Annotated in this window: 191 protein-coding genes, 10 tRNA genes, 3 rRNA genes and 5 pseudogenes (2 of these 209 only partly in view); 151 read left to right on the top strand and 58 right to left on the bottom strand. The window is 37.6% G+C overall.

The annotated features are described in order from the left end of the window. The 5 genes in view from WH390_RS11635 to WH390_RS11615 are tightly spaced (at most 26 nt apart) and all read right to left on the bottom strand, a layout consistent with a single transcriptional unit that may run on beyond the window. Nucleotides 1-168 carry the start of an NAD/NADP-dependent octopine/nopaline dehydrogenase family protein gene (locus WH390_RS11635; protein WP_032116108.1) on the bottom strand. Its footprint begins 1,002 nt before the window's first position, so the window shows 168 of its 1,170 coding nt (coding positions 1-168); its start codon is at nucleotides 166-168; its stop codon lies beyond the left edge, outside the window. After that, the gene (locus WH390_RS11630; protein WP_032116109.1) at nucleotides 165-1,181 is read right to left on the bottom strand and encodes a PLP-dependent cysteine synthase family protein; all 1,017 of its coding nucleotides are present in this window, start codon (nucleotides 1,179-1,181) and stop codon (nucleotides 165-167) included. Before WH390_RS11630 ends, WH390_RS11635 begins: the two co-directional genes overlap by 4 nt. Before the next feature lie 11 nt (nucleotides 1,182-1,192). Beyond that, nucleotides 1,193-2,596, bottom strand: a complete 1,404-nt coding sequence (locus WH390_RS11625; RefSeq protein WP_032116110.1) for a Y4yA family PLP-dependent enzyme — start codon at nucleotides 2,594-2,596, stop codon at nucleotides 1,193-1,195. A gap of 10 nt (nucleotides 2,597-2,606) precedes the next feature. After that, nucleotides 2,607-4,733 carry a TonB-dependent siderophore receptor gene (locus WH390_RS11620; RefSeq protein ID WP_081932911.1) on the bottom strand — a complete coding sequence of 709 codons (2,127 nt, stop codon included), beginning with the start codon at nucleotides 4,731-4,733 and terminating at the stop codon, nucleotides 2,607-2,609. Between the two features lie 26 nt (nucleotides 4,734-4,759). Continuing rightward, nucleotides 4,760-6,613 (bottom strand): IucA/IucC family protein, encoded by a 1,854-nt coding sequence (locus tag WH390_RS11615; RefSeq protein WP_406850585.1) that lies wholly within the window; start codon nucleotides 6,611-6,613, stop codon nucleotides 4,760-4,762. Nucleotides 6,614-6,836: 223 nt separating this feature from the next. Here WH390_RS11615 and WH390_RS11610 point away from each other — a divergent pair, with 223 nt between their 5' ends. The 16 genes from WH390_RS11610 to WH390_RS11535 all read left to right on the top strand — a co-directional run bounded on the left by WH390_RS11610 (nucleotide 6,837) and on the right by WH390_RS11535 (nucleotide 25,286). Further along, complete coding sequence (locus WH390_RS11610; protein WP_032116111.1) at nucleotides 6,837-7,676, top strand: CoA ester lyase; 840 nt, start codon at nucleotides 6,837-6,839, stop codon at nucleotides 7,674-7,676. Between the two features lie 215 nt (nucleotides 7,677-7,891). Continuing rightward, nucleotides 7,892-8,239 (top strand): TonB-dependent receptor domain-containing protein, encoded by a 348-nt coding sequence (locus WH390_RS11605; protein WP_032116112.1) that lies wholly within the window; start codon nucleotides 7,892-7,894, stop codon nucleotides 8,237-8,239. Nucleotides 8,240-8,488: 249 nt separating this feature from the next. Beyond that, nucleotides 8,489-9,532 (top strand): iron-siderophore ABC transporter substrate-binding protein, encoded by a 1,044-nt coding sequence (locus WH390_RS11600; RefSeq protein WP_032116113.1) that lies wholly within the window; start codon nucleotides 8,489-8,491, stop codon nucleotides 9,530-9,532. Beyond that, a complete protein-coding gene (locus WH390_RS11595) occupies nucleotides 9,519-10,529 on the top strand; it encodes an iron ABC transporter permease (RefSeq protein ID WP_032116114.1) in 1,011 nt (336 codons plus the stop codon). Before WH390_RS11600 ends, WH390_RS11595 begins: the two co-directional genes overlap by 14 nt. A gap of 3 nt (nucleotides 10,530-10,532) precedes the next feature. Further along, a complete protein-coding gene (locus tag WH390_RS11590) occupies nucleotides 10,533-11,579 on the top strand; it encodes an iron chelate uptake ABC transporter family permease subunit (RefSeq protein WP_032116115.1) in 1,047 nt (348 codons plus the stop codon). Next, nucleotides 11,579-12,394: an ABC transporter ATP-binding protein gene (locus tag WH390_RS11585; protein ID WP_032116116.1), complete on the top strand. Its 816-nt coding sequence runs from the start codon at nucleotides 11,579-11,581 to the stop codon at nucleotides 12,392-12,394. The genes WH390_RS11590 and WH390_RS11585 overlap by 1 nt, the downstream gene beginning before the upstream one ends. A gap of 211 nt (nucleotides 12,395-12,605) precedes the next feature. Then, nucleotides 12,606-14,471, top strand: a complete 1,866-nt coding sequence (locus WH390_RS11580; RefSeq protein ID WP_032116117.1) for a glycoside hydrolase family 3 protein — start codon at nucleotides 12,606-12,608, stop codon at nucleotides 14,469-14,471. A gap of 872 nt (nucleotides 14,472-15,343) precedes the next feature. Next, nucleotides 15,344-16,654, top strand: coding sequence for a nucleotide sugar dehydrogenase (locus WH390_RS11575; protein ID WP_032116118.1), 1,311 nt, complete (start codon nucleotides 15,344-15,346; stop codon nucleotides 16,652-16,654). Nucleotides 16,655-16,692: 38 nt separating this feature from the next. Next, entirely contained in the window at nucleotides 16,693-17,643 is a 951-nt protein-coding gene (locus WH390_RS11570) for a Gfo/Idh/MocA family protein (RefSeq protein ID WP_032116119.1), read from the top strand. 17 nt (nucleotides 17,644-17,660) lie between these two features. After that, on the top strand, nucleotides 17,661-18,242 hold the full coding sequence (locus tag WH390_RS11565) for an acyltransferase (RefSeq protein ID WP_032116120.1): 582 nt from the start codon (nucleotides 17,661-17,663) through the stop codon (nucleotides 18,240-18,242). 35 nt (nucleotides 18,243-18,277) lie between these two features. Then, a complete protein-coding gene (locus tag WH390_RS11560; RefSeq protein WP_032116121.1) occupies nucleotides 18,278-19,369 on the top strand; it encodes a DegT/DnrJ/EryC1/StrS aminotransferase family protein in 1,092 nt (363 codons plus the stop codon). Between the two features lie 11 nt (nucleotides 19,370-19,380). After that, on the top strand, nucleotides 19,381-20,634 hold the full coding sequence (locus WH390_RS11555; RefSeq protein ID WP_148305590.1) for a lipopolysaccharide biosynthesis protein: 1,254 nt from the start codon (nucleotides 19,381-19,383) through the stop codon (nucleotides 20,632-20,634). 28 nt (nucleotides 20,635-20,662) lie between these two features. Continuing rightward, nucleotides 20,663-21,829, top strand: coding sequence for an ATP-grasp domain-containing protein (locus tag WH390_RS11550; protein WP_052044934.1), 1,167 nt, complete (start codon nucleotides 20,663-20,665; stop codon nucleotides 21,827-21,829). Continuing rightward, nucleotides 21,822-22,529: a PHP domain-containing protein gene (locus WH390_RS11545; RefSeq protein ID WP_032116123.1), complete on the top strand. Its 708-nt coding sequence runs from the start codon at nucleotides 21,822-21,824 to the stop codon at nucleotides 22,527-22,529. Before WH390_RS11550 ends, WH390_RS11545 begins: the two co-directional genes overlap by 8 nt. Nucleotides 22,530-22,591: 62 nt before the next feature. Then, entirely contained in the window at nucleotides 22,592-23,947 is a 1,356-nt protein-coding gene (locus WH390_RS11540) for a polysaccharide deacetylase family protein (protein WP_032116124.1), read from the top strand. A gap of 58 nt (nucleotides 23,948-24,005) precedes the next feature. Next, on the top strand, nucleotides 24,006-25,286 hold the full coding sequence (locus tag WH390_RS11535; RefSeq protein WP_032116125.1) for a hypothetical protein: 1,281 nt from the start codon (nucleotides 24,006-24,008) through the stop codon (nucleotides 25,284-25,286). A 189-nt stretch (nucleotides 25,287-25,475) separates the two neighbouring features. Here WH390_RS11535 and WH390_RS11530 read toward each other — a convergent pair. Continuing rightward, a pseudogene (locus tag WH390_RS11530) lies at nucleotides 25,476-26,511 on the bottom strand (IS5 family transposase). A 106-nt stretch (nucleotides 26,512-26,617) separates the two neighbouring features. Here WH390_RS11530 and WH390_RS11525 point away from each other — a divergent pair. The 9 genes from WH390_RS11525 to WH390_RS11485 all read left to right on the top strand — a co-directional run bounded on the left by WH390_RS11525 (nucleotide 26,618) and on the right by WH390_RS11485 (nucleotide 36,173). Further along, the gene (locus WH390_RS11525; RefSeq protein WP_032116126.1) at nucleotides 26,618-27,478 is read left to right on the top strand and encodes an AAC(3) family N-acetyltransferase; all 861 of its coding nucleotides are present in this window, start codon (nucleotides 26,618-26,620) and stop codon (nucleotides 27,476-27,478) included. 56 nt (nucleotides 27,479-27,534) lie between these two features. Then, nucleotides 27,535-28,887 (top strand): polysaccharide deacetylase family protein, encoded by a 1,353-nt coding sequence (locus tag WH390_RS11520; RefSeq protein WP_032116127.1) that lies wholly within the window; start codon nucleotides 27,535-27,537, stop codon nucleotides 28,885-28,887. Between the two features lie 148 nt (nucleotides 28,888-29,035). Continuing rightward, the gene (locus tag WH390_RS11515) at nucleotides 29,036-30,157 is read left to right on the top strand and encodes a glycosyltransferase family 4 protein (protein WP_032116197.1); all 1,122 of its coding nucleotides are present in this window, start codon (nucleotides 29,036-29,038) and stop codon (nucleotides 30,155-30,157) included. 14 nt (nucleotides 30,158-30,171) lie between these two features. Next, on the top strand, nucleotides 30,172-30,363 hold the full coding sequence (locus tag WH390_RS11510) for a hypothetical protein (protein WP_202962595.1): 192 nt from the start codon (nucleotides 30,172-30,174) through the stop codon (nucleotides 30,361-30,363). Between the two features lie 2 nt (nucleotides 30,364-30,365). After that, on the top strand, nucleotides 30,366-30,821 hold the full coding sequence (locus WH390_RS11505) for a hypothetical protein (protein ID WP_202962596.1): 456 nt from the start codon (nucleotides 30,366-30,368) through the stop codon (nucleotides 30,819-30,821). Between the two features lie 478 nt (nucleotides 30,822-31,299). After that, nucleotides 31,300-32,538 carry a glycosyltransferase family 4 protein gene (locus tag WH390_RS11500; RefSeq protein ID WP_032116128.1) on the top strand — a complete coding sequence of 413 codons (1,239 nt, stop codon included), beginning with the start codon at nucleotides 31,300-31,302 and terminating at the stop codon, nucleotides 32,536-32,538. Next, nucleotides 32,531-33,685 (top strand): DegT/DnrJ/EryC1/StrS aminotransferase family protein, encoded by a 1,155-nt coding sequence (locus tag WH390_RS11495; protein WP_032116129.1) that lies wholly within the window; start codon nucleotides 32,531-32,533, stop codon nucleotides 33,683-33,685. The genes WH390_RS11500 and WH390_RS11495 overlap by 8 nt, the downstream gene beginning before the upstream one ends. Next, complete coding sequence (locus WH390_RS11490) at nucleotides 33,686-34,303, top strand: sugar transferase (RefSeq protein WP_032116130.1); 618 nt, start codon at nucleotides 33,686-33,688, stop codon at nucleotides 34,301-34,303. A gap of 4 nt (nucleotides 34,304-34,307) precedes the next feature. Further along, nucleotides 34,308-36,173, top strand: coding sequence for a nucleoside-diphosphate sugar epimerase/dehydratase (locus WH390_RS11485; protein WP_032116131.1), 1,866 nt, complete (start codon nucleotides 34,308-34,310; stop codon nucleotides 36,171-36,173). Between the two features lie 964 nt (nucleotides 36,174-37,137). Here the strand turns inward: WH390_RS11485 and WH390_RS11480 are convergent. From WH390_RS11480 to aspA, 5 genes are all read right to left on the bottom strand, one after another. Continuing rightward, nucleotides 37,138-37,213 (bottom strand) — tRNA-Phe (locus WH390_RS11480). A 128-nt stretch (nucleotides 37,214-37,341) separates the two neighbouring features. Next, nucleotides 37,342-37,914: a transcriptional regulator gene (locus WH390_RS11475; RefSeq protein WP_032116132.1), complete on the bottom strand. Its 573-nt coding sequence runs from the start codon at nucleotides 37,912-37,914 to the stop codon at nucleotides 37,342-37,344. Between the two features lie 2 nt (nucleotides 37,915-37,916). After that, on the bottom strand, nucleotides 37,917-39,677 hold the full coding sequence (locus WH390_RS11470; RefSeq protein ID WP_032116133.1) for a protein-disulfide reductase DsbD: 1,761 nt from the start codon (nucleotides 39,675-39,677) through the stop codon (nucleotides 37,917-37,919). Nucleotides 39,678-39,841: 164 nt separating this feature from the next. After that, nucleotides 39,842-41,158 carry an anaerobic C4-dicarboxylate transporter gene (locus WH390_RS11465; RefSeq protein ID WP_032116134.1) on the bottom strand — a complete coding sequence of 439 codons (1,317 nt, stop codon included), beginning with the start codon at nucleotides 41,156-41,158 and terminating at the stop codon, nucleotides 39,842-39,844. Nucleotides 41,159-41,292: 134 nt separating this feature from the next. After that, a complete protein-coding gene (gene aspA / locus WH390_RS11460; RefSeq protein ID WP_032116135.1) occupies nucleotides 41,293-42,717 on the bottom strand; it encodes an aspartate ammonia-lyase in 1,425 nt (474 codons plus the stop codon). A gap of 383 nt (nucleotides 42,718-43,100) precedes the next feature. On the opposite strand from aspA, the gene WH390_RS11455 reads away from it, so the two are divergent. The 4 genes from WH390_RS11455 to WH390_RS11440 all read left to right on the top strand — a co-directional run bounded on the left by WH390_RS11455 (nucleotide 43,101) and on the right by WH390_RS11440 (nucleotide 46,475). Beyond that, nucleotides 43,101-43,604 carry an FxsA family protein gene (locus WH390_RS11455; RefSeq protein ID WP_032116136.1) on the top strand — a complete coding sequence of 168 codons (504 nt, stop codon included), beginning with the start codon at nucleotides 43,101-43,103 and terminating at the stop codon, nucleotides 43,602-43,604. Nucleotides 43,605-43,774: 170 nt separating this feature from the next. Then, nucleotides 43,775-44,068 (top strand): co-chaperone GroES, encoded by a 294-nt coding sequence (locus tag WH390_RS11450; RefSeq protein ID WP_032116137.1) that lies wholly within the window; start codon nucleotides 43,775-43,777, stop codon nucleotides 44,066-44,068. A gap of 47 nt (nucleotides 44,069-44,115) precedes the next feature. Further along, nucleotides 44,116-45,762 (top strand): chaperonin GroEL, encoded by a 1,647-nt coding sequence (gene groL / locus WH390_RS11445; protein ID WP_032116138.1) that lies wholly within the window; start codon nucleotides 44,116-44,118, stop codon nucleotides 45,760-45,762. A gap of 371 nt (nucleotides 45,763-46,133) precedes the next feature. Next, entirely contained in the window at nucleotides 46,134-46,475 is a 342-nt protein-coding gene (locus tag WH390_RS11440) for a DUF4156 domain-containing protein (protein WP_081932913.1), read from the top strand. A gap of 61 nt (nucleotides 46,476-46,536) precedes the next feature. On the opposite strand, the gene epmB is transcribed toward WH390_RS11440, so the two are convergent. Continuing rightward, nucleotides 46,537-47,565, bottom strand: a complete 1,029-nt coding sequence (gene epmB, locus WH390_RS11435) for an EF-P beta-lysylation protein EpmB (protein ID WP_032116140.1) — start codon at nucleotides 47,563-47,565, stop codon at nucleotides 46,537-46,539. Nucleotides 47,566-47,609: 44 nt separating this feature from the next. Between epmB and efp the strand changes: the two genes are divergently transcribed. Then, nucleotides 47,610-48,176, top strand: coding sequence for an elongation factor P (gene efp, locus WH390_RS11430; RefSeq protein ID WP_032116141.1), 567 nt, complete (start codon nucleotides 47,610-47,612; stop codon nucleotides 48,174-48,176). Nucleotides 48,177-48,360: 184 nt separating this feature from the next. Here efp and cstA read toward each other — a convergent pair. After that, nucleotides 48,361-50,471 (bottom strand): annotated as a pseudogene (gene cstA / locus WH390_RS11425) (pyruvate/proton symporter CstA). Nucleotides 50,472-50,861: 390 nt separating this feature from the next. Here cstA and WH390_RS11420 point away from each other — a divergent pair. From WH390_RS11420 to WH390_RS11395, 6 genes are all read left to right on the top strand, one after another. Beyond that, nucleotides 50,862-51,257 carry a CesT family type III secretion system chaperone gene (locus tag WH390_RS11420; protein ID WP_032116142.1) on the top strand — a complete coding sequence of 132 codons (396 nt, stop codon included), beginning with the start codon at nucleotides 50,862-50,864 and terminating at the stop codon, nucleotides 51,255-51,257. A gap of 30 nt (nucleotides 51,258-51,287) precedes the next feature. Continuing rightward, nucleotides 51,288-53,444, top strand: coding sequence for a protein-tyrosine phosphatase family protein (locus WH390_RS11415; protein WP_052044935.1), 2,157 nt, complete (start codon nucleotides 51,288-51,290; stop codon nucleotides 53,442-53,444). Between the two features lie 737 nt (nucleotides 53,445-54,181). Continuing rightward, a complete protein-coding gene (gene sugE / locus WH390_RS11410; RefSeq protein WP_032116143.1) occupies nucleotides 54,182-54,496 on the top strand; it encodes a quaternary ammonium compound efflux SMR transporter SugE in 315 nt (104 codons plus the stop codon). A gap of 619 nt (nucleotides 54,497-55,115) precedes the next feature. Next, the gene (locus WH390_RS11405; RefSeq protein ID WP_032116144.1) at nucleotides 55,116-56,249 is read left to right on the top strand and encodes a hypothetical protein; all 1,134 of its coding nucleotides are present in this window, start codon (nucleotides 55,116-55,118) and stop codon (nucleotides 56,247-56,249) included. Between the two features lie 170 nt (nucleotides 56,250-56,419). Beyond that, complete coding sequence (locus WH390_RS11400; RefSeq protein ID WP_069187513.1) at nucleotides 56,420-56,932, top strand: Hsp20 family protein; 513 nt, start codon at nucleotides 56,420-56,422, stop codon at nucleotides 56,930-56,932. A 233-nt stretch (nucleotides 56,933-57,165) separates the two neighbouring features. Next, nucleotides 57,166-57,765: an FMN-dependent NADH-azoreductase gene (locus tag WH390_RS11395; RefSeq protein WP_032116145.1), complete on the top strand. Its 600-nt coding sequence runs from the start codon at nucleotides 57,166-57,168 to the stop codon at nucleotides 57,763-57,765. A gap of 51 nt (nucleotides 57,766-57,816) precedes the next feature. Here WH390_RS11395 and WH390_RS11390 read toward each other — a convergent pair whose 3' ends face one another. Continuing rightward, complete coding sequence (locus WH390_RS11390) at nucleotides 57,817-58,737, bottom strand: LysR family transcriptional regulator (RefSeq protein ID WP_032116146.1); 921 nt, start codon at nucleotides 58,735-58,737, stop codon at nucleotides 57,817-57,819. A gap of 329 nt (nucleotides 58,738-59,066) precedes the next feature. Here WH390_RS11390 and WH390_RS11385 point away from each other — a divergent pair, with 329 nt between their 5' ends. From WH390_RS11385 to WH390_RS11375, 3 genes are read left to right on the top strand one after another with little or no spacing between them, the layout of a single operon-like run. Then, the gene (locus WH390_RS11385; RefSeq protein WP_256379525.1) at nucleotides 59,067-59,495 is read left to right on the top strand and encodes a YeeE/YedE thiosulfate transporter family protein; all 429 of its coding nucleotides are present in this window, start codon (nucleotides 59,067-59,069) and stop codon (nucleotides 59,493-59,495) included. Next, complete coding sequence (locus tag WH390_RS11380; protein ID WP_406850584.1) at nucleotides 59,389-60,111, top strand: YeeE/YedE thiosulfate transporter family protein; 723 nt, start codon at nucleotides 59,389-59,391, stop codon at nucleotides 60,109-60,111. The genes WH390_RS11385 and WH390_RS11380 overlap by 107 nt, the downstream gene beginning before the upstream one ends. A 12-nt stretch (nucleotides 60,112-60,123) precedes the next feature. Further along, nucleotides 60,124-60,351: a sulfurtransferase TusA family protein gene (locus WH390_RS11375; RefSeq protein WP_032116147.1), complete on the top strand. Its 228-nt coding sequence runs from the start codon at nucleotides 60,124-60,126 to the stop codon at nucleotides 60,349-60,351. Nucleotides 60,352-60,499: 148 nt separating this feature from the next. On the opposite strand, the gene WH390_RS11370 is transcribed toward WH390_RS11375, so the two are convergent. The 3 genes from WH390_RS11370 to WH390_RS11360 form a co-directional block, all read right to left on the bottom strand. Beyond that, complete coding sequence (locus WH390_RS11370; protein ID WP_032116148.1) at nucleotides 60,500-60,781, bottom strand: hypothetical protein; 282 nt, start codon at nucleotides 60,779-60,781, stop codon at nucleotides 60,500-60,502. A gap of 943 nt (nucleotides 60,782-61,724) precedes the next feature. Then, nucleotides 61,725-62,582, bottom strand: a complete 858-nt coding sequence (locus WH390_RS11365; protein WP_406850583.1) for a hypothetical protein — start codon at nucleotides 62,580-62,582, stop codon at nucleotides 61,725-61,727. A 286-nt stretch (nucleotides 62,583-62,868) separates the two neighbouring features. Continuing rightward, the gene (locus WH390_RS11360; RefSeq protein WP_032116150.1) at nucleotides 62,869-63,105 is read right to left on the bottom strand and encodes a DUF333 domain-containing protein; all 237 of its coding nucleotides are present in this window, start codon (nucleotides 63,103-63,105) and stop codon (nucleotides 62,869-62,871) included. Nucleotides 63,106-63,588: 483 nt separating this feature from the next. Here WH390_RS11360 and WH390_RS11355 point away from each other — a divergent pair. Then, a pseudogene (locus WH390_RS11355) lies at nucleotides 63,589-63,729 on the top strand (beta/gamma crystallin domain-containing protein); the annotation flags it as partial. Beyond that, complete coding sequence (locus WH390_RS11350; RefSeq protein WP_406850727.1) at nucleotides 63,709-64,086, top strand: hypothetical protein; 378 nt, start codon at nucleotides 63,709-63,711, stop codon at nucleotides 64,084-64,086. The pseudogene WH390_RS11355 and the gene WH390_RS11350, both read left to right, overlap by 21 nt. Nucleotides 64,087-64,237: 151 nt before the next feature. On the opposite strand, the gene WH390_RS11345 is transcribed toward WH390_RS11350, so the two are convergent. The 3 genes from WH390_RS11345 to WH390_RS11335 all read right to left on the bottom strand — a co-directional run bounded on the left by WH390_RS11345 (nucleotide 64,238) and on the right by WH390_RS11335 (nucleotide 66,577). After that, nucleotides 64,238-64,936, bottom strand: a complete 699-nt coding sequence (locus WH390_RS11345; protein ID WP_032116151.1) for a PipA/GogA/GtgA family type III secretion system effector — start codon at nucleotides 64,934-64,936, stop codon at nucleotides 64,238-64,240. A gap of 239 nt (nucleotides 64,937-65,175) precedes the next feature. Beyond that, entirely contained in the window at nucleotides 65,176-66,012 is an 837-nt protein-coding gene (locus WH390_RS11340) for a hypothetical protein (protein WP_032116152.1), read from the bottom strand. A 328-nt stretch (nucleotides 66,013-66,340) separates the two neighbouring features. Then, a complete protein-coding gene (locus WH390_RS11335; RefSeq protein ID WP_148305592.1) occupies nucleotides 66,341-66,577 on the bottom strand; it encodes a hypothetical protein in 237 nt (78 codons plus the stop codon). A 765-nt stretch (nucleotides 66,578-67,342) separates the two neighbouring features. On the opposite strand from WH390_RS11335, the gene WH390_RS11330 reads away from it, so the two are divergent. Next, nucleotides 67,343-68,461, top strand: a complete 1,119-nt coding sequence (locus WH390_RS11330) for an LLM class flavin-dependent oxidoreductase (protein ID WP_032116154.1) — start codon at nucleotides 67,343-67,345, stop codon at nucleotides 68,459-68,461. A 174-nt stretch (nucleotides 68,462-68,635) separates the two neighbouring features. Here WH390_RS11330 and WH390_RS11325 read toward each other — a convergent pair whose 3' ends face one another. Next, nucleotides 68,636-68,884 (bottom strand): hypothetical protein, encoded by a 249-nt coding sequence (locus tag WH390_RS11325; RefSeq protein ID WP_032116155.1) that lies wholly within the window; start codon nucleotides 68,882-68,884, stop codon nucleotides 68,636-68,638. A gap of 2,200 nt (nucleotides 68,885-71,084) precedes the next feature. On the opposite strand from WH390_RS11325, the gene dusA reads away from it, so the two are divergent. After that, a complete protein-coding gene (gene dusA, locus WH390_RS11320) occupies nucleotides 71,085-72,119 on the top strand; it encodes a tRNA dihydrouridine(20/20a) synthase DusA (protein ID WP_032116156.1) in 1,035 nt (344 codons plus the stop codon). Nucleotides 72,120-72,168: 49 nt separating this feature from the next. Here dusA and WH390_RS11315 read toward each other — a convergent pair whose 3' ends face one another. Beyond that, a complete protein-coding gene (locus tag WH390_RS11315; RefSeq protein WP_032116157.1) occupies nucleotides 72,169-72,489 on the bottom strand; it encodes a hypothetical protein in 321 nt (106 codons plus the stop codon). A 346-nt stretch (nucleotides 72,490-72,835) separates the two neighbouring features. On the opposite strand from WH390_RS11315, the gene dnaB reads away from it, so the two are divergent. From dnaB to WH390_RS11290, 5 genes are all read left to right on the top strand, one after another. Further along, nucleotides 72,836-74,245, top strand: a complete 1,410-nt coding sequence (dnaB, locus tag WH390_RS11310; RefSeq protein WP_032116200.1) for a replicative DNA helicase — start codon at nucleotides 72,836-72,838, stop codon at nucleotides 74,243-74,245. Nucleotides 74,246-74,285: 40 nt separating this feature from the next. Beyond that, on the top strand, nucleotides 74,286-75,371 hold the full coding sequence (gene alr / locus WH390_RS11305) for an alanine racemase (RefSeq protein WP_032116158.1): 1,086 nt from the start codon (nucleotides 74,286-74,288) through the stop codon (nucleotides 75,369-75,371). Nucleotides 75,372-75,429: 58 nt separating this feature from the next. Beyond that, on the top strand, nucleotides 75,430-76,626 hold the full coding sequence (locus WH390_RS11300; protein WP_032116159.1) for an amino acid aminotransferase: 1,197 nt from the start codon (nucleotides 75,430-75,432) through the stop codon (nucleotides 76,624-76,626). 288 nt (nucleotides 76,627-76,914) lie between these two features. Next, complete coding sequence (locus WH390_RS11295) at nucleotides 76,915-77,979, top strand: filamentous hemagglutinin N-terminal domain-containing protein (RefSeq protein WP_032116160.1); 1,065 nt, start codon at nucleotides 76,915-76,917, stop codon at nucleotides 77,977-77,979. Between the two features lie 122 nt (nucleotides 77,980-78,101). Continuing rightward, nucleotides 78,102-78,335, top strand: a complete 234-nt coding sequence (locus WH390_RS11290) for a hypothetical protein (protein WP_032116161.1) — start codon at nucleotides 78,102-78,104, stop codon at nucleotides 78,333-78,335. 904 nt (nucleotides 78,336-79,239) lie between these two features. Here the strand turns inward: WH390_RS11290 and WH390_RS11285 are convergent. The 5 genes from WH390_RS11285 to uvrA all read right to left on the bottom strand — a co-directional run bounded on the left by WH390_RS11285 (nucleotide 79,240) and on the right by uvrA (nucleotide 85,412). Continuing rightward, nucleotides 79,240-80,043 (bottom strand): hypothetical protein, encoded by an 804-nt coding sequence (locus WH390_RS11285; RefSeq protein ID WP_032116162.1) that lies wholly within the window; start codon nucleotides 80,041-80,043, stop codon nucleotides 79,240-79,242. Between the two features lie 219 nt (nucleotides 80,044-80,262). Further along, entirely contained in the window at nucleotides 80,263-80,541 is a 279-nt protein-coding gene (locus WH390_RS11280; RefSeq protein ID WP_406850582.1) for a hypothetical protein, read from the bottom strand. Between the two features lie 174 nt (nucleotides 80,542-80,715). Beyond that, on the bottom strand, nucleotides 80,716-81,009 hold the full coding sequence (locus WH390_RS11275; RefSeq protein ID WP_032116164.1) for a hypothetical protein: 294 nt from the start codon (nucleotides 81,007-81,009) through the stop codon (nucleotides 80,716-80,718). A 597-nt stretch (nucleotides 81,010-81,606) separates the two neighbouring features. After that, nucleotides 81,607-82,092 (bottom strand): phenolic acid decarboxylase, encoded by a 486-nt coding sequence (locus tag WH390_RS11270; protein ID WP_032116165.1) that lies wholly within the window; start codon nucleotides 82,090-82,092, stop codon nucleotides 81,607-81,609. Between the two features lie 485 nt (nucleotides 82,093-82,577). Beyond that, nucleotides 82,578-85,412: an excinuclease ABC subunit UvrA gene (gene uvrA / locus WH390_RS11265; RefSeq protein ID WP_032116166.1), complete on the bottom strand. Its 2,835-nt coding sequence runs from the start codon at nucleotides 85,410-85,412 to the stop codon at nucleotides 82,578-82,580. 265 nt (nucleotides 85,413-85,677) lie between these two features. Here uvrA and WH390_RS11260 point away from each other — a divergent pair, with 265 nt between their 5' ends. Together WH390_RS11260 and ansB are read left to right on the top strand one after the other, a co-directional pair. Further along, the gene (locus WH390_RS11260) at nucleotides 85,678-86,217 is read left to right on the top strand and encodes a single-stranded DNA-binding protein (protein WP_032116167.1); all 540 of its coding nucleotides are present in this window, start codon (nucleotides 85,678-85,680) and stop codon (nucleotides 86,215-86,217) included. A 451-nt stretch (nucleotides 86,218-86,668) separates the two neighbouring features. Beyond that, nucleotides 86,669-87,721: an L-asparaginase 2 gene (gene ansB / locus WH390_RS11255; protein WP_032116168.1), complete on the top strand. Its 1,053-nt coding sequence runs from the start codon at nucleotides 86,669-86,671 to the stop codon at nucleotides 87,719-87,721. 367 nt (nucleotides 87,722-88,088) lie between these two features. On the opposite strand, the gene WH390_RS11250 is transcribed toward ansB, so the two are convergent. Further along, nucleotides 88,089-88,685 (bottom strand): TetR/AcrR family transcriptional regulator, encoded by a 597-nt coding sequence (locus tag WH390_RS11250; RefSeq protein WP_032116169.1) that lies wholly within the window; start codon nucleotides 88,683-88,685, stop codon nucleotides 88,089-88,091. 155 nt (nucleotides 88,686-88,840) lie between these two features. Between WH390_RS11250 and WH390_RS11245 the strand changes: the two genes are divergently transcribed. Beyond that, entirely contained in the window at nucleotides 88,841-89,842 is a 1,002-nt protein-coding gene (locus WH390_RS11245) for an agmatine/peptidylarginine deiminase (protein ID WP_032116170.1), read from the top strand. A gap of 38 nt (nucleotides 89,843-89,880) precedes the next feature. Here the strand turns inward: WH390_RS11245 and WH390_RS11240 are convergent, their stop codons facing one another. From WH390_RS11240 to WH390_RS11230, 3 genes and pseudogenes are all read right to left on the bottom strand, one after another. Next, nucleotides 89,881-91,500, bottom strand: a complete 1,620-nt coding sequence (locus WH390_RS11240) for an ArnT family glycosyltransferase (protein WP_406850581.1) — start codon at nucleotides 91,498-91,500, stop codon at nucleotides 89,881-89,883. A 228-nt stretch (nucleotides 91,501-91,728) separates the two neighbouring features. Next, a pseudogene (locus WH390_RS11235) lies at nucleotides 91,729-92,765 on the bottom strand (IS5 family transposase). A gap of 419 nt (nucleotides 92,766-93,184) precedes the next feature. Then, nucleotides 93,185-94,114, bottom strand: a complete 930-nt coding sequence (locus WH390_RS11230; RefSeq protein WP_032116172.1) for a hypothetical protein — start codon at nucleotides 94,112-94,114, stop codon at nucleotides 93,185-93,187. Nucleotides 94,115-94,836: 722 nt separating this feature from the next. On the opposite strand from WH390_RS11230, the gene WH390_RS11225 reads away from it, so the two are divergent. From WH390_RS11225 to WH390_RS11215, 3 genes are all read left to right on the top strand, one after another. Next, the gene (locus WH390_RS11225; RefSeq protein ID WP_032116173.1) at nucleotides 94,837-96,183 is read left to right on the top strand and encodes an NCS2 family permease; all 1,347 of its coding nucleotides are present in this window, start codon (nucleotides 94,837-94,839) and stop codon (nucleotides 96,181-96,183) included. Between the two features lie 241 nt (nucleotides 96,184-96,424). After that, nucleotides 96,425-98,074, top strand: a complete 1,650-nt coding sequence (locus WH390_RS11220) for a Na+/H+ antiporter (protein ID WP_406850580.1) — start codon at nucleotides 96,425-96,427, stop codon at nucleotides 98,072-98,074. Between the two features lie 18 nt (nucleotides 98,075-98,092). Beyond that, complete coding sequence (locus WH390_RS11215; RefSeq protein ID WP_032116174.1) at nucleotides 98,093-98,962, top strand: carboxylate/amino acid/amine transporter; 870 nt, start codon at nucleotides 98,093-98,095, stop codon at nucleotides 98,960-98,962. An 87-nt stretch (nucleotides 98,963-99,049) separates the two neighbouring features. Here the strand turns inward: WH390_RS11215 and WH390_RS11210 are convergent, their stop codons facing one another. Beyond that, nucleotides 99,050-99,442 carry a YidB family protein gene (locus tag WH390_RS11210; protein WP_032116175.1) on the bottom strand — a complete coding sequence of 131 codons (393 nt, stop codon included), beginning with the start codon at nucleotides 99,440-99,442 and terminating at the stop codon, nucleotides 99,050-99,052. A 352-nt stretch (nucleotides 99,443-99,794) separates the two neighbouring features. On the opposite strand from WH390_RS11210, the gene udp reads away from it, so the two are divergent. The 9 genes from udp to tatC all read left to right on the top strand — a co-directional run bounded on the left by udp (nucleotide 99,795) and on the right by tatC (nucleotide 107,765). Next, the gene (udp, locus tag WH390_RS11205; RefSeq protein ID WP_032116176.1) at nucleotides 99,795-100,553 is read left to right on the top strand and encodes a uridine phosphorylase; all 759 of its coding nucleotides are present in this window, start codon (nucleotides 99,795-99,797) and stop codon (nucleotides 100,551-100,553) included. A 377-nt stretch (nucleotides 100,554-100,930) separates the two neighbouring features. Next, nucleotides 100,931-101,461 (top strand): DedA family protein, encoded by a 531-nt coding sequence (locus tag WH390_RS11200; protein WP_032116177.1) that lies wholly within the window; start codon nucleotides 100,931-100,933, stop codon nucleotides 101,459-101,461. A 124-nt stretch (nucleotides 101,462-101,585) separates the two neighbouring features. Then, nucleotides 101,586-102,923 (top strand): DNA recombination protein RmuC, encoded by a 1,338-nt coding sequence (gene rmuC, locus WH390_RS11195; protein WP_072012873.1) that lies wholly within the window; start codon nucleotides 101,586-101,588, stop codon nucleotides 102,921-102,923. 88 nt (nucleotides 102,924-103,011) lie between these two features. Continuing rightward, the gene (gene ubiE, locus WH390_RS11190; protein ID WP_032116178.1) at nucleotides 103,012-103,767 is read left to right on the top strand and encodes a bifunctional demethylmenaquinone methyltransferase/2-methoxy-6-polyprenyl-1,4-benzoquinol methylase UbiE; all 756 of its coding nucleotides are present in this window, start codon (nucleotides 103,012-103,014) and stop codon (nucleotides 103,765-103,767) included. Nucleotide 103,768: 1 nt separating this feature from the next. After that, nucleotides 103,769-104,428, top strand: coding sequence for an SCP2 domain-containing protein (locus WH390_RS11185; RefSeq protein ID WP_032116179.1), 660 nt, complete (start codon nucleotides 103,769-103,771; stop codon nucleotides 104,426-104,428). Further along, on the top strand, nucleotides 104,409-106,046 hold the full coding sequence (ubiB, locus tag WH390_RS11180) for a ubiquinone biosynthesis regulatory protein kinase UbiB (RefSeq protein ID WP_032116180.1): 1,638 nt from the start codon (nucleotides 104,409-104,411) through the stop codon (nucleotides 106,044-106,046). Before WH390_RS11185 ends, ubiB begins: the two co-directional genes overlap by 20 nt. 111 nt (nucleotides 106,047-106,157) lie before the next feature. Then, nucleotides 106,158-106,451 carry a twin-arginine translocase TatA/TatE family subunit gene (tatA, locus tag WH390_RS11175; RefSeq protein ID WP_052044936.1) on the top strand — a complete coding sequence of 98 codons (294 nt, stop codon included), beginning with the start codon at nucleotides 106,158-106,160 and terminating at the stop codon, nucleotides 106,449-106,451. Between the two features lie 9 nt (nucleotides 106,452-106,460). Next, nucleotides 106,461-106,997 carry a Sec-independent protein translocase protein TatB gene (gene tatB, locus WH390_RS11170; protein ID WP_032116181.1) on the top strand — a complete coding sequence of 179 codons (537 nt, stop codon included), beginning with the start codon at nucleotides 106,461-106,463 and terminating at the stop codon, nucleotides 106,995-106,997. Between the two features lie 3 nt (nucleotides 106,998-107,000). Continuing rightward, a complete protein-coding gene (gene tatC, locus WH390_RS11165; protein WP_032116182.1) occupies nucleotides 107,001-107,765 on the top strand; it encodes a Sec-independent protein translocase subunit TatC in 765 nt (254 codons plus the stop codon). Nucleotides 107,766-107,788: 23 nt separating this feature from the next. On the opposite strand, the gene rfaH is transcribed toward tatC, so the two are convergent. Further along, nucleotides 107,789-108,280, bottom strand: a complete 492-nt coding sequence (rfaH, locus tag WH390_RS11160) for a transcription/translation regulatory transformer protein RfaH (RefSeq protein ID WP_032116183.1) — start codon at nucleotides 108,278-108,280, stop codon at nucleotides 107,789-107,791. Nucleotides 108,281-108,423: 143 nt separating this feature from the next. Between rfaH and pepE the strand changes: the two genes are divergently transcribed. The 3 genes from pepE (at nucleotide 108,424) to fre (ending at nucleotide 111,451) form a co-directional block, all read left to right on the top strand. After that, nucleotides 108,424-109,149 carry a dipeptidase PepE gene (gene pepE / locus WH390_RS11155; RefSeq protein ID WP_032116184.1) on the top strand — a complete coding sequence of 242 codons (726 nt, stop codon included), beginning with the start codon at nucleotides 108,424-108,426 and terminating at the stop codon, nucleotides 109,147-109,149. A gap of 117 nt (nucleotides 109,150-109,266) precedes the next feature. Beyond that, the gene (gene ubiD / locus WH390_RS11150) at nucleotides 109,267-110,739 is read left to right on the top strand and encodes a 4-hydroxy-3-polyprenylbenzoate decarboxylase (RefSeq protein WP_032116185.1); all 1,473 of its coding nucleotides are present in this window, start codon (nucleotides 109,267-109,269) and stop codon (nucleotides 110,737-110,739) included. 10 nt (nucleotides 110,740-110,749) lie between these two features. Next, complete coding sequence (gene fre / locus WH390_RS11145; protein ID WP_032116186.1) at nucleotides 110,750-111,451, top strand: NAD(P)H-flavin reductase; 702 nt, start codon at nucleotides 110,750-110,752, stop codon at nucleotides 111,449-111,451. Nucleotides 111,452-111,526: 75 nt separating this feature from the next. Here fre and fadA read toward each other — a convergent pair whose 3' ends face one another. Both fadA and fadB read right to left on the bottom strand, forming a co-directional pair. After that, complete coding sequence (gene fadA, locus WH390_RS11140) at nucleotides 111,527-112,699, bottom strand: acetyl-CoA C-acyltransferase FadA (protein WP_032116187.1); 1,173 nt, start codon at nucleotides 112,697-112,699, stop codon at nucleotides 111,527-111,529. 19 nt (nucleotides 112,700-112,718) lie between these two features. Next, nucleotides 112,719-114,892: pseudogene (gene fadB, locus WH390_RS11135) on the bottom strand (fatty acid oxidation complex subunit alpha FadB). 269 nt (nucleotides 114,893-115,161) lie between these two features. On the opposite strand from fadB, the gene pepQ reads away from it, so the two are divergent. From pepQ to WH390_RS11080, 11 genes are all read left to right on the top strand, one after another. Then, the gene (gene pepQ / locus WH390_RS11130) at nucleotides 115,162-116,496 is read left to right on the top strand and encodes a Xaa-Pro dipeptidase (RefSeq protein WP_032116188.1); all 1,335 of its coding nucleotides are present in this window, start codon (nucleotides 115,162-115,164) and stop codon (nucleotides 116,494-116,496) included. Further along, a complete protein-coding gene (locus tag WH390_RS11125) occupies nucleotides 116,496-117,107 on the top strand; it encodes an IMPACT family protein (RefSeq protein ID WP_032116189.1) in 612 nt (203 codons plus the stop codon). The genes pepQ and WH390_RS11125 overlap by 1 nt, the downstream gene beginning before the upstream one ends. 30 nt (nucleotides 117,108-117,137) lie before the next feature. After that, a complete protein-coding gene (trkH, locus tag WH390_RS11120) occupies nucleotides 117,138-118,589 on the top strand; it encodes a Trk system potassium transporter TrkH (protein ID WP_032116190.1) in 1,452 nt (483 codons plus the stop codon). 27 nt (nucleotides 118,590-118,616) lie between these two features. Then, a complete protein-coding gene (hemG, locus tag WH390_RS11115) occupies nucleotides 118,617-119,144 on the top strand; it encodes a menaquinone-dependent protoporphyrinogen IX dehydrogenase (RefSeq protein WP_032116191.1) in 528 nt (175 codons plus the stop codon). Nucleotides 119,145-119,612: 468 nt separating this feature from the next. Then, nucleotides 119,613-121,153 (top strand): 16S ribosomal RNA (locus WH390_RS11110). 66 nt (nucleotides 121,154-121,219) lie between these two features. Beyond that, nucleotides 121,220-121,296: transfer RNA gene (locus WH390_RS11105), tRNA-Ile, on the top strand. 67 nt (nucleotides 121,297-121,363) lie between these two features. Then, nucleotides 121,364-121,439, top strand: a tRNA-Ala gene (locus WH390_RS11100). 338 nt (nucleotides 121,440-121,777) lie between these two features. Further along, nucleotides 121,778-124,679 (top strand): 23S ribosomal RNA (locus WH390_RS11095). A 154-nt stretch (nucleotides 124,680-124,833) separates the two neighbouring features. Beyond that, nucleotides 124,834-124,949, top strand: a 5S ribosomal RNA gene (gene rrf / locus WH390_RS11090). Together the 16S, 23S and 5S rRNA genes with 4 tRNA genes alongside form the textbook arrangement of a ribosomal RNA operon. Nucleotides 124,950-124,996: 47 nt before the next feature. Continuing rightward, nucleotides 124,997-125,073, top strand: a tRNA-Asp gene (locus tag WH390_RS11085). Nucleotides 125,074-125,079: 6 nt separating this feature from the next. After that, nucleotides 125,080-125,155, top strand: a tRNA-Trp gene (locus tag WH390_RS11080). Nucleotides 125,156-125,405: 250 nt separating this feature from the next. On the opposite strand, the gene hdfR is transcribed toward WH390_RS11080, so the two are convergent. Beyond that, nucleotides 125,406-126,224, bottom strand: a complete 819-nt coding sequence (hdfR, locus tag WH390_RS11075; RefSeq protein WP_032114310.1) for an HTH-type transcriptional regulator HdfR — start codon at nucleotides 126,222-126,224, stop codon at nucleotides 125,406-125,408. A 118-nt stretch (nucleotides 126,225-126,342) separates the two neighbouring features. On the opposite strand from hdfR, the gene WH390_RS11070 reads away from it, so the two are divergent. Next, on the top strand, nucleotides 126,343-126,681 hold the full coding sequence (locus WH390_RS11070; protein ID WP_032114311.1) for a DUF413 domain-containing protein: 339 nt from the start codon (nucleotides 126,343-126,345) through the stop codon (nucleotides 126,679-126,681). A 42-nt stretch (nucleotides 126,682-126,723) separates the two neighbouring features. On the opposite strand, the gene WH390_RS11065 is transcribed toward WH390_RS11070, so the two are convergent. Then, complete coding sequence (locus WH390_RS11065; RefSeq protein WP_032114312.1) at nucleotides 126,724-128,250, bottom strand: YifB family Mg chelatase-like AAA ATPase; 1,527 nt, start codon at nucleotides 128,248-128,250, stop codon at nucleotides 126,724-126,726. A 450-nt stretch (nucleotides 128,251-128,700) separates the two neighbouring features. Here WH390_RS11065 and WH390_RS11060 point away from each other — a divergent pair, with 450 nt between their 5' ends. The 6 genes from WH390_RS11060 to ilvA all read left to right on the top strand — a co-directional run bounded on the left by WH390_RS11060 (nucleotide 128,701) and on the right by ilvA (nucleotide 135,286). After that, a complete protein-coding gene (locus WH390_RS11060; protein WP_129109149.1) occupies nucleotides 128,701-128,802 on the top strand; it encodes an IlvGEDA operon leader peptide in 102 nt (33 codons plus the stop codon). Between the two features lie 121 nt (nucleotides 128,803-128,923). Then, nucleotides 128,924-130,567 carry an acetolactate synthase 2 catalytic subunit gene (gene ilvG, locus WH390_RS11055; RefSeq protein WP_032114313.1) on the top strand — a complete coding sequence of 548 codons (1,644 nt, stop codon included), beginning with the start codon at nucleotides 128,924-128,926 and terminating at the stop codon, nucleotides 130,565-130,567. Further along, nucleotides 130,567-130,827 carry an acetolactate synthase 2 small subunit gene (gene ilvM, locus WH390_RS11050; protein WP_032114314.1) on the top strand — a complete coding sequence of 87 codons (261 nt, stop codon included), beginning with the start codon at nucleotides 130,567-130,569 and terminating at the stop codon, nucleotides 130,825-130,827. Before ilvG ends, ilvM begins: the two co-directional genes overlap by 1 nt. 9 nt (nucleotides 130,828-130,836) lie before the next feature. Continuing rightward, nucleotides 130,837-131,763, top strand: coding sequence for a branched-chain amino acid transaminase (locus WH390_RS11045; RefSeq protein WP_032114315.1), 927 nt, complete (start codon nucleotides 130,837-130,839; stop codon nucleotides 131,761-131,763). A gap of 63 nt (nucleotides 131,764-131,826) precedes the next feature. Beyond that, nucleotides 131,827-133,677, top strand: a complete 1,851-nt coding sequence (gene ilvD, locus WH390_RS11040) for a dihydroxy-acid dehydratase (protein ID WP_032114316.1) — start codon at nucleotides 131,827-131,829, stop codon at nucleotides 133,675-133,677. Nucleotide 133,678: 1 nt separating this feature from the next. After that, nucleotides 133,679-135,286 carry a threonine ammonia-lyase, biosynthetic gene (gene ilvA / locus WH390_RS11035; RefSeq protein ID WP_052044767.1) on the top strand — a complete coding sequence of 536 codons (1,608 nt, stop codon included), beginning with the start codon at nucleotides 133,679-133,681 and terminating at the stop codon, nucleotides 135,284-135,286. Here the strand turns inward: ilvA and ilvY are convergent. Then, nucleotides 135,233-136,138 carry an HTH-type transcriptional activator IlvY gene (gene ilvY / locus WH390_RS11030; RefSeq protein WP_032114317.1) on the bottom strand — a complete coding sequence of 302 codons (906 nt, stop codon included), beginning with the start codon at nucleotides 136,136-136,138 and terminating at the stop codon, nucleotides 135,233-135,235. The two genes, ilvA and ilvY, sit on opposite strands and share 54 nt — an antisense overlap. Before the next feature lie 191 nt (nucleotides 136,139-136,329). On the opposite strand from ilvY, the gene ilvC reads away from it, so the two are divergent. Further along, entirely contained in the window at nucleotides 136,330-137,805 is a 1,476-nt protein-coding gene (gene ilvC, locus WH390_RS11025) for a ketol-acid reductoisomerase (protein ID WP_032114318.1), read from the top strand. Nucleotides 137,806-138,227: 422 nt separating this feature from the next. Here ilvC and WH390_RS11020 read toward each other — a convergent pair whose 3' ends face one another. Continuing rightward, complete coding sequence (locus WH390_RS11020) at nucleotides 138,228-138,815, bottom strand: M10 family metallopeptidase C-terminal domain-containing protein (protein ID WP_052044768.1); 588 nt, start codon at nucleotides 138,813-138,815, stop codon at nucleotides 138,228-138,230. Nucleotides 138,816-139,289: 474 nt separating this feature from the next. On the opposite strand from WH390_RS11020, the gene rep reads away from it, so the two are divergent. Then, a complete protein-coding gene (gene rep / locus WH390_RS11015) occupies nucleotides 139,290-141,308 on the top strand; it encodes a DNA helicase Rep (protein WP_032114319.1) in 2,019 nt (672 codons plus the stop codon). Between the two features lie 26 nt (nucleotides 141,309-141,334). On the opposite strand, the gene gppA is transcribed toward rep, so the two are convergent. Together gppA and rhlB are read right to left on the bottom strand one after the other, a co-directional pair. Then, nucleotides 141,335-142,840 carry a guanosine-5'-triphosphate,3'-diphosphate diphosphatase gene (gene gppA / locus WH390_RS11010; RefSeq protein WP_032114320.1) on the bottom strand — a complete coding sequence of 502 codons (1,506 nt, stop codon included), beginning with the start codon at nucleotides 142,838-142,840 and terminating at the stop codon, nucleotides 141,335-141,337. A gap of 8 nt (nucleotides 142,841-142,848) precedes the next feature. Further along, entirely contained in the window at nucleotides 142,849-144,135 is a 1,287-nt protein-coding gene (rhlB, locus tag WH390_RS11005; RefSeq protein WP_032114321.1) for an ATP-dependent RNA helicase RhlB, read from the bottom strand. 121 nt (nucleotides 144,136-144,256) lie between these two features. Here rhlB and trxA point away from each other — a divergent pair, with 121 nt between their 5' ends. The 19 genes from trxA (at nucleotide 144,257) to WH390_RS10910 (ending at nucleotide 161,823) form a co-directional block, all read left to right on the top strand. After that, nucleotides 144,257-144,583: a thioredoxin TrxA gene (gene trxA, locus WH390_RS11000; RefSeq protein WP_032114322.1), complete on the top strand. Its 327-nt coding sequence runs from the start codon at nucleotides 144,257-144,259 to the stop codon at nucleotides 144,581-144,583. A gap of 579 nt (nucleotides 144,584-145,162) precedes the next feature. Beyond that, a complete protein-coding gene (gene rho / locus WH390_RS10995; protein WP_026822640.1) occupies nucleotides 145,163-146,422 on the top strand; it encodes a transcription termination factor Rho in 1,260 nt (419 codons plus the stop codon). A 241-nt stretch (nucleotides 146,423-146,663) separates the two neighbouring features. Continuing rightward, complete coding sequence (gene wecA, locus WH390_RS10990) at nucleotides 146,664-147,746, top strand: UDP-N-acetylglucosamine--undecaprenyl-phosphate N-acetylglucosaminephosphotransferase (RefSeq protein ID WP_032114323.1); 1,083 nt, start codon at nucleotides 146,664-146,666, stop codon at nucleotides 147,744-147,746. A 31-nt stretch (nucleotides 147,747-147,777) separates the two neighbouring features. Then, on the top strand, nucleotides 147,778-148,836 hold the full coding sequence (gene wzzE / locus WH390_RS10985; protein WP_032114324.1) for an ECA polysaccharide chain length modulation protein: 1,059 nt from the start codon (nucleotides 147,778-147,780) through the stop codon (nucleotides 148,834-148,836). A 119-nt stretch (nucleotides 148,837-148,955) separates the two neighbouring features. Then, nucleotides 148,956-150,086, top strand: coding sequence for a non-hydrolyzing UDP-N-acetylglucosamine 2-epimerase (gene wecB / locus WH390_RS10980; protein WP_032114325.1), 1,131 nt, complete (start codon nucleotides 148,956-148,958; stop codon nucleotides 150,084-150,086). Continuing rightward, nucleotides 150,083-151,345, top strand: a complete 1,263-nt coding sequence (wecC, locus tag WH390_RS10975; protein ID WP_032114326.1) for a UDP-N-acetyl-D-mannosamine dehydrogenase — start codon at nucleotides 150,083-150,085, stop codon at nucleotides 151,343-151,345. The genes wecB and wecC overlap by 4 nt, the downstream gene beginning before the upstream one ends. Further along, on the top strand, nucleotides 151,342-152,412 hold the full coding sequence (gene rffG / locus WH390_RS10970) for a dTDP-glucose 4,6-dehydratase (RefSeq protein ID WP_032114327.1): 1,071 nt from the start codon (nucleotides 151,342-151,344) through the stop codon (nucleotides 152,410-152,412). The genes wecC and rffG overlap by 4 nt, the downstream gene beginning before the upstream one ends. Before the next feature lie 16 nt (nucleotides 152,413-152,428). Further along, nucleotides 152,429-153,310, top strand: coding sequence for a glucose-1-phosphate thymidylyltransferase RfbA (gene rfbA / locus WH390_RS10965; RefSeq protein ID WP_032114328.1), 882 nt, complete (start codon nucleotides 152,429-152,431; stop codon nucleotides 153,308-153,310). Beyond that, entirely contained in the window at nucleotides 153,288-154,010 is a 723-nt protein-coding gene (rffC, locus tag WH390_RS10960; protein ID WP_032114329.1) for a dTDP-4-amino-4,6-dideoxy-D-galactose acyltransferase, read from the top strand. Before rfbA ends, rffC begins: the two co-directional genes overlap by 23 nt. Next, complete coding sequence (gene rffA, locus WH390_RS10955; RefSeq protein WP_032114330.1) at nucleotides 153,997-155,127, top strand: dTDP-4-amino-4,6-dideoxygalactose transaminase; 1,131 nt, start codon at nucleotides 153,997-153,999, stop codon at nucleotides 155,125-155,127. Before rffC ends, rffA begins: the two co-directional genes overlap by 14 nt. A gap of 1 nt (nucleotide 155,128) precedes the next feature. Beyond that, nucleotides 155,129-156,379, top strand: a complete 1,251-nt coding sequence (gene wzxE / locus WH390_RS10950) for a lipid III flippase WzxE (protein WP_032114331.1) — start codon at nucleotides 155,129-155,131, stop codon at nucleotides 156,377-156,379. After that, the gene (locus tag WH390_RS10945; protein ID WP_032114332.1) at nucleotides 156,376-157,458 is read left to right on the top strand and encodes a TDP-N-acetylfucosamine:lipid II N-acetylfucosaminyltransferase; all 1,083 of its coding nucleotides are present in this window, start codon (nucleotides 156,376-156,378) and stop codon (nucleotides 157,456-157,458) included. Before wzxE ends, WH390_RS10945 begins: the two co-directional genes overlap by 4 nt. Continuing rightward, nucleotides 157,458-158,795, top strand: coding sequence for an ECA oligosaccharide polymerase (gene wzyE, locus WH390_RS10940; protein WP_032114333.1), 1,338 nt, complete (start codon nucleotides 157,458-157,460; stop codon nucleotides 158,793-158,795). The genes WH390_RS10945 and wzyE overlap by 1 nt, the downstream gene beginning before the upstream one ends. Before the next feature lie 28 nt (nucleotides 158,796-158,823). Continuing rightward, on the top strand, nucleotides 158,824-159,561 hold the full coding sequence (gene wecG, locus WH390_RS10935; RefSeq protein ID WP_032114334.1) for a lipopolysaccharide N-acetylmannosaminouronosyltransferase: 738 nt from the start codon (nucleotides 158,824-158,826) through the stop codon (nucleotides 159,559-159,561). Nucleotides 159,562-159,827: 266 nt separating this feature from the next. Further along, a complete protein-coding gene (locus WH390_RS10930; RefSeq protein WP_032114335.1) occupies nucleotides 159,828-161,204 on the top strand; it encodes an amino acid permease in 1,377 nt (458 codons plus the stop codon). Nucleotides 161,205-161,357: 153 nt separating this feature from the next. After that, nucleotides 161,358-161,434: transfer RNA gene (locus WH390_RS10925), tRNA-Arg, on the top strand. A gap of 73 nt (nucleotides 161,435-161,507) precedes the next feature. Continuing rightward, nucleotides 161,508-161,583, top strand: a tRNA-His gene (locus tag WH390_RS10920). Nucleotides 161,584-161,602: 19 nt separating this feature from the next. Continuing rightward, nucleotides 161,603-161,689, top strand: a tRNA-Leu gene (locus WH390_RS10915). Nucleotides 161,690-161,746: 57 nt separating this feature from the next. Then, nucleotides 161,747-161,823: transfer RNA gene (locus WH390_RS10910), tRNA-Pro, on the top strand. Between the two features lie 1,186 nt (nucleotides 161,824-163,009). Here WH390_RS10910 and hemY read toward each other — a convergent pair. From hemY to hemC, 4 genes are read right to left on the bottom strand one after another with little or no spacing between them, the layout of a single operon-like run. Continuing rightward, nucleotides 163,010-164,203: a protoheme IX biogenesis protein HemY gene (gene hemY, locus WH390_RS10905; RefSeq protein WP_032114336.1), complete on the bottom strand. Its 1,194-nt coding sequence runs from the start codon at nucleotides 164,201-164,203 to the stop codon at nucleotides 163,010-163,012. Next, nucleotides 164,200-165,444, bottom strand: a complete 1,245-nt coding sequence (hemX, locus tag WH390_RS10900) for a uroporphyrinogen-III C-methyltransferase (protein WP_406850579.1) — start codon at nucleotides 165,442-165,444, stop codon at nucleotides 164,200-164,202. The genes hemY and hemX overlap by 4 nt, the downstream gene beginning before the upstream one ends. Nucleotides 165,445-165,465: 21 nt before the next feature. Continuing rightward, nucleotides 165,466-166,203, bottom strand: a complete 738-nt coding sequence (gene hemD / locus WH390_RS10895) for a uroporphyrinogen-III synthase (RefSeq protein WP_032114337.1) — start codon at nucleotides 166,201-166,203, stop codon at nucleotides 165,466-165,468. Continuing rightward, nucleotides 166,200-167,141 carry a hydroxymethylbilane synthase gene (hemC, locus tag WH390_RS10890; RefSeq protein ID WP_032114338.1) on the bottom strand — a complete coding sequence of 314 codons (942 nt, stop codon included), beginning with the start codon at nucleotides 167,139-167,141 and terminating at the stop codon, nucleotides 166,200-166,202. The genes hemD and hemC overlap by 4 nt, the downstream gene beginning before the upstream one ends. Before the next feature lie 555 nt (nucleotides 167,142-167,696). Here hemC and WH390_RS10885 point away from each other — a divergent pair. Beyond that, nucleotides 167,697-170,264: a class I adenylate cyclase gene (locus WH390_RS10885; RefSeq protein ID WP_052044771.1), complete on the top strand. Its 2,568-nt coding sequence runs from the start codon at nucleotides 167,697-167,699 to the stop codon at nucleotides 170,262-170,264. Between the two features lie 30 nt (nucleotides 170,265-170,294). Here the strand turns inward: WH390_RS10885 and cyaY are convergent, their stop codons facing one another. Beyond that, nucleotides 170,295-170,618, bottom strand: a complete 324-nt coding sequence (cyaY, locus tag WH390_RS10880; protein WP_032114339.1) for an iron donor protein CyaY — start codon at nucleotides 170,616-170,618, stop codon at nucleotides 170,295-170,297. Between the two features lie 85 nt (nucleotides 170,619-170,703). On the opposite strand from cyaY, the gene WH390_RS10875 reads away from it, so the two are divergent. The 7 genes from WH390_RS10875 to corA all read left to right on the top strand — a co-directional run bounded on the left by WH390_RS10875 (nucleotide 170,704) and on the right by corA (nucleotide 177,372). Beyond that, the gene (locus tag WH390_RS10875; protein ID WP_032114340.1) at nucleotides 170,704-170,907 is read left to right on the top strand and encodes a lipoprotein; all 204 of its coding nucleotides are present in this window, start codon (nucleotides 170,704-170,706) and stop codon (nucleotides 170,905-170,907) included. 17 nt (nucleotides 170,908-170,924) lie between these two features. Next, a complete protein-coding gene (gene dapF, locus WH390_RS10870) occupies nucleotides 170,925-171,749 on the top strand; it encodes a diaminopimelate epimerase (RefSeq protein ID WP_032114341.1) in 825 nt (274 codons plus the stop codon). A gap of 28 nt (nucleotides 171,750-171,777) precedes the next feature. Further along, a complete protein-coding gene (locus tag WH390_RS10865; RefSeq protein ID WP_032114342.1) occupies nucleotides 171,778-172,482 on the top strand; it encodes a DUF484 domain-containing protein in 705 nt (234 codons plus the stop codon). After that, on the top strand, nucleotides 172,479-173,393 hold the full coding sequence (xerC, locus tag WH390_RS10860; protein ID WP_032114343.1) for a tyrosine recombinase XerC: 915 nt from the start codon (nucleotides 172,479-172,481) through the stop codon (nucleotides 173,391-173,393). The genes WH390_RS10865 and xerC overlap by 4 nt, the downstream gene beginning before the upstream one ends. Continuing rightward, nucleotides 173,394-174,110, top strand: coding sequence for a 5-amino-6-(5-phospho-D-ribitylamino)uracil phosphatase YigB (gene yigB, locus WH390_RS10855; RefSeq protein WP_032114344.1), 717 nt, complete (start codon nucleotides 173,394-173,396; stop codon nucleotides 174,108-174,110). A 55-nt stretch (nucleotides 174,111-174,165) separates the two neighbouring features. Beyond that, the gene (gene uvrD / locus WH390_RS10850) at nucleotides 174,166-176,337 is read left to right on the top strand and encodes a DNA helicase II (RefSeq protein ID WP_032114345.1); all 2,172 of its coding nucleotides are present in this window, start codon (nucleotides 174,166-174,168) and stop codon (nucleotides 176,335-176,337) included. An 84-nt stretch (nucleotides 176,338-176,421) separates the two neighbouring features. Next, nucleotides 176,422-177,372 (top strand): magnesium/cobalt transporter CorA, encoded by a 951-nt coding sequence (corA, locus tag WH390_RS10845; RefSeq protein ID WP_032114346.1) that lies wholly within the window; start codon nucleotides 176,422-176,424, stop codon nucleotides 177,370-177,372. 120 nt (nucleotides 177,373-177,492) lie between these two features. Here corA and WH390_RS10840 read toward each other — a convergent pair whose 3' ends face one another. Continuing rightward, complete coding sequence (locus tag WH390_RS10840) at nucleotides 177,493-177,960, bottom strand: thioesterase family protein (protein WP_032114347.1); 468 nt, start codon at nucleotides 177,958-177,960, stop codon at nucleotides 177,493-177,495. Between the two features lie 262 nt (nucleotides 177,961-178,222). Between WH390_RS10840 and recQ the strand changes: the two genes are divergently transcribed. The 4 genes from recQ to WH390_RS10820 all read left to right on the top strand — a co-directional run bounded on the left by recQ (nucleotide 178,223) and on the right by WH390_RS10820 (nucleotide 182,950). Next, nucleotides 178,223-180,049 (top strand): ATP-dependent DNA helicase RecQ, encoded by a 1,827-nt coding sequence (recQ, locus tag WH390_RS10835; protein ID WP_032114348.1) that lies wholly within the window; start codon nucleotides 178,223-178,225, stop codon nucleotides 180,047-180,049. Nucleotides 180,050-180,063: 14 nt separating this feature from the next. Next, complete coding sequence (pldB, locus tag WH390_RS10830; RefSeq protein WP_032114349.1) at nucleotides 180,064-181,059, top strand: lysophospholipase L2; 996 nt, start codon at nucleotides 180,064-180,066, stop codon at nucleotides 181,057-181,059. Nucleotides 181,060-181,076: 17 nt separating this feature from the next. Further along, complete coding sequence (gene yigL, locus WH390_RS10825) at nucleotides 181,077-181,883, top strand: sugar/pyridoxal phosphate phosphatase YigL (RefSeq protein WP_032114350.1); 807 nt, start codon at nucleotides 181,077-181,079, stop codon at nucleotides 181,881-181,883. Nucleotides 181,884-182,167: 284 nt separating this feature from the next. After that, nucleotides 182,168-182,950 (top strand): tetratricopeptide repeat protein, encoded by a 783-nt coding sequence (locus tag WH390_RS10820; protein ID WP_032114351.1) that lies wholly within the window; start codon nucleotides 182,168-182,170, stop codon nucleotides 182,948-182,950. Between the two features lie 140 nt (nucleotides 182,951-183,090). Here WH390_RS10820 and mscM read toward each other — a convergent pair whose 3' ends face one another. The 3 genes from mscM to rsgA form a co-directional block, all read right to left on the bottom strand. Continuing rightward, on the bottom strand, nucleotides 183,091-186,435 hold the full coding sequence (mscM, locus tag WH390_RS10815; protein ID WP_032114352.1) for a miniconductance mechanosensitive channel MscM: 3,345 nt from the start codon (nucleotides 186,433-186,435) through the stop codon (nucleotides 183,091-183,093). Between the two features lie 22 nt (nucleotides 186,436-186,457). Beyond that, nucleotides 186,458-187,375 (bottom strand): archaetidylserine decarboxylase, encoded by a 918-nt coding sequence (gene asd / locus WH390_RS10810; RefSeq protein WP_052044772.1) that lies wholly within the window; start codon nucleotides 187,373-187,375, stop codon nucleotides 186,458-186,460. 98 nt (nucleotides 187,376-187,473) lie between these two features. Further along, complete coding sequence (rsgA, locus tag WH390_RS10805; protein WP_032114353.1) at nucleotides 187,474-188,523, bottom strand: small ribosomal subunit biogenesis GTPase RsgA; 1,050 nt, start codon at nucleotides 188,521-188,523, stop codon at nucleotides 187,474-187,476. 130 nt (nucleotides 188,524-188,653) lie between these two features. Between rsgA and orn the strand changes: the two genes are divergently transcribed. The 20 genes from orn (at nucleotide 188,654) to cysQ (ending at nucleotide 208,410) form a co-directional block, all read left to right on the top strand. Then, nucleotides 188,654-189,199 carry an oligoribonuclease gene (gene orn, locus WH390_RS10800; protein ID WP_032114354.1) on the top strand — a complete coding sequence of 182 codons (546 nt, stop codon included), beginning with the start codon at nucleotides 188,654-188,656 and terminating at the stop codon, nucleotides 189,197-189,199. A gap of 156 nt (nucleotides 189,200-189,355) precedes the next feature. Beyond that, a tRNA-Gly gene (locus tag WH390_RS10795) sits at nucleotides 189,356-189,431 on the top strand. Nucleotides 189,432-190,737: 1,306 nt separating this feature from the next. After that, nucleotides 190,738-191,196 (top strand): tRNA (adenosine(37)-N6)-threonylcarbamoyltransferase complex ATPase subunit type 1 TsaE, encoded by a 459-nt coding sequence (tsaE, locus tag WH390_RS10790; RefSeq protein ID WP_032114355.1) that lies wholly within the window; start codon nucleotides 190,738-190,740, stop codon nucleotides 191,194-191,196. A gap of 14 nt (nucleotides 191,197-191,210) precedes the next feature. Next, nucleotides 191,211-192,500 carry an N-acetylmuramoyl-L-alanine amidase AmiB gene (amiB, locus tag WH390_RS10785; RefSeq protein WP_032114356.1) on the top strand — a complete coding sequence of 430 codons (1,290 nt, stop codon included), beginning with the start codon at nucleotides 191,211-191,213 and terminating at the stop codon, nucleotides 192,498-192,500. 6 nt (nucleotides 192,501-192,506) lie between these two features. Beyond that, complete coding sequence (gene mutL / locus WH390_RS10780; protein WP_238565657.1) at nucleotides 192,507-194,462, top strand: DNA mismatch repair endonuclease MutL; 1,956 nt, start codon at nucleotides 192,507-192,509, stop codon at nucleotides 194,460-194,462. Continuing rightward, on the top strand, nucleotides 194,455-195,396 hold the full coding sequence (miaA, locus tag WH390_RS10775) for a tRNA (adenosine(37)-N6)-dimethylallyltransferase MiaA (protein ID WP_032114357.1): 942 nt from the start codon (nucleotides 194,455-194,457) through the stop codon (nucleotides 195,394-195,396). The genes mutL and miaA overlap by 8 nt, the downstream gene beginning before the upstream one ends. A gap of 110 nt (nucleotides 195,397-195,506) precedes the next feature. Further along, nucleotides 195,507-195,803, top strand: a complete 297-nt coding sequence (gene hfq / locus WH390_RS10770) for an RNA chaperone Hfq (protein WP_032114358.1) — start codon at nucleotides 195,507-195,509, stop codon at nucleotides 195,801-195,803. A 94-nt stretch (nucleotides 195,804-195,897) separates the two neighbouring features. Beyond that, nucleotides 195,898-197,190, top strand: coding sequence for a ribosome rescue GTPase HflX (gene hflX, locus WH390_RS10765; RefSeq protein ID WP_032114359.1), 1,293 nt, complete (start codon nucleotides 195,898-195,900; stop codon nucleotides 197,188-197,190). Between the two features lie 85 nt (nucleotides 197,191-197,275). Further along, the gene (gene hflK, locus WH390_RS10760) at nucleotides 197,276-198,493 is read left to right on the top strand and encodes an FtsH protease activity modulator HflK (RefSeq protein WP_032114360.1); all 1,218 of its coding nucleotides are present in this window, start codon (nucleotides 197,276-197,278) and stop codon (nucleotides 198,491-198,493) included. A 2-nt stretch (nucleotides 198,494-198,495) separates the two neighbouring features. Beyond that, entirely contained in the window at nucleotides 198,496-199,503 is a 1,008-nt protein-coding gene (gene hflC, locus WH390_RS10755) for a protease modulator HflC (protein WP_032114361.1), read from the top strand. Between the two features lie 171 nt (nucleotides 199,504-199,674). Further along, the gene (locus WH390_RS10750; protein WP_032114570.1) at nucleotides 199,675-200,973 is read left to right on the top strand and encodes an adenylosuccinate synthase; all 1,299 of its coding nucleotides are present in this window, start codon (nucleotides 199,675-199,677) and stop codon (nucleotides 200,971-200,973) included. Nucleotides 200,974-201,167: 194 nt separating this feature from the next. Next, nucleotides 201,168-201,590, top strand: a complete 423-nt coding sequence (nsrR, locus tag WH390_RS10745; RefSeq protein WP_032114362.1) for a nitric oxide-sensing transcriptional repressor NsrR — start codon at nucleotides 201,168-201,170, stop codon at nucleotides 201,588-201,590. Nucleotides 201,591-201,648: 58 nt separating this feature from the next. Next, entirely contained in the window at nucleotides 201,649-204,093 is a 2,445-nt protein-coding gene (gene rnr, locus WH390_RS10740) for a ribonuclease R (protein ID WP_032114363.1), read from the top strand. 77 nt (nucleotides 204,094-204,170) lie between these two features. Next, nucleotides 204,171-204,908, top strand: a complete 738-nt coding sequence (gene rlmB / locus WH390_RS10735) for a 23S rRNA (guanosine(2251)-2'-O)-methyltransferase RlmB (RefSeq protein ID WP_032114364.1) — start codon at nucleotides 204,171-204,173, stop codon at nucleotides 204,906-204,908. 210 nt (nucleotides 204,909-205,118) lie between these two features. Then, nucleotides 205,119-205,511: a 30S ribosomal protein S6 gene (gene rpsF / locus WH390_RS10730; RefSeq protein WP_032114365.1), complete on the top strand. Its 393-nt coding sequence runs from the start codon at nucleotides 205,119-205,121 to the stop codon at nucleotides 205,509-205,511. A gap of 8 nt (nucleotides 205,512-205,519) precedes the next feature. After that, on the top strand, nucleotides 205,520-205,837 hold the full coding sequence (priB, locus tag WH390_RS10725; protein ID WP_032114571.1) for a primosomal replication protein N: 318 nt from the start codon (nucleotides 205,520-205,522) through the stop codon (nucleotides 205,835-205,837). A 4-nt stretch (nucleotides 205,838-205,841) separates the two neighbouring features. Beyond that, on the top strand, nucleotides 205,842-206,069 hold the full coding sequence (gene rpsR / locus WH390_RS10720; protein ID WP_000135199.1) for a 30S ribosomal protein S18: 228 nt from the start codon (nucleotides 205,842-205,844) through the stop codon (nucleotides 206,067-206,069). A 38-nt stretch (nucleotides 206,070-206,107) separates the two neighbouring features. Next, nucleotides 206,108-206,557 carry a 50S ribosomal protein L9 gene (gene rplI, locus WH390_RS10715; protein ID WP_032114366.1) on the top strand — a complete coding sequence of 150 codons (450 nt, stop codon included), beginning with the start codon at nucleotides 206,108-206,110 and terminating at the stop codon, nucleotides 206,555-206,557. A 408-nt stretch (nucleotides 206,558-206,965) separates the two neighbouring features. After that, a complete protein-coding gene (locus WH390_RS10710; RefSeq protein ID WP_032114367.1) occupies nucleotides 206,966-207,586 on the top strand; it encodes an FKBP-type peptidyl-prolyl cis-trans isomerase in 621 nt (206 codons plus the stop codon). A gap of 83 nt (nucleotides 207,587-207,669) precedes the next feature. Continuing rightward, nucleotides 207,670-208,410, top strand: coding sequence for a 3'(2'),5'-bisphosphate nucleotidase CysQ (gene cysQ / locus WH390_RS10705; RefSeq protein WP_032114368.1), 741 nt, complete (start codon nucleotides 207,670-207,672; stop codon nucleotides 208,408-208,410). A 12-nt stretch (nucleotides 208,411-208,422) separates the two neighbouring features. Here the strand turns inward: cysQ and WH390_RS10700 are convergent, their stop codons facing one another. Beyond that, on the bottom strand, nucleotides 208,423-208,983 hold the full coding sequence (locus WH390_RS10700) for a YtfJ family protein (protein WP_032114369.1): 561 nt from the start codon (nucleotides 208,981-208,983) through the stop codon (nucleotides 208,423-208,425). Between the two features lie 313 nt (nucleotides 208,984-209,296). Between WH390_RS10700 and WH390_RS10695 the strand changes: the two genes are divergently transcribed. The 7 genes from WH390_RS10695 to WH390_RS10665 all read left to right on the top strand — a co-directional run bounded on the left by WH390_RS10695 (nucleotide 209,297) and on the right by WH390_RS10665 (nucleotide 219,374). Then, on the top strand, nucleotides 209,297-209,503 hold the full coding sequence (locus tag WH390_RS10695; RefSeq protein ID WP_026821849.1) for a DUF1107 domain-containing protein: 207 nt from the start codon (nucleotides 209,297-209,299) through the stop codon (nucleotides 209,501-209,503). A gap of 376 nt (nucleotides 209,504-209,879) precedes the next feature. After that, entirely contained in the window at nucleotides 209,880-211,919 is a 2,040-nt protein-coding gene (locus tag WH390_RS10690) for a M13 family metallopeptidase (protein ID WP_032114370.1), read from the top strand. A gap of 132 nt (nucleotides 211,920-212,051) precedes the next feature. After that, nucleotides 212,052-212,231 (top strand): nitrilase-related carbon-nitrogen hydrolase, encoded by a 180-nt coding sequence (locus tag WH390_RS10685; RefSeq protein ID WP_256379481.1) that lies wholly within the window; start codon nucleotides 212,052-212,054, stop codon nucleotides 212,229-212,231. After that, complete coding sequence (locus WH390_RS10680; protein WP_406850578.1) at nucleotides 212,210-213,061, top strand: carbon-nitrogen hydrolase family protein; 852 nt, start codon at nucleotides 212,210-212,212, stop codon at nucleotides 213,059-213,061. The genes WH390_RS10685 and WH390_RS10680 overlap by 22 nt, the downstream gene beginning before the upstream one ends. Nucleotides 213,062-213,508: 447 nt before the next feature. Then, nucleotides 213,509-215,251, top strand: a complete 1,743-nt coding sequence (locus WH390_RS10675) for an autotransporter assembly complex family protein (RefSeq protein ID WP_032114371.1) — start codon at nucleotides 213,509-213,511, stop codon at nucleotides 215,249-215,251. Then, nucleotides 215,248-219,021: a translocation/assembly module TamB domain-containing protein gene (locus WH390_RS10670; RefSeq protein ID WP_032114372.1), complete on the top strand. Its 3,774-nt coding sequence runs from the start codon at nucleotides 215,248-215,250 to the stop codon at nucleotides 219,019-219,021. The genes WH390_RS10675 and WH390_RS10670 overlap by 4 nt, the downstream gene beginning before the upstream one ends. A gap of 2 nt (nucleotides 219,022-219,023) precedes the next feature. Then, nucleotides 219,024-219,374 carry a gamma-glutamylcyclotransferase gene (locus tag WH390_RS10665; RefSeq protein WP_032114373.1) on the top strand — a complete coding sequence of 117 codons (351 nt, stop codon included), beginning with the start codon at nucleotides 219,024-219,026 and terminating at the stop codon, nucleotides 219,372-219,374. Nucleotides 219,375-219,436: 62 nt separating this feature from the next. Here the strand turns inward: WH390_RS10665 and ppa are convergent, their stop codons facing one another. The 3 genes from ppa to argR all read right to left on the bottom strand — a co-directional run bounded on the left by ppa (nucleotide 219,437) and on the right by argR (nucleotide 221,753). Further along, nucleotides 219,437-219,967 carry an inorganic diphosphatase gene (gene ppa / locus WH390_RS10660; RefSeq protein WP_334471631.1) on the bottom strand — a complete coding sequence of 177 codons (531 nt, stop codon included), beginning with the start codon at nucleotides 219,965-219,967 and terminating at the stop codon, nucleotides 219,437-219,439. 139 nt (nucleotides 219,968-220,106) lie between these two features. Further along, a complete protein-coding gene (gene fbp / locus WH390_RS10655; protein WP_032114375.1) occupies nucleotides 220,107-221,114 on the bottom strand; it encodes a class 1 fructose-bisphosphatase in 1,008 nt (335 codons plus the stop codon). 168 nt (nucleotides 221,115-221,282) lie between these two features. After that, on the bottom strand, nucleotides 221,283-221,753 hold the full coding sequence (gene argR / locus WH390_RS10650; RefSeq protein ID WP_032114376.1) for a transcriptional regulator ArgR: 471 nt from the start codon (nucleotides 221,751-221,753) through the stop codon (nucleotides 221,283-221,285). 420 nt (nucleotides 221,754-222,173) lie between these two features. Here argR and mdh point away from each other — a divergent pair, with 420 nt between their 5' ends. After that, complete coding sequence (mdh, locus tag WH390_RS10645) at nucleotides 222,174-223,112, top strand: malate dehydrogenase (protein ID WP_032114377.1); 939 nt, start codon at nucleotides 222,174-222,176, stop codon at nucleotides 223,110-223,112. A gap of 58 nt (nucleotides 223,113-223,170) precedes the next feature. Here mdh and WH390_RS10640 read toward each other — a convergent pair whose 3' ends face one another. Beyond that, entirely contained in the window at nucleotides 223,171-223,446 is a 276-nt protein-coding gene (locus tag WH390_RS10640; RefSeq protein ID WP_032114572.1) for a helix-turn-helix transcriptional regulator, read from the bottom strand. A gap of 569 nt (nucleotides 223,447-224,015) precedes the next feature. Between WH390_RS10640 and WH390_RS10635 the strand changes: the two genes are divergently transcribed. Further along, nucleotides 224,016-224,408: a DNA-binding protein gene (locus WH390_RS10635; protein WP_032114378.1), complete on the top strand. Its 393-nt coding sequence runs from the start codon at nucleotides 224,016-224,018 to the stop codon at nucleotides 224,406-224,408. Between the two features lie 21 nt (nucleotides 224,409-224,429). Here WH390_RS10635 and ispB read toward each other — a convergent pair whose 3' ends face one another. Then, nucleotides 224,430-225,401, bottom strand: a complete 972-nt coding sequence (gene ispB, locus WH390_RS10630) for an octaprenyl diphosphate synthase (protein ID WP_032114379.1) — start codon at nucleotides 225,399-225,401, stop codon at nucleotides 224,430-224,432. Nucleotides 225,402-225,677: 276 nt separating this feature from the next. On the opposite strand from ispB, the gene rplU reads away from it, so the two are divergent. The 3 genes from rplU (at nucleotide 225,678) to cgtA (ending at nucleotide 227,560) form a co-directional block, all read left to right on the top strand. Then, on the top strand, nucleotides 225,678-225,986 hold the full coding sequence (gene rplU, locus WH390_RS10625; RefSeq protein ID WP_026821838.1) for a 50S ribosomal protein L21: 309 nt from the start codon (nucleotides 225,678-225,680) through the stop codon (nucleotides 225,984-225,986). Between the two features lie 19 nt (nucleotides 225,987-226,005). Further along, nucleotides 226,006-226,263, top strand: a complete 258-nt coding sequence (rpmA, locus tag WH390_RS10620) for a 50S ribosomal protein L27 (protein ID WP_032114380.1) — start codon at nucleotides 226,006-226,008, stop codon at nucleotides 226,261-226,263. A gap of 133 nt (nucleotides 226,264-226,396) precedes the next feature. After that, complete coding sequence (gene cgtA, locus WH390_RS10615) at nucleotides 226,397-227,560, top strand: Obg family GTPase CgtA (protein WP_032114381.1); 1,164 nt, start codon at nucleotides 226,397-226,399, stop codon at nucleotides 227,558-227,560. Nucleotides 227,561-227,610: 50 nt separating this feature from the next. Here the strand turns inward: cgtA and dacB are convergent, their stop codons facing one another. After that, entirely contained in the window at nucleotides 227,611-229,059 is a 1,449-nt protein-coding gene (gene dacB / locus WH390_RS10610) for a serine-type D-Ala-D-Ala carboxypeptidase (protein ID WP_406850577.1), read from the bottom strand. 264 nt (nucleotides 229,060-229,323) lie between these two features. Here dacB and greA point away from each other — a divergent pair, with 264 nt between their 5' ends. Next, nucleotides 229,324-229,800 (top strand): transcription elongation factor GreA, encoded by a 477-nt coding sequence (gene greA / locus WH390_RS10605; protein ID WP_032114383.1) that lies wholly within the window; start codon nucleotides 229,324-229,326, stop codon nucleotides 229,798-229,800. Nucleotides 229,801-229,913: 113 nt separating this feature from the next. On the opposite strand, the gene yhbY is transcribed toward greA, so the two are convergent. Continuing rightward, on the bottom strand, nucleotides 229,914-230,207 hold the full coding sequence (yhbY, locus tag WH390_RS10600) for a ribosome assembly RNA-binding protein YhbY (RefSeq protein ID WP_032114384.1): 294 nt from the start codon (nucleotides 230,205-230,207) through the stop codon (nucleotides 229,914-229,916). Between the two features lie 134 nt (nucleotides 230,208-230,341). Between yhbY and rlmE the strand changes: the two genes are divergently transcribed. Then, on the top strand, nucleotides 230,342-230,686 hold the 5' portion of the coding sequence (gene rlmE / locus WH390_RS10595) for a 23S rRNA (uridine(2552)-2'-O)-methyltransferase RlmE (protein WP_032114385.1). The gene runs 285 nt beyond the window's last position; only the first 345 of its 630 coding nucleotides appear in the window; the start codon lies at nucleotides 230,342-230,344; its stop codon lies off the right edge, out of view.

The following is a 230,686-nucleotide window of genomic DNA, read 5'->3' as shown; positions in this document are numbered from 1 at the left end:
TAACGCATGAATTTGCCTACCATTTTTTCTATAGGTGGCAGGAAATTCGGGTTGGCTGCTGAAAAGCGTAACGTCGACTTTAGGATTTTGACTGAATAAAACCGCTGCAAGGTGACCGGTATTACCAGCACCACAGATAGTTACTTTCAGTTTATACTCAGCGATCATGATTTACACTCCAGAATTGCGGAAGAAGCAAACCAGTTATCAAGTTGATCCCAGATTTCTGGAGCAGTCAAATCTCGTTCTTTAAGCCATTCTTCATTGAAAATAGTGTGCAGATATTTTTCACCTCCATCAGCGATGACCAGCGCCACATTGCCCTTGATTATCCCTTTACCGATTAGTTCTAGCGCCTTATAAATTGCTCCCCCAGTAGAACCGCCAACCAATAAACCAAAACGTCGAGCAAGATAACGGGCTGTTTCAAAAGCGCAAGCATCAGAAACCTGTTCGCCGTAATCAATGCAGCTATAATCTAGCACTAGACCAACCGTATCCCCTTTTGGTGTTCCTGTCCCTGACTGGTAATATGGCTTGCCTGGTTTGCCAAATACGATGGAACCTTCCGGTTCAACAGCGATAGTGACAGTATCAGGATTATGAATCTTGAGCCCGTGTGCAATACCCGTTATCGAACCACCAGTGCCGACGCAGCCTACCCATGCGTCAACCCGACCAATTTGGTGGACAATTTCACGAACCAGATCAGCATACCCACCTGCGTTGGCGGCATTATCAGATTGATTCATAAAGACCGCACCTGATATTTCACTGGCAATCTCGGCGGCCATACGTTGGCGTTCAATAACAGCGACTTCATTTTCACCATAGTCACCTTTAACATAGCGGATCTCAGCCCCCAACGCTTGCATAATGGATATTTTGTCCTGAGCAGCATGGTGATCGACAACGGCGATAAATTTAAGACCAAATTCAATAGAGGCTAACGCTAATCCAATACCGGTGTTTCCAGAAGATGACTCAACAATCGTTCCACCCGGTTGGATGCGCCCAGATTTAAGTGCCGCAACAATCATATTTCTGGCCATACGGTCTTTCATACTACCACCAGGGTTATTTTTCTCGACTTTGATGTATAACCGGGAGTCTGCTTGTGTCAATGGCAACTGTATGACAGGAGTATTGCCAATTAAATCAGTTACTTTGCTGAAAATCATTTAAAAATTCCTTAATTGTCAACGGTGAACATCAATTTCTTACTGGGATTCATCAATGCGGTAAGTCTTGTTGGAAGTGGATGACGATGGAATTGATTTTCCAGTAAATCCATCTGATAACCGGCAGTGTTAACAAAGACCAAAAGATCCCCAGGTTGAGGTAAGTGAAGAAACGAAATCAGTCGATTAGTAATGACATCTTCATCCAGGCAACTATGCCCAGCAATCCATGCTTTCCCTGGTGAGTGATTTTGAGCGTGATTACTGGATCGAAGATGGATTGGGTCGATCAGAAATTCAGAATTAAACCAGGTCTCGCAAGCACTGAAACTACTACCTTCAACAAATATAACAGAACTGTCATCGGTGTGAGGGCGGACTCGACATACTCGAAATACGCTTATGGCGCTCTGATTTACCAGGCTTCTACCTGGCTCAATACAAAGTGTTAAACCTTCCTTACACAAAATATCAGATATACGATCACCTACAGCGTTTTGACTCTCTAGAAATACTGTTAACCATTGTTCAGCATTGAGTTCACCACCATATGGGTAAAAGCATGCAGGAATCTTACCCGTACGATAATCTGCAAATTTTTGTGAGGATAACCAAGTTTTGTAACACTGACTTTCTACATACTGTACTGGTAACCCTCCTCCGATATCGATAATTCGAGGATCTAATCCAAGGTTACGGGCGTATGTAATTAATGGTAAGGTGTCAAGCAAAGCACTAACCCTTGTTTCAGGAGCATAACCGCTGAGATGAAAATGAAAACCAGCAAGTTCTAGGTGCTTATTGTCTGCCAGAGAATGAAGAGCGATGATAATTTCATCACTTAACATACCAAAACGGCTGGAGCAATTTGCATCTGGACGCAGTCGTAGCAATAGACTAATTTTTTCGAAATTTCCTCTCCAGATCTGAGCAAGTTCAATAATATCCCGTAGTTCCTGATAAGAATCTACCGCAATCCGTGCCCCCTTAAGAATTAGTTCCTGCAAAAAATCACGCGTTTTGGCCGGCCCAGTTGCGCACAGATCAACTCCATGGCATCCAGCACGTATGGCATCATGTAATTCCTGGAGGCTGGAAACATCTGCACCAGCTCCAGCAGATACTGCAGCTTGTAGTAGTGCCTGTGATTTGTTAACTTTTACCCCATAATAAAATTTACTTTTAATACCGAAACTCGCTGTAACCGCAGCCATAGCTTTAAGATTATTAGCCACAGTATGCGGCCAGACGATATTGAGTGGCGAGCTATACATATCCGTTAAGCAGGTAAGAATTTCTGGTGACTGTAGTAACCAGTCAGTAATTACTGGATCGAGGTAGGGAGGTAAATCTCTGGCAAAGTTTACCTGCCAGGAAGTTTTTTGGGGATTAGCAATGTTGAGTAGTGAAGACATTTTTATTACCTCAAAAATCAACGGTTACTGAAGCAAGAAAAGTGCGTGGAGCGCCTTGTGCAATCGTGCTGTAGGAAGCAACGCCTGCCCAGTAATGACGGTCAAACACATTCTGCACATCAAAACGCAAGGTGGCCGGAATACTATAAACTTGAGTTTTATAGGCAACCCCCATATCTACAGTTATCCATGAACCAATAGACTGAGTGTTTGCCTGATTGACATACTGTTTTCCGCTGTAATTAATTTGACTGTTCAGCGAAAGTCCATTTAATACTGGTAAGGCATATTTCACGCCTAGGTTTGCTTGTACTGGAGATACGCCAACAGGTTTATTACCTCGAACACCAGAGGTTGGTGATTTAGTCAGTTCAGCATCAATCAGTGAGAGACTTCCTGTCATGCGTAGACCCTCCGATGGTTCCCCTGAAAGATTCAGTTCGATCCCTCGGTTGCGTTGTTCATTGTTAGTGCTGAAGGTATTATTACTATCAATTGCTCCACTTGGTTTTGTTATTTGGAAGAGTGCAAGGTTAATCAGAAGTTCACCTAGATTATATTTGACCCCAACTTCGTACTGGTTTGAGCGATAAGGTCGCATAACCTGGCCTGCATTCTTAGCAGTTCCAGGAGCTATATCGCCTTTACTAAGTCCTTCAATATAGTTTGCGTATAGTGACAAAGATTGCCATGGTCGATAGACCAGTCCAAGCATTGTGGTAAAGGCCGATTCGTCATACGTCGATGAGCGTTCTCCGTTAGCGGAAAAATTATCGGAACGAACTCTTTGGAAACGAATACCAGGGATAATATCAACACTGCCATCGAGAAGTGTAAGCGTATCGGCTAATGCCAGACCACTCAGTTGGTTTGAAGATATTTTGGGTACATGAGTTGGGGTAGGTGGCATAGTGACATCTTCTGCTGTTGGAGAGTAAATATTGGAATTAACCTTTTGTCCCCATGTACTAGCAACAGCTAGGCGATCATGATAGTAACTGGCCTGAAACGTCATCTCATGTTCTACTGGTCCGGTTGTAAAATAGCTCTTAGCACCGGTTTCTAAAGTGTAACGATTTACATTAAACCGAAAATTAGTAATAGTTGATACGACATCTCCTCGTTCATTGATAATGTTTGGTGTTTGTTCCGATATGCGTGAGACAAAAGAACGACCACCTCCTGCGTTAGCAAAAAAGGTTACATTATCATTAATGTCGTACTCAGTGTGGAGTAATACACCTTGGTCACGGATCTTCCACCACATTCCCTTTTGAGCAATGTTTGTCTTTCCATCTGGAGCTGCTGGGACATCAATATTGGGGGAAACGGTAAAAGGTCGGTTAGGTGATTTTGCGTGCTGATATTGATCCAGTAAGTCAAGAGATACCCGGAATCCACCTTTTGCATAATCAAGTGCAAGTGCGCCAAGAGCTGTATTTTTACTGGCATTATTTAGTGATAAATTACCACTATTACCTCCACCATTAAAACGAATTCCCCACATTTCACCATCTGGATTTGACCATAATCGGCCAACATCGATGTAGGTACCAAATTGGCTATCTGATTCCCAAGTTGTTGTAATCTCAGTAACATCCCTATTGGTTGCACGTTTAGTTACTGCATTGATTACACCGCCAACACCGCCATTAGGTGACATACCGTACAGCCCAGCACCTGGTCCCTTAAGCACCTCAATGCATTCAAGATATTGGGTTAAGAGTTGATAGTTAGGAGCAACACCATAAACACCATTCAGTGCGACTTCACCAATGTTACCTTCACCAAGAGGAAATCCCCTTATCATAAAGGAATCCAGAATACCGCCAGAAAGAGCGGTAACACGGACTGACGAATCGTGTTGAATAACATCTCCAAGCGTTTTGGCTTGACGATCATTAATATATTTAGAAGTGTAACCTTTGATACTGAACGGGGTATTTTGTACGTTTTTACTTCCTAACAGGCCAATATTGGCTCGTTGTATAATATCGCCATCGTCAGTTGCATTTGATGTTTTTCCGATAACAACAATTGGTTCCTCCTCGCTGGCAGCGCTCAGCGTAATGTGGCTAGTAAAAACAAAAGTAGTTAGATGGCATAGCAAAATAGTTTTATTACGATTTACTGTCATCGCTTTATTCTCAGAAATCACTCTTATCAGGCGAGCAGAGGGTTATTAAGACCATGTTGTATACGGTAATCGGTATATTGTTGTAAATGCATTTTCATTAATGAACGCGTGAACCATGGGTGATGCATGAAATGCTGTCGTTCCTGATCCCAGAATTGTTCATCAAGACGTGGTCGTAGTTCGTTGAAAACACGTTCTAGTTCTTCACCGAGAATGTTCCACATCCGATTATCTGTAATGTGATAAAGATCGGTCAAAAACCAAGCAAGTTCGTGTAAGTGACTAACAAAGCAAGCATCCACGACGAATGTTCTCACGGGCTCAATGTCGTCTTCAAATACAGTGGATAAAATACCTGGCCATGAATAAGGTTTAAGTTCATAACCTTGTTTACGAAGAGCAGGAGCCCAAGTGCGGCCATCACCAAAGTCACGAATAAGCATTGCCTGCGCCATACCCTTTTCATCAAACAAAATCTGAGTATTTTGTTGATGAGCCTCGAGAGCTACTCCATAAATCAGATACATTGCCAGGACAGGTTTAAGCACAATGTACGCATAATTACGGAACCAGTTACTCGGATCCTGACCCGATAATTCAATAAATTCACTGACTACTGGTAGTGGTCGGTGAGGTAATTCGGTAAATAACGCCGCGACCGTTACTGCCAGCGTATTAGACTCTATTTGCCAAGGTGATGTGTTGCGGAATACGACTGAAAGGAATTCACCTTCCGCATCATTTTTCCGTTCCGGATGAAGGAAATGCCATGCAGCCTCTTCACGGAAGCAATCAAGCATACCATCAAAGCCATTTTCTGCTTTTAAGATCGCATCAATGATTGTACTGATGCGTGGACCCATATGAATCGATTTAGCTTGCAAACTGCGCATTTCACTTGTCATCCAGATTGCGACTGGTAATTTGATAAAAGGCAATTTAGATGAGGTTGGTAGCATAGTCCTGAATGACATGGAAGGAGCTGTTTCAAGCATAGGGCCATCGGTCAGGAGTATTCCATCTTTAATTTCTTTCGCAAAATTTTTATGGATCCAGTGTTTGAGATGCCATGGATGGAGAGGAAGGGGAAGCCACATGCCAGGTTCGAGTCCTTCATTTTTCAACCACTCACACCATATCGGCCAAGTATCAGGAAAAACCTCTGAAAGCCATTGATGAATATCTTTAACATGAGGCATTTTTTCGCAATATATCATGTCTGCTCGTAAAGCCCCTATACGAAGGGTAACTCGAGCACCAAATTCGGCAGATAAATCTTCAATATCCTGCTCATTCAATCCTGGACGAGATTTCCAGGTTGGATAGTAGGGATGTCCTTCCAGTGCTCCCCATTGATCGAGGAGAGTCGCTCCATCACGTATATCATGGTGTGCCATTACCCATTTGGTAAAAAATCTTTCATCATCCTTTGCCATTTTTTTGGCAATAGTTGCCCGCCAATTCTTCCTGTGTTTTCTAGCCATTCTGTCATTGTGGATGCTATTTGCGACATCATCATTGAATTGGTTTATTCCTTCCATGGTTGGCCTGAAATCAAGATCATTTAGAATAATATCAATCAAATGTTCATGTGTTTGAATCTGTACTTTATGGCCATTGGAACTTTCAAGGAATATATCCCCTCTATTAATAATTGTATTGGCTGGATAAATTGTTGTTTTTTCAAAATGAAGTTTGCTAATGCCATCAGAAAGAGGGTATGAAATCTGATTATTAGAAATAATAACTTGTGTCACATCCAATAACTTTTCTGCAAAAAGGCATCGGACTATTCTGGTCAGTGCGTTGCGCATTGAATAATCAAATAAATTGGTATGATTATTCTTATTCGTGCTTAATTTCCCTGGCTGTTCCATCATTTTCTCTTTCTAGGTTAGAGTGTTGAAACTATAAAAATCATACTTTTTGAAAAAATAATACTAATCACGTTACGAGTCTTGAAAAATTCAAGTCACTAAGTTAGCATCAAAATTAATTCATGTAAATGATAATAAATATCATTATCATTCGTATTGTCTATTATCGTGACCAGTTTGCAAAATGGATAAAATTAATTTATTATCAACAGATTAGGTGGTTTTTATGAAGGAAGATGTCACATATCTTTTTGTCCCTGCAAATAAAAAGGAGTTATTTTCTAAAGCTCTTGAATGCGGTGCCGACGCAATAATTATTGACCTAGAAGACTCTGTTCACCCTGCAGAAAAAACTCATGGGCGTGAGAATATTGTGAGTTGGTTTGCTACTGTGAATGGGGATTCGATTACAACGAAAATTTATATCAGGATTAACCATCCAGAATGTGTTGACTTTATTCACGATGTAAAAATGCTAAATTCATTAGTGGGGGCTTCGATAACAGGTATTATGGTGCCCAAAATGGAATCTGGCGATACGATAGATAGAATAAAAAATCATTTAACAGATAAACTGACAGAACTCCCATTTATTGGCATCATCGAAACAGCCCGAGGAGTACACTGCTCTTACGCTATTGCTACAAGTGGTATTACAAGAATAGCATTTGGCTCTCTGGATTATTCTCTGGATATAAACTGTCAGCAAACGTCGGATGCATTTCTTTACGCACGGAGCCAAATTGTTGTAGCCTCACGTGTTGCTAACCTTTCAGCTCCAATTGATTGTGTAACCCCTGATTTTTTTTCATCCGATACTTTGTCTGTTGATGCACAACACGCTCAATCATTAGGTTTTGGTGCGAAATTATGTATTCATCCAAAACAAGTTTCTATTGTAGCTAAAGTGTTCTCGCCAAGTGAGGAGCAAAAACAATGGGCCAATAAGGTTATTGAGCAATCGAAAGATAATTACGCTTTTCAGGTAGAAGGAGTTATGGTCGATTTACCATTGATAAAGCAGGCTTCACGTCTACTGGGAAAAAGTGACAGAAAATTTAAATAAAAATAATTACTGAAAAGATAGAATAAACAAGGATCACTCACATATAGTTAATATTGTACGTCAAGTATGCGAGCGGTTTGACATTATTGTTTTTTACTAAGCCATCAATAAATAGCACGGCGTAACAATGCGCTAACTTTAGATTCCAGTCTGACTGTTTCAACCATTAACCAGTCAGTGGGTAAAATTTTGAGCTAGGAATTAAGGGTATTGCGATGGATAATGGTGTCGATTATTCATTAGCACTATTTGAGATCCGGCAGAATAACTTTATCCAATTAGATAACAATGCTCCGCGACGTCCGGATGGCGCTAGGGTTTATTATGCTATTGATGGTATTAAAACCCGAGGTTTTGAAGTTGAAGTCAGCGGTCAGATCACCGATGATTGGAAAATTTATGCCGGTTATACCCAGTTCCGAGGTGTAGATTCAGATGGTAAACGTATCAATAGAGAAACGCCAAATAGATTATTTAAACTGTTTTCAACTTACACTTTGCCAGAAGTGATGAATAACCTAACGATTGGTGGTGGCGTTAACTGGCAAGATCAGACTTGGTAGCTGCTCGATGGGCTGCGTAAGAAACCGGTTAAAGCTGAACAGGCAAGCTTTGCTGTTGTTAACTTGAAGGGGCGTTATCAATTTAACACCAGCGCTTTCGCTAACCGTTAATTTGAATAATCTGTTTGATAAAACTTATTACACGCAATTGGGTGATTATAAATAATATTACTATGGCGCCCCTCGTAATATTGAAGCAACACTCAATTATCAGTTTTAATTAAATAATAGATTTAAAGGTTATTAATAATGGTACTGCTGCGACAACGGTTAATATTTTATAAAATGGGGTTCACAGTACCATTGGTATTAATGATAATTTTATTAACAGCTTGTGATAGACCGCCAGTAGTAAGCAATTTAGCGTCAGAGACTATCGGTTATCCTAAAACTATCATTACCGCACTTGGCAAAGCGGAAATTGACCAATCACCGCGACGGATTGTAGCATTGGGAAACGGTAGTGAGGATATCTTATTAGCCCTTGGGATCGTGCCTATTGCGATTGAGTCACATTATTGGGGTGGCGATAGACAAGGATATTTACCCTGGTTTAAGGAAGAAATTGAACGGCGTGGCGCCAGGTTACCGGTTATCATTGAAATGTATCCAGAATTGGATATAGAAAAAATTATTAAATTAAAACCTGATTTAATTCTGGCAACCCAATCAGGTATCACCCAAGCGGATTTTAATGCGTTATCTTATTTTGCTCCGGTGGTGGCATATCCAGATAAACCCTGGCAGACAACACCGCAACAGCAAATTAAATTAATTGCTAATGCATTAGATAAACAACCGCAGGGAAAAAAATTGAGCGCTGAACTTGATGCGATGTTAGTCGCAGCCGGTCATCGCATCCCTAATATACAAAACTATCAATTTGCTTATATTAAGGCTGGGACGACTGCGAATAGTTTATCCATTTATGTAAAAAATGATCCACGGGTAGATACATTGGTTCATATTGGTTTGTCATTATTGCCATTGGCAAAAACCGTCACGGCTCCTTTTGGTAGTTTTGCTGTCAACATTGGTTTGGAAAATGCTGATTTACTGAATGATGCTGATATTTTGTTGACCTGGTATAACAGCGAAAAAGAGCGACAACAAACCGAATCTCAGCCGCTATTTCAATCGATATGGGCAGTTCGTCAGGGCGTTTATATTCCATTAACGGATCAAGCGCTAGTCATGTCTATGTCGTATGGCTCGCCACTCAGTTTAAGTTGGGGATTACCAAAATTTATGTCATTACTGCAGCAGGAGTTAGCCAAGCATGATAAATCCTAAGCGGCGTATTTCCCGGGTATTGGGATTAATATTAATGTTGCTATTGACCTGCCTTTGTATTCTGGCCAGTTTAAGTTTTGGTTCAAAACCCGTACCGTTATCAGCAGTTTGGCAACATTATTGGTTTAATAGTCAAGTTAATTATTATGATTTAATCATTGAGGCACGAGAGTCCCGTACCTTTATTGGATTAATGGCGGGGGCAGCGTTAGCGTTAGCAGGCGCAGTGACGCAAGGATTGCTGCGTAATCCGCTTGGCGATCCTGGTTTATTAGGCATCAATGCCGGTGCAGCAGCGGCGGTGGTTTTTTGCTCTTTAGTGCCAGTATTAACTAATGTCTCTCATTTTTGGGCAGCTTTTGTTGGCGCTAGTTTATCCACTTTACTGTTTTATTTTATGAGTGGTAGTCGCCTTAATACTAACCCGGTAAGGCTAATTTTAACCGGCGTCGCTATCAATGCTTGTTTATTGGCGGTAGTGCAAGGCATTGTTCTAATCAACCCACAAGCGATGGATAGTTATCGTTTTTGGATCATGGGCGCTTTAAATGCAGTATCGTTAACAGAGGCTGGTTGGTTAATCCCTTATTTATTAGTGGCTATTATCTTAACATTTTCACTGAGTGCAGCATTAAATATTATGGTCTTTGGTGACGGCATTGTGCATTCTCTGGGGGGTAATGTCGCGCGTACCCGTCTATTGTCGCTATTAAGTGTTAGCATGCTGGCGGCTGTTGCAACCGCAATGGCTGGGCCGATTGCTTTTATAGGTTTAGTGGCGCCACATTTAATGCGAGCCTGGATAGGTAGTGATTTTCGTTGGTTATTGCCTTATAGCATGTTAGCCGGCTCATGTTTGTTATTAATATCTGATGTGATAGCACGACTAGTCATTGCGCCAGAAGAAGTAATGGTTGGTACTATTACCGCGGTAGTTGGTGCGCCTTTGCTTTATTGGGTAGCCAAAAAACCAACTGATAGCAGGATGGCAGAATAAAGTATGATGCAGATCGAATTGTCAGCTAATCAAACGGGCACTAAAACATTTGGCATAGGAAATATACGATTTATTGCTCCTTCATGGCAGACGTCCAGTAGAATATTATTCTTATTTCTTTTGTTAGTTTTATTTTTATATCTGATTTTAGCGTTTGGACGGGAAGGGATAGATAACCCTTGGTTAGAGATGAACACCCGCTATCAGCAATTTATTCTATTACAGATCCGTTTACCTAGAGCATTAGTTGCTATCGGTGCGGGTATGACGCTGGCGCTTTCAGGCGCACTTTTTCAGATCACTACGCGTAATGCATTAGGCAGTCCAGATATTATTGGTATTAATGCCGGAGCAGCGGTTGGCATTATGGTGGCGTTACTATTCTGGCCTGGTGTTTTACCTATTCCTGTTGGAGCGTTAATAGGGGCTGTTGTTGCGGTATTATTGGTTTATGTTGCTAATGGCGCCGTAAATGGCGAAATACAGACGGCTAAAATTGTGCTCTCAGGTATTGCTGTAGCTGCTTTATGTATGGCGTTAGTTGATTTTGCTATTTCGAATACGCGTATTGAGCAGGCGCAACAAATTCGGTCACTGTTAAGTGGCAGTTTGGCTAATCGGGGTTGGCAGGATGTTATGCTGATCAGTAGTATGTTGGTTTTTATGCCAATTCTGTTTTGGTTGGGTAAGCAATTGAACTATATCAGTTTAGGTAATGATATCGCTATTACACTTGGTGTTCCTGTTCGGTTGGTGCAAATTATCAGCATATTATTAGCGATTATTTTTGCCACCTTATCAGTATTGGTTGTTGGGCCGGTTGCTTTTGTTGCGCTAGCGGCACCGCAAATTGCCCGGCGACTCATTTTGCATAAAGGTGTAGCACTATTTTGTTCTATGCTAGTTGGCGCTTTATTAATGTTGAGTGCTGATTTTATTACTCTAATATTGCCCACGCCTGGGCGTTTAACGGTAGGTTTAGTCACGGCAGTCATTGGTGGGATTTATTTAATGTACTTATTGTATATGGAATTTAGGAGAATAGGCTAATGGTATCATCTACTCATTCTCCCTTTGTTGCTTCACGGCTGACAGCCCATGATGTCTCTGTTGGATATGGCAAAAAAAGCATTATCAAAGATGTAAATATAGCTATTTATGATAACGAATTTAGTGTCATTATTGGACCTAACGGCTGTGGTAAATCAACCTTATTAAAAACCTTTAGTCGTATTATGCAGCCGCAGTCTGGTGAAATTTGTTTAGATGGTAATGATGTTCTCCATGCTAAACCTAAATGGGTTGCTCGGCAGCTCTCATTATTAGCACAAGGCGCTGTTATCACTGAACCATTGACTATCTACGAACTTGTTTCACGCGGACGTTATCCTTATCAATCTTTTTTATTACAGTGGTCAGCAGAAGATGAACGGGCGGTACATGATGCACTAAAGGCGGTAGATCTTTGGCCTATGGCGCAAAAATTAGTCAGTGAATTATCAGGCGGTCAGCGTCAGCGAGTCTGGTTTGCGATGACACTCGCTCAACAAACGCCCATCATTTTATTAGATGAACCAACAACCTATTTAGATATAGCCCATCAAATTGAAATGCTTGATCTTTGTCAACGTTTGCATCAGCAAGGGAAAACGTTAGTGTTGGTGCTGCATGACATTAACCTGGCTTTACGTTATGCCTCGCGTCTAATTATGATGAAAGAGGGGCAAATCTATGCTGAAGGAAAACCTGAAAAAATTATTACTGAACAGAATATTAAAAATGTATTTGGTTTGCCATGCCGTATTATTTCAGATCCTGAATCGGGTAAACCATTAATTATTCCAAAATATAAAATAAATAAATAATCGACAGAATATTTTTTATATTTTAGGATTGAAAATAAAAAAATCAGAGAATATGGCATGAAAAATAACAAACCTTACTTAGTATTAAAGTGAGGTTTTTTTGTTAAAATATATGTTGCTTAGAGAAGCGTGTTAGCATCAGCATATTTTACCCCAAATATTTAACATTGGGTGACTAACGGTTTATTGGTGGATCAATGTAGGAATAAAAATGAATAAAATGGCTTTATCATTGTGTATGTTAAGTTTTTTTTGTTCTGCGAAAGTGATTACCCATCAACAATTGGCTGATCTATGGCAATCACCAAAGGAAGAAGCTAAACAACTAGTTAGTCACATGAGTTTTGAAGAAAAACTGGGGCAAATGTTAATGTTGGGGTTTCGTCATTGGGGGATTGACGCAAAAAAAAATGCTATGGCGATGACCAAACTCAATCCAGCAATCGCCAATATTATTCACCATTATCATTTAGGTTCGGTGATCTTATTTAGAGATAATTTAATCGATTCGCCACAAACCGTAAACCTGATTAATGCGCTGCAACAGGCTCGCAGCAACTTACCATTATTTATTAGCGTTGACCAGGAAGGTGGCTATGTCACGCGATTACGAGATGGTACTGAGATGCCAGGTAATATGGCATTAGGTGCAACGCGTTCTAAACAGCTGAGTGAATTGGTTGGCATGATCCATGGTTATGAACTTACCCATTTAGGCTTTAATTTTAATTTTGCGCCAGTGGTTGATATCAATAATAACCAAGCTAATCCTATCATTGGTGTACGTTCTTATTCAGACAGGCCACAGCTGGTGGCTGAAATGGCCAACAGTTATATTCAAGGAATTCATCGATATAGTGTTTTAACAGCAATTAAACATTTTCCCGGTCATGGAAACGTGACTGCTGATAGCCATTTATCCTTGCCAACAATTAATATTAATCAGCAACAATGGCGCAAATTTGAGTTACTCCCATTCATGCATACCATGCGAAATGCAGATGCAATCATCACAGCCCATATCGTGATGCCTGCATTAGATAATCATAAACTGACTACCATAGATAATCGACTAACCGGTGTGCCAGCAACGCTTTCTAAGCCAATCTTGACTGGGTTATTACGTAATAACCTTAATTTTCGCGGTTTAGTGATCACCGATGCGATGGATATGGGGGCTATTGCCAATAACTTTGATAGTCGGTGGGCAGTTAAACAGGCAATATTGGCCGGTAATGACATTATTTTAATGCCATTAAAAATTCGCGATATTGAGGATATTACTAAACTAGAACAGCTCTATCACTATCTAAAAACTGAAGCGGAAAACGATGCTGAATTAAAACGTCGGATTGACGAATCAGCTTATCGGGTCGTACTTAGCAAGTTGAAAAATAGAATTTCAGCAGAAGATAAGTCTGCCCAGCAAGCGCAACAAATTGTCGCAGCAAAAATAGATAAAGATATTGAGAATATGGTGGCTGACAATGCGATCACACTAATAAAAAACAGTAACCTACTGCCGTTTCAATTAAAAAATGATAATAAAATTGTTATTTTTTCAGATGAAAAAGCCCGTAATCAATTAATTAAAAAGCATTTACAGATGATAGCGAATGAGTTAAACATTGCTATTACTACCCAAGATGATGTAGTTACAATGATGGCGGATGATAGATCGGAAAATCAATTAACTGCAGAAATTCAACATACAGATCTTATTATTCTAGCCACCTATAATCTAAAAAAAGCGCCCATTAATGCCCAGCGGATACTCAATGTTGCCAATCGTAATGCTATCCCAGTGGTAGTCATATCGACCAGCAATCCTTATGATATTGCTTATTTGCAAGGCGTGAAAGCCAATATTGCCATTTATGGTATTACCGGTTTTGATGCGACTGATAATAATAGAAATAATTTAGAAGCTAACATAGGTAGTGGACTAAGAACCCTATTTCTCACCCCCGATAAGCGCTTAATGAATTCACCGACCGGTAAATTGCCGGTTGATATCAAAACACCCGATTTCGACCGCATCCTCTATCCTTATGGATATGGTTTGGGTTATAAATGAAATTATTAGTTAAGATATTTTATAGAATTGTTTAATATTAAGTCAACTTATTGTTTTTTATATTTTTTATAAAATCTGACTATTATCTCAAAAATAAAAATTTTTTGAGTAAAGTTTATCTGTATAATAGTTAAGTATTTTTTTATTTTTATCAAAATTATATATTTTTTTGTAACAACATTTATCGTACAAATATTGTTGTTTGAATGTAAAAGATTTATAATCCGCGCAAATTTTATCATTCTTAGTTAGTGTAGAGGTAGCTATTAAGCCTGGGGCGGTAGCGTGTCTTTTTTATACCGCTATTAATACTCTATTTTAATAATTACGTTAGTTGTATTTTTTTTGTATGTATAATGTTATTTATTTTAGATGACTTTTCATAAATAATTATTTGTATTATTTATGAAAAGTAAATTTTTTAATAAGTAATTATTTTTATACAGAATCTTAGTAATCTTGAATTATTATTTATTCGATAAGAGTTTGCTGATTATAGTTCAGTTATTGACTATTTTTGAAGTGCCAATAAAAAATGATAAACGACATGAAAGCCAACTATGTTATTCAATAAAAAATACTTAATTACTAATTATGCAAAATAATTTTCTATTGAATGAGTGTAAATGTGTTTGCGATCTTGTGGCTATGGATATTGCAATTTTGCTAATGGGCATATTTATTGATGCTTAGTGATATTCAATTGGAATCATCTGCTGATGTTTAAGCTTATTAGTATGATTAATTACATTGATGTATCGTTGCTAAAAAACATTTATTAAATAACTGTTAAAACTATGAACAAATGTTTGTAGTTTATATATAAATATTATTTAAGATTTTACTTACAAATAAAAGTTTTAGGATTAGACATGTCAACAGTTAGTAATTTAGAAAAAAAAATTGATAATTTATCCGCCATTATTGCCATTGTAGGCCTTGGCTATGTTGGTTTACCTTTAATGCTTAGATACAATGAAATTGGTTATAAAGTAATCGGGTTCGATATTGATAATACTAAAGTAACTCAACTAAATAACGGTGAAAGTTATATCGAACATATTTCTTCAGAAAGAATCCATTCTGCTTTACAACATAACTTTAAAGCTACAACGGATTTTTCTTATATTACTGAATGTGACGTTATTATTCTTTGTGTCCCTACCCCATTAAATAAATATCGAGAACCTGACATTAGCTTTATTGTTAATACAATGGAGAAAATTCAACCTTTCTTACGTAAAGGACAGTTATTATCTTTGGAAAGTACAACTTATCCAGGTACAACTGAAGAAGAATTATTACCAAGAATTGAAGAAAAAGGTTTTAAAGTTGGAAAAGATATATTTCTTGTCTATTCTCCTGAACGTGAAGATCCGGGTAATCCTAATTTTGAAACCAGAACCATCCCTAAAGTAATTGGTGGATGTACTGAAGCATGTCTGAAAATTGGTCAATCAATTTACGGTCAAGCAATAGATAAGGTAGTACCAGTGAGCTCAATGAAAGCTGCTGAGATGACTAAGTTATTGGAAAATATTCATCGTGCCGTTAATATTGGTTTGGTTAATGAAATGAAAATCGTGGCAGATAAAATGGATATTGATATTTTTGAAGTTATCCAAGCCGCAGCAACAAAACCATTTGGATTTACACCCTATTATCCAGGGCCTGGATTAGGTGGACATTGTATTCCTATCGATCCATTCTATTTAACCTGGAAAGCACGAGAATATGGTGTTAATACTCGATTCATAGAATTATCAGGTGAAATTAACCGAGCTATGCCTGAATATGTTTTGAATAAATTGATTGATGGCCTAAATAAACAAGGTAAGGCATTAAAAGATAGTAGAATCTTATTATTAGGTATTGCTTATAAGAAAAATGTTGATGACATGAGAGAGTCCCCAGCAGTGGAATTAATGGAGATTATTCAACAAAAAGGTGCTATCGTTTCTTATAGCGATCCTCATGTACCAAAATTTCCTCATATGCGCGAGCATCATTTCGATTTAACCAGTGAAGACCTTACAGCAGAAAGTATCGATTCATTTGATGCCCTTGTCTTAACAACTGATCATGATAAATTTGACTATCCACTTATTAAAATTCATGCAAAGTTACTCATTGATACTCGTGGGATTTATCGAGAACCCGCAAAAAATATAGTTAAAGCGTAATATCACTATATTAATTTTAAGTTAATGGATTAAATATTATGAAAAAATTTGTTTTAATTGGCGCAGCAGGCTATATCGCGCCTCGTCATATGAAAGCAATTACAGAAACTAATAATGAATTAACTGTTGCTTATGACATCAATGACTCGGTTGGGATTATTGATAGTATATCTCCACAAAGCGAGTTTTTTACTGAATTTGAGCGTTTTTATGATTATGCCCATCGTTTACAGCGTAACTCAGCTACAAAATTAGACTATGTAGCGATATGTTCGCCAAACTATTTACACCTTTCCCATATAACAGCCGGTTTACGTCTTGGTTGTGATGTTGTTTGTGAAAAACCCTTAGTTCCAACACTTGAGCAGTTGGATGAACTGGCTTTAGTTGAAAAAGAGACGGGTAAAAAAGTTTATAATATTCTGCAATTGCGACATCATCAGGCAATTTTAGCACTAAAAGAAAAAGTGGCTCACAATAACAGAGCCGATAAATATGATGTTGTTCTAACTTATATTACTTCCCGCGGCAAATGGTATATGGAAAGTTGGAAAGGTGATCCCCGCAAATCATTTGGGGTTGCAACCAATATTGGAGTACATTTCTTTGATATGCTCCATTTTATATTTGGTAAGTTAGAAAAAAATAAATTGCATTACACCGATGAGCAAAAAGCAGCGGGTTATCTCGAATATGAAAAAGCGCGAGTTCGTTGGTTCTTATCTATAGATGCTAAAGATTTACCTGAAGCAGTTAAAGGCAAACAAACAACTTATCGCTCAATTACGATTGATGATGAGGAAATTGAGTTTTCTAAAGGGTTTACTGATTTGCATACCATTAGTTATCAAGAGATATTAGCAGGACGTGGCTATGGTTTGAATGATGCGCGCCACTGTATTGAAACAGTAAATACGATAAGATCTACATCACCTACTGTGGCTAAAGCGAAAGAGGGTCATCCTTTTCTGCCTATATTAATTAAATAATCATTATGGTAAATATCATGAGCTATTATCAGCATCCCAGCGCTATTATTGACGAAGGAGCGCAAATCGGCAATGGAACTCGAGTATGGCATTTTGTGCATGTCTGTGGTGGCGCGGTTATCGGAGAAAATGTTTCATTAGGGCAAAATGTTTTTGTTGGTAATAGAGTTATCATTGGAGATTATTGTAAAATTCAAAATAATGTATCTGTTTATGATAATGTCATCCTTGAAGAAGGCGTATTTTGTGGGCCTAGCATGGTGTTTACCAATGTTTATAATCCTCGCTCGCTGATTGAGCGTAAAGATCAATATCAGAATACACTCATTAAAAAAGGCGCTACCTTAGGGGCTAATTGCACTATTATTTGTGGGATAACCATTGGAAAATTTGCATTTATTGGTGCAGGAGCAGTAGTGAATAAAGATGTGTCTGACTATGCGTTAATGGTTGGTGTACCAGCTAAGCAGATTGGTTGGATGAGTGAATTTGGCGAGCAATTGGAACTGCCATTGAATGGAGATGCGGAAACAATTTGTCCCCATACTGGCAATAAATATCGCTTAAGAGACAATAAAGTTGAGCGTGTGAAAGCATAAACCAGATAGTAAAAATTAAAAGCGATAATAGAAAAATGATGCAATTTATTGACTTGAACACCCAACAAGCGCGTATTAAAAATAAAATCAATCTGGCTATTCAACGTGTATTATCTCATGGTAAATATATTCTTGGACCAGAAGTTATCGAATTAGAAGAAAAACTTGCAGACTATGTTGGCTCCAAATATTGCATCAGTGTGGCCAATGGTACTGATGCGTTACAGATTGCTCAAATGGCTTTTGGTATTGGCCCTGGTGATGAAGTAATTACTCCAGGATTTACTTATATAGCAACCGCTGAAACAGTGGCACTGTTAGGCGCTAGACCAGTATATGTTGATGTATGTCCTAAAACTTATAATTTAGATCCGCAAAAACTTGAAGCTGCTATCACGGCAAGAACAAAAGCGATTATTCCGGTATCACTTTATGGTCAATGTGCAGATTTTGATGCGATTAACACGATTGCCAGCAAATATAATATTCCTATTATCGAAGATGCCGCACAAAGTTTTGGCGCGACCTATAAAGGCAACTATTCCTGTAATTTAACGACAATTGCTTGTACCAGCTTTTTTCCAAGTAAACCGCTTGGTTGCTATGGTGATGGTGGCGCAATTTTTACTAATGATGAACAATTAGCATTAGTAATAAGACAGATTGCGCGACATGGTCAGGATCGCCGTTATCATCATATCCGGGTTGGTGTTAATAGTCGTTTGGATACTTTGCAAGCGGCGATATTATTAGCAAAGTTAGAAATTTTTGCCGAAGAAATACAACTGCGCCAGCAAGTCGCTAAACGCTATGATTTTATGTTAAATCAAGCAGGAATAACAACAACTCCGTATATTGAAACATATAATACCAGTGCTTATGCACAATATACTATTCAAGTGGAAAACCGCGAGTTAATACAAACTCAATTAAAAACAGCAGGCATACCTACAGCAGTTCATTATCCCATCCCTTTAAATAAACAACCTGCTGTTGCAGATAATTCAGTAGAATTATCTGTTGGTGATGCGATAGCAGAAAAAGTAATCAGCTTACCGATGCATCCATATTTGACAGAAAGTACACAGGATAAAATAATTCAGGTGTTAAAAGGGCTCTTTTTGTGATCAGAAAAATAGTGCCACAAACTGAATTTGCCCGCAATGTAGTAACTTTAATGACAGGTACAACTATTGCACAGGCAATACCAATAGCAATAAGCCCTTTGCTAACAAGAATTTATACCCCAAAAGACTTTGGTGTATTGGCACTTTTTATTTCAATAATAGCTATTTTAGGGAGTATTGCTAATGCCAGATATGAACTGGCAATCATGTTACCTGAAAAAGATGAAGATGCGATAAATATATTTGCCTTAGGTTTTATTATCAACTGTATACTATCGTTATTTTTTATGTTGCTGGCAATTGGGTTCAATGATTATTTCACTGAATTGCTAGATAATGAAGAGATAGGTTTCTGGTTATATTTTGTGCCGTTATCTGTATTTTTCATAGGACTATTTAATTTATTAAATTATTTTAATAATCGAAGAAAAAACTATAAAGACTTAAAAAATGCGGTTATTATCAAATCTATATTCTTAGCTGTAATACAATTGAGTATTGGATTAGTAAAAACAGGCGCTAGTGGATTAATTTCGGGTCAAATAATTTCAAATTTTTTTGCCAATACTAAGTTATTGGTAAATATTTTGAAGGATAAAAAGCTAGTAGCAAAAATATCAAAAAATAAAATGATTTTTTTGGCCAAGCGTTATATAACATTTCCAAAATATTCAGTTTTAGCGATTCTATTTAATAACTTATCTCAGCATTTAATTAGTATTTTAATTTCGTCTTTATTTAATATAATTACTTTAGGTTTTTATTCTCTTGTGCAACGTGTACTTGGAATGCCTTCAACATTAATTGGTAGTTCGATAGGGCAGGTTTTTTTTCAACAAGCGAGTCAAGAAAAACAAGAAACAGGTTTAGCTATAAAATCATTTAATAGTGCAGTTAAGAAATTGCTAATTATAGGAATGCCACTATTTGTTTTTATTTATCTGACAGTAGAGCCATTATTTATTTTTGTATTTGGTGAAGAATGGAGAGTGGCTGGCTATTATGCAAAATTGATTTGTCCTTTATTTTTTATAAGATTTGTTGTATCGACGGTGAGTCCAATTGATACTGTAATGGAAAAACAGAATATATATTTGTTATTTAATATTGTATTGTTAATAACAAGTTTGGCTATTATTTATATTTCCCACAATGAGTTATTTGAAGTATTTTTAGTAAGATATTCTATGATTATAAGTATTATTTACATTTTATATGGTTTTTTACTGAGATATATGGCTAAGGGAAAATTGAAAGTTTTATGAAATATTATTTTAAAATTTGAGTCTACACATGGATAAATATAAAGAATTAAGAATAGCAGTAACTAATTCTCAATATAAACATTCATTGGGTATTATTCGGGCTTTAGGAAAACTTGGTATTCAACCTTATGTTATTAGTGATAAAAAATGGTCATTATGTGGTTTATCTAGATATTGTAGACAGGAAATTATTGTAGATAAAAATTATACCCAGAAAGAAATTATATCGAAACTTAATGAATTTAATATTGAATTACTAATTTTAGTTGGCACAGATTCATTTAAAAAAATAGTACCTTGGAAACGTGAATTAAAAAAAAATAATATTGAAATTGTCACAGTTGATAGTGCAACTTTAAACTTAGCGTTCAGTAAAGTGGCAACTTATGCTTTAGCGAGTCATGTCGGAGTGCCAATTCCTAAAACTGTTTATCCAAAAAATTTTGATCAGTTAGATTCTTTAAAAAAAGAGATTAGTTATCCTTGTGTAATAAAAGGATTATACGAAGTTGGCGGTAATATCGTTGATTATGTATTTAATGAAGAACAATTAAATATAAAGTATAAATATTTATGTAAAAAAAATAATATTTCTGAAGCTGATGGATTGCCGATGCTTCAGGAATATATAGCGGGATCTGGTTGTGCTTTTTTTGCTGTATACAATAGAGGTAAATGTTGTTTGACTTTTCAGCATAAAAGAATTAGAGAATATCCTGTAAGTGGTGGTGCAAGTGTCTGTGCTGAAAGTTACAAAAATGATCTTGTAGAAAAATATGGTAAGTTATTATTAGATACATTAAAATGGCATGGTGTAGCAATGGTAGAGTTTAAACTAAATGCTGCAAATATTCCTATTTTAATGGAAATAAATCCTAAATTTTGGGGATCAACAGATTTATCTCTAGAGGCGAATGTAAATTTTCCTAAAGCCCTCATCGATATTTATTTAGGAAATGAAATAGAATATAGTAATAATTATAAATATCCATTTAGATATCACTGGCCGTTAAATGGTGATTTTTTACATGCCATTGATAATACTAAAGCTATTCCTGCAATATTAAAAGATACATTAAATTTAAAAGTGAGAAGTAATATTTGGTTTACAGATATTCTTCCTTCATTGGATTTAGTTTTTAGTTTTATAAAGCAAGTTATGAAAAAAAAATTAATGAGGAGAAAAAATGTATAGAGGACTAATACACTTTCATTCTTATTATTCATATGACTCTATTTTGTCAATGAAACAAATTATAAATTTTGCTTTAAAAAATGACTTGAATTTTTTAGTATTAACAGATCATGATACAATAAATGGTTCTTTAGAACTTAAAGAGTATGTAAAAAAAAATAAAATAGAATTAGAAATTATTATTGCAGCAGAGTATAAAACAGAATACGGCGATGTTATTGCGCTTGATATTGATTTTGAAATTACAGATATGAATTTTGATAATTTTGTTTCAGAGGTAAAAAAACAGAATGGATTGATACTTTTCCCACACCCTTATGTCGGTCATATAAACATTGACAAAATTGCAAAATATTCTGATTTAATAGAGATTTTTAATTCAAGAATAGATGATATTAAGAATCATAAAGCAGCTGAGCTAGCAAAAAAATATAATAAATTTGTATATTTTGCTTCAGATGCTCATACTGAAATGAGTTTAAAAAATTCTATTATTGAATTTGAAAAATGCGCTAGTTTTAAAGAATCCCTTCTTAAATCAAAAGTTAATCAAATAACTAACTATAAAACTTACAATTTTGAAATAATTTACTCCCAACTTATTAAATCAGTAAAACATAGAAATTTTAGACTTTTTTATAGTGTAATGAAGAGAATTATTAAACAACTTATTACAGTTAGATTATTTAAAGTGATTTGATTATTTTTAATATGAATAATTACATATTATATGGGTAGTTAAATTTTGGAAAATAAAATATTATGATGTGTTTTACTTCAAGAGCACTCGATTGGCTTTGTCTTATTTTACAGGAGCGGTTTGGGCATAAATTTATATTGTCTTATCAAAATAAAGCGTTAAAACTCAGTTTAGCAGGACAAACACAGAATTATATTTTATTCCCGAGATTAATAGCATCTTTCTTTCAATCCCGTTCTGATATTCCTTGTTGTTTATGGGATGCTAAGAGAGAAGGCTGGCATAATGTACTAGGCCTGCCGATTCCCGCACCTGGTGTCAGTGGTTTACAGAATCCATTAATTAGAGATCATTCAGGTAATATTGAAATCTATTATGATATCCTAGGGTTAGTTTACTGGATGCTTAATCGTGTTGAGGAAATTGGTCGAACAGATTTAGATAGTCATGGCCGCTTCCCAGCAATAAACTGTCATGCTTACAAAAATAATTATCTTGAAAGACCTATTATTGATGAATGGCTATATATTTTAAGTCAGGTAATTAAACGAATCTGGCCACAATTAGAACTAAAAAAACAACAATTTAGTATTAAAGTTTCTCATGATGTTGATCGTCCTAGCCGTTATGGTTTTGCTAGTTTAAAAAAACTTCCACGATTGATTGCTGGCGATATGATAAAAAGAAACGATTTTATGAGTATAATAAAATCGCCAATTATTTATTTAAGTGGTAAAAATAAACTCCATCCGATGGATATTTTTAATACTTTTGATTGGATAATGGATGTTTCAGAAAAGCACAATTTAAAAAGTGCTTTCTACTTTATTTGTGGTCATACTGATCCAGTATATGATGCGGACTATAAACCTGAAGACACAGCTATCCGAAAACTTCTACGGCAAATACATGCAAGAGGCCATGAAATTGGATTACATCCTAGTTATAATACATACCTCCAGCCACAACTGATTGCCCAAGAGTTTAATCGACTTAGGAATTTATGTGATGAAGAAGGCATTCAGCAAGCAGAATGGGGTGGGCGAATGCATTATTTGCGTTGGCAGCAGCCTATAACCTTACAAGCCTGGAATGATGCCAAATTAAGCTATGATTCAACTTTAGGTTATGCTGATAGGGCAGGTTTCCGTTGTGGTACATGTTATGAATATCCGGCATTTAATCCAATAACAAAACGTATTTTAGATATTCGAATAAGACCGTTGATAGTTATGGAATGCAGTGTTATTTCGATAGCAAATATGGGATTGAAAATTGGCACGGAGTCAACCGATAAGATATTACAGCTCAAGGAAAATTGTAGATCCGTAGGGGGTTGCTTCACTTTACTTTGGCATAATTCAGAGTTTGAATCTGTGTCTAAAAAAGCCATGTATCAAACAATCCTAAAAGATTAATTGGAATAGTGTTAATTTTATTTAAAAAGACATTCAAATTTCCTCGGTATTAAATAATATGCATTTAAAAATTAGTAAAAAAAGTATACCATTAATTTTTGGTTTATTTATCTTTAAAATTAGCTTAGATATAAGTTATATTTTATTTGTTAGTCGTTATTTTGAATATCGTGGTTTTGATTTAAATATATCAATCTTAAAATATTTACTGTCATGGATGTTATTACTAATAGTATTACCTTTTACTCCTTATTATTCAAATAAATCGAGTAATTATTTTCTTATAACAATTGTTTTATCATTGATAATACCTCTAACAAGTATCTATGGTTTATCAAGTAGAAATATTGAACCTTTACTAATAACAATTTTTTGCTTTTTTATTATATATTTTATTTTGAAAATTAAATTAGTGAATAGAATAAAAGCCTATTATATTAAGAATGGTAATAAAATTGCTGTCATAATTTCATTGTTTTTTATTCTATTAGTCACTTGGTGGTATTTTTTTTCTGGTGCTTATAAATATTTTAACTTGGACTTTACTAAAGTTTACCAATTTCGAGAATTAAGTAATAAATTAGCAAGCGTTGGTATTATGGCCTATATAAATGGCTGGGTTTATAAAGTATTTATTGTATATTTAATGGCTTATGCATTGCTAAAAAAGAATTTTGCTTTTTTTATAATTTTGTTTTTTATAGAAATTTTTTTCTATAGTATATCTGGACAAAAAAGTGTTTTTTTTACACCAATATTAATTTTTTCAATATGGTTTTATTTTAAGAATTTTAAAACATTATTAATTTTACCTATTGGATTTACTATAGTTGTTATTATATCTTATTTTTCTTTTCTTCTTTTTGATGACATGTTAACGCCCTCTATGTTTATCAGAAGGATATTTTTTGTTCCTGCGAAACTTAGCTATGATTATTTTGATTTTTTTGCAGAGAATCATTTTATATATTGGAGCAACTCTTTTTTATCACATTTTATCGAATATCCATATAGCCTGCCACTAGCAGAGCTTATAGGGAATTATGAAGGAACTGGTTCTCATGCAAATAATGGGTTTATTGCTAGTGGATATGCGCATTTGGGATTAATTGGTGTTATGATTTATGCTGTTATTTTAGGATTTATTTTAAAAATATTAGATTATATTGCTACCAGAGGGGTTCCAGTTTGGTTTGTACTATGTGTTGTCGTTGTTCCGCTTAGAGATGCTTTAATTTCATCCGATTTGTTGACAACATTACTAACTCATGGATTAATTATTGCGTTAATCCTACTTTTTCTATCAATTGATAATAATAAAATTTATTATAAAAAATAACGTTAGTCGCATACTTCTATATAATTACATGAATACATTTAGTTATATTAAAATAAGGGCACCTCGAAAAACTCGAAATCTTCAATGGCTCTCCGGCTTGTCTCTAAATAATTAGATGTTTTTTGATCCCCCCGCTACTAATCCTACCGTCCATTGCCATGGACAGTGTCATTTTGTCCATTCTGGGCGTTAAAAAGCTAAGATGCCGGTACGCTGGAAGTACGCCAACCGCTTTAGGTTGTAACATGCTGCCATCATCGTCATGGCAAAATTAGCGCGCACTTGCCCAATGGTACGGATCAGTTTTCTACCCATTTGTTCCATCGCCGCGAATGCATGTTCAACCCGTGCCCTAATCTTTGCAATCCGGTGGTTGCGCCCTTGCTGAGTCTTGGACAACGGTTTATTTCGATGGCCTTTACGCTGAATCTGGCTCCTATAGCCGTTTGCCTTGAGCCAAGCTTCCCGTTCCGCAGAGGGATAGCCTCGGTCGGCGTAGATATTACGGTTGGTGTTGGCCTTGTCGATGACCCTCTCGAAATGCTGACTGTCGTGAGTGCTGGCCGTATCGGTGACGATTTTTCTGATGAACTTGTACTTCTTGTCCATGTTCACAGAAAGCTTATAGCCATAATGGCTCTTACCGTGTTTTTAGTCCACGTGGCGTCTAAATCTTTTGCCGCCGCTTGGTTGGTTTCCAATGAGCAGGTATCGCTTCCTGCTTGAGTTGCTCCTTTTCGTCCTTCGTGAACGACTGCTTCGGAGCAGGTACCAAGGTGGCATCGATGATTTGGCCTCCCCGAGCTATAAAGCCTTTCTTCAAAAGCTGTGAGGTTACACCATCGAAAATGGCTTTAGCACCAGCTTCACCGATCCTGTTCTCGAACGTCCACACAGTGGTACGGTCAGGTATATTGATGGCATGGAGCAACCCACAGAAACGCTTGAAGCTCATTCTGTCCAAAAGCTGGTACTCCATCTGCTCGTCAGACAGGTTGTAGATACGCTTTAGAACTAAAATGCGAACCATGGTCTCGGTTGGAAATGGTGGACGTCCTCCTTTTTTGCTGACAGGGCGTGGTACCACATGGTCGATTTCCGCTGCCAGATGCGCAAAGTCTATACAGGTTTCGATCTTGACCAGAGGGTCGACCAACTGGTCAATCGTCTGTAGGTGATACTGGTCTGCAAGGAGGTCATACTTAATGGCGTTTCTTTTCTGCATGGTGGTCAGGGCAATAGGTCAGTTTTCGATAATTTTATCTGCGAAATCAAACTCTGGTTAGGTTTTTCGAGGTGCCCATAAATAAATTTTTTTATTTGAGGCCTTAATGTTAACAAAAAACGTTATTATTCGACAATTATATAGTTTAGGGATTGGTAAAAATGATGTTGTACTCATCAGAGCAGATTTAGGCAAAGTTGGTCGTATTGAGGGAGGAGCTTTTGGTTTTGTTGATGCACTATTAGATGTGGTTGGTGAAGGTGGAACTATCATTTCGTTGGCCTTCACTAGCTGGGGTTCATTTATAAAAAAACCGAAAATTGAAGATGCATTTGATATATCAAAAAAAAGCTATGCCGGAGCTTTACCGAATGCAATGTTAAGACACCCAAATGCATTAAGAAGTAAGCATCCAATGTGTTCCTATGTCGCTATAGGTAAATATGCAAGTTATTTTACTGCAGATCATAATGAGAATTCTCCTGCATATGAACCCATTAGAAAATTAATCGATTTAGATGGGAAATGCGTACTCATAGGCTGTGTGAAAAATAGTCCTGGGTTTACTACAGCTCACCTAGCAGAAGCAGATTTGGGTTTACTCAAACTAAATATTTTCCCTAGCTTAAACAGGGTTTATTATAAGTCTACTGATGGACAGTATAAAATTTTTAAGAGAAAAGATTTTGGGCTCTGTTCCGATTCTTACTATAAGTTTTATTCTCACTATGTTAAAGAAGGAATTCTTCATGCAGGTAGAATTGGGAAAGCTTATTCAATAATAGTACCGGCGAAGGAGTCTTATAGGATTGAAAAGAAAATATTAGAATTGAATAGTAAATTTAGTATTTGTGATTCCAGAGATTGTATTAATTGTAATATTAGGCGATGGGATCAGTTACATAAAATCCCTCTTTTTATAATAAGAAAAATTATCAAAAAATTATTTATTAAATTTAATTTCTAATAAAATAATATTTATAACATACTATTATTCCTAATAGTATTAGGAAAGTTAGATATATGTATAAGTTAACTACAAATACACTTATTTGGTTACAAACCCTATTAAATGAACGGTATGGTCATTTATTTCATCTTTATTACCTTAATTCTTCAACATTAGTGTTATGTTTACCCAATTCAGAACAATCAATAATCTTTGATAACTTGCAAAGTATTTTCTATTGTTCACAATCTGACTTTGCATGCCAGCAATGGCGGCCTTCAGCGGAAAATTTTACCGCGCCAATTGATGATCTTATTTCTGCTCCATCCGCTACTAAGTTAATGAATCCGCTAATTGAATTTAACAAAAAAGGGGCGACTATACATTATGATATTCTCGGTCTGACCTATTGGATGTTAAATAGACTCGAAGAAATAGAAAGTCATGATTTAGATAATCATCAGCGCTTTCCTGCTACCACATCACATGCATTTCGTCATGGTTACCTTGAACGGCCAGTTATAGACGAATGGTTGATCATTCTTGCTCAGGTGATTCAGCGGGTGTGGCCACAGTTAGTATTAAAGCAACATACATTTAGTATCAAGGTTTCCCATGATGTGGATAGGCCTAGTTATGCTTTTACGCCATGGTTATCAATTGGACGTATAATGGTGAATGAGCTAATTAAAGACTACAAAATTAGAACATTGGTCACTACCCCTTATTTAAAGTTAACTACTCGTAAGCAATTACATTCTACTGATCCTTATAATACATTTGATTGGCTTATGGATGTGTCAGAAGCAAATAATTTACAAAGTGCTTTTTATTTTATTTGTGGCCGTACTGATGCAAGGAGAGATGCTAATTATGAGCCAGAATACACAGTTATTCGTCAATTGATGCGTCGTATCCATAACCGCGGTCATGAAATAGGCTTACATCCTAGTTATGGTACCTATCAGCATCCAGTTTTGATCAAATCTGAGGCGGAGCGACTGAAAAAAATTTGCACAGAAGAAAACATAGCACAGCCCTTCTGGGGAGGGCGGATGCACTATTTACGCTGGGGGCATCCAACAACGCTTCAGGCATGGAATGATGCGGGTATGGATTATGATTCTACGCTTGGTTATGCTGATAGCCCTGGTTTTCGCTGTGGTACATGTTTTGAATATCCAGCATTTAACCCGATAACCCAACAGCAATTAGCTGTTCGTATTCGCCCATTAATCGTGATGGAGGGTACTATTATTGAATCAGCTTATTTAGGATTGGGTGTGGGAGACAAAGCATTAAATCGAATTTTGAAATTAAAGGACATTTGTTATAGAGTTCATGGCTGTTTTTCGCTGCTATGGCATAATTCTTCACTTGTTTCTAATGAATTAAAAGAGATGTATCAATGCTGTTTGAAGAATTGATTTCAATAAAGATAATTTTATTAAATTTACGCTTTTATTTATAACTACAACTTATATTATTATGTCATTATTTATTTAAAATAATATAGAAGTTAACTTAGATGTTTAATCGTTCAAATTTAAGAAAAAGCGCCAAATGAAATCTACCATGATTTATAAATATAAAATCGTCCATATTACATCTGCACATTCTCGTTATGACCAGCGTATCTTTTTAAAAGAATGTGTTTCATTAGTTAAATATGGCTATCAAATTGCTCAAATTGTTGCAGATGGCAAAAAAGATGAAATTAAAGATCAAGTAAGTATTTATGACGTTGGTGCTTCCAAAGGACGTTTAGATCGTATTTGTAATGTGCCAATGCGTATATTTAAGAAAGCAATTGAGGTAAATGCTGATATTTATCATCTGCATGATCCAGAGCTGATTCCTATTGGCTTAAAATTAAGAAAATTGGGTAAAAAAGTTATTTTTGACTCCCATGAAGATGTCCCAAAGCAATTATTAGCAAAGCCCTATCTTAATAAATTCGCCAGGCAATTATTGGCTAAAATTTTTGCTGTTTATGAACGCTGGGCTTGTCGTAAATTTGATGGCGTCATCGCTGCTACTCCCTATATTCGGAATAAGTTTATCAATATGGGCGTTAATTCAATAGATATTAACAATTATCCCATCATTGATGAATTTTCCAAAAATGATACTAATTGGGCGAATAAAAAAAATCAGGTGTGTTATATAGGCGGTTTGACTAAAATCAGAGGTATTAATGAAATTGTTGAAGCCATGGAATATGTTAAACAACCAACACAATTGGTATTAGCGGGTGAATTCTCCGAGCAGATTTTCAAAAAAACAACAACAGAAAAGCCAGTATGGGATCGCGTTATTGAAAAAGGCTGGTTAGATAGAAAAGGTGTTTCTTCTGTACTTAGTGACTCAGTCGCTGGTTTAGTTACCCTACATCCGATAATTAATTATCTTGATGCTTTACCAATTAAAATGTTTGAATATATGGGGGCAGGGATCCCGGTTATTGCATCAAATTTTCCTTTATGGAAAACTATTATAGAAAATAATAGCTGTGGAATTTGCGTTGATCCATTAGATCCTAAAGAAATTGCTGAAAGTATTAATTTTATCATTTCGAACCCTGAAAAAGCGGAGTTGATGGGTAGGCATGGTCAACAGGCAGTTAAAGAAAAATATAATTGGGATATTGAAGAAAAGAAATTATTCAATTTTTATCTTTCAGTAATTAACAGATAAAATAATTTAGTAGGATGTGTGCAAAGCTAGGTGTTGAAAATATTATTATTGCGGCCAATATTGCTAAAAAACGTCATAACATCGTAATGAATCTTAAAGCTTGGTTAAAATTTCCTCACTTAGGAATGATAAGTATTTTAACCGCAGGAGATAAGCATTTTTTAGGTATGGGGAAACTGCCAAAAAACAGACTGGTATTAATTTAAATTTGTGGGGAGTTAATCCGTTTGAAGTTACCCATTTTAAAGCCGGTTTTTTAGGTATTCCGCCTGATTTTGAAGAAAAGCGAGTATACACGCATGGTTGGCAAAAGCAATTAGCATATCAAAAACTAAGATTCAAAGCCATGCTTGATAGCCCAGGGTATTTTAATCATTCGCTTTGGGATACGCTTAGCGGTGAATACTATCGCAGTTTTATTGAAAAGAGAGATTATTTTCATATTTTTGATTATTGGCGTTGGGATGAACAAATTTTTGATAACACATTAATCAATGATTATGACTGGAAAACAGCGATTGATACTAATACAACCTGGCGTATCGGAGTTGGAACAGCTGCTTTCTATAATTATATATACTATTTAGTCACCGGTTTTATCGAACATGATACCTTTAAAAGTAATCAAATCAGAGAAGGGCAAATGACAGGTGAAAAAGCGTGAACATTGCTAGCAGATGAAAATCAACCAAGATATGAAAATATTCGTTGGTATCTTGATGTCTTAGGTATGGATTTTACTGATGTTGTAAAAATAATAAATGCGATCCCCAAAAAGTATAATTTTTAAATAGAATATTATTATGGGCTACATCATGTACAAATATAAAATTGTTTATATAATATCTGAATATTTATTTTATAAATGACAAAATTTATTATTTAAAAAAGTCAGAGTTTATTTCTATTTTTTGATATTAAGAAATTTAGTAAAAATGATATCATTTATGTTTTAGGAAAAACCTAGAAAAAATTAGAATAACAATTACCTCTTAAAGTTTTATTATGTTAATTTAAAAATAAATACATTACATCAAATATTGCGATTAAATGGTTATGTAAAGATTATTTAATTGCAATTATAGTGAAATTTATAAATTAATAATGATAAATAAGAAATTATTATTATCAGGATGTTTATAGTGAATATACTATATATCAATCATTATGCTGGCAGTCCAAAGTATGGTATGGAATATCGACCTTATTATCTATCAAGTGAATGGATAAAATTGGGTCACAATGTTAAGATTATTGCTAGTTCTTTTTCTCATCTAAGAAAGATTCAACCTGAAAGTAAATATTTACAACCTTTTCTAGAAAAAATTGATGATATTCCATATTTATGGATAAAAGGTATAAAATATAAAACAAATGGTTTGGGCAGACTTTTTAATATTTTGTCTTTTTTATCCGGTGTATTTTTTAGAGCAAAAAAAATAAGTCATGAATTTAAACCTAATGTTGTAATTGCATCTAGTACCTATCCATTAGATATTTATGTCGCTTACTATTTGGCAAAATGTAATAATGCAAAATTAGTTTTTGAAGTACACGATTTATGGCCACTTTCTCCAATAGAACTGAGTAATATATCTCCTAATAATCCTTTTATGAGATGGTGTCAAGCGGCTGAAGATTTTGCTTATAAAAATTCAGATATTGTGGTTTCAATACTGCCAAATGTACACGATCATATGCAAACACATGGTCTAGATCTAAATAAACTTCATATCGTGTCCAATGGTGTTGTTGCCGATGATTGGAAAACAGATAATATTTTACCTATACCTGATAGCTTACAAAATATTATTGATTCTTTAAAAAAAGAAAATAAATGCATCATAGGTTATGCAGGTTCTCTCGGTATACCTAATGCGATGGAATATTTACTTCAAGCTGCGAGCTTAATTAAAAATTCCAACTTTCATTTTTTAATTGTTGGAGATGGACTTGAAAAAAATAATCTTATCAAGCTTTCAAAAAAATTAAATCTAGATAACGTGACGTTTCACAATCAAATCGCAAAGAAAGCGATTCCTGCATTATTATCATATTTTGATATTGCTTATATAGGTTGGCGTAAAAAATCTATCTACCGTTTTGGTATTGCGCCAAATAAGTTGTTTGATTACATGATGGCCGAATGTCTGATATTACATTCGGTTTCTGCTGGTAATGATCTTGTTCAGGATGCATTCTGTGGTGTCTCAGTGGAGCCAGAAAATCCAGCAGCAATTGTTCAAGGTATACTTAAATTAAGTCATTTAGATAAAAGCATTGTAGTAAAAATGAAAACATCTGGGCGTGATTTTGTTATTAAAAATCACACATATACTGTTTTAGCCAATAAATTTTTAAAGGTTATTTCTAATGAATAATGGATTTTTACCCTTCTCTTTTCCTGAAATTGGGCAAGAGGAAATTGATGAAGTTGTAGATTCGTTAAAAAGAGGTTGGATCACCACAGGGCCAAAAGCGAAACAATTTGAACAAGATTTTGCTAGTTATCTAGGAAATAAAGTTCAGGCTATTACAGTGAATTCTGCAACTGCAGGATTACATTTAGCACTTGAAGCGGTAGGTATTGGTCCTGGTGATGAAGTTATTGTGCCAACTTATACTTTCACATCAACAGCAGAAGTGGTTCGTTATTTAGGCGCGGATCCAGTTTTTGTGGACTGTTGTAAAAATTCGTTAAATATGGATCCAGTTGCGCTTGAAGCAGCTATTACCAATAAAACCAAAGCCGTTATTCCGGTTCATTTTGCTGGTTTAGCCTGTGATATGGATAAAATTATAGCTATTGCAAGAGAAAATAATTTAAAAATAATCGAGGATGCAGCCCATGCATTGCCTACTATTTATAATGGAAAATTGATTGGAACATTAGATACGGATGTCACTGTATTTAGCTTCTATGCAAATAAAACAATGACAACAGCAGAAGGTGGAATGTTAGTATCTAAAGATCCGAATATAATCGCTAGAGCTAAGATAATGCGTTTACATGGTATTAGCCGTGATGCATTTGATCGCTATCAATCTCAAACGCCAGCATGGTTTTATGAGGTTGTTGAACCTGGTTTTAAGTATAATATGCCCGATATCGCTGCTGCAATTGGTATTCATCAACTGAAACGTTTAGATTCTTTCCAGAGAACCAGAGAAAAAATGGCAAATATCTATAATGATGTTTTTAAAAAATTACCACTTATTTTGCCGGAAAAAGCCGCTGAAAATAGTCAACATGCATGGCATTTGTACCCTATTAGGCTTGATGATTCCGTCAGTATTAGTAGAGATGATTTTATAATTGAAATGTCTAAGAAGAATATTGGTTGCTCGGTACACTTTATTCCGTTACATAAACATCCTGTCTGGCGCGATAGATATAACTTAAAACCCAGTAGTTTTCCTGTAGCAGAACAAGCTTATCAAAATATAATATCAATTCCTCTATATACCGCAATGACACATAATGATCAATTAAGGGTGATCGATGCAATAAAAGAGATTTTACTCTAGATGAAAGCTCATTACTTTTTTATTAAGAGATTATTGGATGTTTTGGTATCATTATTAGGATTAGTTATTTTATCGCCTTTACTTATTGGTATAGCTATCTGGATAAAAATTGATTCTTCAGGTCCAATTTTTTTCCGGCAACTACGGGTAGGTTTGCATGGTAAGACTTTTTATATACACAAATTCAGAAGTATGGCAATAAATTCTGAACAGCAAAGCCAACTTACGATTGGAAGTGATAGTAGAATTACTCGTTCAGGAAAATTTATTCGTAAGTATAAAATTGATGAACTTGCTCAGCTTATTGATGTATTGCAGGGAACTATGAGTTTAGTTGGCCCAAGACCAGAGGTTCCAAAGTTCATGAATATATATCCACAAAAAATTAGAAAACAAATATTGTCAGTCAAACCAGGTATTACTGATCTTGCCTCTATTGAAATGATCGATGAGAGCTGTATTTTGGCAAAATATTCAGATCCGCAACAAGCATATATTGATGTTATTATGCCAATAAAGTCAGAGTATTATATTAAATATATACAAAAAAGATCTATCCTATTTGATATAAAGGTCATTTTTATGACGATTTTTAAAATACTCAAAAAGATAAAGTAATAAAATGAAAACTCTCGCATTAAGTAAAACTAGATTATTAAAATTTATAGTATTATTATTCGTTGATGTGGCTATTATGTTTTGTTCTTATTGGGGAGCATTATGGCTTAGGTTAGATAGAGATACACCTCTTTTTAGTTATTCTCACTGGTTCGTTATCTCTTTGACGATTGTTGTTTCGATTTTTTTCTTTATTCGAATTGGGTTTTATCGAGCCATCATTAGATATGTGAATATAAGTATTTTAAAATGGACGTTTATTGGTTCTATTATTTCATCAATATTGTTGATTGCTTTATCTCTTTATCAGCAAGCGTTTTTACCCAGGACTGTTCCTATAATTTATTTTTTTCTTTTAGTCATATTTTTATGCGGCTCGCGTATTTTTTATAGAAACTTAATTAACATTATGACTAATAAAGGGATCCCGGTATTAATATATGGAGCGGGAGAATCGGGAAGACAACTGGTAACGATACTAAGAGAGCATAAAGAACTTAACCCAATTTGTTTTATTGATGATAATCCACTAAAAAATAACCATACTATACAAGGCCTAAGAGTTTATTCTATAAATAAGGTAGAAAATTTAATAAAAAGGAAACAAATTAAAAAAATTCTCCTTGCAATGCCTCAGATAAGCAACAATAGAAAAAAGGAAATTTTACAATATCTAGAAAAATTTCATTGTGAGTTGCTGACAATACCAAATTTTAATGAGCTTGTTAATGGTACCTCAAAGATTAGTGCTCTTAAAAGGGTATCTATTACAGATATTCTTGGAAGAGAACAAATTTCTCCTATGACGGAGTTATTATCTAAAAATATCACTGGTAAAAATATATTAGTTACTGGAGCTGGAGGTTCGATTGGTTCTGAGCTTTGTCGACAGATTATTAAACAAAATCCCAATCAATTAGTATTATATGAAATTTCAGAATTCTCTCTTTATTCTATACATTGTGAACTGATATCATTATTAAAAAATAGTAACATTAATATAATTCCAATATTAGGAGATATAAAAAATAAAGATAAACTGAAATTTTTATTTAGGAAATTTAATATCCAGACAATTTATCATGCTGCTGCATATAAGCATGTTCCATTGGTTGAGTATAATATAATTGAAGGTATTCAAAATAATATATTTGGTACGTTATTTTTAGCTGAAGTTGCAAATGATTGTCAAGTAGAGAAATTTGTTTTAATTTCTACGGATAAAGCGGTTAGGCCGGCAAATGTAATGGGAGCAACTAAAAGATTTGCGGAATTGATATTGCAAGCCCTCGCAAATACTCAATCGAAAACACACTATTCGATGGTAAGATTTGGGAACGTGTTAGGTTCATCTGGTTCTGTCGTTCCATTATTTGAAAAACAGATAGCTCAGGGAGGCCCTATTACGTTAACACATAAATATATCACTCGATACTTTATGACTATCCCTGAAGCCGCTCAATTAGTGATACAAGCAGGTGCGATGGGTAAAAGTGGTGATGTTTTTGTTTTGGATATGGGAGACCCTGTAAAAATTTATGATTTAGCAATAAAAATGATTAATCTGTCAGGGCTTTCATTGAAAGATGAAAATAATCCAGTAGGTGATATTGAAATTCAAATAACTGGTTTGCGCCCTGGTGAAAAACTTTATGAAGAACTCTTGATTAGTGATAATATTTTAGGTACTGCCCATCCTTTGATTATGACCGCAGAGGAAAAATTTTTGGATTGGGAACAGTTAATTGAAATAATTAATAATATGGATTATCACTGTCATCAGAAAAATTTGACTTCCTTAAGAGAGCTGCTGCTTAAAGCACCACTTGATTTCAATCCTAAAGATAAAATTTGTGATTTATTTTTATAAAAATTTTAACGTTTACTTTTTTTAATAATTTAAGCTTTGTAATAATATATGTAAAATTAATAGACTAAGGTATTATATTTAGTCTATTGTTTCTTGCTTAATATTCTTTGTGTAATGAAAGAATAAGCATGAAGGTTGTAATAAAAGCTGATTTTGCAAATTTAAACGTTAAAAAATAAAAATGTAACCTCATAAATTCATTAAAGACATTCTCATACTCAACAAGCGATAATTGGTTATTTGTCGTTTGATCTTATTCAGTTGTAGTAACCAAGGTAATCCAATAAGTTTTGTTTCATTTCTTCTCGATTAGCACAATCAATCATACTTTAAGTTGCCCAAAAATCGTTCTACCATCAGGGCATTATCTGGCCAGCGCCTTAAGCCTTCGTGGCTCGCTTTCGGATCATCGCTTTTTCGTAAAGATTGATATTTGCCTTAATGGATATAGGCTTCCTCAATCACTGCGTAAAATTTCCCTCCTTTCGTTATTTAACCACCAAACCTAACTGCCTGTGGTCTATCCAAGCTTAATTTTTTTCATATCAAGATGTTGCATATAAGCTCAATGTATTGCTTTAGCAAAATGTCCGAATTTATTACAGCACAATAGTTTCGTGTTTAAAGGTGCTAATGACGCGGCTGGTGAAAAAATATTTAACGATGGTTTGACGCATTGGGCCGTGAAGATAGCAATAAAGATGGCATGATTGATATCCTATCTGAAATCAGTTACTCAGTTACGGGCTTGCGATGCAAAAGTTGATGCACAATAGCTTAAGACACTGACAGAACTAGGGATCACTAAAATTAGCTTCCGGCCCTTGCATTGAGCTGAAATCCGTGACGGCAATCAGGTAGTTGCTAGAGTGGATCGTTAAGGATATATCATGAATATAAAGCTTAGATATTGCTAGCAGTGGCAGCTAGTTTTTTAGCTAGTTGCGATGATAAAAAGTAGATGTGGTGCCCGGAGGCGGAATCGAACCACCGACACGAGGATTTTCAATCCTCTGCTCTACCGACTGAGCTATCCGGGCAACGCCGCGCATTAAACCCTATTCCACACAACTCGTCAATGTATTTCCGGTAAAAAATGCGAAATCATGCTTATTTGCTGTTTTTTTGAACCACGAGATAATGACTATCTTTTTTGTAAATTATTTTTTTAATTTAATGCATCATTCTTTCTACATTTAGCAATAGTTAAGATATCTTCTGCTAGTAGTTTGGCGATCAAAACATCTTCAATATTTCTCTTAACCACTAATTTGCTTAGACAACCTTCTAAAATTAACTCCATTTGCTTAGCAACTTGCTCGCTGTCGTCTATATCTAGTTGCCTTAACAGCTCAAGACTAAAATTAAATGACAATTTTTTTTGCTGTTCACTCAGTTGATGAATTGGATGCTCTGGATCTGGAAAAATACTGCATGCAGCAATAAATAGGCAGCCTGGAAAGCGATTATCGCTGACTTTTTGAGCTAACTGGTTATAACGGGCTAATAGTTTTTCTTCTGGAGAAAGTTGGTCATTGAGTTGTATCTGCTGCTGCCAGGTCTCAATTTGTTGACTATGGTGACGTAAACAATCATAAAGCAACGCTTCATTATTTGGCCAAAATTGACGCGATTTATTGAATTCTACTTTAAGTTTATTAAGTAATATTTCAATATTACAGCCAAGGCCATGTTGTTCTAACAGTTGTAGTACAGAGTTCAGTACTTGCTCACGTTGCATGTTTATTTCCCTTGCCGTTGCGTAATTTGTTCTAAATGCTGATAGAACATTTTGCTATTCATAAAACCATAAACCCTTGAATTAGGTAATTCGATACCTTTATCATCATAGAAAATAATGGTGGGTAATCCATAGACATCGAGATATTGTAAAAGAGATTTTTGTTCAGCATTATTTTCTGTCACATTGGCTTGTAGTAATAACATATTATCCAGTTTACTTTTGACCTTGGGATCACTAAAGGTATATTTTTCAAACTCCCTACAGGCGACACACCAATCAGCATAAAAATCAAGCATAACTATTTTGCTAGTATTATTGTTTATTGCTTGTTTGATTTCTTGCCAATTTTTTACCTGTTTAAATTTTAAATCCATATGGCCTTGTGATTTTGATATGGCTGGTATTTGCCAAACTCCATTTTGTAGCGGCTGGGCTGCTATGATAGCTAATAGTAAAAATAAGATCTGTCCAATTCGCGCCCAGCCGTTATGTTTCTTAAGTAATAGAATGAACACCCATATACAAAATGCAGTTATCAATAAACTGCTTAACCTAAGACTCCAGATCTCGCCAAAAATCCGCTCAAGTAAGAAAATGGGTAACGCTAAGATCACAAAGCCAAACGCTTCTTTAACATATTGCATCCAAGGGCCTCTACGAGGAAGTAGTCGATGGCCAAATAATATTATGCCAATAAGTGGCAGCCCCATACCTAATGCATATAGGTAAAGTGTTAGACTTCCGATTAACAGATTTCCGCTTTGGGCAATATAAAGCAAAATAGCACTGAGTGGCGCTGTGGTACAGGGAGAACAGATAAGCCCGGCCAGTGCGCCCATAATAAATACACCAAAATAAGATCCTGCTTTTTGGTGGTCGCTCCAATTAATCAGTTTTGTTTGCAGTGAAGATGGTAGCTGTAGGTTATAAAAACCAAACATCGAAAATGCCAGCAGAATAAACAGAACGGAAATTATGATCAAAACATAGGGGTGCTGAAGTGCGGCTTGAAATGATAAACCGGCCGCTGCAACAATTAGCCCCAATAGGGTATAAGTGAGAGCCATTCCTTGAACATAACTAAAAGCTAACCAAAAAATTTTTATTAAACTTTTGGGTCTTTGCTTACCTAATATAATACCTGAAATTAAAGGGTACATCGGTAAGACGCAAGGAGTAAATGCAACACCAATACCGAATAGCAGTGCCCATAAAGGTGAAAAAGGTTGCTCTGTTTTTCCGCTAGTCGCTTTTTTCGCTGACGAGTTAGCGTTTGGTTGAACAAATTTACTGGTGGCTAGCGATTTTTTGGTGGCAATGACGGAGCTAAGTGGAATAATTTTTGTTTCTGGTGGATAACAGTAGCCGGCAGCTGCACACCCTTGATATCTCACTTCAATATTGGCTTGGTCTGTGGCACTGATAATAGGAATATTAATAACTAAATTATTAAAATAAACAACTGTTTTACCAAAAAATTCATCTTCATGATATTTTCCTTTTGGTAATTGATATTTATCGAGCTTGGCATGATTGGGAAGGAATTTTATCTGTTTTTGATAGAGATAATAGCCGGGCTGTATTTGCCAGTTCACTATCAATTTGTTGTCTTTTTGTTCAAAATCAAACACGAAGGCTTGATCAGCAGAGAGCAATTGATTCATTCCTCCTTTTTCAAAAATAGCATATGCTGCGGTTGATAAAAGGAATGTCCCACACAGTATTAGTAATAAGCTTAAAACATAAACACGTCTCTGCATAATAGATTTCAAAATAGCTGTTAAGTTTAAAATAAGATAATTATTGAACTATAACCTACTGTTTATCGATTGGAAAAGTTTTAGTGGCTAATTTGTTTAAAGAATATTGATTGTTACGATAAAAATTCAAGGACTTTAGGTCCTTGAATCAGATTTTTCTAACATTAAAGGATGATGCTACCAAACAAAAAACCGAAAAGGACAGATAGGCAAACACCAATAGTGCCAGGAATAAAAAATGGATGATTAAACACAAAGCGACCAATGCGAGTCGTACGGGTGTCATCCATTTGAACAGCGGCAACTAATGTTGGATAGGTTGGTAAAACGAAGAGACCCGAAACCGCAGAAAAAGAGGCAATGGCGGTTAATGGACTGACGTTTAAAGCAAGAGCCATTGGCATTAGCGCCTTAGCTGTTGCAGCCTGAGAGTAGAGTAGTGCAGAACAGATGAAAAATATCACCGCTAGCATCCATGAATGATTATGAATAAGTTGACCGGCAGTGGCTTTTATCCACTCAATATTAGCCTGGACAAAAGTATCGCCTAACCATGCTACGCCTAAAATACAGATACAGGCACTCATACCTGCTTTAAAGGTACTAGAATTTAAGATAGCATCTGTTTTAACATGGCAACTTAGTGTAATTAAGGTCGCTACACTTAACATAATAATCAAAATTGCATTGGTCGTATTCATTAGTGGTGTTTCAATTAGACCAAGACTGGGGCTATTAATCATGGCATAAATAACCACACATATGACACCTAGCAGAAAAAATAACACTGACTTTTTCGCGCCAGCTTTAATTTTTTTAGACTGACAACCTCTTAATTCAATTAATCCGGCGGCTAAACGTTGTTGATAAATGCGATCATTAGCCAGTTTAGAATCAAAGCACCAAGAAATAATGAATGACATAAGTAAAATAGCTAAAAAAGTTGCCGGTAAGAGAATCGCTAGTAAGCTAATATAGCTAATGGGTTTACTAACCATAGCAGGATTTTCCATAACCGAAGCAATATAGACCACAGCAGCTGAAATCGGTGATGCAGTGATGCCGATTTGTGCCGCAACAACAGCTGTTGATAAGGGCCGGCAGGGTTTAATACCATTTTCTTTAGCAACTTCTGCAATAACCGGTAAAGTTGCCAATGAAATATTACCTGTACCTGCAAATAAAGTCAGAAAATAGGTAACGATCGGCGCTAAGATGGTAATGTATTTAGGATTTTTACGAAGTAATTTTTCTGTTTGATCAATCAAATAATCTAATCCACCGGCAATTTGCATGGCCGAGATAGCGGCGATAACAGCCATAATAATGGAAATAACATCATAGGGTATTGTTCCTGGTTTAACACCTAAAATTGCCAGCATCAAGACGCCAAGACCGCCAGCAAAGCCTATACCGATACTTCCTAGTCGTGCTCCCAGAAAGATGGCCAGCAGAACAATAATAAATTCTACGGCTAACATAATGTTTACTCCTTAAAGTAATTGATAATATTTTGTTTGTTTTTTGTATATGCATAAAGTAAAAGGCACGCTTCTTTGCAGAGAGCGTGCCTTAAAAATTAAGACGAATTAATTTTTATTGTTAACATGCTAATTTAGTCATCAAAGCGTTTCGCTTTATACTGAGGATTTTTTAGATTTTCAACAGAGAAAATATCGTCTAATTGTTCTTCTGTTAGTAAACCTCGCTCTAATACTACTTCTCTAACATTTTTACCTGTTTCAGCGCATATTTTACCGACGATATCGCCATTATGATGACCGATAAATGGATTAAGATAAGTGACAATGCCAATCGAATTAAAAACATATTTTTCGCATATTTCTTTATTGACGGTAATACCGTTAATACATTTTTCCAGTAAATTACGGCAAGAATTATTCATTAATGAAATAGATTCAAAAATTGCCTGGCCGATTGCCGGCTCCATCACATTTAATTGCAATTGTCCTGCTTCCGCTGCGATAGTAACACAAGTATCGTTGCCAATAACTTTGAAGCATGCTTGATTAACCACTTCAGGGATAACAGGATTGACTTTAGCAGGCATAATAGATGAACCCGCTTGTAGTTCGGGTAGATTGATTTCTTTTAAACCAGCACGAGGGCCGGAAGAGAGTAGGCGAAGATCATTACAGATTTTTGATAGTTTAACGGCTAAGCGTTTTAATCCTGCATGTACTGTAATATAAGCACCACAGTCGGAAGTTGCTTCAATTAAATCTTCTGCCGGAATGCAGGGCAATCCTGTTACTTCAGCTAATTTTTTTACCACCAATTCTTGATAACCGGCAGCGGTATTGACTCGGGTTCCGATTGCGGTTGCACCAAGATTGACTTCAAGTAATAATTCACTAGCGCGGTGTAAATTTTTTATTTCTTCTTTTAATAATGTAGCAAATGCATGAAATTCTTGCCCTACTGTCATAGGAACCGCATCTTGTAATTGGGTGCGACCCATTTTAAGAATATCTTTAAATTGGTTGGCTTTTTGTTCAAAACCTTCTTGAAGTAGGGTAATTGATTTAATTAGGTTAGTAATAGAGTTATAAACCGCAATTCGAAAGCCGGTTGGATAGGCATCATTAGTTGATTGACTCTTATTTAAATGGTCATTGGGATCTAGATATTGGTATTCACCTTTTTTATGTCCCATTAATTCAAGACCAATGTTAGCCAGGACTTCGTTAGTATTCATATTTAATGATGTACCGGCTCCCCCTTGAAAGACATCTACTGGAAACTGATCCATGCACTTGCCTTTATCTAAAATTTGGTCACAGGCATTAATAATCGCATCTGCTTGTTTTTGTGGAATGGTTTTTAGTTCTTTATTTGCCATTGCCGCTGCTTTTTTTACCATTACCATTCCACGAATAAATTCTGGTACATGATTAATAGTTCGGTCGCTAATATAGAAATTCTCGATCGCACGCAATGTATGAATACCATAATAGGCTTCAGCAGGTACATCTCGTTTACCTAATAGGTCTTCTTCAGAACGGATACTTTTAGACATACAAACCTTCTTAAAATTAAATAGCGATTTACTAACTGAATATGTAATGTAATAGTAAAAATGGATTATATTAACGTCAGATTTGAAATTAATAACTAAGATTTTAATTATAACCGTGATATATATTCCGAAATAGTGGTATTGTCATAAATATGGAATACTATATATGCATCTTAGTGGATTAAATATGATATGTGTGATCACATTCACATAACCAATTAAAAACATTAAAATTTTTTATCATTGAAAAATGTATGATAGATCTGCATCATATAGGTATTATCGGCTTATAAAGCAAATATTGTGATATTCATTTTTTTGAGAAAATTTATCTTGCTAAGTCAAGAGGCTAGCGTTTTATTAGCAAATATTAGGAGAATTGTATGCGTTGGTTTCCATTCATACTTTTATGCCTGTTAATTTATATCGAAGCAGTTATTTTTGTTAGAGTTGCTGAGAGCATAGGTGTATTAACCACTTTAATATTGGTCGTTTTAACTTCATGCCTTGGAATTTCTTTAGTAAAAAGTCAGGGAATTAAGAACTTATTGTTAATACGTCAAAAATTAGCTGACGGTGAAAATCCGGCCGAGGAGATGATTAAGAATGTGGCCTTAGTAATTGCAGGTATTCTGTTAATCATACCTGGTTTTTTTACGGATTTTTTAGGTTTGTTACTACTATTTTCTCCGATCCAAAAACTGATAGTCGTGAAGCTTATGCCGCATATTCATTTTTATTCTGCCGGGGCAGCTAACGATAATTTTAACCGTTCTTCAAAAGGGCATACCTATGAAGGCGAATTTGATAGAAAATCTGATTCTCCATCAAACAGCATTAAACATGAAGACAAATTTTCTAAAAAAGAAGATCATGATGATAAATAATACTAACGATTTTGTTTTTAAGTAGAAAGAAAAAATGAAAAATTTTTTGTATACCCCCTTGAACTGATTTTAATTGACCCCATTTCGTCAAACAGGGTACTGGTTTAATAAGACATACTAGTATCATCCTTATTTACCTTATATGGATTTTATTTATAGGAGATCTATTAATGAAGATACGTCCATTGCATGATCGGGTTATCATCAAGCGCGAAGAAGTTGAAGCTAAATCTGCTGGAGGCATTGTTTTGACGGGCTCTGCTGCTGGTAAGTCAACTCGAGGCAAAGTGCTAGCTGTTGGTAACGGTCGCATTTTAGAAAATGGTGAAAATAAACCGTTAGATGTGAAAGTTGGCGATACTGTTATTTTTAACGACGGCTATGGCGTGAAGACAGAAAAGATTGATAACGACGAAGTATTGATTATGTCAGAAAGCGATATTCTGGCAATTGTTGAAAAATAATTTCTCGCTTAGATCTTCAGAATCAATGAATTTAAAGGAAAGAAACAATGGCAGCTAAAGACGTAAAATTTGGGATTGACGCCCGTGCAAAAATGCTTCGTGGAGTGAGTATTCTTGCTGATGCAGTTAAAGTTACTTTAGGTCCGAAAGGCCGTAATGTAATTCTGGATAAATCTTTCGGAGCACCTTCAATTACTAAAGATGGTGTGTCTGTTGCGCGTGAAATCGAATTAGAAGATAAATTCGAAAATATGGGTGCCCAGATGGTAAAAGAAGTTGCATCTAAGGCGAATGATGCAGCAGGTGATGGCACAACCACAGCAACAGTACTCGCTCAATCGATTGTTAGCGAAGGTTTAAAAGCGGTTGCTGCCGGCATGAACCCAATGGATTTAAAACGCGGTATTGATAAAGCGGTTTCTGCGGCAGTTGAAGAATTGAAAAAATTATCTAAACCGTGTGCTGATAATAAAGAGATTGAACAAGTCGGTACGATTTCGGCTAACTCTGATAAAACCGTCGGTGAATTAATTGCTAAAGCAATGAAAGCAGTTGGCAAAGAAGGCGTTATTACCGTTGAAGAAGGTTCCGGTTTAGAAGACGAACTAGCTACTGTTGAAGGTATGCAATTTGATCGCGGTTATTTGTCTCCTTATTTTATTAATAAGCCAGATGCGGGCTCTGTCGAATTAGAAAATGCCTATATCTTGTTAGTAGATAAAAAAGTTTCTAATATTCGTGAATTGTTACCTGCATTGGAAGCTGTCGCTAAAGCAGGCAAATCGTTGTTGATTATTGCTGAAGATGTTGAAGGTGAAGCCCTGGCGACATTGGTGGTAAACAACTTACGTGGTATTGTAAAAGTTGCTGCGGTAAAAGCCCCTGGTTTTGGTGATCGCCGTAAAGCCATGTTGCAGGATATTGCTATTCTAACCAAAGGTGCAGTTATCTCTGAAGAGATCGGTATGGAGTTGGAGAAAGCGACGCTAGAAGATTTAGGTCAAGCGAAACGTATCGTTATTAACAAAGATAACACCACTATTATTGATGGTATCGGTGAAAAAAGCACGATTAAAAGCCGTATCGAACAAATTAAGCAACAACGTGATGAAGCAACCTCCGATTATGATCGTGAAAAATTACAAGAGCGTATTGCCAAGTTATCAGGCGGTGTTGCGGTGATTAAAGTAGGTGCTGCGACTGAAGTTGAAATGAAAGAGAAACGTGCACGTGTTGATGATGCGTTGCATGCAACTCGTGCAGCCGTAGAGGAAGGTATTGTTGCTGGCGGCGGTGTTGCTCTGGTTCGTGTTGCAGCTGCATTAGATAAGTTGAAAGGTGACAACGAAGATCAAAAAGTTGGTATTGATATCGCCCTTCGCGCGATGGAATCACCTATGCGCCAAATTGTTGAGAATGCGGGCGAAGAATCAGCTGTAGTTGTTAACAATGTTAAACAAGGTAAAGGCAACTACGGTTATAACGCTTTAACTGAAGAGTATGGCGACATGCTTGACATGGGTATTCTGGATCCAACTAAGGTTACTCGTTCAGCTTTACAATTTGCTGGCTCAATCGCCGGTCTTATGATCACAACTGAAGCTATGATAACTGATTTACCAAAAGAAGATAAAGCTGATCTAGGTGCTGCTGCTGGTATGGGTGGTATGGGTGGTATGGGTGGTATGATGTAAGGTATTAAAATCCTAACATCGTTATCCTTATCACGAGAAGAACCCTGAGTTTAACTTTTGACTCGGGGTTTTTTATTATCAAATTTTTATCTGTTTGCAATTTGATTTCATTAAGGGTTTGCTAGCGGCTGGTTATTGGCTTTAAGTCTATTTTTTCACATAAGATGATTTAATTTTGCGATAATATGATTTAACCGAGTATATTTACTAGAATAGGGTAAAATGTTGTTAACACGCTGGTATAAAAGATTGATGGCCAAACTATTTGGCTGGATATTATGTTGTTATTGATAATAAGCTTAATTTGGCAAAAAAATTCGGTAATGTAAGCGTTGATATTAATATATAGCTAAAAGTAAATGAGGAACAACATGCGAATTAAAGTATTGCTTGGTGCCACACTATTTGTCTTGGCTGGCTGTTCAACAACCAATAAAATTACCACCGCGGGTGAAAAAGTTCGTTTCGTTAATGCCCAGCCTGGAAGTGAATGTCGGCATTTAGGGTCGGTTACCGGCACCCAAAGTAATTGGCTTAGTGGCGTAAATAATGAGTCCAGTTCACTGCGTGGCGCAGCAAATGATTTACGCAATAAAGCTGCTGAGATGGGAGGTAATGTTATTTATGGCGCTAATAGCCCAACGGAAACGTTACTCTCGAGTTTTATTCCTACTGACAGTAAAATGATAGGACAAGTTTATAAGTGTCCATAACGCATGCTAAGCATGATCCTGAATAATATAGGATCATGCGTTTTATCATGTAGCTAAATTGTTATTGTAATTGTAATTGTAAGTCAATCGGTGTTTTACTCAATTTTCCACCTATTTCTCTGGTTAATCTCGGTACCAGATAGCCTGAGATACGGGTAAGCAGTTCTTTCATTATGATGCGAGCCTCTTCATCCGTTACCATAAAATGGGCGGCACCTTGGACTTTATCTAATAGATGTAAATAATAAGGTAGTATGCCGTTTTCAAACAGTTTATTACTCAATTTAGCGAGACAGTCAGCATTATCATTCACACCGCGCAAAAGTACACTTTGATTTAATAAGGTAACACTTACCTGTTTTAACTGTTCCATCGCGCGACTAAACTCATTGTCAATTTCGTTGGCATGATTGATATGAGTTACCATAATAATCTGTAATCGAGAAATATTGAAACGTTGGCAAAGTGTTGTGGTAATGCGAGCAGGAATAACCACCGGTAATCGGCTATGGATCCTAAGCCGTTTGATATGAGGGATAGTTTCTAACTGTGACATCAGCCAATCTAACTCATGATCTTTTGCCATCAAAGGATCGCCGCCTGAAAAAATAACTTCATTAAGCTCAGTATGGCGTTGAATATAATTTAATGCAGTCTGCCAATTTTGTTTGTTGCCTTTGTTTTCTTCATACGGAAAGTGACGCCGGAAGCAGTAGCGGCAATTAACGGCACAACCTCCTTTCACTAATAGTAGGACGCGATCCTGATATTTATGTAATAATCCTGGAATTGGACTATTTTGCTCATTTAACGGGTCAGTCGAAAATGTTGGCGTAAGATTAAATTCAGATTTTAGTGTAATAACTTGCCGTAAAAGGGGATCATTGGCATCACCGATCCGCATTTTTGCAATAAAAGGGTGAGGTACGCGCAGCGGAAATAAAGCACGAGCAGCACTTCCAGCACGCAATTCCGGATCATTTTGTAGTGACAGTAATCGTAGCAATTCGTCAGGATCAGTGACAGCTTCTGCAAGTTGTTGTAGCCAGACTTCTCTGGCAGGGCTTTTTTGAGTTACAATATTAAACATTTTTTGGCTATGCCATTTTTACTTAAAAAATTTAGAGGATTTCTATGGCTACCTATAGTACCAATGAATTTCGCTCAGGTCTTAAAATCATGTTAGATGGCGAGCCTTGTGCAATTGTGGAAAGCGAATTTGTCAAACCAGGCAAAGGGCAAGCGTTTGCTCGCGTACGGATCCGTAAATTAATTTCTAATAAGTTATTAGAAAAAACATTTAAGTCAACTGATTCTGTCGAAAGTGCTGATGTTATGGATCTGAACTTGACCTATCTATACAGTGATGGTGAGTTTTGGCATTTTATGAATAATGAGACTTTTGAGCAACTAGCTGCTGATGAAAAAGCGGTCGGTGATAATGCAAAATGGTTAATCGATCAAGCTGATTGCATTGTTACATTATGGAATGGACAGCCTATTGCTATCACGCCACCGAATTTTGTTGAACTGGCAGTGGTTGATACCGATCCGGGTTTAAAGGGGGATACCGCTGGTACGGGCGGAAAACCGGCAACATTAAGTACCGGTGCGGTGGTAAAAGTTCCGCTATTCGTTCAAATTGGTGAGGTAATTAAAGTTGATACCCGCTCCGGTGAATATGTTTCTCGGGTGAAATAATATTTAGCTAATCTATCGCTTTTAATTAAAGGTTGTTTGTTAACAATGAATGGAGTGATAGGAGCATTATTTTTTATTGCTAATAATAGCCTGAAAATTTCAGGCTATTATTGTTTCCGCAATATTTTCTATTATCTTAGCTATTGATTTATCTGTTTTCTATTAGCCATTAGTGATTTAGGACTTAGGTATTAATAATTCGCTGTGGATTGACAATAATGTTCTCATCATTTGCCGCTATTGCTAAGTAGGGTGTTTCACGGCTGGTCGGGGTGGCTGATTTGAGTGCGCTTAAAACCGTTCTGATTGAAAACAATGCTAAAATCACCACCGTGATCATAAAAAAACTGGTCAATCCTGCATCGACACGATTATTAAAAACTAATTGTACTAACTGAGATTGGCTATATTGTGGCGGAATATTACCGCTGTTAATCAGCGACTGAAATTTGTTGGCAATGGCCAAAAAACCGATACTACTATTTTTACTAAATACTTTCTCCCAAGCCGCTGTCATCGTACAAATGATCAGCCAACTGGTAGGTAATAGGGTTACCCAAGCATAAATATGTCGTTTCATTTTGAATAAAACGACGGTGCAGAGCATTAACGCCATACTTGCTAGCATCTGATTGGCAATACCGAACAGTGGCCATAATGTATTGATACCGCCTAATGGATCTACTATACCATGATAAAGAAAATATCCCCACGCTAACACACAAAGTATTGTGGCAATAACATTGGCAAGTAATGAATCGGTTCTTTTTAGCGGTGGTGATATAACACCTAATAAATCTTGCAACATAAAGCGTGCAGCTCTTGTTCCAGCATCGACAGCGGTTAAAATGAATAACGCTTCGAACAAGATCGCGAAATGGTACCAGAAAGAGACATTGAGTAAGCCGCTAAATGCACTATGTAGTAGATAAGCCATCCCAACAGCCAGGGTTGGTGCCCCACCGGCTCTTGAAATAATAGATTGTTCTCCAACTTCGTTAGCAATGTTGATTAGGGTTTCTGGTGTAATATGAAATCCCCAGCTACTGATTATTTGCGCCGCGGAAGCCACCACGTCAGAGGTTCCAACCGGCGCTAACATTGACATTGGGCTATTCATTGCAAAATAGACCGCTGGATCGATGATGCAAGCCGCAATTAATGCCATGATAGCGACAAATGACTCCATTAGCATGCCACCGTAACCAATCAAACAGGCCTGATTTTCATTTGCTAACATTTTTGGTGTTGTACCTGAAGCAATCAAAGCATGAAAGCCCGAAACGGCACCACAGGCGATGGTAATAAAGAGGAAAGGAAATATTCACCAGACCATACTGGTCCGCTACCATCAATAAATTGGGTCAGTGCTGGCATTTGTAACGTAGGACGAGTAATGATAATGCTGATAGCCAGTCCGATAATGGTACCAATTTTTAAGAAAGTTGATAGATAATCTCGTGGCGCCAATAGTAACCAGACAGGCAGCACTGCAGCGATAAAGCCATAAATGATCAGTAGCCAGGTTAGCTGAATACCATCGAAATCGAAATAATAGGCCCAACTTTTATTTTTGCTAACCCATTCACCTGAAACGATAGCAAAGATTAAGAAAGTAAAACCAATAATTGAAATTTCACCAATTTGGCCAGGGCGAATATAACGGATGTACACCCCCATAAAAATGGCTAGCGGGATGGTAAAGGCTACCGTGTAAGTTCCCCAAGGGCTATGCGTTAAGGCTTTTACGACAATCATGGCCAAAACAGCAAGAATAATCACCATAATCATAAAGCAAGCAATAAGGATCGTGATCCCTGCGATATTTCCCATTTCGGTTTTTACCAATTCACCAAGTGAACGTCCATCACGGCGAACAGATACAAACAGCACCATCAGATCTTGCATTGCACCAGCAAAAACAACTCCCGCTAATATCCACAGCATACCAGGCAAATAGCCCATTTGTGCAGCAAGCACTGGCCCAACTAAAGGACCCGCTCCGGCAATGGCAGCGAAATGATGACCAAATAGGATTTTTTTATTGGTTGGTACATAATCTAAGCCATCATTATAGCGAAGAGCGGGAGTCATGCGAGTCGGATCGATAGCAAGAACCTGATTGGCGATATAGCGCCCATAGTAACGATAGGCAATTAAGTAGATACAAACTGCTGCAACAACAATCCATAATGCGTTAATTTGTTCACCTCGATTGAGGGCAATATAACCCAATGAAAAGGCACCTAGCAGAGCAAAAATAACCCAGCTCAGAGGTTTAATAACGTTATTCATATTAGCTCCATCTAATGTTGTTATTAGTAAAAAAGTGATGATCTCCATTCTTATAATCTATTTTGCTTAAAGCTCAACTAGCTGAAACGTGCTAACCGATGAGATGTAAAAATTATTTTGCATAATTGTTAATTTGGTCACTTTCCTATTTACTGTGAAACAGGCTAGTTGTATCGTTTTTTATTTGTAACTAATAATTATTTTCTGTAAAAGAGCATGATTAGAAATAATTAATTTTTCTATGTTTAAATGGACTATTTATTTTGCTTTATTAATTTAGTTTGAGCGGGATTAAATAGCATTTTTTATTTTTTTTTAATAAATAATAAGAATAACGCCAAATAAAAGCAGTAAGCACAGAAGTTATTTTTTAATAAGAGGTATTTTTTAGTGCATCAACTTGCTATTTTCCACCAAAAAGTATCATTACTTTTTAATCATATTGGTCTTGAACCAATAGAAAAAACATCCAAACAGGAAACTTTCAGTTTAACTATTGATAATAAATTTGACTTTTATTTGGGGTTAATTGATCAGTTTGATTGGTATATTTTTACTGATTTAGGTCATGTAAATGAGTTAACGCAAAAAAATATTACTCTTTTATCTTTATTGCATTTTAATAATTTGACCCAGCTACGTTGGCAACCAATTGCCGCACTTAATGAAGAACAACATCTTATATTATGGGTGAAATTGCCTTTATATGAGATCAACACATATGAAATTATTGATACTTTTGAATTATTGCTTGAAAAATCAGAACAATGTATAGCTGAAAAGTAATAGATTAACTTAAAAATAAGGGGTTTTATGATGCCTAATATCTTACCGATTTATAATAATGTAATGCCTAATACCAATTATGCCTCAGATGAAGCATCTGGAGGCCAAAATGGGACGCAAAAAACTGAGTATCAAGGGCGTAATATTATCAAGAATAGCGAATCAGCGTCCATTTTGTTACGGCACAAACCCCATTTAGATACTGAAACGGATCTAGACAGTAATCAAACGTGGCGTCATGCTGGTATGAATTTTGAGATTGATGTAACGCCACCGGAAATTCCAGCAAAACCTACTGTGGCGGAAAAAAAGTTAACCAACCCACCGCAGCTTCCTCCTAAGCCAAAATTAGGTGCGACAGAAACCCTGAATATACCATCAGAAAAAGCGGTTGCCAGTAAAGTATCGAGTGCGGCAAGCATAATTGGCGATGATGGTATTCCTCTCAGTAACCAACGAAATAATAAGCTTTTGCTGGCTGAGGCAACTTTAGTTAAAGCGCCGGATGGTAAGTTATTACCCGCAAATCGCGTGCAAATTGCGGATCGGAATGTGGCAATGATCAGTGAGTATCCTAAAACAGAATATTTAGAAAGTTATTTTAAAATGCTATCTGATAATCAAACGCCACTTCTGGTTGTCTTGGCATCAAATAAGGACATTGAGACTGGAGGCTTACCTGAATATTTTAAGCAAAGTGGAAAGTATGGCAGTGTGTCAGTTAAGGTTGAAAAGGGTGTGGAAAATCGATCTGCTGGCAAATTTAACTATGACGAGTATCAAATAGAAATTAAGGAGGGTAAGCATTCATATCAAGTGCCTGTTATTCATATTAATAATTGGCAAGGAAAAAATAACATCAATAATGAAGGGTTAAAGGCTATCGCTGATCGTATTAATCTGGCAAGCCATGATCATTCGACTGAGCTTTACCAAAAAAATAATAAAACAGTACATGATCTCAATAAAGTATTACCAGTAATACATGGTAGTAAAGGATATGACCGCTCGGCTTTTCTGGTTGCCGCAACTCAAGTATCTAAACTTAGTAATAAATTGAGTGCTGAAAAAATTATTAACGAAATAAAAAATTCCACTAGCGCAAAAATATTAGATAAAACAACACAGCTGGACTTACTTAAGCAATTTGAAGAAACGAAGGGTAATTACATTCGTGATAAAAGATCATCTGCTAAGATGGATGAAGGTACCACTAAATTAGAAAATGCTACTGATACAGATATACTACCAACAAAATTAAAGAGAATGTTAAGTGATCCAGAGGTACCCGCACCGCCATTACCGCCACGTAGAATGTCAGCAGAAGACCAACAACAAACCGTTCTACTAGCTAAAGATCTATTTCAACGGTTAGCGGACAACTTTAGCGATGTCAACATAGACAAATCACAATATATTGAGAAAGTTGAGAATCAGCGGTTTGGCAATATCTGGACTGCAAAAGCAACGGCTGTGACAGCCCCGAATGGTCAGCCTTTACCCGCTAATCGGGTACAAATTGCTGCTCAGAATGTCGCTATTGCTTGCCAATATCCAAAACCAAAATCAATGGAAGATTATTTTAAGATGTTGGTGGCTAATCGGACACCTGCACTGGTTGTATTGGCATCAGAAAAAGATATTAATCCGGAATTTGGCGAGAAATTGCCCGAATATTTTAGAAAAAGCAATCAATATGGTGATGTTTTAGTCACTGCAAAAGCTAACGGTGAGGGTAAATTAGCTGACCGATTAGATTATCAGCAATATTTATTGCAAGTCACCGAAAAAGGTCAAGATGCTAAAGTTACCATACCTGTTATTCATGTTCCTAATTGGCCGGATCGAACTGCCTCTGGTAATAAAGGATTAAGAGAATTAGCTGAGCTTGTTAATGCAGTTGTCGATAAAAAAATTAATATGTATCAGAAAAAGGGAAGTAGAGCGATAGGCGATAAAAATAAATTATTACCAGTAATACATTGTCGAGCTGGGGTTGGGCGTACTGGTCAACTACTTGCCACAATGGAATTAATAAAACCAGAAAGTAATTTAAGTTTAGAAAAAATTGTTACAGATATGCGTAACACACGTAATCGACAAATGGTTCAAACATCAGAACAAATGCAAGCGTTGGCTATGTTAGCTGTTGAACAAGGTAAACCAATTTCCGATAAAAAAGCGTAAGCTATATTTTAGCAGCCTAATTTATATAGTATAAATTAGTTTTTTTTCCTGATAATTGCCTGTATATACGCTGCTGCTGGCTTGTCTTTAGAGCCCTTCAGTAGCGTTTAGTACAGGCCTATTTTTTGCTGCCAATCGCATTTTCGGTATAAATTCAATATCGTTACTTGTTGATGGCCTTATGGTAAATATGCAGGATAAAGCCAGACGGCCCGCGGTATAAAAATATACAACTATCCTCAGTAACGCTTGTTAGCCTTATTAGTCTAACATTCATTTGTCACCACCATTCTCAATGTGACGGGCTCATTTTAACCTGTTTTAAGCCATCACGTTAGATTATGATCATTAACTCGCTATGAAAAAATATATACTATTCAATCAGTATCAACGGCTAGTCAGACCGATTATTGTTCCTGGCTAAGATAGATATCTACAGAATGTAGCAACAGTAACAAACTGCCAAAAGTACTGTTGCCATTACCTTGTTAGGTAAGTATGAATAATTTATTATCCTGAGTGCGATAGAACTCAGCAAGTTTATCAGGGAGTGCAGTAACAGAAATGGAATGTCTAATTTTTTTAACTAAACTAATCTTCAATGGTAATTAAGTAAATATACATAGTGTTGCAGTTATTATATTGCCTAGTTATAATTTTTTCAGTTTGATCTATTGCTCAGGACGACCTGAGAAATATCATTTTGTTGGGGACGACCCTAGTTGTTAGGAGGAATGATGGCCTGGTTAATTTTATTAATAGCCGGTTTACTTGAAATCGTTTGGGCAATAGGATTGAAATATACCCAAGGATTTACCAGATTAACCCCCAGTATTATTACTTTAGTTGCCATGTTGTTTAGTGTAGTGTTATTAGCTTATGCAATGAAAACATTGCCGACGGGTACTGCATATGCGGTTTGGACAGGTATTGGTGCAGTTGGCACGGCGATAATTGGGATTATTTTTCTTGGTGAATCAGCCAGTTTATTCCGCTTATTAAGCCTGGGGCTAATTTTTGCTGGGATTATTGGGCTAAAACTGGCACATTAATTTTAAAGTTATTTATTATAGCCAAATATTTATTTTGTCATGGCATATTTAATACGGGGCATGGATATTTATTCATGCCCTGATTAATTTAGTACTGAATTCGGCTAATCATAAGTAAAATTTTTATGAATAATAAGTGAGTTTAGTTTATTTATATATTGTTGCTAGTGGTGTTTTATGCAAAAAATCGGCATAGCAAATTGGAAATATAAGCAGAATAAAATAAATTAATAAACTATTTAGAAAATATTATTTATTTTATTACTAAATTTGGTAAATATCATTTTCACATCATAAAAAAGATAATATTAATTAATAATAAAAATCTTATTATAATTTTTTTACTACTAGTTAAATTTGGCTATATTTGAAAAATAATTTCCTCGATTAAGTGATTAAATTAGTGCCTATATGCTGATAAATTATTATATCAATATAGTGAACAGTTAAGAAAAAGTTTTCTTATCGGTTTTTCTTGATAATTATCTTATCATCGGTATGACAAAAATAACCGGTTCGGTTAAACCCGTTGTTTATCCATTTTTGGGATAGCAAAGCATGATCAAATAATTATTAAGATTAAAAATAAAACTTATTAATTAATTTTATCGAGGTTTTTATGACAATATTAACGGTCTATTTTTGTGGTACAGGAGTTACTAAATTTGAGGATTCAAATAAGCAGTATTGGCAAGGTGAATTAGTCTCGATGTTGGCATCAAATAATTTAGGTCGTGAATTTGCAGAATGGATTATTATTGATGGTCCTGGAAGTGGAAATCTTCAGCAAGATGAACTCTGGGTAAAAGATGGAGGGTATCATAATTGGACTGGAGTAGGTTTTGGTAAGGGCTGGAAAGAAAATGTGCAGCATGCAATCCATATTATTAAAGGTAATTTTGATTGGCAGCGAGAGAAACTGACTGAAAAACAGTATAACCTGCTCAAAAAAGCCAATATAGCCATTGATGACGTAGAAGTATCAGGTTCTTATTTCTGGCGGCATTATGATTATGGCAATCGAAAAGTTTCTCAGCAGCAATTGCAACAACAAATTATTAAAATGTATCGCAAAGGCGGGGTTATACCCAGTCAGGTTAATATAGTAGGTTGGAGCCGAGGAGGCGTTAGTTGTCATATGCTCGCCAATGCGATGTTAGAAGATGAGCTTTTAAAAGAAATTCCAGTAAATATTTTTGCTATTGATCCTGTGCCTGGCCCATTAAATTTCCAAAATGAAAAGGTTTCGTTAGGTAAGAATGTTAAAGAATATGTTGCTTTTTATGCTAAAGACGAACGTTCGAAGGGTTTTTGTTGTGTAATTCCGAAAACGGATAGTGCAACGATTGTTCGTATATTTCCTATGCGTGGTCGACATGCAACTCTTGTCGGTAATGCATCTCTTGATAGTGTTGGCGAAGGCAAAGTTTTATATCAGCCAGGGTTAATTGTTCGTCACTTTGCCGAAGTCTGTTTAACTCGATGGGGTGTTAAGCTAGATAAAAAGTTGGAATTGAGCGATCGAGATTTATTAGAATTACATCAGTCGATAGCAAAAAATAGTGATCTCTATCAAGACATACAAAATTATTCCTATACGCAACTCACTGAAAAAAATGGCAATGAACGCAATGTTTCCTATGGTGATGAAGGTAGTCAATTTTCTTTAATTAGAGGTAATCAATTTTTGCCAGAGTCAGGGTTAATTTCTGATTTCTTGGTTGATCCTTTGATTTATGATGGTATTAAATAAAAATCAGTGAATAAAGCTCAATTAAATAAATATTTGTTTATTAGATATTTTTATTTAGAAGTGTATTTACATTGTAATAAATAAGTGGAAAAATCTGCAGTAACTCCTATAAGAATAATAGAGAACAAAGTTCTCCATGCTTAATTAAGCTACATTAGGAGAGGTCTATTATGATTCGTCCATTAAGGTTATTTCCAACTTTAACAAATGATTTATATTCTGACAGATTTGATAAGATAGATAAGTTATTTAGTCACTTAACTGGCGTTAAGCCGCTATCATTACCAAGTGAGTCCTACAATTTAAAGAAAATTGATGATACCCATTATGAACTAATAATCAGTGTTCCAGGTTTTACTGAAAATGAATTAGATGTTTCGTTTTCTAATGGGCAATTGTTTGTTGTTGGTGATCATAAAGAAGAAACTCCAAAAAAAGGTGAATGGCTTCACCAAGGTATTTCTCATCGATCCTTCTCTGCCCAATATTCATTAGGTAAAAATGCTAAAATCCAAAATGCTGAATTATGTGATGGCTTACTTAAAATTCATCTTGAATATGAGATCCCTAAAGATGAAAAGGTAAAAAAAATCACAATCAAAAAAGGCAAAAAAAATGAGTCTAAAAAATTAAAAGCCACTAAAAAACCAGCAGTGGCCAAAAAAACACAAAAAGCTAAATAATCTGCTGAAAATTAGGTATTACCTAATTAACTTAAATTGTAAAAAATTAAAGCCTCGCCAATATTATGCGAGGCTTTTTTTTAATTGTTGCATTATTGGAATCAATATAAATTCTTTCTTTCAACACTAATAATTTTTTTTAGTAGTAAAATTTAATTTGTTCTTAATTTCAGGTTTGTAATAAAAATTATCGATCTGAAATATTAAAATAATAGTGTAGTAGGAATTATATTATGAATAAAATTCTTGTTTTAAAATCCAGTATCATGGGAAATAATTCTCAAACAAATACTTTGATAGATACTTATCTGACGGAAAGACAATTAAAAGGATTAAATGATGAAGTCGAGATACGTGATTTAGCTAAGCTTAATCTTCCTGTATTGAATAATGAACTATTTAATTCGATGCGAGGAGCGAGTGATTTCAGTGAAAAAGCCTTTAGCGCGGTCGCCCTATCAGATAAATTGATAGCCGAACTGAAAGGGAGTGATATCGTTGTTATCGGTGCACCCATGTATAATTTGAATGTGCCAACTCAGTTGAAAAATTGGTTTGATCTTGTTACCCGTGCAGGCGTTACGTTTAAATATACGGAAACTTATCCGATGGGATTAGTTGAAGGGGTACGTGCGGTTGTTGTCAGTTCTCGTGGTGGTATCCACTTGGGACAAGAGACGGATGCAGTGACTCCTTATCTGAAATCGGTTTTAGGATTGATTGGTATCACTGATGTGGAATTTATTTATGCCGAAGGGATGGATATGAAACCTGATGGGCAAAAACAAGGGATTGCTAATGCTAATGCTAAAATTGCGAGTCTTATAGCGTAAGCATGATGATTTGCTTACTGGCATGTAAAATGCCAGTAAATGCAAATCTGTTCAGTTTGGCGCTGCTATTTTTTCCATATAAGCGGGTAAATCGTTAACTAAAGTATCAACAATGAGTCGGACTTTTCGCGAAAGGTAAGGGGTTTTTGGCCATACCGCGTAAATAGAGAAGGTTATTTCAACCGCATGAGGCATAATTTCTTTCAGGCTCCCGTTGATCAGTTCTTCTCTGACTAACCAGTCAGGAAGCCAGGCAACACCTGCATCTGAAATAATCGCATCTTTTATTGCTTGCATGTCATCCATTATTAATCTTGTTTTTGGTCTGAATTCGTATATACCACCGTTATCGCCTTTGAGGCGCCATTTTTGTATTTGATTTGAACGGCTATAAGCGACAGCAAAATGTTGAGCCAACTCTTTAATTGTGCTTGGTTCACCCATTTGAGTAAGATAAGTGGGGGAAGCGCAAATCGTCATACGATGTTGGCCGATTTTTCTCGCGACTAGATTACTGCTATCAGGTAGTGTGCCAATATAGATTGATAAATCAATTCCTTCTTCGATAAGATCGATGATACGATCGTTGAATGACATTTCTAGCTCTAGCTTGGGGTACTGTTTTATTAAAGCAATGAGTAGGGGGGCTATACATAAATGGCCAAATAATACCGGCATCGAAAGCCTAAATTTTCCACAAGCTTCATGCTTACCGCTGTCAAGAATGTCTTCTATCTTTTCTATCTCATCGAGTGCACGTCGGCAATATTCATAATACAGCATTCCTTCCTCTGTTAAACTTTGCGTGCGGGTTGTTCTATGAAACAGGGTTACACCCAGTCTTGCTTCTAATTGCGCAATTTTTTTTGCTACCGATGAGCGCGTTAGATGTAATTTTTCCGCTGTTTGAGAGAAGCTGTTAGCTTCAGCAGCAGCAACAAATACCGGAAGGCTATTTAGTATACTTTTCATTCGATTATTGCCATTCAGACATAAAATTATCTTTATAAATAATAGACAGAAACATTAAATGTTAGAAATAATAAAAAATGTAGTAAATTTAATGATGCTTAAGCAGGATAGGATTTTTATTATTTTTAATATGAATGAAATATTGTGGTAAACAGCGTTAAATATTTTTAAACAGAAATAAAAAACTAATCCCTTGATTTAACAAATTTATTTTAGCTAATAAAAAAGTGATCCCCAACAATTAGACTATATTTAAAACTGTGCTTTTTATCAACAATTTAATAAGTTCGATTTTATAAAATGTTATTTTAATTTAAGGAATGATATTAATGATAAGTTTATCTCATATATCTGGCTTAGTATTGGGTAGCTTACTTGGTTTTGTTATGCAACGGGGACGTTTTTGTTTAGCTGGCGGATTAAGAGATTTTTATTTATTCCGTGATAGTCAAATGATAATTGCAATCTTAATCGTTATTTCTATTCAGAGTGTCGGGCTCTTTGGCTTGCAAAGTCTAGGATTAGTCATACTCCCGCATGCCAAATTTTTATGGTTAGCAACCATAGCTGGTGGCATTTTATTTGGTATTGGAATGGCATTGGCCGGATCTTGCTCTACTGGCGCCTATTATCGAACCGCTGAAGGTTTAGTTGGTAGTATTGTTGCTGTTATCGGCTTTATCCTATCCAGTTGGTTGGTCCGTTTGCCGGTCAGTAGATCTTTTTTTTTCACCAATTACCTCCCAGGCATTAGATAGCGGAACAATAACACAAACTTTTCATGTATCACCATATATAATCATGCTTATTTTAATATCATTAACAATCTATTTGGTTATTAGACATATCAGGCAGTGGAAACAGATTAATGTAGCAAAAATAACAGCAAAAAAAGCAGGAATCAGCCACCTATTATTTGAGGCTCGCTGGCACCCATTTATTACGGCAATGTTGGTAGGAATTATTGCGCTATTAGCCTGGCCGGCAAGTTTAGCTGCTGGGCGGATTGGCGGGCTTGGTATTAGCGGACCTAGCGCGCAATTATTTTCATTATTGATTAACGGCAATTTAAAATTTTTTGACTGGGCTGGCTATTTATTAATCGGTTTGTTGTTGGGATCATTTATTGCCGCCAAGGGTAGTCAAGAGTTTAGATTTAGAAACCCAGGTTTGACCACCGTGGTAAAAAGTTTTATTGGTGGTTTATTTATGGGGATCGGTAGCGGTTTAGCGGGTGGCTGCATGCTAGGTAATACTTTGGTTAATACCGCTTGGTTTTCATGGCAAGGCTGGGTGTTTATTCCTTGTATTATTTTCGGTAGTTGGCTCACTAGTTACTTTACTGTGATCCGTCCATGGCAAATAAAATCATAGAGGTTATTGCATATGAGTGAAATTCAACTAGATACCAGAGGGAAGTTATGCCCATATCCACTAATTCAAGCGCAAAAAGCGATAGATTTAATGATAAACGGTGATATTTTAGTTATTAAATATGATTGTGCTCAAGCAACGGAGAATATTCCAAAGTGGGCGGCTAAATCAGGTCATGAAGTGATTGATTTTCAACAAACCGGCAACGCTCAATGGCAAATTACGCTTAAAAAAAGGTAAATAAGATAATTACATTGAATAAATAAGGTCATTCAATAAAGGCTTCAGGTTGGTAAGCTAGAAAACTTAGTAAGCTAAATAATACTATTTGATTAATAATCCGGCTAGGAATGAGTTATTTCCGTCCCTGGCATGGATTTCCGAGCACTTAATTTTTTGGTTTTGGCTTTATAGTTGTCCGCTTAATTTCCCCCTTAATTGAGACCGAGTCTGTCGCCGTTGATCTGGCAAAACATCTTTTCTCATGGGGAAGGCTGCAATCAGGTTCAGTTGTTGCTGATGATATTGGCCTTGAACTTTCAGTCGCATTATTCTGCTCTGCTGTTGGCTCAACATCGTTAATTTGTTCGTCTATAAACACCGTACTCATTGAGATAACGCTATAGCCAAGCAGGATTATGGAAATAAATAGTTTCGATAATAGTTTCATGACGCTTTCCTCCTGATTAAATAATAATGATAATTATTATTGTTTAATGATAGGTGAACATTCCGCCATTGCAAACACTTACCTAAATAAAATTTTTGGTTAATAATGTTTATAGGTTGATTGCTACTATATCGGGTTATTTTGCTGCATTGATTGCCACTCTTTTAAAGGCTATATATTAGTATTGTTAATGTAACTAATACCTATAAGATTTGTAAAATTGGCCGAGTTGTTTTGATTTTTGTGTATTTCACTCTTTATAATAGAACAATAGGTGAATTGGTTTAAAAAATTATTCTGTAATATTGTGGTTTTGAAAGTAATGGAATATTCATTGTTTGATTGAATGATATTTTTATTAAATTTGATAAGCATTTTATTTTTCGTGCTGTTATTAGATATTTATTATTATAAAAAACGCGGTATTTAAATATCTAATACCGTTCATTACTATAATAAGAATTAAAAATATTTATATTTTTATTATTGTTTGAATTTTATTATTCTTAATTTTCACTAATCTATTTTTATTAATAATTTGATACCTAAAACAATGATCTTATTTTCATTTTAAAATTCTCCTACTAGCTATAAATTGTTACATATTAATTATAACTACATAAAAAAACACAGTTTTTTAACTAATCGATGATGATATTTATTTTTATTAACAGAATTTTTTATTTTAAGATATTTATATCTTACATGTTAATTAAGTTAAGTATGACAAAAAACTAGATACTTTATAGTTTTTATCAAACAAAAAGTTATAATGAAAAGGTTCTATATTCTAACAATAATCTGTTGTATTAACTGAAATTATCAATATTGATATTTGGTAAGTTTTGATTAACTAGTATAGAGTAAAACACCTCTTCTTTATTAATTTTAATGAAGAGGTATTTATTAATTAAACGCTTTATTTATATTGTAAAATTACGACTTATAATAAGCCTTCTGGAACCTTAGTTTTTTCTAACTCTTCTTCGGTTTCTGAAGTATCATCTGTAGTTGCTGAAGTTGAGCCTGTAACTGTTCCAGTGCTCTGTTCAGCTTTATCAATAGCTTGCTCTATTTTCTTAACAACATCATTGAAAGAGCCGAAGAATGTGGTAACTAAAATACTAAGGTCTTCCTTCGCCTGTTTAAGAACCTCAGCAACAGATAATTCAGTCAAACTATTAGCAACATTGGTAACTGCTTCAACACCGCTGTTAGCCGCATTTAAGCCTGTTTCAACACCAGTTTTAGCAACACCTACACCTGTTTCAACACCAGTTTTAGCAACATCAAAACCTGTTTCAACACCAGCTTTAATAACATCTACACCTGTTTCAACACTAGTTTTAGCAACATCTACACCTGTTTCAACACCAGTTTTAATAACATCTACACCTGTTTCAACACCAGTTTTAGCAACATCTACACCTGTTTCAACACCAGTTTTAGCAACATCTACAGCTGTTTCAACACCAGTTTTAGCAACATCTACAGCTGTTTCAACACCAGTTTTAGCAACATCTACAGCTGTTTCAACACCAGTTTTAGCAACATCTACAGCTGTTTCAACACCAGTTTTAGCAACATCTACACCTGTTTCAACACCAGTTTTAGCAACATCAACACCAGTGTTAACAGCTGTATTTGCAGCATTTTCTGTTGTATCAATAGCAGTTTTAGTGCTTTCCAAAACCTTATCTACACCAGGGATGTTTAAATTACCTATTGGGCTAGCGATAGCTGACATATAACCAAATGTTAAAACAGAAGCGATAGCAAATCGATTTGTAAATAATTTCATTAGTCACCTCAATTAATAGTTATGTAACGATATTAATAATAGATGTTTATTTTAACATTTCAATAACCGTTTATTAACATTTAACGAAGCAAATAGAGAGGTGTAATTTAATAATGCAACAGCAACTCTTTTAAAATAAAAGTGTTTTTATCGCTCTATTTTAGATGACTATATTATTTTTTAAAAAGATATAACAATATTTGTAATAAACTAATTTTTTACCAGCAGCAAGTTGCTTTTGAAAAAGAATTTAATCAGTAGCAATTACTAAATAAGACGCAGTAAGTTATTTATGATCTTGGCGATAGAGTGTCCACTCTTCGATGCGCACACCATTAGGTAGCAGGCAATAACCAACTTCTCCTTTCGCTGTCTTTATAATTTCAATTTTTCCTTTTTGCTTAACACAATAAACTGAAGCAGGATTTGCCATGCCGATGGATTTAGCGGGCGGCAATGATTCTGTTGTATTAGTGCATCCGCCAAGGTAAATAAGTGTTAGCAGTAAAGGTATCTTTCTCATAAATTTTTACTCAACCAGGTGATGAACGAACAGACTAATTATAGTATATAAGTTATTATATCATTTATGGTAGAAAATTTTTTCACATAAGAGATAGCAAATTTTTAATTATTATATTTTGCTATGTTATTATATTCATAGATGAATTATTTTATTTTTTTAAGATCAGTTTTTTACTTAATTGAAAAATAAATTTATTGTAGATAAAGATGGTTTTTTTTATTAAAAGTAGCTTGTGTAACACTACACTAAATATAATATAAAATTTACATCAAATATTTATATTGAAATGTGTGACTTTGAATTTCATATATTATTAAAATAATTTAATAAAAATTATAAAATAAAAGGATATTTATGAATAATAATCAATCATTTTCGACAGGTGTTATTTTTTATAAAGGGAAAAATTATACTGGTGATAGTTTTTTATATGTTGAGTCTAATGAAGAGTATCGGCTGTCTGCATAATTAAATGATAAATTTAATTCTGTCAGAGTCGGTAGACTTTCTCAAGTTCAGGGATGGAAGGATTATGCGGCAAATAATGCCCCTGGTAACATAACAAAAATTTGGCAATATGATACACCTGATCTATCCGAAATAAAAGGCTTATCAAGATTTACCGTATCCCCTAAATATACTGATATACTAGCGATATTACTTAATAATAATACTGGCAATAATATATTTTATCAGCTTGTATTTAATATTTCTTTTGTAAGTAACCCAATACATATTAAAGCGAATACGGATTATCAATGTATTGGTTCCTTTCCACAAGATGGTAATTTATATAATGCTAATATTGCTATTATTAGTAACCAGAATAGACCAGCTATTCGTGCTCAAGTGAGTTTTAAATATAATATGTCGACTAACGAAATTGAGATAATGATGTCTAATCAAAATTTTCCATCAATGCTATCATTTGAAAAAGTAGAAAGAAATAGATTTTGTCTAAATATTAATCATGCTTAATGTGCGTTTTTTTAACAGCAAATGCAGTTATTTTAATCTGACAGAAATATTAATTGTTTATGTAAGATCTGTCAGATTGAATTTAATCTCTTAAAACGAAAATGATCAACTTATAAATGCGTTAAAAGTTCATTACTTTTTTTGCTTTATATTAATACTTAAATCTTGCAGGTTCTTTATTACCCATTTCTTTAAGGATAATATTGGTATATTCAACTACCGCACCTCTGACATGATTATTATCCTGGTCAGGGAGCATTGTTAACGCATGAACGATTTCATGCATAAATGCGCGGGTAAAACTAAACAGGGCATAATTACCATTTTCTAACTGATACTGCTCTTTATATTGTAAACAATTTGCTGGATCGATAGTAAGAGATATAATTTTTTTGCCTTTTTCAGCTTTTATCTCTTCAGCAGTTACGGTTGTGCTAAAGGCATCATGGATTGATACATGCCATTTATCACCATCACAAAGATGGGTATCGTAAGCATAATTAAATAACCGCCTAAAAGTTGGACTTTCGTCATAGGCCATGGCCATGAGAGAGGAAAGTTCTTGATTACATAATTGATATTGCTCTTCATTTAATTTTGTTTCTGTTTCTGTTTCTGTTTCTGATTTAATTCTATTATCGAATAAAAATAGTGATTTTACTTGTTCTGATGGATGTGATTTATTGCTGTTGGTTGCAATCTTATCATGAGATTGTCTTGCTGGGGATGGATCATCTGATTGCATTTTTAGATCGGGATATTTTTTCGCTAAATCACCATCATTATTATTAGATGGTTGAGTATATAACGAAGAATAGGATATTTTATTATTAAAGTTAATTGGCAACATATTTAAAAATGACTCGCTAAATCTAGTTATGATTATTTATCATTATCCTATCAAGATAATTTTTTATGCTAATAAATTTCAACTTTATTATGCTTACCTATAGACGATAGCTAAAAAAATAACAACCAATCACCAATAAACAGAGAGCTTATTTTAAAACCATCTGTTTATTTAATAAACTATAAATTGATTATGAATTTATTAGATATTTTTTATTGAAATAATTTTTTGCTAATTAACTAAATATAGCAGGAGTGTATTTTCTGTATGGGTTTAATATCATGTCCTACATGCTGGATATAAATTGTCGTTATATTATTTTTGGTTAATTTTTTCTTTAGTTTATTAAAAAAATTATTTTTAGATTTTGTCAGTGATTCAATAACTTTAAAATAGTTACCAGGTAGTGCAATAATTTCTTTTAACCCATTAAAGTCTTCTTTGCTAAATTTATTATTTTTGTCTTGAACAAGAAGAGTATAAGCTGCAAAATCAACCTTTCCAACTCGAAATTGCAGCTCTTCATTATCTTTATCAGCGATTGTTAATTGAAATATAATTTTCCTATCATTTTGGCTACCACTGTGCATAGCGAAGTATTGCGCAACATTTCTATTTGAAGAAAAAAAAGCAAATGCATAATTTTGTAGGTAACCGGTCTCTTGTATTTTTTGAAATTCGGAGCTCGGGATAGATAACCCTCTATATAATACCGACGGTGTTATTGGTGATAATTTTTCCATTTTTGTAGCGACAATCCGCATTTCATTTTTGGCAATAGACTCTTGTCTTTGCCAGCCACTATTTTTCACCTGTTCAGGGTAGAGCGATGTATTCCATAATGTTCCATTAAGGCCGCCTGGTGATTGAAATAATGCTCTAATATTTTCTTGGTTGTAATTACCTATTGAAATATCCTGTTTTACTTGTCTATCCATTCGTTGGTCAATCGAACTTTCAATAATAGGTTTTTCTTCTGAAGCAAAGTACTTCGGTAGAATAGGTGCTTGTTTATCTGGTTCTTTCCATGTAGCTAGGTTATTTTTAACTATGCTAAATGAATTTAATTTATCCATTGTTTCTCCTGTTACAGTGTGTCATTTTCCCACTTACTCATTAAAAATAATTCAATAATTATGCAAAAATGATAGATTTTATTTTACTGTGACTATCAAAATAATGTAATAACACTTAATTTTGAAAATCTATAAATAAAAATAATATGGAATTAAGCCAGTGAGTTTTAATAATATCATTACTTTAAATAAAATATACTTTTTTACCTGAGGATATTTTTATCATCAATATGATAAATTTTCATTACGGAAATTTATCTGATAATTAAGATATAAAGAAATAAATTTCCTTATATCCTTTAAAATAGCAATATTAGTGGAAATAGTCTTATTGTATTGTTTCCTCCCAGCTTTGTTCAATACTATTATCATCGGAATTGGCGCTTTTAAGTAAAATTGTTTGATTATTTTCTGATATGTAGCATTTAGTATAATCGATATCAACTGAACAGGGTTTATTAGTTTCTTTATTTATCCAAATATTAACACTAACGCTAGCTTTAATTGTAATCGGATTAAATATAATAAAAGAGGAAATAGTAAATATCTTAACTAATTTCATCATGATTTACCCTCAATATTGTTAGAGAAAATTATATTTAATAGTAGATTATTTTTAATTAAAGTAATAATAATTAACTTATAAATAAAAAATCATTTCTTTATCTGATAGTTGAAATAAAGTATGCGTGATAAATAGTTTTAAAATTACAAAGTTACTAAAACATTAAAATTATTTGCTCTGTTGTATTAATGTTGAGACTTTGATTTTTATTAGACTGTAAGAATTATTAGACAGTAAAAACGTAAAAAGCACCTATTGGATAGGGAATTTGCCCATTGATAGGAATTTTTATTTTGAAATAGGTTTCATTCAGATGCCAGGTTGCATGATAGATTTTCGCTATATGTTAGCAATGCTTGCCAGTTTTGGCGTAAATGGCAAGGCTCAGCGATGATGAATCGGGTTAGCAACAAAGATGCCCCTTGCTTACATCATCTCATCTAAATCACACAGACTTAATTGTAAGCTAAATATTAGCGTGGACAAATTTAAATTGCGTTGACGGGATAATGAAGGCGTTTAATGGTTAGTCTGACAATACTGATGGCTGTTTATATCGATTTAATTTATTATCAAACCTGCATTCGAACACTTATCTTTCTTAATCTGACAGAGCCAAATTATTTAATCGATTATATAATTTTTAATATGAAGAATAGGCACGTTAAATGGAATATATTTTGATTTGTTTTATTTGATATTTTACGTATCTTATATCATAAATACTCACTATTAATATATCCTCTTATTAAAATGGATTTTATTATGCCAAATAACATTAATCCGATGTTTAATAATAATAAATTTAAATTAGGCATTTTTTCTGTTAATTGTTCTGGTGGTTTAGCTATGACAAAAGTAAAAGAAAGTTGGCTTAATTCATGGGAAAATAATCTTAAAATAGCCCAACTTGCTGATAAAGCAGGTATAGAATTTTTATTACCGGTGGCTAGATGGTTAGGTTATGAAAGGGGATCGTCTTTTCATGCTAATGTATTAGAGCCAACAACATTGGCCTCTGCATTATTGGCATTGACAAACAATATTGGCATATTTACCACCGTACATACTTCTTTTCATCATCCTGTTGTTATTGCTAAACAACTTGCGACAATAGATCATATTGGTAATGGTAGGGCAGGATTAAATGTTGTATGTGGTTGGAATACCAATGAGTATGCCGCGTTTGGAATAAAATTTTGGCAACAGCATGAAGACCGTTATCGTTATAGCCACGAATGGTTTGATGTAATTAAAAATTTGTGGTGGCGAAAAGAACCCTTTGACTGGAATGGCCAATTTTTTAAATTAAAAGACATTTATAGTTTTCCATTACCATTGCAAAAAAGAATACCGATATTGAATGCCGCAGGCTCTAATGAGGGTAAACAGTTTGCTATTTGTAATGCAGATTATTTATTTGCTATGGTTGTGAATATAGAACATTTACGAAAAAATGTTATATGGTTAAAAGAGCAAGCAAAATTACAAAACAGAAAGATGCCACTTGGTTTATTAACCGATTGTTATGTGGTTTGCCGACCAACGCGTAAAGAAGCAGAAGAATACCTGCGCTATTACTCACAAGAAAATGCTGATTGGCAAACAGTCGATAGCATTATGAATTTAATGTTTAAGAATACGCAATCCTTTCCAAAGGAGCAATTATATTCAGCACGAAATCGGTTTTCTGCAGGCCACGGTGGTTATCCGTTAGTAGGTTCACCTGATGATATTAGCAACAATATCGTAGCGCTTTATAATGCCGGATTATCTGGTGCAGCATTATCTTTTGTTAATTATCTGGACGAATTCCCTTATTTTAGAGATGAAGTTTTACCGCGTTTAGAAAAACAGGGATTAAGAGAACATTTTCATTTGTAATAGGAAAAAATTTTCATCTAAAATAGTTTTTTTTGTATCAAAAAAATATTTTAATTCTAAATTTTATATTTATTTAATTAATAAATGCGTATTTTTATTTATTAGCATTAAATCGTTTTTATTAAATGCTGGTGCATATCATCGATTCGATTAATGCTACCAGCAAAGTATCATCTAAACATTGACAAGTGTATCTTGCCAGTTTTTACTATCTAAAGTAATTATTGCTATAGGATGTGGAGTATATTCTTGTGTTGGCAGCCAGGTATTAGATTTATTATCTATTACTGGTTTAAAAATATATCCATAAATAAAACCATCTTGATCAGTAGCCAAATAATTAATATCTGCATTAACAACTAATTCGACATCAAAGTAATTAACTTGCTTTGTCTCTTGTTCACATATTTCAATTAACTTCATTGTAATTCTCCTTAGATATATCATGCATAGTGTTTTATGAAATTTTTATTTTGGCTAAATAGGTTGTTTTATATCTACCTTTATTGAAAAGTAATTCATTTTTATTATCAACATCACATTTATATATTATTTTTTTTGTTAGCTTTTTTGTATAGTTTGATTTTTTTAACATAAAAAATAATCCATTTCTTAGCTTATGTTTTGTAATGTTATTACATAATTATATAAATGAATATGATATTTACCTATTCATATTTAATTGCATAAATCTTCCTTGTTATTATATTCTATTTTGATGAAAAGTTATTTTTATAAGTTAATTTTTGAAAAAAATTATGATAAATATAATTTATTTTTTAAATAAATAATAGAAGACTATCATAATTAAACTATAAAGGTGTTATGATTTTGACATCTATGCATTTACTTTTTTTCTATGTAAATGCAACATTATTATTAATAATAATTAACCAATTCTATATGGTATTATAAAATGATGCTATAGGGTTTTTCTTATTTACCAATTTATTATTGATTTAAATTAATTTTTTTTCACGGTTATGAGCTTTGGCCAATTTTACCATTTTTGATTGTCATAGTTTGTCAGAGATATTAATGCTTTTATACTTTATATCTTGGTTAAGTTAACAAAATTTCTCTTGGTGACTAGAGCGGCTAAACGAAAAATTAGCACTCTTTAAAATGCAATCAAGATCAGTGGGGCGACGGCACAACAGGTATCATCTTCATAGCTTAGTTTTATCGATATGAAAATTGTATTTAACGTAATACCGAACAAAATTCTTTAATTGAGATATTTTTAATAAGTTAATATTATATTTTTTCATCTAAATTTAGCAATAATTAACCCGATTATGTTATGCATTTGCGCTGCTGCAAACAGCATTATCTACTGATAGTATTCAGTATTTGCAAGATAGTGATTTTTCCTCAGTATAATTGAATAATTGCCTAGCTTTTATCACATATAGTTGCTGTCATATTTGCTGAAATTTACTTTTATCGTGAATAATGTATTTTATTTATGATTATATTGGATTTATAGTCTTCGATTTGAGATAAAAACAGTGATTTTATTTTTATCGAGGAATGTAAAGGGTAGCTAATTGTAGCAAGTTATCGTGTTCAATTCTTATTGGCATGGATTGAGAATTTATATTTTAAATCAGTATATTGTTACTAATATACCATTAGTATTTATTTTTTGCTGAGTCTAGTCAAACATTAGTCGCAGGATTTGTTCTAAACATATTAAGTTTCTGATTGATGTTATATGTTAAAAATAAATAAATACTTACTGTGTAAATTTACAGCAAATCCATGTTGATTTATTGACCGTATTGTAGATTTTTTGTTGTTATTATGAGATGCGATTACAAATGTTGCTATTGTGTTTAATTTATGTTGTCGGTAGCAAAGAATGGGGAATATATCAATTAAACTGTAGAATTTGTATAGTGGGATGGTATTAACCAGCAAAATTAATTTTCTGGTTAATCTAGAGTATTCATTTTTCCATGCTTTTGATGTTTCGTAACAAACATTTTTCTTTACTTGTTGTCTTCATTTAGAAATATATTATCTTCACTTGGTACAGATATGTATTCAAAGTCAATTATTTATTTTTAGGCAATTGATAAAAAGCTATTTTCTAAAAATAGAGTAAAAATAATTATGATTTCATAATTTATCTTCTTATGATTAAATTAAAAAATATTTTCAGCCTTAATCATCAGCAATTCAATAACATTGATATAAATACAATAGAATGCTGCCAATCACATTTTTTAATCTTTTATATAAATTTTCACACAGCTGGTGTTAAAACTATCTGCTAAGCAGGAGTATCAATTCAATTTACCAATTTTTCTATGATCCCATCAGAGAATGCATGAGTATATAATCTAATTTTTGTGATGAACGCTATTGAGTATACGGTGGTTATCAATTGCTTATCATTTAATTTTTAACTCTCACTAATTACCATTTTCCATTGAAACTATTGGCTTGAAGTCATGGCTGTCTGGTAGTTTTTTGTTGTGAGTGAAGCCATCCCACACCGGGGTGTTTCTCTATGGTATAATAGGCAGCATACAAATAAATTCTCGCTATAATGGCTGTTAAAAACGAGTAATACCATTTAGTGGTAATAAAAAACAACATACCAAAAAACCGAAAAATGCACGATAACACGACTAACATAAAACTAACCGAAAACCACGAATTAACGGCATCGAAAGGTAATTTTAACCACCACCGTTTTAGCGTGGCACCGATGCTTGATTGGACAGATCGTCATTGCCGTTATTTTCACCGTTTATTAACTAAAGAAGCGTTACTTTATACAGAAATGGTGACAACTGGTGCGCTTATTTATGGTAAAGGTGATTATCTGGCTTATAGTGAAGAGGAACATCCAGTTGCTTTGCAGTTGGGTGGTAATGAGCCTGCGGCCTTGGCCGATTGTGCAAAAATGGCTCAGCAAAGCGGTTATGATGAGGTTAATTTAAATATTGGCTGTCCTTCAGATCGGGTCCAAAATGGCCGTTTTGGTGCATGTTTGATGCGTGAAGGCGCGCTAGTAGCGGATTGTATAAAAGCAATGCAGGATGCTACTACGATCCCGATAACAGTAAAAACCCGTATTGGCGTTGATGATGACGATAGTTATGCTTTTTTAACCGATTTTATTGATAAAATTGTGGCAGAGAGTCAATGTGGTTTATTTATCATCCATGCTCGTAAAGCTTGGCTATCGGGGTTAAGTCCAAAACAGAATCGGGAAATACCACCTTTAGACTATTTACGCGTTTATCAATTGAAAAAAGATTTTCCTCAGTTAACCATTGTGGTTAATGGAGGTATCAAAAGCATTAATCAGGCTAAACAGCATTTACACCATCTTGATGGTGTTATGATAGGGCGAGAAGCTTATCAAAATCCTGCATTATTAACTCAGGTTGATGTTGAATTTTTTGATCAAAGTAACCTGGTTATTGATCCGATTGTTGCAGTACAAGCAATGTATCCTTATATTGAGCGAGAGTTGAAACAGGGAACTTATTTAGGTCATATTACTCGTCATATGTTGGGAATATTTCAAGCTATTCCGGGCGCTCGCCAGTGGCGCCGTCATTTGAGTGAAAATGCCCATAAAAAAGGCGCCGATGTAACCGTGGTTAAGCAGGCACTCGAGTTTATTACCGGTAAATAATTGACTAACCCAGGTTATTTTATCTATGCCATACCTGGGGTGCGTTTAATTAAAGAGAACTAAAAGCGCGATCAAAATTAGCGAATAAATAGAGCATTTGACTAATAAAAGCGACTTTTATTTTATTTTTTTGTTCACATTCTATGTCCCCGTTTTGGCCAATTTTTTCCAGACTGTTTTGCATCAATTGTACGGCATGATTAATTGATTGCTGAAAATCGGCTAATTCCTGATTTTTATCAAATTGTGTCAGAAGAGTGTCAAATTTATGATTGGCATAATGAAAAATAGTTTGAAATTCATCATTAGAAAAGCGATTTTCTCCATAAACATGATTAATAAATGTATTGATCTCTTGATAACTATTCATAGCAATTAAACTCCGTTTAATTAAAAGGTTTCCTTATTAAAGAATTAATAAACTATATAAATATTCGCGAATAAAACAATCTGAAAGTGCAGTTGGTTAATGGTTATGTTTAACTAGTCGCTTATTAGCCATGATTGCAATATTTTTCGGAAAGTTCAGATTTATTGCCAATATTTTGCTATGTTTGATTGAGGGACATTGCAACATTTTCAGATTTTCTGTAAAAGATAACAGTGAAGAATCGTTGAGGTTTTATCTCACATTAAATGATCAAATTGTCACGAAATAGCAGTAAATAGCATATACTGATGAGCGACTCTATTGATTAATGGGTAAAGAAAGTGCTATGGCGAAGAAGTATTCCGCAGAAACCGCATTTATTGGTCAGAAAGATCGTCAAATAGAGGGGCTAAAAATGCCACCTCACTCCTTAGAAGCTGAGCAATCGGTACTGGGTGGATTAATGTTGGATAACGAGCGTTGGGATCATGTCTCAGAACGCGTGACCAACGCAGATTTTTTTAGCCGACCACACCGCACCATTTTTGCTGAAATGCAACGTCTGCTTGAACAGAGTAGACCAATTGATTTAATTACTTTATCTGAATCGTTAGAACAGCAAGGCGAATTGGATAGCGTCGGTGGTTTTGCCTATTTAGCAGAATTAGCTAAAAATACCCCAAGTGCTGCCAACATTAACGCTTATGCAGATATTGTGCGCGAACGTGCTGTTGTGCGTGACATGATTGCGGTGGCAAATGAGATCGCTGATGCGGGTTATGATCCTCAAGGTCGCAGCAGCGAAGAGTTACTGGATTTAGCTGAATCACGTGTTTTTCAAATTGCAGAAACTCGTGCTAATAAAGATGACGGTCCGAAAGGGATTGAAGAGATCCTGTCTGAGACGGTGGAAAAAATTGAACAGTTATATCAGAAGCCTTATGATGGCGTAACCGGTGTCTCTACCGGCTACCAGGATCTGGATCGAAAAACGGCAGGATTACAAAACTCTGATCTGATTATCGTAGCAGCTCGTCCTTCCATGGGTAAAACCACTTTTGCGATGAATTTATGTGAACATGCGGCCATGATAGAAGAAAAACCGGTTTTGATTTTTAGTTTGGAAATGCCGGCTAATCAAATCATGATGCGTATGTTAGCTTCTTTATCGCGTGTTGATCAAACTCGTATTCGAACTGGCCAACTTGATGACGAAGATTGGGCGCGTATTTCCAGTACCATGGGGTTGTTGATGGAAAAACGCAATATGTATATTGATGACTCCGCTGGGTTAACGCCGACAGAAGTTCGTTCACGTGCTCGCCGGGTTTACCGTGAACATGGTGGTTTAAGTCTAATTATGATCGATTATCTTCAGCTTATGCGAGTTCCTTCTCTGTCTGATAATCGTACACTTGAGATTGCCGAAATTTCCCGTTCGCTTAAATCATTGGCAAAAGAGTTACAAGTACCTGTGATCGCATTGTCACAACTTAATCGTAGCCTGGAACAAAGAGCGGATAAGAAACCGGTCAATTCAGATTTACGGGAATCCGGCTCCATTGAGCAGGATGCCGATTTAATTATGTTTATTTATCGAGATGAGGTTTATAACGATAATTCAGATCTTAAAGGGGTAGCAGAAATTATTATCGGTAAGCAGCGTAATGGCCCGATTGGAACAGTACGTCTGACTTTCAATGGACAATGGTCACGTTTTGATAACTATGCTGGGCCAATCTACCACGACGAATAATCTATCTATTTAATTTTAATACGTTAATACGGAGAGTAAAATGAAAGCGGCAACCGCTGTCATTCACCGGCGCGCTCTGCGTCACAATTTACAACGAGTTCGGGAAATTGCGCCTCATAGCCGCATAATTGCTGTCGTTAAAGCTAATGCTTATGGACATGGTTTACTAGAAACAGCGCACACAGTTAAAGATCTGGCTGATAGCTTTGGTGTTGCTCGTATTAGCGAAGCAATCGCATTACGTGAAAATGGCATCAACAACCCCATCTTATTATTAGAAGGTTTTTTTGAGCTAGCTGAATTACCTATTATCACCAGGCATGAGATTGATGTTGTTGTACAGAGTATTGAACAACTTGAAACATTAGAACAGATTAAATTAGAAAAGCCGATAAAAGTTTGGATGAAACTTGATACCGGTATGCACCGTTTGGGTTTCAGACCTGAAGAGGCGAAAATATCTTATACGCGCTTGATGGCATGTCAAAATATTCAAAAGCCTATCAATATTATGAGTCATTTTAGTCGTGCTGATGAGCCTGGTTTACCCGCAGCGACAGAGCAGCAATTGGCTTGTTTTAATGATTTTATAAAAGATAAACCAGGAGAAAAATCGATCGCGGCATCTGCCGGTATTCTACTATGGCAAACATCACATTTTGATTGGGTGCGTCCTGGCATCATGATGTATGGGGCTTCACCACAAGAAGGTAAACAAGGCAAAGATTTTGGTCTCCTACCAGCGATGACCCTCAAATCTAATCTAATTGCTATTCGTCAACATAAAGCTGGAGAGCCGGTCGGTTATGGTGGAGTTTGGGTTAGTGAGCAGGATACCAATCTTGGTGTAGTGGCAATTGGCTATGGCGATGGTTATCCCCGCAATGCCCCGTCAGGCACACCAGTATTAATAAATGGGCGCAAAGTGCCGATTGTAGGTAGAGTCTCTATGGATATGATTTCAGTCGATTTAGGAATTGAAACCAACGATAAGGTCGGCGATGAAGCAATTATATGGGGAGATCTATTGCCTGTTGAAGAAGTGGCGACATATACTGGTGTCAGTGATTATGAATTACTGACCAAGCTAACCTCGCGGGTGGCAATGGAATATCTGGACAAATAAATTTGTTGTCGGTTATTTAATAGAAAAATAGATATGATGATAGTGGAGAGAATTTTAAGTGTTTCAGAATGTTGATGCTTTTGCCGGTGATCCTATCCTGTCGTTGATGGATGAATTTAATAAAGATCCGCGTGAAAATAAAATTAACCTTAGCATTGGCCTTTATTATGACGGCAAGGGTAATACTCCCCAACTTGGCACTGTCGGTAAAGCGAAAATCAAGCTTAATCAATTTCCTGCTATAGCCTCCCTCTATTTACCGATGGAAGGACTGCATAACTACCGGTTAGCGATTCAAAAACTGCTTTTTGGCGCTGATAGCCCACTAATTAAAGAACAACGAATTGCAACAGTACAGACTATTGGTGGCTCAGGGGCGTTAAAACTGGGAGCCGATTTTTTACATCGTTATTTCCCTGAGTCAGAGGTTTGGTGTAGTGATCCTACCTGGGAAAATCATGCTTCTATCTTCATGGGTTCAGGAATTAACGTCCATTATTACCCCTATTTTGATGCCGAGACCAAAGGGATAAAATTTGCTGAAATGCTGGCAACATTCAAACAGCTGCCAGAAAAAAGCATTATCTTAATGCATCCATGTTGTCATAATCCAACCGGTTCTGATTTAACACCGCAACAGTGGGATCAAATAACCAAAGTGGCTAAAGAGCGGCGCCTTATTCCCTTTCTTGATATGGCTTATCAAGGATTTGCTAAAAGTATGGATGAGGATGTTTATGCTATTCGCACTATGGCTCAGGCCGGATTACCGGTATTTGTCAGTAATTCATTTTCCAAGATTTTTGGTCTGTATGGTGATCGGGTTGGCGGTCTATCGATTATTTGTCAAAATCAACCGGAGTGTGAGCGGGTATTTGGCCAACTAAAGGCGGGTGTGCGTCGTCTCTATTCGAGCCCACCATCAAATGGCGCAAAAATTGTTGAACATGTTTTAACAAATGACACATTACGCGCTGAATGGTTAAGTGAGGTAGAATCGATGCGTCGGCGCATCTTTGCGATGCGGAAAATGCTCGTTAGCAATTTGGAAAATGCGTTACCTGAAAAAAACTTTGATCACCTATTAAAGCAGCATGGTATGTTTAGTTACACCGGTTTTAGCGCAGAACAGGTTAAGCGTCTACGTGAGGAATTTGCCATATATCTGGTTAGTACTGGGCGTATTTGTATGGCGGGTGTTAATGAACATAATGTTCAGCGTATTGCTCAGGCTTTTGCAGCCGTAAGTCGTTAACTGAATTTAATTACAATCAATAATTCTATTAAAGCCAGTGATTATTTAATCACTGGCTTTAATTTATTAAATATAAAAATATTAAAATCAGATTTAATTTTAGGAATAAAAATAAAATAGTATTAATTAAATTTAACATATTGAATTATAATTAAAAATAATGATTATCATTGGATTAACTAGTTAAATTATTGATTATTATATATTGCCTATTAAATTTTTCTTTTCTATTTTGAAGCGGTAACTTTCATCGTCATATTAATACAAAATTAGAATATAGGTAATGCTATGAAAAATAAAAAGATTCGCTATAGCAGAAACGTAATTTATTTCATCGCCAGTTATCCTCTGTTACCTGTTTTCAGTTCCACTGTCCAACCAGCGGATGAAAAAACTCAACTAACGGTTAAAAATCAAATTGCTGTCATCGATATAGCGGCACCTAATCGGGCGGGTATTTCTCATAATCGATATCAGCAATTTAATGTACCGCCAGAAGGTGCGGTGCTGAACAATGCTGTCCAACCAGCGAAAAGTGAACTAGCCGGCCAGCTGGCTAAAAATGGGCAGCTTGGTGAACAGACGGCCACTTTGATTATTAATGAAGTAACCGGTTCATCTTCTTCCCAACTAAATGGCAAATTGGAAATTGCAGGCAAGAAAGCGGATGTGATCACCGCTAATCCTAATGGCATCAGTTGTGATGGTTGCCGTTTCAGCAATATTGGTGGCTTAACCTTAACTAGCGGCCGGCCGACACTGAATCAACGAGGCGAATTCGCTCATTTAAGGGTGAAAAAAGGTGATATTACCATCCGTAATAAAGGGCTCTATAGTGGTAGTCAACAGTATACTGAAATGATCAGCCGTACTGTTACTATCAATGCCAGTATTCTGAGCAAAAATATTAGCTTGCTGCTAGGCATGAATGCGATTGACTATCAGACTGGAACAGTTTCTCAAATAACTAACCTGGGCCTAAAACCCCAATTTGCGGTTAATATTACAGAGCCTGGTGGGATTTATGCCAATCGCATTAAAATCATTGCTACCGAACCAGACAGTGAAGTTAAGCTGAATAATATTAAAACCAGCGAAAGTGATTTATTTGTTTCCGCTAAAGGGAAACTGACGCTAGGTCATATTACCACTAACAGGCATTTAATCGCCAAAGCGCCAGCCATTATAATTCCGGCAACCAGTGAAATTTTATCTCAGCAAAAGCTATTACTTGAAAGCGATAGCCTGATTAATCAAGGTAAAGTAATGGCTAAATATTATATTCATCTATTTAGTAATGTTATCAGTAATCAAGGTGAAAGCGCTAAAATTGCAGCTTATAATAATCTCTGACTACAAAAAATGCTCAGGGTGAACTTTAAGTAAAAGGTTTGAAAATAGTGCGGCGACTATCTCAACGCAAACCGGTGACTTGTTCCTGAAAGCTAAACAAGTGATTAACTAAAGCAATAATCATGGAACAACGAATAACGCCGGATTGTAACAAGGTTAAAGCGTATGTTGTCAGGGCAAGTGGCGGTGGCCTGAATACAAGTGTCAACAAAAATCTAAAACCTAATTATCAGATTAATGGAAAACAGCGCTGGTTTGGTGGAATCGATGCTGTGTTTACGCAATTTGTTCAATTGGAAAAAACGGCCTACGTATTAGCTTCCCCTCTGAATGGTTGGTCGTATTTCTGCCAGTAACCATCGCTATATTAAAAGTAATCTATTAGTCAATGATAATTATTTGCACAGGAAGCATATTACCGCTATTAATCAAAAACTGGGTAAAAAATTCGTCTGGGTAGGTTTATAAAATGCGCTAGATGAACCGGTTAGCTATACTTTATTGTACGGTTCCTTATCTCAGCTGTAGCATTGGATACTTGCTAGATTATGCTTATCAAGATAATGATTAGGATGACGTTTGTATCTGTTATTCTATCGATCAAGACCAATATCTTTCCTTTATACCGGCAGACAAAGCACCTGATGCATCATTTACTCTTGACATTAAGACACCTTAATACCCATTAATCAGCCGAGTGATAAGTGGCCCAGTTGGAGCCCTTACCTCATGAACCGCAGAAAGTACCTACAGTGGTGCAGATATAGGGGTGATCGCGGTGCAGAATAATCACTCTTACGATTAAAGAATTTCAGCAATTAGATAAAGATTTAGCAGCTGGTAAAGCAGCCGCAGGGGATTGTGTTCAATTATTCAATAGTCCATTGATATTAGTATAAGAATTGCTAAGAACTAGTAGAAGATTGTACCGGTGGCGGTGTATTTTGCCTGACTAGGGAAAAGTTTATTACAGGGTATATTAATGAAGCCAGTGATACCCATCCATTACACATAAAAGATGAAAAGCTAAAAGATCCTAATGCGGCAGCAATAGTGAATTATCTTAATGGAATAGATTTGAAATTTTCGCAAAAAAGTATCACTGAAGGTGATAGAACCCTGCTAATGATAGTCACAAATAGTGTAACAAAAGGAAAAGAGTAATTAATTGCAGTAGGTGTATCTAGCGACTGATGCAGGGAGCTTAAATTTCACTTAAGGCGACAGACTGCTAGATCTGTACAGACATTATTTTGGTATTTAAACAGATCCGTCCTCGTCTGTCCAAGAGCCTCGGTTTACATCCAAATTTTGTAGTTCAACTATTGTCGATGATTGACTATTTTCGTTAATGTTGTTTAATTGTTTTTCTATTAATACAGAAATGTGTTCTTCTATTGCGGCAAAAGGCACCTTGATCTCCTTTAATTCTGAAATACTGGCATTGATCACTTTTATCGATTGAGAAATTGAATGATTGATATTGGCTGCTTTCGCAAGTTTGTATCGAGATTGATAGCCGTCATGAATAGCCTTTTGTAATTTATCTCGTTTAATTTTTCCAACGACAGAGCCGATAGCAAGTACAACCCCGATAGTAGCTCCGCCAGATGCTGCCATAGAAGCAATTTCGAAGGAAGCAGGTAATCCAACTAACTCAACTAGTGCCGCTGCGCCTATTTCTCCTGTAGAAACTAAATAACTTGTTGCACCAACAGTTATCGACTCTGAAACAATATTTGCGGTAATGATAGGGGCGAGCATTGTTGGTATCTCAAAATTTAATGTGTCAAAAGAGAATTTCTCAAATTTAATTTCTTCATCGTTTATTTCTTTTTGATACAATTCTTTAAGATGATTATTTAACTCAACAACATTGTTTTGGATCTCCTTAATCAATAGTGCATTTTTACTGGCATAGGTTTGGCAATCTACCGCTATTTCATGCGCTCTGGCTTCTCTAACCGGGTTATCTGGGAAATAGGTATCGCCAGTAAATAAGCCAGGAAGATATTTTGTGTAGACACTGGTAAAGCCATCAGCAAAATCACTCCAAAAACTCATTTTCACCTCATTCAATTGGCCGTTTTTAATTTAAAAGCGTTAATTTTTGCCATTATGTTAGCAATAGCAGCTTAAGTTTTATCAAAATTACATCTTGAGCACCTTTGGTTTTCGTTAACGCAATAAGCGTCACAAGCAACTGAATTGCAGTTTCAGTCAATAAAATGCTGTGATTAGGTTTGTTATTCAATAACATCTATTTAATACAGATTAAGCCAATTAGCCTTCATCGGTCCAAGAGCCTCTGGATTTATCGAGATTAGCCAGGGTGGTTTTGGTCAAAGAGTCTATTTCATCGAGTTCAACTTTATTTCGTTTTATGGAATTACTAATGATTTTTTCGATTTGCTCTTTAGTTACATCGGATCCTAAGGAGTCTAAGACAACTGAAATTGATGTAGTAACAACAGTCAATTTATTGATAACAATGTCGTTTGTCAGCTCAGCTTTTTTTAATTGGAATCTGGGTTCAATCGACTCTTTAATTTTGTCCTGCAAATTTTTCCGTTGCACCGCCCCAGTGACTGAATCCAGGATCCCTTGAACCAGGACAACCGCTGCGATCCCACCTAATACAGTGCCTACCTTAAACCATTTTGGTAGACCAACCAGTTTAATAAAGGCGGCTTCCCCGATACGACCTTGTTGTAGAAGATATGATTTTGCTGCGAGCTATAATGCTTTGTTAGCTAAGCCATATGTAAGCATCGGCGTAATAACATCAGCGACACTAATTAAAATTTTGTGCGTTTTTGACTCGGGAACAAAATCGATATCATGAAATTTTATTGATGTTCCAACAACCTTGTAAGCTTTGCGTATCGCTTCATTGGCGTTATTTATTGCTATTTCATATTTAGCATGTTGTTGTGAAATACTACCGACTGCAGTGGAATTGTCCGCGACAAGTTCTGTCAGTCTCACCGCTCTTTTTTCATTATCGGGGTAAAAAAGGTTATCAAACATAATTGATAGCTCTCGTAAATTTTATTTTGGTTAGAATATTTATTGGGTTAATTGACCCAGTACCTTAATTTTTTCGTATGATTTGTAGAAATTAAACTATAACCAACAGCATTATTTCATCTTTTTAACAGGTTCTGAGTCGCTGAAAAAACAGTTGTAATTTAAATCACCAGTGAAAGTATTTTATACTTACCCTTTACCGATAGAGCAGAGTATGTTGAGCATGGCAGTTACTCCTTAATGATTATTTGCAACCCCATTCACCATTTTCGCATCCAGTGTACTAAGGAAGGCGGTATAAAAAGTAAAAGCTGAATTTTTCCTTAAAAATTAGTGAACTGATAGTATAGAACCGATTGACAAAAAATAACAAAAAATTAACAATTTTATTGTGCTGGCGCTATAAGCAAAAAAGGCGGCACGTTATTTATGTATTACTGTTTTAATTCGGGTCATTAATTGATTAATAATTTTTCTTTATTAAATTCATTATCGCCATTTGCTAACAAGATATTTATCATATTGATGAACTTTAAATATCAATATTATATTTTGTCATATCAGTCGGTAAATGGCGTATCGAAATGTTTAATAGCGCTATTTTGTTAGTTCATTAGTGGCATCGGAAATTACGCTGTCATTATTTAAACCACAATCATCTACAGCAGTAATAGTGGCAAATTGATCCATTATTTCGATAGGATAGGTTGGGCCGGCTGCACGATAAGCTTCCATTTCATTTATATGGTTATTTTGAAAACATGCTGTTTTTTGTGGATCATCCATTACCCAGCGTGGAAAGAATGCGGTACAGTGCAACAATAGGATCCGAAGATTTAAAATGACACTAATACTCGTGCCAGTCGGTTCTGTCCAGGATGCTTTATAAATATTTTGTCCGATCTGTACGATATAGGCAGATTGATCTTTCACGCATCGGTTACTGGCCGAGCCGCTACAGACCAGATAATCAAGGGTGCTGTCATTTTTTATGTAAATTTCATGCTGCCAACCGTTTTCATAAGTATATATGAGATGTTTGCCAACCAAATTAGTTAAATCATGCTTTTCAAAATTGTTCATTTTTCACTCTCTTTTGGTGGGTGTTAACTAAAGTATTTATTAATTTTTTGACCAGAAAACGCAATTACTTAACAAGGTAATTTTTGTTTTAACAGAATCTAATAGCAACTTAATTAGCGATAGTGCAACACGGTAATAATAGCGTTTGCTAAAATTGTGCAGTAAGACGCTGTTTATATTTAACACTTGAAACTGTGGATAAAAAAGTAAGGTGAAGAAGAAAAAATCAGCCTAAGATTATTCTTGCTGAAAATTCGCTCTTATTGTTAACTTTTTGTTAATAATAGAATAGATGGAGAATTTTTGCATTTATGCCATCAAAAACAGCAGCCAAACCGATTATCAGCATGGAACTAGCATAAAAAAGAATTTCTTATTATCAAATATTGCACTTTGATTATTGCTCAACAATACTGTTGAGCAATATTGTTCTCGGCAGCTGCGCCGGGCTATTTTTCAATTTTGATAGCGGAAATTACTGCTGATTAGTAACCGCGTTTTAGGATCGGTTTTAAAAATTGAGCAGTATGTGATTGCTTACATTTGACTATCTGCTCGGGTGTACCGGCAAATAAAATCTCACCACCACCACTACCGCCTTCAGGTCCCAGATCAACGATCCAGTCGGCGGTCTTAATCACATCTAAATTGTGTTCAATAATCACAATAGTATTGCCCTGATCACGGAGTTGATGTAATACATGCAACAGTTGTTGAATATCAGCAAAATGTAAACCGGTAGTCGGTTCATCCAAAATATAGAGCGTTTGGCCGGTACCGCGTTTGGAAAGTTCGCGAGATAACTTAACCCGTTGTGCTTCACCACCCGATAAGGTTGTTGCGGATTGACCTAAACGAATATAGGAAAGCCCAACGTCGATCAATGTTTGCAATTTACGCGCTAACGCTGGAACCGCAGCAAAATATTCACGTGCTTCCTCAATGGTCATTTCTAATACTTCGTGAATATTTTTACCTTTATATTTGATCTCTAACGTTTCACGATTATAGCGTTTGCCCTTACAGTGATCACAGGGAACATAGACATCGGGCAGAAAATGCATCTCAACTTTGATCACGCCATCACCCTGGCAGGCTTCGCAGCGACCGCCTTTGACATTAAAACTAAACCTTCCTGGTGTATAACCCCGCGCACGAGACTCGGGTACGCCGGCAAATAATTCACGTACTGGCGTAAATACGCCAGTGTAGGTGGCTGGATTGGAACGTGGCGTTCTGCCAATCGGGCTTTGGTCAATATCAATCACTTTATCGAAATACTGTAAACCTTCGATATCGGTGTAAGGTGCTGGAGTGGCATTAGTAGCTTTATTTAATTGACGCTGAGCAATAGGAAATAACGTATCATTAATTAAAGTTGATTTACCTGAGCCGGAAACGCCGGTAATACAGGTAAATAAGCCAACAGGCAACTCCAGCGTGACATTTTTTAGATTATTACCTTGTGCACCAATCAGTTTCAGGGTTTTTTCTGCATCGATAGCTACTCGTTTGGGCGGGATGGCGATTTTACGTTCACCACTAAGGTATTTACCGGTTAATGAATCTGGATTGCTAATAATATCGTCCAGGTTGCCTTGAGCAACAATGCGTCCTCCATGTATGCCGGCGCCTGGGCCGATATCGATAATGTGATCGGCAGCACGGATCGCATCTTCATCATGTTCCACCACTATAACCGTATTGCCTAAATTACGTAAATGCAGCAGAGTCTGTAACAACCGGTCATTATCTCGTTGATGTAAACCAATTGATGGCTCATCCAATACATACATGACGCCAACTAAACCGGCACCGATTTGGCTTGCCAGCCGAATGCGCTGTGCTTCGCCACCGGATAATGTTTCAGCTGAGCGGGAAAGAGACAGGTAATTTAATCCCACATTGACCAAAAATTTTAACCGATCGTTAATCTCTTTCAGAATTTTTTCCGCAATTTGTGCCCGTTGCCCACTGAGCTGCAATGTTTGGAAAAATGTCATCGCATGGCCGATACTAAAATCGGAAATTTCAGGCAGGGTGGTATTTTCAATAAATACATAACGGGCTTCTTGCCGTAAGCGGGTGCCATGGCAAGCAATACATGGCCGATTATTGATATATTTTGCTAACTCCTCGCGCACCGCCATCGACTCGGTTTCTTTATAGCGACGCTCCATATTATGGATCACCCCTTCAAAAGGATGGCATCTGACAGTAACATCACCGCGATCGTTTTGATATTTAAATTCAATCGCTTCTTTGCCGGAGCCATATAAGATCATTTGCTTGATCGATGGTTCTAACGAACTAAACGTGGCTTCAACATCAAATTTATAGTGTTTAGCTAACGACTGTAGCATCTGGAAATAATAAAAATTACGGCGATCCCAACCACGAATTGCCCCGCCAGCTAAAGAAATTTCCTTATTTTGGATCACGCGTTCTGGATCGAAAAATTGTTGTACTCCGAGCCCATCACAGGAACTACAGGCACCCGCTGGATTGTTAAAAGAAAACAGGCGCGGTTCTAACTCGCTCATGCTATAACCGCAGACAGGGCAGGCAAAATTAGCGGAGAAAACTAATTCGGTTGCCTGGTTGTCATCCATATCAGTGATAACTGCAGTACCACCTGATAACTCAAGCGTGGTTTCAAACGATTCAGCTAGTCGTTGTGCCAGGTCAGCGCGAACTTTAAAACGATCAACCACCACTTCAATGGTATGCTTTTTATGTAGTTCTAATTTAGGTGGATCGGATAGATCGCATACTTCACCATCAATGCGGGCGCGAATATAACCTTGGGCTGCCAGGTTATCCAGTAGCTTGATATGTTCACCTTTACGTTCTTTAACTACCGGTGCTAGCAACATTAGTCGCTTACCTTCCGGCAGCGCCAGGACATTATCAACCATCTGACTAACGGTCTGGGCGGCTAACGGAATATCGTGATCTGGACAGCGGGGTTCGCCGACACGGGCAAACAATAAACGTAAATAATCATGGATTTCGGTAATGGTACCTACCGTTGAACGTGGATTGTGTGAAGTGGATTTCTGTTCAATTGAAATGGCTGGTGACAGCCCTTCAATATGATCAACATCCGGTTTTTCCATTAAGGATAAAAACTGCCGAGCATAGGCAGACAGTGACTCAACATAACGGCGCTGACCTTCTGCATACAGGGTATCAAATGCCAGAGAAGATTTTCCTGAACCTGATAACCCAGTAATAACAATTAATTTATCGCGAGGAATAATTAAATTGATATTTTTTAAATTATGGGTGCGCGCACCTCTGACTTCAATGTTATCCATATACCACATCCCGGATGAGAACATATTCAAACAATAAATAAAACGTTTTATTATTACACAATTTTGGCTGAATGAATATACAGTACAGTATAGGGAATCATATTCTGCAATTTAATAGCCAAACTTGAAAAAATTTAGCAATATTGCAGTATAATTTTCTAAGGCGTTTCGCAAAGCGCAATGGCAACGGTTTGGTTTGCATATTCAATAACGTGTTAGCATGTTAAACTAGCAATATTAAAAATTAATTCATCAGGAGTAGAGAATGGCCAGCAGAGGCATTAACAAAGTCATACTTATCGGCAACTTGGGACAAGATCCTGAAATTCGTTATATGCCAAATGGTGGTGCGGTTGCGAATCTTACTCTGGCAACCTCTGAAAGTTGGCGTGATAAGCAAAGTGGTGAAATGCGGGAAAAAACAGAATGGCACCGCGTTGTGATCTTTGGCAAGCTGGCGGAAGTGGCGGGTGAATATTTGCGTAAAGGTTCACAAGTTTATATAGAAGGCTCACTACAAACTCGTAAATGGCAAGATCAAAATGGCCAGGATCGCTACTCTACCGAAGTGGTGGTGAATATTGGTGGTACCATGCAAATGTTAGGTGCGCGTGGTGGCTCACAAGAAGGCATGCCACAAAATAATCCAGCGGGTGGTTGGGGGCAACCACAACAGCCGCAACAGCCACAACCAACTCAACAGTTTAGTGGTAACGCGCCAGCGCCTGCTGCCCATTCCGGTAAAACTGCTCCAGCTACACCAGCTGAGCCACCCATTGATTTCGATGATGATATTCCGTTTTAAAAAATACATAGAGTTATTTGTTAAATTTCAATCTGTAAGCCCCGTGATTCGGGGTTTTCCTTTATTTATAAATGTAATATCCACTTGAGAACTTTTTGGTTATCAGCCAAGTTTGTGATAAGTGTGAAGTTAAAAGAATCGGTGAGTCACTACCGCCAAGTGTGAAGTTAAAAAAATTATTAGCCTCGCTTTTGCGAGGCTTTTTGCTATTTGCTATCAAGGAGTTGATTTGTGATGAATGATTTTTCATCACAATTTTAAGGGCATTAAAGTCACAGCGTTTTTACATCCCCCTATCCAAACTTTTATTTTATTAAACAAATTCTTTTAATGTGACAGAACCGTTGTTTCTCCTCATTTTTCACTTAATTGTTTGATCTAAAAAGGCATTCCTTGTGTTTGCATCCTTGTATGATGCGCTGGCAATTTCGTTGTTTAAGGAGTACATAAAATGAAAGTAAAAATGAAAATGAGCTTTTTGGCGCTGACCATCGGCGTTTCTTTCTCTTATGCAGCGCAGGCATTACCCAATATTACTGTCCTGGCAACCGGCGGGACTATCGCAGGCAGCGGAGATTCTCCGGTCAAAGCCAGTTACACTCCAGGAACAATCAAAGTCGATAAGCTCTTGGAGCTGGTGCCACAAATAAAGCAGGTTGCCAATGTTAAAGGCGAACAGGTGGTTAATGTCCGTTCGCAAGATATGGATACCTCTGTATGGCTCAAGCTGGCGAATAAAATAAACGCGCAGTGTCAGGACACTGATGGTTTTGTTATTACTCACGGTACTGATGCCATTGAAGAAACTGCCTATTTTCTAAACCTGACGGTGAAGTGTGAGAAACCTGTTGTGCTGACGGGGGCAATGCGTCCGGTTACTCAGCTCAGCTCTGACGCACCGGCAAATTTGTATGGCGCAATTCTGACGGCAGCATCACCGGCTAGCGCCGGGCGAGGTGTATTGCTCGTGATGAATAATAAGATCCTTGATGCTCGGGATGTGACGAAGATGAATTCGGAGAATTTGGAAGCGTTTCAGTCGATCCATTATGGAGCTTTAGGAGCTATCGCCGACAGCAAAGTCATTTATACCCGCACGCCTGTGCAAAAGCACACTACCCAAACACCGTTCGACGTTAGCAAGCTAACCCAACTGCCAGAGGTGGGTATTGTCTACAATTACGCTAATGCATCTGACATTCCTGCCAAGGCCTTTATTGCCAACGGCTATCAGGGCATTGTCAGCGCGGGCGTTGGTAATGGCAATATCTCCCATGATCTATTAAATACGCTATCTGATGCAAGTAAAAAAGGCATAGTTGTGGTGCGTTCCTCACGTGTTCCTTCCGGCGCAACTGCGCGTAATGGCGAAATTAATGATGACAAATATGGCTTCGTTGCTTCTGGAACGTTAAGCCCCTATAAATCACGGGTGCTACTTATGCTAGCGCTGACACAAACAAAAGATCCAAACAAAATCCAACAATATTTCATGCAGTATTAATGATGAACGGGGGCTTACGGCCCCGTTTTGCCCCCCTGCAGGTGTGTCTGGAAAAATTGGTCTGTCTGTTTGATAAAATAAAAAATTTGAAAGTGTGCTATAGATATGAGTGGTCATTATTGTGAACCACTGAAACGAAAGTTACCAAAATCTAACAAATTAAAGTAATTGGATGTAACGGAGTTTGAATTGTTGATGCTTGCGATTTGTTGTTAATCGGCAGACATTTTGAATTGCCCTTGATTACAGAACTCTGTTAAATTGAGCAACAACATATCCATCTAAACTTCATATATCACCGAAGCCATCTCCTCACTTGCGAATGCTTTATTAGGTTTTATCAACATAACAATTATGGTATTAATCGCTACTTAATTGGCATCAATATTTTTTTGATTATATAAATAAATGATCCTAAACGATCAGCTAAATGGAACTCTGGCTCCATAAGATCACGACCGATTGCACCGTCAGCGATGGTCATCAGCCAGGAAGCGGTATTTTCAATCGATAATTCTGGATCAATTTGGCCATTACTGACGCCATGCCTTAGGATATCAACCAGTCGTTGTCTGACAATTTTTTCATTTTTAATAAAAGTGTTGTTAATTGCCGGGTTTCTACTGGCTTCAGCAATAATTTCCAGGCTTAGTCGGGCATAAGTTGGTTCATTATAAAGTTGTATCAGTCTGGTCATAATCGTGATAACCGTTTCGATGGTCGAATCGGTGACCTGTTCTAGCTGTAGTAGTGTGGCAAAATCGGCCTGATCTTGTAAGGCAATAGCTTCAATAATGGCATTTTTAGTTGGATAGTAATGAAATAAATTTCCGGGACTCATTCCAGCAGCTTTACATATTTCCGCCGTTGAAGTGGCATGAAAGCCTTTTTCAACAAAACAGCGGATAGCTGCGGCAATGATCTGTTTTTTCTTAGCGCGCTGTTTTTCCGTTTGTTCAGTCATATTGATCTCCAAATAAGTAGACAATAATTTTTAGACCGATTACTCTATCTATTTTAAAGCCAGAAATAAAGCGCTTTTCACTGGTTAACGTTAAATAGCGGTTTATTTTAGCTAGTTACTTGTTTGTTAAACTATTTTAATAGGATAGCGTGAAGATGTATTATTTCCCGCACGAATCGCATGCACATACTTGCACTTGGATGTCATTTGGCATGTCTACAACTATTTGGCCAAAAAAATTAATTGCCAGCTTACAGCAGAATTTAGCCGATATTGCATTAGCAATTGCAGAATTTGAACCGGTTAATTTATTGGTTACGCCTGAAAATTATCCCGTTGCCTGGAATTTACTTGGCAGCTCGGTGAACTATATTAAAGCACCACTTAATGATATCTGGCTCAGGGATAGTGGCGCTAATTTTGTGTTGGATAAAAGTTCGGGGCAGCTGGTAGCTATCGATTTTAATTTTAATGGTTGGGGCAATAAACAGCGGTATAATTTTGATCGTCATGTTGCCAAAATTATGGCGAACTACGCAGAAAGCCAATTAATTAAAGCAAATATTAACCTTGAAGGTGGTAGCATTGAAGTTAATGGCTCAGGAGTAGGAATATTTACCGAAAGTGCGATCTTAAATAGTGATCGTAATCCTAATTGTACGCGACAGCAAATAGAATATCAGTTAAAAACCTATTTAGGATTGACGGATATTATCTGGTTAAAAGGTATTAAAGGTTATGATATTACCGATGGCCATATCGATTTTTATGCTCGTTTTATTAATGACAACAGTATTATTATTAGTCTGGAAAACGATACTTATTCTTTTGATTATCGCGTTACCAGAGAGCATCAAAATAGCTTAATAGCGATGAATAAAATTAAAAATATAACCACATTAAATACGCCGCAAAATGTCAGAGTTAACCGTCAGCGCTATCCTGAATTTGCTGCCAGTTATGTTAATTATTATCTTTGTCATCAGGCAGTGATAATTCCGCAATTTGGCGATCAAAACGCTGATAGCGCTGCGGTAGAAATATTAACGGACTGTTTTCCCAACCATAAAATTGTTCCTGTTAATATTGATACCATCGCTATTGGCGGTGGTGGTATTCATTGTGTGACGCAACAACAACCTAAAACCGCTATTTGATAATAGCGGTTCTCCATCATAACCATAACACTGGCTAATCAACGATCGATCTTCTTATATAGCACCAAATTCTCTTTTGTTTCATCAGGGCGATGGCCGATCCAGAATATTTCCATACCAGGGGGAGGTTCTCTGACCTCTTTTGAAAGATCGAGCAGCCACCGGCAATTAGGCGGTGTTTCATAGTGATATTGTGATTGATGTAAAATTCCGGTGTAGTAGTAAAGCATTGGCGCTTCTGATTCCCCCACTTCATGGGAGACCATACAGTCGGTAGGGAGAAATTCGCTGGCAATATGTTGTTTTAGATCGGCAAACACATTTTGATAACCTTTGGCGTAATCTATCCAGCCGATAAAAAGTGTAAAGACTAATCCCCAGATAACAGTGAGTCCCAGACACCATATTTGAGCCGCTTTTAAAGCCAGCCGGTCGGCCAGAAAACATTTTTTAAACAACCAGATCAATGTAATGGTTAACGCAAATAAAAATGCCATCCAAGAAAAGTGCGGCTGATAGCCGCTTGGCAACCATTGGCTAAAAATTGCCAGCAATTGGTGGTGTTTAGTCGAAAAAGATAACCCGTAACTAATCCATACCAGAGGGATGAGTAGGGAAAACAAAATTTGGCTGAAGTAATAACCAATTTTATATAACAGCGATGGTAATAGACAAAAACAGTGGGTCGCTAATAATGCCATCGGTGCGATAAAAGGTAATAAATATAACGCACGGCCAGAGGCTGAGATTTGTAACAAAATAACGCCTAGCAATACAAAACAGGTTGGTAAAAAAAGCCTATTGTCTGTTAGATTTTTTATTGGTTGTTTCAAAATAAAAATAATAGCTAAGATACCTGATGGTAAGGCGAAAAGAAGTATTGCTTCAGGGATACGGAAGGCTTTTGCTTTTGCACCTAATTGTTCAACTGAAAAACCCAAAAAACGGCCAACATTATTATCCCAAAACCAAACTTTAAATAATTCAGGGCTATCACGAAAAAGTAAAATTGGCCAGGGTAAAATTAAAATTAAAGACAGCAAGCCAGCAATAATAGCTAGATAATAATAGTGTTTATTGCGACAAGCTTTTAAACAAATCGGCGCTAAAATTAAACAGATCCAAATTAAGACAGGGATAAAAACTCCTTTTGATAGCATGGTAATAACGGTACCGGCACTTAACCAAAAGGTGGAAAAGAGATTTTTTTCCTGCTTAATTAAACCTAATAAGCCATATAAACCAATAATAGTGCCTGCTATCAAAGCAGTATCGGTAAACATATCGTGGCTATGACGTAATATACCCGGCGCTGAAGCAAATAATGCCAATGCTATCCAGATACGATAATCAGAGAAGCTGTCAGCGGAGAAGAAACGGCGAGCTAACAAAACAAAAAAAGATAAACTCAAAGCAGAAAAAAATAGCGTGGCCGTTCTGGCTGCATCATGCATGGGTAACCAAGAGGAAAACAGGTGGACAGCAGTGGTTGCAACCCAATAGTAGAGCGGGGGTTTTTCCATAAACGGTTGGCCGGCATTAGTGGGTATCAGCCAATTACCTGTTTCATACATAGTTTGTATAATACCAAAACTATAATTTTCATCTTGCTTCCAAGGATTATGTCCAAAGATACCTGGCAGCAGGTAAATCAACATAAACAGTAAGAAACCGAATAGCGTTTTTATATCTGTTTTGGATAAAGGGTTGTTATTTATTATTGCCATGAAATTAGATTAGTTAATTAAATAAAGGGCACCTCGAAAAACTCGAAATCTTCAATGGCTCTCCGGCTTGTCTCTAAATAATTAGATGTTTTTTGATCCCCCCGCTACTAATCCTACCGTCCATTGCCATGGACAGTGTCATTTTGTCCATTCTGGGCGTTAAAAAGCTAAGATGCCGGTACGCTGGAAGTACGCCAACCGCTTTAGGTTGTAACATGCTGCCATCATCGTCATGGCAAAATTAGCGCGCACTTGCCCAATGGTACGGATCAGTTTTCTACCCATTTGTTCCATCGCCGCGAATGCATGTTCAACCCGTGCCCTAATCTTTGCAATCCGGTGGTTGCGCCCTTGCTGAGTCTTGGACAACGGTTTATTTCGATGGCCTTTACGCTGAATCTGGCTCCTATAGCCGTTTGCCTTGAGCCAAGCTTCCCGTTCCGCAGAGGGATAGCCTCGGTCGGCGTAGATATTACGGTTGGTGTTGGCCTTGTCGATGACCCTCTCGAAATGCTGACTGTCGTGAGTGCTGGCCGTATCGGTGACGATTTTTCTGATGAACTTGTACTTCTTGTCCATGTTCACAGAAAGCTTATAGCCATAATGGCTCTTACCGTGTTTTTAGTCCACGTGGCGTCTAAATCTTTTTGCCGCCGCTTGGTTGGTTTCCAATGAGCAGGTATCGCTTCCTGCTTGAGTTGCTCCTTTTCGTCCTTCGTGAACGACTGCTTCGGAGCAGGTACCAAGGTGGCATCGATGATTTGGCCTCCCCGAGCTATAAAGCCTTTCTTCAAAAGCTGTGAGGTTACACCATCGAAAATGGCTTTAGCACCAGCTTCACCGATCCTGTTCTCGAACGTCCACACAGTGGTACGGTCAGGTATATTGATGGCATGGAGCAACCCACAGAAACGCTTGAAGCTCATTCTGTCCAAAAGCTGGTACTCCATCTGCTCGTCAGACAGGTTGTAGATACGCTTTAGAACTAAAATGCGAACCATGGTCTCGGTTGGAAATGGTGGACGTCCTCCTTTTTTGCTGACAGGGCGTGGTACCACATGGTCGATTTCCGCTGCCAGATGCGCAAAGTCTATACAGGTTTCGATCTTGACCAGAGGGTCGACCAACTGGTCAATCGTCTGTAGGTGATACTGGTCTGCAAGGAGGTCATACTTAATGGCGTTTCTTTTCTGCATGGTGGTCAGGGCAATAGGTCAGTTTTCGATAATTTTATCTGCGAAATCAAACTCTGGTTAGGTTTTTCGAGGTGCCCTAAATACTGTTGTCATTAAGACCAGCAATGACTTATGTTTATAATATACTCAAATGGTTTGCATAATATAATAATCATCGATAAATATATTAGCATAAATGTTAATAACATTGTTGGTTTAAAATTGCGGACTTTACTCGCGTCGGAAATAAAAATAAATATTTTACATTTAATTAAATTTTAAAAAAATCATAATATGAAACAGCTAGTTTATTGGTGAATAAACCTATGGCGTGTTGGTTGCATAAGTTATATTCTGATTATGATAAATATTCTCGTCCTGCTAGGACGAGGAGAATGTTAATAACAGGTTGATAATATTTTAAATCAAACTTTAAACTATTATGGCCAAAATAAATTTGGCCCAGGGGGCGGCGGTTCAATTTTCTGCATGATAAATTCAATACAATCTTTTGCATAATTTTGTAGTGCATCAGAAAGATCTTCTTGACTTAATTTGGATAGATTACGAGGATCATTACCAAAATCAATGGGGTTGAATTTTCCTGTTTCACTATCCCACAAAATGTTATTTTTTTGTAAATCTGAGTGAAAAATATTTTTTTCTGTCAGCTCAGTTAACATATGATTAAATTTTTTAAGTGCTTCTGCTGGAAATGAATCAACCTGACTTAATGGTTTCCCGGCAATCTTTTTCATCCTGACAAATAAATTCTGCTCATCATCGTGATAAATTTTGGCGGTGTTTTCACCATAGTAATGACGAAAAAATGCGATCGATTTTTCAATTGATTTAATGTCACTGTCACTGTCACTGTCACTGTCACTGTCACTGTCACTGTCACTAATACTAACGATATCGCTGTCACGTTGACAGTCATATTTTTCATAATATTTTTTTATCACATAATTTTCATCATGGTCTTGATAAACTTCACCGTCACAGCCTGCGTTGATAGTGTGATTAGCAAAATAACATAAGGTATGATAATTTCCGGCTTTATCTAAAACGCGAGTTTCAATGGGTGGTATTTCATAGGGTAGTATTTTATATCGCTCCGCCCATAGTGGTATTTGCTCCCATTCAATGTAATGCCTAGCAAACTCCAATGGGCTATGAAAACTGTTTGGCGGAAAGTCATATCTGGCGAGTAATTGTTGTGCCCACCTTCTGTTTTCCACATTATCGATCCCACCTAAACTTTCAATAAGAAGATCTTCTGCTGTCAAATTTCTACTGGCAGATGTAGTGGGTAAATTTGTATAGTAATTGGTGTTTGTCGTGGTGGAACTGGCGGGTGGAGTAAGCATATATAATTAATCCTATTTGGAGTCTTTCAGTTGGATTGATAAGAATGCATATAATTGACAATGAAATTACTATAATTATTTTTTGTAAGATTAAAAATAATAAAAATGTAAATAAAAAAATATGATTTGTAAATTTCTCCCCAAATGTTCAGTTTTGCTTTATTTAAGGAATGGTCAACAATACCAAGTTCATTACAGTGATCACCAAGTGACGCTGATGATGGATTGATGTACAGCACATTTTGATAGTCCGTCTGTCGACTACACCATCACTTCACAATGTAGAAGGCATAGATTGCTGTTTATCTTTAAACAGCAGAAAAAAAGTATGCTGGGATAGAAGCCTGATATAGCACATTTTATTTTGATAAATAATATTTTTAATTACTCAATGTTGATTTCATTCAATAAAATCTTTTTGCCTGACAAAATAATATCATTATCTTATCTACAATAGGGTGCTACTTTTTGTTGCCTTATCATAAAAAATAAACAGAAAAATTGCCTGGTTTTTCATAACAATAAAATGGCGCTAATTATCTTTGTGGTGAAAAATGCTTGATTATTTCCTTAGGATCACCAGATAATTGCATTTCTAAAATCTCTTTTTTTCTTTTTATGAAGCCAAACGATTGCGTATAATTGCAATGGCTTATTTTTTTGACGCAATCGTTTTCTTTCATAGTTGAAAGTTATCTTGAATTTCTAAACAGAGGATCAACATGTCTGCTAGGCAAACTCCTTCGAATTGCAAACTAAATCATTTTTTTAAAATACAGCAACGAGGCTCAACAATTCGTCGCGAGATTATTGCAGGTCTCACCACATTTTTGGCCATGGTTTACTCTGTTATTGTGGTACCTGGTATGTTAGGTCAAGCCGGTTTCCCACCCACAGCAGTTTTTATTGCAACCTGTCTGGTAGCAGGATTTGGTTCATTATTGATGGGGTTATGGGCTAATTTACCGATGGCTATCGGTTGTGCTATTTCATTAACCGCATTTACCGCATTTAGTCTGGTTCTTAGTCAGCAAGTGAGCATTCCTGTTGCTTTAGGTGCCGTTTTTTTAATGGGATGTTTATTTACTTTTATTTCCATTACTGGTGTACGTAGTTTTATTCTACGCAGTATGCCAAAAGGGATTGCTCAGGGGACAGGTATAGGTATCGGGCTGTTTTTGCTTTTGATAGCCGCCAATGGTATTGGTTTGGTGGTAAAAAATGAGCAGGCCGGTTTGCCGGTTGCGCTTGGACAATTTACTTCTTTTCCTGTGATCATGTCACTGATTGGTTTGGCGGTTATTTTTGGTTTGGAAAGAAGAAAAACGCCAGGTGGGGTATTAATGGTGATCATTGTGATTTCTATTATTGGCTTAATTTTCGATCCGCAAGTGAAATACCAAGGTTTCTTTAAATTACCAACCCTGGGTGAAGACGGTTTATCGTTATTGTTTAGTATGGATATTGTTGGCGCATTACAGCCAGTTGTTTTACCCAGTTTATTTGCCTTGGTTATGACAGCTATTTTTGATGCCACAGGAACAATCCGTGCAGTAGCCGGTCAAGCTCAACTGTTGGACAAAAATGGTCAAATTATTGATGGTGGTAAAGCGTTAACCGCAGATTCAGTTAGCAGTATTTTTGCCGGTGTCATTGGCGCTTCACCAGCAGCAGTTTACATTGAATCGGCAGCGGGTACGGCTGCGGGTGGTAAAACAGGATTAACTGCGGTAGTGGTTGGCTTGTTGTTTTTGGTAATTTTATTTTTGTCCCCTTTATCTTATTTAGTTCCGTCTTATGCAACGGCCCCAGCATTGATGTATGTTGGTTTGTTAATGCTGAGTAATGTTGCTCAACTGGATTTTAATGACTTCATTGATGCCGTTTCCGGTTTACTGTGTGCAGTATTCATTGTCTTAACCTGTAATATTGTCACTGGTATCATGCTTGGTTTTACTGGCTTAGTGATTGGCCGCATTTGTGCCGGAGAGTGGCATAAATTAAATATTGGTACCGTTCTGATCGCAATAATATTAGTCGCTTTTTACATTAGTGGCTTAGCTATTTAAGTTTATAGACGTTGATGTTAATTCCAACGTAAAATGGAATATAAAGTTAACTGATACGATTAATCTTAAAGTCAAAAATATTGTCACTGATAGTTTGTTGTTAAGGATAGAATATGGCGAAATACAGTAGTTTTACGACGGTTAGTTCATTTTTTCTCTAGCACAGTCTTATTTTATATCAATATCTGTTAAGCATAATACTTTGCTCGGCTTATAACTCAGACTTATAAGTAAGGATAATATGGAAATATTTTTTACCATCCTCATTTTGATTTTGGTGGTTTCAGTATCTGGCGTTATTACAAAAGTTATTCCGTTTCGTATACCGTTGCCTATTATGCAAATTGCGATAGGAGCATTGTTAGCGTGGCCGCATTTTGGTTTACATGTTGATTTTGATCCAGAGCTTTTTTTGGTTCTGTTGATCCCGCCGCTATTATTTGTTGATGGTTGGAAAACTCCAACACGTGAATTTTTTCAAAATGGACGTGAAATTTTTATCCTAGTTTTAGGCTTAGTATTGGTAACGGTAGTTGGAATAGGTTACGTGATCTATTGGCTGTTACCAGGTATCCCGCTTATTGCGGCTTTTGCATTGGCGGCAGTTCTTTCCCCTACTGATGCGGTGGCACTCTCCTCAATTGTCGGTCGAGGTCGAATACCGAAGCGGATGATGAGTGTGTTAGAGGGTGAAGCACTGATGAATGATGCCTCCGGCTTGGTGGCACTAAAATTTGCTGTCGCTATTGCTATGGGAACTATGATCTTTACTGTATATGGTGTCACCCTTGAATTTTTTAAAGTTGCTGTCGGTGGTTTATTGATAGGTATTGCAGTGACTTGGATTTATAGCAAATCACTGCGCATTATGAGTCGCTGGAGTGGTGATGATCCGGCAACCCAGATGATCTTAATGTTATTATTACCTTTTGCCTCATATCTTATTGCTGAACATATTGGTTTTTCTGGTATTTTATCGGCTGTTGCTTCGGGCATGACCATCAGTAAAGCTGGGGTCATTCGCAATGCACCACTAGCCATGCGGTTAAGATCGGATAATGTTTGGTCGATGCTGGAGTTTGTTTTTAATGGCTTAGTTTTTATCATGCTTGGCTTACAGTTACCAGGTATCTGGGAAACCTCTGTTATTCAAGCTGAGCTTGATCCTAGTGTTGAAACTTGGATGCTATTTGTCGCCGTTTTCATTATTTATACCGCTTTATTATTGTTAAGGTTTAGTTGGTTATGGTTGATGAAGCGATTTAGTCGGTTGTTATTAAAAAAACGGCCGTTACAATTTGCTTCTTATACTTATCGTGAATTGTGGTTGGCATCATTTGCTGGAGTACGTGGAGCAATCACCTTGGCAGGTGTCCTTTCCATACCACTATTTCTTACCGATGGTACCCCTTTTCCCGCTCGCTATCAGTTAGTTTTTATTGCCGCTGGGGTTATTATGCTATCGATTTTTATTGGCGTGCTTGCTTTGCCGCTTTTATTGCATAACTTTAAAGTGGGTGACAAACTGGCAGATATTAATGAGATGCGAATGGCAAAAGCGGCGATGGCGGAAGTGGCTATTGTCAGCTTAAATAAAATGGAAGAGCGCCTTTCGGCCGATGCTCAAGAAGCGCTAGATCCTGACGTTATTAATGAAGTTGCTTCCCGTGTTACTGGTTATCTGCGTCGTAGAACCGCCGGTCAGGATGAAATGGAGCATAATTTGTTAATAGAAGATTTAGAGCGTCGTTTTCGTTTAACGGCGTTACGAGCCGAGCGGGCAGAGTTATATCACTTACGTGCAACGAAAGAGATCAGTAATGAAACCATGCGAACACTATTATTAGATCTTGATTTGATGGAAGCTTTGTTGATTGATAAAGAGCATTAATCTACTAAGAGACAGACCATGGGATTGTTAGTTATTACGACGCTGCTGTGGGCAGCGTCTTTTAGTTTAATCGGCGAATATTTAGCAGGCCAAGTTGATAGTTGGTTTGCTGTTTTAGTCCGGGTTGCTCTGGCGACAATGGTTTTTTTACCTTTTCTACGCTGGCGTGGATTGTCGTTGAAAATTATTTTACTTTATATGCTAGTCGGTGCTTTTCAGTTAGGTATCATGTATCTATTTGTTTTTCAAGCATATAATTATCTTAGCGTCGTTGAATTTTTACTCTTCACAGTGTTAACCCCGCTTTATATAACGTTATTTTATGATTTATTGGAAAGGCAGCATCTACGCTGGGGATATTTGTTGAGTGCAATGCTGGCAGTGATTGGAGCTGCTATCATTCGTTATGATCATTTGAGCGGATCTTTTTGGCTAGGTTTACTTTATGTGCAATTGGCGAATATTTCCTTTGCGATTGGCCAAGTTGGTTACAAAAGAATGATGGAAATTTATCCTATTCCACAGCGGCAAGCCTTTTCTTGGTTCTATATCGGAGCCTGTACTATAGCACTATTCGGTTGGATGATATTTGGTGATGTTAGTAAATTACCCACCACAAAAATACAGTGGGGTGTTTTAATTTGGTTGGGAGTGGGCGCTTCTGGTATTGGCTACTTTATGTGGAATTATGGCGCGACGCAGGTAGATGCTGGTACGTTGGCCATTATGAATAATATGTTGGTACCAGCCGGATTATTGGTCAATTTTGTTGTCTGGCAACAGCATCCCGATTGGCTTAGCTTTATTTTAGGTAGCAGTCTACTGTTGTTATCTCTTTGGATACATCGGCATTGGCTCTATCGATCAACTTTAAGCAAGATAGATTGAACGCCAACAATTGGATCTATAGTGACGGAAATGGTCGCCGCTAATTAAACGAAATTTGCCCATCGTAACAGGGATGGGCAATAATGATTAGCTACCAAAAAATTTATCTTTTAGTAGTTTAAGACCAATCGACGTTAAATCTAATTTTTCCGGTATTTTACCATCTGGGGTTGCTGTATTAACTAATTTAGGCAAATACTCTGCGATTAAGGAAGACGTTTGTTCTGAATTTAAACCGACTTTACTGGCTAAGGCAGAAATATTACTTGTACCAAATATTGAGCTAATTTGCTCCATACTTACGGGTAAGTTCTCCCCTGAGCCTATCCAGGATTGGATAATTCCGCCAAATCCTTGTTGCTCAAATTTATTAATTAAGCCTCGAATGCCACCTTGTGTTTCAATCCAGCTTAAAATATTTTTATATTGATTAAATTTTTCACCACCAACCATATCGGTAAGTTGATCTAAAAATCCCATGATAACCCCCTTGCAACATCAAAATTGGTTAAACGATTGGTATCTTCCAACCTTTAAATTCTACAAGGTTAGAAATTATTAAAATCTTTGCTAGTCATACGTTAATAATAGTGAGTGATAAGCTAAAAATACAATAAAAGCCTTAAAAGATTTACCGGATCCTTTTAATTAATCAAGTGATTTTTATTTATTAAAAATACGATATGATCAAGCTAGCATAAATAATTTGATCATATTTTTGTGTAAAAGCAGCTTTTCATTATTGCTTTAAATGATCCCTATCATTAAAAGGTTATCATTTTATTATTAAATTAATGGATTAAATAAATTAAAAATACAGTATGGTGTAATTATGTCTGATGTTTTTCACTTGGGATTAACTAAAAATGACTTACAAGGTGCAACGCTTGCTATTGTGCCTGGCGATCCAAATCGGGTAGAAAAAATTGCCAAATTAATGGATAACCCGGTATATCTGGCTTCGTTACGTGAATTTACCTCATGGCGTGCTGAACTTAATGGTAAGTCGATTATTATTTGTTCAACCGGTATTGGTGGCCCCTCGACTTCCATTGCTGTTGAAGAATTAGCACAATTAGGCATACGTACTTTTCTTCGTATCGGTACTACCGGTGCAATTCAAAAAAATATCAATGTCGGTGATGTACTTATTACTACTGGCGCAGTACGTCTAGATGGTGCTAGCTTACATTTTGCGCCTTTAGAATATCCTGCAGTAGCTGATTTTAATTGTACCAATGCGCTTTATGATGCAGCTAAAGCAGCAGGGAGCACAACCCATGTTGGTATTACCGCGTCTTCGGATACTTTTTATCCTGGTCAGGAACGTTATGATACCTATAGTGGGCGCGTTGTTCGTCGTTTTCGCGGATCGATGGAAGAGTGGCAAAAGATGGGAGTGATTAATTATGAAATGGAGTCGGCCACCTTACTTACTATGTGTGCAAGCCAGGGATTATCAGCAGGTATGATAGCTGGCGTGATTGTTAACCGTACACAACAAGAAACACCAGATGAAACATTATTACGTCAAACAGAAGGGAATGTTTTAGGGATCGTGGTTGATGCTGCTCGCCGGTTATTAAATTAAAAAGTTCTGCAGGTTTGGCTAATTTTTCGATAAAACGAGGATAACTAATTGTTATTTTTATGAAAATAGAGATAAATTTATTTTTTATATCTTTTTTATTTAATCGCTGTTTTTATTTGTCTTAAGTAATTCTCGTTTTATTTTTTATCGAATGTATTTAGTAATTTTTATTTTGATAAATTAACGGATAATTTTTGTTATTTGGTATTTTTTAGTAAACTAATGAATGTTAATAGCCGGATAATAGCATAGAATAAAATAACTTAAATTTAACATTTTGTAAGTTAAATTTGCCGCATTATTATATTTTAATCTGACAATAATTTACATTATTGGCTGCATAATAACGAATGTTTAACTGAAATAGGAATAATAAATTGACATTGTCAGAGATTATTAATGTTATTACCGAATTTGCTCGCGACCATCAAATATTAGCTATCTTTATTGTTTTTATATTAGCTTTTGGCGAATCGTTAGCCTTCATTTCATTATTACTCCCTGCGACAGTGATTTTACTTGGTTTAGGCGCATTAATTGGTGATAATGGGCTCACTTTTTTACCAATATGGTTAGCTGCTGCCTGTGGTGCTTTTTTGGGCGATTGGTTATCTTATTGGTTTGGCTTTCATTATAAGAACAGCGTACGCCATATGTGGCCAATTTCCCGTCGTCCTGAAATGCTCGATCGAGGTCATCTTTTTTTTGAACGTTGGGGAGTATGGAGTGTTTTTATCGGCCGTTTTTTTGGTCCCTTAAGGGCAGTAATTCCCTTGGTAGCGGGCATCTGTGCTATGCCTAAACATTATTTTCAACTCGCTAATTTACTTTCTGCTATGGTCTGGGCATTTGCTATTTTAGCGCCAGGGGCATTTGGTTTATCTTGGCTTACTCAGTGGATGGGGTAAAATAGCCGTTAAATTTCATCCTGGTGCTATTTGTTGGCCAAAATAAGCAAAATTTATTCTGGACATTTATACAGTATACCACTAAGTTACTTTATAAAATAAAGACTATTTTAAGGAAACCAAGGTGGATATTCAGTTATTATATGCAATTATTGGCTTTCTTACCGGCACACTCTTTGGTGGTAGTTTAATTTGGCTAATTATCGCGCAAAAAATGAATAAAAAAGAGTCTGAATTGCGAGATTTTTGCAGTATCCAAGCTAGCTATGAGGAAAAAATCACCCATCTTGAATATTGGAAAATTGAGTGTGAGCACCGTGATCAAGAATTAAGGTCACAAAGGGAAATTAATCGTAATCAAGAAGTTGAACTACGTGAAGTCATGACACGGCTTGAAGAGACACGGCTGGCTTTTGAAGAGAAACAGCGGCTGTTACTCAATAGTGAACAGCGGTTAAATGTTCAATTTGAGAATTTAGCCAATCGTATTTTTGAACAAAATGAACGTCGAGCTTCTGAGCAGAACCGTCAAAGTTTAGTTGCACTGTTAACCCCTTTCCGCGAGCAACTAGATGGTTTTCGCCGTCAGGTACATGACAGTTTTAGCCAGGAAGCGCGTGAGCGCCATACTCTAGCTCATGAAATTCGTCAGCTTCAGCAATTAAATGCAGAGATGGCAAAAGAAACGATTAATCTGACTAAAGCGTTAAAAGGGGATAATAAAATTCAGGGAAATTGGGGTGAGACAATTCTCTCTCGCATATTGGAAGCTTCTGGGCTAAGGCAGGGGCATGAATTTGAAACTCAAGTCAGTATTAATACCTCCAATAGTCGTTATCAACCTGATGTGATTATTCGTCTACCGCAAGGTAAAGATGTTGTTATTGACGCCAAAATGTCATTGACAGCTTATGAGCACTATTTTAATAGCGAAGATGAGCAACAGCGGGCAACGGCATTACGAGGGCATGTTAATTCAGTACGCAATCATATAAAAGAACTTGGCCGAAAAGATTATCATCAATTAAATGGGTTAAGATCGCTGGATTATGTATTAATGTTTATTCCACTCGAACCGGCTTATTTGATTGCTTTACGCGAAGCGCCTGAACTTATTGACGAAGGTTTGAGGAATAATATTTTACTCGTTTGTCCTTCAACTTTATTGGTGGCAGTTCGTACAATTAATAATTTGTGGCGTTATGAACGACAGAGTCAAAATGCACAAGTAATTGCCGAGCGTGCTGCTAGAATGTATGACAAAATGCGGTTATTTGTCGATGATATACAGGTGTTAGGTCAGAGCTTGAACAAAGCACAGGTGAATTATCAATCAGCGATCAAAAAATTAGCGGAAGGAAAAGGTAATTTGATTAGCCAGGCGGAAAGTTTAAAAGAATTAGGAATAGAAGTTAAACGCCCGATTGATATTGAATTTAGCAAACAGACTGCTAAATCATAATTAAGAAGAATCGTTAGATCGTAAATAAGATCTTACAATAAACATAATTACAATTTCGATTATTATAATGATTAAATGAGCGCAAATTATGATAGATCCAATTAAAGAAAGCACTGATTTTGGCTTTCGCAAAGTAGCCAAGGATGAGAAAGCGGATTTGGTTGCTGCTGTTTTTCATTCGGTGGCTGCCAAATATGATCTTATGAACGATCTGATGTCATTAGGGATCCATCGAATCTGGAAACGTTTTACGATAGAAGCCAGTGGTGCACGCCGTGGGCAACATATTTTAGATCTCGCTGGTGGCACTGGAGACTTGACCGCTAAATTTGCCAAAATAGTTGGCGAAAAAGGTGAGGTTATTCTGGCTGATATCAACGATTCTATGCTGAAAATGGGGCGCGAAAAGCTCCGCGATCGCGGTATTGTTGGTAATGTTAATTATGTTCAGGCTAATGCTGAAGAACTACCTTTTCCTGATAACTACTTCGATTGTATAAGTATTTCTTTTGGCCTGCGCAATGTTACTGATAAAGATAAAGCGCTTAAATCAATGTTTAGGGTGTTAAAACCTGGTGGTCGTTTATTAGTATTAGAATTTTCAAAACCGATTTTTTCAGCATTAACTAAAGCTTATGATGCCTACTCTTTTCATATTTTACCACGAGTTGGTCAAATGATAGTCAAAGATGCTGATAGCTATCGCTATCTGGCTGAATCTATTCGCATGCATCCGGATCAGGACACTTTAAAAGCAATGATGGAGTTAGTCGGTTTTGAACAAGTTTCTTATACCAATATGAGTGGTGGAATTGTGGCCCTACACAGAGGGTTCAAATTTTAAGATGGATACCCCGTCAACCAGAAGCTATTCAAAAATCCCGCTATTACATGCCGGAATTGCTTCCTTTTTACAGCTTATGTTGAATAGATTTTTTTATCAGGAAGTGGCGTTGAAATCAGCCAGAGTAAGGTTGGTTGGCAAAGTATTGGCGATTGATTTAAAAGAATTATCTCAACCATTGATATTTATATTCTCTGAGCAACGAGTTGATGTAGTAAACCAGTGGCCAACACCGGCAGATTGCGTGATAAAAACCGCGTTAGTGACCTTGAGGCATCTTAAAGATAAACAGCAACTTTCGACTCTGATCAACGACGGTAGGGTTGTTATAGAGGGTGATATGCAAGTTGTGCAGCATTGGTTTGCATTACTAGATGCGACTGAATGGGATCCTGCTCATTATCTTGCTCCTTATGTCGGTGATGTTGTTGCCGAAGGGGTGAGTTGTTGGGTTAAAAAAGGTATAGTTGGAATAAATGGGTTGCTAAAGCAACAAAAAAAACAGTTTAAAAATGTATTGGTGGAAGAATGGCGAATGTCTCCTAATACATTGGAAGTGCTAAGTTTTGCTGATAAGGTTGAGAAGGTGGTGGCAGATATTTCAGCACTGGAACAACGTTTAGCTAAATTGGAGGAAAAATATGAGACCAGGAGAAATTAAACGTCTCTATTTTATCGTTCGAGTATTTCTAAATTATGGTTTAGATGAACTCATTCCCAAAATTAAATTTACTTTACCCTTAAGGATTGGACGCCGTTGTTTTTTTTGGTTATCAAATAAGCATAAAGACAAACCCCTTGGTGAACGTTTACGTTTAGCTCTACAAGATTTAGGCCCGGTTTGGATTAAGTTTGGTCAGATGTTATCTACTCGTCGCGATCTTTTTCCAACGATAATTTCTGATCAGTTAGCATTATTACAAGATAAAGTGGCTAGTTTTGATGGCCGATTGGCTCGCCAACATATAGAACAGTCATTAGGTGGTTCACTTGAAACCTGGTTTGATGATTTTGATGAGGTGCCCTTAGCCTCGGCATCGATTGCTCAAGTACATACTGCAAAATTAAAACAAAATAATAAACAAATTGTAATTAAGGTTATTCGCCCAGATATATTGCCGGTTATTAAAGCCGATATAGGCTTGATGTATCGGCTGGCTAATTGGCTCCCTCTTTTCCCGGATGGACGACGTTTACGTCCACGAGAAGTTGTTCGAGAGTATGAAAAAACATTAATTGATGAATTAAATTTGTTGCGTGAGGCGGCGAATACTCTCCAATTAAGGCGTAATTTTGAAAATAGCTCCATGCTTTATATTCCTGAAGTCTATTCAGACTACTGTCGGGAAAATGTGATGGTTATGGAGCGTATTTATGGTATTCCAGTTTCTGATATTAACGCGTTAAAGAAACAGGGAATTAATATGAAGTTATTAGCTGAACGCGGAGTAAAAGTCTTTTTTACCCAAGTTTTTCGCGATAGCTTTTTTCATGCTGATATGCATCCTGGTAATATTTTTATTAGTCGAGAACATCCTGAAGATCCGCAATATATTGGTATTGATTGTGGTATCGTCGGTTCGCTGAATAAAGAAGATAAACGTTATTTGGCAGAAAATTTTATCGCCTTTTTTAATCGTGATTACCGTAAGGTAGCTGAATTACATGTTGATTCGGGATGGGTACCAGCAGATACTAATGTAGAAGATTTTGAATTTGCCATTCGAACCGTTTGTGAGCCAATTTTTGAGAAACCGCTAGCTGAAATTTCTTTTGGTAATGTTTTATTCAATTTATTCAATACCGCCCGTCGTTTTAATATGGAGGTTCAGCCTCAGCTAGTATTACTTCAAAAGACTTTGCTCTATATTGAAGGATTGGGAAGGCAGCTTTATCTTCAACTAGATTTGTGGAAAACAGCTAAACCTTTTCTTGAAGATTGGCTACATCGACAAATGGGTTTAGCCGCGATTATTAGTGCGTTTAAGGAAAAAGCACCTTATTGGGCAGAAAAAATGCCAGAAATTCCCGATCTTATTTACGGAGCGCTTAAGCAGCATAAATATTTACAAGATAGTATCGATAAATTCGCAGTCCAGCTACAAGGGCGACAAGTAAAGCAAAGACAAGGCCAATATTTACTAGGAATTGGAGCAACTTGCTTGTTATGTGGTACTTTATTGCAGATTTTCGATTCAAAAATTGCTGCTATTGGGTTTATATGTTTCGGTATAATTTCATGGGCTATAGGATGGTATCGAACAGGTAAAATTGGCTAAAGTTTGTCTTTAAACACATTTATCTTAGGCTCTGCATGTTTCTTAGATAAAGTTAGTTGTATATAATATGGTTATACATAGTTGAACCTAATTTCGTAGAGGTATATATCAATGGGAACAACAATTGCTATGGCTACATTTGGTAGTCCCGGTCAGCTTCTTATTATTGCTTTACTGGTTGTTTTAATTTTTGGTACTAAGAAGTTACGCTCACTCGGCTCAGATTTGGGGGAGTCATTGAAAAACTTCAAAAAAGCGATGAGTGATGATCACAGTAAAACTGATGATAGTAACAAAGCAGAAAAACAGCATACTGATGCTGATTTTGAACCCAAAAATATTACTGAGAAAACAACAACGAGTCAGACAAAAGAAACGGCTGAAAGCAAAAAAAATAAAGAGTAGGTATAAACCGTGCTTGATATTGGTTTTAGTGAACTGTTATTGGTTATGATTATTGGCCTAGTGGTTCTTGGTCCGGAGCGTTTGCCGATAGCCGTCAAAACGGTTGCCGGTTGGATATGTGCGTTGCGTTCATTGGTTGCTAACGTTCAGCATGAACTCTCACAAGAGTTAAAATTGCAGGAATTGCAGGAAACCTTGAGGAAGGCAGAAGAAAAAGCACAATTACAGACCCTTTCACCGGAACTTAAACAATCGATGGAAGAATTGAGAGAATCTACTGAGCTATTAAAGAAAAATTATCAATCATCGAACAGTCGTATCGAAGAAGAATTGGCTAAAGTAAAAGCATTTACTAGCGATCTTGATGAAAGTAGCACAACTAAAATAGATGAAGAAATACCGATAACAACCAATAAACAATCTCAGCCAGCACAGACTGATCAGTTGGTAACCGCGTCAGATAGTCCTACTAAAAGTAAAAATACGCTCAAATCTCCACCAGAGAAAGTAAAAAAGCGCTCTGATCAAACTAACGGTGAAAATTAGTCTATGTCTATCGATGATCCTCAACCACTTATTAGCCATTTAATTGAATTACGTAGACGCATTCTTTATAGCTTATTTACAGTTGCAGTGGTTTTTCTAGCTCTGGTCTATTTTTCCAATGATATCTATCATTTGGTTGCTGCACCCTTGATTGAACAGCTCCCCGTCGGTTCTCGCATGAGTGCGACTGATGTGGCATCAACTTTTTTTACCCCGATTAAACTGACGTTTATGGTGGCGGTATTTATTTCTATTCCAGTGATCTTATATCAGTTATGGGCTTTTATCGCTCCTGCCCTTTATAAGCATGAGCGGCGCTTGATGTTTCCTTTACTGGTCTCCAGTAGTGTACTTTTTTACCTGGGGATGCTTTTTGCCTATTTTGTTGTTTTTCCTTTAGCATTTGGTTTTTTTGTAAAAACCACACCAGAAAGTGTGAATTTCATTCCTGACATTAGTAAATATCTCAGCTTTGTTATGACACTTTTTATGGCTTTTGGTGCGGCGTTTGAAGTTCCAGTTGCTATTATTCTACTTTGCTGGACAGGCGTTACGACGCCCGATTCTTTAAAACGTAAGCGTCCTTATATTATTGTGGGTGCTTTTATTGTAGGTATGTTTTTGACACCACCAGATGTGTTTTCTCAGACCCTATTGGCGGTACCAATGTATTTATTATTTGAATTGGGCTTGTTGTTGTCACGATTTTATGTTGGTAAAAGCCGAAAAGCAGCAGATGATAAAAATTCGAATGAAATAATAGAATAAAACGCTATTTTTTTTAATTACAATCAATCACTTTTCTTAAATTGTTTATTATCTATTAGCTTAGCTACATTTTGATTAAGGATATTAAGAAGAATAACTGAACGATTTTCACCATCAGGTTCTGAATAAATTGCTTTTAGGCCTTCAAAAATACCTTCAGTAATGATGATAGTATCACCTGATACTGGCGTCTTTGGTGCCACGATTTCTTGTTTAGATGCGGATTTTAGTTCATTAATAATATTATCTGGTACGATCACAGGATAGAGGCCAAATCGAATAAAATAGCTAACCCCTCTAGTTGAACGTATCGTTGTGGTATGGATTTCTTCAGGATTAAATTTAACGAAAAGGTAGTTTGGAAATAATGCTTCAGTAATTGTGATGCGTTTGCCTCGCACCATTTTTTGTATTTGAGCTTCTGGCGTTAAGCAGATAACATGCTGTCTTTTTAGATTTTCTATTGCTCGCTCTATTTGCCCACGTTTACAGTAAAGAAGATACCAATTTTCCATGTTATGGCTCAAAAATAAAATTACACTTTATCATTATATCAAATTATAAATTATTAAGATATGTCGCCAGAACCAGCATGATTAATTCTTTATGATTCAATTAATATAGTTTTATATGATGATCTAATAAAAGGTAGGGATAGATGGATATTTTTCTTCTTAGCAATGGTCGATTAACTACGAATTCTCAATGGCTAAATTATGCAACATCACGTTTAAAAGAGATGTTTCAACGTCGTCAGATCCGCAAAGCAGTATTAGTTCCTTATGCTGTCTTACGCGGTGATCATAATCAACGTGCGGCTGAGCTTAGTCAATCATTAGGTATTGAAGTGGTTTCGATTGAACACTTTGAGTCGCCTGTAGAGGCGATTGAGTCAGCGGAGTGTATTTTAGTTAGTGGAGGAAATACTTGGTGGCTAAATAAATGCCTGCATGAAAATGGATTGATCGTAGCTATTCAACGTGCTGTTTTTGAACGTAATATTCCCTATATTGGCTGGAGTGCAGGATGTAATGTCGCCACTCCTAGTATAAGAACCACCAATGATATGCCTGTAACTAATGTAGTTGTAATGCCTTCCTTGGGGCTATTTCCAATACAAATTAATCCGCACTATATTGATAGTGATATTAGTGGGCATATGGGAGAAACTCGAGATGATCGTATTGCTGAGTTTTGTGTGATCAATCCCCATGAAATTGTTATTGCCTTACGTGAAGGTAGTGGCTTACAGATTAAAGATAATGAACTACATTATTTTAGTGGCAAAAATGAAGGATTTAAGATTTTTCAGTATAACCAACATTTTCCAGAGCAATTTGATACAAAAATATTAAAAAAATGGGTTCCTTATCAATGTATTTAATTGCATTGTAATTAATTCAAAATATTCACTAATCTGAACAGACTGAACCTTTATTGGTAACCTGCATGGAACAATTTATAATGAAGCTCCAGCAAATTAAAAAGTAGAAAATATATAATGAAATACCGTGATCTGAGAGATTTCATATCATTATTAGAACAAAAAAAAGAACTGAAGCGTATCAGCTATGAAGTCGATCCTTATTTAGAAATGACAGAAATAGCAGATAGAACTCTGCGGGCCGGTGGGCCTGCACTGTTATTTGAAAACCCTAAAGGTTTTTCCATGCCAGTTCTGTGTAATTTGTTTGGGACCGTTGAACGCGTTGCGATGGGGATGGGGCAAGAAAATATCCAAGCATTGCATGAAGTTGGCAAATTATTGGCGTTTCTTAAAGAACCGGATCCACCTAAGGGATTCGCTGATTTAATCGACAAGTTACCAAAATTTAAGCAAGTTCTTAATATGCCAACCAAAAGGTTAAAGTCGGCAGCCTGTCAAGAACATATTTGGCAAGGTGACGATGTTGATCTATTTCGTATTCCCATAATGCATTGTTGGCCAGAAGATGTCGCACCACTTATAACATGGGGATTGACGGTTACTCGAGGGCCTCATAAGACACGGCAAAATCTAGGTATCTATCGGCAACAACTATTAACTAAAAATAAGTTGATTATGCGTTGGTTATCTCACCGGGGTGGGGCATTGGATTTTCAAGAATGGTGTAATAAATATCCCGCTAAACCTTTTCCTGTCGCAGTAGCTTTAGGGGCTGATCCTGCTACTATTCTAGCCGCGGTGACACCTATTCCGGATACGCTTTCCGAATATGCATTTGCGGGATTATTACGCGGACACCGTTCAACGGTTGTAAAATGTATATCTAATGAGCTTGAGGTACCGGCGGGTGCAGAAATTATTCTGGAAGGCTATATTGATCCTGAAGAATTTGCACCGGAAGGCCCTTATGGTGATCACACTGGTTATTATAATGAAGTTGATAAATTTCCGGTATTTACCGTTACGCATATTACTCAACGTAGTGATGCTATTTATCATTCGACTTACACCGGCCGGCCCCCTGATGAGCCCGCGGTTTTGGGTGCTGCACTAAATGAGGTTTTAGTCCCTATATTACAAAAACAGTTTCCAGAAATTGTTGATTTTTATTTACCTCCTGAGGGCTGTTCTTATCGGCTTGCCGTGGTAACAATAAAGAAACAATATGCTGGGCATGCTAAGCGCGTTATGATGGGGGTTTGGTTTTATTTACGGCAATTTATGTATACAAAATTTGTCATTGTCTGTGATGAAGATATTAATGCACGTGACTGGAATGATGTTATCTGGGCAATAACAACCAGAATGGATCCAGCACGAGATACCGTTATGATGGAAAATACCCCGATCGATTATCTTGATTTTGCGTCACCTATCTCAGGTTTAGGTTCAAAAATGGGACTTGATGCAACCAATAAATGGCCGGGTGAAACACAACGAGAGTGGGGTCGTCCAATTGTTATGACAGAAAAAATAAAAAAACGGATAGATGACATTTGGCATGAATTGGATATTTTTAAATTATGAGAGGATGTGAATGTCGACATTAAGTTGTAAGGTAGTTTCTATAGAATCTATCACTGATACGGTCTATCGCGTTCGCTTATTACCTGATGGTCAATTTTCCTTTCGTGCCGGTCAATATTTAATGGTCATTATGGATGAGCGTGATAAGCGTCCATTTTCCTTGGCTTCAATTCCTTCAGAAAAAAAACTAATTGAGCTTCATATCGGTGCGTCAGAGTTTAATCTTTATGCCATGGCGGTGATGGAGCGTATTTTTGCGCAAAATAGTATCAATATTGATATTCCTCATGGTAAAGCTTGGTTTCGCCAGGGAAGTAAAAAACCAATAATTCTTATTGCCGGGGGAACAGGATTTTCTTATACCCGCTCTATTTTATATGCTGCATTAGAAGAAAACCCTGATAGAGATATTACCTTCTATTGGGGAGGACGAAGATTAGAGCACCTTTATGATTTGGGTGAATTGCAGTCTCTTTCAGAGCAATATCGCAACATAAAAATTATTCCTGTTGTTGAACAACCTGAATCAGATTGGCGAGGACGGACAGGTACGGTTTTGAGTGCTGTACTGGATGACTTTGGTTCTCTTACAAAATATGAAATTTACATTGCCGGGCGTTTTGAAATGGCAAAAATCGCGAGGGAACGTTTTTGTAGTGAAAGAGGGATCAGCCCTGAATATCTTTATGGTGATGCATTCGAATTTATCTAAATATAATAACAAAACAAAAAAAACCGCCCTTCTGGGCGGGAAAATAGCAACAACATACCATAAAGCGTAGACTAGTTATTTAATCCGCTCAACAAGTGTAGCGATGCCTTGTCCAAAACCAATACACATAGTAGCTAAACCAAACTGAGCATCTTTCCGTTCCATAATATTTAGTAAAGAAGTGATGATCCGTGCACCAGAGCACCCTAAAGGGTGACCTAAGGCAATCGCGCCACCATGCAGGTTAACTTTTTCTTCCATTTTATTGATAAGCTGTAAATCTTTTAAACAAGCCAGAGCTTGTGCAGCAAAAGCTTCGTTAATTTCAAAAACATCTATATCTTGGAGAGTTAAATTAGCCCGTTGTAATGCAATTTTAGTTGCAGGAACAGGTCCATATCCCATAATGGCGGGATCGCAACCAATAACGGACATAGATCGAATTTTAGCTCTTGCTCTTAATTCATGTGTTTTAGCATATTTTTCACTGGTAACAAGTATGGCGGCTGCACCATCTGATAGCGCCGATGAATTTCCGGCGGTAACTGAGCCAGAAATAGGATCAAAGACCGGAGGTAAAGCCGTCAGACTGGCTAAATTTGCATCAAATCGAATCACCTCATCTTGCTTGATGGCAACCAGATTGCCGTCAATATCATGGCCGGCAGTTGCTACGATTTCATTATTAAACCATCCATGATGAGTTGCCTCAGCTGCCTTTTGATGAGAACGTAAAGCAAATTCATCTTGTTCAGTGCGACTGATTTGATTTTGTCTGGCGAGCATCTCGGCAGTTAATCCCATTGCAGCTGAAGCGGTAGAAATATGAATAGCAAGTTTACGATTGATATCGATGCCGTGGGTCATAGGAACATGTCCCATATGTTCGACACCACCGACCAACACAACATTGGCATCACCTGACATAATAAATCGGGCGGCATCATGTAATGCTTGCATAGAAGAACCGCATAGCCGATTAACCGTTACGGCGGGTACAGTATGGGGAATATCTGTTAATAGCGCAGCATTACGAGCAATATTAAATCCTTGCTCTAAGGTTTGTTGTACACACCCCCAGATAATATCGTCAATATCATTTTTATTGTTATTGAGGGCAGGATTACGGCTTAGTAATTGCGTCATTAAATGGGCGGATAGCTCTTCTGCTCTGACCTGACGAAAAGCCCCACCTTTCGAGCGCCCCATTGGGGTGCGTATGCTATCAATAATTACAACATTTTCCATGATCACGACCTTAAGCCTATTATTTGCTGTTAAAGGTGATTTTTTCTGGCGCTGGATAATAACTTGCTTGTTTTTCTGCTTTGTTTTTTAAACTATCAGGAATGGCATATAAAGGCCCCAAAGAGGCATATTTTTCTGCCATTTTGATAAAATTTTGGATACCGAAATTATCAAGATAGCAGACCGCACCACCTCGAAATGGCGGAAAACCTAAGCCGTATACCAGGGCAATATCGGCTTCTGCTGGGCTAGCAATAATGTGCTCATCTAAACAACGAACTACTTCATTAATCATCGGTATCATCATGCGCATGATAATATCTTGCTCAGTAAATTGTTTGCCAGTAGCGCCAATTTTGCTTAGTAAGTCTTTAATTTTAGGATCGCGTTGTTTCTGTATTTTTCCTTTTTTATCGCTAACGTATTGATAAAAACCAACGCCATTTTTCTGGCCGAAACGCTGATGATTAAATAGAACAGTAATAGCATCTTGAGCAATTTTTGCCATACGTTTTGGAAAACTGTCAGCCATAACTTGTTGGGCGTGTTGCACGGTATCAATACCAATAACATCAATCAAATAAGCCGGCCCCATCGGCCAGCCAAATTGTTTTTCCATGATCTTATCGATTTGATAAAAATCAGCACCATCTTGTAATAGTAAATTAAAGCCAGACAAATAAGGGAATAGTACACGGTTAACAAAAAAACCTGGACAATCATTGACGACGATAGCTGTTTTACCCATTTTATTCGCATAGGCAGTTATCATATCGATAGTTTTGGTGCTAGTTTTTTCGCCCTTAATGATTTCCACTAATGGCATTCGATGAACAGGATTAAAAAAATGCATACCACAGAAATTTTCCGGCCGCTGTAAAACACTAGCTAATTTTGTGATGGGAATAGTTGAAGTATTGGAGGCTAATAAAGCATTTTGATTTAATAATTTTTCTGTTTCGGCTAAAACGACCGTTTTGACCTTTGGATCTTCAACCACCGCTTCGACAATAATTTGCGCATTTTCAATTCCAGCGTAATTTAGCGTTGGAGTAATTGAAGATAATATCTTCGCCATCTCCAGCGCTGAAATTTGCTTACGTTCAAATTGATTATTTAGCAATTTAGCGGCTTCATTCATACCTAACTGAAGAGATTTTTCATTATGATAGGTATACCCTTACGTGCTGATTGATAAGCAATACCACCACCCATGATACCAGCGCCAACAACGGCAGCTTTTATGGGGGCTTCAATGGATTGGCTTCTCTGTTTAGCTAAATTTTTAACATATTGATCATTGAGAAAAACTCTAATTAAAGCATGCGCTGCAGGGCTGTCAGTCAGTGGAATGAAAGCTTCGGTTTCCAATGATAACGCTTCTTTACGTCCACAATTGGCCGCTTTTTCGATAGTTTCTAACGCTTTCGATGGTGCTGGGTAATGTGAGCCTGCCGCTTTCATGACTAAACCTTTTGCGACATTAAAACTCATCGTTTGTTCTATTTTATTCAGTTTTAAAGGTTGGGTTTTAGATTGCCGTACTTGCTGCCAATCTAATCTGCTGGCAATCGCATTTTCCAATAGTACCAGGGCTGAATTTAGTAACTGTTCTTTGGCCACAATCGCGTCAATCAGGCCATTTTTTAAAGCGGTTTCGGCATCGATATCTTTTCCTGTGGTGATCATCTGTAATGCATTATCTAAACCAATTAAGCGCGGTAGCCGCACTGAACCACCAAACCCAGGCATAATACCCAGTTTAACTTCTGGTAAACCAATTTTAAGATCGGGTGTAGCGATACGGTAATCTGTTGCTAATGCGCACTCACAGCCTCCTCCCAAAGCGTAACCATTAATGGCGGTTACAGTTGGAATGGGTAAGTCTTCGATACGATTAAAGATGCTGTTAGTAAAATTAAGCCATTGTTGAAGTTGTGACTTTGGTGCATTAAATAGCGCGAGAAATTGTTTAATATCTGCACCAACAATAAAAGTGGGTTTTTGTGAAATCAGAATAAGCCCTTTTAATTGACTTAGGATCTTTTTGTTTTCCAGTGAATCAATAGCTTTGTTTAGTGAATCAACGGTTTCTAAATCAAATTTATTAATGGTATTTGGCGAATTAAATACCAATTTTGCGATACCGGGTTTTATCCAATCAACCTGAATAGTATTACTTTGATAGAGCATACTGTTCTCCTATGATTTCCGTCTGGTACGACCAGGGATTAGCAGTGTGATTTTTTTGTTAAAAAAATGCAAATTAAGTATAAAAAATATGCTAGCCTGATCACAACAAATTCTATGGGTTATTGAAAACCGCGCTAATACTTACTTATTTGTTTTTATTGATAAAAATGAGACACTTTAGTTGGGGAAAAGCATTTATTAAATTAATGATAATATTTAATCTGATATTTTGCTGAATATTAGAGATAAAAATAACAGGTGAACTAAAAATGGAAAATTTTGCTAGTCAATATCAAGAACATATTAAAACATTGCAGCAACGTACCCAGAATGTTTTGAAAAATAATAAATTGAATGTCTTACTTATCCATTCTGGAGAGCCGAAAGGCGTTTTTCTTGATGACTACCATTATCCATTCAAAGCTAATCCACATTTCAAAGCTTGGCTACCTATTACTCAAGTTGCCCATTGTTGGTTATTAGTTGATGGAGTTAGCAAACCGAAACTGTGGTTTTATTCTCCAATTGATTATTGGCATAGTATTGATCCTCTACCGGACAGCTTTTGGCTAAAAGAGTTTGAGTTGTTCCATTTAAAGGAGGCTAATGATATTAAAAAATGGTTATTTCAGTTAGATAAAAAACATACTGGTTATATTGGTGAATCTATTGATCTAGCTAAAGAATTAGGTATTTCAGCGGTTAATATTAATAGCAAATCGGTATTAGATTATTTTCATTTTCATCGGGCTTATAAGACCAATTATGAATTGAGTTGCTTACAACAAGCGCAGAAAATGGCAATAGCTGGTCATCATGCCGCTAGTGAGGATTTCTATCAGGGAGCGAGTGAATTTGATATTAATGTTAGTTACTTGCAGGCAACAGGTCAGCGAGATATCGACGTGCCATACAGTAATATTATTGCACTCAATGAAAATTGTTCAGTACTCCACTACACTAAATTGAAATATCAGCCACCAAAGAAAATGTATAGTTTTTTAATTGATGCGGGCGCTGAATATCACGGTTATGCCGCAGATATTACGCGTACTTATGCGGCTAAAAATAATGATGAATTTGCTAATTTGATTAACGGCTTGGATAGTAAACAGCAGATATTGATCGATACAATTAAAACCGGTATTCGCTATACTGAATATCATCAACAGATGCATCAACATATTGCATCTTTATTGCTAGATCATGGCATTATTTGCAATATCAGTGTAGAGACAATGATAGAAAAAGGGCTTACAACACCATTTTTCCCACATGGCTTAGGCCACCTTTTGGGATTACAAGTTCATGATGTTGGTGGATTGATGCAGGATGAAACGGGAGAGTCTTTGGCTGCACCAGAATGTTATCCTTTCTTACGTTGCACTCGGATCTTACAACCTGGTATGGTATTAACTATTGAACCTGGTCTCTACTTCATCGAGACACTATTAGCTCCTTGGCGCGAAGGATCGTTTAGTAAATATTTTAACTGGTCTAAAATTGCGTCCTTTATGCCCTATGGTGGTATTCGTATCGAAGATAATATCATCATATATGAGAATAAAGTTGAAAATATGACACGTAATTTACATTTAAAATAATGAATGCTTATTTGATACCCGCAGAGTCGGTTGTTGTTACCGAAGAGATTAAAAAAAGCCGTTTCATTACTTATTTGGAACATACTGATGGAATTGCAGAAGCAAAAAATTTTATCCAAACTATCAAACATAAATACCCTGATGCTCGCCATCATTGTTGGGCCTATGTTGCTGGTAGGCCTGATGATTGCCAAAAATTAGGTTTTTCCGATGATGGTGAGCCAACAGGAACGGCAGGTAAGCCGATGATCACTCAGTTATTAGCTAGCCATATTGGTGAAATTACTGTCGTTGTGGTGCGTTATTTTGGCGGTATTAAATTGGGAACTGGGGGCTTGGTTAGAGCCTATGGTAACAGTGTTCAACATGCACTTAACCTCTTAAACACCCAGCAAAAAGTGCTACAAAAATATTATTTAATACATTGTGAATATGTGCATATAAAAATGATTGAGCAATTAATACAACAATCAGCAGGGCAGATCCTAGCGCGAGAATATAGTGAAAATGTGATATTAGAAATTTCACTACCTATCAATGTTGAACAAAAGTTTGCGGATAAATTACGTAATTTAAGTAGAGGCGCATTAAATTTAACCCCTAAATCTTAATGTTATGACTAGATTCTCAAGGAACCACTCATGCATTTTCGAGCAATAACCCGAATTGTTGGGCTACTTGTTATCTTATTTTCTGTCACTATGATTATTCCCGGCATAGTGGCATTGATTTATCGAGATGGAGCAGGACGCGCCTTTAGCCAAACCTTTGTTGCGGCATTAATTATCGGATTGTTACTATGGATACCAAATAGAAACAATCGGCATGATCTAAAACCTAAAGAAGGTTTTCTGATAGTCGCCCTTTTTTGGACCGTGTTAGGTAGTGTTGGAGCACTACCTTTTATTTTTTCTGATCGGCCTCATCTTTCGGTTACCGATGCTTTTTTTGAATCTTTTTCCGGTTTAACAACAACTGGAGCAACCACATTGGTTGGGTTAGACACTTTACCCAAAGCAATACTCTTTTATCGACAGATGCTACAGTGGTTAGGTGGTATGGGAATTATTGTTTTAGCGGTAGCCATATTACCTTTATTAGGCGTAGGTGGAATGCAGCTTTATCGGGCAGAAATGCCTGGCCCACTTAAAGACAATAAAATGCGTCCAAGGATTGCAGAAACGGCAAAGACACTTTGGTTAATCTATGTTTTGCTTACTATAGTCTGCGCGATAGCATTATGGGGCGCTGGCATGGATGTTTTTGATGCTATCTCCCATAGTTTTTCTACTGTCGCTATTGGTGGATTTTCTACTCATGACCAAAGTATTGGCTACTTTAATAGCCCTGCTATTAATACCATTATTGCTATTTTTTTGCTGATTTCTGGCTGTAATTTTGGTCTTCATTTTGCCGTATTATCTGGCCGTAGTCTGACAATTTACTGGCGTGATCCTGAATTTAGAGTATTTATCGGTTTTCAAATAGTTTTGATAATCATTTGTACGTTAGTACTTCTATATCATTCAGTTTATGACTCTCTATTACAAACATTTGATCAAGCCTTTTTTCAGGTTGTCTCTATCGCAACAACAGCCGGTTTTAGTACCGATGGGTTTGCAAATTGGCCGCTTTTTCTACCGATATTGTTACTTTGTGCTGCTTTTGTCGGTGGGTGTGCAGGATCAACCGGAGGTGGATTAAAAGTTATTCGAATTTTACTATTATTCTTGCAGGGTTCACGGGAGTTAAAACGGTTAGTACATCCAAATGCTGTTTACACGATAAAATTAGGCTCCAGGGCATTACCTGAACGTATTATTGAAGCTGTTTGGGGTTTTTTTTCTGCTTATGCATTGGTTTTTATTATAAGTTTATTATTGTTAATTGCTACCGGTGTAGATGAGTTTTCAGCTTTTGCTGCAATTGCGGCAACACTGAATAATTTAGGGCCAGGATTAGGCTCGGTAGCTGAAAACTTTACTACCATGAATCCAACGGGAAAATGGATCCTAATAGTCACTATGTTATTTGGTCGATTGGAAGTGTTCACTTTACTTGTTCTTTTCACTCCAACCTTTTGGCGGGAATAATCATTTATATAATTTTATAGGTAACACATGAGCTATTTGCTACTTTATTCTGGTGAAAATGGTCAGACTAAAAAAATAATACTTAAAATTACTGAATATTTACGTAAAGAAGGTAAGCAATGTGATGTTAGAGATTTAAATATGGATAAAAATTTTAATCTTTCTGTCTACCAAAAAGTATTAGTCGGTGCTTCAATCCGTTATGGTCATTTTAATCCTGCAGTGTTGAGTTTTGTGCAAAATCACCAAAAAGAGTTGAATACTATGCCAAGTGCATTTTTTGGCGTTAATTTAACGGCCAGAAAACAAGGCAAAGATACACCTGAAACAAATGTTTATGTACGTAAATTTTTAACTAAAATTCCGTGGCAACCAACTATTACTAATGTGTTTGCCGGAGCGCTACGTTATCCCCAATATAAATGGTTAGATCGTATTATGATCCAATTTATTATGAAAATAACAGGTGGAGAAACGAATACAAATAAAGAGGTTGAATATACTGATTGGCAAAAAGTCGAATACTTTGCGCGTGAATTTAATGCGCTTAAATAAAAATTTGATTAAAAATTGCTATTTTTTCTGCTTTTTGTCGAAAAAAAGAGCAAACGACTAAAGTTTACAAATTATTGCTTGCTAGCTGCGTAAAACTGCCTATAATGCGCCCCCACTGAGTCAGTATAGAACGAATCAATTGAATTGAATTTTCTTGACGCAGGGTAAAGAAAAGTAGAAATAACTACTTGACTTTACAGGTGAAAAGCGTAATATACGCCACCTCGCGGCCTAGGTCGCACGCTCTTTAACAATTAATCAGACAATCTGTGTGGGCACTCGCAAGACATCATCAAAAAATATTTGATTTTAAAGTCTTGAAGAGTGACAAAACAGTTAATTCATATATGAACTAATATGCAGTAACGTTATTTTGGACGGCAGCGGCGAAGGTGGTCAAACATCGGCAAAGCGGGTTGAATAAAAGGGCGTTACGGTCAGTAAAACATTCTTTGAGCATCAAGCTTTTAATTGAAGAGTTTGATCATGGCTCAGATTGAACGCTGGCGGCAGGCCTAACACATGCAAGTCGAGCGGCAGCGGAAGGAAGCTTGCTTCCTTGCCGGCGAGCGGCGGACGGGTGAGTAAGGTATGGGGATCTGGCCGAAGGCGAGGGATAACCACTGGAAACGGTGGCTAATACCGCATAATCTCTAAGGAGCAAAGTGGGGGACCGTTCAGGCCTCACACCTTCGGATGAACCCATATGAGATTAGCTAGTAGGTGGGGTAATGGCTCACCTAGGCGACGATCTCTAGCTGGTCTGAGAGGATGATCAGCCACACTGGGACTGAGACACGGCCCAGACTCCTACGGGAGGCAGCAGTGGGGAATATTGCACAATGGGCGCAAGCCTGATGCAGCCATGCCGCGTGTATGAAGAAGGCCTTCGGGTTGTAAAGTACTTTCAGTCGTGAGGAAGGTATTAAGGTTAATAACCTTAGCAATTGACGTTAGCGACAGAAGAAGCACCGGCTAACTCCGTGCCAGCAGCCGCGGTAATACGGAGGGTGCGAGCGTTAATCGGAATTACTGGGCGTAAAGGGCACGCAGGCGGTTAATTAAGTTGGATGTGAAATCCCCGGGCTTAACCTGGGAATGGCATTCAAGACTGGTTAACTAGAGTCTTGTAGAGGGGGGTAGAATTCCATGTGTAGCGGTGAAATGCGTAGAGATGTGGAGGAATACCGGTGGCGAAGGCGGCCCCTGGACAAAGACTGACGCTCATGTGCGAAAGCGTGGGGAGCAAACAGGATTAGATACCCTGGTAGTCCACGCTGTAAACGATGTCGATTTGGAGGTTGTGGTCATGAACTGTGGCCTCCGGAGCTAACGCGTTAAATCGACCGCCTGGGGAGTACGGCCGCAAGGTTAAAACTCAAATGAATTGACGGGGGCCCGCACAAGCGGTGGAGCATGTGGTTTAATTCGATGCAACGCGAAGAACCTTACCTACTCTTGACATCCAGCGAATCCTTTAGAGATAGAGGAGTGCCTTCGGGAACGCTGAGACAGGTGCTGCATTGCTGTCGTCAGCTCGTGTTGTGAAATGTTGGGTTAAGTCCCGCAACGAGCGCAACCCTTATCCTTTGTTGCCAGCGATTCGGTCGGGAACTCAAAGGAGACTGCCGGTGATAAACCGGAGGAAGGTGGGGATGACGTCAAGTCATCATGGCCCTTACGAGTAGGGCTACACACGTGCTACAATGGCGTATACAGAGAGAGGCGAGCCAGCGATGGGAAGCGGAACTCAGAAAGTACGTCGAAGTCCGGATTGAGTCTGCAACTCGACTCCATGAAGTCGGAATCGCTAGTAATCGCGGATCAGCATGTCGCGGTGAATACGTTCCCGGGCCTTGTACACACCGCCCGTCACACCATGGGAGTGGGTTGCAAAAGAAGTAGGTAGCTTAACCTTTTGGATGGCGCTTACCACTTTGTGATTCATGACTGGGGTGAAGTCGTAACAAGGTAACCGTAGGGGAACCTGCGGTTGGATCACCTCCTTACCTAGATAGATGGAATGTGAGTGTTCACACAGATTGTCTGATGAAGATTGAGCAGAAGGTATCATTAGGCTTGTAGCTCAGGTGGTTAGAGCGCACCCCTGATAAGGGTGAGGTCGGTGGTTCAAGTCCACTCAGGCCTACCAACATTGCTGACGGAAGTGGCTGAAAGGCAAGGTTAGCAGTAAGGTGTAATGATACGACAATCTTAATGGGGCTATAGCTCAGCTGGGAGAGCGCCTGCTTTGCACGCAGGAGGTCAGCGGTTCGATCCCGCTTAGCTCCACCATATTGCAAGATAAAAATAGAAAAAAAGTTATTCAGAGCAGGCTGGCAACAGTATGCTGCGAATAATAATGCTCTTTAACAATCTGGAACAAGCTGAAAATTGAAACACACATTATTGAAAAAATAGTGTGGAGAACTCTCAAAACTCCAATTTGAAGTGTTATTCAAATAGGCAGACGAGTAGCATGAGCGAGCAGGGTGAAATTTGCGGCGTAGGCGCGCAGTCAGCGCAGCGTACATAAGTACGTGAGCATGACGAGCACCGCACAACAAAAAATTTCGCACGGCGCAGCCATGACGCTTCTCTATTATTTGATAAGAGACACCTTCGGGTTGTGAGGTTAAGCGAATGAAGCGTACACGGTGGATGCCTAGGCAGTCAGAGGCGATGAAGGACGTGCTAATCTGCGAAAAGCGTCGGTAAGCTGATATGAAGCGTACTAGCCGGCGATGTCCGAATGGGGAAACCCAGTGCATTAATGCACTATCGTTTGATGAATTCATAGTCAAACGAGGCGAACCGGGGGAACTGAAACATCTCAGTACCCCGAGGAAAAGAAATCAACCGAGATTCCCCCAGTAGCGGCGAGCGAACGGGGAGCAGCCCAGAGTCAACATCAATATTTACCGCAGGAGAAGGGTCTGGAAAGGCCGGCAATAAAGGGTGATAGCCCCGTATCTGAAACGGTAAGTGTTGTGAACTCGAAGAGTAGGGCGGGACACGTGTTATCCTGTCTGAATATGGGGGGACCATCCTCCAAGGCTAAATACTCCTGACTGACCGATAGTGAACCAGTACCGTGAGGGAAAGGCGAAAAGAACCCCGGCGAGGGGAGTGAAATAGAACCTGAAACCGTGTACGTACAAGCAGTGGGAGCACCCGAAAGGGTGTGACTGCGTACCTTTTGTATAATGGGTCAGCGACTTATATTCTGTAGCAAGGTTAACCGCATAGGGGAGCCGTAGGGAAACCGAGTCTTAACTGGGCGTTAAGTTGCAGGGTATAGACCCGAAACCCGGTGATCTAGCCATGGGCAGGTTGAAGGTTGGGTAACACTAACTGAAGGACCGAACCGACTAATGTTGAAAAATTAGCGGATGACTTGTGGCTGGGGGTGAAAGGCCAATCAAACCGGGAGATAGCTGGTTCTCCCCGAAAGCTATTTAGGTAGCGCCTCGTGAATTCATCTTCGGGGGTAGAGCACTGTTTCGGCTAGGGGTCATCCCGACTTACCAACCCGATGCAAACTACGAATACCGAAGAATGTTATCACGGGAGACACACGGCGGGTGCTAACGTCCGTCGTGAAGAGGAAACAACCCAGACCGCCAGCTAAGGTCCCAAAGTCATGGTTAAGTGGGAAACGAAGTGGGAAGGCTTAGACAGCCAGGATGTTGGCTTAGAAGCAGCCATCATTTAAAGAAAGCGTAATAGCTCACTGGTCGAGTCGGCCTGCGCGGAAGATGTAACGGGGCTAAACCATGCACCGAAGCTGCGGCAGCGACATTTAGATGTTGTTGGGTAGGGGAGCGTTCTGTAAGCCGTAGAAGGTGGACTGAGAGGTCTGCTGGAGGTATCAGAAGTGCGAATGCTGACATAAGTAACGATAAAGCGGGTGAAAAACCCGCTCGCCGAAAGACCAAGGTTTCCTGTCCAACGTTAATCGGGGCAGGGTAAGTCGACCCCTAAGGCGAGGCTGAAAAGCGTAGTCGATGGGAAACGGGTTAATATTCCCGTACTAAGGGTTACTGCGAAGGGGGGACGGAGAAGGCTAGGCTATCCGGGCGACGGTTGTCCCGGTTTAAGCGAGTAGGTGGGTAGTGCAGGCAAATCCGCACTGCTACAACACTGAGACGTGATGACGAGCCACCAAGGTGGTGAAGTAGTTGATGCCCAGCTTCCAGGAAAAGCCTCTAAGCGATAGGTAATCATTAATCGTACCCCAAACCGACACAGGTGGTTAGGTAGAGAATACTCAGGCGCTTGAGAGAACTCGGGTGAAGGAACTAGGCAAAATGGTGCCGTAACTTCGGGAGAAGGCACGCTGGCATTAGGTGAAGGGTCTAGCATCCGGAGCTGAAGCCAGTCGAAGATACCAGCTGGCTGCAACTGTTTATTAAAAACACAGCACTGTGCAAACACGAAAGTGGACGTATACGGTGTGACGCCTGCCCGGTGCTGGAAGGTTAATTGATGGGGTAAGCCGTAAGGCGAAGCTCTTGATCGAAGCCCCAGTAAACGGCGGCCGTAACTATAACGGTCCTAAGGTAGCGAAATTCCTTGTCGGGTAAGTTCCGACCTGCACGAATGGCGTAATGATGGCCAGGCTGTCTCCACCCGAGACTCAGTGAAATTGAACTCGCTGTGAAGATGCAGTGTACCCGCGGCAAGACGGAAAGACCCCGTGAACCTTTACTATAGCTTGACACTGAACATTGAGCCTTGATGTGTAGGATAGGTGGGAGGCTTTGAAGTGTGGACGCCAGTCTGCATGGAGCCAACGTTGAAATACCACCCTTTAATGTTTGATGTTCTAACTTGGGCCCGTAATCCGGGCTGAGGACAGTGTCTGGTGGGTAGTTTGACTGGGGCGGTCTCCTCCCAAAGTGTAACGGAGGAGCACGAAGGTTGGCTAATCACGGTCGGACATCGTGAGGTTAGTGCAAAGGCATAAGCCAGCTTGACTGCGAGCGTGACGGCGCGAGCAGGTACGAAAGTAGGTCTTAGTGATCCGGTGGTTCTGAATGGAAGGGCCATCGCTCAACGGATAAAAGGTACTCCGGGGATAACAGGCTGATACCGCCCAAGAGTTCATATCGACGGCGGTGTTTGGCACCTCGATGTCGGCTCATCACATCCTGGGGCTGAAGTAGGTCCCAAGGGTATGGCTGTTCGCCATTTAAAGTGGTACGCGAGCTGGGTTTAGAACGTCGTGAGACAGTTCGGTCCCTATCTGTCGTGGGCGAAGGAAGATTGAGGGGGGCTGCTCCTAGTACGAGAGGACCGGAGTGGACGCACCACTGGTGTACAGGTTGTCATGCCAATGGCATCGCCTGGTAGCTAAGTGCGGAAGAGATAACCGCTGAAAGCATCTAAGCGGGAAACTTGCCTCAAGATGAGTCTTCCCTGACAGTAATGTCCTATAAGGGGTGTTCGAGACGAGGACGTAGATAGGCTGGGTGTGTAAGCGTAGCGATACGTTGAGCTAACCAGTACTAATGACCCGAGAGGCTTAACCTGACAACACCGAAGGTGTTTTTGGAGAGAGAATTTTAGCTTGTTTTGAGATTGAATCTGGTCGAATTTTGCTGAAGGCCGAGGTGTGTTTGCTACTGAGGTAGGTGAGCAGCCTGTAAGGCAGCGAAATGAGACGGGATAAATAGAAAAGAATTTGTCTGGCGGTAATAGCGCGGTGGTCCCACCTGACCCCATGCCGAACTCAGAAGTGAAATGCCGTAGCGCCGATGGTAGTGTGGGGTCTCCCCATGTGAGAGTAGGGAGCTGCCAGACTTTAATTTAATACTAATGGGAAAGACCGTTAGTGAAATGAATCGGGTGGTGCGGTAGTTCAGTTGGTTAGAATACCGGCCTGTCACGCCGGGGGTCGCGGGTTCGAGCCCCGTCCGCACCGCCACCTATTAGGGGCGTAGTTCAATTGGTAGAGCACCGGTCTCCAAAACCGGGTGTTGGGAGTTCGAGTCTCTCCGCCCCTGCCATTTACGGCTTTATAGATAATATTATTAAATATTAAAAACCCAGTTTAACAGACTGGGTTTTTTTATAAGCCGCCCAAAGCCATTTTAATTTCTAGTTATTAAAATTGATGTATTTCTGTCCTATCATATTATTTTTGGTAAATATTAGATATAAAAAGACCAGGATCGTTTTTGTACTTTTAGCCATAATAGATATTTTTTGTTAATGATAGGTCATGTAACTAAAAGTTTATATTTTACTTATTCATAATTAGTTATTCTTAATAGGTATTTTTGCTAATTTATCAATAAACGTTTCTTTTCCATTATTTTGTAACCAAATAGCATAAATTGGTTTGCTATAGACAACTTTCGATAGTGTTTTTAATTCATGATATTGATTAAGCCAATGAATTGGTAAAACAGAGGCAGATTTTGTTGGATATAATAGCTCCCGCGCAAGATTAGCTGATGTTGTAAGTAGTGTCGGCGAATTTTCAACTAAAGATGATTTTTCAGTGGTATTGAAATCAGGACTCCATTCAAGTTTGATGTAATTGAATCTCGACAGAGTTAAATTTTTTTTATTTGTCATTAATTGTAATTTTATTTCACCAATAATGGTGCTTTCAAATTCATCCATTTTTGGCGGTTCGATTGCAATAAGTAAATCAAGTTCGCGTGAATGAAGCTGTTTTACTAAAGATTGTCGCGTGGATATTCTGCATTCAAGATGAAGCTCTTTGTGTTTTTGATAGATAAGTTGTATCCAATTTGTTAAGCATCCTTCCCATAGTGATATTGTTGAGCCTATTGAAAATTCTGGGTGTAATGATTGATGAGAAATTTCTTTTTTAGCTTGTAGCCAGGTATTTATTAACGATTCAGCGTAGGGAATCAAACGTTCGCCTGCGGCAGTTAAACGAATATTATTGCGATGACGGGCAAATAAAATAGTACCTAATTGCGTTTCTAATTGACGTATTCGAAAACTTACCGCTGATTGTGTAAGGTATAATGATTCGGCTGCTCGACCAAAATGTCGGGTTTTACTAACTTCTAAAAAAGTTTTTAATAATTCAGTATCCACAGCAAACTCCAAAATTTTTAATCTTAACGATTTAAATGTTTTGTTTTACAGAATGCAATTGCTAACTAATACTCCGCGCCATAATGAGTGTGACATTAGAGAGGTAGGAGTGTGTTAGATGGCAGAAAGCTTTATCACGACTAATCGTTTTTTTGATAATAAAAATTATCCTCGAGGTTTTTCTCGTCATGGTGATTTCACCATTAAAGAAGCTCAGTTGTTAGAATGTTGCGGTCAAGCTTTCAATGAACTTGATTTAGGTAAGCGTCAACCTCAGACAGAAGAAGAAAAACTTTTTGTTGCTATGTGTCGCGGTGAACGCGAACCTGTGACACCAGAAGAAAAAGTATGGTCTAAGTATATGACTCGTATTAGCCGACCTAAGCGTTTTCATACCTTATCTGGAGGTAAACCACAACTGGATCCCTCAGAAGACTATACTGATACTGATGATTAATATCATCATAGTTCTAAAAAAAGGGGTTTTAATACCCCTTAATTATTCAATTTGTTTTTGTAATTGAATAAGTAGCTTATCCATACTGCGATAGCTAATTGCTTCAATAATATCAATTTTTTCAATTTGTTGTTGCTGTTTTAAATCGGCAATGGTCCGTGAAACTTTCAGTATACGATGCCAAGCTCTGATTGAGAGGCCAAGTTTATTTAATGTTGTTTCTAAAAAAAGGGCGTCATTTGGTTTTAGTTTACAAAAAAGTGCGGCTTCTTTGCTATTTAGTTTTGCATTAATTTTACCTGAACGTTCAATTTGTTGCTTTCTTGCCTGTATTACACGTTGTTTTATATCGAAACTGGTTTCATTTGTAGGTGTAGAGTGGCTTAAAGTACCTAGCGGTAACAGAGGTACCTCTATAGAGAGATCAAAACGATCTAAGAATGGTCCAGATATCTTTGCTAAATAACGGAGGATCTGTTTTGGGCTGGCTCGGTTATATATGCCTTTATAGTGGCCCATAGCGCTGGGATTTAAGGCGGCAATAAGTTGAATATTGGCTGGAAAATTAACTTTAGCTTTTGCACGTGAAATTATTATTTCTCCAGACTCTAGCGGTTCCCTAAGTGAGTCGAGTACTTTTCGTTCAAATTCGGCGAGTTCATCAAGAAATAAAATGCCATTATGGGCTAAGGATATTTCTCCCGGTTTGGGTAAGCTTCCTCCACCAATTAATGCTGCCATAGAAGCACTGTGATGAGGTGCTCTAAATGGCCGTGTAAGCCATTTTTCGTTATCAAATGAGATATCACATAAACTTTTTATTGACGCTATCTCTAGCGCTTCTTGATTGGTGAGATCAGGCAGGATAGTAATAAGGCGGTTGGCAAGCATGGTTTTACCTGTGCCTGGTGGGCCAAGTAGTAAAAGGTTATGTCCTCCTGCGGCGGTTATCTCTAATGCGCGCTTGGCATGTTGTTGGCCAATAATATCATTGATATCTGTTATATTAGAGTGCTTATGGTTGGTGATAGGTGTTTCTTGATTGTGGGATAAAGTATTTTGATCATGTAAGAAATGACAAACAGCTAATAGATGTTCACAAAAATAGACACTTTCTGTTGGTAACAAATTTAATTCATTTGTGTTTTCTAGGGAAGTGATCAATTTACGCTGATTTTTTAATGCTGCTTGTGCCGCTGTTATTACCCCTGTTATTCGACGAATTTGACCAGAAAGTGCTAATTCGCCAAGGAATTCGAATTGATTTAATTTTATTGATGTAATTTGTTCCGATGCCGCTAAGATAGCGAGTGCGATAGCTAGATCATAACGTCCGCCTTCTTTTGGCAAATCGGCAGGCGCTAAATTGATAGTTATTCTTTTAGATGGATACTGAAAACCACTATTAATTAAAGCACTTCTGACACGATCCCGCGCTTCTTTGACGGCTGTTTCTGGCAACCCTACTAGGGTGAGTCCAGGTAGCCCATTACTAATATGTGCCTCAACTGTTACCCGTGGGGCATTCATACCGATTGAAGCTCTGGTGTAAATAACCGCTAGTGCCATATTTCCTCCCTAAAATGTCATGTCACTATTTTCTTAGTTAGTAAATTAGGTACAACTAGCTTTTGGTGAATATGGGAAGGTTGTTAGAGAAGTAGCCGAAATTTTTACTTTTGTGGTAATTTTTTAGGACAGCGCTGCCATTTTTGATGATGAAAATTAGCCATTAATTGTCTGTATTACAATTTCTGACATTAATTAATAAGCTGTGGTTTATCATTTTATAATCAAATGGCTTTTTGGTTAAATTTTTTGCATTAACTGCATTTAATAGTTTTTTATTTTAATTATTTTCTTTTTTTAATGAAATTATTTTATGATGAGGTTTACTTATTGATTTTAGTCGTAATTTTTTATTTTTCGATAAAAAAATAAAATAAGTATTGTCAAATAAGTGTCAACGTGTTAACTCTAAATAACTAAATAAATTATCAAGATCAAAGAACGGATATTATGACGAAGGTATTTGCCCTAATAATTAACCTAATTATTGTGAGCGTGGTGGTGATTATCCCACCGTGCGGGGCAGCACTTGGAAGAAGAAAGGCAGAATAACTAGCCAGATTTCACAAGAACCCCGCACCGAAAGGCGCGGGGTTTTTTTTAGCTTTAAATTTTAGTTGTCGGTGAGAGTTTAGAAAAATAAACCAATAAATTAGGTTGCTGGAGTAGAACAATGAATGGAGCACAATGGTTAGTTCAGGCATTAATTACCCAAGGGGTTGAACAGATTTTTGGTTATCCAGGGGGGGCCATTATGCCTGTTTATGACGCTTTGTATGATAGTGATTTAGAACATCTCTTATGTCGCCATGAGCAAGGTGCTGTTATGGCTGCTATTGGTTATGCAAGAGCAACGAATAAACCAGGAGTCTGTATTGCAACATCAGGACCAGGAGCAACCAATTTGATCACTGGTTTAGCCGATGCATTATTAGATTCAGTGCCTATCGTTGCCATAACAGGACAGGTTGCTTTGGAGCTTATTGGCACAGATGCCTTTCAGGAAGTTGATGTTTTAAGTCTTTCTTTAGCTTGTACAAAACACAGTTTCTTAGTGGATTCTGTTGATATGTTGCCACAGGTTATTACTGAGGCTTTCAGTATTGCAACAACGGGTCGTCCAGGCCCAGTTTTAATTGATATTCCCAAAGATATACAGTTGCAGACAACTCATTCGCTGCCTTATTTGATGCCAGTTGAACAAAAACCATTTTATTCTACTTATCAATTAGCTACTGCATGTGAAATTATGGAGCAAGCGAAACAACCTATTTTGTATGTGGGTGGCGGTGTTGGTATGTCAGGGGCGGTCGCTGAGTTGAGGGATTTTATTGCTATCTCAGGATTACCTACAGTTTCTACATTAAAGGGGCTCGGTGCTGTCACAGCAGATGATCCGCATTATTTGGGAATGTTGGGTATGCATGGCAGTAAAGCGGCAAATTTTGCTGTGCAGGAATGTGATCTATTGTTGGCGGTTGGCGCCAGGTTTGATGATCGTGTGACCGGTAAATTGAATACATTTGCCCCTAATGCCAAAGTCATCCATTTAGATATAGATCATGCTGAATTGAATAAATTGTGTCAGGCGCACGTTTGTTTGCTCGGTGATGCAAAACTATTATTACCGCGATTAGCTAGACCATTAAATATTGCTTCATGGCAAACAAAAGTCAGCGCGTTGAAAAAAGAGTATGAATGGAATTATAACCATACAGGGGATGCTATCGATGCCCCTGCTATGTTAAAACAAATCTCAGAACGTATGCATGTTGACACCATTGTTACAACAGATGTTGGGCAACATCAGATGTGGACGGCACAGCATATGGCATTTCGAGCTCCAGAGAATTTTATTACCTCAATTGGATTAGGTTCAATGGGATTTGGTATTCCAGCTGCAATCGGCGCTCAGTTAGCCCGCCCTAATGCAGCGGTTATTTGTATTTCAGGTGATGGTTCTTTTATGATGAATATTCAGGAATTAGCCACCATAAAACGCAAACAATTACCGATCAAAATTGTGCTTATCGATAACCAACGTTTGGGCATGGTACGTCAGTGGCAAGAGTTATTTTTTCAACAACGCTACAGTGAAACTCAGTTAACGGATAACCCAGATTTTATCGCATTAGCCGCATCATTCGATATTGCCGGTCAGCGTATTACGCATACTTCAGAAATTAATGACGCACTTGATAGATTATTCAGTCATGCAGGACCATATTTGCTACAGGTATCTGTTGATGAATTAGAAAATGTTTGGCCATTGGTTCCTCCTGGTGCCAGCAATGAAAAAATGATGGAGAAACCCTGATGAGAGAATATCAATTAAATATTGAAGCGCGCTTTCGGCCAGAGGTCTTAGAGCGCATTTTGCGGGTGACCCGTCATCGCGGTTTTCAGGTTAATGCAATAAGCATGAGTCAGGTATTAGGTGGAAATAACGTTAGCATTGAAATAACGGTTAATAGTCAGCGTCCACTAAACCTACTTTGTTCCCAGTTAATTAAATTGGCAGATGTTTTTGATATTGAAATCAAGCAACAAGCTGCCAAACAATCCATCGTAATGTAAGGTAAAAAAATGACAAAAAAAGCAGATTATATTTGGTTCAATGGAGAAATGGTGCCCTGGGCGGAGGCAAAGATACATGTTATGTCTCACTCTTTACATTATGGTACTTCGGTTTTTGAAGGTATTCGCTGTTATCACTCTCATCAAGGGCCAGTAATTTTTCGCCATCGTGAGCATATGCAGCGTTTACATGATTCAGCCAAAATTTATCGCATGCCTTTAAGCCAAAGTGTTGATGAGTTGATGGCAGCTTGTCGCAAAACGATTGGTAAAAATAAGTTGGTTAGTGCCTATATTAGACCACTTGTTTTTATTGGTGATGTTGGTATGGGAGTTAATCCGCCACCAGGTTACAAAACGGATGTCATTATTGCGGCTTTTCCTTGGGGAACTTATCTCGGTGAAAAAGCACTCGAACAAGGTATTGATGCGATGGTTTCGTCCTGGCATCGCGCCGCACCCAATACCATCCCGACTGCGGCTAAAGCCGGTGGTAATTATCTATCCTCTTTACTGGTAGGTAGTGAAGCTCGACGCCATGGCTATCAGGAAGGAATAGCGTTAGATGTTAGTGGTTATATTTCCGAAGGGGCGGGTGAGAACCTATTTGAAGTTAAAGATAACGTACTTTTTACACCGCCATTTACCTCATCGGCACTACCCGGCATCACACGTGATGCGATTATTAAGTTGGCCACTGAATTGGGATTTGAAGTCCGTGAACAGATGTTATCACGTGAATCGTTGTATCTGGCTGATGAAATTTTTATGACCGGCACAGCGGCTGAGATTACGCCAGTTCGTAGCGTTGATGGAATACAAGTTGGAGCCGGTCATTGTGGCCCAGTAACCAAGCGTATCCAGCAGGCTTTTTTCGGTTTATTTGATGGTTCGACCAAAGACAAATGGGATTGGTTAGATCCTGTCAATAGTTAGTTCAAATTAATAGATGTTTATTGGCGGCTAGTTATCGTCAATTTTTATACCAAGGGAGCAAAAATGCCAGAATATCGTTCTGCTACAACGGTCAATGGTCGTAATATGGCTGGTGCAAGGGCACTTTGGCGGGCAACAGGAATGACTGACGCTGATTTTGGTAAGCCAATTATTGCTGTTGTCAATTCATTTACTCAATTTGTCCCCGGTCATGTGCATCTGCGTGATCTTGGTCAGTTAGTGGCTAAGCAAATAGAAGCCGTTGGTGGTGTGGCAAAAGAGTTTAATACCATTGCTGTTGATGATGGTATTGCTATGGGGCATGGTGGTATGTTGTATTCGTTGCCCTCCCGCGAGCTTATTGCTGATTCCGTTGAATATATGGTTAATGCTCATTGTGCCGATGCGATGGTTTGTATTTCTAATTGTGACAAAATCACACCAGGAATGCTGATGGCCGCGTTGCGTTTAAATATTCCGGTTGTTTTTGTATCGGGTGGTCCGATGGAGGCAGGCAAAACCAAACTTTCTGATCAAATTATTAAACTAGATTTGGTCGATGCTATGATCAAAAGTGCAGATCCGGCTATCAGTGATAAAGAAAGCGAACAAATTGAACGTTCAGCCTGCCCGACTTGCGGTTCATGTTCAGGCATGTTTACCGCTAATTCAATGAACTGTTTGACGGAGGTATTAGGATTATCTTTGCCTGGCAATGGTTCTTTACTGGCAACGCATCGCGATCGTAAACAGTTATTCTTGGCTGCGGGTAAACGTATTGTTGAGATCACGAAAAAATATTATGAGCAGGATGATGACAGTGTTTTACCTCGCAATATTGCCAGCAAAGCTGCATTTGAAAATGCGATGACCCTCGATATTGCCATGGGCGGATCGACTAATACGGTATTACATCTATTAGCAGCAGCGCAGGAAGCTGAGGTTGATTTCACTATGGCAGACATTGATCGGTTATCACGTAAAGTACCGCATTTGTGTAAAGTAGCACCGAGCATTGCCAAATATCATATGGAAGATGTTCATCGAGCCGGTGGGGTGATCGCTATTTTAGGTGAATTAGATCGCGCGCAATTACTTAATCGTCAGGTAAAAAATATTCTTGGTTTGAACGTCACTCAAATGTTAGCGCAGTATGATGTCATATTGACGCAAGATGATGCGGTGAAACAGATGTATGCCGCAGGGCCGGCTGGTATTCGCACTACTCAAGCATTTTCACAAACATGTCGTTGGCCATCTTTAGATCTCGATCGTCAAACAGGCTGTATTCGCAATTTAGCCCATGCATATAGTCAGGATGGAGGGCTGGCGGTTTTATTTGGCAACCTGGCTGAAGATGGTTGTATTGTCAAAACCGCAGGTGTTGATGAAAATTGTCTGATATTTCGTGGTTTGGCCAAGGTATTTGATAGTCAAGAAGAGGCGGTAACAGCAATATTGAGTGGTAAGATCGTGGCTGGTGACATAGTGGTAATTCGTTATGAAGGACCAAGAGGAGGGCCAGGCATGCAGGAAATGCTTTATCCAACTTCTTATCTTAAATCAATGGGATTAGCGAGTAGCTGTGCATTAATTACTGATGGTCGCTTTTCTGGTGGTAGCTCTGGATTATCAGTTGGCCATATTTCGCCAGAAGCGGCAAGTGGCGGTTTGATTGCCTTGATTGAAGATGGCGATCTTATTGATATTGATATTCCTGCTCGCAAGATTGCCTTAAATATCGATAGGGAAATATTGCATCAACGTAAGCAATCTGAATTACAGCGTGGTGAAAAAGCATGGACGCCACGCAAGCGTGAACGTAAAGTTTCTTTTGCTCTACGCGCTTATGCTGCATTAGCAACAAGTGCAGATAAGGGGGCGGTGCGTGATAAAGCGAAGCTGGGGGAATAAAATGGCGCTTTCTTCTTTGCAAAGTTCACCATCGGCAGAGGATTATTTAACCGCGGCGTTAAAAGCGCCAGTTTATCAAGTAGCACAAATCACTCCATTACAGGAGATGAAAAAAATCTCCGAACGGTTTGATAATGTCATTTTGGTTAAGCGTGAAGATCTTCAATTAATGCATAGTTTTAAGCTACGTGGTGCTTATAACATGATTGCTGGTTTGTCAGCACAGCAACGAGCTAATGGTGTCATTACCGCTTCGGCCGGTAATCATGCGCAAGGTGTTGCGTTATCGGCTAGTCGGATAGGGATCCCGGCATTGATTGTGATGCCATTAGCCACTGCTGATATTAAAGTTGATGCTGTTCGGCGGTTGCAGGCTGAAGTGCTTTTATATGGGGTAAATTTTGATGAGGCGAAAGCTAAAGCGATTGAAATTGCTCATCAGGAGGGATACACCTATGTGCCACCTTTTGATCATCCGGCAGTGATCGCGGGTCAAGCAACAATAGCGATGGAATTGCTACAACAAGCTCCTCACCTTGATCGTATTTTTGTGCCGGTTGGTGGTGGAGGATTGATTGCCGGTGTAGCGATCTTGATCAAACAATTAATGCCTGAAATTAAAATTATTGCTGTTGAGGCAGAAGATGCCGCTTGTCTTAAGGCCGCTTTAGCCGCCGGGTATCCGGTAGATTTACCCAGTGTTGGCTTATTTGCTGAGGGGGTGGCCGTTAAGCGTATTGGCGATGAAAGTTTTCGGCTGTGTCAAAAATATGTCGATGATATTATTACGGTCAATAGTGATAATATTTGTGCTGCGATTAAAGATTTATTCGAAGAGGTTCGTGCTATCGCCGAGCCAGCAGGGGCAGTGGCATTAGCCGGTTTAAAGAAATATGTTCAGCAGCATGACATAAAAGGTGAACGTTTAGCGCATATTTTAACGGGTGCTAATATCAATTTTCATGGTTTACGTTATGTTTCAGAGCGTTGTGAATTAGGCGAACAACGAGAAGCATTATTCGCTGTCACCATCCCTGAGCAACAAGGGAGTTTTTTGCGTTTCTGCCAAGTATTGGGTAAGCGTAGTGTTACTGAATTTAATTATCGCTATAGCGATATAAATTCAGAGCAAGCGCGTATTTTTGTTGGTGTCCGGTTGAGCTATGGGGTTGACGAATCTGCTGATATTGTTGCTGACTTACAACAAGCGGATTATGACGTTACCGATCTTTCCCATGATGAAATGGCTAGGCTCCATGTGCGTTATATGGTGGGTGGACGTCCGTCAAAGCCACTGAATGAACGGCTATTAAGTTTTGTCTTTCCAGAGTCACCTGGCGCGCTACTTAAGTTTTTGCAAACATTAGGTAGCTATTGGAATATTACCCTTTTCCATTATCGCAGTCATGGCACTGATTATGGGCGTGTTTTAGCGGCATTTGAACTATCCGGTTCTGAAGCCCTTTTTGAGCAACATCTCGCTGCATTGGGTTATGAATATTATGATGAAACCAATAATACTTCATTCCAATTCTTTTTAGCGCCGCATAGTCAGTTATTGACTGCGCATATTGGCAACAGTCAGCAACTGCCAGAATGCTCGAATTAATGGTTCATTAAGACGTTTATTTAAAACACAAACGCCAAGATCAAAAGGTTCAACGGGAGAAATAGGGTCAAGTTGTAGAATACGATGGCGGATCGATTCTGGGCTATTATCGACCACAACCTTTGGTATTAATGCAATACCACAACCGAGCGCAACCATTGATACAATAGCTTCATGGCCTGACACGGTAGCATAAATTAACGGATTATTAATAGCTTGGTGTTGAAACCAAAGTGCAATTCTTTGGCGGGCAGGTCCGTGCTCTGGCAAGATAAAGGGAATTTGTTGCCAGTTCGGCTGTGGTTGCGTAATTTGTTGACGGATCGTTCCAGCTAATGATGGGGCAATTAAAACCAACGGAATTTCACCTAATTTGTTAAATAAAATATTATCAGGTAGTTTTTCAGGTTTACCGGCAATCGCCAAATCGGCAGCTTGGCTGGCAACTTTATTGACCGCATCCGCTGCGTCGCCAGTGGTTAATTTAATTTCGATTAAAGGATTTTCTAATCTAAAGTTATCCAGGAGCTTAGGTAAGTGACTATAGGCGGCAGTGACTGAGCAAAATAGGCGTAATTCACCGGTCAATAAGGCACTCTGTTGGTTAAGTGAGTGACGAACTTGCTGATATTCAAACAGTGTTTGCTGGGCAAATTGTTTAAATTGTTTTCCTGCTTCGGTGAGGCGTACGGTTCTATTATCACGCATAAATAAAATGTGACCAAAACTTTCTTCCAGACGTTGTATTTGGCGAGATAATGTAGATGGACTGATATGCATTGCATTAGCAGTGCGTCCGAAGTGACAGCTATCAGCTAGATGTAAAAATAACTTTAGATCGCGAATATTCATCACGCCTCCTGTGATAAAAAGTGACAAACTGATGTTGCAAATTTTGCAATATAATATTTTAAATATATCAATTTACGCAATATTTTTGATCGCATATAGTGATCATATAAACGCTTCTTTGTTAAATAATCTGAGAATAAAACAATAGAAAATGTACAATAAATTACTGAAATTATGAAGGAAATTAATCGATGGCTAATTATTTTAATACCTTAGATCTGCGCCAACAATTATTGCAATTAAGTAAGTGTCGTTTTATGGCCAGTGATGAATTTGTTGATGGAGCCAGTTATTTAAAAGATAAAAAAATTGTGATTGTTGGCTGTGGTGCGCAAGGTCTAAACCAGGGATTGAATATGCGTGATTCAGGTCTGGATATTGCCTATGCATTGCGCAAAGAAGCGATTGAAGAAAAGCGCCCTTCATGGTGTCAGGCGGTAGAAAATGGTTTTACTGTTGGTAGTTACGAAACATTAATTCCACAAGCGGATTTAGTCATTAATTTAACTCCGGATAAACAACATTCTGCTGTAATACAAGCTATTCAGCCATTAATGAAACTAGGTGCAGTATTAGGTTACTCACATGGTTTCAATATCGTTGAGGTAGGTGAACAGATCCGTCAGGATATTACCGTTATTATGGTTGCGCCGAAATGCCCGGGAACCGAAGTACGTGAAGAGTATCTGCGTGGTTTTGGCGTACCAACGTTGATTGCCGTTCATTCGGAAAATGATCCGCAAGGTGAAGGAATAGCCATTGCGAAAGCATGGGCTGCTGCTACAGGAGGTCATCACGCGGGTGTGCTTGAATCCTCTTTTGTTGCCGAAGTAAAATCAGATCTGATGGGTGAACAAACCATCTTGTGTGGCATGCTTCAAGCTGGCTCCTTGCTTTGTTATGACAAAATGGTTGCAGATGGTATTGAGCCGGGTTATGCAGGAAAATTATTACAATATGGTTGGGAAACGATAACCGAAGCGTTAAAACACGGCGGTATTACACTGATGATGGATCGTTTATCTAATTCAGCTAAATTGCGGGCATTTGTATTATCTGAACAGCTAAAAGAAATCATGGCGCCATTATTTCAGCAACATATGGACGACATTATGTCCGGCAAATTTTCATCTACCATGATGGCAGATTGGAATAATAATGATAAAAATTTACTGTCTTGGCGGGCAGAAACCAGGCAAACAGCGTTTGAAAATTATCCAGAATATAATGGGAAAATTTTAGAGCAGGATTATTTTGACCATGGTCTTTTATTAGTTGCGATGACTAAAGCCGGGGTTGAATTAGCTTATGAAACTATGCTGCAAGCCGGTATTATTGCGGAGTCTGCTTATTATGAATCATTACATGAATTACCATTGATTGCGAATACCATTGCGCGGAAACGTTTATATGAGATGAATGTCGTTATTTCCGATACTGCAGAATATGGTAATTATCTATTCTCTTTTGCTGCAATACCTTTACTCAAGGATTTTATGGCAACTTTACAGCCAGGTGACTTAGCGAAAAATATGGCCGCTAGCCACATTGATAATAGGCAATTGCGGGATATCAATGCAGCGATCCGTAGTCATCCCATTGAGATCATAGGTAATAAACTGCGTAATTATATGACTGATATGAAAGGTATTGGTTCTGTTGCATAATGTAAACGGTAGATTTTATCTACCGCGCTATTGATAGGCTAAAAATATAGCTACGCAATTTTTAAGTTTCTCCATTATACGATTGAAGTTAGAGAGCACATACTAAGTTAGAGTGTAATTCAAACGGACACAGATTTTTCGCTTGCCATAATAATGCAAACCACTATCGGGTATTGCTATATACCCGTATTTGGTGGGAGTTTCAAACCGAAATATCTGCCGATAGAGTCAGTACTCGAGTGGAAAGGGAATATAAAGCGATATGATACAACATTCACTGCCTATGATTAATGTACTAATCATTAACACCATGAACAGTAAAAAAATAACGACATTAGCATTAACGATGGAGCAATAAATAGTAGAAAGTAAAAAAGAGAAGAACAAGATAGACAAACTTTTATCTAGTGCCGGTAAATTATTTACATAAGTAATTTAATGTTAGTTATATCATTCATCTTTCCTATGATGTTGATTTGGAATTCACCGACTCCATCACCATCATGATCCAACATTAATTTTGTTAGATTTTCTTGTTCACTGTAATTAAATAACATTTCATTTTTTCTATGAGTAAAATGATCGACTAATTGAATAGCAACAAAATTATCATCAAAGTCTATGTTAAGTGTGGAAATATCAATTTTGTCTTTACCCATCTCAAAATCAGTAATGGTATCTGGCGATTCAGGCAAAGAATCATCTAGTGACAAGTAGTTAAAAGTATCATTACCCTCACCACCAGTTAATCTATCAGCGCCTTTATCGCCGTATAAATTATCATTACCACTATCTCCAAATAGGTGATCGTTACCACTACCACCAAATAATTGGTCATCACCACTACCTCCGGATAGGTGATCATTGCCACAACCGCCGAATAAAATATCGTTCCCCTTACCACCGGATAATTTATCATCGCCGTTATTACCAAATAACGTATCGTTACTATTACTACCATATAGATCATCGTTTTTGTCAGTACCATAGCGCATTGAATTATTTGGCATATAAGAATTTCCTTTATTATTTAGTTGTATCTGATTAGATTAGAAAATTAGGCTAAAAGCACTCATAGCTTTTACTGCATTTGTGCAGATTTTTTAAATTTTTGATTTTTTTAAAAGAGGGTTAGTGGGTAGTTGTCATAAATACTCCCACTTTTAAGCAGTAACTACAATGATAGTTTTGCACTCATAGTTAGTTCAAATATACTAGAGAGTTTAGCCTGGAGTAAATCAACGACAATAAAACCCTAACTAATTGTTTTAAAGTTTTTTTATTAACGGTATGAAATAGCTTTGGAAAAGTTACCCTAATTCGTCATGATTCGAGGGTAGAACAACTTTATCTCTGATATGGGTTTTCAGCAATTATATTTTTATCACCCAATAGCGGGTTTTTTTATCACATTTTTTACTGATTTTCTTTCTGATACAATTTTAGCTTATGATGAATAATGACAAATACTCAGTTAATACGCTATGCGATTAAATTACAATCAACAACAAGCGGTTGAATATGTTGACGGTCCCTGTTTAGTGCTGGCTGGCGCGGGCTCAGGAAAAACTCGCGTTATTACCAATAAAATAGCCTACTTAATTCGTCATCATGGATATTTACCACGTCAGGTGGTGGCAGTCACTTTTACCAATAAAGCCGCCAGAGAGATGAAAGAACGGGTAGGACAAACGCTAGGAAAAAAAGAAACCAGAGGATTAATTGTTTCAACTTTTCATACCCTAGGATTGGAAATTATTAAACGGGAACATAGTGCATTAGGCATAAAAGCCAATTTTTCATTGTTTGATGAACACGATCAAATGGCTTTGCTAAAAGAGCTAACCTTTGATTTATTAGCAGATGATAAAGATCTGTTACGCCAATTAGCGTCAACAATTTCTAACTGGAAAAGTGATTTATTAACTGCCAGACAAGTTATGGCGCAGGTAAAATCAGAAAAAGATCAGCTGTTTGCTGAATGTTATCAGCGCTATGAATTACATTTATCGAGCTGCAATGTGCTGGATTTTGATGATTTAATTACTAAACCAACTCGCTTGCTCGATGAGAATGAAGAAGTGCGTTCGCGTTGGCAGCAAAAGATCCGTTATCTGCTGGTGGATGAATATCAAGATACCAATACTAGCCAATATCAACTGGTTAAATTGTTAGTGGGTAAACGTGGACGTTTTACCGTTGTTGGTGATGATGATCAATCTATTTATTCCTGGCGTGGTGCTCAACCACAAAATTTAGCGTTACTAAAAAACGATTTCCCTCAGCTTAATGTGATCAAACTGGAGCAAAATTATCGCTCTTCTGGCCGGATTTTGAAAGCCGCTAATATATTGATTGCTAATAATCCACATGTTTTTGATAAAAAGTTATTTTCTGAATTGGGTTATGGTGAAGTGCTAAAAGTTATCACGGCTAACAATGAAGATCATGAGGCTGAACGTGTGATCGGCGAATTGGTTGCCCACCATTTTATCAATAAAACCCAATATAAAGATTATGCTATTTTATATCGTGGTAACCACCAATCACGACTATTTGAAAAATTATTGTTACAAAATCGTATTCCTTACCGTATTTCAGGTGGCACTTCATTTTTTTCACGGGCAGAAATTAAAGATATATTGGCTTATTTGCGGATCCTCACTAATCCAGATGATGATAGTGCATTTCTCCGTATTGTTAATACACCGAAACGTGAAATTGGGCCAAAAACCATCCAAAAATTGGGTGAATGGGCGATTTTGCGCCAAAAAAGCCTGTTTAATGCTAGCTTTGATGTCGGCCTTGAACAAACTTTAACCGGTCGTGGTTTGACAGCATTGCAACATTTTACCCATTGGTTAGCCAATATTGCCAAACGTGCTGAACGCGAGCCACTACTTGCCGTCAGAGATCTACTGCATGACATTGATTATGAAAGCTGGTTATACGAGACATCAACTAGTAGCAAAGCGGCTGAGATGCGGATGAAAAATGTTAACCAACTGTTTGGTTGGATGGATGAAATGGTTAATGGCAACGATATCGATGAGGCGATGACCTTATCGCAGGTTGTCTCGCGTTTTACATTGCGGGATATGATGGAGCGTGGAGAAACGACAGAAGATTTAGATCAGGTACAATTAATGACTCTGCATGCCTCAAAAGGACTAGAGTTTCCTTACGTTTTTTTAGTTGGTATGGAAGAGGGGTTGTTACCCCATCAAACCAGTATTGATGAAGATAATATTGATGAAGAACGCCGTCTTGCTTATGTAGGAATAACCCGTGCTCAACGAGCGTTATTTTTTACTCATTGTCGGGAGCGACGTCAATATGGTGAACTTATTCGACCAGAAATTAGTCGTTTTTTACATGAGTTACCTCAAGATGATTTGCTCTGGGAACAAAATAAAAAGATAGTTACTGCAGAACAGCGAATGGAAAAAGGACAGTCTGCGATTGCTGATATCAGAGCGAGATTGGGGTTAAATAAAAAATAAATTTTGCTAACTAAAAAAGATTGAGTTTATTGAGTTAATTCAGTTTGTCCTTCTAGTATCAAAGGCCAATTGATATTACTTTGCCATTGAATTTCTTGCTGTAAATTTTCATAACAAAGTGGATGTTCCAATAACCATTGATGAGGTAATGTTAGGATCAAGGTTTCTTTATTTGCTCTAAGCCGTAATAACGGTATGGTATTGTCACGACGAGGAAGAGTAAAAATAATCGCTAGTCTCAAAAGGCGACAAAGAAGAATAGCATGTTGGAGGGGAATCGCGTTTTGTTGAGTCAATTCCGCTAACTCAATTGGGCCAGTTTGATTTTTTAGCAAAGCCGCTAACAAGCGTTTTTGCGTAAGCGTATAACCTGGCATATCAAGATGGCTGATCAGATAATGGGCATGGTTAGTAGCATGGCGAGCGTCAATACTTAAGCCAATTTCATGTAGAGCGCTGGCACCTTTTAATAGCTCATCAACTTGGTGATTATCACGATAAAAGCTTTTCTTTAATTGTGAATAAAAATATTCGGTTAGCCTCTTTACTCGATTAGCCTGCTCAATATCAACTTGAAAACGATGTTGAATATTAGCGAGTGTAACTGCGCGTATATTCTGTTTTGCAGGCAGATCAAGCATGTTATAGATTAATCCTTCACGCAATGCTCCACCTGCTAATATCATATGATCGATTTTTAACTCTACAAATATGGCGATTAGAATAGCTAAACCACTGGGAAAAACTAGCGCACTTTCTAGTGTTAACCCCTTGATTTCCAACTCTTCTAATTTTCCTGAGGTGATTGCCACTTTTTTTAATAATTGTAATTTATCTAGCGTAATACGTTCATCCATGCCAGCGGCCAGCATAATTTCTTGAATCGCCTGTATTGTACCTGAAGCGCCGACACAAATTTGCCAACTTTGCTCAATAAGTTGGTTCGCGATAGGTTTAATGATCTTATGCGCGGCAGTTTCAGCTTGCGCAAAATTTTCTTCGGTTAGATTACGATCTTTAAAATAGTGTTCAAGCCAGGTAACGCAACCCATATTAAGGCTAACAAGTTGATTATGTTTAACATTGGTACCGGTAATGATTTCAGTACTACCACCCCCAATATCTATCACTAGTCGTTTATCTGAACCGCCAGTGGTATATGCTACTCCCTGATAAATGAGTTGAGCTTCTTCTTCTCCAGTAATGATTCTGATGGGATGCCCTAGAATATTTTCTCCTTGCTTAATAAAGAGGTCGGCATTCTTAGCGAGACGAAGTGTTGCTGTAGCAACAATTTGTACTTGTTCAGTAGGAATATCTTGTAAATACTCGGAAAAAAGATGCAGACATTGCCAGCCACGATCCATGGCTTGTTGAGATAAATAGTTATTTTCATCGAGACCCGCGGCCAGTCTGACTTTACGCTTGATGCGAGCAAGGGTCTGTACATAACCAGAAATTTCTCGTACTACTAACATATGAAAGCTGTTAGAACCAAGATCGATTGCTGCATAAAGCGATGATTTTAACATAATATTTATTAGCTCGGGCGTTTACGATTGTTGCGTGAATTATTCTGTCGGCTTTGGCTATTATTGTTACGACGTGTTCCATTAGTACGTGAACGACGACGTGGTTTTGGTGTAGGTAAATCTTGTAATAATGCTTCACTGTTGTATTTGCTGACAGGGATTTGATGCTGAATATACTCCTCAATAGCAGGTAGATTTAAAGAATACTCTTCACAAGCCAGACTAATTGAATGACCACTCTCACCGGCGCGGCCGGTACGACCAATACGATGAACATAATCTTCACAATCATCAGGTAGATCATAATTAAATACATGAGTGACAGATGGGATATGTAAACCTCTGGCGGCAACATCTGTTGCAACTAAGATATCTAAATGGCCTTGAGTAAACTGTTCAAGAATGCGTAGCCGTTTTTTTTGTGCTACATCGCCAGTTAATAAGCCAACGCGGTGACCATCAGCAGCAAGATGAGCCCAGATATCTTCACAGCGATGTTTGGTATTAGCAAAAATTATACATCTTTCGGGCCACTCTTCCTCGATTAACGTTTGTAACAGACGCATTTTTTCTTCGTTAGAAGGATAGAAAAGTTCTTCTTTAATGCGATGACCTGTTTTTTGTTGAGGTTCTACCTCAATATATTCGGGTTGATTCATTTGTTCAAATGCCAGTTCTTGAACACGATAAGAAAGTGTTGCGGAAAAGAGTAAATTCAAGCGTTGAGTGGCGGGTGGCATTCGACGAAATAGCCAGCGAATATCTTTAATAAAACCAAGATCATACATACGGTCAGCTTCATCAAGTACAACCACTTGAATGAGACCTAAATGAACGTGGCCTTGTTTGGTATAATCGATTAAACGCCCGGTCGTACCGATAAGAATATCTACACCCGACTGGAGCACATGCAGTTGTTCGTCGTAGCCATCACCACCATAAGCTAAACCCATTTTTAAGCCCGTTATAGCGGCTAATTCTTTTGCATCAGTATATATCTGAACCGCTAATTCTCGTGTAGGAGCCATAATTAGCGCTCTGGGTTGGTTAACTTGTCGTTCTGAATTTGTTGGATGTGTTAGTAAATAATGAAATGTTGAGGTAAGAAAAGCCAATGTCTTACCCGTTCCTGTTTGTGCCTGCCCCGCAACATCACGGCCTTCGACAGTAAAAGGCAATGTTGACGCTTGTATCGGCGTACAGTTATGAAAGCCATTTTTATTAAGGGCTTCAATAACTTTAGGGTGTAAGGCGAAGTCTATAAACTTCTTGTCTGTCAAATGTGTTTTACTCATAGTGTGTTAGAATATCAGTTAACGGTTGCTTTATGAAAGAAGATTGTTTGAAATAAAGCAAACATGGTTAAATTAATGTTAGACTGAAACAGCATAAAAATTTTATCCTTGGAGTATCGCAATGAGCGACAAAATTATTCATCTATCTGATGGAGATTTTAATACAAAAGCCCTAGGGGCAGCAAAGCCAGTATTAGTTGATTTTTGGGCAGAATGGTGTGGCCCTTGTAAAATGATTGCTCCCATTTTAGACGAAATTGCTGATGAATATGCAGCTAAATTGATTATTGGAAAATTGAATGTTGACGATAATCCTGAAACAGCGACTAAATATGGTATTCGTAGCATTCCTACTTTAGCACTTTTTAAAGACGGTGAGCTGATTAATAAGCAAGTTGGTCTTTTGTCTAAAACTCAATTAAAAGAATTTTTAGACAAAAATATCTAATTTCCCGTAAAATATTAACAACAGACGTTTAGTAAGCTAATATTTTTCTCAATTTGCTATTAGACGTCTGCTTTTTATACAATTCATAGCTAGACGTCTGCTTTGAAGCATGGTAATTTAGCGTCACTACTTAATATGATACGCGTTTTTATCTTAATGTGTACATATTGAATATGTTATTGTATAGACATATTTGTTATCTCTGGATAATCTATATCCTACAATGGTTTGAATTCCATTGACTCTCATAGAAATAATTCTTTTAGACAGACATGTTCCATTTGTTATTTGCTTGGTGCTGTTGTGTAGGGCCTAAGAAGTAAAAAGTGAGATTTTCTCATCAACTTTGAGATGAATTCTTATGGTCTTATTCTGTCTTTGCTGTATAAAGAGTGTTATCTAAGGTAGTAAATTAACAAATTACTGCGACTACATGAATTTATATCCTAATGAAATTGATATATTCATCAAGAATCGTTAAGGTTTTTGTATTTTTATTTAAATAGGCACTTAGAGATTGCTATACTATTTATTGTTCATAGTTCAAAAAATATACCCCGAGTTTAAGAACCCACCATTATGAATCTTACCGAATTAAAAAATACGCCGGTATCTGAATTGATTACTCTTGGCGAAAGTATGGGGCTAGAGAACCTAGCCCGCATGAGAAAACAGGATATTATTTTCTCGATTTTGAAGCAGCATGCAAAAAGTGGAGAGGATATTTTTGGTGATGGCGTGCTAGAAATTTTGCAGGATGGATTTGGATTCCTTCGTTCTGCTGACAGCTCTTATCTAGCAGGTCCTGATGATATTTATGTTTCTCCTAGTCAGATTCGTCGCTTTAATCTACGAACAGGAGATACCATATCAGGAAAAATTCGTCCTCCTAAGGAAGGCGAACGCTATTTTGCCCTACTAAAAGTTAATGAAGTCAATTTTGATAAACCTGAAAACGCCCGTAGTAAAATCCTGTTTGAAAACCTAACACCGCTGCATGCTAATAACCGTCTACGTATGGAGCGAGGCAATGGTTCAACAGAAGATTTGACTGCTCGTGTTCTGGATTTGGCCGCACCGATTGGGCGTGGGCAGCGTGGTTTAATTGTTGCTCCACCAAAAGCAGGTAAAACCATGTTATTGCAGAATATTGCAGCTAATATTGCCAATAATTATCCAGACTGTGTTTTGATGGTGTTGCTAATTGATGAGCGACCAGAAGAAGTGACCGAAATGCAACGCCTGGTTAAAGGTGAGGTCATTGCATCAACCTTTGATGAACCTGCATCTCGTCATGTTCAGGTTGCTGAAATGGTTATAGAAAAAGCTAAGCGCTTAGTTGAACACAAAAAAGATGTCATCATTCTTTTAGATTCGATTACGCGTCTTGCTCGTGCTTACAACACAGTGGTTCCTTCCTCTGGAAAAGTATTGACTGGTGGGGTGGATGCAAATGCTTTGCACCGTCCGAAACGTTTTTTTGGTGCTGCACGTAATGTAGAAGAAGGTGGAAGCCTAACGATAATTGCTACAGCATTAGTTGATACCGGTTCCAAAATGGATGAAGTAATCTATGAGGAGTTTAAAGGCACCGGCAATATGGAGCTACATTTGTCGCGGAAAATAGCGGAAAAACGTGTTTTCCCAGCGATTGATTATAATCGTTCTGGTACTCGTAAGGAAGAATTATTGACCTTACCGGATGAGTTACAGAAGATGTGGATATTGCGTAAAATTATTCATCCTATGGGTGAAATTGATGCAATGGAATTTTTAATTAATAAATTGGCAATGACGAAAACGAACGATGAATTTTTCGATTTTATGAAGCGTTCTTAAATTGCTGTTTGTTTAATGAGTTATTGAAAAGCGCCACTTTTATGTGGCGTTTTATTTTGTTCGTTTTTGTTATCCAATAGCATCTGTTTTGGTATAGATTTTGCTTACTAATAAGCAGTGCAAGATGATGGAAATGTTTCGTTATTGTTACATATACGCTAACTTAAAGTACACTTATAGTCTATACATGGAAATGGGTGCAGTGGATGATTTCTAAAAAAATTATAAGAGAGTAAATATTGTGCACACACTAAATTTACTAATCGACGTTTTTTGGGTTTTCTTGTTTTCTCTGATTTTCATATTTATTGCGAGAAAAGTGGCAAAAAGATTTGGTCTAGTAGATGAACCTAACCATCGAAAAAAACACCAAGGAGAAATTCCTTTGGTTGGTGGTATTGCGGTTTTTTTTGGTATCGGTTTGGCATTCATGATTACGCCCGAATATATTCCTCATAAATGGTTGTATTTGATTTGTGCTGGGGTTTTGGTATTTGTTGGAGTATTGGATGATTGCTTTGATATTAGTGTTAAAATTCGAGCAACTATTCAAGCTATTGTTGCGTTGGTCATGATTTATTTTGCTGGTCTAACGTTAGATAACTTAGGTTATGCTTTTGGGCCATGGCATGTAACGTTGGGGTCTTTAAGCTATTTAATGACATTATTTGCTGTTTGGGGCGCAGTCAATGCTTTTAACATGGTTGATGGTATTGATGGTCTGCTTGGTGGGCTTTCTTGTGTCTCCTTTGCTGCATTAGGCATTTTGCTTTATCAAAATGGCAATATGGCATTAGCTTTTTGGTGTTTTGCTGTTATTGCTGCCATTCTCCCTTATGTATTCCTGAATTTAGGTTTATTAGGAAAGCGTTATAAAGTGTTTATGGGGGATGCGGGTAGTACATTAATTGGTTTTACTATTCTTTGGTTGCTGTTGATGTCGACACAAGGTGAGCAACCGTCGATTAAACCAGTGACTGCCCTTTGGATTATTGCTATTCCTCTGATGGATATGATTGCCATTATGTATCGGCGTCTACGTAAAGGAATGAGTCCTTTTTCACCAGATAGACAACATATTCATCATTTAATTATGCGTTCAGGTTTTACCTCAAGTCAGGCTTTTATCTTGATTACAGTGTCGGCAGCTATTTTAGCAGCGGTAGGTATGATCGGTGAACGTTCAAATTTTATTCCTGAATGGGTGATGTTGGCATTATTTTTGCCTATATTTGCTATCTATGGCTACTGTATTAAACGTGCTTGGAAAGTGGCGCGTTTTGTGAAACGTGTTAAACGTCGGATGCAACGTATAGCAAAATAAATAAACAAATGTTTAAAGGAGTTTCATACCAGTGACAAAATCAGAAACACAACCCAAACCTAATTCTCACTCACAGTCTCTTGAATATGAGCTAGATATTAGAAGTTTATTTTGTGCGCTATGGCAGGGAAAAATATGGATTATCTCTTTAGCATTTATTTTTGCAGCTGTTGCATTGATCGTTTCTTACATGATGCAACAAAAATGGAGTGCTAATGCTGTCACTGATTTACCTACAATTAGTAATTTAGGTGCATATTATTCCCAGCAGCAATTTTTGCGAAATTTGGATTCGCATATTAATGAAACACAGGATAATCAGTTGCCAACAATTTCGAATCAGGTTTATCAAGAATTTACTACTCAAGTAGGTTCTTATGATACCCGGCGAGAGTTTTGGTTAAATAGTGATTACTATAAAACCCGCATGGAAGGAAATGCTAAGGCTGATGCTGCATTACTTGATGAATTAATTGATGATATTCAATTCACTCCCCAAGATGATAATAAGATACTTCATGATAATGTAAAATTAGTTGCTGAAACGGCTACTGATGCAAACCGGTTACTACGTGAATATATTTCTTTTGCCAACAAACGAGCTAGTTTTAATCTTAATGAACAGATTAAAGGCGCGTGGGCAGCAAAGGCACAGTCTTTAAAAGCATTAATTAAACGCCAGGAAATGGTCGCAAAGGCAAATTATGAACGGCGTTTAAATAACCTACAGCAATCGTTCAAAGTTGCGCAAAAGCAAGGTATTTCACGTAACAAAGTTGATGTCCCCATCGATCAGTTGCCTGATTCAGAAATGTTTCTATTAGGTACTTCATTATTACAAGCACAAATTGAGACATTACAGGCAACAGGGCCTAATTATGATGAAAGCTATGATCAAAATATAGCGATGTTAACGACATTAAATGTAGAACCCGCTCTCGAGAATAATTTTCAAACTTATCGCTATTTAAGAACACCAGAAGATCCCGTTAAACGTGATAGCCCTCGTCGAGCATTAATGATGGTCATTTGGGGAATGATTGGTGCCTTAAGTGGAATAGGTATTGTGTTGTTAAGGCGTAATACCTAATTATTTGCTAAACATATAGCAATAGAGGACTTCAACAAACTATTAATATGTTGAAGGTAAAATCATTATTGATGATACATCTCATTAGTAGATGAGGTTAAAATAAAAAGAGAGTCACTGTGAAAGTGTTGACTGTGTTTGGTACTCGTCCTGAAGCCATAAAAATGGCTCCACTGGTACATGCTTTGACAAACGATAAGGCTTTTGAGTCGAAAGTTTGCGTAACTGCTCAACATAGAGAAATGTTGGATCAGGTATTGCATCTTTTTGAGATAACACCTGATTATGATTTAGATATTATGACACCGGGACAAGATTTAACGGATATTACCTGTCGTATTCTTGAAGGAATGAAACCCGTATTGTTATCTTTTAAACCCGATGTGGTATTGGTTCATGGTGATACTGCTACCACGATGGCAACCAGCCTGGCTGCTTTTTATCAGCGTATTCTGGTTGGTCATGTTGAAGCAGGATTGCGTACTGGTAACTTATATTCTCCCTGGCCGGAAGAAGCCAATCGTAAAATTGCCAGCCATCTGGCAACGTATCACTTTGCGCCTACCGAGTATTCACGAAAAAATTTACAGCATGAATCGATCCCTGCTAATCGTATTTTTGTTACTGGTAACACTGTAATCGATGCGTTGTTTTGGGTGCGTGATAAAGTTATCAATGATGCCACAATACGAACAAGCCTTGCCGCGCAATACCCTTTTCTTGACCAAAATAAAAAGATGCTACTGGTTACAGGGCATAGGCGGGAAAGTTTTGGTAGCGGATTTGAACGTATTTGTCATGCATTAGCTGAAATTGCCAAAAATCATGCTGATGTTCAAGTTGTCTATCCGGTTCATCTTAATCCTAATGTCAGTGAACCAGTGCAACGCATTTTGCAGGGTATTAATAATATAAACCTGATTGATCCACAGGATTATTTACCTTTTATTTATTTAATGAATAACGCTTATTTGATCCTGACAGATTCAGGGGGTATTCAAGAAGAAGGGCCAGCTTTAGGTAAGCCAGTATTAGTGATGCGTGATACTACTGAGCGACCTGAAGCGGTTGAAGCTGGTACGGTACGTTTAGTGGGTACGCAAACAGAAAATATTGTTCAAGCGGTAACACAATTACTTACGGATGACCATGCTTATCAGAAAATGAGCCGGGCGCATAATCCTTATGGTGATGGTAAAGCATGCCAGCGAATTCTTGAAGCGTTGAAGACAAATCAGGTGACATTATGAGTTTTGAAACTATTTCTGTTATTGGTTTAGGTTATATCGGTTTACCGACTGCTGCCGCTTTTGCTGCTCGGCAGAAAAAAGTAATTGGGGTTGATGTTAATCAACATGCGGTCGATACGATTAATCAAGGTAAAATTCATATTGTTGAACCCGATTTAGATAAAACGGTAAAAACAGCCGTGGAAGCTGGCTATTTAAAAGCGTTTACTACACCGCAAAGGGCAGATGCGTTTTTAATTGCGGTTCCTACACCGTTTAAAGATGATCATCAGCCTGATCTCTCTTATGTCATGGCAGCGGCAGAATCAATAGCGCCATTATTGAAAAAAGGCGATTTGATTATTCTAGAGTCTACCTCGCCAACTAGAGCGACTGAGCAAATGGCACAGCGGCTAGCAGCTATGCGATCTGATCTGACATTTCCACAGCAACAGGGTGAAAACTCAGATATTGATATTGCTTATTGCCCTGAGCGGGTTTTACCGGGCAAAGTCATGGTTGAGCTGATCAAAAATGATCGGGTAATCGGTGGCATGACGATGAAATCATCCCAACGGGCCAGTGAGTTATATCGTATTTTCCTTACCGGTGAATGTGTGATCACCAATGCCAAAACGGCAGAAATGTGTAAATTGACAGAAAATAGTTTTCGCGATGTAAATATTGCTTTTGCCAATGAACTCTCTTTTATTTGCGCAGAACAAGGGATTAATGTTTGGGAGTTGATTAATTTGGCCAATCGTCACCCGCGGGTCAATATTTTACAGCCAGGTCCAGGTGTTGGAGGCCATTGTATTGCAGTCGATCCTTGGTTCATTGTTGCTCAGAATCCAAAGCAATCTCGTTTGATCCAGACAGCCCGTTTGGTTAATGACAGCAAGCCAATTTGGGTGGTCGATCAGGTCAAGACAGTATTAGCTGATTGTTTAACCGAAACAGGCAAACGGGCAAATGAAATTAAAATTGCCTGCTTCGGTTTAGCCTTTAAACCGGATATTGATGATTTACGAGAAAGCCCCGCTATGCAAATCACTAAAATGATTGCAGATTGGCATACTGGTACCACTTATGTAGTAGAACCTAATATTAATGAATTGCCAAATGTACTGAAAGGTCTTTGTCAATTGGTCTCTACTGAAGTTGCCGTTGCTAATGCAGATATTATTTTGTTACTGGTTGATCATAAACAATTTAAGGCGACTAAGGGTGAACAAATCCGACAAAAATGGGTAGTTGATACCAAAGGAGTTTGGCGTTGAAACGTATTTTAATTACTGGTGGGGCTGGATTTATTGGTTCGGCAGTTGTTCGTTATATCATTGAGCATACTAACGATAGTGTGCTAGTGGTTGATAATTTGACTTATGCTGGTAATCTGGAATCGTTAGCGTCAGTGAGAGAAAGTCCTCGCTATGCTTTTGCCCAAATAAATATTTGTGATCAATCGGCAATTGATGAAATTTTTCAGCGATATCAACCTGATGCCATTATGCATTTAGCGGCAGAAAGTCATGTTGATCGCTCGATCGATGGGCCAGCCGCCTTTATCGAAACCAATATTGTCGGTACTTATCTTTTATTGGAGGCTGCTCGCAATTATTGGAATCATTTGAACCCGCAGAAAAAACAGTCATTTCGTTTCCATCATATTTCTACCGATGAAGTTTATGGCGATCTGCATACCACTGAGGGGCTATTTACCGAAACGACCCCTTATGCACCGAGTAGCCCTTACTCAGCTTCGAAGGCTTCCAGTGACCATTTAGTTAGAGCCTGGCAGCGTACTTATGGCTTACCGACCTTGGTAACCAATTGCTCAAATAATTATGGCCCTTATCACTTTCCTGAAAAATTAATTCCTTTGATGATCTTGAACGCCATAGCTGGTAAATCATTGCCTGTTTATGGTCAAGGTGAACAGATACGTGATTGGCTGTATGTTGAAGATCATGCCCGTGCATTACACTTAGTCATTAGTCAAGCCGATGCAGGTAAAACTTATAATATTGGTGGCCATAATGAACGTAAAAATATTGATGTAGTAAAGACAATTTGCTGCTTGCTGGAAGAGTTACGTCCGGTTAAGCCTGAAGGCGTGGCTCACTATTGTGATTTAATTACCTATGTCGCGGATCGTCCAGGCCATGATGTCCGTTATGCCATTGATGCTAGCAAGATAGAACAAGAGTTAGGATGGAAGCCACAAGAGACCTTTGAATCAGGTATTCGTAAAACCGTTGAATGGTATTTGAACAATGAAACCTGGTGGCGCCATGTGCAAGACGGTTCATATGCAGGTGAACGTCTAGGCATCGCGACAAAATAGGAAACGAGGAGAGGTGATGAAAGGCATTGTTTTGGCTGGTGGCTCTGGAACCCGTTTGTACCCTATTACACGAGGAGTTTCTAAACAACTGTTACCTATTTATGATAAGCCGATGATTTACTATCCGCTTTCGGTACTGATGTTGGCAGGTATCCGAGAAATATTGATTATCTCCACGCCTGAAGATCTGCCTAATTATCAACGGTTACTTGGCGATGGTGATGCCTTCGGTGTTCATTTCAGTTATGCCGCACAACCTTCTCCGGACGGATTAGCGCAGGCGTTTTTGATCGGTGAAAGTTTTATAGGTGATGATGCTTGCTGTTTGATATTAGGTGACAATATTTATTTTGGGCAGGCTTTTAGCGATAAATTGAAATCTGTGGTGGCTCGTCAGTCGGGAGCAACAATTTTTGCGTATCAGGTGATGGATCCTGAACGTTTTGGCGTAGTTGGATTTGATGAAAAGTTCAAAGTACTGTCTATTGAAGAAAAACCTCAGCAACCTAAATCTAACTGGGCGGTTACTGGCCTTTATTTTTATGATAATCAAGTAATTGACTTTGCTAAAAAAATTAAACCTTCGCTACGTGGAGAACTTGAGATCACCTGTCTGAATCAAATGTATCTTGAGCGTGGAGAGCTAAATGTTGAGCTGTTAGGCCGCGGATTTGCCTGGTTAGATACTGGCACCCATGACAGTTTGATTGAAGCGAGTATGTTTGTGCAAACCGTTGAGAAAAGGCAGGGATTTAAAATCGCTTGTCTGGAAGAAATAGCATGGCGTAACGGTTGGTTGACGGATGAACAGGTTAGAAAATCAGCGGAAAAACTGGCGAAAACCGGTTATGGGCAATATTTACAGGATTTGCTGCATGTCTATCCACGCCAATATTGAAATACTCAGTTGGGAAAGTGCTTTCTTTAAGCGTAAAACGGCCAAGTTACATTTTGCATCCGATGCGCCAATTGTCTCATTAGATCAACTAGCTGACTACGATATTGTGCAAGCTAAAATTGCTACCGCTGATACTAAACTGATTGATGCAATATTGGCGATGGGTTTTTGGCTGGTAGAAAGTGAAATCGATTTTTGTCTAAATATTGCTAGTAGGGCAAAAAAGCATAGTTTAGATCTAGCTGTGGCGACGGAACAGGATATTGAAATATTGAAAAGTATTGCGGCTAAGGCTTTTTCATATAGTCGTTTTCGCCCGCCCTGGTATCGATTAACAGATAATGCCCGTTTTTATTCTGTTTGGCTTGAAAAAGCAGTTAAGGGTACTTTTGATGATCTTTGTTTATTAGTTAACGATAAGCAAGGAAATATTCAAGGCTTTGTCACTATAAGGAAACTGCCAACTGAAAAAGAGGCGCGTATTGGTTTATTAGCCACCGCTCCGGCCCATCAGGGCAAAGGGGTTGGTAAACAATTACTAGCAGCCGCCTGTCAATGGTGTGAGCAGCAAGGGGTAGAGCGATTAAGGATAGCGACTCAAATCAGCAATATTTTTGCTATGCGTCTCTATTCACAAATGGGTGCACAAATTGAAAGCACAGCTTATTGGTTATATCGAGGACGACATGATCCCATTTAATAAACCACCGGTTATTGGTACTGAATTAAGTTACATGCAAGAAGCCATGCAGAGTGGCAAATTATGTGGTGATGGGCACTTTACTCAGCGTTGTGAAGAGTGGATGGAAAAGCATTTCCACTGTCCGAAAGTGCTGTTGACACCTTCTTGTACCGCCTCTTTGGAAATGGCGGCGATTTTGCTTGATATTAAACCTGGCGATGAAGTCATTATGCCAAGTTTTACCTTTGTTTCTACTGCTAATGCTTTTGTGCTAAGGGGCGCAACGATTGTCTTTATCGATATACGGCCTGATACCATGAATATGGATGAGACTAAAATTGAAGCGGCGATCACGGCCAAAACTCGCGCTATTGTCCCTGTTCACTATGCTGGTGTGGCTTGTGAGATGGATACTATTATGGCATTGGCAGAAAAACACCATCTCTATGTTGTTGAAGACGCGGCTCAAGGTGTTATGTCCACTTATAAGGGGAAAGCGCTTGGAACGATAGGGCATATTGGTTGTTATAGTTTTCATGAAACAAAAAATTACTCTTCCGGTGGTGAGGGGGGAGCGATACTGATTAATGAACCGTCACTTATCGAGCGAGCAGAAATTGTGCGGGAAAAAGGCACGGATCGTAGTCAATTTTTCCGTGGCCAAGTTGATAAATATACTTGGCGAGACATTGGTTCTAGTTACTTAATGTCAGATCTACAAGCGGCTTATTTATGGGCGCAATTGGAGCAGGCGAATAAAATTAATCAGCGTAGGCTAGCGTTATGGAAAAACTATTATCAGGCGCTTAAACCTTTCGCTGAAGTAGGCAAATTAGATTTGGCGGTTATACCGGCAGATCTAGAACATAATGCCCATATGTTCTATATCAAATTAAAAGATATTGAACAAAGAACCGCGTTTAATAAGCATATGCAAGCAGCAAATATTTTGTCAGTATTTCATTATGTTGCTTTACACTCTAGTCCAGCAGGTCATAAATTTGGCCGTTTTCATGGTGATGATTGTTATACGACGAAGGAAAGTGATCGTTTAGTTCGTTTACCGATGTTTTATAATCTTACCGATGAAGAGCAGCAACAAGTGATCAATCAAATCCAATGTTTTTTTGCTTAAGATGTCATTAGTTGAAGCGTCTGTTTGGACAGCTATTTCAACCTTAATAAAAATTGGGGCAGGGTTAGTTGTTATCAAATTATTGGCAGTCACTTTTGGTCCGAGCGGTGTTGGTCAGGCGGGAAATTTCCGTCAACTAATTACTGTACTTGGTGTTTTATCTGGTGCAGGGATCTTCAATGGCGTAACTAAATATGTCGCTGAATATCATCAGACACCAACAAAACTAGGTGCTGTATTAGGTACCTCATCATTAATTATTTTGGGTTTTTCAACCCTATTAGCGTTTATTTTTTTACTATTTAGCTCATTTATCAGTCTGGCGCTATTTGGTCATACCCATTATCAAATGGTTATTTGTGCCTTAGGATTGATACAAATGGGGATCGCTTATGCGAATTACTTTTTGGCGATACTAAAAGGTTACCGTGATGCGAAAGGTAATGCACTATCGATTATCGTTGGTAGCTTAGCAGGCGTGATTGCTTACTATTTTTGTTTTAGATTAAATGGTTATCAAGGGGCGCTAATAGGATTGGCTTTAGTTCCTGCATTAATTGTTGTACCAGCCGCGATCATGATCTTACGTCATAAACAGCTGAATTGGTCATATTTTAAACCAAGGTGGAATAGTACCATTGGTCATCACTTAGCTAAATTCACCTTAATGGCGTTAATAACCTCAGTCACGTTGCCGGTTGCTTATATTATGATGAGAAATTTATTGGCGGAGCGTTATAGTTGGGATGAAGTGGGTATTTGGCAGGCAGTGAGTAGTATTTCAGATGCCTATTTACAGTTTATTACCGCATCTTTTACCGTTTATTTATTGCCAACTTTAGCTAAATTGCAGCATAGAGATGAGATTAGTGCAGAAATTTTTAAAGCTTTGAAGTTTGTTTTACCGGCGGTTGCGTTAGCCAGTTTTACCGTATGGCTATTACGAGATCTGGCAATTTGGCTGCTTTTTTCCGATAAGTTTATTGCAATGCGCGATCTCTTTGCTTGGCAGTTGATTGGTGATGTATTGAAAGTAGGCGCTTATGTATTTGGTTATTTAGTTATTGCTAAGGCCGCATTACGGTTTTACATTTTAACGGAGGTGACTCAATTTGCGCTGTTAACAGGGTTTGCTTATTGGTTAATACCAGCTTACGGCGCGTTAGGTGCTGCCCAGGCTTATATGGCAACTTATATTGTTTATTTTATGCTTTGTAGTGGCATATTCTATCTTTACCGCAGGCGCACATGAAAACCTTAATCCATGTATTAGGCTCTGATATCCCACATCATAACCAGACAGTGTTAACATTTTTTAATGATGTTTTATTTTCGTCAATACCATCACCAGAAAAAAGACAGTTTATGGTTGTTAGCCGTGACCTCACTCTAGCATCACGCTATCCACGACTACACATTAACCAATTTGATAATAAAAAAGCGATTGCTAAAGTTATCGCTATACAAGCAAAAGCAGATAGAAATTGCCAATTCTTTTTTCATGGTCAATTTAATGTATCAATTTGGTTGGCATTATTGTTTGGCAAGATCCGTCGACAACAATTTTTATGGCATATTTGGGGAGCTGATCTCTATGAAGACTCAGCTGCATTGAAATTTAAATTATTTTATTATTTTCGGCGTCTGGCATTTAAACGGGTAGGGCATGTTTTTGCTACCCGAGGGGACTTAAATTATTTTTCTCAGTTAAATCCAGCTATACCAACATCACTACTCTATTTTCCAACCAAAATGGATCCAGCCTTAACCGTCTATGAAAAATCGATTAATCAAACGGATAAAGTGACAATTTTGGTTGGTAACTCAGGTGATAAATCCAATCGACATATTGAAGCGTTGCAGGCTATTAAAAAGCAGTTTGCTTTTCAGCCGGTCGAAATTTTTGTTCCTATGGGATATCCCGTTAATAATCAAGTATATATTGCCGAAGTTGCCCAAGCGGCCGAAAATTATTTTCCTAATGGAGAAGTGACAATTATTAAGGAAAAAATGGCTTTTGATGATTATCTCACTTTACTGCGTTGTTGTGATTTAGGTTACTTTATTTTCAAACGACAGCAAGGTATAGGCACATTGTGCTTATTAATTCAGTTTGGCATTCCTTTTATTATTAGCCGGCAAAATTACTTTTGGCAGGATCTTATTGAGCAGTCTGTACCTTTTCTATTTTATGATGATCAATTAGATGAACGGCAACTGGATATCCTGCGACAGAAAATGATGTTAACGGATAGAAGCCAAATAGCTTTTTTCAACCCTAATTTTATTAAAGGATGGCAAGCTGCATTAACATCGATAGGAGAGCAGTAATGACTATGATGGAATTTGGTGGCCTATCGATTGTCTATTTTATCTCTCTGATATTAATTTTGGTACTAACATATCGTGAATTTCGACGAGTACGCTTCAATTTTAATATCTTTTTCTCTCTACTTTATTTATTAACATTCTACTTTGGTTTTCCATTAACGGGATTACTTGTTTTTCAATTTGATGTTAATGTGGTATCAACCAATGCATTATTGAATGCGCTGCTATCATCCATCAGTTTTTATATTGTTTATTATATCGCTTACAAAACCCGCTTGCGAACGGGTGTCCAACAATCTGAACAGTCGTTATTCACTATGAATGGGGTAGAAACGCGGCTAACTTGTCTCTTGTTGATGCTCATTGCTATAGTGACAGTAGCAATATTTTTCCTACAAAATGGCTTTTTACTATTTCGTTTACAGTCTTATAGTCAGATTTTTTCTAGTGAAGTTTCAAGTGTAGCATTAAAACGTTTTTTTTATTTTTTCATTCCGGCAATGTTAATTGTCTATTTTTTAAAGCCGACCCAGTATCGCTGGTTATTTTTTCTCTTTAGCACAGTTGCTTTTGGGGTACTCACTTATCTGGTTGTCGGTGGAACACGGGCTAATATTATTATCGCCTTTGCGCTTTTCCTATTTATCGGTATCGTCCGTGGCTGGATTAATTTATGGATGCTAATTATCGCTGGTGTTATTAGCATTATTGGTATGTTTTGGTTAGCATTAAAGCGTTATGGATTAGATGTTAGTGGTGCGGAAGCTTTTTATACTTTTCTCTATTTAACGCGTGATACCTTTTCGCCATGGGAAAATTTGGCTCTGTTACTTGATAACTATGACAAAATCGAATTCCAAGGATTAGCGCCTATTGTACGTGATTTTTATGTTTTTATTCCCACTTGGTTATGGCCTGAACGACCTGATACGGTATTGAATTCAGCCAATTATTTTACCTGGCAAGTGCTTGATAATCACTCTGGTTTAGCTATATCGCCCACATTAATTGGTTCTTTAGTGGTTATGGGTGGGGTTATTTTTATTCCTATCGGTGCAATTGGCGTTGGCTTGATTATTAAATGGTTTGATTGGCTTTATGAAAAAAGTAAGATTGAAATTAATCATTATAAAGCCGTTATTCTGCAAGTTTTCTGTTTTGGCGCTATTTTTAATATTATTGTCCTGGTTCGTGAAGGGGTAGACTCTTTCGTATCGAGGGTGGTGTTTTTTGGCTTGGTATTTGTGCTTTGTTTGTTTATTGCCAAACTGGTTTATTGGTTATTTGCCAAAGCCGGTTTAATTCGCATATATACCACGAATGATTGTAAAAAATAAGCTAAATAATAGCTTACTGGAGTAATGTATGAAGCAACAAGTGATCCCGAAATATGATATTCGAGGTCATCTTATTTGGGGTTTTCATGATATAACCCATTTCCTTAATTACCTATTTTCAGATCAAGAAGTTAAGCATGGAACATTGGTGGCTATCAATGCGGAAAAAGTCCTAACTGCAGAGCAAGACCGTGATTTAAATGCGTTGCTAGCTGAAGCAGAATATCTCTATGCTGATGGAATCAGTATTGTCAGAGCGATTCGTCGTAAATACCCACAAGCAAAGGTTTCACGTATTGCGGGTGCTGATTTGTGGGAAGCATTGATGGCAATTGCAGGTCAAAAAGCTGTACCTGTGTTTCTGCTTGGTGGAAAAGCGGAAATTCTTAAACAGACTGAAAATAAGCTTCGTACTCAGTGGCAGGTGAATATTGTTGGTAGCCAGGACGGTTATTTTAAGCCGGAACAACGTGAAATATTATTTGAGCGCATCAAGGCTAGTGGAGCAAAAATTGTTACGGTAGCAATGGGTTCACCAAGGCAAGAAATTTTTATCCGGGATTGCCGGCAAGTATATCCAGATGCACTTTATATGGGAATAGGTGGTACTTACGATGTTTTTACCGGACATGTAAAACGAGCACCTAAATTATGGCAACAATTAGGATTGGAATGGTTATATAGATTGCTTTCTCAACCGAGTCGTATCAAACGACAGATAAAATTATTACGCTTTCTGGGTTACTATTATAGTGGCAAACTGTAGTTTTTTATTTGTGTATTATTTCTATCGTAAAGGTTCGTTTTGACAGTAGTAAATTTCAATTCCATCTGCTATGTCTTCTTTTAAATAGGGTTTTTGGCTGACAACTGTTTTTTCATTGTTGAGCAATTAACACTATTTTGATTACATTTATAAATTTTTATTTCGTTATTATTAAAAACATGTTTTCATTATGGCACTATTATCTGTCATTTTGACCATGAAGGTCATATGGTATTAAGTGATTATTGAAAGGGCAGGAAATTGCTATGGGGAAACCGGAACAAGGTCTCAGTCGTGGCCTTGAAGCGAGGCATATTGAACTTATTGCATTAGGTGGAACAATTGGTGTTGGTTTATTTATGGGTTCTGCCAGTACGTTAAAGTGGGCAGGACCTTCTGTATTACTGGCTTATATTGTTGCTGGATTATTCGTTTTTTTTATTATGCGTTCAATGGGAGAAATGCTGTTTCTTGAACCTGTTACTGGCGCTTTTGCCTCGTTTGGTTATAAATATTTGAGCCCTTATTGGGGATGTTTAACGGCATGGGGTTATTGGTTCATGTGGGTCGCTGTCGGTATATCAGAGATCACAGCGATTGGTGTCTACGCGGAATTCTGGTTTCCTGAGGTTCCACAATGGATTTTTGCGTTGATTGCAGTTGTACTTGTTGCATTAGCTAATCTGGCCGCAGTACGTTTGTACGGTGAATTGGAATTCTGGTTTGCTATGATTAAGGTTACCACGATTATTGTGATGATCTTGATTGGATTAGGGTTGATTTTTGTTGGTATTGGCAATAACTTTGAACCGATTGGTTTAGCCAATTTGACTGAGCATGGTGGGTTTTTTGCCGGTGGCTGGCAAGGCTTTTTATTTGCGCTTTGTATTGTTGTTGCCTCTTATCAAGGCGTTGAATTAGTTGGTATTACTGCGGGAGAAGCAAAAAATCCGCAGGTCACATTAAAGAAAGCTATTAATAATATTTTATGGCGAATTTTGATTTTTTATGTCGGTGCTATTTTTATTGTTGTAACGTTATTTCCTTGGACAGAGATTGGTCAAAATGGTAGTCCATTTGTGCTAATGTTTGCAAAAGTAGGTATTGTATCGGCAGCTGCGGTAATTAATTTTGTGGTACTTACAGCGGCATTATCAGGCTGTAATAGTGGCATGTATAGTGGCGGGCGTATGATTTATGCTTTAGCACAGAATGGTCAACTGCCAAAATCTTTACTGAAAGTGACCGCAAATGGTGTGCCTGCACGATGTATTATGCTAACAATTTTATGCCTTATTGTTGGCTCAGGTCTTAACTATATTATCCCTGATCCACAAGCGGTTTTTGTATATGTTTATAGTGCAAGTGTATTGCCTGGAATGATACCCTGGTTTGTTATTTTATTGAGTCAATTGCGTTTTCGGCAAGTGCATCAACAGCAATTAGCCCAACATACTTTCAAATCAGTATTATTTCCTTACGTGAATTATTTGACCCTGCTTTTTTTGGCATGTGTACTTGTTGGCATGGCAATTAATCCAGATACGCGTTTATCATTAATTGTTGGCGGCGTGTTTTTATTGATTGTTTCTGTGATCTATTTTTTGAATCGTCTTTTCCGTCATAAAACAATGAAAAAATGATTAGCAATAACCTGTTTTACTGATTGAAAAGTGATGGTAAGGTTAATTTTATGATTGAAATGGATAAAGCATAAGCAAATAATCTTTTTATTTAAAAAATCACTGGACAGCATGCTATTAAATCCGTACTATCCTCACCCGCAACGGAGTTAAGCGCCCGTAGCTCAGCTGGATAGAGCGCTGCCCTCCGGAGGCAGAGGTCTCAGGTTCGAATCCTGTCGGGCGCGCCATTTAATGCGTGCTCTGCTACGGTGTAGTAGATTAATGTTGTATACAATGAACTGAATTTTTAAAGATTTTATGGTGGCTATAGCTCAGTTGGTAGAGCCCCGGATTGTGATTCCGGTTGTCGTGGGTTCGAATCCCATTAGTCACCCCATATTTGTTTTATGTAGTTTGCGAGGGTGGCGGAATTGGTAGACGCGCTAGCTTCAGGTGTTAGTATCCTTACGGATGTGGGGGTTCAAGTCCCCCCTTTCGCACCATAATATAAATAAGTTTTAAAAATTACATAAAAAACATTGTTAAATAGAGATTTTTTTCGGCGAGTAGCGCAGCCTGGTAGCGCAACTGGTTTGGGACCAGTGGGTCGGAGGTTCGAATCCTCTCTCGCCGACCAAATTTTAAAGAAACCCTGCAATTTATAGCAGGGTTTTTTCTTTTGTGTGCCCAGTATGGGCGCATTCCTGCGAGTGAAAGTTTTGTCATAAGCGTATCATAGCAAATTAATTGAAGTGCAATTACATGCCAGCAACCAAATATGGGAGTAAGCGTGTAGCGTAAGTCATGAGCTCATGCATAGCAGGCGCAGCCAAGCAAGCGGAATGGACTAAAAACTACAAGACTTTCATTATTAAGGCGAAATAGCATAAATGCGGTGATTGTGTGATGAAGAATAATGCGTTTTTACTTGGTGGAGATTTCACCTAACGCCTCAAAGGGTGGCGGTAAAAGTCGGAGTGAGAAGTCAGTAGAGAGCGTAATAAGTGGCTAATAAAGAGCTATGCTAATTATACCATTATATTTAGTAAACAAATAAGTGTGAATAAGTTAGTTTATACGCGTTATCTGTCAACATCGACTTCCCTATTTTTATAGCGAAAAAATAGCATAATTGTATTTAAAATGTTGTTTTTTATCTATTTTTAAAAGTTTGTCGTGTTTTAACAACAAAGCTAGTAATCAATGTCTCAATATAGAGACATTTTATTTCATGAAAAATAAAGAAAAAATATAAATATTGCTATAACGTCTCTAATAAGAGACAGTTTGATAATGTGTATCGTGAATTGTGGCAATTAAAGTAAATAAAATTATTTTGTTAAAAGGCAAACAATAGTTAATTGGTGAATATTTATTCAATAATAGGCGCAAAAAGATTATCTTTGAGTAAAAAGTAATATTTGGCATGAATTATGCTCTAAGATAGAGTGTAGATGCTCATCCTGCTTCTTGTGATAGCTTTAGCTTCATAAACTATTGGATGACGCAGAGCCAATTTGATGTGCCTATTGTCCACGTTATCGATGCATAATATCCATCACCAACCGGACGCAACGTTGAGTGAGGCACAATCCGTCTGTAGACCTGATTGTATTTTGACACCTATCTTTTGATAGGTGTTTTTTTATTTTGTTAATTATTTAGCAAAGCTAAAATTTTATTCAACAGGTAATTATTAAATAATATTATTGATGCTATTTGATCCAAATGTTTTACGTTAAAAATGTCAAATCAATCGATAAAGGTAAAAAAAGCCTCCATAAGTTAGAGGCGGGATCAAAACAATAGAGAATAGGGAGTCATCAATTTTCATGCTTTAATGAAAAAAGTAAGCCATGTTGGCGAATTTGTGCTGCTTCTTCCACTTTATGTTGTTTATCTAAAGCATCAGCAAGCCAAGCAAAGTCGTGAGCATCAGGACGTTGTGCTAAAGCAGACTTAAAATATTTTTCCGCTTCTTGCCATTCGCCATGCTGTAATGCCAGTTGACCTAATGTACTATTTAGTAAGGGAGTGGCACCACCTGACTGTTTTATTAGATTGGTCAGGATTTTATTCATTGCTTTGCTATCGCTAATTTGTAAACGAGGAACCAGCAATAAAAGATGCTCATCATATTGCTGTTTTAAGCCTGTAATAATAATTTTTTCTGCTGCTTCGCTATCGTCGCATTCAATAAGGCGAGCAGCAACGATCGATTGTAGTACCGGATCATGACGTATTTTACGTCCTTGAGACTGCCACCAATCTTTTAAATTTTCGCTGCCACCTTCAGCCATATATTGATTAATCAAACCTTTATAGGCGTCTTTACGTAATTTATCGATCTCTTCTGCACTATATAACTTTTCTTTTTGCATAATAGGCAAAAGTTCAATAAGCGCTTGATAAGCTCCTGAACGTTGATAGGCTTGTTCTGCCATTCTTAAGACTTCAGGGTGCCGTGGTGCCTGATCCAGTAATTTATCAACACCGTGGCGTGCTGCATGAATTTTACCTTCAGCAAGCTGTATACGCACGCGTGTAATATCAACAGGAAGTTGATGGTTACCCGCGACTTCTGCTGCCCGCTCAAGATATTGATTGGTACGATACTCATCACCACGTTGTTGAGCGGCTTCTGCTGCCAGCAGATAGTTAACAACCGGTTGTTCTGCATAGTCAGCATGACCTATCAGTAGTTTTTCGACTTGTGAAAAATCACCTTCCGCTAATTTTAGTAATGCTTTTTGTGTTTGACTGTGCGCTTTATGATATTTACGGCCTTTTAGCCAATTATGGGTAAATGATGAGGTACCGCGAATACGACGATAGCACCAGCCAAGCAAACAAAAAATAAATTGTAAAATAATAAAACAGGTGACTAAACCGGTTACACTGGTTTCAATATCGTAGTTGTTGGTTTGGATCAGTACATAACCTTGGTGCCCGGCGACAATGGGACCAATAATGATGCCAGCAATCAGTACAATAAAAAGGATCAGTACTTTTATCATGCCGTTCCCTCCTGGGCGGTTTTATTGCTAGGTTTTACCGCTTCTTCTGTTGGAGCAGGAGGAACTATTTTTATGTCATGATTTGTTCTCTTTTCGTTGGTTGGTTGCGTTTTTTGCGGTTTCGGTGTTGGAGAAGAAGGGATTTGCCCTTGAATACGTTTTTGCAACGCTTTATCGAGTAGTAATAAACTTTTTAACTCGCTGGGAATATCCATTGTAATCGGTTGTTCAATCAGTTTATCGACTTCGGTAAGGAAGGCTTTTGTTGCTGCGTCGTTGGTATTAAAGTAAATTCGAATCCAGGTTGAAACTTGCTCTAAAGATTGTTTATAAATTTGCTCTTGATGACGAGGTACGGCTTGGGCGGCAATAAGTAGTTGTGCTCGAATATTGGCGCGTAGGTAAATGTCCTGATTTGGTGCAAGTAAAGGAGTTTCATGAGAATCCCTACGACGAATAGTAATAAAATTTTTACTAAAACTTTTCCAACTTTGGCTAAGATTTTGTTTCCAATCAGCAATATTATTGGAAAGTTCGGTGCTATCCTCATCCATGGGGTTACCATCTGGAGCACTATCATTTATGCGTAAATTATCGATATCACTGCTCAGTTGATTAAGCTTTAAAATAATTCCGTCATAATCAATTTGGGTAATGGCTGATAGCCCACTGATATCATTATTAAGCGTTTTTCGGATCTCAATTAAATTAGGATCATTCATTTCTGCTAGACTTGCATCAGCACTTTTTAATAAGGCAATCGCAGTAACGGGATCATAGTCATTCCAAAGTTTTCGGCCAGCCATTTTGGCTAAGAAATCAGCTTGGGCAAGTAACCAGCGTTTCACATCTGTACTTGAAAGTGTTGTTATTTGTGCTTGTAATTCTTCGACGCGTTGTTCAAGTTGTTGCTCATATTCTTTTTTATCTAACTGGCTAATACGCTGGGATTCAACCAATTGGTTAATTTGCTGTTTTTCTGTTTCTTGTTGACGTAGTAATTCATTTATTTGTTGTTGTAATTCACTGCTTTCATTGACTATTTGTTGATGTTTTAGATGAAGATAATAATAGAAGCCACCACCGAGTATGATAATAAGAACGATAGTAATTATACTACCAAACAGACCAGAACGCTTTTGCCTATGGGGGTTACCATTTTTGGCGGTAGATTGCGTTGCTGTCTTTGAGGCATTTGATGGGTTTTCATTCACCTCATTCGGTTTATTCTGTTCCGTCATAATTAATATCTCAATATCGGTTTACATTAATGCCTGAATTAAAGCATCATTATTAGCACTTTTGGCTACTTTGACTGATTGCCATCCTAATTGGTAAGCAGTACTGGCCAAACGTTCACTGACAATAATCAAGTGGCGAGAAAGCAACCAAGGTTTAACATCATCTGTAATTAAGTTAAATAATAAATGTAACATTTCGCCACTGGTAACAATAATTGTTTTAATATTTGCCTGCCGCCATTGCAACTGGAAAGTTTGTCGATCATATTTTATTGGTTGACGTTGATAACACTCACAATAATCAATATGACTTCCGCGCGATTTTAACGTTGCGGCGAGTAGTTCACGTCCACCGTTACCCCGCAATAACAAAGATTTTTTGCCTAATATTGATTGTAAATCAGGTAATTCAATTAATGTCTCACTAGTTTCACCAGCTTGAGATAGTTGAATAGGCAAATTAGTTAATCGGTGAAAAGTCGATGCTGTTGAGTGCCCTATACCATAATAGGATAGCGTATCAGGCCATTTTCGTCCTGCTAAATAAAGTGCTGAATTAGCATGCCATACCGCATTTGGCGATAAGAAAAAAACCTGATCACCATTAGTTAGCCTGGCTAATTTAGTCGGCAGAAGGGCTAGTTCATTACCTGGCATAATTTCAATCAGTGGAGCATGAAATGCCATTTTTCCTAATGACCTAATACGTTGAACAAGTTTTTCACCGCTGGGGTTTGGTCTGGTGACCAATATACTCATCGAGAAAATGCTCCTGGCGAAATTTTGTTAAGAATTTGTTTGGCACCGTTATTGAGTAACTCCTCCGCAAGTTCAATACTCGCTTGTTGAGCGTCTTCAGAGGTAAAATATCTTTCTGCACGAATAATTTGACTACCATCGGGTGCACCAACTAGCGCTCTAAGCCAAATTTGTTTATTTTGCCAAATAGCATAACTACCTATTGGGACTTGGCAGCCACCTTCCAATCGATTGTTGACGGCTCGTTCTGCTTGAATACAGATAGCAGTATCATGATGATGTAATGACGCTAGAAAATGTTGTGTGTGATAGTCATCTAGACGGCATTCAATACCAATTGCGCCTTGCCCAACTGCTGGTAATGACTGCTCTGGTGGCAGTGGCATACGTATGCGTGTTTCTAAACTTAGACGTTTTAAGCCAGCTGCAGCAAGAATAATACCATCGTATTCACCATTATCTAATTTACTCAACCGTGTTCCGACGTTACCACGCAGATCTCGAATAACCAAGTGGGGATAAGTATGACGTAGTTGGCATTGGCGGCGTAGGCTTGATGTTCCTATAATACTCCCAGCTGGAAGCGCATCAAGGGAATCGTACTGATTGGATACAAAAGCATCACGAGGATCTCCTCTCTGGCAAATAGCCATTAATCCTAAGTTATTAGGAAAAGTTGCGGGAATATCTTTTATAGAATGAACAGCAATATCAGCTCGGTTTTCTAGTAGTGCATTTTCTAATTCTTTGACAAAAAGTCCTTTGCCACCAATTTTAGCCAAGGGAGTATCAAGTAGGATATCACCTTGAGTACTCATGGGAATGAGTTCAATCGTTAGTGTTGGATGATGCTTTTCTAATTGTGTTTTTATGAAAATCGCTTGCCACATTGCTAATGGACTTTTCCTTGTTGCGATACGCAGTGTTTGTGTTGACATATTTTTATTTTTCTTAGGTAATTAGATTATGAGTGAATTATAAAGGAAAGGTAGACAGTTTTAACATTTTGGTAAGTTTTTTTCCAGTTGTAGCTGAACACTTAATAAATATAGCTAATGCATAGTTCAATTTGTAAACAGGAAAAAGTGGTTTACAACAGTTGCAAGGTGATTTTTTGTTATTGGATTAAAGCAAATAAATACATATTCAATTAATTTTTTTATATTTATCTGAATATTTATTAATGGAGGTAATTATAAAAATTTGATAAGAAAATTTAACCAATTGTTTCCTTTTTTTATACAGATCATCTATTTGAAATTCTTAGAAACGAAAAAGATTTTTTAGGTAAAAGAATGGAAAGCATTTAGTGTGAAAAATGAACAGTTAATGTAGGTGTAATGTACTTTACCCTTTTGGTACAAAATGTTAAATTGATCACGTTTCTAGCAACCTATTCAAAAAGCTTATCGCTGTTATCGTTCCCCAATACCCAAGGAACCAATGGCTGAGTTAAGGTTATTTATTTTTTAAAGTTAATTCAGGCAAAACTTTTGTATCTTTATATTGAGACACTAAAGCAAAGATTGGATGCGATCAATCAATTACGACTGGAACGAGCATCATCTTCTATGAATGAAGCGTTCAAGCATGTATATGGATTGCTGCCAGTTTTATTAAATTATCATCATCCCATGTTACCTGGTTATATAGAAGGTAATGTACCTGCTGGTGTCTGTTTTTTTGCGCCTGATGCTCAGCAAATTAATTGGTTAAAGCAGTTTGAGGCATATCTTTTTTGTGAACTATCTTCACAACAAACCAATGGTGAATTACCTATTACAGGTATTTATTCCATGGGAAGTACATCATCAATCGGGCAAAGTGATGTTTCTGATTTAGATATTTGGGTATGTCATCAATCATGGTTAGATCAAGAAGAAAGACAACTGCTACAAAAAAAATGTACATTAATTGAGCAATGGGCGTCCTCGCTTGGTATAGATGTTACTTTCTTTTTAATTGATGAAAATCGTTTTCGCCACCATACGAGTGGTAGTTTGAGCGATGAAGATTGCGGAACAACACAACATATATTGCTATTGGATGAATTTTATCGTACAGCGGTTCGTATGGCTGGGAAACGTTTGCTATGGATGATGGTACCCGCAGAAGAAGAAGCCAATTATGATGAATATGTTTTATTTTTGTACGCGCGGGGAGTATTAACGCCAAATGAGTGGTTGGATTTAGGCGGCTTAGGTGAATTATCGGCTGAAGAGTATTTTGGTGCTAGCTTGTGGCAATTGTATAAAAGTGTTGATTCTCCTTATAAAGCGGTGCTGAAAAGTATTTTACTGGAAGCTTATTCCTGGAATTATCCGCATGGTATGTTGCTGGCAATGGAATTTAAGAAACGTTTGCATGCCGGGGAAATTGTTTCCTATGGTCTGGATGCCTATTGTTTAATGTTAGAACGCGTTACCCGTTATTTAATGGAAATCGGTGATTTTAAACGCCTTGATTTGATTCGTCGCTGTTTTTACCTCAAAGTTTGTGAAAAATTGTCTGATAAAAATAGTACCTCGGTGAGTGGTAGTTGGCGCAGGCAGGTGTTATCACAGCTTGTTACTTCATGGGAGTGGAATACAGAGCGATTAAGCGTCCTCGACAAACGAAATTATTGGAAAATAGCGCAGGTTCGAGATGCACATAATGAATTACTCGACACCATGATGCAAAGTTATCGTAATCTTATTCGCTTTGCCCGTCGTAATAATTTACGGATTAGTGCAAGCCCACAAGATATTGGTGTGTTGACAAGGAAATTGTATGCCGCCTTTGAAGTATTACCTGGCAAAGTCACTTTAGTTAATCCGCAAATTTCACCAGATCTATCTGAAAGTCATCTTACTTTTATTTATGTTCCTGCTAGGCGCGCCAATCGCAGTGGTTGGTACTTATATAATAAGGCGCCAACTATTGATTCTATCATTGGACACCAACCTTTAGAATATAACCGTTATCTTAGTAAATTAGTGGCATGGACTTACTTCAATGGTTTATTGACAGAACAATCCCATATTTATATTCATAATGGTGGTTCACAATGTGATGAGAATAAATTACATCAATTTATTAATGATATAACCACAAATTTTCCTATTCGATTACTAGCACCCACACCAAAAGCTTTATATAGTCCCTGTGAAATTCGCCATTTAGCCATTATTGTTAATTTAGAGAAAGATCCGACAGCGGTGTTTTCTGATCAAATTATTCATTTTGATTTACGTAAATTAGACATATTGAGTTTTGGTGATCCACCGCAATGCTTAGTGAGTAGTATTGATCTACTGTATCGTAACTCTTGGAATGAGGTAAGAACACTGCATTTCTCCGGTGAGCAATCTATGTTGGAAGCATTAAAAACGATCCTGGGCAAAATGCATCAAGATGCTGAACTGCCAGATGTGGTTGAAGTTTTCTGCTATAGCCAACATATGAGAGGGTTGATCGGTACACGTGTTCAACAGCTGGTTTCAGAATGTATTGAATTACGTCTATCAAGCAGTTGTAATGACTCAGGGCGTTTCAAGGCACTACGTATTGCAGGTCAGACTTGGGGATTATTTTTTGAGCGTTTGAATGTTTCAGTGCAGAAATTGGAAAATGCAGTCGAATTTTATGGTGCAATTTCTAATAATAAATTACATGGTTTGCCGATAAAATTGGATATAAAAGAAACTTATCATTTACCTTTAGTTGTTGATGGTTATGCCAGTGAAGGGATTGTACAATTCTTCTTTGAGGATACAGAAGAGAATCATGGTTTTAATATCTATATTTTAGATGAAAAAAACCGGGTGGAAATTTATTCACACTGTGAAGGAAACAAAGAAGAACTTGTTAGGGATGTTAGCCGTTTTTACTCATCCTCACATTATCGTTCTACCTACCGTGCAAGTTTAGTTAATTTCAATTTACCGCAATTTTATCAGATAATAAAAGTAGAAGATAAAAATCAAGTCATTCCTTATTTGTCTAGCTCATTTTCAAACTCACCGTTCAATGAGAATGTCTGTCGAGAAGAATCAGGTATTAGTTTTTATATACATTAGTAATAAAGAATGATATTTGTTTTTTCGCAGTTAGAGATCAAATGAAAATGGTTCACCACTTTGTTCACTAATAGCATAGGCTAATATTTGGATAAAATTTTTATTACTGCGAGTACAATACCAATTGTCTATTTTATAATTAAAGTGGTAACCACCTGACCGTGTAGCTAGCCATATTTGATGGAGTGGTTCTTGGCGGTTGATAATAATTTTACTATCATTTTCGAAGGTTAGTGTCATAATACCGCCATGGGTTTCGCAATCGATATCATTATTACCATCATACTGATCAAGTTGTTCTTCTATTTTATTCATCACTTTATCAACCAGTTGATGAAATTCTGTGTCTGTCATCGTCAATTTCCTATTTGCTTTTCTACGCCTAACTGCGATTATAGATTATAAAGGATAATGATTTAAACATGCGGGCGTTAACATAATGAAAAAATTACTTTGGCTATTTATGACATCGATATCTTTAACCTTACTTTCTGCTTGTGGTTTGAAAGGGCCACTCTATTTTCCAGCAAAAGCAACAGCGGAGCAAAAGACTGAAAGTACGATATCGTCTAAAGAGACAGAACATCAATCGATACAGACCGAAACATTGCAAAAATCGAGTAATGATAAAATAGCCAATTGATTAAGATGGAGTAGAAAATGCAATTCTCCAAAATGCATGGTTTGGGTAACGATTTTATGGTGGTAGATGCCGTTACTCAGAATGTTTATTTTTCTCCTGAACTTATTTGTCGTTTATCAGATCGACATAAGGGAATTGGATTTGATCAGCTTTTAGTTGTTGAAGCACCTTATGATCCCGATCTTGATTTTCATTATCGTATTTTTAATGCCGATGGTAGTGAAGTGGCTCAATGTGGTAATGGTGCCCGTTGTTTTGCTCGTTTTGTTCGCCTTAAAAAACTGACCAATAAACGCGATATCAAGGTAAGTACTCAATCTGGCAGGTTGACATTATCAGTAGCAGAAAATGAAGATGTTTGTGTCAATATGGGAGTTCCTGAGTTTGAGCCAAATAAAGTACCATTTAAAGCGCAAAAAGCTGAGAAAACTTATATAATTAGAACTCAGCAACAAACAATATTATGTGGCGTGGTTTCTATCGGTAACCCTCATTGTGTATTACAGGTTGAAAATATTGACACGGCTGAAGTTGCTTTATTAGGGTCGATGCTTGAAAAGCATGAACGTTTTCCTGAGCGAGCTAATATAGGATTTATGCAGGTTATTGATCATGAACACATTCGATTACGTGTACATGAACGTGGTGTAGGAGAAACACAGGCTTGTGGAAGTGGTGCCTGTGCTGCTGTTGCTATCGGTATTCAGCAAGGTTTATTAAAAAAAAATGTCCGTGTTGATTTACCTGGTGGCATGCTAAAAATTCGTTGGAATGGACTGGGTCATCCACTGTTTATGACAGGCCCTGCGACACATGTTTATGATGGTGTTATTCATTTCTAAGTTTTGTTTGGTTAAGAGGTCTTTTATTATGGATAAAAAAGAAGCAGCATTTGATCCTCAACCTCTGTTAGATGATCAGACAGTCGTAAAATATCTAAAAAGCAATCCTCATTTTTTTATTCGCAATGCTGCTGCTGTTGAACAGATACGGGTTCCTCATCCGGTTCATCATGCGGTTTCATTAGTTGAATGGTCGATGAAACGTCAACGAGTTTATATCCAAAATCTGGAACAGGATATGCAACTATTGGTTGAGCAGGCGCGCAATAATGAAATACTATTTAATCGACTGTTAAAATTGGTTATTCAGCTATCAACGGCAGATGATTTTGCCGATTTTCAGCGACGTTTATATGCTTGGTCAAGAAGTTTTGGTTTGAGCGGTGCTTATATTCGCTTGTTTAGTGATTGTTGGCAGCTAGGCATACCAATGGATGCGCAAAAAGTTATGATTTCTCGTCAGGCATTTGAGCCTGTTCGTATTCAGCGATTTGGTGAAAAAAATCATTATCTTGGTACGTTAAATAATCCAGAAATATTATTATTAATGCCAGAGGCAAATCATGTCGGTTCGGTGGCTATTTCTTTATTAGGTCTTTATGGTAATTTAGGGATGGTGATCTTTAGTAGCCGCGATACTCAGCATTATCAAAAAGGGATGGGAACGACAATGCTTGACCACTTAGCCAAATTATTGCCCGATTTGCTATTACGCTGGGTAACTCGTGCATGAATTCAACACGGCAAAGCTTGCAGCAGCGAATTGACGACTTTTTGCGTTACTTACGTGTAGAACGGCAGCTAAGCCCCGTAACGATTATTAATTATCAACGCCAATTAATCATGTTAATGGACATGGCTATAAATATGAACATCAATGATTGGACGCAATTAGAAACATCACATGTTCGTATGATGGTTGCAAAATGCCGCCGACAAGGATCACAGGCAGCGACTCTCGCTTTACGTCTTTCGTCATTAAGAAGTTTTTTAAATTGGTTAGTTGAGCAGGGCATATTAACCGCTAATCCAGCTAAAACCGTTAGAACGCCGAAAAATAAACGCCATTTACCAAAAAATATCGATGTAGATGAAGTCAATCAATTGCTAAATATTGATTTAGCAGATCCGCTATCTGTACGTGATAGAACCATGTTGGAAGTGATGTATGGCGCAGGATTGCGTTTATCGGAACTGGTTAATTTGAATTGCCAACATCTGGATTTACCTAATGGTGAAGTTTGGGTTATGGGAAAAGGTAGTAAAGAACGGAAGATACCATTAGGACGTATTGCGGTAGAATGGTTAATCCGTTGGCTTGAGATGCGCCAGCAATATGTTAAGCAAGACGAAGCTGTTTTTATCTCAATCCAAAGAGGAAAACGTATTTCCGCTCGGAATGTACAAAAGCGTTTTGCATTATGGGGAATTCGTCAGAATGTGAGAAGTCATATTCATCCTCATAAACTTCGTCACTCTTTTGCCACTCATATCCTGGAATCAAGTGGCGATTTAAGGGCAGTTCAAGAGTTACTAGGACATGCTAATCTTTCTACCACTCAAGTTTATACTCACCTAGATTTTCAGCATTTAGCCAAGGTTTATGATGTGGCTCATCCAAGGGCAAAAAGGGAGAAACCTTGAATGCATGTTTATCGGCAATTAACTTCTATTGCAGCGATTACCTTTGATTTGGATGATACACTATATGATAATCGCCCTGTTATTGCTAAAACTGAACAGGAATTATTAAATTTTATTCGTTGCTATGACGATCGCTTTAATAAACTTCAATTTGCCGATTTGAAAAACTATCAAACGTTAATTGTTAATCAATATCCTGAAATTTATCATGATGTTACACAGTGTCGTTGGTTAGCAGTCAAGGCGTTACTTTGTCAGTATGGTTACGATCGGGAAGGATCTGCTGGTGGTGCTGACGATATAATGGCACACTTTTCTTATTGGCGTAGTCAAATCGTAGTCCCAGACGTGACCCATAAAATCTTATCTACCTTAGCCGAAAAATTCCCACTAGCGGTTATTACTAATGGCAATGCAGATCCGTATGCTTGTGGATTAGGCGATTATTTTCAATTTGTTTTAAAAGCGGGGCCAGATGGACGCGCTAAACCGTTTAGTGATATGTATTATCTTGCTGCGCAGAAATTTAATATTGTAGTGGATAAAATTTTACATGTCGGTGATGATTTAACAACCGATATTCAAGGTGCTTTACACAGTGGCATGCAAGCTTGTTGGATCAATACTAACAGTAGCAACTTATTAGCCACCAATGAGAATGACATATTACCTCATATTGAGATCACCGGTTTAGCTTCACTCATTGCGCTGATATAATCTTCTCATCTGGTTAAAAACACAGTAGTGATTTATTGACTGCTCTCTTAATTTAATGGTAACCATGAACGACTCATATTTACTTGAAAACTTAAATAATAAGCAACGCGAAGCTGTTGCTGCTCCTCGAACGAATATGTTAATACTTGCTGGCGCAGGTAGTGGTAAAACACGGGTACTGGTTCATCGAATTGCCTGGTTACTGACGGTTGATAAGGTTTCGCCTTTCTCGATTATGGCGGTGACATTTACCAATAAAGCAGCGGCTGAAATGCGTCATCGTATTAATGCGTTATTAGGTAGCGATCAAGGCGGTATGTGGGTAGGAACTTTTCATGGCCTGGCGCATCGTCTATTGCGGGCTCACTATTTGGATGCCAATTTACCGCAAGATTTCCAAATCTTAGATAGTGATGATCAATATCGTTTATTGCGTAGAATTATCAAGGCCATCAATCTGGATGAGAGTAAGTGGCCACCACGTCAGGCTATGTGGTACATCAATGCAAAAAAAGATGAAGGCTTGCGGCCACAGCATATTGAAAGTTATGGCAATCCAACAGAGGCGACGTGGCTGCGAGTTTATCAGGCTTATCAGGAAGCGTGTGATCGGGCCGGATTAGTTGATTTTGCTGAACTTTTATTGCGTGCCCATGAAATGTGGCTGAAGAAACCGCATATACTACAACATTATCGTGAACGTTTTACCAATATTCTGGTTGATGAATTTCAAGATACCAACAGTATCCAGTATGCCTGGATACGTATTTTGGCCGGTGATACTGGCAAGGTGATGATTGTTGGTGATGACGATCAGTCAATTTATGGTTGGCGTGGCGCACAGGTAGAAAATATTCAACGTTTCTTGCAAGATTTTCCGGCGGCGGAAACTATTCGGCTAGAACAAAATTATCGTTCGACTAACAATATTTTGAAGTCGGCTAATGCACTGATTGCCAATAATAATAACCGGTTAGGAAAAAATCTCTGGACAGAAGGGGCTGATGGTGAACCTATTTCGCTTTATTGTGGCTTCAACGAGTTAGATGAAGCGCGTTATGTTGTTAGTCGTATTAAACAATGGCATGAGAAAGGTGGCGCTTTAAAGCAGTGCGCAATTCTTTATCGCAGCAATGCACAATCACGAGTGCTTGAAGAAGCATTATTACAGTCTTCAATGCCTTATCGTATTTATGGTGGCCAACGCTTTTTTGAGCGACAGGAAATTAAAGATGCGCTCTCTTATTTACGTTTGGTTGCTAACCGTAATGATGATGCATCATTTGAGCGAGTTGTTAATACACCAACTCGAGGTATCGGCGAACGAACTTTAGACACTGTTCGTCAGGCCGCGCGTGAAAAACAACTCACGCTTTGGGAAAGTTGTGAATATTTATTAGCTGAAAAAGTCCTTGGAGGCCGGGCGGCCGGGGCGATTGAACGGTTCCTTGAGCTAATTGATGCATTAGCTAAAGAAACGACGGATATGCCGTTACATGTTCAAACTGATCGCGTGATCCGCGACTCAGGTCTGCGGTCGATGTACCAGCAAGAAAAAGGCGAAAAAGCGCAAGCGCGGATTGAAAACCTTGAGGAGTTAGTCACAGCTACTCGTCAATTTAGTTATCAAGAAGAAGATCAAGATTTAATGCCACTGCAAGCATTTTTGTCTCATGCTGCGTTGGAATCCGGTGAAGGGCAGGCGGAGTTACATCAAGATGCCGTTCAGTTAATGACGCTACATTCGGCAAAAGGTTTAGAATTTCCATTGGTTTTTATTGTTGGTATGGAAGAAGGTATGTTTCCAAGCCAAAGGAGTGCGGAAGAGAGCGGAGGGCTGGCAGAAGAAAGGCGATTGGCTTATGTTGGATTGACACGAGCGATGGAGAAATTGACGCTGACTTATGCGGAAAGCCGTCGATTATATGGTAAAGAAGTCTACCATCGTCCTTCGCGTTTTATTGCCGAATTACCCACTGAATGTATTGAAGAAGTCCGTTTGCGTGCAACGGTTTCTCGTCCTATTAGTCATCAGCGACTTGGTACCCCAATTAATCGAAATGATAGTGGCTATGCATTAGGCCAACGGGTTCGTCATCCTAAGTTTGGTGAAGGAACTATTATTAATTTGGAAGGGGATGGTGAGCGTTGCCGCTTGCAGATAGCTTTTCAGGGCGAAGGGATCAAATGGTTGGTTGCAGCTTATGCTAAATTAGAGTTGCAATAAAGAATGCTTGAAGTATGGGAATTTTTGTTACTAATTAACTGGCTATTATTTTGCTATTTGGGGTTCTGAAGGAGGCGCCATAATATGCTGCTGGCATTTAAATTAGACAACCACCGTTTGTCTCGCCTTGAGCTTGATGAAGGTGAAAAACTAACCGATGCGGTATGGATTGATTTAATGGAGCCTGATGAAAAAGAACGGCAAACAGTGCAAACTGAATTGAAACAATTATTAGTAACCCCATCTGAATTAACCGATATTGAAGCATCGGCTCGTTTTTTTGAGGATGAGGATGGTTTACATATTCATTCATTTTTTTATTATCAAGATAGTGATGAACATGTTAGTAATTCGACGGTTGCTTTCACTTTTCGTGATGGCCGTTTATATACCTTACGGGAGCGTGATCTGCCGGCTTTTCGTTTGTATCGTATGCGTTCAAGAAGTCAAAAGCTGATCGATGCTAATGCTTATGAATTATTTTTAGATTTATTTGAAACCAAAATTGAGCAACTTGCTGATGTAATAGAAAATATTTATAGCGTATTGGAATCGTTAAGCCGGATTATTTTGGAAGGCAAACAAGGTGATGAACTCGATAGCGCACTTTCTAGTTTAGCGGAACAAGAAGATATTGGCTGGAAAGTGCGGTTGTGTTTGATGGACAGTCAACGAGCATTAAATTTTTTGATCCGCCGAGCAAGATTACCGGCAGGTCAATTAGAGCAAGCGAGAGACATTTTACGTGATATTGAATCACTGCTACCTCATAATGAATCACTATTTCAAAAAGTAAATTTTCTTATGCAAGCGGCAATGGGTTTTATTAATATTGAGCAGAGTCGAATTATTAAAATTTTCTCCGTTGTTTCTGTGGTCTTTTTACCGCCGACGCTGGTGGCGTCCAGTTACGGTATGAATTTTGAATTTATGCCTGAATTAGGCTGGCGTTTTGGCTATCCGGCAGCAATTATATTGATGATTATTGCCGGGCTGGCACCTTATCTTTATTTTAAACGTAAGAATTGGCTTTGAATTTATCAGATAAATAAAGATAACTTGAGTAAAGTAGAAAGGCCAGCTTAATAACATAAGCTTCATATAACGTTTATTTAAAATAGATTTTTATTATGGTCTTAGCTTGGTTATTTATATTTAACCCACGAAACAAGTGGCTATGCCTGTTGCGATATGTTTATTTTCGTTATTATGCAATTCGGCCCGGGCAACAGAAATCTTATTACCAGTGCGAATGATTTTTCCACTTACAATAAATTTTTTACCACGACCCGGACGCAAGTAATTAATATTTAAATCGATGGTCGCAAAGGCTGATAAACGGTCTTTGAGCGCTTCTTTTGACAATGAAGTTATTCGACTTAATGCATTACAAAAGCAAATTACACTGCTAGCAACATCTAACACTGCAGCAATTACACCACCATGTAGGATTTGTTGTTCAAAGTTTCCTATCAATTGTGATTTGTTGTTAAAAATTAACTTGATCTGGGTGTTATCAAAGGATAACAACTCAAGACCTAATAATTGGTTGAATTGCATTTGAAGATATTTTCCAATTATAAATTTCTGTGCATCGTCCAATGTAAGGGCAGGCGTATTCATAAATATTCTCTTAATTATTAGATATTATGTTAATCAACGATTGTTATTATGCAAAGGTTGGCAATTTTTCTATGATTATGCTTTATGAATAGGTAAAAATAAATGGTTATTTGGCATAATAAAGAGAGACTTTTTTTCTTCTAAGCTCTTTATTTTATAGCGGAAATTAATAGGATGCTGTAATTTTTATTAGAGTCAGGTAGCATATATTTCTTTACCGCTTTTTATCAAAATTGATTAGTCACGTTTATTAAGGATACCAGTGTCTACTGCGGAAATTATCAATATTACATCCCCGGCTCGGCAAGTGTTACAGCAGATTTTTGGTTATCAGCAATTTCGGCCAGGCCAAGAACAAATTATTAATACTATACTTACAAATCAAGATTGTTTGGTCGTTATGCCAACCGGCGGAGGAAAATCTCTCTGTTATCAAATACCCGCTTTAATTTTACCTGGCTTAACCATAGTAGTTTCTCCACTGATTTCATTAATGAAAGATCAAGTTGATCAGCTTTCTCAGTATGGTATTGAAGCCAGTTATCTTAATTCAAGCCAAACCGGGCAACAGCAAAAGCAGGTAATTGAGCATTGTCGGCAAGGCAACATAAAATTACTTTATATTGCCCCAGAGCGGTTGGTTATGGATAATTTTCTTGATCAATTGCCGAAATTAAATCTGGTTTTATTGGCTGTCGATGAAGCTCATTGTATTTCACAGTGGGGACATGATTTTCGCCCTGAATATCGAGCATTAGGGCAATTGCGGCGTCGTTTTCCACAGTTACCAGTTATTGCCTTAACGGCTACTGCCGATCAAACAACGCGTAATGATATTATTGATGGGCTTGAACTGTGTGAACCACTTGTCCATATCAGTAGCTTCGATCGACCTAATATTCGTTATACTTTAGTAGAAAAATACAAGCCTCTTGAGCAGCTTTGGTTTTTTATTAAAGGACAAAAGGGTAGCAGCGGTATTGTTTATTGCAATAGCCGTAGTAAAGCTGAAGAGACAGCTGAACGATTGTATAAACGGGGTTTGAGTGCGGCGGCCTATCATGCGGGTCTTGATAATACACAACGCGCAAAAGTACAGGATGCTTTTCAAAAAGATGACTTGCAAGTGGTGGTTGCAACGGTGGCATTTGGTATGGGAATTAATAAATCTAATGTCCGTTTTGTCGTCCATTTTGATATTGCCCGTAATATAGAATCTTATTATCAAGAAACCGGTAGAGCTGGACGCGATGGCTTAGCTGCAGAAGCTATTTTATTTTATGATCCCGCTGATTTATCTTGGTTGCGTCGTTGTTTGGCGGAAAAGCCTGCCGGACAATTACAAGAGATTGAGCGCCATAAACTAAATGCCATGAGTGCTTTTGCCGAGACACAAACCTGTCGCCGTCTAGTATTGTTAAATTATTTTGGTGAAAATCGGCAGCAACCTTGTGGTAACTGCGATATCTGTTTAGATCCACCGAAACGGTATGATGGCCTAATTGATGCTCAGAAAGTACTTTCTTGTATTTATCGGACAGGGCAGCGTTTTGGTATCGGCTATATTGTTGACATTTTGCGCGGCGCAAATCATCAACGTATACGTGAATTTGATCATGATAAGTTGCCAGTTTATGGCTTGGGTAAAGAACAGAGTCATGAGCATTGGGTGAGTGTGTGTCGGCAACTTATTCATATGGGTTTAGTGAACCAAAATATTGCTCATTTTTCAGCATTACAATTGACAGAAGCAGCTAGGCCGATATTGCGCGGCGAGGTACCATTACAATTGGCTGTTGCTAGAGTTTTATCGAAAAAAAACCGTAATCAGCAAAATAAAAACTACCAAGGCCATTATGATAAAAAATTGTTTGCTAAATTACGTCAATTAAGAAAAGTGATTGCTAATGAAGAAAATATTCCACCTTTTGTGGTTTTTAACGATGCCACTTTAATAGAGATGGCGGAGCGATGCCCTGTCGGGCCGAATGAACTACTGTTGATTAATGGTGTAGGTCAAAGAAAATTAGCACGATTTGGTGAGGCATTTATGACATTGATTCGCGATCATCTGGCAGATTTTGAATGAGTTTAGGAGTAATTATGACGCCTGACATGCTAAAAGCGAGTTGGCTGACACGTGAATCTCAGTTTTTAGCGTTTGCTAATGGTCCGCTTTTAGATTTTTGGAAGATGCATGATGAAGCAGAATTTATTGGCGTTGATAATATTCCTATTCGTTATGTAAAAATTTGTTCTGCTCAGCATGATAAAGCGATTGTTATTTTGCCCGGGCGTAGTGAAAGCTATGTAAAATATCCTGAAGTCGGTTATGATCTTTATCATCTTGGTTATGATATTTTTATCATAGATCATCGTGGACAAGGCCTTTCGGGAAGAATGTTGGCCGATCCGCAAAAGGGGCACGTCGAAAAATTTACTGATTATATTGATGATTTTGAATCTTTTATTTCTCTTGAGATCAAGTCACGACACTATTCACGTTGTTATGCACTATCCCATTCAATGGGAGGGGCTATTCTTGCGGGTTATTTGCTGAGAGATAGTCTGACCTTTAATGCTGCGGTTTTATGTGCTCCAATGATAGGCATTAATTTACCGGTTTCACGTTGGTTGGCAAATTTTATCATTCAATGTGCTGAGGCGAGATCCAATACCCGTGATGATTATGCAGTATCAACCGGTAGATGGCAGCCATTACCCTTTATTATTAATGTGTTGACCCATAGTTATGAACGTTATCGGCGTTATTTACGTTATTATGCTGATTATCCTGAATTACGTCTTGGTGGTCCAACTTATCATTGGATTGGGGAGAGTCTGCAGTTTGGTGCTAGCTTAATTGAAAAAGCGGCAGAGATTGCGGTTCCGCTGATGGTATTAGAAGCGAGTGAAGATAAGGTCGTTAGTAATCGGGACATCCAGAGATTTTGTGTCGCTCGGCAAAAAATGCAGATGGGAAGAGAGGAAAAGCTACCTTTAATTATTGAAGGGGCAGACCATGAAATATTATTTGAAAACGATGCATTACGTGCTATGGCACTTAATGCAATTTGTGATTTTTTTGATCAACATTGATTAACCAAGGAAAAACAATGACGTATTCTGTTGTTGCTTCAGATTTAGATGGTACTTTACTGTCTCCTGACCACACTTTACCCCTTTATACAAAAGAAACGTTAAAATTATTAGCAGGAAAAAATATTCATTTCATTTTTGCTACGGGTCGCCACTATATTGATGTTGATCAGATCCGTAATGGGTTAGGGATTAATGCTTATATGATCACATCTAATGGCGCTAGGGTACATAACACCAATGGAGAGCTGATTTTAACGCATAATCTTGATCCTGATATTGTTCATGAGCTCTGTTTAATGGAGTTTGATAATCCAAATATTCTGACCAACTACTATTCTAGCGATAATTGGTTAATTAATCGGGAGAGCCCGGAGCAAAAAGCATATTTTCAAGAGTCTGTTTTTCACTATCAACTTTTTGAGCGTGATAATTTTTCGACGACGGATGTGAGCAAAGTTTATTTTACTTGCGAAGATCATCAGCAGTTACTGCTATTGCAGAAACAAATAAGAAATCGTTGGAGTGATCGTGTCAACGTTAGTTTTTCATTACCATGTTGTCTAGAGGTTATGAATGGTAGTGTTTCTAAAGGAAATGCACTAAAGCAGGTAGCGGATTTATTAGGCTATACTTTGCAGGATTGTATCGCTTTTGGTGACGGAATGAATGATTATGAAATGTTAACCATGGCGGGAAAAGGCTGCATTATGAAAAATTCACATCAATTATTACGAGATAATTTACCTGATATGGAAATTATTGGTTCTAATGAAGAAGAAGCTGTTTCCTATTATTTACGTCGACTTTATAGTGGTATTTAAATATTTGGCGTAGATAAAAACCATGTAAATTGAGGTTACGGAAGTTCACTTTAGAAAATAACAGGATAATTTATTATTAATTTGTTGCAGTGCTTCCGTTTTTAATTATATCAACAGGTTAATTAATAATGAATTTTCAAGATTTATTATGATTTATATTATGGAAAATAAATTGCTTAAATCTATTTTTGAATTGTGATTTGTATAGTGTGAAATAAAGGGATACTAAGATTAGTATCTTAGTATAATTTTTGAAGCGTTAGTTATAAAAAGGAGCTGGCGATATGAGAAAATTAATTCTGGTATTTACGCTAGGAATAATAAGTTATGGTTCTTTAGTATCTGCTAATATAACAACTACAAAATCTAATGGAATAACGCAATTACAGCAATTAGCTGAACAAGGTAATGACAAAGCTCAGTATGAACTAGGGGAAAAATATTTCCGTGGACAAGGAATTTCTCAGGACTTCAAACAGGCTGTCGTTTGGTATTTGAAATCAGCTGAATTAGGTAATGCAGATGCGCAATTTAGACTCGCGACTATGTATGTTAATGGTTTTGGTGTTAGGCGTGATTATGATCGGGCAATAGAATGGTACCAAAGGGCAGCAATCCAGCAGCATGTTCGTGCGCAAAGCAATATGGCTACCATGTATGCTCATGGATTAGGTGTGAAACGAAATTTACCGGAAGCAGCATATTGGTATGAGCAAGCATCAAAAGGGGGTTATGCATTGGCACAGTTTAATTTGGGATTAATGTATAGTATTGGCAACGGTGTGATAAAAGATTATAAAAAAGCCGTCTATTGGTTTAAACACGCTGCAAAACAGGGATATGCTAAAGCTCAGGATCGTTTAGGTGTCATGTATGCGGAGGGACATGGTGTTAATAAAGATAATAAAATGGCCTATGCATGGTTAGCTACCGCAGCTTGTAATGGTAATAAAGAAAGTCAAAAATTTCATGATAGGATCGGTAAATTGTTTTCTGATAAAGAAATGAAGGCAGCGCAGGCGTTAGCTGAACGTTATATTAAAAAATACCCCACCCAAATTGATTAAAAATAAATTAACTGATAACTAGATTAAATCCGTTATATATTAAAATAATATTATATTTATGTTAAAAATAAACATGATATATTTTGTTTGATTTTTATACAATTTTATCTGTTATTTAAACGGCCAAAGTTGATTGTAATTTATAATTCTCCGGCTTTTCTTGCCGGCTTTCGCCCAGATGTATTTTTTGTTGCACTTCGTAATAGATTATTACTGGCAATATCAACTCGGGCTTGAAAGGGCGGAAATGGTAGCGTGATCCCATGTTGTGCAAAACCGATTAATATATTTTGATGAACTTCATGGCGGGCTGGCATTCTGTGCCCCATTTCTGCTGCATAAATACGTAATTCAAAGATTTGAATACCTTGTTGTAAATCAACTAGATATACTTCAGGTGCCGGGTTAGTTAAAATCATCGGCGTTTTCTCGGCGGCATTTAATAATATCTGACTGATCTCGGTACTATCTACATCAGCGGGCGCTGGAATGGTTAAAACAATACGAGTGATAGTATCGGATAACGACCAATTAATAAATTGCTCGGTAATAAAGGCTTTATTAGGAACAATAATTTCTTTACGATCCCAATCTGTTAAGGTTGTTGCTCTAGTATTGATTTTGGTAATACTGCCTGTTAAATCACGAATAGTGACGGTATCGCCTATACGAATTGGTTTCTCAAATAAGATCATTAAACCAGAAATGATATTGGCAAAGATTTCTTGTAGCCCAAAGCCAAGTCCAACACCCATCGCGGCAATTAACCATTGTAGTTTTGACCACTCAATACCAAGCATGGAAAACCCGACTAAGCTACCTATAAGCGCAATAGTATATTTAGTCAAGGTGGTGATTGCATAGCCAGTTCCTGGAGTTAAATCAAGGTGTTGTAACAGGGCGAGTTCCAACAATGCCGGCAAATTTCTAATTAGTTGTGCTGTAATTATAATAATAAGAATAGTAATAAATAGTGAGCTGAGGGTGATCGGTTGAATGGTATCTACACCATTTACCGTAGTAGTGACATTCCAAAGCCGGATATTTTCCAGAAAAGAGAATGCTGAGTGTAGCTCAGACCAAATTAAAATCAGTGAGACTAAAGCTACCATAGTGAGAATAGAGCGCACAAGTCCCAGAGATTGCGCACTGATTGTATCTAAGTCAATCGCACTTTCTTCGATATCGACTAAGCCTTCGCCACTACTATTATTGTCACCTTCATCTTTTGCTCGCTGAGCGAGAATGTCAGCGCGACGCTGTTTTGCTCTTTCAAAAGCAATTTTACGCCGTTGGATAGACATCCAGCGGCGGATAATGTGATAAATGATCAGTAAGAAAAACCAGATTGCAACAGAGGTTTCCAGCCTGGCTAAAAGTTCTTGAGATGTTGAAAGGTAACCCAATAATGCAGCAACCGCAGAAAAAATTGGCGCTATAATCAATAATAACCACAATATATTGCTAATTGCATTCTCACCCGAGCCGTGGCGATCTAGATAAAGTGGTACGCCTACTCGTTTGAGGTTATGGGTAATCAAACTTAGCGCAATACACAGTAATAAGAAGCATAGTCTGCCTAAGCTTGGGGCAAATTCACGGTCGTTATAATATTCAAACGTAATCAAGGCCATCATCAATGGTACTATGACAAAAATTGATAATTGGTAGTAACGCATTGCCCTTTTTATGTTTTCTTCTGACCAGCCAAAATGAGAAATAAACAATCCGTTTGGTAGTGCAAAAGTAGCACTAATCATAAAAACCCATAAAACCGGTGTTGTTGCTCTCACCCCAGAGCCAATAGCAGTGGCCATAGGGAATTGCCAGGCGCTTTGAAGGCCGTAACCAATCGCTGACCATAAAATAGGTAAAGGGAGTGCTATCAGAATAGACCAAAATACGATTCGTAAGGTTAGAGCAAAGCGATCCTGGGTTACTTTACCAATACGGGTACTAGCGCGAAGAAGAAAATTATTATAATGCTGATGGGTACTAATGCTAAAAATGACGATAGCAACAGCAGCGAGCAGGTATAACAAACTATCCTGACTGGCGAAGATAACTCTAATTGCGCCACTGAGTTGAGATAATGTATCTAATGATAGTAAGCGAGTCAGATCTTTTACTATGGTAATTGGATAGTTGAGACTTATAGGATCGGTATCTGCAATCCAGAACATATAGCGATGGGTCGCATCTTTGATATCTGTTAATGCATCGGTTAACTGGGTTGCCGCAACGTAAAGCTTGGTTAATTCCAATATTTCACTATCATAACCAGAAATTATTGAGCTTAATAATTCTTTCCGGGTTTGGATGAGTGAATCATAAATTTGCGTTTGTTCTGGCGTCAAATTTTTTATTTCGGCTTGCTTTTCCTCGTTCTCTTTATTGTTGGAATCGAGATTTTCCAACATATCTTGATACTGAAGGCGATCAACTCGTTTGTTGATGATTTCTCTGTCAATTTGCTGATTTTTGGGAATTTCTGGCAAATGGTATAACTGCGCGCGTAATGCCTCACCTAAAGTAGTTGAACCGCTTAACCATTGGGCCTGTTCACGAATTGTCCCAAGCGCTTGACGAACGGTTAGTATATCACTGGAAGTCTGGCGTTGCCTTTGTTCAATATCATTTATTCTGTATGCTTGTTCATTAAGTCGTTGTGATAATTTACGATTTAGTTGCAATTGGGCTGTTAAAAATTTGGGAAGCTCTCCCCCTTGAGCAGCTAACATTTCAGTGTGTTTAAGTGCCAGTTGTGCTTTTTGTTGGCGCTGAAAGTTTAGATGATTTCGCAGTTGTTGAAGCTCTTGGTCGATTTGTTGATAACGTTTTTTAAAAAGCTCAATGCGTAAACGAGCAATTTCTTGGCGATTATTGGCTGAAAGCTGTGCTATTTCTAGTTCATTGGTTTTTGACTTTCTTGCCGTGACTTCTGTTTGTGCTAAGTTATATTGTGCTTCAGCTAAAGGGGAAACCGGAACATGCAGCGACTGTAGTCTTACGGTAGAGTCAGAAAGCAGCCGGCGAGCTTCTAATAATTGTTGAGGCAATGTTACAAGAGAATCGCTAATTTCACGATTTCTATCTTGTTCTTGCTGAATTTGTCTGCCTTGTTCAAGTAATTGACTACTAGCCTGAACAATACGTTGCTCAAGTTCAAGGATAGTTATATTGGTTGGTATAGTAACTGTTTTATTGCTTTCAATAAGAAATTGTTGCTGTAATTCTTTTATGATTTTGGGGAAATCATCAATTGCCTCTTGATAAGCGCGGGTTTTTTTCTCTGACTCTTGTGCCTCTGATAACCAATTTAGGGCAACTTGTAATGCCTGAATAATCTCTGCATTTTTTGAATTTTTATTTGCTTCAAGTTGCTTAATCTCTTTTTTAATTTGTATTTCATCAAGATTAATTGCTGCAAATGCAGGTATCGTGATGAAAAAGAGACTAAATAGAATGCCGACTATCAGGCGCACAATATGATTTCCTCAGATAAAATTATTCAGATCCATCAATTAAATTTTGTTGATGGGTCTGTTCCTTAGTATTTGGATAAATTGATTCTGCTAATAATTCTCCTACTCGCGTGACGGATCCTTGCTCTAGAGTAGAATTGAGTTTGATATGGTTAGATTCAAACAAATTGATAACAGTTGAACCCAGTTTGAATTTTCCCATTTCTTCACCTTTTTTCAGATAAACTGCACCTGTTTTATCTTTTTCTGGGTAAGTCCAACGTTTGATAATTCCTTCCCGTTGATTATTGACGCAGCCACACCAGCTAGTATCTATGCTGCCAACAATTGTTGCGCCTATTAGAATTTGAGCCATTTTCCCAAATGCTGTTTCAAAAATACAGATGAGCCGTTCATTACGGGCGAAAAGATTAGGGACGTTTGTTGCAGTCAGTTGATTAACAGAAAAGAGATCACCAGGAACATAAATCATTTCAGTTAGCAAGCCATCACAAGGCATATGGACACGATGATAGTCACGTGGAGATAAGTAAGTAGTTACAAACAAACCATTTCGAAACTGCTCGGCCAGTATATAATTACCTGCTAACAATGCCGCTAAACTGTAAGAATGACCTTTAGCTTGTAGGATCTGATCATCTATAATTAATCCTAATTGGCTTATTACACCATCGGCCGGTAGAGCAAGTTGATTACTACCTGCAACAATAGGACGAATATTTTGTTTTAATGGGCGAGTAAAAAATTCATTAAAGGTAGAATAAGCGGAAAACTCACTTTCTTTGGCTTCTGCCATATCAACTTTATAAAACTTGGCAAAAAGCTTGATCATTAATTGGGTAAACCCAGCCGCTTTTTGATCCGCAAGCCAACCTGCTAATTGCGTTAGCCCTTGTTTTGGTAATAGATATTGTAATTTGATCTTTATTTTTTCCAGCACATTAACCTCTAATCTGATCCTAATGTTATTGGGTTGTAATCAAAAAAAGATAGTTATTGTACCTATGCTTTTTATGAATTCCAGAATTATGTTTATAACTATTTATTATCTGTAAAAGATCCACGTGGTTTTATTTGTTCCATGCTTGCTAAAATTCGATGATAATTTTCGAAACGTGATTTTGCTATTTTTCCAGCGATTACCGCTTGTTGTAATGCACATCCAGGATCGTCTAAATGCTTGCAATCACGAAATTTGCAGTATCCCAAATATTGCCTGAATTCGACAAATCCTTTAGTTATTTGTTCCTTTGTTAGATGCCATAAGCCAAACTCACGGATGCCTGGTGAATCGATAAGATCACCTCCTTTGGCGAAGTGGTAAAGACGTGCCGTTGTTGTTGTATGTTGACCTAATCCTGAATTATCAGATACTTGGTTGATTAAGATTTTTTCTTCATTATCAGGTAATAAGTTATTAATCAAACTGGACTTACCAACACCAGATTGCCCGACAAAAATAGATATTTTTCCTATAAGGTTTTCAATAAGCGTATCTATTCCTTCATTAGTATGACTGGATACCTCTAAAACTACATAGCCAATGTTATGATAAAGTTTTATTGCTTTACTTATTTCTTTTCTGTTCTCTTTATTGAGTAGGTCAATTTTATTTAAAATAATCATTGGTGCAATATTAAGTGTTTCGCAGGCAACTAAATAACGATCAATAATATTTAATGATAATTGGGGTAAAATTGCTGAGACAATAATCGCTTGGTTGATATTAGCCGCGATAGGCTTGAGGCCGTCATAGTAATCGGGGCGAGTCAAGACCGATGTTCGTTCATAGACTGCTTCTATGACACCATTAACTTTTATATTAGATTGCTGATGTAGCGCAGGACGCCAAATAACACGATCACCGGTGACTAATGAGTGAATTGTTCGGCGAATATTACAGCGTTGAATGTCACCTTCATTTGTCTCGATATCTGCATGCTGACCAAAACGGCTAATAACTAACCCATCTTGGGGAATACCAAGCTGATTATCATCAATATCTTGCTGAGATTGTTTTTTTAGCTTAGTTTGATGGTTTGCATGTATTCGGCGTTGTTGGCCTTTGGTAAATTTCTTTTTAGCCACCTGACCTCACTAATTTTATTGGTTTGTTGATTGAATTCATTATCAAGAGTTATCGCAGTTGTGCTTTTAAGAAGCTATCATACACTAAGTATTGCATGCTATCAGTTTAGAATGGAACCTAGGATATAACATGGTAAATAGTGAGAACAATTTGATATGGATAGATTTGGAAATGACGGGATTGGATCCGGAACAGGATCGTATCATTGAGATCGCAACAATTGTCACTGATTCCAATCTAACTATTTTATCCGAAGGGCCAGTGATTGCCATTCATCAATCAGAGCAACAGTTGTCACTTATGGATGAGTGGAATGTTAAAACTCATACTGAAAGTGGATTGATTGATAGAGTTAAATCTAGTCAATATGATGAAAAAAAAGCAGAATTAGCCACAATTGCATTTTTAGAAAAGTGGTTACCTGCGGGGGTTTCACCTATTTGTGGTAATAGTGTTGCTCAAGACCGTCGTTTTTTATTCAAATATATGCCTGAGTTGGAAAAATACTTTCATTACCGTTACTTAGATGTGAGTAGCTTAAAAGAGCTGGCGCGCCGTTGGAAGCCTGATATATTGGCCGGTTTTACGAAAAAAAATACCCATCAGGCTTTAGAAGATATAAAGGAATCTATTGCAGAATTAGCTTATTATCGTCAACACTTTATCAACCTTTAAATCGTGTTATGATCATGCTGATTATGAGCGATTTGCTGTTTTAATCAGCATTTAGATTGAAAATAGATTTTTTATGGTTAAAAGTACTTGTCTGTTTGATAATTTTTCGTATAATTCGCAACCCATAGTGATTGGTAATATTGTTGTTATAAATATGCGGGAATAGCTCAGTTGGTAGAGCACGACCTTGCCAAGGTCGGGGTCGCGAGTTCGAGTCTCGTTTCCCGCTCCAAATTCTTCTTTTATCATTATTAGCATAAAGTTCTGTGATATAACTTATTGTTTCTTCTTATATTTTTTGTTCTTTCAGCTTATTAATTACTCAAAGTTTAGTGGCCAATTTATACCTATTTTGTTGATGAATTTTATTTTTCTGTTTTGGATTTTATTTAATTATAAGAATAAAATTTTTTGTTGCACTATGATAAAAACCGTCTATTTTTAAATAGGAGATTAGCTACTAAAAGAAGTCACAGTCTTGGTTAATAGTCAACAATTATATAGCTAATCGAGATAGAATTTATTTGAAAAATCGGGCACATAGGACTTGCAAATCGTATCTGCTAGGCATAGAATTCCACTCCCCCAATTTTGAAGTAGATGTGATGTTACACAGCATATACTTTATCAGTGAAGTGAGCAATGTGGTGTCATTCTTGGCAGGGAAATTATTTTAGTATTTAAAATGTATTGTAGGTGAATTGATGTTGTTATTTACATTAATCTTAGAAATTTTATGGCTAAAACTGCTACATTTTCTCAGTTAAAATGTTTTAATAACTTATTCATTTACAATTGAATTTTGGTTATGGCACACAGTGTCTATTTTGCTTTGTTGCACAGAGTTATCCACAGGCAAATGCGTTTTTCTATCGCTATCGCTATTGATGCTTTTCTTTATCAATATCATTTAACTTATTGAAAATATTTAAAAAAATATTTATATTTTTTGATGATTGATTATATGGTTATTTTTTTATGATCAATGCATTTTTATTTTATGCACAAGTAAAATTGAAGTATCTATTCTAGAAAATACTGATGTTAATAACCAGATATTGCGCACAAGGCGCTATTATTATTTTGATAAGGTTTTTATTTATAATAAAAGTATCATTTTAACGATATATTTCAAGGTGTAACTACCTAAGGCAATATAATACTTTAATAGCGGATATCTACCTATGTCTCGATATATTGTAGCGCCTTTTTAGTGATGTAAAAAAGCTTCTCTCAACCAAATAATTTTAATCGTTTAAGACAATAATATTGCATAATAAACATTAATTTTTTGATATTAATATAAATTTTTATATGTTTGTTTTTTATATAAATATGTACAAACCAAATGATAGAATATTGATAAAAGCAAGTAACTAAAAAAGATTAACTAGCTGAATAATAAGCATATGATGTAAGTTTTATTGATAAATATAACATTAAATATCGCTATAATATTCGGTAAGTAATAGTGTTTTGTGATATATTTTATGAATTAAATTATTAGATAAAAAATTATAAAAAGTGGCAATATTTTCATGAAAGAACTTATATTATTGCTTGCTAATGAAAAGGCAACAATAACCTTAGGGCAGCGTTTAGCTCAGCTTTGTAAGCAGGGTTTTATTCTTTATTTATATGGAGACTTAGGTGCGGGGAAAACGACTTTTTGTCGTGGTTTTTTGCAAGGTTTAGGTTATCAAGGACATGTAAAAAGTCCAACCTACACTTTAGTTGAACCCTATTTGTTGACTCCTAATCCTGTTTATCATTTTGATTTATATCGTTTAACTGATCCTGAAGAGCTTGAATTTATGGGTATCCGTGACTATTTTGATTGGCAGGCTATATGTTTGGTGGAGTGGCCAAAAAAAGGTGAAGGGATGCTACCATGCGCTGATCTTGAACTCTACCTATCATATGACAATAATGGGAGACAAGCACGATTTGTCGCATTATCAACATATGGGGAAATGTTATTAGAAAAATTGTCATAATAGGAATACTAATCATGATGAAGACTTCGATGATTAATATAATAAAACGATGGCAAACTCATGTATTTCTTTTATTAATGACAATAATATTACTTAGCAACTTATTATTGTCTAATGCACAGGCTGCAACTTTATCCAATATTCGCGTCAATGATAATTTATCCGAGGCAAAAGTCACTTTACACTTTGCTGGCGGTAATCCAGAGTACCGCTTCTTTCCCCTTCATGAGCCTGAGCGTTTGGTTGTCGATTTTCGTCAATCTGATCAGGTATCTGGATTACCAATGAAGTTTATAAATAATAATTTGGTTAAAGGGATCCGTACTAGTCAGCCACCGAATAGTCAGTATCAACGTATTGTTATCGAATTGGCAAATGCAGTGAAAGCAAGTGCCGTGGCTGAACAAATAAATCATCGCTATCAAATAGTTTTTACCTTAAAGAATAATCGTGCTGGGGCATCGCAGCCTCAGACATCTCAGTCCGCAACTGAAGCAACCAATAAATTGCTATCAATTGATTCACAAGCTGAGAAAAAGTTAGCCAATAACTCACCAACTCCCTCAATATATAAAAATTTACCTAAAGGTACTCGGCAAGTTGTCGTGGCAATTGATGCTGGACATGGGGGTAAAGATCCAGGCGCAATTGGGCAAAATGGTCATCGTGAAAAAAATATAACAATGATAATTGCGCGTAAATTAGAGAACCATTTAAAGACAGATCCAATGTTTAAGCCAGTGATGACCCGTAATGGCGATTATTTTATTTCTGTAGCGGGTCGTTCAGAAGTGGCACGCCAAAAAGCGGCTGATATGCTCGTTTCAATTCATGCTGATGCAGCACCTAATAATCGTGCCCGAGGTGCTTCTGTCTGGGTGCTTTCCAATCGAAGAGCGAATAGTGAATTGGGTAATTGGCTTGAACAACATGAAAAGCAATCTGAATTATTAGGTGGTGCCGGTGATGCGTTAGCAAATGGTGCAGATCCTTATCTTAGCCAAGCTGTTTTAGATTTACAATTTGGCAATTCCCAACGTGTAGGTTATGCTGTCGCGGTAAAAGTACTGAGAGAATTAAGTAAAATTGGTAATATCCATAAATATGATCCAGAACATGCTAGTCTTGGTGTACTTCGTTCTCCCGACATTCCATCTATTCTGGTGGAAACAGGTTTTATTAGTAATATTTCTGAAGAGCGCCTTTTAGTTTCTGACGATTATCAGGAAAGTTTGGCAGTAGCTATTCATCAAGGATTACGCAATTATTTTACCCAACACCCCTTACAAGCAGCGCCAAAATGATGGAATATGGCAGAGGTCATTATGTCAGCGATACAAATTCTTTCTCCTCAGTTAGCTAATCAAATTGCTGCGGGTGAAGTTGTTGAACGCCCATCATCGGTTGTGAAAGAGTTAGTCGAAAATAGTCTTGATGCTGGCGCCAGCCGTATTGATATTGAAATTGAGCGTGGTGGGGCAAAACTTATCCGCATCCATGACAATGGTAGTGGTATCGCCAAAGAAGATTTAATACTAGCGTTGGAGCGACACGCTACCAGCAAAATAGCCACGCTAGAAGATCTGGCCGCTATTATGAGTATGGGATTTAGAGGAGAAGCGCTGGCCAGTATTAGTTCGGTTTCTCGTTTAATACTAACTTCACGCGTCGAGACTCAGACAGAAGCCTGGCAAGCTTATGCTGAAGGGCGTGAGATGAATGTTACGCTAAAACCTGCTGCTCACCCAATAGGAACAACAGTTGAAGTTCTTGATCTGTTTTATAATACGCCGGCTCGACGTAAATTTTTACGTACAGAAAAAACCGAATTTAGTCATATTGATGAGATTGTACGTAGAATAGCTTTAGCGCGTTTCGATGTTGTAATCAATTTGCATCATAATGGTAAATTAGTTCGCCAGTATCGTGCGACAAATAGTGAAGAGCAATATGAACGACGCTTAGCTGCTATTTGTGGTACTTCTTTTATACAAAATGCGCTGAAATTATGTTGGCAACATGGTGATTTAGCCATTAAAGGCTGGATAACTAATCCCTATTTAGGTAAGGCCGCTGAAATTCAATATTGTTATGTTAATGGGCGCATAATGCGCGATCGATTAATCAATCATGCAATTCGTCAGGCCTATGCTGATCGTCTGCAAGAAGAACAGCAAGCGGCTTATGTGCTTTATTTAACCATTGATCCTCATCAGGTTGATGTTAATGTTCATCCAGCCAAACAGGAAGTTCGTTTTCACCAAGCTAGATTGGTTCATGATTTTATCTATCAGGGTGTGAACACGGTACTAAGCCAACAACACCAAAAACAATTTAATCAAGTCTCTGTTAGTTCAAACCAGGAAATTCATCTTGCTTCAGGATTACAAAATCGGTTAGCTGCGGGTGAAAATTTTTTTGCCTCAGATGATTCAAAGCAGCATTTAGTTATTAAAGAGCAAGAAGCACAAGTAATAACAGAATTAAGTGCCAGTAGCCAAATTTCGCCGTCTAAAACAGCATCATTTTCTTGTTACAATAATGGAAAAATAGCTAAAAAAATCTATAACAAAAAACAGGGTGAGCTTTATCAGCAATTAATGCAAAATGAACCAGCTAAACAAGAAAAAATCCCACTTTTTCCAGAGCGAGAATCGATAAAAACTGAAAAAATAGCAGTAAAATCGGTTGATATAGAAAAAAATGATAAAAATTATACGTTTGGTAAAATACTAACAATTTATTCTAAAAATTTCGCATTTATTGAATCATCATTTGGAATAGGTTTGTTATCATTAGCGGAAGCTGAGCGATATTTAAAGCGAAGTCAATTAATTCCTACTGATAAAGAATTAAAATCTCAGCCCTTACTGATACCAATAAAGCTCGTATTAACAGAAAAGGAAATTGAAACTTTTTATCGAGTAAAGGTATTATTAAGTACCTTAGGTTTTGACATCAATATTTCTCATAACAAAGCAATAATTAGTGGTGTATCTTGTCCCTTGAGATCACAAAATTTAGCTGAACTATTTCCAAAACTATTGAAATATCTTGCTCAAAATACTTCTTGTCAGTTGATGGAATTAGTTGTTTGGTTAGCAGATCATTTAGTAAATGAAAAACAAGTGTGGACGATTGCACAAGGGGTACAGTTATTAGCGGATCTGGAGCGGACTTACCCTGAATTAGTTAAAGAACCACCGAAAACATTACTACAACTAATTGATTTTGAATCGGTGATAACGGCTTTAACTCATGAGTAAACAAATTTTTCAACATAAACCGCAAGCGATTTTTATCATGGGGCCAACGGCGTCAGGAAAGACAGCATTGGCAATGGCATTGCGTCAACAATTACCCGTTGAAATAATTAGTGTAGATTCTGCTTTAATTTATCGCGGTATGGATATAGGAACAGCGAAACCAACACGGGAAGAGCAACAAATTGCTCCACACCGATTAATTGACATATTGGATCCTGCACAGTCTTATTCAGCCGCAGATTTTCGCCGTGATGCTTTATTAGAAATGGAAAAAATTGTCGCATCGGGCCGTATTCCCTTACTCGTTGGGGGGACTATGCTATATTTTAAAGCATTACTGGATGGGCTGTCACCCTTACCTTCTGCCGATGTCACAATTCGGGCAGAAATTGAAATGCAAGCGAAACAATTTGGTTGGGGTGCAATTCATAAACGTTTACAAGAGGTTGATCCAATATCGGCAGCTAGAATCCATCCTAATGATCCTCAACGATTGTCTCGTGCCTTGGAGGTTTTCTTAGTTTCCGGGAAAAGTCTGACAGAATTAACTGAAATTGTAGAGGCAGAATTACCTTATAATGTGTTACAGTTTGCGATTTCACCGCAAGATCGTAAAATTCTCCACCAACGTATTGAGATGCGCTTCCTGCAAATGTTGAAGACGGGTTTTGAGGATGAAGTTAGCGCTCTTTATGCTAGAGGGGATCTCCATGGGGATCTACCCGCTATACGTTCTGTTGGTTATCGTCAGATGTGGTCATATTTGTCTGGTGAAATCAGCTATGATGAAATGGTTTATCGTGGTATATGTGCAACACGTCAATTGGCTAAACGCCAAATTACATGGTTAAGAGGATGGAAAAACGTGCATAGACTCGATAGCGATGATATTAAGGGAATTCTTAACACAATATTGCATGTTATTAGTGCATAGGTTTGCTATTTATGTACAATTGGTGGTAAAGGCACAATTTTTTTGAGTAGTTAATTTTTTCGAACCATAAAGGTTCTTAGTTAAAAACAACAAAATAAGGAAAATAGAGAATGGCTAAGGGGCAATCTTTGCAAGATCCGTTCCTAAACGCGTTACGTCGTGAAAGGGTTCCGGTTTCCATTTATTTGGTCAATGGCATCAAATTACAAGGTCAAATCGAATCATTTGATCAATTTGTTATTTTACTGAAAAACACAGTAAGCCAAATGGTATATAAGCATGCTATTTCTACTGTAGTACCTTCTCGTCCTGTATCTCACCATAGTAATCAAGGGGGTAATACAGGCTTAGGTAATTACAATACAGGTAATGTGGCAGTTCCACAGGATAGTGATGCGACTAAATAATTCAGTTAATTATCTGAACAAAAAAGTACAGGTAAAGTTCCTTTTACCTGTATTTTGCCTGTTTGATATTTTTTAAGTCTAAGGAGTTGTGCTTTTGTTTGATAGACATGAAGGTGGGGAATTAGCTGTTCTTGTGCATGTTTTTTTCTCTAATGAAAAAGATACTGAAAACCTGATTGAATTTGAATCATTAGTCATCTCTGCGGGCATTAAGCCAGTACAGATAATCACAGGAAATCGCAAATCGCCGCAGGCTAAATATTTTGTTGGTGAGGGTAAAGCGGAAGAAATTGCGGCAGCTGTTAAAGACAGTAATGCCGATGTGGTTCTTTTTGATCATACGTTAAGCCCTGCACAGGAAAGAAATCTTGAACGATTATGTCAGTGCCGAGTTATTGATCGTACGGGTTTAATTTTAGATATATTTGCACAGCGCGCACGTACACATGAAGGTAAACTGCAAGTTGAATTAGCTCAGTTAAGGCATATTTCTAGCCGTTTGGTACGTGGCTGGACTCACCTTGAACGACAGAAAGGAGGGATCGGCCTACGTGGACCTGGTGAAACGCAACTTGAAACGGATCGTCGATTGATCCGCGGTAAAATTCGACAAATTCTTTCTCGGTTGGCTAAGGTAGAAAAGCAGAGAGAGCAGGGTAGACAAGCTAGAAGTAAAGCGGGTATTCCCACCATATCATTGGTAGGTTACACTAATGCAGGTAAGTCTAGTCTGTTTAATCAAATGACAAAGTCTGAAGTATATGCAGCAGATCAATTATTTGCGACGTTAGATCCTACATTACGGCGTATTGATATTGATGATGTTGGCGTGACAGTGTTGGCTGATACTGTAGGTTTTATTCGCCATCTACCTCACGATCTGGTCGCTGCATTTAAAGCAACATTGCAGGAAACACGCGAAGCCAGTTTATTATTACATGTTGTCGATGCTGCGGATAACCGTATGGAAGAAAATATCCGCGCAGTTGAAAGTGTACTAGAAGAAATTGAGGCTAATGAAATTCCAGCGCTGTTAGTCATGAATAAAATTGACATGTTGAATGGATTTACTCCCCGTATTGATCGCGATGAGAATAATGTCCCTATTCGGGTCTGGCTCTCGGCTCAAACTGGTGAAGGGATTCCATTATTATTACAGGCGCTGACAGAACGCCTTTCTGGTGAAATTGCACACTATGAATTGCGTTTACCGCCAGAAGCGGGTCGTTTGCGCAGTCGGTTTTATCAACTTCAGGCAATCGAATATGAAGAAATGGATAAAGATGGCAGCATCATGCTTGAAGTGAAGCTGCCCATTGTTGACTGGCAAAGACTTTGCAAGCAAGAACAACCTTTACTTGAGTACATTGTTAAGTCAACACATTAAATGTGGTCAATAAATTGAACAAATTAAGAGTAAAATATTTTGCTCTTAGCCCTGAAAAACCAATCATAACGAATGGAGCTATAACATGGCGTGGAATCAGCCCGGTAATAACGGACAGGACCGCGACCCGTGGGGAAGCAGCAATAGCGGCAACTCCAGTGGTAATAAAGGTAATCGGAAAAAGGGAACAACTGATCTTGACGATCTGTTCCGCAAGTTGAGTCGCAAACTTGGTGGTTTAGGTGGGAATAATAAAGGTAAAAATGGTTCGAGTAATCAAAATGGCGTCAATATAAACGGCCGTTTTATCGTATTTATTATCGCAGCAGTTGTTATTATTTGGGCTGCAAGTGGTTTTTATACGATAAAAGAGAGTGATCGTGGCGTCGTTTTCCGTTTTGGTAAATATAGCCATACTGTTGAACCGGGTTTGAATTGGAAACCAAATTTTATTGAAAAAGTGATTCCGATTAATGTTGAAACCATTCGTGAACAAGCGACTAATGGTATGATGTTAACTTCGGATGAAAATGTTATTCAAGTAGAAATGAACGTCCAGTATCGCGTAACAGATCCGGCTCAATATTTATTTAATGTTACTAACCCGGATAACAGTTTACGTCAGGCAATAGATAGCGCAGTACGTGGAATTATTGGCCAATCAGCAATGGAACAGGTGTTAACGACGAAACGTGCCTTTATCCGTGATGAAACACAAAAAGAGTTAGAAAATACGATAAGACCTTATAATATGGGTATAACGATATTAGATGTTAACTTCCAGGCTGCTCGTCCACCGGAAGCGGTTAAAGCCGCATTTGATGATGTTATTGCAGCGCGAGAAGAAGAACAGAAGACCATTCGTGAAGCGCAAGCTTATCGTAATGAAGTTTTGCCATTAGCGAAAGGTAATGCGCAGAAATTGATTGAAGAAGCAACAGCTTATAAATCAAGTGTGGTTTTCAAGGCGGAAGGTGAAGTAGCTAGCTTTGCCAAAATGTTGCCAGAATATCGAGCTGCTCCTCAAATTACTCGAGAACGTTTATATATTGAGACAATGGAACGAGTACTAAGTAATACGCGTAAGGTTATTGTTAACGACAATAGCAATAGTATGTTAGTGTTGCCGTTAGAGCAGATTTTACGCAGTGAAACCAAAGATAAAGCAGCAGATATACAAAAAATAACACCACCAAAAGTTATTCAGCAATCAGATATTTCTACTGAATCGCCTTATTCATATAGCTATGGTACGCGGGACAATGCTCGGGGCAGTAATTCAACTCGTGTAGGGAGACAATAATCATGCGTAAATCAGTGATTGTTATTATTGTTGCTGCATTAGTTGTGTTGTATATGTCAATTTTCACCGTTCAACAAACAGAAAGAGGCATTATTCTACGCTTTGGTAAGGTTGTGCGTGATAGTGACAATAAACCTATTGTTTATGAGCCAGGTTTGCACCTCAAAATACCATTTATTGAAACGGTAAAAATGCTGGATGCTCGTATTCAGACATTGGATGTTCAGGCAGATCGCTATCTGACTCGAGAAAATAAAGATTTAATGGTTGATTCTTATTTAAAATGGCGAATTACTGATTTTAGTCGTTATTATGTGGCGACCGGTGGCGGTAATCCTTATCAAGCTGAAACTTTACTGAAACGTAAATTTAGTGATCGTCTGCGTTCAGAATTTGGCCGTTTAAATGTGAAAGATATTATTACCGATTCTCGCGGTCGCTTGACCGTCGATGTGCGTGATGCACTTAATAAAGGTTCTGGTTCAGATACAGAAGCGACAAAAGATGCAGATCAGGCTATTGCCTCGGTAGCAGCCCGTTTTGATCAAGAGATCAAAGGTAATTCGCCAGTTGTTAATCCAAACAGCATGGCGGCATTAGGGATCCAAGTTGTCGATGTTCGTATCAAACGTATTGAATTGCCAAGTGAAGTTTCGGAAGCGATATATCAACGTATGCGCGCTGAACGAGAGGCTGTAGCACGCCAACATCGTTCACAAGGTCAAGAAGAGGCCGTGAAGATCCGTGCAGCAGCAGATAAAACAGTGACCGAGACATTGGCAGAAGCGGAGCGTACGGCACTGAAATTACATGGTGAAGGAGATGCGATGGCAACTAAGCTATTTGCTGATGCATTTAACCAAGATCCTGATTTCTATGCTTTCATTCGTAGTTTACGGGCATACGAAAAGAGCTTTAGTAAAAATGGTGATGATGTGATGGTATTAAGCCCAGATACCGATTTTTTCCGCTATATGCGAGCACCAACTAAACAAAGAGCGGTACAGTGATCATTTAAAGATAAATGAAATGATTGCCAATTGACTTTAGGTAAGCCCGCATTAGGCGGGCTTTAATCTGTTAAGATTGTCATGAAAAGAGGTATTGGTGTTATAAAAATTGCTGGCAGCTAATGATTGAAATGGTAGAATTCTTTTTTAAGCAATCGAGTGAATTTTGAAATGGGTAAAAACGTTGTCGTATTAGGTACTCAGTGGGGTGACGAAGGTAAAGGCAAAATAGTCGATTTACTAACTGAACGCGCTAAGTATGTTGTTCGTTACCAAGGTGGGCATAATGCTGGTCATACGCTAGTGGTAAATGGTGAAAAAACTGTTCTCCATCTTATCCCATCGGGTATTTTGCGTGAAAATGTCATAAGCGTCATTGGCAATGGTGTGGTATTAGCGCCTGATGCATTAATGGATGAAATGAAAAAATTGGAAGCGCGTGGCGTGCCAGTGCGTGAACGCCTCAAAATTTCGGCGGCTTGTCCATTAATCTTACCCTATCATGTTGCTTTAGATAATGAGCGTGAAAAAGCGCGAGGCGCAAAAGCGATAGGAACGACCGGCCGGGGCATTGGACCTGCTTATGAAGATAAAGTTGCCCGCCGTGGATTACGTGTTGGCGATCTGTTTAATAAAAAAACCTTTCCAGTCAAACTTAAAGAAATTGTTGATTACCATAATTTTCAATTAGTGAATTATTATAAAGCGCCTGCAATCGATTACCAAAAAACATTAGATGATATTATGGTTATTGCCGATATTTTGACGGCGATGACCGTTGATGTCGCTGATTTATTATACAAAGCGCATCAAAAAGGCGAATTAGTGATGTATGAAGGTGCTCAGGGAACATTGCTGGACATTGATCATGGTACTTATCCCTATGTGACTTCATCAAATACAACGGCGGGTGGTGTTGCCACTGGTTCAGGATTAGGTCCGCGTTATATTGATTATGTTTTAGGAATATTGAAAGCTTATTCTACCCGTGTAGGTGGCGGTCCTTTTCCAACGGAGTTATCTGATGAAACCGGCGAATACCTGCGTGAAAAAGGGCAAGAATTTGGTGCAACAACAGGCCGTTGCCGTCGTACAGGTTGGTTAGATATTGTTGCTATTAACCGGGCAGTTCAAATCAATTCTCTTTCCGGTTTCTGTTTAACCAAATTAGATGTATTAGACGGTTTGGATGAAGTGAAACTTTGTGTTGCTTATCGCAAACCAGATGGGACTGAATTGACTATAACGCCGTTAGCGGCAGAGGAATGGGAAGATTTAGTGCCGATATATGAAACGTTACCAGGCTGGAGTGAAAGTACTTTTGGGGTAAAAGAATATAATCAATTACCTAAAGCAGCCATTGGTTATATTAAACGGATTGAGGAATTAACCGGGATCCCGATAGATATTATTTCGACTGGACCTGATCGTGCTGAAACAATGATATTACGAGATCCTTTTGATGCATAATTTTACCACTCAATAATATTGCTCAAAGAGTGACGCCTGAACATTCAGGCGTTATTTTTATATCTAGTAATTCATATTACCTGATTACTAATCAATTTTGCTTAATATGATAAAAATTTACATAATAGATATAACTAGATGAATTAATGTCAAGAAGATGTCTTTCCATTTTTGTTTTATAACCAGAGGTTAATGTGCAGTTAACAAGTTTTACTGATTATGGCTTAAGAGCATTAATTTATATGGCTTCATTACCTAAGGATAAAAGAACTAATATTACTGAAGTTGCTAATGTATACGGTGTCTCGCGTAACCATATGGTAAAAATTATTAATCAATTAAGCCGATGTGGACTTGTTGCTGCGGTGAGAGGGAAAAATGGAGGGATTTACTTAGGCAAGCCAGCTGAGCAAATCCGGATAGGTGATGTTGTTCGTCTATTAGAGCCTCTAGCATTAGTTAATTGCTGCAGCGATTTTTGCCATATTACTTCTGCTTGTCGATTAAAAAAAATATTAAATCAAGCAATTGAACTTTTTTTAAATGAATTAGATAAATATACACTGGCAGATCTAATAGAAAATAATAAGCTACTTTATAAGTTACTATTAAAATAAATAACAGGCCTGGTGTATTAGTGGGTTATATTAATCAAAGTGGTAACGGAGGTGAGTGATGGCAAAAGATCCTTATAAAGACCGGGAAGCTGAGAAATATCATTCACCAATTGCAAGTCGTGAATATATTTTAGAGGTATTAGCAAAATTTACTAAGCCTGTAAGTCGACAGGAAATCGCCCGAATATTAAAGTTAACTAAAGAAGAAGAGTTAGAGGCTTTGCGGCGCCGCTTACGTGCTATGGAACGTGATGGGCAATTGGTATTTACTCGTCGTCAATGTTATGCCTTACCTGAACGCCTTGATTTACTCAAAGGCACAGTTATTGGCCATCGTGATGGTTTTGGTTTTTTACGGGTAGAAGGCCAGAAAGACGATTTTTACCTTTCTTTAGAAGAAATGAAAAAAGCGCTGCATGGTGATGTTGTACTTATCCAGCCATTGGGCAAAGATCGGCGAGGACGTACAGAAGTTCGCATTGTTCGAGTGCTTGTCCCACGAAATAATCATATTGTAGGACGTTATTTTATAGAATCGGGGATGGGGTATGTAGTCCCTGATGATAGTCGACTGTCTTTTGACATATTGATCCCTAAAGAGCAGGTTAACTGTGCCAGGATGGGAAATGTGGTTGTCGTTGAGATGACAACCCGACCAGCGCGCCATACCCAGGCAGTAGGAAATATTGTCGAAGTATTAGGCGAAAGCATGGGGACTAACATTGCGGTAGAGATTGCATTAAGAACCTATGAAATTCCGTATAGTTGGCCGCCACAAGTTGAGAAGCAAGTTGCTGATTTGTCCGAACAGATCCCTGCGTCAGCAAAAAAAGGCAGAGTAGACTTATGTCATCTACCTTTAGTCACCATTGATGGCGAAGATGCCCGAGATTTTGATGATGCAGTTTATTGTATGCCGAAAGAAGACGGTGGCTGGTGCTTATGGGTCGCGATTGCTGATGTTAGTTATTATGTGCGGCCACAAACGGCTTTGGATAGTGAAGCGGTTAGTCGGGGAAATTCAGTCTATTTTCCATCACGAGTGATCCCTATGTTGCCTGAAATTCTTTCTAATGGGTTATGTTCATTAAACCCTGAAGTTGAGAGGCTTTGCATGGTATGTGAAATGCAGCTATCGGCAGAAGGGAAAATTACTTCATCTAAATTCTATGAAGCCGTAATGCGTTCTCATGCCAGATTGACTTATACCAAAGTCTGGAAAATTTTACAGGGTGACGAAGAATTACGTCAACATTATCAAGACCTGGTGCCGCATTTAGAACAACTTCATCGATTATATAAAGCGTTAGATAATGCGCGCATAAAACGGGGTGCTATTTCCTTTGAATCTGAAGAAGCTAAATTTATTTTTAATGCAGAAAAACGCATTGAGCGGATAGAGCCGGTTGAACGTAATGATGCGCATAAATTAATTGAAGAGTGTATGATTTTAGCGAATATCGCTGCCGCACGTTTTGTTGAGCGGAATAAAGAACCTAGCTTGTACCGTGTCCATGATAGGCCCAAACAAGAGAGTATTGTAAATTTGCGGACGGTATTTAGCGAGCTGGGTTTAACATTACCAGGTGGCATGAAACCACAGTCAGCTGATTATGCTAAAGTTGTGGATGAAGTGGCTGAACGTCCGGATCATGAATTGCTGCAAACAATGATTTTGCGTTCAATGAAACAAGCTATTTATGATCCTGAAAATAGAGGGCATTTTGGCTTAGCACTGAAATCTTATGCCCATTTCACTTCACCGATCCGTCGATATCCTGATTTAGCGCTACATCGTTCGATTAAATATCTTTTATCTGGCCAACATGGAAACAATCAACATCGCTCGACGCCGACCGGTGGTTGGCATGCTGATACTCATGAAATGCTGCAATTGGGTGAACATTGTTCAATGACCGAACGGCGGGCTGATGAAGCAACGAGAGATGTTGCTGATTGGTTGAAATGTGATTTTATGCAGGATCAAGTTGGCAATGTATTTACTGGCATTATCACCAGTGTCACGGGTTTTGGCTTTTTTGTCCGCTTAAAAGATCTTTTTATTGATGGTCTGGTGCATGTCTCATCACTTAATAATGATTACTATCGCTACGATAATGTAGGACAGAGACTTATTGGTGAATCTTCGGGGATGGTATATCGTCTTGGTGATGAAGTTGAAATTAGCGTTGAAGCTGTACATATGGATGAACGCAAGATCGATTTTGCATTGATATCAACCTTACGTAAGGCGAAAAATCCAGGTAAGACAGCAAAAGAAAAAGCAAAAAAGCAATTTAAAAAAACAATTTCAACTCATAGCAAGCAAGATCACAGCCAGGACAAAAATCTTGAGCCCAGTAGTGCATTTATTAAAGCGAATAAAAAAGGCAGCGGTAACGCTAAAAAAGTAGATAAAAAAGGGAAAAAGGTTTCTGATAAAAGTAAAAAAATTGCCGCAAAATTGAGAGCAAAAAAGGCTATCAAAAAAGCACAAAAATAATCTTAGTTATTTTTATTACTGATCTTCATCGGCAATGATTGACTATCTTTTAGAGTTATAAAGTAATCGATAAATTTATGAGTGAAATTATTTATGGTATTCATGCAGTGCAAGCACTGCTGGAGCGCGATCCATCGCGTTTAAAACAAGTTTATGTACTCAAAGGGCGTGAAGATAAACGTTTATTGCCGATTATTCACCAGCTTGAAAAATTGGGCATTATTATCCAGTTAGCTAATCGTCAATGGATGGATAAGCAGACAGAGAACGCTGTTCATCAGGGTATTATTGCTCAGGTAAAACCCGGGCGGCAATATCAAGAGAGTGATTTAGATATTATTATTTCTCAGACAAAATCCCCCTTTTTGCTTATATTAGATGGTATTACCGATCCACATAACTTAGGTGCTTGTTTACGTAGTGCAGAGGCTGCGGGTATTGATGCGGTTATTGTACCAAAGGATAAATCTGCTCAACTTAATGCCATCGCTAAGAAAGTTGCCTGTGGTGCAGCTGAGAGTATGCCATTAATTCGGGTTACCAATCTTGCGCGGACACTACGTCAATTGCAGCAGCAGCATATCTGGATTGTTGGCACTGCAGGTGACGCTAATCATACATTATATGAGAGTAAGTTAACCGGAGCAGTTGCATTGGTGATGGGTGCGGAAGGTGAAGGTATGCGTCGTTTAACAAGGGAACATTGTGATGAACTGATTAGTATTCCAATGGCCGGTATGGTTTCGTCTTTAAATGTCTCTGTTGCGACCGGCGTTTGTTTATTCGAAGCAGTACGTCAAAGGCACAGTTATTGAGAAAAAAGTAAGAACATTGATAATCTTGGCAAGATTACTTAACCCAATTCGATGGTAATAAGTGATGATTTAATCTATTGCTTGAGTTTTAACTAAAGGATAGGTATAGTTACGCGTCGATTTTTCAGCCGCACTTAAATAAGTTCCTTGCCTCCATGGGATGCGGCTGACCCTGACAGGAGGCTGATTAATCCGTAAGGAGCAAAACTCATGCGTCATTACGAAATCGTTTTTATGGTTCATCCGGACCAAAGCGAGCAAGTTGCAGGTATGATTGAGCGTTATAGTAGTTCTATCACCGAAGCGCAAGGTCAAATCCATCGCTTGGAAGACTGGGGTCGCCGTCAATTGGCTTATCCAATCAATAAATTGCACAAAGCACACTATGTTCTGATGAACGTTGAAGCGCCGCAAGAAGTGATTGATGAGTTAGAAACAAACTTCCGCTTCAATGATGCCGTTGTCCGCAGCATGATTATGCGTGTTAAGCATGCGGTTACTGAAGCTTCTCCAATGGTTAAAGCCAAAGACGATCGTCGCAGTCGTGATTTGGTTGATGAAGACCTGGAAGGAATTGAGGTTGCTGAGGATTCTGAAGAGTAAATTTGGTTGTGAATACTAATCGATTGGTGCTGTCAGGCAAAATCTGTAATGCGCCGATAAGAAAAGTCAGTCCAGCTGGGGTTCCTCACTGCCAGTTTGTGCTCGAACATCGTTCACAGCAGCAAGAAGCCGGTTTTAATCGGCAAGTATGGTGTAGAATAACCATCATCGCCAGCGGACAAAAATTACAACAGTTTACTCACAGTATAACGGTCGGTAGTTGGATCACAGTTATCGGTTTTATTAGTAGCCATCAGGGCGCTAATGGCTTGAATAACTTGGTACTTCACGCCGAGCAGATTGAATTGATAGATTCTGGAGACTAGCCAAATGGCACGTTATTTCCGTCGTCGTAAGTTCTGCCGTTTCACAGCGGAAGGCGTTCAAGAGATTGATTATAAAGATATTGCAACGCTAAAAAACTATATCACTGAAAGTGGTAAAATTGTACCAAGTCGTATCACTGGTACTCGTGCAAAGTACCAGCGTCAGCTCGCTCGTGCTATCAAGCGCGCGCGTTACCTGTCTCTGTTGCCATATACTGATCGTCATCAGTAATTGGTACGGTCCATTAACGACTTAAAGAGGATAAGGTAATGCAAATTATTCTGCTGGATAAAGTAGCAAACCTGGGTAGCCTGGGTGACAAAGTTGATGTTAAAGCGGGTTATGCTCGTAACTATTTAGTTCCGCTGGGAAAAGCTGTTCCTGCAACTAAAAAGAATGTTGAATTTTTTGAAGCACGCCGTGCCGAATTAGAAGCTAAATTAGCCGATGTTCTGGCTGTTGCGGAATGGCGCGCTGAAAAAATTAATTCATTAGTAACAGTAACCATCGCCTCTAAAGCTGGTGATGAAGGTAAACTGTTTGGTTCGATCGGGACTCGTGATATTGCTCAGGCGGTCACTGCTGCCGGTGTTGAGGTTATGAAAAGCGAAGTTCGCTTACCAAATGGTGTATTGCGTACTGTTGGTGAACATGAAGTTAATTTCCAAGTGCATAGTGATGTATTTGCAAAACTGAATGTGAATATTATTGCTGAATAATTGCTTTCTGATTATTATGCACAAACAAAAACACCAGCTGATGCTGGTGTTTTTGTTCCGATTTCTATCAGCTAAATCATTGTTGCTATTAATCAATCGTACAAAGTCAATTGTTTTACTTTTTTATCTCTGCCGAGTGTTAGAGGAATTTTTGGCTGGTAGTCGATAATTTTAATTCATGAAATTGTCACTGTTCATATATTATCATTTATAGATATTATATTTAGGAATAAAATTTATTTTTCAAACTGAAATCTCACCTTTAGGTTTTTAGTATTATAAAATTAATGAATTGATATAAAATTAGAATATTATTTTTAACTAGATTTATTTTATATGGTTATTTACCCATTTATTTGAGACTGTTATTCTTTATTATTATTTATAATTTAATAAATAGGAGCTGTTATGACAGATCAGGCATTTGATTCAATTGAAACTCAGGCAAGTTATGGCATTGGTCTTCAAGTTGGTCAACAGCTTTTAGAATCAGGCTTGGAAGGCATTCAGCCAGAAGCTTTACTTGCAGGTTTATGTGATGCATTACATAGTAAAACGCCGGTAGTTCCTGTTGAAGCTTTGCATAGAGCATTACGAGAGATCCATGAACGCGCGGATGCTCAGCGGCGTGAATTTCAGCAAGCTGCGGCGGTGGAAGGACAAAATTTTTTGGACAACAATCAGCAACGAGAGGAAGTCAATACTACGGAATCAGGATTACAATTTAGTATATTAAAACAAGGTGAAGGCCCGGTCCCGGCTAAAGCAGATCGGGTTCGTGTTCATTATACTGGTCGATTAATCGATGGTACGATTTTTGATAGTTCAAAAGATCGAGGGCAACCAGCAGAATTTCCTGTTAATGGTGTGATTGCTGGCTGGATTGAGGCGTTAACATTGATGCCTACAGGATCAAAGTGGGAACTTTATATTCCGCATAATTTAGCCTATGGTGAACGTGGTGCTGGTGCCGCTATTCCACCTTTTAGCACGTTAATATTCGAAGTTGAATTACTAGGAATTATATAATTAAGTTTTACTTGTCATCGAGTTAGTTGGTGTATTAATAAGATAATTCGATAAATAATCTATGCCGTTTTCCGAGATATATTATGCTTGAGCAAATATGTGATTTGGCGAAAGAAGCAGGTAGCGCAATTATGACTATCTATGAAAGTGCACAACAACTTGCTGTTAAGCACAAAAAAGATAGCTCACCGGTGACTGAAGCCGATCTTATTGCTCACCAAATTATTAAAACTGGATTGACAAGTATAACGCCACATATTCCGCTACTCTCTGAAGAAGATCCACCGGCTTGGCAAGAGCGCTGTCATTGGGAAAGCTATTGGTTAGTGGATCCACTCGATGGAACTAAAGAGTTTATTCATAGAAATGGTGAATTTACCGTTAATATTGCTTTAATTCAGTCGGGTTCTCCTGTTATGGGGATTATTTATGCGCCAGCAAAAAATGTGCTTTATGCTAGTGAGCAAGGGGCGGCATGGAAAATAGTGGATGGAGTAAAACAATCACTTCATGTTGCTAATGGGCATCCCCCGCTAATTGTTATTAGCCGTTCTTATCAAGATAAAGAATTGGCTGATTATTTGGCACAAATGGGGCAGCATGAAGTTATGGTGATGGGTTCTTCACTAAAATTTTGCCTTATTGCTGAAGGCAAAGCACAGCTTTATCCGCGATTTGGTCCCACTCATATTTGGGATACTGCCGCAGGACATGCGATCGCCCAAGCGGCAGGTGCTAAAGTGACGGATTGGAATGGTAGAACATTAGACTATTCCCCCAGAGAATCATTTATTAATCCGGGATTTAGAGTGTCAATATTCTGATGGTTTAATTAATTATTTTTTTAATTGTGTTTCAATCAATTTAATAACGTTATTTGTCTCTTCAGATGTTAGAGCACCATCTTTAGCAAATAATACGTCACCCTTTTTATTTAATACGATGATGGTAGAACTCTTGGGTTTTAGCTGCCAGGTTTTTTTAACTACACCATTATTATCCACAATAATTTGAGAAAACGGGAATTCTCGCTTACTGTCTTCAATACTACTGCGAACAAAAAAACCGGTTCCTAGAATTGTATCATCAGTATTTATTATTGTTGTTGTCTGATATTTTTTCTGATCAAAGTTCTTTTGTTTAATTGCCTCTATTAATGGCTCATTGAGCTCTTTAGCGGAAAGGCGCCCGGCAATATGCAGGATCGTTCTTGTTTTGCCAACAAGTTCCTTGCTGCGCCAATCTTGATAAATAAGTTTACCCTTTTCGTTTAACAAAAGTTCACCTCGATCGATGACAGTTACGGCAGGCACCGGCTTATTAATTTGTAAGGTGGCAGTTAATGCAGAAAAAGGGTGAGTTAATAAAATTACTATTGGTATGATCTTTTTTAACATAGTACTCCTCGTTAATCTTTTCTAAACTGGTTATTGATGATTATCCTCGTTTATTAGCATAGTCAATCTTAAATATAATGTCTTTGTTATAGAGAGCTGCTTTAGCACATACAGCAAAAGTTGTTAAGGCTTCAAATGAAAAATATTGTAATGATTATTCAAAACTATTTAACCCGTTATCATGTTATGTAAAATCGTTAAATCTTATTGGAAAAGGAGAACTAAAGCTTGTAACCAGAGTCTATGATTATAAAATGTGTCATGAATCACATTTTTGTGACTTCAAGATCAACAAAGGGGAGGAAAAAGTTGAATGAAGATTTTTCACCGTTATAACCCACTGAAGATTGCGCGTTACGTTAAGATATTATTTCGTGGCCGATTGTATATTAAAGATATGGGAGTATTTGAATTTGACAAAGGAAAGATATTACCCCCTAGAATTAAAGATAAGCGGCATTTCAACATAATGAATGAAATCAATAAAGAAGTCCTTATCCTCCAGACAGAAATAGGTTAACTCATCTGATAAGTTGTGCGCCACATCCTCAGTGGCGCAAATAAAATATAAACTAATCATGACCTAACAATTTTAATCCATAAGTTTTACGACAGATCGGATTAGCAAAAAGTGTTTTACTATACTTCGCTTTACTCGCTTCATGTTAAATTTAATGCTTACCAACCACATTTCATTTTGTGGCTGGCGTTTAATAATTTGGTCTTGGATCTGTCAACAGCGATGTTTTGATTAGTATAAAGATTATAACTTTAAACAAAATTAAATTTATGTGTGCGTTTTTGTTAAAAAATTGAAGTAGTATATATACTTTATCAGCTTATCAACACTTGTTGATGGAACATATCAATCTCAAAGAAGAGAAAGGTTTTCTCCTATGCAAAAAACTGTTTTAGCACTACTTATTAGTCTGTCTGCTCTGACAGTCTCCTCCTTTGCTGTTGCCAAAGACGTTATTTACGGTGAACAAAAAATCATACTGTCTGATTCTATTTCTCCGGGTAATGATTTTTATCAATATGTTAATCAAGATTGGATAGCTCATACAAAAATCCCAGCTGGAATGTCACGTATTAATTCCTTTGTTGAGTTATATCTCAAAACAGAAAAACAGCTGCAAGCACTGATAAATAAACTTGAAGTTCAACCGGAAAGTGAGCTTAATCATAATCAACGCAATATTCGTAATCTTTATCGCAGTTATTTAAATGAAACGGTAGTTGAAAAAACAGGTTTAACGCCGGTACAAAATGCCCTGAATGCTATCAAGCAGGCAAAAACTCACGCTGATATTACTAATTTGATGGCAAAACCAGGTTATATGCCATTTATTTCCTATTGGGTTGGATTGGATGCAAAAGTACCTGATACCTATGTTCTTTATCTGGGACAAGGTGGTTTAGGCTTACCAAATAGAAATTACTATCTGGATAACACTAAACAGATGGAGACTATCCGTCACGATTACGTCGCTTATATTGCCACTATTTTACATTTAGCGGGAGAAGGCGAAAAAGAAGCACAGTTAAAGGCTAAGCAGATTTTTGCGTTAGAAAAATCGTTAGCAAAAGTTCATTGGACACCAGAAGCTGAACGTGACACGTTGAAAAATTATCATCCGATGACACTTAGCCAATTGAAAAAGTTTACGCCAGATTATCAATGGCAGGGGTTTATTCAACAATGGAAACTTTCAGATGAACAGTTGGCGAAAGTTATTGTAGAAAATGACAGTGCAGTTGAACAGCTGGCAAAAATATTGGCTAATACCCCACTATCTACCCTACAAGACTACTTAGTTTTCCATTATCTGAGTAGTAAAGCCAATTACTTGAATCAAGCGTTTTCTGATGCTCGATTTAATTTTTATTCAACTCGATTAAATGGTATTAAACAGCAGCGTTCACGTAAAGAACGGGCATTAGAAGTCGTGAATAAACTACAATGGGAGCCGTTGGGGCAGCTTTATGTTGCAACATATTTTGATCCTGATGCTAAAAATAAGATCCAAAATCTGGTGAGTTATGTTAAAGGAACGTTTAAAACACGTTTGCAAAATAATGACTGGATGGATAAACGGACTTGCCAAGAAGCACTCAAAAAACTTAACCAATTTACGGTTAAAATTGGTTACCCTGAAAAATGGCATGATTTTAGTACGTTGCATTTGCAACCAGATACATTATTCGACAATTATCTGCAAGTACAAAACTGGCTCTATCAAGATAATATGAGCCGGATCGGTGAAAAAGTTAGAAAGTGGGAATGGGGGATGACGCCACAAACAATTAACGCTTACTATAATCCAGTTCAGAATGAAATTGTTTTCCCGGCGGCTATTTTGCAAGCGCCATTCTTTGATCAAAATGCTGATCCTGCTTATAACTATGGTGCCATTGGTGCGGTGATCGGGCATGAGATGGGACATGGTTTTGACGATCAAGGCCGTCTTTATGACGGAACAGGGCAATTAAGAAACTGGTGGTCAACGGCTTCACAGCAGCATTTTAAAGAAAAAACCGCCAAACTTATTAAGCAGTATAATGGGTTTAAAATTGATGGTTTAGCTGTTAACGGTAAACTTACCCTAGGTGAAAATATTGGTGATCTCGGTGGATTAAATATTGCCCTCAATGCTTATAAGCAATTTTCTAAAGAACATTATCCGAATGGTGAACCGCCGATTATCGATGGAATGACGGGATTACAACGCTTCTTTATAGCCTGGGCGAGAACTTGGCGCGAGTTAGCTAATAAAGAGTCAGAGCGTAATAAGATTATGGCTGATCCCCATAGTCCGAACCCCTATCGCGCCAACGGTGTGGTACGCAATATGGATGATTGGTATGCAGCATTTAATGTAGAAAAAGAGCATAAGCTTTATCTGGCACCTAAAGATCGAATCCATATCTGGTAGACTTCAATATCAGGCTCTATAGCGTAGAGCCTGATAAACTTGCTGCTTTCGGGTAATAACGTTAGAAACACTTCATTTGTATAATCGCAAACATAAACGATATGTGATATTCAACAATGAGGTGAATTAATAATGGATAAATCAATCACCGTTGCTTGTGTACAGGCAGCTCCTGTATTTATGGATTTGGAAGGAACTATTGATAAAACTATCGATTTAATAAAAGAAGCGGCCAGTAGAGGGGCGGAATTGATCGCTTTTCCGGAAAATTGGCTACTTGGTTTCTTTGGTTGGACTCACCTGCCGCATTAACTCCATTGGTTTATCAATATTATCAAAATTCTTTAGTATTAGGCAGTGAACAGGCAAAGCGTATCGCTTCGGTTGCTAAAGAGAATAATATTTGGTTGCTATTGGGCTTGAGTGAAAGAGATCATGGTACGCTTTATATGGCTCAATGGCTCATCAGTAATACGGGGGAAACGCTCGGTGTGCGGCGAAAACTTAAACCGAGTCATGTTGAGCGCACTCTATTTGGTGAAAGTGATGGTTCATCGCTAAAAACGTTTACCACTGAATTAGGTGTGATTGGGGCATTGTGTTGTTGGGAACACATACAACCGTTAACGCGTTATGTTATGTATGCTCAGCATGAGCAAATTCATATTGCGTCTTGGCCTAGTTTTAGCCTTTATCGCGATATAACAGCTGCTTTGAGCCCTGAAGTCAATATCGCGCTTTCACGATCCTATGCAGTAGAAGGGCAATGTTTTGTTATTGCACCGTGTGCCATTGTGTCAGAGCAGATAATTGAACAGTTATGTACAGATAAAACTAAACGAAATTTGTTAAAAGCAGGTGGCGGCTATGCACGTATATTTGGTCCAGATGGCAGTGAGCTAACAACCCCCTTGTCAGAAAATGAGGAAGGATTACTGTTAGCAACGCTTGACCCTGCTTCAATTACCTTCGCCAAAGCGATCGCTGATCCGGTCGGGCATTATTCACGTCCAGACGTAACTAGCTTATTATTTAATCCTGCGGCTAATCGCCCGTTATCGATTAAAGCCGCTTCTTTTATTGAACTAATAGATACAAAACAGATTGTATTGCCAGGGAGTGAAGAAGTTCAGGCGAATTAGAATATTCTGACTGTTAATTGAACAAATGTAGTGATCAATTCTAATATATCCACTTGACTGTATTTATCTGTTTTAACGGTGAGATAGTGACTAAAATTTGTGGTTAGGTGGTAATTATTTTTTCAGTCTATCTTCTATTTATATGCCTTTCTAAACTTTTTCATGGTTAAGAAAATGTTTTGCATTTCGTTTTTTTGCAAGAAAGTTGCTATTTTTTAATAAGGTATTTCGTGCATAAATTTTGGCTTGACGATATAAAAATAAACAGACCGATAGCCTTATCAGTTAAAAATGTTTTAGCGTGCTATTCAATAGCCATTATTGGGGCTTAAATGGACAAAGAAAGATTGCATTATTTATTATTAATGTCTTGTATATCTTGTTTAATTTAACCAAAATGAGTGAGTTTTTTATCGTTATAAAGTCTATTTTCCATTAGGAGTTGGCGTGCCAAGATATTCTTTGCTTTGTTTTCTTTGTATGTCGATGGTAGTGTCAGTTGCCAATGGTGCCAATCTTCGTTTAAAAGTTGAAGGCTTGACAGGAGAACTTGAAAAAAACGTTCGTATTCAGCTCTCAAATATCACTCAGGATGAAATTGCCCCAGATGGCCGTTTCCAGGTCAGAGTTGATAAAGCAATTCGTTTAGGGTTAAGACCGTTAGGTTATTATGAACCCACCATTGAATTCTCTTATCAGGAATTTCAGCCTCCTTCTCGACCCGTTTTGACAGCTAAAGTTGATCCTGGAAAACCTGTTCATGTTCAAAATGTTAGTATAACGTTAAATGGGGCGGCTAAATATGATAAAGATTATGCGGAAATGATAGCTCGCAATACGCCACCAAAAGGAATTATTCTTAATCATGGCGATTATGAAGATTTAAAACAGGGATTTAGTCGGCTGGCGGTGCGTAAAGGTTATTTTGATGCAGAAATGGAGAAAAGTCAGTTAGGGGTCTCATTGGCTCACAGGGCTTCTTACTGGATATTTGATTTCAATAGTGGCGAGCGTTATCGCTTCGGTGCCATCAAATATGAAGGCTCTCAAATTCGCGAAGATTATCTAAATAATATTGTTCCCTTTAAACGGGGAGACTATTATGCCTCTGAACAATTGGCTGAATTCAATCAACGGTTAGTCAATACTGGTTGGTTCAATTCCGCAATTGTGACTCCTGATATTACTAAAGCTCGTGAAAAAGGCACGCATATTCTGCCAATGGACGCAGTATTAACGCCACGTGCGCGTAATCATGTTGAATTAGGTGGTGGTTATTCGACCGATGTAGGTCCCCGAGTCAAAGCTACTTGGAATAAACCCTGGATTAATTCTAGAGGACAAAGTTTTACTTCCAGCCTTAGTCTTTCGCAACCTGAACAAATTATTGATGCCAGCTATAAAATTCCGCTAAAAAAGAGTCCATTAGAACAATATTATGCCGTTCAGGCGGGCTTTAAACGTACTGACCTAAATGATACTCAGTCTGATACCACAACGCTGAATTTATTAAGGAATTGGGATTATTATAAAGGTTGGCAATATGGCGTTAATTTGCGCTGGAGTCTTAGCCATTTTACCCAGGCAAATATAACCAATACTACTATGCTTCTGTATCCTGGAGCCAGCCTTAGCCGGATGCGACAGCGAGGTGGTGCTATGCCCTATTGGGGGGATAGCCAGCGATATACTATTGATATTTCTAATACTACTTGGGGTTCAGATATCGATTTTGTGGTATTACAAGCACAAAATGTTTGGATAAGAACACCCTGGAAAGGGCATCGTTTTGTGGTAAGAGGCCATCTTGGTTGGATAGAAACTAATCGATTTGACAAAGTCCCACCTGATCTGCGTTTTTTTGCTGGTGGTGATCGCAGTATTAGAGGTTATGGTTATCAAAAAATTTCACCCACCAATAGCCAAGGAAAATTAACCGGTGCTTCAAAATTAGCCGTTGGCTCACTGGAATATCAATATAATGTGACAGGTAACTGGTGGGGCGCAATATTTGTTGATGGTGGTGAGGCGGTAAATGATTTTAGTAAAGATGATTTTAAAGTTGGCGCTGGCGTTGGTATTCGCTGGGTTTCACCGGTTGGGCCTATTAAACTGGATATTGCTGCGCCGGTCGGTGATCCTGATTATAGCAAAGTACAATTTTATATTGGGTTAGGTGCTGAGCTATGAAATGGGTAAAACGCATTAGCCTGGTCTTATTGTTTTTGTTACTAATATTATTAACGATGATTGGTTGGATAGTTACCACCCAATCAGGCTTACATTTTGCCCTTAATACAGCAGTGCGTTGGTTGCCTGGATTAGAAATTGCGACCATTTCCGGTGGCTGGAGTGATTTAAATTTGCAGGGAGTTCGTTATCGAACCAAGGGTATTAATGTTGATGTTGATAAGTTTAATCTTTCACTCGAAGTTGACTGTTTAAAACGTTTTCAATTGTGTGTTAATAATATTTCAACTGACGGCGTCGATGTTAAGATTGATAGCAAAGCCTTTGCATCTACCGAAGAGCCAGCCAACTCAACTCCATTGACTAAATTGTCAACGCCCTATCCTATTTTGTTAAATCAGTTAACACTAAAAAATATTAATATTCAGCTCGATAACAGCCAGATTTCGCTGGCTGAATTAACCATGGCGGCTGATTGGCAAGCTAACCTGTTAACAATTAAACCAACGACAATTAATGGATTAGTGGTTAATTTGCCAAAAACTTTAGTGGAAGAAAATAAAGCGACAGCAAAAGCAGTAATAAAAACCAGCGATCAGGTAGCCGATAAATCACCCGCGGAAACATTAAAAGCATTATTTGCTGAGCCTTTATTAGCTAACTTACCTGAAGTCGTTTTACCTATCGATATTAATATCGAGCAGATCAGAGGAGTAAGCTGGCATTTAAGTGGTGATACTAAGGTGGCAATTGATAATTTGACATTAATGGCGAGCGTACAAAATCAGCAGATAGCTATCAAACAATTTGTTGTTGTGATGCCTGAAGGCAAGATCACTATTACCGGTGATGCTAATTTGGCTCAGCAGTGGCCGGTCAATATTGCTGTTCAAGCTGAATCCTATCTTAACGATCTTAAAGGGCAACAAGTTGATTTAAAACTGGAGGGGGCTTTATTACAACAACTTAAATTAATGTTAAGTTTAACGGGTCCCATCAAGGCTAATTTGGTCGCTGAAGCAGCCTTATCACAGGCAGGATTGCCAATTCAATTAACCTTAGAGAGTCAGCAACTTAATTGGCCACTACAAGGTGAGCCAGAATATCGTTTAAAAGATCTACGTTTACGTTTAAATGGTATGGTGACAGGTTATGATCTCTCATTCCGAACTGATATTAATGGACGGGATTTGCCACCGACGTTGTTAACGCTTGATGCTAAAGGGAATGAACAACAGTTTCGGTTAACGCGTTTGCGATTGAATGCGTTGCAGGGAAAAACAGAATTAACCGGTATTATCGATTGGAGTAAAGCGATAAGTTGGAATGGATTATTAACTTTATCCGATATTAATACTGCAAAACAGTGGCCACAACGGCCAGCTAAATTGCAGGGTAAAATCGTCACGACTGGCAGTTTACATGGTGGTAGCTGGCAATTAAAAATTCCTGAAATTACCCTTGATGGTAATGTAAAAGGTCATTTATTACGCACACGTGGACAGATAAGTGGCAATGCCGCAGGTCAATGGAACATTCCCGTTTTCAATATCTTACTCGGACGCAACAAATTAGATATTAATGGACATCTGAGTGATAGCTGGCAACTAGATGGGATAATTGATGCGCCAGCTCTCGATGGTGTATTACCTGGTTTAGCCGGAGTAATAAAAGGACAATTAAAATTACGAGGTGATTTAAAGTCACCTCAATTACTGGTTGATATCGCAGCTCATAGCGTTAAATGGCAAGATAGCTTAGCTATTGATAAAGCAACTATTCAAGGTGATATTCGTTCTGATAAACAGATCCATGGCCAACTAACTGCTGCTGTTCAGCAGTTGAAACAGGCAGATTTAGTTGTTCATAATTTCACCTTGGATGCTAAAGGTAATGAGCAGCAGCATAGTGTTAACATCAATATCGATGGAAAACCCATTTCAGGTCACTTAACCCTGAAAGGCAGTTTTGATCGACAGAAAGCGCTATGGCAAGGTGTGTTAGATAATACGCTATTTAACACCCCGATCGGTGAATGGCAGTTAAGTCGGGCGGTGTCAATTGAGTATGCCAATCAGCAACAGGAAGTCACAGTTTCGCCTCATTGTTGGCTAAATACTAAAGGGCACTTTTGTTTGTCTAAAATGGCTAAAATTGGTAAATCCGGTAATGCAGATATTCTGCTACAGCAGTTTGATTTAGCACTACTCAAATCCTTTTTGCCAGCGGAAACTCAGCTAACTGGCAGTTTTGATGGTGATGCGAAAGTGAGTTGGTATGCCGATGGGCATTCGCCGCAGGTGAAAGTAAATTTGTTTGGTAATGGCGTCAAAATCAAACAATTGATTGAAGGATCATTGTTACCCGTTGAATTTCAAACGCTAAGCTTGAATGCAGATATGAGTAATGGTAAGGCGGTATTACAGTGGTTAATACAAATTACCAATAATGGCAAATTTTCAGGCAATATACGGATTGACGATCTGGAACAAAGTCGTAGATTATCGGGTAGTATTAATATTAACGATATTTCATTAGCCTTAATTCGTCCAATTTTAAGTAATGGTGAAAGGTTAGATGGCAATTTGAATGCCGATTTAAGGTTATCTGGCAATATGAAGCAGCCGTTATTAAATGGTAATTTGGCGCTTTCTAATGTAGCAGCAAAAGGACACTGGTTTCCATTTGATATCAATCAGGGGTTCCTCAAACTGGATTTTATGGGAACTCGCTCTCAATTGACAGGACGTATTAATACACCTGAAGGTTATTTGAAGTTAGTTGGAGAAGCGGATTGGCGTAATATTAAAGCCTGGCAAGCGAGAATTTCTGCCACAGGTAACAAATTGCGGATAACATTACCGCCAATGGTTCGTATTGACGTGGAGCCGGATATTGTTTTTGAAGCTACGCCTAATTTATTAAGTCTCAATGGCAATGTAAATATTCCTTGGGCACGTATTACGGTACAAAAATTACCAGAATTAGCAGTTGGCGTTTCATCAGATGAGGTGATGTTAGATGCAAATTTACATCCAATTGAGAAAAAAGGTATATCAATTCCGATATTAACTAATCTACAGATTAAAATTGGAAATGATGTTCGTTTGGATGCATTTGGCTTAAAAGCGCGATTAACAGGAATATTGAAAGTTATCCAAGATAAGCAAGGGCTGGGTTTAAATGGCCAGATTGATATTCCTGAAGGTCGATTTCATGCATATGGGCAAGATCTAATTGTGCGAAAAGGACAAATTTTATTTTCCGGCCCCGTTGATCAGCCATTCTTAAATGTAGAAGCGATCCGCAATCCAGATAGTACCAATGATAATGTGATTGCGGGGGTAAGAGTTACAGGCTTGGCTGATAAACCAAAAGCAACGATTTTCTCCGAGCCAGTTAAATCGCAGGAGGAAGCTCTGTCTTACTTACTGAGAGGTGAAGGGTTAAATAGTAGTGGCGCAGATAGTACTCATATGGCTGCTTTGCTGATTAGTCTGGGAGTTTCCAAGAGCGGAAAATTATTGGGAAGTATTGGTGAAACATTTGGTGTTTCCGACTTAGCATTAGATACTCAGGGCGTTGGTGACCAATCTCAAGTTGTCGTGAGTGGTAAAATAACTAATGATTTGCAAGTTAAATATGGCGTAGGGATATTTAATTCTCTTGCTACATTAACACTACGCTATCGTTTAATGCCAAAATTGTATCTAGAAGCTGTGTCTGGCGTGGACCAGGCACTAGATCTGCTTTATCAGTTTGAGTTTTAATTATGCGTATAATTGTTTATGGTAGTTTAAGGCGTAATCAGGGAAATCATCATTGGATGACTTATGCTCAGCTGTTAGGAGAGTATAGGTTGGAAGGTTATGAGATTTATAACTTAGGTTATTACCCTGCAGTAATACGTGGTGAAGGGACGATAGAGTGTGAAGTTTATCGTATTACACCATCCATTTTGACTGAACTTGATGAATTAAAAAGGAACTCTCAGGATTATGTAAGAGAATTGATACCTACACCTTATGGTAATGCATGGATTTATCTTTATAAACTTTCGGTAGATGGTTTACGCCGAATTGAAAGTGGTGATTGGCTAAAGCGTGATGGAAAAAGCAAATAAATTTTTCTAACCAGATCCCATTTATTGCTGATAAAGGGGATCTAATTAAAACTCTATAATGGTTATTTTTTAGCTGCGCGTTCAAAAGAAGAAAGAATTTCAGCTTTTGCCGCATCAACATTTTCCCAACCATCCACTTTTACCCATTTGCCTTGTTCTAAATCTTTATAGTGTTCAAAGAAATGTTTAATTTGAGCGCGTAGTAATTCAGGTAAATCGTTAATATCTTTAATATGATCATATTCTTTAGTTAATTTAGAATGAGGCACCGCAACCAATTTTGCATCTTCACCCGATTCATCGGTCATTTTTAATACCCCGATTGGGCGACAACGAATTACTGCTCCTGGTTGTAGCGGATAAGGTGTTGGAACTAAAACATCAACGGGATCGCCATCCAAGGAGAGAGTATGATTGATATAACCATAATTACAGGGATAAAACATAGCGGTAGACATAAAACGATCGACAAAAATGGCGCCAGATTTTTTATCTACTTCATATTTTATCGGATCTGCATTCGCGGGAATTTCTATAATAACATAGATATCTTCAGGCAGCTCTTTCCCTGCCGGTACATTATTTAGGCTCATAAAAAATGTCCTTTATTTAAAGCTAAAAATTGAGTAGCGGTTATTATAGCCGTAAACGAAACAAAAACTCACTATCACTATAAAAATAAGCTTAACAATAAAGGCCAGATCGTTTGCCTTTATTGCGTATGATAGGATGTTATTCATTAACTGAAAATTCAAGCATAAAGCTTTCGGCTTTTTCTACCATAGATTTTGTTCCAACAAAGAAAGGTACACGTTGATGTAGTTGTTCTGGGACGATATCTAAAATTCGATTAGTACCATCACTTGCTTTACCTCCTGCCTGTTCGGCTAAAAAGGCGATCGGATTGCATTCATATAGCAAGCGTAATTTACCTTTAGGGTGACTTGCCGTACTTGGATAAATATAAATCCCACCTTTTAGTAAATTTCGGTGAAAATCTGCCACCAGAGAGCCAATATAGCGGGTGGTATAAGGGCGAAGCGTTGCGGGATCTTGTTCCTGGCAATATTTTATATATTTTTTTACCCCTAATGGAAATTTACTATAATTTCCTTCATTGATTGAATACATATTGCCTTGTGGTGGAAACATCACTTTTTCGTGAGATAGACAGAAGACGCCCAGAGAAGGATCATAGGTAAAGGCATGCACACCATAACCAGTTGTGTAAACCAGCATGGTTGAAGAACCATAGACAACGTAGCCGGCAGCGACTTGTTGATGGCCCGGTTGTAAAAAATCTGCTTTAGTAACCGATTGGCCAATTGGTGTAATACGGCGGTAAATAGAGAAAATAGTTCCAACGGAAACATTTACATCGATATTTGATGAACCATCTAATGGATCCATTAGCACAACATATTTGGCATTTTCTGCCCGATCACCAGCAAAAATAACGATTTCGTCTTCTTCTTCAGAGGCAATACCAGCAACCTCTCCTCTCGCTTTCAAGGCGGCTTTTAATTTTTCATTAGCGTATAGGTCAAGTTTCATTTGAACTTCGCCTTGAACATTAGAGGCACCACTTGCGCCTAAAATATCCACCAAACCGGCTTTATTAATATCGCGGTGAATGATTTTTGCACCTAATTTAATTGCTGATAATAATGCAGTAAGTTCACCTGTAGCATGAGGAAAATCATGTTGTTTTTCAACGATAAATTCGTCTAATGTTTTCATGACCAAGGTCCTGAGTCTAATTTTATAGAGATTTTGTAAGGAATCGAGTTCCTTGTGTGCGTGCAGTTTAGCCAAATTAGGCCAAGATTAATAGTTGGATTATTTTTATTGATTAAAATAACAATTCATTTCATATTATCGCGCTGCTCAGCGCGATAACTATGGCTTTTACAACTCTTGTTCAAACAAATTCAAGATGGCTTCATAAAGTTGTTCGGTGGAAAATCCCAAAGTTGGGGTAGAAAAAATGGTATCATCGCCGGCGATACTACCTAAAATTCCTTCTGAAGTTCCTAACGAATCTAATAAACGAGCAATGAGCTGTGCAGCGCCAGGACTAGTACGAATAACCACAATTGATTGATTGTAGTTAACATCTAATACCAAATTTTTTAGCGGGCTAGTTGTTGTGGGAACAACCAGTTCAGCAGGTAGGCAATAAACCATTTCCATTTTAGCATTACGGTTACGCACTGCACCAAACTTTGTCAGCATTCTAGAAATTTTTGACTGGTTTATATTTTCAAAGCCTTGCTCTTGAAGTGCTATAACGATCTCACTTTGGGAGCTAAATTTTTCTTCCTTGAGCAAAGCTTTAAAAGCTTTCACGAGATCTTCTTGTTTAGAAGAAACATACATAAATCACCTTTTTCAAGACGTTAAGTAGAGCGATATTATGTATAAAGGTGAATTTTTATGCAACAAGCAGTTCTAGCCTGGTGCTATGAAAATAATAAAAATAGCAATAATAAAAATTATTAGTCAGTTATTTGCCTATTTTGTGGAAATTAGCGATAAATTATTGTTTAAAAATAATGTTATTTGTAAAAAATAGCAACCGTGTCTCCGCATTATGCTGCTACCTAAGCAATATTAAAAAAGTGCCCCTTATCGCATTAGTTGATAAGAATTTTATTTAAAATGAAAGAAAAAAATTTACAAGATTTATTTATTAACAAGAATTAATCGTAATTAATAGACTGTGTTATGAATAACGTATGTAATAGGTTAAAAGTTCTTAAGCCATTTCGACGTGTCATCATATAAAGGAGTATCAGCATGAAATTAGCTATTCTTGGGGCAGCAGGTGGTATCGGCCAAGCACTTGCACTTCTTCTTAAAAACCAGCTTCCATCAGGCTCAGAGCTTTCTCTTTATGATATTGCTCCTGTGACCCCTGGTGTTGCTAAAGATTTAAGCCATATTCCAACAGATGTAAAGGTAATTGGTTTTGCTGGTGAAGATCCGACACCCGCACTTGACGGTGCCGATGTAGTATTAATTTCGGCAGGTGTTGCCAGGAAACCAGGAATGGATCGCTCAGATTTGTTTAATATCAATGCCGGTATCGTTCGTAATCTGATTGAAAAAGTTGCTCAGAACTGCCCTAAGGCGTTAATTGGTATTATTACTAATCCGGTTAATACTACTGTTCCGATAGCAGCAGAAGTATTAAAAAAGGCCGGCGTGTATGATAAAAATCGATTATTTGGGGTAACAACCTTAGATATTATTCGTTCTAATACTTTTGTTGCTGAATTAAAAGGTAAAAAACCTCAAGAAATCGAAGTGAAGGTTATTGGTGGTCATTCTGGCGTAACGATCCTACCGTTACTCTCTCAAATTGCCAATGTTAGCTTTACTGAGCAGGAAGCTGAGGAGCTAACCAAGCGTATTCAAAATGCCGGCACTGAAGTTGTTGAAGCAAAAGCTGGTGGCGGATCAGCGACACTTTCTATGGGCCAAGCCGCTGCACGTTTTGGTTTATCATTAATTGACGCTTTAAATGGTAAAGAAAATATAATCGAGTGTGCATATGTGGAAAGTGATGGTGAATATGCTCGTTTTTTTGCTCAGCCAATACGTTTAGGTAAAAATGGGATTGAAGAAAGATTACCTATTAATATTATGAATAAATTTGAAAAAAATAAATTGGAAAATATGTTAGAGACACTTAATAAAGATATTAAATTAGGCGAAGATTTTATTAATAAATAATATTATTAACTTCATTAAATAATAAACCGCAGATATGAGTCTGCGGTTTTTTTATAATTTATTCGTTATTTTTATTAGTAGGCCGACGAATATTTCGTTCTAATAATTCTCCTGTATTGAAATCGTAATAACGGCTTGGCCATATTTCAGAAGGATGAAGGTTTAAAAAGTTCGCAATTATCCATTCTCCTTTTGGCCAGGGCCGAGATAATGCATTGGCTAGTGTTGAAGAGCTTAAACCTGCTTGTCTTGATATAGCTGCTAATGTTGTTCCGCGTTTTCTTAGCGCTGCAATAATATCCGCAGGATGCCAATCAGATTTCTGTGAAATCATTTTTAATCCTTTTTCTATTAAATATATTGCTGTATTAGTGGTATAAATAACAGATAGTTCTGACATGTATTTCGAACTAGAACTTGTTATTAGAAATAAAATAACATTTTTTTTCTTTAATAGTTTCTTATTTTTTTCTTAAAAATCTCTTTTTTGAACTTGATTACAAAAAATAGAGAAATTTTACAGATATTTTAAGAAATATAGTGAGGCTCTCTTCAATTTATTAGGAGTATAAATAATTAATTCTAGTTATGTTAATTCAGTATAATAGAATGACAAAAATAAAAATCTTTAATTTATATTAATTCCTTAGAATTAATAGTTATAAAATAATTTGTCCGATATTAATAGAAAAAAAATTAGTTAATAATGATAGTGAAAAGGAGAACAATATTTGCAAGAGATAAAAAAAGAAATAATCCTACAATTTTATTCAATGCTTTTTCTATGGTTAGAAAATTGGGAGGATTTTAAAAGAAAAAAATAATCTAAAAGGCCACCATTTTTAACAATTAGATTTGCAGAATTAGGTTATGTATTAATACCAAAAGTGATGCGAGAAAATTATGAAAAAAGAATGGTATACCGCGAAAGAACTCGCTGGATTGGTTGGTTTGCCTTCATCACCACAAGGTATCAACCTAATGGCTCGCAGGGAAGGATGGGAGCAACGTCGAAAACGTGGGGTTCAAGGCAAAGCTGTTGAATATCATGTTAGTAGTCTACCTGAAGATGTATTTAATGTATTATCGCTAAATGATAACTCTATTGATTATCGCGGCAAAGGAAAACGACAAGATGCTTTTTTAATTTGGGTCGAAGCTTATAAACAATTAACAAAAAAAGAGCGTGAAAAGATTATTAAATTTATTTTACGGGAAGGATTGGAAAAGTTAATTGGTTATATCAATTGTTGTGAAGCGATATTGGTGGAAGAAGATAACTCTGGAACAGGATGAGCTGTTCCAGAGAAGTTTTTATTACGAGGGGCGTTGAATGGAAATGCAAGCCAAGCTGATTAGAGCATCTTTATAAGATGTATCAGGTAAGATATCGAGAGCTTTAATTGCTTTATCAGCTTCCTCTCTAGCTCGGCTGCGGGTATATTCAAGAGAGCCACAGCGTTTCATGGTAATTAATATGATACTGAGTAAATGGCGCCCATTACCTTTTTCTATTGAGTTACGAATAAGTGCAGATTCTTCTGCGGTGCCTTTTTTCATTGCATGAAGTAGAGGTAGTGTTAGTTTTCCTTCATCCAAATCATCGCCAATATTTTTGCCAATAGTGGTGCTATCCGCGTCATAATCCAGAAGATCATCAATCAGTTGGAAGGCAGTACCAAGATAACGGCCATAATCTCGTAAGGCTTGCTGTTGGATTTCATTGGCACCTGATACGATCGCTGATGCGTGTGTCGCTGCTTCAAATAGGCGTGCAGTTTTACTATATATTATTTGCATATAGGTACTTTCGGTGATGTCTGGATTATTACAATTGATTAATTGTGAAACCTCACCTTCTGCGATGATATTTGTTGCATCAGACATCAGCTTTAAAACAGGCATAGAATCAAGCTCTGTCATCATTTGAAATGATCGGGTATAAATGAAGTCTCCGACTAATACACTAGCAGCATTACCAAAAACAGCATTTGCTGTTTTTTTACCGCGCCGCAAGGTGGACTCATCAACAACATCATCATGTAGTAGTGTTGCGGTATGAATAAATTCAACCAATGCTGCTACATTAATGTGTTTTTCTCCTTGATATCCTAAAGCCCTTCCAACCAGGATAGCAATCATGGGCCGAATTTTTTTTCCACCACCGCTAATAATATAGTGGCCCAGCTGATTAATGAGATGGACATCTGAATTTAATTGATTCAAGATTGTTTTATTAACCGCTTCCATATCTTTTGCGGTTAGATTGATAATTGATTCTAAATTCATTTTATAAATTCTTTTATCAATTTGATTTTACCTAAACATAATATTTAGTCAAGTGATTTCGTGCTGTTAATCTGCCGCTAATTGTACTGTAAAATTAATTACAAATGAACGGCTACGGAATAAATACACTTCAGAAAGTAGATTTTTTATTATTAGATTGAATTCTAGGCTTGTCTTCTGATGCTTTTTTGCGTAGAATTCGCGCCCTATTGTGAATATTTATAAAATGCACTCTGAAATCAAATATGCTAAGGGAGTGTGTTAAGCGGAGTTTATATGTACGCGGTTTTCCAAAGTGGTGGTAAACAACACCGAGTCAGCGAAGGCCAAACAGTTCGCCTGGAAAAGCTAGACATTGCGACAGGTGAAACTGTTGAGTTCGATCAAGTATTGATGATCGCCGACGGTGATGATATTAAAATCGGTGCTCCTGTCGTTGAAGGCATCAAAGTTAAAGCTGAAGTTATTGCGCATGGTCGCGGTGAGAAAATTAAAATTGTTAAATTTCGTCGCCGTAAACATAGCCGTAAACAACAGGGCCACCGTCAGTGGTTTACTGATGTTAAGATCACTGGTATTGCTTAAGAATTAGGAGAGCAGATTAATGGCACATAAAAAGGCTGGCGGCTCAACGCGTAATGGTCGCGATTCCGAAGCAAAACGCTTAGGTGTAAAACGTTTTGGTGGTGAATCTGTGTTGGCAGGTAGCATTATTGTTCGTCAGCGTGGTACGAAATTCCATGCTGGTAGTAATGTTGGTTGTGGTCGCGATCATACCCTATTTGCATTGGCTGACGGAAAAGTTAAATTTGAAATTAAAGGACCAAAAAATCGTAAATATATCAGTATCGAAGCTGAATAAGTTTTTTTGATCTTTAAATAGCGTTTAAAAAAGCCCTGCAATTTTGCGGGGCTTTTTATATTACCTTATGTGATACCATCTCTGGGTAAAACTACCATCTAGCGTATAATGTCTAGTATGCGGAGAAAAGATAATGAAATTTGTTGATGAAGCCAAAATATTAGTTACAGCTGGCGATGGTGGCAATGGCTGCGTTAGCTTCCGCCGTGAAAAATATATCCCTAAGGGCGGGCCTGATGGTGGAGATGGTGGAGATGGTGGAGATGTTTATCTGTTGGCTGATGAAAATCTTAATACGTTGATCGATTATCGATTTGAAACAATCTTCCAGGCTGAGCGGGGACAGAATGGTCAAAGTCGTGATTGTACTGGCAAACGTGGTCAAGATAAGACCATTAAAGTCCCGGTTGGCACGCGAATACGTGATTTTTTAACCAGAGAAATCGTTGGTGATATGACGCGTCACGGGCAACGTTTAATGGTTGCGAAAGGTGGATTTCATGGTTTAGGTAATACCCGATTTAAATCATCAGTCAACCGTGCTCCCCGTCAAAAAACGATGGGAACGAAAGGTGAAACAAGAGAATTGCTACTTGAATTGATGTTATTGGCTGATGTAGGCATGCTAGGTATGCCGAATGCTGGTAAATCGACTTTCATTCGCTCAGTCTCGGCGGCAAAACCCAAAGTTGCTGATTATCCATTTACTACTTTGGTGCCGAGTTTGGGCGTAGTACGCATGGATAGTGAGCAAAGCTTTGTTATTGCTGATATCCCTGGCTTAATTGAGGGAGCGGCAGAAGGAACAGGTCTTGGCATTCGTTTCTTAAAGCATTTGGAACGTTGCACGATACTTCTGCATCTTATTGATATTTGTCCTATTGATGGTTCTGATCCGGCTCAAAATGCCAAAATAATTGATGCGGAACTGGAAAAATATAGTGAGAAATTAGCACAAAAACCGCGGTGGTTAGTTTTTAACAAAGTTGATCTTTTGACCCCGGAAGAGGCTAATGACCGTATAAAAGCCATTGTTGAAGCATTAGGATGGCAAGATAAGTATTATCAGATTTCTGCGGTAAATCAGCTAGGTGTTAAAACACTTTGTTGGGATATTATGACGTTTATCCAAGCCCATCCTCAAAATATATCGGTAGATAGTGCAGGATCCGATAAAGCTGAATTTATGTGGGATGATTATCACAAAGAACAACTACTTGATAATGAAACGGATCTGGATGATGACGATTGGAATGAAGACGATGAACAGGGAATCGACTTCATTTATAAGCGTTAATTAATGCGAATTATTTTTTAGCGGGTATCGAGTAGATACCCGTTTTTCTATTAGTAATTACGATAAAGATCTTTATAGAGATGGCTTTCAAAACGGACAAGCGGAATACGGCGACTATTATATTGCGCTGGTGGCAAGCTATAAGCTGAAATAAACTGCACGAAAGCGATACGCTGACCACTTTGCGCGGTAATGAAGCCGACGAGATTATATACTCCCTGCAAAGCACCGGTTTTAGCTGAGACCTTACCATTAACGCCTGCATTGTCTAAGCCACCACGATAACGTAAAGTGCCATCATGACCAGCTAATGGTAACATAGCAATAAAGTTCAGTTGACTATCATGTTTAGCAATATATTGCAAAATAGACATCATAGCTGTTGGTGTAATTAAATTGTGACGAGATAGTCCTGAACCATCTACCATAATCGTATTGGCTAAGTTAATATTGGCTTTCTGTTTTAAAATCTGGCGGATAGCATCGGAGCCAGAAGACCAAGTACCCGGGACACCATAATATTCACGGCCTATGGTTCTAAAGATCGCATCAGCTATCATATTATCAGATTTTTTTAACATTATTGTCAGCAAATGATGTAGCGGTTTAGATTTTGTCGTGGCCAGGATATTTCCTGCTATGGTAGGCAAGTGACGTTGTTTAATGTGCCCGGTAAGCGTGATTTTGGCATCTATCAGGTTAGTTTTTATAATAGCTCCTGCATAGCTTGCGCCGTTTTGAACGGCAAATGCTAATGGTAGCGGTTCAGCGCGTTGAGTTAAGCAACCCGTTAATATATAACGGTTTAGTTCTCCTGGTATAACGTCTAATGCGCAATAACGTGCATCAGTTGAACCTTTTGCTAGCGTAATAACTTGACTGAACATATTAATAGGGTAAAAAGAGGCAGTATGGACATGTGCGATATCGCCAGGTTTCTGACCACTATGTAAAGTGGCTGAAAAACAGTTTTTATCGATAATAGCGGCGCTTGGTGGAGCACTAAAACATTGTGTCATATCATTCCATACCCACCCTGGAGCCTTATCTTGGCCAGCGAAGGCTGATATATCGATGATTAAATCGCCGTCAACTTGTTCAATACCAAGTTGCTTTAATTCAGCTACCATGTTGCGAATTTGTTGGCGCGTTAAGGTTGGATCGCCAGTGAAGCGCACAACCAAATCACCTTTTAAATGATGATTGATAATTTTTCCTTCAGTTTCGAAATGGGTGACAAATTGATAATCGCGACCTAATTGAAGTAATGCAGCTAGTGCGGTAATAATTTTTTGAGTACTTGCAGGTAGTGCCATTTGTTGGCTATGGTAATCGAACAATGGAGTATCACTCCCCACTTTTTGCGCGATAAAAGAGAGATTTGTACCTGCAGGCAGATAATTAATATAGTTTTCAATTGGCGCTGATAGCGCCTGATTGAATATGAAAAGTAGGTTAAATAACCAATATGATCTTCCAATTTTTTTTAAAAAAGCCATAAGTGCTGTATATAAAAGTAGACATAATAGACATACTAAAGTGTAATGCAGAAAAAAGTAAACGGTGACCTAGCATTAAGTGTGCGTTAGAATGGTTAATTAAATGATAGAATAATAAAGTTATAAATTAATAGTTAACAAGGTTTGCCCCCTTTTTTGTTTGCCCAGAATGTTGTTTTGTCAAAAGTGCTAATTTGCTTTAATGACAGAAAAATCAGGAAGATATTTAATTTTTATTTAGGAAAGAATCAGAGGCATTTATTAATGAAACAGATTCCAATGACGGTACGTGGCGCAGACAAGCTGCGTAAAGAGTTAGAATTTTTAAAGAATATTCGCCGTCCTGAAATTATTGCTGCTATTGCAGAAGCACGTGAACATGGTGATTTGAAAGAAAATGCAGAATATCATGCAGCGCGTGAGCAGCAAGGGTTTTGCGAAGGGCGTATCCAAGAAATTGAGGCTAAATTGTCTCATGCGCAAGTTATTGATGTAACAAAAATGAAAAATGAGGGCCGTGTAATATTCGGCGCGACAGTTACCGTATTTAATGTAACCACAAATGAAGATCAGATTTATCGTATTGTGGGTGATGATGAAGCCGACATCAAAGAAAATCTCATTTCTGTTAATTCACCAATTGCTCGAGGCCTGATCGGTAAGACTATGGATGATGTGGCAGTTATCAACACCCCTGGCGGTGAAGTTGAATATGAAATTTTACGAGTGGAATATATTTGATTTTCATTTTATCTTAAAGTGTTATGTTCTTGAGTTAATTCAAAAGTAAAAGAGGCCAAAGCGGCCTTTTTTACCCTGAAGTGGGATGGCATTTTTGTATAAATGTAGAAAACTTATTTAGGTAAAATGATTTTGCGTGCTTCAGAAGGGCGATAGAGTATCAAAATTTTACCAATAATTTGCACATTGATAGCATCGGTTTCTCGAACAATAGCGTTAGCTATCAAATTTTTGCTTTCGCGATCTTCGCTCGCTATCTTGATTTTAATAAGTTCATGATATGACAAAGATTGTTCGATTTCAGCTAAAACACCTTCAGTTAAACCATTGTTACCTATCATTACAACAGGGTTTAGATGATGAGCAAGGCTTTTTAGATATTGTATTTGCTTTTTATTAAGAGTCATTGTTTTTTGCTTTAGTGGGATTGAAAACGGTACATTCTACCGCCATCTTTTAGTTATAACCATAAATTCTATAATTTTGGTATATCGAAAATGGCAGAGATCAGTGTTATTTTATAAGTATAGTTGGAAAAACAATGGCTAATAAAAAGCGTTCAGCAAGCTCTAGTCGTTGGTTGCAGGAACATTTTAGTGATAAATACGTTCTTCAAGCACAAAAAAAAGGGTTTCGCTCGCGTGCATGGTTTAAATTGGATGAGATCCAGCAGAGTGATAAAATATTTAAACCTGGTATGACCGTTGTTGATTTAGGGGCAGCGCCTGGTGGTTGGTCTCAATATGCAGCAAGCAAAGTTGGCCAGACGGGGCGGGTTATTGCATGTGATTTATTACTAATGGATCCCATCGTAGGTGTTGATTTCTTACAAGGAGATTTTCGGGATGAGCAGATATTGAAGGCATTACTTGAACGAGTTGGTGAT

The sequence above is a fragment of the Candidatus Arsenophonus nilaparvatae genome, assembly GCF_045346035.1.
Lineage (GTDB): Bacteria > Pseudomonadota > Gammaproteobacteria > Enterobacterales > Enterobacteriaceae > Arsenophonus > Arsenophonus nilaparvatae.
Note: the sequence above shows the minus strand (reverse complement) of the source record. Positions and strands in the feature narration are given on the sequence as shown.

Coding starts and splice junctions, on each gene's coding strand:
- WH390_RS11610 (WP_032116111.1), top strand. CDS start 6,837: ATGAAGGAAGATGTCACATATCTTTTTGTCCCTGCAAATAAAAAGGAG.
- WH390_RS11490 (WP_032116130.1), top strand. CDS start 33,686: ATGAAAGCTCATTACTTTTTTATTAAGAGATTATTGGATGTTTTGGTA.
- aspA (WP_032116135.1), bottom strand. CDS start 42,717: ATGTCTAAAAGTATCCGTTCTGAAGAAGACCTATTAGGTAAACGAGAT.
- mdh (WP_032114377.1), top strand. CDS start 222,174: ATGAAATTAGCTATTCTTGGGGCAGCAGGTGGTATCGGCCAAGCACTT.
- WH390_RS10930 (WP_032114335.1), top strand. CDS start 159,828: ATGGGGAAACCGGAACAAGGTCTCAGTCGTGGCCTTGAAGCGAGGCAT.
- WH390_RS11560 (WP_032116121.1), top strand. CDS start 18,278: ATGATGCAATTTATTGACTTGAACACCCAACAAGCGCGTATTAAAAAT.
- argR (WP_032114376.1), bottom strand. CDS start 221,753: ATGTATGTTTCTTCTAAACAAGAAGATCTCGTGAAAGCTTTTAAAGCT.
- ilvG (WP_032114313.1), top strand. CDS start 128,924: ATGAATGGAGCACAATGGTTAGTTCAGGCATTAATTACCCAAGGGGTT.
- WH390_RS11215 (WP_032116174.1), top strand. CDS start 98,093: ATGGGATTGTTAGTTATTACGACGCTGCTGTGGGCAGCGTCTTTTAGT.
- WH390_RS11345 (WP_032116151.1), bottom strand. CDS start 64,936: ATGTTGCCAATTAACTTTAATAATAAAATATCCTATTCTTCGTTATAT.
- epmB (WP_032116140.1), bottom strand. CDS start 47,565: ATGTTTAATATTGTAACTCAAAAAAGCCCTGCCAGAGAAGTCTGGCTA.
- cgtA (WP_032114381.1), top strand. CDS start 226,397: ATGAAATTTGTTGATGAAGCCAAAATATTAGTTACAGCTGGCGATGGT.
- WH390_RS11600 (WP_032116113.1), top strand. CDS start 8,489: ATGGTACTGCTGCGACAACGGTTAATATTTTATAAAATGGGGTTCACA.
- tatA (WP_052044936.1), top strand. CDS start 106,158: ATGGGAACAACAATTGCTATGGCTACATTTGGTAGTCCCGGTCAGCTT.
- WH390_RS11465 (WP_032116134.1), bottom strand. CDS start 41,158: ATGTTAGCCGTAGAATTTATTATTGTTCTGCTGGCCATCTTTCTGGGA.
- WH390_RS11590 (WP_032116115.1), top strand. CDS start 10,533: ATGATGCAGATCGAATTGTCAGCTAATCAAACGGGCACTAAAACATTT.
- WH390_RS10670 (WP_032114372.1), top strand. CDS start 215,248: ATGAAATGGGTAAAACGCATTAGCCTGGTCTTATTGTTTTTGTTACTA.
- WH390_RS11570 (WP_032116119.1), top strand. CDS start 16,693: ATGAAAAAATTTGTTTTAATTGGCGCAGCAGGCTATATCGCGCCTCGT.
- gppA (WP_032114320.1), bottom strand. CDS start 142,840: ATGTTAAAATCATCGCTTTATGCAGCAATCGATCTTGGTTCTAACAGC.
- WH390_RS11275 (WP_032116164.1), bottom strand. CDS start 81,009: ATGTTTGATAACCTTTTTTACCCCGATAATGAAAAAAGAGCGGTGAGA.
- wecG (WP_032114334.1), top strand. CDS start 158,824: ATGAAGCAACAAGTGATCCCGAAATATGATATTCGAGGTCATCTTATT.
- rffA (WP_032114330.1), top strand. CDS start 153,997: ATGATCCCATTTAATAAACCACCGGTTATTGGTACTGAATTAAGTTAC.
- wzxE (WP_032114331.1), top strand. CDS start 155,129: ATGTCATTAGTTGAAGCGTCTGTTTGGACAGCTATTTCAACCTTAATA.
- hfq (WP_032114358.1), top strand. CDS start 195,507: ATGGCTAAGGGGCAATCTTTGCAAGATCCGTTCCTAAACGCGTTACGT.
- WH390_RS11415 (WP_052044935.1), top strand. CDS start 51,288: ATGCCTAATATCTTACCGATTTATAATAATGTAATGCCTAATACCAAT.
- fre (WP_032116186.1), top strand. CDS start 110,750: ATGTCGACATTAAGTTGTAAGGTAGTTTCTATAGAATCTATCACTGAT.
- WH390_RS11220 (WP_406850580.1), top strand. CDS start 96,425: ATGGAAATATTTTTTACCATCCTCATTTTGATTTTGGTGGTTTCAGTA.
- rplI (WP_032114366.1), top strand. CDS start 206,108: ATGCAAATTATTCTGCTGGATAAAGTAGCAAACCTGGGTAGCCTGGGT.
- yigL (WP_032114350.1), top strand. CDS start 181,077: ATGACGTATTCTGTTGTTGCTTCAGATTTAGATGGTACTTTACTGTCT.
- ubiE (WP_032116178.1), top strand. CDS start 103,012: ATGATAGATCCAATTAAAGAAAGCACTGATTTTGGCTTTCGCAAAGTA.
- rffC (WP_032114329.1), top strand. CDS start 153,288: ATGTCTATCCACGCCAATATTGAAATACTCAGTTGGGAAAGTGCTTTC.
- rfbA (WP_032114328.1), top strand. CDS start 152,429: ATGAAAGGCATTGTTTTGGCTGGTGGCTCTGGAACCCGTTTGTACCCT.
- pepE (WP_032116184.1), top strand. CDS start 108,424: ATGGATATTTTTCTTCTTAGCAATGGTCGATTAACTACGAATTCTCAA.
- WH390_RS10640 (WP_032114572.1), bottom strand. CDS start 223,446: ATGATTTCACAGAAATCTGATTGGCATCCTGCGGATATTATTGCAGCG.
- WH390_RS11630 (WP_032116109.1), bottom strand. CDS start 1,181: ATGATTTTCAGCAAAGTAACTGATTTAATTGGCAATACTCCTGTCATA.
- WH390_RS11525 (WP_032116126.1), top strand. CDS start 26,618: ATGTTAACAAAAAACGTTATTATTCGACAATTATATAGTTTAGGGATT.
- rho (WP_026822640.1), top strand. CDS start 145,163: ATGAATCTTACCGAATTAAAAAATACGCCGGTATCTGAATTGATTACT.
- tsaE (WP_032114355.1), top strand. CDS start 190,738: ATGAAAGAACTTATATTATTGCTTGCTAATGAAAAGGCAACAATAACC.
- hemC (WP_032114338.1), bottom strand. CDS start 167,141: ATGTCAACACAAACACTGCGTATCGCAACAAGGAAAAGTCCATTAGCA.
- WH390_RS11125 (WP_032116189.1), top strand. CDS start 116,496: ATGAATGCTTATTTGATACCCGCAGAGTCGGTTGTTGTTACCGAAGAG.
- hflK (WP_032114360.1), top strand. CDS start 197,276: ATGGCGTGGAATCAGCCCGGTAATAACGGACAGGACCGCGACCCGTGG.
- hemY (WP_032114336.1), bottom strand. CDS start 164,203: ATGATAAAAGTACTGATCCTTTTTATTGTACTGATTGCTGGCATCATT.
- xerC (WP_032114343.1), top strand. CDS start 172,479: ATGAATTCAACACGGCAAAGCTTGCAGCAGCGAATTGACGACTTTTTG.
- ansB (WP_032116168.1), top strand. CDS start 86,669: ATGAAAGTAAAAATGAAAATGAGCTTTTTGGCGCTGACCATCGGCGTT.
- WH390_RS10875 (WP_032114340.1), top strand. CDS start 170,704: ATGAAAAAATTACTTTGGCTATTTATGACATCGATATCTTTAACCTTA.
- WH390_RS11545 (WP_032116123.1), top strand. CDS start 21,822: ATGTATAGAGGACTAATACACTTTCATTCTTATTATTCATATGACTCT.
- uvrD (WP_032114345.1), top strand. CDS start 174,166: ATGGTAACCATGAACGACTCATATTTACTTGAAAACTTAAATAATAAG.
- WH390_RS11575 (WP_032116118.1), top strand. CDS start 15,344: ATGTCAACAGTTAGTAATTTAGAAAAAAAAATTGATAATTTATCCGCC.
- WH390_RS11315 (WP_032116157.1), bottom strand. CDS start 72,489: ATGAATAGTTATCAAGAGATCAATACATTTATTAATCATGTTTATGGA.
- WH390_RS11625 (WP_032116110.1), bottom strand. CDS start 2,596: ATGTCTTCACTACTCAACATTGCTAATCCCCAAAAAACTTCCTGGCAG.
- WH390_RS11440 (WP_081932913.1), top strand. CDS start 46,134: ATGCGAATTAAAGTATTGCTTGGTGCCACACTATTTGTCTTGGCTGGC.
- WH390_RS11325 (WP_032116155.1), bottom strand. CDS start 68,884: ATGAAGTTAATTGAAATATGTGAACAAGAGACAAAGCAAGTTAATTAC.
- yhbY (WP_032114384.1), bottom strand. CDS start 230,207: ATGACTCTTAATAAAAAGCAAATACAATATCTAAAAAGCCTTGCTCAT.
- WH390_RS11260 (WP_032116167.1), top strand. CDS start 85,678: ATGGCCAGCAGAGGCATTAACAAAGTCATACTTATCGGCAACTTGGGA.
- WH390_RS11620 (WP_081932911.1), bottom strand. CDS start 4,733: ATGACAGTAAATCGTAATAAAACTATTTTGCTATGCCATCTAACTACT.
- dapF (WP_032114341.1), top strand. CDS start 170,925: ATGCAATTCTCCAAAATGCATGGTTTGGGTAACGATTTTATGGTGGTA.
- sugE (WP_032116143.1), top strand. CDS start 54,182: ATGGCCTGGTTAATTTTATTAATAGCCGGTTTACTTGAAATCGTTTGG.
- WH390_RS11405 (WP_032116144.1), top strand. CDS start 55,116: ATGACAATATTAACGGTCTATTTTTGTGGTACAGGAGTTACTAAATTT.
- hemX (WP_406850579.1), bottom strand. CDS start 165,444: ATGACGGAACAGAATAAACCGAATGAGGTGAATGAAAACCCATCAAAT.
- WH390_RS11565 (WP_032116120.1), top strand. CDS start 17,661: ATGAGCTATTATCAGCATCCCAGCGCTATTATTGACGAAGGAGCGCAA.
- fadA (WP_032116187.1), bottom strand. CDS start 112,699: ATGGAAAATGTTGTAATTATTGATAGCATACGCACCCCAATGGGGCGC.
- WH390_RS11065 (WP_032114312.1), bottom strand. CDS start 128,250: ATGGCACTAGCGGTTATTTACACCAGAGCTTCAATCGGTATGAATGCC.
- hemG (WP_032116191.1), top strand. CDS start 118,617: ATGAGCTATTTGCTACTTTATTCTGGTGAAAATGGTCAGACTAAAAAA.
- WH390_RS11250 (WP_032116169.1), bottom strand. CDS start 88,685: ATGACTGAACAAACGGAAAAACAGCGCGCTAAGAAAAAACAGATCATT.
- rpsF (WP_032114365.1), top strand. CDS start 205,119: ATGCGTCATTACGAAATCGTTTTTATGGTTCATCCGGACCAAAGCGAG.
- WH390_RS11330 (WP_032116154.1), top strand. CDS start 67,343: ATGCCAAATAACATTAATCCGATGTTTAATAATAATAAATTTAAATTA.
- fbp (WP_032114375.1), bottom strand. CDS start 221,114: ATGAAAACATTAGACGAATTTATCGTTGAAAAACAACATGATTTTCCT.
- WH390_RS11385 (WP_256379525.1), top strand. CDS start 59,067: ATGATAAGTTTATCTCATATATCTGGCTTAGTATTGGGTAGCTTACTT.
- WH390_RS11230 (WP_032116172.1), bottom strand. CDS start 94,114: ATGCTTACTCCACCCGCCAGTTCCACCACGACAAACACCAATTACTAT.
- corA (WP_032114346.1), top strand. CDS start 176,422: ATGCTGCTGGCATTTAAATTAGACAACCACCGTTTGTCTCGCCTTGAG.
- WH390_RS11335 (WP_148305592.1), bottom strand. CDS start 66,577: ATGATGAAATTAGTTAAGATATTTACTATTTCCTCTTTTATTATATTT.
- WH390_RS11060 (WP_129109149.1), top strand. CDS start 128,701: ATGACGAAGGTATTTGCCCTAATAATTAACCTAATTATTGTGAGCGTG.
- WH390_RS11365 (WP_406850583.1), bottom strand. CDS start 62,582: ATGAAATTATTTACAAATCGATTTGCTATCGCTTCTGTTTTAACATTT.
- pepQ (WP_032116188.1), top strand. CDS start 115,162: ATGGAAAATTTTGCTAGTCAATATCAAGAACATATTAAAACATTGCAG.
- WH390_RS11595 (WP_032116114.1), top strand. CDS start 9,519: ATGATAAATCCTAAGCGGCGTATTTCCCGGGTATTGGGATTAATATTA.
- WH390_RS10750 (WP_032114570.1), top strand. CDS start 199,675: ATGGGTAAAAACGTTGTCGTATTAGGTACTCAGTGGGGTGACGAAGGT.
- WH390_RS11550 (WP_052044934.1), top strand. CDS start 20,663: ATGGATAAATATAAAGAATTAAGAATAGCAGTAACTAATTCTCAATAT.
- amiB (WP_032114356.1), top strand. CDS start 191,211: ATGATGAAGACTTCGATGATTAATATAATAAAACGATGGCAAACTCAT.
- WH390_RS10695 (WP_026821849.1), top strand. CDS start 209,297: ATGAAGATTTTTCACCGTTATAACCCACTGAAGATTGCGCGTTACGTT.
- WH390_RS10820 (WP_032114351.1), top strand. CDS start 182,168: ATGAGAAAATTAATTCTGGTATTTACGCTAGGAATAATAAGTTATGGT.
- cysQ (WP_032114368.1), top strand. CDS start 207,670: ATGCTTGAGCAAATATGTGATTTGGCGAAAGAAGCAGGTAGCGCAATT.
- cyaY (WP_032114339.1), bottom strand. CDS start 170,618: ATGACAGACACAGAATTTCATCAACTGGTTGATAAAGTGATGAATAAA.
- ilvM (WP_032114314.1), top strand. CDS start 130,567: ATGAGAGAATATCAATTAAATATTGAAGCGCGCTTTCGGCCAGAGGTC.
- ilvY (WP_032114317.1), bottom strand. CDS start 136,138: ATGAATATTCGCGATCTAAAGTTATTTTTACATCTAGCTGATAGCTGT.
- WH390_RS10665 (WP_032114373.1), top strand. CDS start 219,024: ATGCGTATAATTGTTTATGGTAGTTTAAGGCGTAATCAGGGAAATCAT.
- WH390_RS11475 (WP_032116132.1), bottom strand. CDS start 37,914: ATGCAACGTGAGCAAGTACTGAACTCTGTACTACAACTGTTAGAACAA.
- hemD (WP_032114337.1), bottom strand. CDS start 166,203: ATGAGTATATTGGTCACCAGACCAAACCCCAGCGGTGAAAAACTTGTT.
- WH390_RS11495 (WP_032116129.1), top strand. CDS start 32,531: ATGAATAATGGATTTTTACCCTTCTCTTTTCCTGAAATTGGGCAAGAG.
- WH390_RS11245 (WP_032116170.1), top strand. CDS start 88,841: ATGTATTATTTCCCGCACGAATCGCATGCACATACTTGCACTTGGATG.
- dusA (WP_032116156.1), top strand. CDS start 71,085: ATGCACGATAACACGACTAACATAAAACTAACCGAAAACCACGAATTA.
- ilvA (WP_052044767.1), top strand. CDS start 133,679: ATGGCGCTTTCTTCTTTGCAAAGTTCACCATCGGCAGAGGATTATTTA.
- WH390_RS11375 (WP_032116147.1), top strand. CDS start 60,124: ATGAGTGAAATTCAACTAGATACCAGAGGGAAGTTATGCCCATATCCA.
- WH390_RS11400 (WP_069187513.1), top strand. CDS start 56,420: ATGATTCGTCCATTAAGGTTATTTCCAACTTTAACAAATGATTTATAT.
- mutL (WP_238565657.1), top strand. CDS start 192,507: ATGGCAGAGGTCATTATGTCAGCGATACAAATTCTTTCTCCTCAGTTA.
- WH390_RS11210 (WP_032116175.1), bottom strand. CDS start 99,442: ATGGGATTTTTAGATCAACTTACCGATATGGTTGGTGGTGAAAAATTT.
- greA (WP_032114383.1), top strand. CDS start 229,324: ATGAAACAGATTCCAATGACGGTACGTGGCGCAGACAAGCTGCGTAAA.
- rplU (WP_026821838.1), top strand. CDS start 225,678: ATGTACGCGGTTTTCCAAAGTGGTGGTAAACAACACCGAGTCAGCGAA.
- WH390_RS11580 (WP_032116117.1), top strand. CDS start 12,606: ATGAATAAAATGGCTTTATCATTGTGTATGTTAAGTTTTTTTTGTTCT.
- WH390_RS11605 (WP_032116112.1), top strand. CDS start 7,892: ATGGATAATGGTGTCGATTATTCATTAGCACTATTTGAGATCCGGCAG.
- WH390_RS11455 (WP_032116136.1), top strand. CDS start 43,101: ATGCGTTGGTTTCCATTCATACTTTTATGCCTGTTAATTTATATCGAA.
- WH390_RS11290 (WP_032116161.1), top strand. CDS start 78,102: ATGGAACAACGAATAACGCCGGATTGTAACAAGGTTAAAGCGTATGTT.
- WH390_RS10945 (WP_032114332.1), top strand. CDS start 156,376: ATGAAAACCTTAATCCATGTATTAGGCTCTGATATCCCACATCATAAC.
- WH390_RS11470 (WP_032116133.1), bottom strand. CDS start 39,677: ATGCAGAGACGTGTTTATGTTTTAAGCTTATTACTAATACTGTGTGGG.
- ppa (WP_334471631.1), bottom strand. CDS start 219,967: ATGAGCCTAAATAATGTACCGGCAGGGAAAGAGCTGCCTGAAGATATC.
- WH390_RS11540 (WP_032116124.1), top strand. CDS start 22,592: ATGATGTGTTTTACTTCAAGAGCACTCGATTGGCTTTGTCTTATTTTA.
- hflC (WP_032114361.1), top strand. CDS start 198,496: ATGCGTAAATCAGTGATTGTTATTATTGTTGCTGCATTAGTTGTGTTG.
- WH390_RS10840 (WP_032114347.1), bottom strand. CDS start 177,960: ATGAATACGCCTGCCCTTACATTGGACGATGCACAGAAATTTATAATT.
- dnaB (WP_032116200.1), top strand. CDS start 72,836: ATGGCGAAGAAGTATTCCGCAGAAACCGCATTTATTGGTCAGAAAGAT.
- WH390_RS11585 (WP_032116116.1), top strand. CDS start 11,579: ATGGTATCATCTACTCATTCTCCCTTTGTTGCTTCACGGCTGACAGCC.
- WH390_RS11340 (WP_032116152.1), bottom strand. CDS start 66,012: ATGGATAAATTAAATTCATTTAGCATAGTTAAAAATAACCTAGCTACA.
- WH390_RS11225 (WP_032116173.1), top strand. CDS start 94,837: ATGTCTGCTAGGCAAACTCCTTCGAATTGCAAACTAAATCATTTTTTT.
- ilvD (WP_032114316.1), top strand. CDS start 131,827: ATGCCAGAATATCGTTCTGCTACAACGGTCAATGGTCGTAATATGGCT.
- WH390_RS11510 (WP_202962595.1), top strand. CDS start 30,172: ATGTGTGCAAAGCTAGGTGTTGAAAATATTATTATTGCGGCCAATATT.
- WH390_RS11270 (WP_032116165.1), bottom strand. CDS start 82,092: ATGAACAATTTTGAAAAGCATGATTTAACTAATTTGGTTGGCAAACAT.
- WH390_RS10635 (WP_032114378.1), top strand. CDS start 224,016: ATGAAAAAAGAATGGTATACCGCGAAAGAACTCGCTGGATTGGTTGGT.
- trxA (WP_032114322.1), top strand. CDS start 144,257: ATGAGCGACAAAATTATTCATCTATCTGATGGAGATTTTAATACAAAA.
- WH390_RS11450 (WP_032116137.1), top strand. CDS start 43,775: ATGAAGATACGTCCATTGCATGATCGGGTTATCATCAAGCGCGAAGAA.
- WH390_RS11070 (WP_032114311.1), top strand. CDS start 126,343: ATGGCAGAAAGCTTTATCACGACTAATCGTTTTTTTGATAATAAAAAT.
- WH390_RS11360 (WP_032116150.1), bottom strand. CDS start 63,105: ATGAGAAAGATACCTTTACTGCTAACACTTATTTACCTTGGCGGATGC.
- WH390_RS10700 (WP_032114369.1), bottom strand. CDS start 208,983: ATGTTAAAAAAGATCATACCAATAGTAATTTTATTAACTCACCCTTTT.
- WH390_RS10685 (WP_256379481.1), top strand. CDS start 212,052: ATGGATAAATCAATCACCGTTGCTTGTGTACAGGCAGCTCCTGTATTT.
- ispB (WP_032114379.1), bottom strand. CDS start 225,401: ATGAATTTAGAATCAATTATCAATCTAACCGCAAAAGATATGGAAGCG.
- WH390_RS10865 (WP_032114342.1), top strand. CDS start 171,778: ATGGATAAAAAAGAAGCAGCATTTGATCCTCAACCTCTGTTAGATGAT.
- ilvC (WP_032114318.1), top strand. CDS start 136,330: ATGGCTAATTATTTTAATACCTTAGATCTGCGCCAACAATTATTGCAA.
- udp (WP_032116176.1), top strand. CDS start 99,795: ATGTCTGATGTTTTTCACTTGGGATTAACTAAAAATGACTTACAAGGT.
- pldB (WP_032114349.1), top strand. CDS start 180,064: ATGACGCCTGACATGCTAAAAGCGAGTTGGCTGACACGTGAATCTCAG.
- dacB (WP_406850577.1), bottom strand. CDS start 229,059: ATGGCTTTTTTAAAAAAAATTGGAAGATCATATTGGTTATTTAACCTA.
- rfaH (WP_032116183.1), bottom strand. CDS start 108,280: ATGGAAAATTGGTATCTTCTTTACTGTAAACGTGGGCAAATAGAGCGA.
- WH390_RS11185 (WP_032116179.1), top strand. CDS start 103,769: ATGGATACCCCGTCAACCAGAAGCTATTCAAAAATCCCGCTATTACAT.
- tatC (WP_032116182.1), top strand. CDS start 107,001: ATGTCTATCGATGATCCTCAACCACTTATTAGCCATTTAATTGAATTA.
- rpmA (WP_032114380.1), top strand. CDS start 226,006: ATGGCACATAAAAAGGCTGGCGGCTCAACGCGTAATGGTCGCGATTCC.
- trkH (WP_032116190.1), top strand. CDS start 117,138: ATGCATTTTCGAGCAATAACCCGAATTGTTGGGCTACTTGTTATCTTA.
- efp (WP_032116141.1), top strand. CDS start 47,610: ATGGCTACCTATAGTACCAATGAATTTCGCTCAGGTCTTAAAATCATG.
- wzyE (WP_032114333.1), top strand. CDS start 157,458: ATGACTATGATGGAATTTGGTGGCCTATCGATTGTCTATTTTATCTCT.
- WH390_RS11485 (WP_032116131.1), top strand. CDS start 34,308: ATGAAAACTCTCGCATTAAGTAAAACTAGATTATTAAAATTTATAGTA.
- miaA (WP_032114357.1), top strand. CDS start 194,455: ATGAGTAAACAAATTTTTCAACATAAACCGCAAGCGATTTTTATCATG.
- rhlB (WP_032114321.1), bottom strand. CDS start 144,135: ATGAGTAAAACACATTTGACAGACAAGAAGTTTATAGACTTCGCCTTA.
- WH390_RS11045 (WP_032114315.1), top strand. CDS start 130,837: ATGACAAAAAAAGCAGATTATATTTGGTTCAATGGAGAAATGGTGCCC.
- alr (WP_032116158.1), top strand. CDS start 74,286: ATGAAAGCGGCAACCGCTGTCATTCACCGGCGCGCTCTGCGTCACAAT.
- WH390_RS11615 (WP_406850585.1), bottom strand. CDS start 6,613: ATGATGGAACAGCCAGGGAAATTAAGCACGAATAAGAATAATCATACC.
- WH390_RS11515 (WP_032116197.1), top strand. CDS start 29,036: ATGATTTATAAATATAAAATCGTCCATATTACATCTGCACATTCTCGT.
- WH390_RS11295 (WP_032116160.1), top strand. CDS start 76,915: ATGAAAAATAAAAAGATTCGCTATAGCAGAAACGTAATTTATTTCATC.
- rlmB (WP_032114364.1), top strand. CDS start 204,171: ATGAGTGAAATTATTTATGGTATTCATGCAGTGCAAGCACTGCTGGAG.
- rnr (WP_032114363.1), top strand. CDS start 201,649: ATGGCAAAAGATCCTTATAAAGACCGGGAAGCTGAGAAATATCATTCA.
- WH390_RS11535 (WP_032116125.1), top strand. CDS start 24,006: ATGCATTTAAAAATTAGTAAAAAAAGTATACCATTAATTTTTGGTTTA.
- WH390_RS10690 (WP_032114370.1), top strand. CDS start 209,880: ATGCAAAAAACTGTTTTAGCACTACTTATTAGTCTGTCTGCTCTGACA.
- ubiB (WP_032116180.1), top strand. CDS start 104,409: ATGAGACCAGGAGAAATTAAACGTCTCTATTTTATCGTTCGAGTATTT.
- WH390_RS11285 (WP_032116162.1), bottom strand. CDS start 80,043: ATGAGTTTTTGGAGTGATTTTGCTGATGGCTTTACCAGTGTCTACACA.
- rpsR (WP_000135199.1), top strand. CDS start 205,842: ATGGCACGTTATTTCCGTCGTCGTAAGTTCTGCCGTTTCACAGCGGAA.
- uvrA (WP_032116166.1), bottom strand. CDS start 85,412: ATGGATAACATTGAAGTCAGAGGTGCGCGCACCCATAATTTAAAAAAT.
- WH390_RS11390 (WP_032116146.1), bottom strand. CDS start 58,737: ATGAAAAGTATACTAAATAGCCTTCCGGTATTTGTTGCTGCTGCTGAA.
- WH390_RS11020 (WP_052044768.1), bottom strand. CDS start 138,815: ATGCCAAATAATTCAATGCGCTATGGTACTGACAAAAACGATGATCTA.
- groL (WP_032116138.1), top strand. CDS start 44,116: ATGGCAGCTAAAGACGTAAAATTTGGGATTGACGCCCGTGCAAAAATG.
- ubiD (WP_032116185.1), top strand. CDS start 109,267: ATGAAATACCGTGATCTGAGAGATTTCATATCATTATTAGAACAAAAA.
- WH390_RS11395 (WP_032116145.1), top strand. CDS start 57,166: ATGAATAAAATTCTTGTTTTAAAATCCAGTATCATGGGAAATAATTCT.
- yigB (WP_032114344.1), top strand. CDS start 173,394: ATGCATGTTTATCGGCAATTAACTTCTATTGCAGCGATTACCTTTGAT.
- orn (WP_032114354.1), top strand. CDS start 188,654: ATGGTAAATAGTGAGAACAATTTGATATGGATAGATTTGGAAATGACG.
- WH390_RS11520 (WP_032116127.1), top strand. CDS start 27,535: ATGTATAAGTTAACTACAAATACACTTATTTGGTTACAAACCCTATTA.
- WH390_RS11240 (WP_406850581.1), bottom strand. CDS start 91,500: ATGTTGATTTACCTGCTGCCAGGTATCTTTGGACATAATCCTTGGAAG.
- rep (WP_032114319.1), top strand. CDS start 139,290: ATGCGATTAAATTACAATCAACAACAAGCGGTTGAATATGTTGACGGT.
- wecC (WP_032114326.1), top strand. CDS start 150,083: ATGAGTTTTGAAACTATTTCTGTTATTGGTTTAGGTTATATCGGTTTA.
- WH390_RS10710 (WP_032114367.1), top strand. CDS start 206,966: ATGACAGATCAGGCATTTGATTCAATTGAAACTCAGGCAAGTTATGGC.
- WH390_RS11370 (WP_032116148.1), bottom strand. CDS start 60,781: ATGAAACTATTATCGAAACTATTTATTTCCATAATCCTGCTTGGCTAT.